Source organism: Enterobacter sp. Ap-867, from assembly GCF_011752855.1.
In the GTDB taxonomy this organism is placed as follows: domain Bacteria; phylum Pseudomonadota; class Gammaproteobacteria; order Enterobacterales; family Enterobacteriaceae; genus Cedecea.
The window spans coordinates 1-230,686 of record NZ_VWWS01000008.1 but is presented as its reverse complement, the minus strand read 5'-3'; the positions used below and the strand labels follow the sequence as shown (position 1 = coordinate 230,686).

Below are 230,686 nucleotides of genomic sequence, written 5' to 3'. Positions count from 1 at the left end.
GGGCTGATGTTTTCTGGAGCCGCAATAATTAATTGCATTTCCAGACGTTCACACAGCTCAAACAGCGTGGCGATGGACTTGGCATCCAGTCGCGCCGCTTCGTCAAGGAACAGCAGGCGGCAAGGGGAAATGTCTTTCCCACGCAGGCGCTGCGACTCATCTTCCCAGCTCTGAACAACCATCACCAGGATAGACATCCCGGTCCCGATAGCTTCCCCGGTGGACAACGCCCCGCTCTCTGCACGCAGCCAGCCGTCTGAACCACGGTTTACCTCAACTTCCATTTCCAGGTAGTTACGGTAATCCAGCAGCTCTTCGCCGATGGTCTGCGGCGTGCGCTGGCCCATGTCGATCTGTGGGTTAAGGCGCTGATAAAGCTTCGCCAGCGCTTCGGAGAAGGTCAGGCGATTGCTGTTGAACAGATCCTGATGCTGCTCATGCTGCTCGGAAAGTACGTTCAGCAGCGTTGCGTGAGCCTCGCGCACGTTGACGTTCAGACGAACGCTCTTCACCTGGCCGAAGGAGACGCTTTGCAGGCCCTGGTTGAGCATGCGAATACGGTTCTGCTCGCGCTGGATCGTCTTGCGAATGATGTTCGCCACGCTGCGGGAGCTGATCGCCAGTTTCTGCTCGCGTGAAGTCAGCTCTTCCGTCAGGCGACTCAGTTCAATTTCCATCTGTTCGATGGCTTCAACCGGATCGTCGGTACGAATGATGTCCTGGCGAATACGCTCGCGCAGATGCTGATAAACCGCGACGAAGAACTGGATCTTACGTTCAGGGCGCTTAGGATCTTCCGACAGACGAAGTACGTCACGCAGATGTTCGTTGTCGGCCACCGCCAGGCGCAGTGCACCCAACGCCTTATCCGACATGGAGCGCAGATCGTCCCCGGAGAGATAAGCCAGCTCACGACGATGCAGGCGGCGCTCAACGCCGTTGTCTTTCACCATACGCATGACGGCGCACCAGCCTGCTTTCGCCGTCACAACCTGCTCGCGCATTTCAAAGTAACTACGCTCCAGCTGCTTCAGCTTGCGGGTCAGGTTGTTCATCTCCGCTTCGCAGTAAGTCAGCTGCTTCTCAAGCTGATTACGGCGCGAGCGGTTGTTGCTGAGCGCAGTATGCAGCTCATCGCGGCGCGCACGTGCTCTTTCCTCCGCCCCGGTATCTGCGCGGACGCCGATATCCTGCAGTTCTTTATGCAGATCCGTCAGCAGTTCTTTTTTGGTATCAAACGAACTTTTCAGCGACGCCAGAAGCTGGTTGTACTGACCCAGCTGCTGGGCATGCTGGCGCAGCGCTTCACGGGAACGCGTCCGCTCCACTTCAGCCTGTTCCAGACGCTGGCGCAGCTTCTCATTCAGGTCGCTGTTGCCGTCCAGCATAGCGGCAGAATCGCTGTAGCTGAAGTGGGCGCGACGCTGCACGACTTCGGTCAGCGCAAACGCGCGCTGACGGGCATCACGCTGTATTTGCTGCGCGTGAGCGTAGTCGTCTTTAAGCTGCTCGAACTGTTCAGGGTCGCTCTGCAGCACGCTGGCAACGCCTTCCAGTTTGATTAACTGGTTGCCGTGCTGGTGAATAAAGCGAGCGGATTCTTCGGCTTCATCCAGGCGCTCCTGGATTTCATCGCAGCGATCGGCCAGCGTTTCGTCATTCAGCAGGCTAATGCGCGGCAACAGGCGGTTAAGCTGGGCCACGCCCTCTTTTGCCTGCTCAAACTGCTGGCGCTGCTGCTGATTGTCATTTTCGTGGTTGTTGATCGCCCGCTCAATCTCGCCGCGACGGCTGTTGAGGTGGCGAATTTCCGCCTCAGGATCTTCTTCAAACGCCACGCCCAGATGCTGGCCGATAAAGCGGCTAAACGACTGGTGCAGGCGCTGGTTTTTCTGCACATCGAAAGAAAGCGTGGCGAAGCGCTCGGCCAGTGACTCACGTTCGTTATGCAACGCTTCAAGGCGGTTTTCACGCGCGGCACGGCCAAACAGCGGCAGCTCCGGCAGACGCGAATAGCGCCACTGGCGTTCAGCGGTTTTGACGAGTACCGCCGTACCCATCTCTTCAACGGTAAACACGCTGTCATCGAACGAAGACGGGTCCCCTTCAATCAGGTACAGGTCTTCCGGGCAATCTTCCAGATTTTCCAGCTGTTCGCGTACTAAAGAAAGATCGGGCACCACGATGGCGTGACGGGATGGACCATACAGCGCGGAGAAGTACGGTGCATCTTCGAGACCGATATCGTCATAAATTTCAGACAGCAGCACGCCGCCAAAACGTTCGGCCAGCGCGTTGAGGCGCGGGTCTTCGGCACCGCCAGGCTGGCTGAGGCGTTCAATTTCGTCATCTACGGCACGTTTACGCGCCCCGACTTCGTCACGCTCAACGGTGGATTCGCGCTCGCGCTCCAGCAGTTGCTGCATGTACTCAGTCACCTGCTGGCTGGCTTCGAACTGCTCGCCGCTTTGCTCGCACAGCTGAGTCAGGCTGGTTTGCGCCGCAATCCATCTTGGCGCGCGCAGGTTCAGCGTTTTGATGCTGGCCTGAATTTGTTCCAGTTCCTGACGCAGCGCCATGCGCTGCTCGCTTGCTTCGGCTACGGTTTGCTGCAGCGCGCCGATGCGCTCTTCCAGCTCCTCATGCAGCGCTTCAAGCTCTTCCGGATCGAACTGTTTGCCCTGGCGTTTACAGAAGTCAGCGAGCAAGCGCTCAGCTTCCTGCTGTTCTCGCAGGCGCTGTTCCAGCTCGTTGAGGCGCATACGCAGCGGCTGGACCTGTTCGGCCAGATGGCGCTGGTTGCTACTGTCGCGCAGTAATTCACGCGCGGTGTCCCAGGCTTCGCTGCGGCTCACCGGGCCACTGATCGCCGTTACCAGTTGGTAAGCATGTTCGAACTGGCTATGCGCCGCCTGAGCTACGCTCATTTTCTGTTCAAGAGACAGCAGCTTGTCGGTTGCCTCGATCTCTTTCGCTTTGAAAGTGTCCAGCCATTCATCTGCGCTGTCGGCGGTTAAATCCGGCAGATGGCAAAGCTCACGAGCACGCTCCAGCGCCTGAAGCGCCTGCTGATACTGAATCGCACGGGTCTGCTGCACATCCAGCGCCTGCTGATAATCGGCAAGCTGACTCTTCAGCTCATCCACTTCCAGCTCGGCGGCTTCGGCCCGGGCCTCGTTTTCTTCCTGCTGCTCGTGCGCTTCGGCAACGATCTCATTTTGCTCTTCAAGACGAATTTGCAGCTCGTCGAGGTCAGCTTCGTAGCGCTCGATCTTTTCCTGCTGGCGAATCGCCGTTTGCACCAGATTCAGGTGATCGCTTGCGGCCTGGTAATCCGTTTCCAGATCGCCTTCCGCACCGCTGTGTTCACCCAGCTCGCGCGCCATATCAACGTGCTTATATTGTTCGGCGGCCAGCTGCTGGCGGCTAATCAACAGTTCGCGACGAAATTCCAGCGCTTTATCCAGGTGGATACGTCGTTCGTTGGCGTGGCGCATGTAGTCTGCCGCCACATAGTCAGTCGCTTCCGAGATTAAGTGCTTAAACAAATCACGGTCGGACTGGGTGACGCGAATCGCTTCCAGCGTCATGCGGTTTTCACGCAGCGCCGCTTCCATGTCCTGGAAGGCTTTACGCACGCCTCCGTTTTCCGGCAGCAGGTAATCACGCAGGGAACGGGTGATCGCGCTGGAAATACCGCCGTATAGCGAGGCTTCAATCAGGCGATAGTATTTGCTACGGTCTGCGGCGCTGCGCAGGCGACGGGCAACAATGCCCAGATCGAACATCAGCGAGTGGTAGTCGGTAATGGAGTTGAACTGTTTGAACTGCACGCCTTCAATGGCTTCAACTTTATCCTTAAGCTCCTGCAGGCTGAGTACGCGAGCCTGACGTTCATTCAGCATTTCAGTCAGTAACTGCGTCGGCTGAATCGAGGTTGGCAAGCCCTGAATTGCAAAGGGTTTAATATCGACTTTACGGTCGCGCCCGGCGACCTGCTGCAGACGAACCCCCACTACAACGCGCTGATGGCGCGAGTTGATGACGTCCAGCGTGGAGTAACACACGCCGGCTTTCAGCTTGCCGTGAAGACCTTTATCGCGAGAGCCTGAGGTGGCCCCCGCCTCCGTGGTGTTGCGGAAGTGCAGCAACGTTAAGTCCGGGATAAGCGCCGTGACGAAAGCCGCCATAGTGGTTGACTTACCCGCCCCGTTGCCCCCGGAAAGCGTGGTGACCAGCTCATCGAGATCGAAGGTACGCGCGAAGAAACCGTTCCAGTTAACCAGCGTCAGCGAGCGAAATTTTCCGCGTTCAATCATTCTTGTTCATCCTCCGCGTTATCCAGTCCTGGTTGTGGCTCATCGCTCTCATCATTGAGCTGCAGGCGACTTTCGACCGCCATGGCTTCGCCGTCGCGAATCATGCGCAGCTGAGCTTCGCGCGGGTCATCGCCGGTGCGCACATCGGCGCCGAAGCGGAAGACCGATTCGGTGATGCGGAATTTACTGCTGTCGTGGCCCATAAACCAGATCATGCCGAGACGGCGCAGGCGAGTCAGTGAAGCACGCACTTTCTCCTGCAGCTTTTGTCGGTCAAGGTCGGACCCGGTGGAGCGGTTGTTCACCAGCTTCAGCAGCTTGTTTTCATCCGCCAGCGTTAGCAGCTCGTCATAAAGCTCCTGCTGGGTGAAGATCCCTTCGTTGGCCAGACGTTCCGGGCTGAGATAGAGGTAGCACAGAATTTTGCCCACCATCATATCCAGCTCGGAGAGCACAGAACGAGGGATTAGCGTGGTGGAACGTGGACGCAGATAGAAAAATCCTTCTGGCGCACGGATGAGTTCCACGTTATAGCGCGCGTAAAACTCTTCCAGATATTCCTGGAAATCCATCAAGAAGGCGTGGTTGTCCAGCTCTTCGAGGCCAATATGACGCCCGGCGCGCAGCTGGCTGTCGAGCGCAGGAAAAAGAGGGTTAGCCAGCGCCTGTGCCAGTTTAACCGGCATCACTTGTTCAATATTTGTTGATGACATGCGCCTGTACCTTGGCTCCGTAATCGTTAATGGTTTGCCACTTAGCCGGCAATCCTGTGAAATCCGCTTCCGCTACGCCCAGACGCACCGCCTGGTCTACAACAATACGCGCCACGTCGAAGTGACGCGCGCGCGGGTATTGCACGAGGTAGTCACGTACCACAACGCCCAAATCAAGAGGTGCTTGTTGGGTTTTGTAGACCTGCAGCGCCGCTTCAATCAGCGCCGCCAGCTGTTCACGAATTTCGTTAAATTCTTCAAACTCGAGTTCACTTGGCAACTCGCCGGTGACCTCTTCATCCCGCAGTGCCATCTCTTCGTCACGCATATCCAGCAGGCGATCGGCGCTGGAGTAGGTCAGCGCCCATGGCGCATCGAAGTAGCTTTGCACCGACTGGCGCAGACGCTGAGCAAAGACGCGGTTTTTATCCATATCGATAGCGGTACGGATAAATTTATGCACGTGGCGGTCGTAGCCAATCCACAGGTCAATGGCCTGCTGGCCCCAGCTGATAATGCGGTCGAGTTTGCTTTGCAGGTCGAACACAAGGCGGTCTACAAAGTGAAGATCGTCGCGCCCCAGGGTTGAGTCCTGAACGCGCAACAGGTTGGCCTGCAGCTTATCCCCCGCGGCTTCGAGCGTATCCTGCAGTTCACGTAGCGTGCCGGATGTCTCTGACAACAGCAGTTCACAGCTTGAAATCGCCGCTCGCCAGTCTTTGTTTAGCAGTTGGGCAATGTCATCTTTTACCTGCTGCTGCTGCTCGTCCATAATGCGCTGGGTAAGATCGATACTGTCGAAAATCTCCGCCACGGAATATTTGAGCGGCGCATAAACATTGCGGTGCCAGTGAAATTCATCGCCATCTTCATCGGCCGCATCAGCGGCGCGCTTAAGCTCGCCCGCAACGATAGAAAGCTGCATAGACAGACGCAGCGTGGAAAACTCACGCTGGCGAATGTAGTAGTCAGTGATGCCAATCCCCAGAGGCGTCAGGCGATAAATGGCATTGCCTTCGGTTAGCTCGCTGACAAAGCGATTGAGCAAACGCTGACGGACCATATCGTTGATGGCGTTGTTCGCGCGCACGCTGATGGTTTCGCTCGTTTGTTCAAAACCATCGCTGACGTGACGAAACGCATCAATCAGCTCTCCCTCGCTCAGCTCGCCATCAAGGCGCTCGCCGTTTAAGGTGGCCACGGCCAGCAAAAACGTCAGGCGCTCCGTCGGTAGCGAGATCGAAAAATCATTTTTCCTGGCCCAGGCAACCAGTTCAGGCACTGTCTGGGAAAAATCACTCATAATTTATCCTTGGCTCTGCGGCTTAAACGCGGTTACGTGAATATAGCGGCCGAGACTGATAAACGGCTCCTGCCGACAATAACGCGTCTCCAGCGTCAGCAAATCGTCAAAACCATCTCGTTGTTTGTGTTTATCTCGCAGGTAATCGTGAAACACCCGCACGCCGGTTTTACCGGTAATTTGCCAGCCAATTTGCTCCAGCCAGTGATAAACCTGTTCTGGCTGCAGCGGATTGTCGGGCGAAAGGGTTTTGCGCTTATTTTTTTTCATCCCCTGCAGTACATATTCGAAGTTTCCGACAAACATGTTTCGCATCAGCAGGCCGTTTGCATTGTAGAACATTAGCGACAAAGTGCCGCCGGGACGCAAACAATCCCAAAGCGCTTTTAGCACGGCCTGAGGATCGGTGACCCACTCAAGCACCGCATGAAACAATATCAGATCAACCGGGCTTTCCAAATGTTGAGCCATATCCTGAGCGGCAGATTGTACAAAATGCATGTTGTCGCTCACACCTTTCTCCTGAGCGAGCATTTTTGCACGCGCAATCATTTCGGCGGACACATCGCAAAGCACGACCTCATGCCCTCGCTCAGCAAAACGGGTGGCCGTTTGCCCCTCCCCACCGCCGGCGTCCAACACCTTTAAGGTTGCGGGCTGTGTCGCCAGAAAAGCATCCAGATCCTGCCAGAGAATCGCCTGCCGCAACTGGCCTTTGGTTGTGCCATAGATATTGTGCGAAAACTTCTCGGCAATATCGTCAAAATTGCGGTCACCCATGGGTACAGCTCCGTGGCAAAAGAGGTCATCTGACAAAACCGCTATTTTGGCACAGGCGGGACGAGAATGAACCCATCTGGTGTAATATCACGGGGGTTTACCTGCTGGATGGTTAAAAAGGATCCGAATTTCATGCTTTTTATACTGAAAAAAATCATTGGCGGGCTGCTGCTTCCCCTGCCATTCCTGCTGTTAACCATGGGCGTGGCTCTGGCACTGCTGTGGTTTACCCGCTGGCAAAAAACGGCCAAAGGGTTACTCACGGCCAGCTGGCTGGTGCTTTTTCTGATTAGCCTGCAGCCCGTCGCAGACTGGATGCTAAAGCCTATCGAAGACACCTACGCCACTCGCCAACACGGAGACAACGCCCGCTACATCGTTGTGCTGGGCGGCGGTTATACCTGGAACCCGGACTGGGCCCCCAGCTCAAATCTGATCGACAACAGTTTACCGCGACTCGCCGAAGCAATTCGTCTGAAACAGCTCAATCCGGGGGCAAAACTTATCTTTACCGGAGCCAGAGCAATGACCAACCCCGTCAGTACCGCAGAAGCTGGTGCCAGGGTTGCGGAAAGCCTCGGCGTTGCCAGAGACGACATCATTACGCTGGACACACCAAAAGACACAGAAGAGGAAGCCCATGCCGTCGCGAAGCTGATAGGCCAGCAGCCGTTTATTCTGGTGACGTCAGCTTCTCACCTGCCACGGGCGATGATCTTCTTCACCCGGGCCGGGCTGCATCCTCTCCCTGCCCCGGCTAACCAGTTGGCGATAACCTCTCCGCTGAATCCGTGGGAGAAGGCTATCCCCGACCCGGTATGGCTGATGCACAGCGAGCGCGTGGGCTATGAAACCCTCGGGCGCCTGTGGCAGTGGCTGAAAGGCCCTTCAGGAGAGCCAGGGCAGCAATGACTTAGAGGCGTTGTCAAACACCGGCCGGTTCAGTCGGCCGGTTTGCAGCAGGTGTGCTACCTCATCCCACAGCACATATAGCCAGCGCCGCCAGAGAAAAGATTCGGCAACCGGGGCGCGCTGCAAATAGTGCCAAAGCAGGCTTTCGGCCTGACCTGGCTCAGCCAGGCGAAACAGCTCATATTCTCGCGGCGCCCAAAGCATAACCCCGGGGTTAACCATCGCCAGCAATTGATCGCTACGAGAATCCTTGAGCATGCTGCGAAGGGAAAAATTGCCGTGAATAAGCACGCAGTTATCGCTGAAGTCTTCGAACATACGCGGCAGACATTCTCGGGTACGAAACAGAATACGTTTATCCTGCATGGTTAACCCGGTGTTCTGGTACTGATTGAGCGTAGTCCAGAGCACTTCGACTCGCTGGCGGTACCAGTGCGGCCAGATGTTTTCCTGAGTGCTGTCGACGTTTCCCACACAGCCGCTGCTGTCCACGCGATGCCAGGCTAAGAGCCCCTCAACAATCTGGTCTTTGAGCTGCTCCCAGCGGTTAGGCGTTCGGGTTGGTGCTTCACCGGGAACCCCTCGCAGGCGCTCCATCAGTAAAACGTCCGGGCCAGGATGTTCTTCGTGAGTCAACACGCCGTAGACCACCGGCATGCGGACGGTGCCTGAACGCGCCAGCATCGACATTTTCCAGGCCAACTGAGTCGCCAGGCCCGGCGAGGTAAAGCTTTTGGCGAGCAGCGGCATTGCGTGGCCGCCGCTGTCATAGAGCGACCAAAGTGCAGTTTCCGCATGTTCGCTAATGCACTCAATACGGCTTAACTTCTCACCCAGCAGGTGACTTAGCTCCTTACGCAGCAATTCCATACCGATTTCCCCTGGTAATACTGTTGATTTAATAATGAGCGCACCAGGCGAAGTTGTCACCACTCCAGATCAATTGGGTTTCAGAAAAAGAAAAACCGGCCTGGTTAGCCGGTTTGATTGTTCACGCTGAAGGTGAATTAGCGCATTGCCAGACGGACGCGTTCAAGATCTTCTGGGGTGTCCACACCAATACTTGGGATGGCTTTCGCCACGGCAACATGTATTTTTTCGCCGTTCCACAAGACGCGCAGCTGTTCAAGCATTTCGATTTGTTCAAGCTGGCTCGGTGCCCAGCTGACGTAGCGACGGATGAAACCAGCGCGGTAGCCATAGATGCCTATATGACGCAGGAAGGTATCGCCAATCTCTTCACGTGAAGCGGCAAAACGCTCGCGATCCCACGGAATCGTGGCGCGTGAGAAATAAAGCGCGTAGCCCTGCGCATCCATGACCACTTTTACCGCATTCGGATTAAACGCTTCTTCCGCAGATTCAATGGGTACTGCGAGGGTCGCCATGCCAGCTTTGCTGTTCGCGACGTTGTTAGCAACCTGCTGAATAATCACCGGGGGGATCATTGGCTCATCGCCCTGCACGTTCACGATCACCGTGTCGTCGCTGAAGCCACATTTCTCAATAACTTCTGCCAGGCGTTCAGTGCCGGACTGATGATCGGGGCTGGTCAGGCAGACTTCTCCTCCCGCAGCTTCGACGACTCGTGCAACTTCCGGGTGATCGGTCGCGACAATGATACGCTCAGCACCTGATTCGCGCGCGCGGTCCAGAACATGCAGCACCATTGCTTTGCCGTTAATCTCTTTTAAAGGCTTACCCGGCAGACGCGTGGACGCATAGCGAGCGGGAATAATGGCGACAAAACTCATGGGTTGGTCTCGTCTGAAGTCAGCGTCCGGGCTTCACTTTCCAGCAGAACTGGAATGCCATCACGCAGCGGGTATGCCAGGCCATCAGGCTTGCAGATAAGCTCTTGCTTTTCCTGGTTATAGTAGAGCTTGCCGTTACAGACCGGGCAGGCAATGATTTCAAGTAAACGACTTTCCATAATTACTCCAGATGAGTGCCATCAACGGCACCAGAATAGCATAAATGACTAGCCAGCCGGGGCCATTTCCCAGCTAGTACCCCAGCTTTCTCTTAATTCTGCGGGCAAAATACCCAGGGTAAGATGCGTCGCGGATTGCCATCGCGCAAATTCCGTCAGTGCACCACGCAGACCTGCCTGCAAGGCGTCGGTGATTTTTATGCCCTCTTCCAGATAGAGGCTTATGACCTCCAGCTCCCCCTGCTTACGGTGCATTTTGGCGTCTATCCTGCCCACCAGCGCCCCTTTGTGCAGCAGCGGTAAAACAAAATAACCATAGCGACGCTTTTCCGCTGGGGTATAGCATTCCAGTCGATAGGAAAAGTTAAACAGCACCTCTGCTCTGCGACGATCCCAAACGACCGGGTCAAACGGCGAAAGCACGGCGCTGTGGGTAGCGTTAAGCTGATTTTGCTGCGCTTTTTCAAGCAGTGGTAGCAGCGTATGATGCAGCAGCATATCGCCCAGTTTATCGGCCTGGACGCGAATGACATTGCCTGATGAAAGCCAGCTTTCTATCAGGGGCTTTAACGCAATATTTTTCAGTCGGTAGTAATCAGCGAGCCATTCCGGACGGAAGATCCCCAGGCTACAGGCGCTGTTTTCCAGCATGAGTAACTCAGCCTCGGGCTGCTCAATCAGATGCAAGGCATCGTTCCAGTGCGGCATAACGCGCTGGGTTAAATCGTAAACTCTTTGAAAATTACGCCGTTCCGTCACCATCACCTGTCCGGCGGTAAATAACCCCTCAAGATGTTTTTTCTGTGGCTTCCATTCCCACCAGCCGCTCGCGCCTTTGCGTGGATGCTCAAAATCAGCTGAACGGACGGGGCCATTGTCTTTGATATAAGCGAGCAGCTGGCTGATATCTTCCGCATGCTCATTCATCCATTCGGGACGGTATTTCCAGCCCATGTTTTCAGGGCTCAGCATCCGGTGGCGAATGAGCGCAAAATCTTTTTTCGGCAAAAAACAGGCTTCATGCGCCCAGTATTCGATTAGCTCTCCGCTCGCCAGGGCGCTATCAAGCCAGCCGGATTCATACTGCCCAAGGCGACTGAACAAGACGAGGTAAGGGCTGCGGGCAACAATATTAATGGTGTCAATTTGCAGCAGCGACATGCGGGAAATCGCGTCGGCAACGTCAGAGGGCCGTGCACGACGACGAGGCTTTTGAAGTAATCCCTGGGCCGCAAGGTGGAGATTTCGGGCTGCTCGTAATGAAAGTTGTGAAACGGTCATGGCACACCTGTAATCAACGAACGAAAAACCGGTGCCGCAGAGATTAACGCACCAGCGCCAGTAATTGCTTGAGGAGAGTTTCCGCGAGAGGTGAATCAAGCTGCGCATCAACCGGCAGATACCACCAGTTTGTATGCCCCCCGGCAAACGCACGGCATTTTACTGCATCTTTTTCCGTCATCAGTACGACTTGCTCCGCCGTCGCGATAGCCAACATATCCTGTTCGGTAATTGCCTGATGATCGGCCAGCGCAACGGTTTTCACCGGCGTAATACCGCATTGCGCAAGCGTGGCAAAGAAACGCGGCGGATGGCCAATACCGGCCATAGCCACAACGTCAGTAAAATCAGTGACCGGCCGGCGTTCACCGGTGAGTACGTTAATGGCGAGCCCGGGCTTCAAGCGCATGGCGATTTCACCAGCCTGCGGTTCCCCACCATTGACGATAATTGCGTCCACGCTGCGCAGACGCCCGGCTCTTTCGCGCATTGGCCCGGCAGGTAACCACCAGCCATTACCGAATCTGCGGGCCCCGTCGATCACAACGATTTCTTTATCACGCCCTAGAGCATAATGCTGCAAGCCATCGTCGGTAATGATGATTTGCGGAGCTTCAGCCGCGATGAGGGCTTTTACAGCCTCGCTACGCTTTGGTGCAACGGCGACGGGCGCTCCGGTGCGTTGAAAAATAAGTACCGGTTCGTCTCCCGCTTCGGAAGGTGTGGTTTTTGCGTCAAGCAGTAAAGGGTACGCTGCCGCTTTTCCGCCGTAGCCCCGGGACACAACGCCAACTCGCACGCCACGCTGCTGTAGTTGTTCCACAAGCCAGATAACAACGGGGGTTTTCCCGTTTCCCCCCGCCGTCAGGTTTCCAACGACCACCACAGGTACAGGAGCACGCCATATGGCACGCAGACCAATACGGTAAGACAGGCGAATAACGCCGCTCACCAGGCCATAAAGCCAGGAAAGCGGCAACAGCAGCAGGTAGAGAGGTGATTTTCCCGACCAGATACGCTCTATCATTCGCCGAATTGCATCTTATGTAGCTGGGCATAGACGCCACGATGGGCCAGCAGCTCCAGGTGAGGCCCGCGTTCGACGATACAACCATCTTCCACCACCACGATTTCATCAGCCTGCTCAATCGTCGACAGACGGTGAGCAATCACCAGTGATGTGCGGTTTTTTTGCAGTTCATCCAGGGCAGATTGAATCGCGCGCTCCGACTCCGTGTCGAGCGCAGAGGTTGCTTCATCCAGGATCAGGATGGGGCTGTCACGCAGCAGCGCGCGAGCGATAGCGATACGCTGACGCTGGCCACCAGACAGCAGTACACCATTTTCACCGATAATGGTATCCAGCCCGTTGTCCATTTTGCTAATGAAGTCCATCGCGTAAGCCATGCGCGCGGCCTTTTCGATATCTTCACGGGAATACTCGCCGGTACGGGCGTAGGCAATATTATTCGCCACGGTATCGTTAAAGAGATGAACATTTTGCGACACCAGCCCCACCTGATTACGCAGAGAAGCAAGGGTGTATTCGCGTATGTCGTGCCCGTCAATCAGGATGGCACCTTCCTGCTGCTCGTAGAAACGCGTGATCAGGCTGGCAATCGTCGATTTACCCGAACCTGAACGCCCTACCAGCGCAACGGTTTTTCCTGCTGGAATGGTCAGGTTGATATTGCGCAGCGCCGGGACATCACGGCCTGGATAGGTGAAGGTCACATTGCGGAATTCAACGTCACCTTTAGAACGATCGATGACCAGTTTGCCACCGTCCTTTTCCTGCTCAGAGTCAAGGATAGAGAACAGCGTTTGGCACGCAGCCATCCCGCGCTGGAATTGAGCGTTGACGTTAGTCAGTGACTTAAGCGGACGCATTAGCGCAATCATGGAGGAGAACACCACGGTAATGGTGCCGGCTGTCAGGGTTTCCATCACGCTAGGGAAGCTGGCGGCATAAAGCACAAAGGCCAACGCAAGGGAAGCAATAAGCTGAATAATCGGATCAGAGATAGAAGAGGCTGAAACCAGCTTCATCCCCTGATTACGCATGCGGTTACTGACTTTGTCAAAGCGGTCGGTTTCTACCTGCTGGCCACCGAAAATAAGCACTTCTTTGTGCCCCTTCAGCATCTGCTCTGCGCTGGTTGTCACCTGCCCCATGGTGTTCTGCATGTTTTTGCTGATATTACGGAAGCGCTTAGAGACAAAGCGAATGGCAAAAGACACAACCGGTGCCAACACGATCAGGATCACTGAAAGCTGCCAGCTGTACCAGAACATCAATATAAACAGGCCAATAATTGATGCTCCCTCACGGACAACGGTGATCAGCGCGCCGGAAGAGGAAGAGGCAACCTGCTCAGAATCATAGGTAATACGGGAGAGTAACGTCCCGGTGGACTGCTGGTCGAAGAATGAAACCGGCATCCCCATCATGTGGCTGAACAGTCGGCGACGCATGTTCATGACCACCATACCTGACACCCATGAAATACAGTAGCTTGAAACATAGCTGGTCACGCCGCGCAGCAGCATCAACGCAATCACGGCCACTGGCATCCATAGCAGTACAGAAGAGTCCGTTTTACCAAAACCATCATCCAGTAATGGTTTAAGCAGCGAAAGCATGTAGGTATCACTCGCCGCATTGAGGATTAACGCTATCCCAGCCACAATCAGACCCGTTCTAAAGGGGGAAATCATCGGCCAGAGCCGGCGGAAAGTCTGCCATGTGGAGAGATCTTTATCGTTCTGCATTAAGTCGAACCAGCCTTTTATGAAATAGCCGCATATTCTACCCATTATCTCTGGTGACGCCAAACCACTGATGATACCAACGGGGCAATATTTGTTCTCTGAAGCCAGAGATTTGCCATTTATCACCTTTTATTTCAATTGTCAGCTGCCCTGATTGTGCCGTGTCATGCCACTGATAACCGTATTGCCGGTAACGATGAATAATTGTTGAAGACGGTAAGCGCCAAGCGTTAAACCTGGAAGCAGAAGCCAGTGCCACGCTGCCTGAAACGGCTCTCAGTAAAGGACCGCTGGACGAAGTTCGGCTCCCGTGATGTGGAACCTGCAGGACGTTTGCTTCTAGCGTTTGCCACCGTTTTCTCAGCATCGCCAATTCTGCATTCGCCTCCAGGTCCCCCGTAAGCAAAAGGCTAAATCCTCCGTGACTAACTTTAACCACACAAGAGCGATTGTTGCTGCTTCCCTCATACTCTTCGGGTGGCCACAGCACATCGAATTGAATCTCCTGCCATGCCCATTGTTGACCACGAAAGCAAGCCTCATGTCCCTTCCAGCGTAAAGGACTACGAATATTTAAAGCAGGCCACTGCTGCTTAAGACTTTTCAAGCCGCCGATATGATCAAGATGTTCATGGCTAATAATGACCTGCTCTGGCTGAAGGTTTCGCCATTTTAACCAGGGAATAATCACGGTTTTAGCCGCGTCTCCTCCTGGCCATGCGTTGCCCGTGTCGTAGAGTAACGCTTTCCCTTCACGCTCAATAACCACGGCAAGCCCATGCCCCACATCAAGCATATGGACGGCCCAGCTATTTGCCTCCGGCTTACGCCAAAAGGGAAACATCATCATAAGCAACACTGCTGCTGCCGTAGCGAAAGAGCTTCGCCAAAAACCGAATCGCCATATCACTATGGCCCACCAGGCAATGAACGCCAGAAATTGATAACGGCGATCGAGTTCTTTCCACCCATCCGGCAACCCAGCCAGTAACCCGAATACTCCTGCAAGTGATTTATCGGCCAGTGACCAAAGCACCTCGCCTATGACAGGGACTTCTCCGAACACCATACCGGCTAAAATGAAAGGCACGCTAACGAAGGTAATCAACGGCACAGCGAAGAGATTAGCGGCCAGCGAAGTCATACTGATGCCGTGAAATAAAATCACCTGAAGTGGAATGAGCAACAGCGTAATGCCTGTTTGCAAATAAAGCAGATCGACAAAAGGCCGAAGCCAGCGATTTATCGTCATGCGAGGCAGCGGCACCCACTGGTACCAAAAGATAAGCCCGCATACCGCAAGCGCGGAAAGCCAAAGACTTTCAGACAAAATAGCCATCGGTTCGCTAAACACAATGCCCGCGACACAGCACAACAACACATCCCAGGATGACCACTTTCTGCCGCTCAGACGTAATATTGCCCAAATGCCCATTCCAACCAGGGTTCTGACCGCCGGCGGATTCATCCCTGACAGCCAGGTGTAAAATAGCGCGACGCTAAAACTCATCCCCAGGGGAAAACGAAACCCTATCATCGAAGCTGGCAGGCAAAATTGCAGAACCCGAGCAAACAGCCAGCCAATCCCACCGGCTAACGCAATATGCAGCCCAGAAATGGCCATCAGATGTGCAGTCCCGGTATCACGCATGATTTTTTTGACGTCTTCGCTGACATCTATTCGCTCCCCAAAGCCCAGAGCGATAATCACACCCTGCCACGGGAGATTAGCGGTAGCATTTTTGGCTTGTTGGAGCCATTTACCTCGAAGATTACAGCCGCCCGATAGAAGGCTTGCTTTCAACACCCGACCACTAAACGGCAGCATCTGCGAAAGCGCATAGCGCTGTCCGTCAAAAATACCTTCATTAAGACGCCCATGTACCGGGCGAAGGCGTAGCGTCATTAACCATGCTTGCCCCTCACAAACAGGCTCAGGCAATACGCTATTTCGCAATACAACGCCTGGCGCAGGAAACAGGTAACGATCATCCCGTTTGACTATCCGCAGTTCATGCCGTTTTTCGCCATCACTTCTCGTAATTTTCACCTGCACGGTCAGCGGTTTCTCCCCAAACTCAGAGAAAATATCCAGCATTTGCCGCGCACCCAACAGGCTCCAGCTCAAGAATAAAAGGCAAAGCACCAGATAGCGCACCCAAACGATACGGCCCCCAAAACAGGCCAGTGTCAATGCAGCCGCCAAGAACAGTAAAATCCCATTTTGTTCTGGAATAACCGACAGCCATAACAGTGGTAAAGCGCTAATCAGAACGGCGCCAGCAACGGCAGGAATAGAAAACACATCCACCTCCTTGTTACAGGAAGTGTGCGGGAATCTTGAGATTAAATCAGGAAGCAATTGGAGAAATACGTGATGGCTTGAACGCCGATGAATCCTGCTTAACAATATTGCGTTAGCCTTCAGGAAGGCGCTCGCAAAATAGCAAAATCAGTAAAAAAAATGGCACCTCATTTGAGGTGCCATTTTTGCTAACTCTAAGGAATTAGCCGTAAATATTGGCGCGGTCACGCAACTCTTTGCCTGGCTTAAAGTGTGGAACGTATTTACCTTCCAGATCCACTTTGTCGCCGGTTTTCGGGTTACGTCCGGTGCGAGGAGCGCGATAGTGTAAGGAGAAACTGCCGAAACCCCGGATTTCAATACGTTCACCCTCGGCGAGCGTAGAGGCCATATGCTCCAGCATTTCCTTCACCGCATCTTCTACTGCTTTTGCAGGGATGTGAGATTGCTGGGTTGCAAGTCTTTCGATCAATTCTGACTTGGTCATGATTCCTCCGGTTTCCTTTCAGGAAAATTAGCTTACAGCTCTCAATCGAACAAGGGCGGCCGAAGCCGCCCTGATTTTATACCCTGGCAGAAGCCAGGATACAACGCTCGGACGATTACTCGCCTTTAGCTGCTTTGAATGCTTCAGCCATTGCGTTAGAGAAGTTGCCTTCTTCCTGTTTGTTGTTAACAGTCGCAATTGCATCTTTCTCGTCAGCTTCGTCTTTAGCACGAACAGACAGGCTAACAACACGGTTTTTACGATCAACGCCGGTGAATTTAGCTTCAACGTCGTCGCCAACGTTCAGAACCAGAGTTGCATCTTCAACGCGGTCACGGGAAGCTTCAGAAGCACGCAGGTAGCCTTCTACGCCATCTGCTAATTCAACTGTAGCACCTTTCGCGTCAACTGCCGTTACTTTACCAGTAACGATAGTACCTTTCTTGTTCAGCGCAACGTAGTTGTTGAACGGATCTTCTGCGAGCTGCTTAACGCCCAGGGAGATACGCTCACGCTCTGCGTCAACCTGCAGAACAACGGCTGCAATTTCGTCGCCTTTTTTGTATTCACGTACTGCTTCTTCGCCCGCAACGTTCCAGGAGATGTCAGACAGGTGAACCAGGCCGTCGATGCCGCCGTCCAGGCCGATGAAGATACCGAAGTCAGTGATAGACTTGATTTTACCTTCAACACGGTCACCCTTGTTGTGGGTTTCCGCGAACTGCTGCCATGGGTTGTTTTTGCACTGCTTCAGACCCAGGGAGATACGACGACGTTCTTCGTCGATATCCAGAACCATAACTTCCACTACATCACCAACGTTAACCACTTTGGATGGGTGGATGTTTTTGTTGGTCCAATCCATTTCGGAAACGTGAACCAGGCCTTCAACGCCTTCTTCGATTTCAACGAAGCAGCCGTAGTCGGTCAGGTTGGTCACGCGGCCAGTCAGTTTGGTACCTTCTGGATAACGCTTAGCGATAGCTACCCATGGATCTTCGCCCAGCTGTTTCAGGCCGAGGGAAACACGAGTACGCTCGCGATCGAACTTCAGCACTTTAACAGTGATTTCGTCGCCAACGTTCACGATTTCGCTTGGATGCTTAACGCGTTTCCATGCCATATCGGTGATGTGCAGCAGGCCATCAACGCCACCCAGGTCAACGAATGCACCGTAGTCAGTGAGGTTCTTAACGATACCTTTAACTTCCATGCCTTCTTGCAGGTTTTCAAGCAGCTGATCGCGCTCTGCGCTGTTCTCAGACTCGATAACCGCACGACGGGAAACAACAACGTTGTTGCGTTTCTGGTCCAGCTTGATCACTTTGAACTCAAGCTCTTTGCCTTCGAGGTGCAGAGTGTCGCGAACTGGACGAACGTCAACCAGGGAACCTGGCAGGAACGCACGAATACCGTTCAGCTCAACAGTGAAGCCACCTTTAACTTTGCCGTTGATAACACCAACCACAGTTTCAGCTTCTTCGTAAGCTTTTTCCAGCGTGATCCAAGCTTCGTGACGTTTAGCTTTTTCACGGGACAGCAGGGTTTCACCGAAGCCGTCTTCTACTGCGTCCAGCGCAACGTCAACTTCGTCACCAACCTGGATTTCCAGTTCGCCGGCTGCGTTTTTGAACTGCTCTGCAGGAATTGCAGATTCAGATTTCAGGCCCGCATCAACCAGAACGACGTCTTTGTCGATAGCAACAACAACACCACGAACGATGGAACCCGGACGGGTTTCGATTGTTTTAAGGGATTCTTCAAATAGTTGAGCAAAAGATTCAGTCATGTTTAATCTTCAAAAGTTAGATTAACGTCCATCTGGCCTCATGCCGGATGGGGTTGTTTTACATACCCGCTCACACTCCATTGCAGCGGGGGTACTACAAAATGGGTCGCTATCTCAAGCGAGCGCCAGCTTTTCGCGGGCGTATTGTAGCGCTTTTTCAATCACTTGCTCAATGCTCATACTGGTTGAATCCAGTACTAAAGCATCTATAGCAGGCACTAACGGCGCTACAGACCGATTACGGTCGCGATCGTCGCGTTCCTTGATCTCGGCCAAAAGGCGCTCAAAGTTAACACTAAAGCCCTTCTCCTGCAACTGTAGCATGCGCCTGTGGGCGCGCTCTTCAGAGGAGGCATCAAGGAAAATTTTCACCGGCGCATCCGGGAACACAACGGTCCCCATATCGCGGCCGTCTGCAATCAGACCCGGCGCTTCACGAAAAGCGCGCTGGCGGCGCAGCAAGGCTTCGCGAACACGCGGGAACGCGGCCACTTGAGAAGCCGCGTTTGCCACTTCCTGAGTGCGAATTTCAGCGCTAACGTCTTCCCCTTCGAGAATCACTTCCAAATTGCCGTCGGTGGAAATAAACCGAACGTCCAGGTGGGCCGCAAGGGGCACCAGCGCGTCTTCGGAAGCCACATCAACATGGTGATGTAACGCCGCGAGCGCCAGAACGCGATAAATCGCACCAGAGTCCAGCAGATGCCACTGCAGCGCTTCGGCCATGGCCTTACAAAGCGTGCCTTTACCGGCGCCACTTGGGCCATCAATCGTTATTACCGGGGCGGATGCCGTCATCGTTTTCTCCTCTATCGCTGGATTCGCGGGTGGTAAACGCCGCGCATTATACGCCGCAACCGCCAGGACTGTTATCTTTCCAGGCAAATATCCACGGGAATCAGGCTGAGTGTAGAAGAATTGCGCAACGGGCGTTGTAAGGAATCGTAGAGAGAAAGAAAAACCGCATCAGACGATGCGGTTTTACAAACGTTATACAGGCGTACTGATGCGAGCTAACTGCTCGAAATAATCAGGGAAGGTTTTTGCCGTGCAGCCTGGGTCAAGAATCGTCACTGGCGTATCGGATAACGCCACCAGCGAGAAACACATCGCCATACGGTGATCGTTGTAAGTGCCGATTTCAGCAAACGTCAGCTTAGCCGGTGGCGTAACGCTAATATAGTCTTCGCCCTCTTCAACTTCTGCACCGACTTTTCGTAATTCCGTCGCCATTGCGCTCAGGCGATCGGTCTCTTTTACGCGCCAGTTATAGATGTTACGCAGCGTGGTCGAGCCTTTAGCAAACAGGGCCGCGGTCGCGATAGTCATTGCCGCATCCGGGATATGGTTCATATCCATGTCGATAGCATTTAGCTCACCACGTTCACAGGTAATGAAGTCATCGCCCCAGGTCACTTTCGCGCCCATTTTCTCAAGTACATCAGCAAAGCGAATATCGCCCTGCACGCTGTTCCGCCCGATGCCGGTAACCTTGACCACGCCACCTTTAATTGCCCCAGCGGCCAGGAAGTAAGAGGCGGAGGAGGCATCACCTTCTACCAGGTAAGCCCCTGGGGATTGATACTGCTGTGCGCCGCGAATAAGGAAACTGCGATAGTCGCGGTTTTCAACTTCCACGCCGAAAGTTTTCATCAGATGCAGCGTGATATCGATATAAGGTTTGGAAACCAGCTCGCCTTTAATGGTGATTTCAGTGTCATGTGCAGCCAGAGGTGCGGTCATCAGTAGCGCGGTCAGGAACTGGCTGGATACGCTGCCGTCCACTTCAACCTTGCCGCCGCCAAAGCCGCCACGCAGACGCAGCGGCGGGTAATTTTCTTGCTCAAGGTACTCAATGTTCGCTCCCCCCTGGCGCAGCGCATCGACAAGATGGCCGATTGGGCGCTCTTTCATGCGCGGCTCGCCGGTCAGCACAATGTTGTTACTGCCGAGGCACAACGCTGCAGCCAGCGGACGCATAGCGGTGCCAGCATTCCCTAAAAAGAGTTCCAGCTCACCTTGTGCCTGCAGAGGGCCGGCCACGCCGGTGACTTCACAACGGGTACGATCCGCCGAAAGCGTATAGCTCACGCCCAACGCCTTCAGTGCGTTAAGCATATGGCGGACATCATCGCTATCCAGCAAATTGGTCAGCACCGTGGTGCCATTGGCCAGCGCGGCCAGGAGCAGCGCGCGGTTAGACACGCTTTTTGAACCTGGCATATTAATGGTGCCGTCGACCAGCGCGATGGGTTGTAACGTCAGGGATTCCAGCATGGGAAAAATACTCTCAACTCAAACAGAATAAAAACCCCGCAGACGGGCCGCGGGGCGAAGTGCTACTGCATTAATTAACCGTGGCGACGCTCGAAGTCCACCATGAAGTCAGTCAACGCTTTGACGCCATCGAGCGGCATCGCGTTGTAAATCGAGGCGCGCATCCCCCCCACAACGCGGTGACCTTTCAGGGAATGCAGGCCCGCAGCGAAGGACTCGTCAAGGAACACTTTGTCCAGCGCGCTATCCGCAAGTTGGAACGGGACGTTCATCCGGGAGCGGTTAGAAGCCGCAACATCGTTACGATAGAAATCGCTGTTATCAATCACGCCGTACAGCAACTCAGCCTTGGCCTGGTTGATACGATCCATCGAGGCAACGCCGCCCTGCTCTTTCAGCCATTTAAAGACCAGGCCTGCAAGATACCAGGCAAAAGTCGGCGGCGTGTTAAACATTGAGTCATTATCGTTCAGCACGGTGTAATCGATAATCGATGGACACGCTTTGTGCGCCTTGCCTAGCAGATCTTCACGAACAACAACCAGCGTCAGGCCGGCAGGGCCGATGTTTTTCTGTGCGCCAGCATAGATAACGCCGAAACGGCTAACGTCGATAGGGCGAGACAAAATAGTAGAAGAGAAATCGGCGGCAACAACGGTATCACCAAAATCTGGGGTTTCATCGATTGAGATACCGTCAATTGTCTCGTTCGGACAATAGTGCAGAAATGCGCTGTTATCAGATACCAGCCATTCACTCATTGGCTTGATAGCACGTTTACCGTCCACGGTGATTTTTACGTCATGGGCAACCGGCTGGCAGTATTTTTTCGCTTCTTTAATTGCGCTATTTGCCCAGTAGCCGCCGTCAATGTAGTCGGCCGTGGTTTTGTCACCGAGAATATTCAGCGGCACGCCTGCAAACTGACCGCGCCCGCCGCCGTGGCAGAATAAAACTTTATAGTTGGAGGGGATTTGCAGCAGATCGCGAAAATCTTTTTCCGCCTCTTCAGCGACCTGAATAAATTCTTTACCACGGTGGCTAATTTCCATTACGGAAGTACCCAGACCGTGCCAGTCGCACAGCTCCTGTTGTGCACGACGAAGTACTTCAGCCGGCAGCATCGCCGGACCAGAACTAAAATTGTATACCTGTGTCATTTCCCCTCACCACGCCTCGAGCAATAAGTTTTTATTACATTATCGGTTTTATCATTCAGCGGCGCAGTGTTGCAATGGTTAATCCCTCGCGGAAGACCAATGTGAGCAAAATCACACAACACAATCTTCCGGCAAGCGAAAAAACTGCCCGATTTCCGACGGCAAGGCAATACGACGGACATGCCCAATGGCGGCCAGTCATTTTACTACCATAACCGCGAGTTACTGTAAGCAGGCATAGCCTGTTATGCTAGCGTCGCCTGCACCGTGCGGAGGATAGCGTCTGCCCGGTAAAACCCGTATCATTGCGCGTTTTGCGTACCATTAAAGTGAACCCCATGACCCAGACATTTATCCCCGGCAAAGATGCCGCCCTGGAAGACTCCATCGCTCGCTTCCAGAAAAAGCTGACCGACCTCGGTTTTAATATCGAAGAAGCCTCCTGGCTTAACCCGGTACCCAACGTTTGGTCGGTGCATATCCGCGACAAAGACAGCGCCCTGTGCTTCACCAACGGTAAAGGTGCGACCAAAAAAGCCGCGCTGGCATCCGCGCTGGGTGAATATTTTGAACGTCTGTCGACTAACTACTTCTTCGCCGACTTCTGGCTGGGCGATACGATTGCGAACGGCCCGTTCGTGCATTACCCGAACGAGAAATGGTTCCCGCTGCCGGAAGATGACCAACTGCCTGAGGGCATCCTCGACGATCGTCTGCGCGCTTTCTACGACCCGGAAAACGAAGTCGGCGCCGGGATGCTGATCGATCTGCAGTCCGGGAACGAAGAGCGCGGTATTTGTGCTCTGCCGTTCACCCGCCAGTCAGACCTGCAAACTGTTTATATCCCGATGAACATCATTGGTAACCTGTACGTCTCCAACGGCATGTCTGCGGGCAACACGGCTAATGAAGCACGGGTCCAGGGTCTGTCTGAAGTCTTCGAGCGTCATATCAAAAACCGCATTATCGCAGAAAGCATCAGCCTGCCAGAGATCCCACAGGATGTGCTGGCCCGCTATCCGGGCGTCGTGGAGTCCATTAAAACGCTTGAAGCTGAAGGCTTCCCTATTTTTGCGTACGACGGTTCTCTGGGCGGTAAGTACCCGGTTATCTGCGTCGTGCTGTTCAATCCGGCCAACGGAACCTGTTTCGCTTCCTTCGGCGCGCACCCTGATTTTGGCGTAGCGCTGGAGCGTACCGTCACCGAGCTGCTGCAGGGGCGCGGTCTGAAAGATCTGGATGTCTTTACGCCGCCAACCTTCGATGATGAAGAAGTCGCTGAACACGCGAACCTGGAAACACACTTCATCGATTCCAGCGGCCTGATTTCATGGGATATGTTCAAGCAGGATGCAGATTACCCGTTTGCTGACTGGAGCTTTGCTGGCACAACGGAAGAAGAGTTCGCTACCCTGATGGCTATCTTCAAGTCGGAAGATAAAGAAGTGTATATCGCCGACTACGAGCATTTAGACGTTTACGCCTGCCGTATTATCGTCCCAGGCATGTCTGATATTTACCCTGCCGACGACCTGCTGCTGGCCAACAACAGCATGGGCAGCCACCTGCGTGAAACAATTCTTGCGCTGCCGGACAGCGAATGGGAGCAGCAAGACTACCTCGATCTGATTGCCCAACTGGACGACGAAGGCCACGATGATTTCACCCGCGTGCGTGAATTACTGGGCCTGGCTACCGGGAAAGATAACGGCTGGTACACGCTGCGCATTGGCGAACTGAAAGCCATGCTGGCGCTAGCGGGCGGCGATCTTGAGCAGGCACTGATCTGGACCGAATGGACCATGGAGTTCAACGCTTCCATCTTTAGTCCTGAGCGTGCCAACTACTACCGCTGCCTGCAAACTCTGCTTCTGTTGTCACAGGAAGAAGAGCGCGAGCCTCTGCAATACCTGAACGCTTTCGTCCGTATGTACGGGGCTGAAGCCGTGGATGCCGCCAGCGCGGCAATGAGCGGTGAAGCGGCCTTCTATGGGCTGCAGCCAGTGGATAAAGATCTGAAAGCTTTCCCGGCGCATCAGGCGCTGCTGGCCGCGTACGAAAAATTACAGCGCGCTAAAGCCAAATATTGGCAGGTAAAGTAATTTCCTGACAACTTCCTGGTGCGCACGGCACCTTGTCTGAGCTATATTACGGGGCGCTTTTTGCGCCCCTTTTTATTATTGAAACAATAATAATTTATTATGTAATTTTTTGGTTAACTTCAGGTAAATAGTTATTTTTTGACAGCGGCAATAATGTTATCAAAATATAAAAATACCCCATTATAATTAACCAATTTCGCCTAAGGGAGATGCTTAATTCAATTTTATCTATAATTATTAAAATTTATTTTTTCATTTACAATCAATAAATTAAGATGAAAAACAGGTAAAGACCTGCTTTTTCAGTGCCTATTAGCTTGGCGAGATATGATCCACATCAATTTTTACTCTATAATGCTTTGTTAGTATCTCCTCGCCGAATTAAATAAGAGAGAGTTAGTGTGAAAGCTGACAACCCTTTTGATCTAGTACTTCCACCAGCGATGGCAAAAATTGCCGAAGATGCTGGCGTCTATAAAGCAACGAAACAACCGCTAACGACCTTTTACTTAGCGATTACCGCCGGCGTCTTCATTTCGATTGCCTTCGTGTTCTACATCACCGCCACCACAGGCACATCCACGATCCCGTTTGGGATTGCCAAGCTGATTGGCGGCACATGCTTCTCACTGGGTTTAATTCTTTGCGTTATCTGCGGTGCTGACCTTTTCACCTCCACCGTGCTTATCGTCGTAGCCAAAGCCAGCGGCCGTATCACTTGGGGCCAGCTACTGCGTAACTGGGCTAACGTCTACATCGGTAACCTGATCGGTGCTCTACTCTTTGTGCTGCTGATCTGGCTGTCCGGCATGTATATGACCGCCAACGGCGCATGGGGACTGAATGTCCTGCAAACCGCAGATCATAAAATGCACCACACATTTGTTGAGGCCGTCTGCCTTGGCATTCTGGCAAACCTGATGGTGTGTCTCGCCGTCTGGATGAGCTACTCCGGCCGCAGCCTGATGGACAAAATGTTTGCTATGATCCTTCCGGTTGCCATGTTTGTTGCCAGCGGCTTTGAGCACAGCATCGCAAATATGTTCATGATCCCGATGGCTATCGTGGTTCGTGACTTTGCCAGCCCGGAATTCTGGACCGCCGTAGGGTCTTCTCCGGCAAGTTTCTCGCATCTGACCGTGCTGAACTTCATCACCGATAACCTGATTCCAGTCACCATCGGAAACATCATCGGCGGAGGTTTACTGGTTGGGTTGACATACTGGGTAATTTATCTGCGCGGTGGCGACAAGCACTAAGCTCCGTCAGTACGCAGGTTTAAGAACTCCACATTAAAGGTAGGTGTTACATGTCCGAGCAAAATGAAAAGTTAGCCACAGCCTGGGAAGGTTTTGCTAAAGGCGACTGGCAGAATGAAGTTAACGTCCGTGACTTTATTCAGAAAAACTACACCCCGTACGAGGGTGACGAGTCCTTCCTGGCAGGTGCTACCGACGCAACTACCAAACTGTGGGACAGCGTGATGGAAGGCATCAAACTGGAAAACAGCACTCACGCGCCAGTTGACTTCGATACCGACCTCGCGTCTACCATCACCGCTCACGATGCGGGCTACATCAACAAGTCCCTCGAAACTATCGTGGGTCTGCAGACCGATGCTCCTCTGAAACGCGCCATCATTCCTTTCGGCGGCATCAAAATGGTCGAAGGATCTTGCAAAGTATACGGTCGCGAACTCGACCCAATGCTGAAAAAGATCTTCACCGAATACCGCAAAACCCACAACCAGGGCGTGTTTGACGTTTACACCAAAGACATCCTGAACTGCCGTAAATCCGGTGTTATTACCGGTCTGCCAGATGCCTATGGCCGTGGCCGTATCATCGGTGACTACCGTCGCGTTGCGCTGTACGGTATCGACTATCTGATGAAAGACAAGTTCGCTCAGTTCAACTCACTGCAAACCAAACTGGAAAACGGTGAAGATCTGGAAGCAACTATCCGTCTGCGTGAAGAAATCTCCGAACAGCACCGCGCGCTGGGTCAGATCAAAGAGATGGCCGCCAAATATGGCTACGACATCTCCGGTCCTGCTACCAACGCTCAGGAAGCTATTCAGTGGACTTACTTCGGCTACCTGGCTGCGGTTAAATCTCAGAACGGCGCTGCAATGTCCTTCGGTCGCGTATCCACCTTCCTGGATGCTTACATCGAGCGCGACATCAAAGCAGGCAAAATCAACGAGCAAGACGCTCAGGAAATGATTGACCACCTGGTCATGAAACTGCGTATGGTTCGCTTCCTGCGTACCCCTGAATATGATGAGCTGTTCTCCGGCGACCCAATCTGGGCAACCGAATCTATCGGCGGTATGGGCGTTGATGGCCGTACTCTGGTGACCAAAAACAGCTTCCGCTTCCTGAACACCCTGTACACCATGGGGCCTTCTCCGGAGCCAAACATCACCATCCTGTGGTCTGAAAAACTGCCACTGAACTTCAAAAAATACGCGGCTAAAGTCTCCATCGATACCTCTTCTCTGCAGTACGAGAATGACGATCTGATGCGCCCTGACTTCAACAACGATGACTACGCTATCGCATGCTGCGTAAGCCCGATGATCGTTGGTAAGCAAATGCAGTTCTTCGGGGCTCGTGCAAACCTGGCGAAAACCATGCTGTACGCTATCAACGGCGGCGTTGATGAAAAACTGAAAATGCAGGTTGGTCCTAAAGAAGCCCCCATCACTGCCGACGTTCTGGACTACGACAATGTGTTGGATCGTCTGGATCACTTCATGGACTGGCTGGCTAAACAGTACGTTACCGCGCTGAACATCATTCACTACATGCATGATAAATACAGCTACGAAGCGTCTCTGATGGCTCTGCACGACCGTGACGTTGTTCGCACCATGGCTTGTGGTATCGCTGGCCTGTCCGTTGCGGCTGACTCCCTGTCTGCAATCAAATACGCGAAAGTGAAACCTATCCGTGACGAAGACGGTCTGGCTATCGACTTCGAAATCGAAGGTGAATATCCACAGTTCGGTAACAACGATCCTCGCGTAGATGACATCGCCGTTGACCTGGTAGAACGTTTCATGAAGAAAATTCAGAAACTGACCACCTACCGTGGCGCTATCGCGACCCAGTCTGTTCTGACCATCACCTCTAACGTGGTTTATGGTAAGAAAACCGGTAACACCCCAGACGGTCGTCGTGCAGGTACTCCGTTCGGTCCAGGCGCTAACCCAATGCACGGTCGTGACCAGAAAGGTGCTGTTGCCTCTCTGACTTCCGTTGCTAAACTGCCGTTTGCCTACGCGAAAGATGGTATCTCTTATACCTTCTCCATCGTGCCAAACGCGCTGGGTAAAGACGATGACGTGCGTAAAACCAACCTTGCAGGTCTGATGGATGGTTACTTCCACCACGAAGCAAACATCGAAGGTGGTCAGCACCTGAACGTCAACGTAATGAACCGTGAAATGCTGCTGGATGCGATGGAAAACCCTGAGAAATATCCTCAGCTGACCATTCGCGTATCCGGTTATGCCGTTCGTTTCAACTCGCTGACTAAAGAGCAGCAGCAGGACGTTATTACCCGTACCTTCACTCAGTCCATCTAATTCCTTGTCAGACTGAAGAAGCGTACTATATAAAGGCTCCACTCCCGTGGGGCCTTTTTACTCACCTCCCTACCCTCAGCCTGCTTTGCCAGCTATCTATACTCTGGGTATCTGTCAAAACAGACTTAACACAGCCGGCTTGAGCTGTGCATGACACAGGCCCTGGACGGGCCACATCTGGAGAGATCACCGCAATGTCAGCAATCGGACGAATTCACTCTTTTGAATCCTGCGGTACCGTGGACGGCCCCGGTATCCGTTTTATCACCTTCTTTCAGGGCTGCCTGATGCGCTGCCTTTACTGCCACAACCGCGACACCTGGGACACCCACGGTGGCAAAGAAGTGACGGTAGAAGAGCTGATGAAAGAAGTTGTTACCTATCGCCACTTCATGAATGCCTCGGGCGGCGGCGTTACCGCATCCGGTGGCGAAGCTATTCTGCAGGCCGAGTTCGTACGTGACTGGTTCCGCGCCTGCCGTAAAGAAGGAATTCATACCTGCCTGGACACCAACGGCTTTGTTCGCCGCTACGATCCGGTGATTGATGAACTGCTGGAGGTCACCGATCTGGTAATGCTCGATCTCAAGCAGATGAACGACGAAATCCACCAAAACCTGGTGGGCGTGTCAAACCACCGCACGCTTGAATTTGCGCAATATCTGTCGAAAAAAGACATTAAAGTGTGGATCCGCTACGTTGTTGTACCGGGCTGGTCTGACGATGACGACTCTGCACATCGACTCGGGGAATTTACCCGCGATATGGGCAACGTTGAAAAAATCGAGCTGCTGCCATACCACGAACTGGGCAAACACAAGTGGGTGGCGATGGGCGAAGAATACAAGCTGGATGGCGTGCACCCGCCGAAGAAGGAAACGATGGAGCGGGTGAAAGGTATTCTGGAGCAGTACGGCCATAAAGTGATGTACTGATTCGAACCGTGCTCCCCTCTGTGGGAGCACGTATATTTTTCTTTCGGCTCGCTCACTTCTCAGCAGGGCCTCACATAACTCAACCAGCCACAAACGCCCATGAGATCGGGTCTATAGACGCGGCAAGCTGATTAAGCGTGAGCCACCGGGGTTGGATGATGGCCCGCCTTACGCAGCAGCATCATCAGGTAAACAAATGACACTGCGGCCATCATGATAAACAGCACGTTATCAGAGTAGTTTTGCATCAGCAGCGCAGTCACTGTCGGCCCAATTAAGCTCCCGATGGTGTAGCTCAGCAACAGCGCCTGATTCATCGCCACCAACTGATGACGCTCAATCCTTTCGCAAGCCCATGCCATCGCCACCGGGTAAAGCGTGAAACCAAAAGCCCCCAGAACGAATAGCGCAGGCCCCATGGCGGCGTTGCTGAGCATCGCCAGACAGCCGAGAATCACCACAAACACCTGCACACGCAGCACCAGCAGACGGCCATATTTGTCCGCCAGACGCCCCATAGGCCACTGACCAACAATACCCGCGCTGATCATCAGCGCCATCCAGAAACCAATACCGGAGTCGCTCACGCCCTGATGGTTCAAATACAACGGCATCAGACCATACAGAGAGCCGAGTACGATACCTGACATAATGCAGCCGTTCACGCCCAGTCGAGCCTGGCGCAGACGCAGCATCGGCCAGACCGGCGTGTTATCCCGATGTTCATCCCCATCGCTCACGATATGGGTAAACAGCAATGGTAGAATAGCGGCCAGCACCAGCGCGGTAGCCCAGGGCAGAACGTTCATCAGCTCAGTAGAAAGCTTGCTGACCATCAGTTGGCCCACCACCATCCCGATGTAGTAAACGGTCATATAAGCCGCCAGCAGACGGCCACGGTTGCGGGAAGTCCCGCTGCACATCAGGGCGCTCTCAACCACAACCCAAATCATGGCGCAGCCCACGCCGGCCACAAAGCGCCAGACCATCCAGCTCCAGAAACCAACCATCAGCCCGAGGCCAATACAGCCCACGGCAAAGATAATGGAGGCAAGATAGTAGCTGCGGTTAAACCCGTGGCGCTTAATCACCCATCCGGTAATCAATGTCCCGACCAGGTTGCCGGTAAAGTAGGCGGAGCCCACCATCCCGACCTGCCAGGTAGGAAGATTATCGTGAGCCAGCCAAAGCGGGACGAGCGTGTTTAAAACCGCCATCGCCAGAGTCAGCAGCAAAAGCCCGCAAAGCAGGAGCAATACGGGACGGGTATAGGTGGTCATGGGTATCAAACCGTGAGGAAATCAGGAAATTTGTGCGCATCATGCCACCGGTAAATTGATTGTCAATCCAGCAATAATGGGGGGTATGGAGGGTTTGAGCGGGTACGATTTGAAAAACTTATCCTGCTAATAAGTGACCGGAGTCACGTAAATTGTATCTCGCTGTTTTTGATGCGATATAGCGGGAAGCAGGTCAAAATGAGCAATCAAAAATTTCATGGATATTCAGGTGAAATTTTCTTATGCGAGAAGATGAAAAAGCGCGCCCTCAGACGCGCTTATAACTCGATGAAATGTTAGCTCGCTATCGCCATACCAACCGTCATATGCAGCCCGTAGAAAACGCCGCGACCGATAAGTTCACCTGCAATCATCAAGACCATCGCCAACGTCAGCAGACCGACGCCAGGCCGAGAGCCTTTCAGCTGCGGTACAATCCAGCCGACCAGAGCAATCACCAGCAGAACCATCCGCCCGGCCATCAGCGAACCGTACTCCGGCACCAGCGCAGATGCCTGTTGAATAGAGTTATGCAGCGTAGCCAGTTCCATCCCCTGCATCAGCACAACAACCATGCTAACCAGCAAAGCAAGCAGTGAGACGACAGGCAATATACGCATCCCCCAACCGCTAACCCCGGCTGCAGAAAGCAGCAAATAGCCCAGCAGTGGACCACCGATAAACATCGTCAGGAAGAAGCTCAGCGGCGTCCAGACGCTAAACCAGGTCGGAACTGTGACAATCAGGTAAACCCGACTCATCATCCAGACAAATACCACGCCCAGAATCATGGTGATTACGACCCAGACTTTGCTGAGTGCCTGAGGCATTTTTCCGAGCACGGTCAAAAGCCACCAGAAACCACCCACCGCAAAGAATACCGATCCGCTGGCAATTTCATTGCTCAGCGCTGAACTGCCGAGGCGATTCAGGGAGTTGAACGCTCGCAGCGGCGAACCAAGATGCAGAATTGAGGCAATAAAGCCGATGCCCATCAGGATCCATAGCACCACCATCAGCAATTCGGCGCGTTTGCGAACCGCCCTGTCCTTCACGCCATACAACAGCGCCAATGCCATAACGATAAACCCGCCCGCAACGCACTGGCCTAACACCGTAAAGACCATCAGCGGCCATTCATGCCATCCGTTTCCCATCTCACACCTCCTTCGGGTTGGCCAGATAACCGCTGGTATCCCCACTTGGGCGGCTGTTGGCGTTAGGTTTAATCACGATATTTGGTTTTGTGAAGTGCGATGCAGGCAGCGGCGCAATGGCGGCCTGAGTCCCGTACTTTTTGCGTAATTCGTCGACAGGTGCTAAATCCAGCGCTCGCAACGGGCAGGATTCCACACAAATCGGCTTTTTCCCCTCGGCAACGCGCTCATAACAGCCGTCGCACTTGGTCATGTGGCCTTTCTCTTCGTTGTACTGCGGCGCACCGTACGGACACGCCATATGGCAGTAGCGGCAGCCGATACAAACCTCTTCGTTCACCACCACAAACCCATCTTCCCGCTTGTGCATGGCGCCGCTCGGGCAGACCTTAGTACAGGCCGGATCTTCACAGTGGTTACAGGAGATAGAAAGGTAGTAGGCGAAAACATCCTGGTGGAAAACACCGTTATCTTCCTGCCAGTTACCGCCCGCATATTCATAAATGCGGCGATAGCTAACTTCCGGACTCAGGTTCTTAAAATCCTTGCACGCCAGTTCGCAGGTTTTGCAGCCGGTGCAGCGACTGGAGTCGATATAAAAGCCATATTGGGTTGTCATTTACTGCTCCTTACGCCTTTTCAACCTGGACCAGGTTACTGTGGGATGGGTTGCCTTTTGCCAGCGGTGACGGGCGCTGGGTGGTCAGCACATTGATGCTGCCCCCGCGGTCGACTTTATTGACATCGGGGCTATACCAGGCGCCTTCCCCTAAGGCGACAACGCCAGGAATGATGCGTGGCGTCACTTTGGCGCTAATGCAGACTTCCCCGCGGTCGTTAAAAATACGGACTTCATCACCATTGGCGATGCCGCGCTGTTTTGCATCAAGCGGGTTGATCCACATCTCCTGGCGACAGGCAGCCTTCAGCACGTCAACGTTGCCATAGGTCGAGTGCGTCCGCGCTTTGTAATGGAAGCCGGTTAGCTGCAGCGGCCATTTTTCCGCCAGCGGATCGCCAACGTTCTCAAAACCAGCGCTATACACCGGCAGCGGGTCGATGACATCCCCTTCCGGCAGTTCCCAGGTGGCGGCAATATCCGCAAGCTGAGCGGAATAGATCTCAATTTTCCCTGACGGCGTCGTTAATGGGTTGGCATGGGGATCTTCACGGAAGGCTTTGTAGGCGACGTGATGCCCTTCCGGGTCACGCTTTTTAAACATCCCCAATTGGCGGAACTCATCAAAGCTCGGCAGCTCAGGGATCGCTGCCTGAGATTGAGCATACAGGTGACGCATCCAGCCTTCCTGCGTCCGTCCTTCCGTGAAACGCTGCTCCACACCCATACGCTTCGCCAGTTCGGTCGTCATTTCATAGATGGTTTTGCATTCAAAACGCGGCTTGATGGCCTGTTCAGCAAAAATCACATAAGACATGTTGCCGCAGGAAGCATCGAGGCAGAAATCCATCTGCTCAGAGGCCGTGCAATCCGGCAGAAGAATATCGGCGTATTTCGCAGAGGACGTCATATGGTTGTCGATTACCACGATCATTTCGCATTTTTTATCATCCTGCAGAATGTCGTGCGTGCGGTTGATCTGAGAATGCTGGTTAATCAGGCAATTCCCGGCATAGTTCCAGACCATTTTAATCGGTACATCCAGTTTCTCTTTACCACGCACGCCGTCGCGGGTGGCTGTCATCTGCGCGCCGCGTTCGATGGCATCGGTCCACATAAACATGGAAATACTGGTTTGAACCGGGTTTTCCAGCGTAGGCATTCGCACGAACGGCAGGCTATAAGAGCCTTCACGCGCCCCGCTGTTGCCCCCGTGAATACCGACGTTACCGGTCAGGATAGAAAGCATGGCGATTGCGCGGGAAACCAGCTCGCCGTTGGAGTGACGCTGCGGCCCCCACCCCTGGCTGATAAAGGCCGGTTTAGCACTGCCAATTTCCCGGGCAAGTTTGATAATACGATCGGTCGGAATACCGGTTATCTGCGAAGCCCATTCAGGCGTCTTGGCAATGCCGTCAGCTCCCTGACCCAGGATATAAGCTTTGTAGTGGCCATTGCACGGCGCGCCTGCCGGGAGCGTTTTTTCATCATAACCAACGCAGTATTTGTCCAGAAAGGCCTGATCTACGAGGTTTTCGTCAATCATGACCCACGCCAGTGCGGAAATCAGCGCCGCATCGGTGCCAGGGCGAATAGGGATCCACTCGTCTTCCCGGCCTGCGCCGGTGTCGGTGTAACGTGGGTCAATAATGATCATTCGGGCATTGGACTTTTGGCGAGCCTGTTCGAGGTAATAAGTTACCCCGCCACCGCTCATCCTCGTTTCGCCCGGATTATTGCCGAACAGCACCACCAGCTTGCTGTTTTCAATATCGGATGGGCTGTTGCCGTCCGCCCAGCCGCCGTAGGTATAATTCAGACCGGCGGCAATCTGTGCGGTGGAATAGTCCCCGTAATGATTGAGGTAGCCCCCGCAGCAGTTCATCAGGCGAGCAATCAGCGTGGAACCCGGCGGCCAGGAACGCGTCATGGTTCCACCCAGCGTACCGGTACCGTAGTTCAGATAAATAGCTTCGTTACCATGCTCTTTAATGATGCTCTGCATGCTGTGGGCAATGGTATCAAACGCTTCATCCCAGCTAATGCGCTCGAACTTCCCTTCGCCACGCGCGCCAACGCGTTTCATCGGGTATTTCAGGCGGTCAGCATTATAGACCCGTCGACGCATAGAGCGGCCACGCAGGCAGGCCCGAACCTGGTGTAAACCTTCATAATCGTCATCGCCGGTGTTATCGGTTTCGACATATTTAATTTCGCCATCCACCACATGCATACGCAACGGGCAGCGGCTGCCACAGTTCACCGTACAGGCGCTCCAGACCACTTTTCCACTGCTACCGGGATTAACGGTTTGAGCGGCAAAAGTGAGCCGGGAGAAGGGGAGTGAGAAGGCGCTAGTTGCAGCAGCTAAACCACCGATTGCCGTGGTTTGGACCAGCTTACGACGGCTGACCTCTGCCGCGAGGATCGCGTTAGGGGTTTTATCAGTCATAGTGACCTACTTGTTTTGCTCACAGTTGAAATAAGCCGACAGCGGTCACGCGGGTTGAGAGCCCACATTCCGTTGTGCAGCTAAAGGGTGAAAGGGGTGTCCGGTATATTTTTATTGAAGGATTGACCTGGCCGCGTCACGCCTTGTGAAGCACGGCCGTCAAATGATGATTAGATGTAAGTTTTAATTGAACAATCATCACCCGCTTCCGGTGAGCAATAATACTTCTTTGGGAGTAGGGGTTATTGTCTGGTATCAAGAAAGGCGGTGTTGACGTAAAACCTCGGAATTAGGGTATAAAAAAAGCGCCCTCAGGCGCTTTTTCAATGCATCACAAACGGCGGATTACCCGATGTATTCCAGGCCATTCATGTAAGGACGCAGCACTTCTGGTACCTGAATGCGGCCATCAGCCTGCTGGTAGTTTTCCAGGACGGCGACCAGAGTACGGCCAACTGCCAGACCAGAACCGTTCAGGGTGTGAACCAGGCGAGTTTTCTTGTCTGCTTTACTGCGACAGCGGGCCTGCAGGCGGCGAGCCTGGAAGTCCCAGCAGTTGGAACAGGAAGAGATCTCACGGTACGTATCCTGTGCCGGCAGCCAGACTTCCAGATCGTAAGTTTTGCGCGCACCGAAACCGATATCACCGCTGCAAAGCAGCACTTTACGGTATGGCAGCCCCAGCAGTTGCAGAACCTTCTCCGCGTGGCCGGTCATCTCTTCCAGCGCATCCATAGAGTCTTCAGGGCGAACTATCTGCACCATCTCAACTTTGTCGAACTGGTGCATACGAATCAGCCCGCGAGTATCACGGCCATAGGATCCCGCTTCAGAGCGGAAGCACGGCGTGTGCGCAGTCAGCTTCAGCGGCAGGGAATCTTCGTCGATGATCTCGTCGCGAACCAGGTTGGTCAGCGGCACTTCTGCGGTAGGGATCAGCGCATAGTTGCTGCTGTCCGCTTCTTCTTCCAGCGGACGAGTATGGAACAGGTCACCGCCAAACTTAGGCAACTGGCCGGTACCGTACAGCGTGTCCTGGTTAACCAGATACGGAACATAGTTTTCCATGTAACCGTGCTGCTCGGTGTGCAGATCCAGCATAAACTGGCTCAGCGCACGGTGCATACGCGCCACCTGCCCCTGCATGACTACAAAGCGGGAACCGGTGAGTTTAACCGCCGCAGCGAAGTCCAGGCCTTTTGCCATTTCGCCCAGGGTGACGTGATCGCGCACTTCGAAATCAAATTTACGCGGCTCGCCCCAGCGGCTGACTTCGACGTTTTCGCTGTCGTCTTTGCCCAATGGCACGCAGTCATCAGGAATGTTTGGCAGGGTCAGCGAGATGTCGCGAATGTCTGCCAGCAGAGAATCAAGCTCGTTTTTCGCTGCATCCAGCTCTTCACCCAGCTGGTTAACCTGCAGGCGCAGCGGCTCAATGTCTTCTCCGCGCGCTTTCGCCTGGCCGATGGATTTCGATCGCGAGTTACGTTCAGCCTGCAGATTTTCCGTTTTGACCTGCAGTACTTTACGACGCTCTTCCAGAGAGCGCAGCGTGTCTACATCCAGCTTAAAGCCCCGGCGTGCCAGTTTTTCAGCGACTGCGTCTGGCTCTGTACGCAGCAGATTGGGATCGAGCATGCTTATCCTGTGCTTATCGAATTGAATTTATAGGAGTGCGGCCACAGCCTGCGACCGCTTTGATAGTCTTGCTAACCTTACCGCAACGCCTGCATTAGCGGTAGCGTTTTGTGGGGCTTTTCTGATCCTGCTCGGTCAGCCAGGCTAGCTTTTCGCCAATCTTCCCTTCCAGACCTCTGTTGGTCGGTCGATAGTAGCGAGTTTGCGCCATTTCAGGTGGGAAATAGTCTTCCCCGGCGGCATAGGCATTGGGCTCGTCATGGGCGTAACGGTATTCCTGGCCATAGCCCATTTCTTTCATTAATTTCGTTGGGGCGTTACGCAGATGGACGGGCACGTCATAATCGGGGCGTTCGCGCGCATCCGCCATTGCAGCTTTGAACGCGGTATAAACGGCGTTGCTTTTCGGGGCGCAGGCCAGATAAACAATCGCCTGAGCAATAGCCCTCTCCCCTTCCGCTGGCCCTACGCGGGTGAAGCAATCCCAGGCGGCAATGGCCACCTGCATACCTCTGGGATCCGCGTTACCAACGTCTTCAGAGGCAATCGCCAGTAAGCGCCGCGCAACGTAGAGCGGATCGCCACCTGCGCTAATAATACGCGCGTACCAGTAAAGAGCGGCATCCGGGGCAGAACCGCGAATTGATTTATGTACCGCTGAAATCAGATCGTAAAAACGATCGCCTTTATTATCGAAACGCGCACTGCGTTCACCAGCAATCTCCGTTAGCAATTGGGTTTGCAAAATCCGGTTGCCGCTGGCGTCAACTTCAGCCATATCCGCCATCATTTCGAGCGTATTTAACGCCCGGCGCGCATCGCCGTTAACCAGCTCGGCAATGGCTTTACGCGTTTCGTCCGGCAGGATGATATTTTGCCCGCCGTAGCCCCTGGCTTTATCGTTCATCGCCTGATCGAGCACCAGTTCAATATCCGCCACGGTCAGTGATTTCAGTAGATACACGCGGGCACGGGAAAGCAGCGCCGAGTTGAGCTCAAAAGAAGGGTTTTCGGTTGTCGCACCAATAAAAGTAATGGTGCCGTCTTCGATATGCGGCAGGAAGGCATCCTGCTGGCTTTTGTTGAAGCGGTGAACTTCGTCGACAAAAAGAATGGTGCGGCGCCCGGCATTGCGGTTCTGCCGCGCACGTTCGATGGCCTCACGAATATCTTTCACGCCTGAGGTTACCGCAGAAATACGTTCAACATCCGCGCTGGCATAGCGAGCAATCACTTCGGCGAGGGTTGTTTTACCGGTGCCCGGCGGCCCCCAAAGAATCATGGAATGCAGATGACCTGCTTCAATGGCTCGGGGCAGCGGTTTTCCATCAGCCAGCAGATGCTGCTGGCCGATGTACTGCGCCAGATTTTCTGGCCGCATACGCGCGGCCAGCGGCTGGAAGGTATTCTCTGAAAAATCGAGCGACAGATTGCTCACTCAAGCCTCTACTTACGTTGGTCGTCCACCGTGACGCCTTTTGGCGGGGTGAACGTAAACTTACCGGCATCCACTGCGCCGTTTTGCTGAGCCTTCAAAGTATAGCTGCTGCGCTGGTCATCCTGCTCTACGGCGCTGAACTGATGGATAGTGCCGTCTCGGCCGACGTTGATGGTGAACTGCTTCAGGTTACCCGAGCTGCTTTTTGGCGTCAGCACAAAGTCATCGCCGTTCTGTTTAATGTTGTATTGCTTCCAGTCGCTGGACTGGTTGCGGGCAATCAGCATAAACGGCGTATTGCTGGTGGCGTCTTTTAGCCAGGTAGCCGTAACCTGCTCAACAAACGGGTTGTAGAACCACAGGGTTTTACCGTCGGAAACGAGGATGCTTTCATCGGGCTGAGTCATGTGCCAGTTGAACAGGTTTGGGCGCTTAACCCACAGATCGCCCTGGCCTTCCTGCACGGCAGCGCCGCTACCATCGGTGACTTTCTGGGTGAAGCTGGCGTGGAAGCTGCCAACTTTATCAAGGCGACCCTGCAAATCCCCGGCTGCGTCAGCCCAGGCTCCGGTTGCGGTCAGGCCGGCTAACAGCGCACAGGCAATTACGATTTTTTTCATTATGTTCCCTCTGGATTCATTGACCACCCGACGATGGCACTTCTGCTGCTCACTCTAGTGAAGTCTTCGGCTACCGCAACAGAAGAATAAGCTGATTTTCCGGTAATTTACCCATCTTTGCAAAAAGAGCCGCAGGCGCGGCTCTTTTTGCTCAATGGACTAGCGCTCGGCCGGATTACTCAAACTGAGGTGGCGCAAGAACCTCTCGGTTACCGTTATGCCCCTGTGGGCTCACGATCCCCTGCGCTTCCATCTGCTCCACGATTCTCGCGGCTCGGTTGTAGCCGATACGGAACTGACGCTGCACGCCGGAGATAGATGCTTTGCGTTTCTCTACCACGAAAGCGACAGCCTGATCGAACAGCGGATCCAGCTCTTCGTCACCGTCCATACCGCCGCCACCGCCGTCACCGCTGCCTTCATCATCGGTAATGCCGGTGATGTACTGCGGACGGCCACGTGCTTTCCAGTCCTGCACCACCGCATGCACTTCTTCATCACGCACAAAGGCACCGTGCACACGAATCGGCGTCGTGGAGTTTGGCGCGGAATAAAGCATATCCCCCATGCCGAGAAGTGATTCAGCGCCGCCCTGATCCAGGATTGTGCGTGAGTCAATTTTGCTCGACACCGTAAACGCGATACGGGTTGGGATGTTAGCTTTAATCAGGCCGGTAATGACGTCAACCGATGGACGCTGGGTTGCAAGAACAAGGTGAATACCTGCGGCGCGCGCTTTCTGTGCGAGGCGGGCGATCAGCTCTTCTACTTTTTTGCCTACCGTCATCATCAGGTCGGCAAATTCATCCACCAGCACCACGATATACGGCAGTTTCTCCAGCATCGGGTGGCTCACTTCCATGCTGTCACCAGGTTTCCAGAACGGGTCAGGGATTGGGCGCCCCATGCGCTCAGCTTCCAGCACGCGTTCGTTGTAGCCCGCAAGGTTTCGCACGCCCAGCGCGGACATCAGCTTATAGCGGCGCTCCATCTCGTTCACGCTCCAGCGCAGCGCATTCGCGGCGTCTTTCATATCCGTAACCACTTCGGTCAACAGATGTGGAATGCCTTCATACACCGACAGCTCAAGCATTTTCGGGTCGATCATAATGAAGCGAACATCTTCCGGCGTTGCTTTATACAACATGCTGATGATCATGGCGTTTACGCCAACCGACTTACCGGACCCCGTTGTACCGGCTACCAGCAAGTGAGGCATTTTCGCCAGGTCTGCAACGACAGGCTCACCGCCGATGTCTTTACCCAGAACCACGGTCAACGGAGAGCCGTTGTCGCGGAATTTAGCGCAGTCGAGCACTTCACGCAGATAAACGGTCTGGCGCTTTTTGTTAGGCAACTCAAGGCCTACGTAAGGTTTACCCGGAATAACCTCAACCACACGCACGGCGACGGTGGAGAGCGAACGCGCCAGGTCGCGGGAAAGGTTAGAGATGCGGGCAGCCTTTACACCCGGAGCCAAATCCAGCTCGAAGCGGGTAATGACTGGGCCAGGGGAATAATCCACTACATCCGCTTTAATGCGGTAATCCGCCAGACGCGCTTCAACCAGGCGCGCCATCTGCTCCATTGCAAAGGTATCTACCGGTTCAACCTCAGTTGGAGGAGAAGTCAGTAGATCCAACGACGGCAGCGGCGTGGTCGGTTTCTGAAGCGGGCGATCGTCACCGTTGCGCATCAAGAACGGGTGGATCAGGCTCTCTTTTGGCTCTGGCGCAGCAGGCTGATGCTGAGCCGCCTGAGCATATTGAGAAGGCTGTGCCGCGGGTTGACTGTGCTGAACTGGCTGCGGGGCCGGTTCAAAGCTCGGGGTAAACAGCGGCTCGCTCGGCGTATCATCCACCAGTTCCTTCAACGATGACTGGAAATCAAAGTCGTCAAGAGAGAACGGCGCATTATTCTGCTGTGGCTGCTCGCTATAGCGCTGTTGCTGCTGTGCAGCAAACTGACGCGCAAGTTCTGCCTCTTCCGCCTCGGCCTGCTGTTCTTCAGACCAGCTTTCGTCTTCGTACTCTTCGCCATAGCGCTGCTGTTGCTGGGCCGCAAACTGGCGGGCCAGTTCGTGCTGCTGCAGCGCATCGCCTTCATCGCCGTAATTGTCTTCAGACTGCTGGTTCTCGGCGAGTCTCGCCTGCTCTTCTGCCATTCGCTGGGAAGGCAGTTTTATGCCATAGGACGCCAGTTCACGACGAGTCGGAACGCGTACCCGGTTTGGACGTGGCAGTTGAGGGCCAATACCTTCTTTTACCTGAGGACGTGGCGCATCGCTGGCGATACTGAACACGGGTGAAAATGCTGCCGCTGCAGCCCCAGTTTTTACTGCCTGCTGAATGCCAGATGCAGTCTGCGTTATATCCGGCACTGGCATTTCTGGTGCCAATAACGGCGTGGAAGCGGGCGCAGATGTCGGTATCAAAGGTTGAACCGGTTCCGGGCTAGCGGGTTTTACTGGCGCATAGCTGTAAGGATCAGGCTTTGGCTCATTGACTGGTTGGTACCACGCCGCAAGCTGTTCACGTTCCCGGGCTCGCTTCTCTTCCACTTCTTCAAAGTGGTACATCGGCGGACGAACGTATTTCACCTCTTCTACCGGCTCAGGCACGGACTGTGGTTCAACGGCTGGCTGAGCCACTGGCACAACGGGTTCAGACCAGCTTTGATGCGTCTCAGGAACAACCTGCTGTTGTATGCTTGCCGGGTGCGGCGACGTGTAATGATCCGGTGCAGGCGCAATAACCGGTTCTGGCGTGACCGTTGTCGGTGCCGGTTCCCAGGCAATCGCTGGGGCAGCATGCTCAGCGTCAACGGCAGGTGCCGGTGTTGATACTGGAGGCATTGAAGCAACCGGCGGTACCGGTGCAGCCCACGACTGGTGAACGGTTGTTGCCGCGGCAGCCGCTGCAATAGGCTCAACGGCAGAGTGTCCACTGAACAGCGGATCGTATTCCTGATCTTCTGGCAAAGTCGCTTTATGCCCGGAGAACAGCACATCGTTCGGATCCGCTTCTACACCACGAGCGCTGAACAACACATCGTCTTCAGCGTCATCCATACGCTTGCCGGAGAACAACGCCGCATCCGTTTTGCGACCATTAGGATTAGCAAACTTCTGAGATAAGCGCTGCTTACGCGCAAGCGCCCCGCGTAAAATACGCGCCCGGCGAGATTCGCGTTTCTCAGCAGAAACCCGCGGCGCTTCGTCTTCGTCATGCTCTTCTTCGTATTCGTCCTCATCCTGCCAGGTGTTATCCCGGCGGGTGCGGTTGCTGGCAAAAGTCAGCACGGTCAGCACCGCGCTGCCAAGTTTCTCAGCAATGCTGACCCAGGACCAGCCGGTGAACAGCGTCAGACCAGCAGCCCAAACGCAAAGCAGCGCAATTGTGCCGCCGCTGCTGTTCAACAGCGGCATCATAGCGGTGCTAAGCAAGCTACCCAGCACGCCGCCCGAAGCGAAGTACCAAATATCGTCCGCATTGATGGCCGCCAGGCCACAAGAGGTCAGCACCATCGCAAGTACGCCGATCAGGCGCAGCGAAACGGCAAAATAATCGATGAATTCTTCACTGTCGCGCTGGCGCCAGGTGAACCAGCAGCCCCCGATGATAATCACCGGAATGGTGTAGGCCATCACGCCAAAAATGAAGAACAGCGTATCAGCAAACCACGCTCCCGGCGCACCACCCAGATTATGGATGGGCTCATGCCACGCGGTTTGCGACCAGCTAGGGTCTGAGGGGTTAAAGCTTAGCAAGGCAGCCATCAAATAGATGGCGAATAAGGCAACAAGGATCAGCAACGCCTCGAGTAAACGGCGCCCGCTGCTCAGTTTCCGCAATGTTACTTCTTTATCTTCGGTATATTCCTGGCTCAAGAAAGGCTCTCCAGGTCCTTAAACTCAATGGAGACAACAGCACCGGCGGCCTGCCGGAGCTGTTGCTGTATGGATTCCCAGGAGTGTAACCAAAATACGCCAATTTTGCACCTGGCCCGTATTAACGGGTCTTAATGACCAAACGGTTACTCTGTTTGACCTCTTCCATGACAACATAAGTACGGGTGTCGTTCACGCCCGGCAGACGCAGCAGGGTCTCACCTAAGAGTTTACGATACGCCGACATATCCGGCACGCGTGTTTTCAACAGGTAGTCGAAATCACCGGATACGAGATGACACTCTTGAATTTCTTCAAGTTTCTGCACTGCGGCGTTAAATTGCTCAAACACATCCGGGGCGCCACGATTCAGAGTAATCTCAACAAATACCAGCAGCGAGGCATCCAGATAATGCGGGTTTAACAGCGCCGTATAGCCCTGAATAAAACCCTGACGTTCCAGACGACGAACGCGCTCAAGGCACGGCGTCGGCGAAAGCCCAACACGCTTTGAAAGCTCAACGTTAGAAATGCGCCCATCCTTTTGCAATTCGTTGAGAATATTGCGATCGATACGGTCGAGATCTTTGCCCGGGCGCTTCTTGCTATCTACCATTATTATTGTCTCTCTCTATTCCTTCCTTCACCTGCCATAACCCTGGTGACGTCAATGTTCAGGGTGTACGTGAGAAGACCGATGCCTTGCGGCTGCTATCGACATCACGCATAGCGTCTGTCCACGTCATGCGTAAATTTCAATAACTCGGTAAATTTGCATCAGGTTTGCGCGAGAGCACGCGGCTTCCACATCACCAAATGTTTTTCTTCCTCGAATGTTTTCGCAAATGCTTAGGGGATTGTCAAAGCAAAACATCTATTTTTAGTGGAACGTGCCAGATATTCCTTTTGGCTGATGATTATTCATCATTTTCGCACCGTGATTACCGTGCTATTACAATGATTATTTATGCACATGACGGCGATATTCATTGGGCTTATAGGCAGCATCAATGACACACATCGTTAACAACATTGCTGCACTCTTTTTTTACTGCAACGAATTCCCTACAATCACCCCCATTGTCTGTAAACGTTCAATGAGGATCTCATGGGCACAGCTAAACACAGTAAGCTGCTTATTCTTGGCTCCGGCCCTGCGGGCTATACCGCAGCGGTCTACGCTGCACGCGCCAACTTAAAACCGGTTTTGATTACCGGGATGGAAAAAGGCGGTCAGCTGACCACCACAACCGAAGTCGAAAACTGGCCTGGCGATCCTAACGACCTGACCGGTCCGTTACTGATGGAACGTATGCACGAGCATGCGGCTAAGTTCGAAACTGAAATTCTGTTCGACCACATCACCAGCGTCGATCTGCAGAACAGTCCTTTCCGCCTGGTGGGCGACAGCGGCGAATACACCTGTGACGCGCTGATCATCGCGACCGGCGCATCTGCACGCTACCTTGGCCTGCCTTCCGAAGAAGCCTTCAAAGGCCGCGGCGTTTCTGCCTGCGCCACCTGTGACGGTTTCTTCTACCGCAACCAGAAAGTCGCGGTTATCGGCGGCGGGAATACCGCAGTTGAAGAAGCGCTTTATCTGGCAAACATCGCTTCAGAAGTGCATTTGATCCACCGTCGCGACAGCTTCCGCGCGGAGAAGATCCTGATTAATCGTCTGATGGATAAAGTGCAGAATGGCAACATTGTGCTGCACACCCATCGCACGCTGGAAGAAGTCACAGGCGATCAAATGGGCGTCAGCGGCCTTCGCCTGCGCGACACGCAAAACACCGATGTTACCGAAGAACTGGAAGTTGCAGGGCTGTTCGTGGCTATCGGTCATAGCCCGAACACCGCCATCTTCAACGGCCAGCTGGAGCTGGAAAACGGCTACATTAAAGTGCAGTCCGGTATTCACGGCAACGCTACCCAGACCAGTATTCCAGGCGTATTTGCCGCAGGCGATGTGATGGATCATATTTATCGTCAGGCCATCACTTCTGCCGGAACCGGCTGCATGGCCGCTCTGGACGCCGAGCGCTATCTCGACGGCCTGGCCGAACAGTGTAAATAATCTAAAGATGTTAAAAAAGGCGGCCTTGCTGGTCGCCTTTCTTGTTTCTGCCATGTAACATTGCCTGTCAAAATTGCCTGAGAATTCCTTCTTCTACCAGAATCTGGCACGCGATGAATAAAACCCGTCAGCAAGAACTTAGCCTCTGGCTAAAACAGCAAAGTCTTATCTCTCGCCGTTGGCTCGGCTTGTCACGTCTGCTCGGTTTGGTCAGTGGTTTACTGATTGTGGCCCAGGCCTGGCTGCTCGCCCGCATTCTCCAGCACATGATCATGGAAAATATTCCGCGTGAAGCACTGCTCATGCCGTTTATTTTGCTGGTTCTGGTATTTGTGCTGCGCGCGTGGATCGTGTGGCTGCGCGAAAAGGTCGGATTCCACGCCGGATTGCACATTCGCCAGGAAATTCGCCGCCAGGTACTCGACAGATTACATCAGGCAGGCCCAGCCTGGATTCAGGGCAAACCAGTGGGGAGCTGGGCTACGCTGGTTCTTGAACAAATAGAAGACATGCACGACTACTACGCGCGCTACCTGCCGCAGATGTCGCTGGCGGTCATGGTGCCTTTGCTGATTATTATTGCCATTTTCCCGATCAACTGGGCAGCCGCACTCATTTTGCTAGGCACCGCGCCGCTTATCCCTATTTTCATGGCGCTGGTAGGCATGGGCGCAGCCGATGCGAACCGCCGTAATTTCCAGGCGCTGGCAAGGCTCAGCGGACACTTCCTAGATCGTCTTCGCGGGATGGAAACACTTCGTGTATTTAACCGTGGCGCGGCGGAAACTGAAAATATTCGCGCGGCAAGCCAGGACTTTCGTCAGCGCACCATGGAAGTGCTGCGTATGGCCTTTCTTTCTTCCGGCGTGCTGGAGTTTTTCGCCTCGTTATCTATCGCCGTGGTGGCCGTCTATTTCGGCTTCTCTTACCTTGGCGAGCTGAATTTCGGCCATTATGGCGCTGGAGTCACTTTATTCGCTGGCTTCCTGGCGCTCATTCTTGCCCCTGAATTCTTCCAGCCGCTGCGTGATATGGGCACCTTCTATCACGCCAGGGCTCAGGCCGTAGGCGCGGCAGAGACCCTGAAGACCTTCCTCGACGCACCGCTGCAACACCCTGAGCAGGGAACCGTGCAGCTTTCGGGCAACGGAACTTTCACTCTTGAAGCCCGAGAGATGACAATTCTGTCCGCAGAGGGGAAAGTGCTGGCCGGGCCGCTGAACTTTATGCTTCCCGCCGGGCAACGCGTGGCGCTGGTAGGCCAAAGCGGTGCGGGCAAAAGCTCCCTGCTGAATGTCCTGTCCGGCTTCCTGCCCTATCAGGGGCAGTTGCTGGTCAATGGCGTCGAGCTGGCACAGCTTTCACCTGAATGGTGGCGCACACAGCTTAGTTGGGTGGGGCAAAATCCGCAGCTACCGGCGGCTACCCTACGTGACAACGTACTTCTTGGGATGCCAGAAGCGGACGGCACTCGTTTGCAGGCAGCTCTGGATAAAGCCTCGGTAACAGAGTTTCTGTCGCAGCTGCCAGAAGGTATCGACACCCCAATCGGCGATCAGTCTACCCGTTTATCCGTGGGTCAGGCACAGCGAGTGGCCGTAGCCAGAGCCTTACTCTCCCCTTGCGGTGTTTTATTGCTGGATGAGCCTGCCGCGAGCCTGGATGCCCACAGCGAACAGCGTGTAATGGAAGCGCTCACGGAAGCGTCCCAGAAGCAAACCACACTGATGGTGACTCACCAACTGGACTACATCAGCAGTTGGGATCAAATTTGGGTGATGCGGAACGGGCTGATTGTTCAGCAGGGAAACTTCGAACAGCTTTCCGTTGAAGAAGGCCTCTTTGCTCTATTACTGGCCAGTCGCCAGGAGGAGATCTAATGCGCGCATTGCTGCCTTATCTGGCGCTTTATCGCCGCCACAAATGGTTACTGTCTTTAGGCGTTGTTCTGGCGATTATCACGCTGCTTGCCAGCATTGGTCTGTTAACGCTCTCCGGCTGGTTCCTTTCTGCCTCGGCCGTAGTGGGCGTTGCCGGGCTCTACAGCTTTAACTACATGCTGCCTGCCGCAGGCGTTCGCGGGGCGGCTATCACCCGCACAGCGGGTCGCTATTTTGAGCGTCTGGTCAGCCACGATGCTACCTTCCGCGTCCTGCAGCATTTACGCGTGTCAACCTTTAGCAAGCTGCTGCCCCTCTCCCCTGCCGGGCTGGCGCGCTTTCGCCAAGGAGAATTGCTCAATCGCGTGGTGGCAGACGTCGATACGCTCGATCACCTTTATTTGCGGGTTATCTCTCCGCTCGTCGGCGCTTTTGTCGTTATCCTGGTGGTGACTTTTGGCCTGAGTTTCCTTGATGTTTCCCTTGCCTTAACGCTTGGCGGAATTTTACTCGTGACCCTGCTCCTTCTGCCGCCGCTGTTCTACCGCGCCGGGCAGCCAACCGGGGAAGCGCTAACCGTTCAACGCGGTAACTATCGCCAGCAGCTCACCTCCTGGCTTCAAAGCCACGCGGAATTAACCATTTTCGGCGCAGCAAACCGCGCGCGCGAACAGTTAGATGCCACGGAAAACAGCTGGCAGGAAGCGCAACGTCGCCAGGCCGGGTTAACTGCCCTGTCGCAGGCTATCATGCTGCTTATCAGTGGTATTGCCGTACTGACGATGCTGTGGATGGCATCCGCAGGCGTAGGCGAAAGCCAATCTCCCGGCGCGCTGATTGCCCTGTTCGTCTTTTGTGCCCTGGCGGCATTTGAAGCGATGGCCCCGGTTACCGGCGCCTTTCAGCATCTTGGCCAGGTCATTGCCTCAGCGCTGCGCGTGACGCAAATCACCAGCCAGACACCTGAAGTTATTTTTCCTGAAGCAACGCAGCCCGAGCAACGGCGGGCAACTCTGGACATTCGCGAGCTGAGTTTTACTTATCCAGGCCAGAGTCAGTCTGCACTGAAAGACATTTCACTGTCCGTCAGCGCCGGGCAGAGAATAGCGATCCTCGGTAAAACCGGCTGCGGTAAATCCACTTTACTGCAATTACTGACCCGCGCATGGGATGCTCAGCAGGGCGAAATTCAACTTAACGGCATCGCCCTTAGCGCTTTTGATGAAGTCACTCTGCGCAAAGCAACGAGCGTTGTCCCTCAGCGCGTACACCTGTTTAGCGCCACGCTTCGCGATAACCTTTTACTGGCATCTCCAGAGGCCAGCGATGCCCAACTCAGCACCGCTCTGACTCAGGTAGGACTTGAAAAACTGCTTGAAGACGGCGGGCTTAATAGCTGGCTTGGCGAAGGTGGTCGTCAGCTTTCCGGCGGGGAGCTTCGTCGCCTTGCGATTGCCAGGGCAATATTGCATAACGCCCCTCTTATGCTGCTGGATGAACCTACCGAAGGCCTGGATGCAGAAACAGAGCGCCAAATCCTTGATTTGTTGGCTGAAGTCACCAGAGATAAAACGGTGCTGATGGTCACTCACCGCCTGCGCGGTTTGAACGCTTTTGACAGCATAATTGTGATGGACAACGGGCAAATAATTGAGCAAGGTAATCACGCTGAATTAATGGCGTCCGGCGGACGTTATTATCAATTTCGCCAGCGCCTGTAGGCGTTCTGAATAGACTATTATCAATTTATTATTGCTCTATTGCTCTGGAGTATTGGTCGTCATGCGCCTGGTACAGCTGTCTCGTGACTCGATTGCCTTTCCTTCGCCGGAAGGCGCGTTGCGTGAACCTAATGGGTTATTGGCGCTTGGCGGCGACCTGACCCCCGCACGCCTGCTGATGGCCTATCAGCGGGGTATCTTTCCGTGGTTTTCTCCCGGCGATCCTATTTTGTGGTGGTCGCCCGATCCCCGCGCCATTCTTTACCCGGCGCAGTTTCACCTTAGCCGCAGCATGAAGCGCTTTCATCGCACTTCGCCTTATACCGTCACGCTCAACCACGCTTTTGAGCGCGTACTCTATGGCTGCGCCAGCGACAGAAATGAAGGCACATGGATCACCGCAGACATTGTAGAAGCTTATTTGCGCCTGCATGAATTAGGCCATGCCCACTCCGTTGAAGTATGGGAAGGAAAAGAGCTGGTAGGCGGCATGTACGGCGTGGCGCAGGGGGCATTATTTTGCGGCGAATCTATGTTTAGCCGCCGGGTGAATGCCTCCAAAACGGCGCTGCTGGTTTTCTGTCAGCACTTTATTCGCCATGGCGGCAAATTGATCGACTGCCAGGTATTAAATGAGCATACGGCTTCGCTGGGCGTGATTGAAATTCCTCGTAGAGAGTATCTCCAGGCATTAGCGGAACTTCGCCTCCAGCACTTGGGCTCTCATTGCTGGGTTCCGCAGATGCTGAGCAATAATGTTTAACAACACATTTTATGTGAGGGTGTTATAATTAGCGCCGCTAAGTGGCTTTTGCCTGCTACCCCGCCGTTGTCTGGGATTTATTGTTTAAGGGAATACCCTCTCATTTATCTCCTTGCGTTCTTCGTCGCAGACGTTGCCATGCGGCAAGCTGCTAAGCGGCGGGTAATAAGCAAAATGCACTTTCACTGGTGATTTCACCAACAATTCTTTACATGATAAGCGAACTTCGGCATTATCTTGCCGGTTCAAACTACGGTAGTGATACCCCAGAGGATTAGATGGCCAAAGAAGACAATATTGAAATGCAGGGTACCGTACTTGATACGTTACCTAACACGATGTTCCGCGTTGAGCTGGAAAACGGGCACGTGGTTACCGCTCATATCTCCGGTAAAATGCGCAAAAACTACATCCGCATTCTGACGGGCGACAAAGTCACCGTTGAGCTGACCCCGTACGACCTGAGCAAAGGCCGCATTGTCTTCCGTAGCCGTTGATAGTTTTTATTCCGCGGCCTGAGATGGGCGGCGTTGAGAGTTCGTTGTAATAGAAAGGCCGGGCAATGCCCGGCCTTTTTTACATCCTCAGCCAGCGCTAGTGCGCGGCCTCAGGCTTGTGCTTCTGCGCACTCGCAAAGTTGAAGATCAACTGCTGCTGGTCTTTATCCAGCGCAACCGTAACCTGCCCACCGTCAACAAGGGTGCCGAACAGCAGTTCGTTGGCTAGCGGTTTTTTCAGGTTGTCCTGGATAACACGCGCCATTGGGCGAGCGCCCATCGCGCGGTCATAGCCCTTCTCTGCCAGCCAGTCACGCGCTTCCTGGTTCACTTCCAGCGAAACGCCTTTCTGATCCAGCTGAACCTGTAGCTCGACAATAAACTTATCCACCACCTGATGAATCACCTCGGTAGAGAGGTGGTTGAACCAGATAATGTTGTCGAGACGGTTACGGAACTCCGGCGTAAAGATCTTTTTGATCTCTTCCATTGCATCGGTGCTGTTGTCCTGGCGGATAAGCCCGATAGATTTACGTTCGGTTTCTCGCACCCCGGCGTTGGTGGTCATCACCAGAATCACGTTGCGGAAGTCCGCCTTGCGTCCGTTGTTATCGGTCAGCGTACCGTTGTCCATTACCTGCAGAAGCAGGTTAAAGACATCCGGGTGCGCTTTTTCGATTTCATCGAGCAGCAGAACCGCATGTGGATGCTTAATCACCGCATCCGTCAGCAGCCCACCCTGATCGAAACCAACATAGCCTGGAGGGGCGCCAATCAGGCGGCTCACGGTATGGCGTTCCATATACTCGGACATATCAAAGCGCAGCAGCTCAATGCCCAGCGACTTCGCCAGCTGCACGGTGACTTCCGTCTTACCAACCCCAGTAGGGCCAGCAAATAAGAACGAACCGACAGGTTTATGATCCTGACCCAAACCGGCACGACTCATCTTGATCGCTTCGGTCAGCGCTTCAATCGCTTTATCCTGGCCAAACACCAGCATTTTCAGGCGATCGCCCAGGCTTTTCAGCGTATCGCGATCGCTCGCGGAAACGCTTTTTTCCGGGATGCGCGCAATGCGAGCGACCACGGTTTCGATGTCCGCCACGTTAACGGTTTTCTTACGCTTGCTGACCGGCATCAGGCGGCTACGTGCGCCCGCCTCATCAATGACGTCGATAGCCTTATCCGGCAGATGCCTGTCATTGATGTATTTCACCGCCAGCTCAACCGCCGCGCGAATCGCCTTCGCGGTATAGCGAACGTCGTGGTGCGCTTCGTATTTCGGTTTCAGTCCGTTGATGATCTGCACCGTTTCTTCAACGCTTGGCTCAGTAATATCAATCTTCTGGAAGCGGCGCGCCAGGGCACGATCTTTTTCGAAGATGTTGCTGAACTCCTGATAAGTCGTCGAGCCAATCACCCGAATTTTACCGCCGGAGAGCAGCGGTTTAATCAGGTTAGCGGCGTCGACCTGGCCACCGGAAGCCGCGCCCGCGCCAATAATGGTGTGGATTTCATCGATAAACAGGATGCTGTTTTGATCCTGCTCGAGCTGTTTCAGCAGCGCTTTAAAACGTTTTTCAAAATCGCCGCGGTATTTGGTACCGGCCAGCAGAGAACCGATATCCAGCGAGTAGATGGTGCAGTCGGCCATCACTTCCGGCACATCACCCTGCACAATTCGCCACGCCAGCCCTTCGGCAATAGCCGTTTTACCCACGCCAGATTCACCGACCAGCAGCGGGTTATTTTTACGGCGACGGCACAGAACCTGGATAGCACGCTCCAGCTCTTTATCGCGGCCAATCAGCGGATCGATCCCGCCCACGCGCGCAAGCTGATTAAGATTGGTGGTGAAGTTTTCCATACGTTCCTCCCCGCCTGCTTGCTCTTCGTTGACCGGATTTTCAGAACCCGATGACTGATTCGGTTCGTCTTTGCGCGTGCCGTGAGAGATAAAGTTCACCACGTCGAGGCGGCTTACTTCATGTTTGCGCAGCAGGTAGGCTGCCTGGGATTCCTGTTCGCTGAAAATGGCAACCAGCACGTTGGCACCGGTCACTTCACTGCGCCCGGAGGACTGCACATGGAACACCGCTCGCTGCAGCACACGCTGGAAACTTAGCGTCGGCTGCGTGTCGCGCTCTTCAACGTTGGGTGGCAGGACCGGTGTAGTTTGTTCGATGAAGGCTTCGAGCTCCTGCCGCAGCGCCACCATATCCACAGAACACGCTTCCAGCGCTTCGCGGGCAGATGGGTTACTGAGCAATGCCAGTAATAGATGCTCGACGGTCATAAATTCATGTCGGTGCTCGCGCGCTCTGGCGAAAGCCATGTTTAAACTGAGTTCCAGTTCTTGATTGAGCATAGGCACCTCCCCAAATTATCGGCCTTGTCAGGCCTTTTCTAGCGTACACAGCAACGGGTACTCGTTCTCCCTTGCATACTGGTTCACTAACGCCACTTTGGTTTCCGCTACTTCTGCAGTAAAGATGCCACAGATAGCTTTACCCTGATAGTGAACCGTGAGCATCAACTGCGTGGCACGTTCAACATCATAAGAAAAGAACTTTTGCAGTACGTCAATAACAAATTCCATTGGCGTGTAGTCATCGTTCATCAGTATAACTTTATACATGGAGGGCGGTTTTAGCGTTTCGCGCAGTTTATCCGCCGCCATTTGGTCAAAGTCCAACCAGTCGTTCGTCTTACCCATTGCGATTTATCATCGTTTGTTGAAGCCCAACATACTGTCAGGCAAGGCCTTATATTGAGTGTAATACGCTTTTCGCAAACGTATGACAACGTATTCGATCCCGTAACGAATCTCCGTAAGCGAGCTACATCACATTAATAGCAATAGCGTTAACTGCTTCAAATTTTTGACTCATTGTTGCCTTACCTGCCCCGCCAGACGCTTGACGCAGTGTATAAAATATCTACATTGTAGCGGGGTGAGTTGGCGAGGTTTTGAACAGCCCGCCCTTACCCACCGGTTGATTCCATCTCACTATTAAGAGTTACGAAGGATGTCGAAGCATGGAGACGGGTACTGTTAAATGGTTCAATAACGCCAAAGGGTTCGGTTTCATCTGCCCGGAAGGCGGCGGCGAAGACATCTTCGCTCACTACTCCACCATTCAAATGGACGGGTACAGAACGTTAAAAGCCGGACAGCTTGTCAGGTTTGATGTGCATCAGGGACCTAAAGGCAACCATGCCAGCCTGATCGTTCCCCACGAGGCGGAAGCGGTCGCGTAGTTCCCCATTAATTGTGTACATCCCGCAAATAAAATGCCAGCCCATAAGGCTGGCATTTTTATGACCAACCGCCGGGATTACTCACGAGCTAGTGCATCGATGGGGTTCAGGCGCGCCGCGTTTCTGGCCGGCAACCAGCCAAAGAGCACCCCCGTGGCCGTGGAGCAGCCAAACGCGGTCAGCAGCGCCACCGGCGAGAAACCTATCTGCCAGCCCGGCAGCACCAGCTGCAGCGTGAACGCGATAACCAGCGACAGCGATATCCCCAGCGCGCCACCGACCAGGCAAACCAGCACCGCCTCAATTAAAAACTGCTGCAGTACATCGCTGGCTCGGGCGCCCACCGCCATACGGATACCGATCTCTTTGGTACGTTCAGTGACCGACACCAGCATAATATTCATGACCCCAATCCCCCCAACCAACAGCGAAATAACCGCTACCAGCGTCAGGAACATCTGAAGAGTACGTGTGGTCTTTTCCGCCGTTTTCAATAGCCCGTCCATGTTATAGGTGAAAAAGTCTTTCTTGCCATGACGCAGCGACAGCAGGCGATTAAGCTGCTGCTCGGCTTCGTGGCTGTCGTACCCTTCTTTAACACGTACGGTTATTGAGTTGAGCCAGCTTTGCCCCATCACGCGCCCGGCCATCGTGTTATAAGGCAGCCAGACGCGCAGCACTTTGCTGCTGCCGAACATCGACTGTTTCTCTTCCGCCACGCCAATCACCGTGGCCGGCATATTCCCCACCAGCACAACTTCCCCGACAACATCACTTTTGTTCGGGAAAAGCTGCCTTTTGCTATTGGCGTCCAGCACCACAACTTGCGCACGGCCCTTCATCTGCTCGTCGTTAAAGCTTGCGCCCTGGCTCATAGTCATACCGTAAACATCAAAATAGTCGCCGCTGACGCCATTGACGCTGGCCGCCGCATCCACGTTGCCGTAGCGAAGGCGTAAATTGCTGGAAATAGAAGGCGTGGCCGAACTTACCCAAGGCTGCTGGCCGATAGCCAGCAAATCATCATATTTTAATGCCTGCTGGAACTGCGGATTGTCATCACCAAAATCTTTACCGGGGTAGACATCGATCGTATTGGTGCCGATGGAGCGAATATCCTCCAGCACCATCTGCTTGGCGGCATCGCCCACCACGACAATGGAGACCACCGAGGCAATGCCAATAATAATGCCAAGCATGGTCAGCAGCGTGCGCATCTTGTTCGCAGCCATCGCCAGCCAGGCCATGCCGAGCGCCTCGCGGAAACTGCTGATGACCTGCTGTATCGACGAACCGCTTCGCAGCGTTTGATTTTCAACCATGCGCGCCGCAGGCTGATGAACCGGCGGAGGATTACTGATAATTTCTCCGTCGCGAATTTCAATAATACGCTGAGCCTGCGCCGCCACGGCCGGATCGTGAGTCACAATAATCACCGTATGCCCGCGCTCGCGCAGTTGCTTCAGCGTGGCCATCACTTCTTCGCCGGAATGACTGTCCAGCGCACCCGTGGGTTCATCCGCCAGAATCACCTGCCCGCCGTTCATTAACGCACGGGCGATACTGACGCGCTGCTGCTGCCCGCCCGAAAGTTGTGACGGCAGATATTCCACCCGCTCCTTTAGCCCCAAACGCCCAAGCAACTCATGCGCCCGCTGCTGACGCTGGGCTCTCGTTGTCCCGGCGTACACCGCTGGGACTTCAACATTTTGCGAAGCATTCAGATGAGAAAGCAGGTGATAACGCTGGAAGATAAAACCGAAATGCTCGCGACGCAGCGTCGCCAGCGCATCGTTATCCAGCCCCGACACATCCACGCCCGCGACCTTATAACTGCCGCTGCTGGGTTTATCCAGGCAACCGAGGATGTTCATTAGCGTCGATTTACCGGAACCGGACGCACCGACAATCGCCACCATTTCCCCGGCTTCAATCGTCAGGCTGATGCCCTTCAGGACCTCAACCTGCTCTTCACCAGAAGGATAGCTGCGGCGAATGTCCTTTAATTCAAGCAGCGCCGTCATTTGCTACTCCCGGCATTGGCGCGACCAGTCACCACCTCTTCGCCTTCTTCCAGCCCATTAACGACCTGAACCTGGGTGTCGTTTCGCATCCCGATAGTTATTTCACGGGTTTTGGTTTCCCCGTTGCGCAACACCGTGATGTTATAGCGATTATCACCGATCGGTTCGCCCAGCGCGGCCAGCGGAATCGTCAGTACATCTTTTACGCTGCCGAGTTGAATATGCACCTGAGCGGTCATATCCAGGCGCAGAATGCCCTTCGGATTCGGCACCTCAAAACGCGCATTATAGAAAATGGCCTCATTGACTTTGTCTGGCGTCGGCAGGATATCTTTCAGCACGCCTTCATAGCGCGTCATCGGGTCGCCAAGTACCGTAAACCAGGCTTTCAGGCCCGGTTTGAGATGGATAACATCGGCTTCAGAGACCTGCGCTTTCACCAGCACCGTGCTTAAATCCGCCAGCGTCAGAATATTTGGCGCCTGCTGCGCCGCAATCACGGTTTGCCCCTGCAGCGTCGTTATCTGCGTCACTTCCCCCGCCATTGGCGCGACGATACGGGTGAACTCGAGGTTAGTTTTCGCGGTGCTCAAAGAAGCCTGATTGCGCTTAATTTGGGCGTCAATGGTGCCAATCTGAGCCTGTTTTACCGCCAAATCGGTTGCCGCTTTATCAAGATCCTGGCGGGACACCGCCTGAGTTTTTGCCAGCGTCTGCTGGCGGGAAAGTGTCACCGCGGCAAGCTTACTTTCAGCTTCGGACTGCATACGCTGGGCACGCAGCTCCATCAGCGTGGCCTCAACCTCTTTGACCTGGTTTTCTGCCTGTTCGGGATCGATAACCCCCAAAAGCTGATCTTTTTTTACTTTATCGCCGATGCTAACTGACAGCGTTTTTAACTGCCCGCTCACCTGCGCCCCGACGTCAACTTTGCGCACGGCATCGAGCTTTCCGGTGGCCAGAACGCTTTGCTGAAGCGAAGCCTTACGCACGATCATCGTTTGATATTGTGGGGCTGGCACATGCAAAAACTGCCAAAGCCAGAGGAAAAATATCACCACCAGCAGCGCGTAAAGCCAATAACGTTTTTTAAATTTTCCCTTAATTTTCATATAAATCCTGAAATAGCTAGCGCATGATTAAACGGTTCTTAAACAAACTGCACAATGTGAAGATATGTAACAGTTATTGAACGTCGGTTGACATCCGGCGTGCTGAAATAGTGCCATCTTTCCCGAATATCAGGTTGTTATTATGTCCCAGATCGCTGCCGCGCATGTTACCGAAGCCCTGCCTCAAACAGGCTGGAAACTCTTCCTTTCCCTCGCGACGGGGGAATGGCAGCCGGGAGCATCCTGGGGCAAGAAGGCTTACCGCCGCAAGTTTATTTTACGCTCACTGGCGATGCCTTTGCACACCGTCAGCCTGATGAACAACCTCGCAAGCCAGCCTCATCTTGCCAGCATGCTGAACGCTCAGCCTGGTCTGCCTTGCCGCCTGCATCGCCCTTACCTTGCGCTGCCGCTAAAACGCAAGCATACGCGGGATACTATCGCTTACCACTACCAGAAAATTGCCGAGAAAATGCCGAAAAAAATGCTTAACGGGCATTTCTCTGCAGAAGGTTACCGCCTGGCCACGCTGGTGGGTAAAAACAACGAGCTGATGTTTATCGATCTCACCTCTCACGATATTGAAGGTAAAGAAGGCGAAGCCTTCCTGAACTTCTGTAATGAAGAGGGCGTTCCCCTGGCGCGTATGACCTTTACTCTCAACCAGTTTGAAGGCAAGAACACCTTCTTTATTGGCTGCCTGCAGGGAGCCAAAACCTGGGTGCCTCATGAAGCCATTCAGGCTGCCACAAAGGCTTGCCACGGGCTGTTCCCGAAACGCATGCTGCTTGAGGTTGCCTGTGAACTGGCGAAGCTTCTCGACGCAGAGCGCATTCTGGCCGTCGGCAACGGGACGCATATTTACCGTTCATGGCGCTACGAGAAGAAGAAAAAAGACAGTCTACATGCGGACTATGACAGTTTCTGGCAGTCTATGAGCGGTGAACCTCGCGCCGACGGCCTGTTTGCCCTGCCATCCAGCGTGGAACGCAAACCGCTGGAAGACATTGCCAGCAAAAAACGTGCAGAATATCGCCGCCGTTATGAATTGCTCGACGGCATGATGAACAGCATCAACGGTCATTTCTAGATCTGCATTTCCAGCCGGGCGCTAATCCGCCCGGCCACGCGCCAGCCAAAGCACCCGCGAAAACATTTTACGAAACAGCGGCGGAACCGCATCCACGCCGCGACGCCCCGCCTCCAGAGCCACTTCGATAGCTAAATCCGGCTTTGACGAACGATGAATAGCTTTCGTAATAATCCTGCGCAAATTCATCGGCACATTTTCGGGCAACTGAGCCACGCGATGAAACACATCCGAAAATCCCTGCCGATACATAAAGTGTTCCATATCCAGCGCAGGCAGCGCTGTAAGATGATCGCGCTCCTGATCCCGGTCATTGTCCAGCAAGCCGCGTACGGTTGCCGCATATTTTTTACCGGCATCATCCCCGTCCACCAGCACATGCCATTCAATGCCCATCCGGCGAGCGAACTTAATCAGCGGGCGCAGGCCAGATTGTGCAAACTCGATGACCTTCACGCCTTCGGCATCAAAATGGTGCCCACACTGGCGCGCCAGTTCGTTCATCACCCACACTTCGGTCTCGCCTTCCACCAGCAGCCAACAGCGGGCAAAGAGTGACGACGCGCGATTAAAACGAATGTGGAAAGCAATTCTCCGGCTCTCTTCCGCGTTCATACCGCCCGGTCCAAGCCGCCACGCGGCCACTCGGGAGGATTCACGCACCAGCCGGCAAACCTGTTCTACCGGCGTCAGAGAGAGCAGCTCTCCGGAATTGGTCGTGGTAATTTTTTGTAGCGGCAGCAGATTCAGCAGGTGCCAGGCGACAGACAGCATAATCGGATGCAGCCGGGTTTCAGGATCTTCCACCAGCAGCAGCGGGCGAGCGTCCCTGTCGAGCGCAATGCTGCCCTTCGCCTGTAGCAACGTGGAAAACATGCCCAGCAGGATCATGCGGTGCGAACGGCTGCCTGGCTTGTCGATCATCCGGTTGATCACATCCAGATAGCGCCAGCTGCGCTGCTCATCATGAGAACGCCGCCGCATCAGGCGTTGGTGGGCTATCGCGCCCTGCTCAGAGAAATAGTGTTCAAGCAGCTGTACCATGGCCGACAGCCCTTGCCGCAGCTGCGCATCGGTGAGGTTTTGCGGCCTTGATACCAGCTCTCGCGCCAGGAAATCCAGCTGGCGCGCGGTCAGCTCCGTTTCCGGCATTTCGGGCATGCTTCCGTTGCGCAGCCGCCGCATGAATCGGGCATCTCTGAGGCGCAGCACCGGGTTCAGCCGCGTGATATTCATCGCCATGTCGTCAATTTCGTCCAGCGCCAGCGGCTGGCCGTGGGCATTGAGAAAGCTTCTCAGCGTTAAAACCGTCCCTTCATCCCCAAGCTCTCCTTCCAGACGGTAATAAATACGATGGAAGCCGTCGTTCCCCGCCACCCAAACCGGGGAAAGGTTACGATACCGCCGCCCTAAATGGTGGCCAGGCGCCGCCTCGCGGAAGGTCAGGATGATTTGCAGGTGACTTTCACGGCCGTGCAGCTCGCCGGGGGGAAAATAGAAATCTTCGCGAACAAAATGGTACAGCTCCCGGTGCGGGGAAAGTAGCAAAGTCAGCGCATCTAACAGGCTGGATTTACCCCAGGCATTTTCGCCAATCAGCACGTTGTTTTGCTCAAGCATTAACGACAAACGGTTAATACCGCGAAAACCAACCATCTCAACTCGCTCGAGAAACATACCGCCTCCTGTGCATCCGCTTTCATCCAACGTCCTTTTCGAGTATAGCGGCAACCCGGAAGGCAATGTAACCACACAATGTCAAAGCGTTACGCGATAAACGCACGCCGCCTTTACCATAATCAATTCGTGCTGAGGCGTATTTTTTTATTATCCGGAATATTCTTACTTCATTCAAAGATAACCTATACTTCTGCTACCTCTCCTCAGAAAAGGAATAACACCTCATTGCCCTAAATCAAAAAACTAGAATTTATTGTACTGGTGGCGAAATGGCGAAATACCTAATATTAACGCGCATTTAATATTACTTTCGTCATTCACTTGATGACGGTGAATTAGCGACAGTCAGGGTCATGTGATTTAGCGCGTGAACCTTGCATTGTTTCTGGCTTTTATCAGAGGTGGTTATGTTTAGAAAATTAGCAGCCGAGTTCTTCGGGACATTCTGGCTGGTATTTGGTGGCTGTGGTAGCGCAGTATTAGCGGCAGCATTCCCGGAATTAGGCATTGGCTTTGTCGGCGTCGCGCTGGCATTTGGTTTAACCGTGCTGACCATGGCTTTTGCCGTCGGCCATATTTCCGGTGGTCACTTTAACCCGGCCGTCACACTTGGCCTCTGGGCCGGTGGCCGTTTCCCGGCTAAAGAAGTGATAGGCTATATTATTGCCCAGGTGATTGGCGGGATTGTCGCTGCCGCTATCCTTTATTTAATCGCCAGCGGTAAAGCAGGCTTTGATGCCGCAGCCAGCGGTTTTGCTTCTAACGGCTACGGCGAACATTCTCCGGGTGGATATTCCATGCTGTCCGCCATTGTGATTGAAATCGTATTAACCTGTGGATTCTTGATTGTTATTCACGGTGCAACGGACAAATTTGCTGCACCGGGTTTTGCGCCAATAGCCATTGGCCTGGCATTAACCTTAATTCACTTAATTAGTATTCCGGTTACCAACACCTCAGTAAACCCTGCGCGCAGTACCGCAGTGGCTATTTTCCAGGGCGGCTGGGCGCTGGATCAACTGTGGCTTTTCTGGGTGATGCCTATTATTGGCGGGATCCTGGGCGGTATTATTTACCGCACCCTGCTGGAAAAACGCAGCTAGGCCCCGAGGCAGGCTTACTCGGGTAAGCCTGCCGTTTTCTTTTCCCCGCATAAACCTTTTTCTTCGCCCCTACTCGACTCAATTCCTTTCTTTCGGTAGTGTGACATCCGTCGTAACATTTTAACTACAAGGACTGTCCCTCCCATGCTGTCAGGATTACTTATTATCCTGGTGCCGTTGCTCGTCGGTTACCTGATTCCGCTGAAACAAATCCACCTGCTCAGGCTGATTCACCGCCTGCTGGGCTGGATTGTTTACGTGATCCTCTTCCTGATGGGCATTAGCCTGGCGTTCCTCGATAATCTCGCCAGCAACCTGCTGACTATCCTGCATTACTCGGTGATAAGCGTCGGGGTGATCCTGCTGTGTAACATCGCCGGCCTCTTGCTGCTGGAACGTGCTCTCCCGTGGCGGCATCAGCACAAACAGGAAAAACTCCCCTCGCGCCTGGCGATGGCCCTGGAGTCCTTACAGCTTTGCGGGGTAGTGGCTTTGGGCTTCCTGCTTGGGCTGACCGGATTTGAGGTGCTTAAATACGCCACAGAGGCCAGCGAATATACGCTTATTTTCCTGCTGCTGCTGGTCGGGATCCAGCTTCGCAACAGCGGCATGACCTTCCGGCAAATCGTTCTCAACCGCCGCGGCATTATTGTCGCCATTGTGGTCGTTTTCAGCTCAATGGTCGCCGGGGCGATCAACGCCCTGCTGCTTGGCCTGCCGATAAAAACAGGTCTGGCTATGGCCTCTGGGTTCGGCTGGTATTCGCTGTCCGGGATCCTGATGACCGAGTCCTACGGGCCGGTGATTGGCAGCGCAACCTTCTTTAACGATCTGGTGCGGGAATTACTGGCTATTATGCTTATCCCGGCTTTGGTGCGCCGCAGCCGCTCAACGGCTCTGGGCCTTTGTGGCGCCACCTCGATGGACTTTACCCTGCCGGTGCTGCAGCGCAGCGGCGGTGTGGAAATCGTGCCTGCCGCCATTGTGCACGGATTTATTCTTAGCCTGCTGACCCCGCTGCTCATCGCCTTCTTCGCCGCCTGATACCTCTCTGGCGGTAGCCTGCTGCCGCCAAAGTTGAGCTATATCAATCTCCCTTTAAGTTGCACCAAAAAGTCCTTTTAACCTGTTGAGCCGGAGCCTAACCTTAAACATGTATTTAAAATATAACTTTAAGGTGACATCATGTTTTGTGTGCAGTGTGAACAGACCATTCGTACCCCGGCCGGCGACGGCTGCGCCTATGCCCAGGGCGTCTGCGGTAAAACGGCCCAGACTTCCGATCTACAGGATCTGCTGATCGCGACGTTGCAGGGGCTGTCCGCCTGGGCCGTTGCCGCACGCGAACGCGGTATTATCGACCACGAGATTGATAACTTTGCTCCCCGCGCCTTCTTCTCAACGCTGACCAACGTGAACTTCGACTCCGGCCGCATCGTTGGCTATGCCCGAGATGCCATTGCCATGCGCGAAGATCTGAAAATCCGTACGCTGGCTGTCGATCCTGCGGCCATCGTCACTCACCCGATGGCAGAGCTTCAACTGGTCAGCAGTGACCTCGGTGAACTTCAGCGCCAGGCCGCTGAATTCACGCCAAATCGTGACAAAGCCGACATTGGCGAAGATATTCTCGGCCTGCGCCTGCTGTGCCTGTACGGCATGAAAGGCGCCGCCGCTTATATGGAACACGCATATGTGCTGGGCCAGTACGACAACGATATTTACGCCCAGTACCACAACATCATGGCGTGGCTCGGCACCTGGCCTGCGGATATGGGCGCGCTGCTGGACTGTTCCATGGAAATCGGCCAGATGAACTTCAAAGTGATGAGCATTCTGGATCAGGGGGAAACCGGCAAATACGGCCATCCAACCCCAACCCAGGTTAACGTACGCCCGGTTGCCGGGAAGTGCATCCTGATTTCCGGCCATGACCTGAAAGATCTCTATAACTTGCTCGAGCAAACCGAAGGCACCGGCGTGAACGTATACACCCACGGTGAAATGCTCCCGGCGCACGGCTATCCAGAACTGCGGCAATTCAAACACCTGGTCGGCAACTACGGCAGCGGCTGGCAGAACCAGCAAACGGAATTCGCCCGCTTCCCAGGCCCTATTGTCATGACTTCCAACTGCATCATCGACCCAACCGTGGGCTCGTACGATGACCGAATTTGGACCCGCAGCATCGTCGGCTGGCCGGGCGTCAGCCACCTCGAAGGCGACAATTTTAGCCCGGTGATTACCCAGGCCCAGCAAATGGCCGGTTTCCCGTACAGCGAAATCGAACACTTGATCACCGTCGGCTTTGGCCGCCAGACGTTACTGGGTGCGGCAGACACGCTCATCGATCTGGTTAGCCGCGAAAAACTTCGCCACATCTTCCTGGTCGGCGGCTGCGACGGCGCACGCGGAGAACGTAACTACTTCACCGACTTCGCCACCAGCGTGCCGCAGGACTGCCTAATCCTGACCCTGGCCTGCGGTAAATACCGCTTCAACAAGCTGGATTTCGGCAACATCGAAGGGCTGCCGCGCTTGGTAGATGCCGGCCAGTGCAACGATGCATATTCAGCGATCATTCTGGCGGTCACCCTCGCCGAGAAACTGGGCTGCGGCGTGAACGACCTGCCGCTGAGTCTCGTGCTCTCCTGGTTTGAGCAAAAGGCGATTGTAATTCTGCTCACGCTGCTGTCGCTCGGCGTCACCAACATTGTCACCGGGCCAACCGCGCCGGGTTTCCTGACGCCAAACCTGCTGGCAGTGCTGAACGAGAAATTTGGCCTGCGCGCCATCACCACCGTTGAGCAAGATATCCAACAGTTAATGAGCGCTTAAGGAGCAGCCATGACCATGCCAACGCCGCTGTGCCCGCACCGTATGCAGGTACACCATATTCACCAGGAAACGCCGGATGTCTGGACGCTGTCGCTGATCAACCACGACTTCTATCCCTACAAAGCCGGGCAATATGCCCTGGTGAGCATTCGCAACGGCAGCGAGACGCTGCGGGCCTATACGATCTCTTCCACTCCGGGTCTGAGTGAGTTCATCACGCTGACGGTACGGCGCATCGACGGCGGCGCTGGCTCAGAGTGGCTGACCGGAGAAGTGAAAGTCGGCGACTACCTGTGGCTGTCTGAAGCCCAGGGCGAGTTCAGCTGTGAAAACGTCGTGTCGGAGCGCTATCTGCTGCTGGCGGCGGGCTGCGGCGTCACGCCGATTATGGCCATGCGCCGCTGGCTGGCAAAACACCGCCCGCAAGCGGACGTGCAGGTCATCTACAACGTGCGCTCCCCGCAGGACGTGATTTTTGCTGACGAATGGCGGCATTACCCGGTCACGCTGGTGGCAGAAAGCAACGCCACCCACGGCTTTATCGCCGGGCGACTGACTCGCGAGATCCTGGCCGCGGTGCCGGATATCGCCAGCCGGACGGTTATGACCTGCGGGCCTGCGCCTTATATGGACATGGTTGAGAAAGAAGTGAAAGCGCTGGGAGTCACGGCGTTTTATCGGGAAGTGTTCTTCACGCCAGCCGCTGCACCCTCAGCGGGCGGCCTGAAGTTCACCACGCTCCAGCCGATGCGTGAGTTCTACTCACCGGTGGGCAGAACGCTGCTTGCCGCGCTGGAGAGCAACAGCGTGCCGGTGAATGCCGCCTGCCGCGCCGGAGTTTGCGGCTGCTGTAAAACAAAAGTGGTTTCTGGCGACTATACCGTCTCCAGCACCATGACACTGACGGAAGAAGAAATTGCCAGCGGCTACGTGCTGGCCTGCTCCTGCCATCCACAGAGCGACCTGGTGCTCGCCTGATCTAAACAGGCACCTTCACGGTGCCTTTTCTTTTTCTACCGCCAGGCCGACCTGCCAAACGCGTAACGCCCTGCGCCGCAAAAGACTATCGCCAGCGCGCCGAGGAAAAAGTACATCAGGCTTTCAACGCCCCAGGCCCCGGTTTTATCCAGCATGAAGGTTTCCCCCACGCCCACCAGCAGCCAGGCCACAATCATCGTGCACGCCAGCCCAAGCGCGGACAGGCGAGTGAGGATCCCTAAAATAATCAGCAGCGGGGCAAGCACCTCACCCAGCAGCACGCCATAGGCGACAAACTCCGGGATGCCATGCGCCGCCAGCATTCCCTTAATCCCGTCCACGCCGCCAAACAGCTTGTGCAGGCCGTGAAACAGCATCAGGCCGCCTACCGCCAGACGCAGTAACAATTTTCCCAGATCGTCTTTGTTTAGCGCGCCATTCACTGCATTTAACAATTTAGTAACCATATGAATTGCCACCCTTTTAAAATGATAACGAGAATAATTTACGCTTAATATTTGCTAACAAATAGCCCCAATTTTAGGGAGGCCATTCCCTGCCGTTACGCAGAATTGAACTAAGCTTGTAAGCGCTATCACACTGGACAAGGAAAACCGATGAAACAATCCGTAGCGGCCTGGCTGGCCAAAACCCTTGAGAGCGCGGGCGTGAAACGTATCTGGGGCGTCACCGGCGATTCCCTGAACGGCCTCAGCGACAGCCTCAACCGGATGGGCACGATTAAATGGATGCCAACTCGCCATGAGGAAGTGGCCGCTTTCGCCGCCGGGGCCGAAGCGCATCTCACCGGCGAGCTTGCTGTCTGCGCCGGTTCATGCGGGCCAGGTAACCTGCACCTGATTAACGGCCTGTACGATTGCCACCGCAATCACGTGCCCGTTCTCGCCATTGCAGCCCATATTCCCTCCAGCGAAATTGGCAGCGGCTACTTCCAGGAAACGCATCCCGAAGAGCTTTTCCGCGAATGCAGCCACTATTGCGAACTGGTTTCTAACCCGGAGCAGATCCCGCAGGTATTGGCGATTGCCATGCGCAAAGCCATTCTGAACCGGGGCGTTTCCGTGGTGGTACTGCCCGGCGACGTGGCGCTCAAACCCGCGCCAGAGCATGCCACGACGCACTGGTATCCTGCATCGCCGCCCATCGTGGTTCCCCCTCACGATGAGCTTAAAAAACTCGCCCAACTTCTGCGCTACAACGACAATATCGCCCTGATGTGCGGCAGCGGCTGCGCTGGGGCACATACTGAGCTGGTGCAGCTGGCGGCAACCCTGAAAGCGCCCATTGTTCACGCCCTGCGTGGCAAAGAACACGTTGAGTACGACAACCCTTACGACGTTGGCATGACCGGATTAATAGGCTTCTCATCCGGCTTCCACACGATGATGAACGCCGACACGCTGATCCTGCTCGGCACCCAGTTCCCCTACCGCGCGTTCTACCCGACGGACGCAAAAATTATCCAGATTGATATCAACCCCGGCAGCATAGGCGCGCACAGCAAGGTCGACATGGCGCTGGTGGGCGATATCAAAGCCACGCTGTCCGCCCTGCTGCCGATGCTGGAGGATAAAACCAATCGCAGCTTCCTCGACAAAGCGCTGGAGGATTATCGCAAAGTGCGTGAAGGGCTGGATGAACTGGCCAACCCCTCGGAAGGCAAGCAAATTCACCCGCAATATCTGGCGCAGCAAATAAGCCATTACGCCGCCGATGATGCCATTTTCACCTGCGACGTGGGCACGCCCACCGTCTGGGCCGCGCGCTACCTGAAAATGAACGGCAAACGCCGCCTGCTGGGCTCGTTTAACCACGGGTCAATGGCTAACGCTATGCCGCAGGCGCTGGGCGCCAAGGCCACCGCGCCCGATCGCCAGGTGGTGGCGATGTGCGGTGACGGCGGCTTCAGCATGCTGATGGGCGACTTCCTGTCCGTAGCACAAATGAAGTTGCCGATTAAAATCGTGGTGTTCAACAACAGCGTGCTCGGTTTCGTGGCGATGGAGATGAAAGCCGGGGGCTACCTCACCGACGGTACCGAACTGCACGACACCAACTTTGCCCGTATCGCCGAGGCCTGCGGCATTACCGGCATCCGCGTTGAAAAATCTGAGGAGCTGAACGCTGCACTGGAACGGGCCTTCAGCACCGATGGCCCGGTGCTGGTCGATGTTGTCGTCGCCAAAGACGAGCTGGCTATCCCGCCGCAGATCAAGCTGGAGCAGGCTAAGGGGTTCAGCCTGTATATGCTGCGCGCCATCATCAGCGGGCGAGGAGATGAAGTGATCGAGCTGGCGAAAACCAACTGGTTCCGGTAAAAAAGAAGGTTGCCTCAGGCGCCCGGATAACCGTCCGGGCGCAGCCTCTCGATAAAGGACCCGTCATGATCGATTTACGCAGCGATACCGTTACCCGCCCTTCCCGCGCCATGCTGGAGCAAATGATGGCCGCCCCGACCGGGGATGATGTTTACGGCGATGATCCCACTGTTAACGAGCTTCAGGCATACGCGGCAAAAATCAGCGGGAAAGAAGCTGCCCTGTTTTTACCTACCGGCACGCAGGCCAACCTCGTAGCTTTGCTCAGCCACTGCGAGCGCGGCGAAGAGTACATCGTTGGCCAGGCCGCACATAACTACCTCTACGAAGCTGGCGGCGCAGCGGTGCTGGGCAGCATTCAGCCTCAGCCCATTGAAGCGGATCGTGACGGCACGCTGCCGCTGGATAAAGTGGCGGCAAAAATTAAACCGGACGACATTCACTTCGCCCGCACTAAATTGCTGAGCCTTGAAAACACCCATAACGGCAAAGTGCTGCCGCGCGAATATCTCCAGCAGGCCTGGGAATTCACCCGCAAGCACAATCTGGCGCTGCACGTAGATGGCGCACGTATTTTTAACGCCGTGGTGTCCTACGGCTGCCAGTTGGAAGAAATTACTCGCTACTGCGACAGCTTCACCATTTGCCTGTCGAAAGGTCTTGGCACGCCGGTGGGATCCCTGCTGGTGGGCAGTAAAGAGTACATCAAGCGCGCTGTACGCTGGCGCAAGATGACCGGTGGCGGTATGCGTCAGGCCGGTATTCTGGCGGCGGCAGGCCTGTATGCGCTGAAAAATAACGTCGGGCGGCTGAAAGAAGACCACGACAACGCCCACTGGCTGGCAGGCGAGCTGCGCGAAATCGGCGTCGATGTGATGCGTCAGGACACCAACATGGTCTTTGTGCGCATGACGGCGGAAGAAGCAGAAGATTTAGGGCCCTACATGCGTGAGCGCGGCATCATCCTCAGCGCAGGTCCGGCAACTCGGCTGGTCACCCATCTGGACGTCACCCGCAGCCAGCTGGCTGAAGTCGTGGCCCACTGGCGCAGCTTCCTGCAAAACTAACGGGACTCAGGGACGATGGCAGAACCTCAAAGGATAGTGGTCCTCGGCGCCAGCGGCTACATTGGCCAGCATCTGGTGCCGTTACTCGTGGCGGCGGGACATCACGTCACCGCCGCAGCCCGCCGCATTGACTGGCTAAAAAAACAGCCCTGGCCAGGCGTAGAATGCCGGCACGTAGATTTGCACTGGCCGCACCGCCTGGGTGCCTTGCTCGAAGGGGCGGATACCGTCTACTATCTGATCCACAGCATGGGCGACGGCGATAATTTTATGGAGTTCGAACGTCAGGCGGCGCTGAACATGCGCGACGCGCTGACCGAACATCCGGTCAAGCAGGTCATTTTCCTCAGCGCTTTGCAGGCCAAAAGCGGGCAAACTCATTCAAAGCACCTGAAAGCCCGGCAAATCACCGCAGATATCCTGCGAGATTCCGGCGTTCCTGTCACCGAACTTCGCGCGGGGATTATTGTTGGCGCGGGCTCGGCGGCCTTCGAAGTCATGCGAGATATGGTGTACAACCTGCCGGTGCTGACGCCGCCGCGCTGGGTTCGCTCCCGTACTTCACCCATTGCTTTGGATAACCTGCTGCACTACCTCGTCGCACTGCTGGACCATCCGGCCACAGAACATCGCCTGTTTGAAGCCGCCGGACCGGAAGTTCTGAGCTATCAGCAGCAGTTCGAGCGCTTTATGGCTATCAGCGGCCGCCGCCGCCCGCTGATCCCCGTGCCACTCCCCACCAGCTGGATTTCCGTGTGGTTTCTGAATGTCATTACCTCGGTGCCGCCCGGTATTGCTAAGGCGCTGATTCAGGGTCTGGAACACGATTTGCTGGCGGATGACCGTAGCCTGCGCGAACGCATCCCGCAGCAGCTCATCAGCTTTGACGACGCCGTGCGCCTGACGCTGGCCAACGAACACCGGCTCGCCAACTCCCAGGACTGGGGCTACGATGCCCAGGCGTTTGCCCGCTGGCGACCTGACTACGGTTTTTTTGCTAAACAGGCGGGCTGCACGCTGGCCACCCAGGCCTCACTCTCTTCGCTCTGGCAGGTGATCAACCAGCTAGGCGGTAAAGAAGGCTACTTTTTTGGCAATGCGCTGTGGAAAACTCGGGCGCTGATGGATTTGCTGGTCGGGCATCGGCTTGCTAAAGGGCGGCCTGATAAAGCCACGCTGGAAGTGGGCGACACCGTCGATAGCTGGAAAGTGATTATCGCTGAACCAGAAAAAGAGCTAACGCTGCTGTTTGGTATGAAGGCCCCAGGCCTGGGGCGGCTGTCGTTGACCTTGCAGGATGATGGCAAGCAGCGTCGGCTGGACGTCAGAGCCTGGTGGCATCCTCACGGCTGCACCGGTTTGATCTACTGGCTGGCGATGATCCCCGCCCATTTATTTATCTTTAGGGGAATGGCGCGGCGAATTGTTCATTTAGCGGAACAAAACTCGATCAAAAAGAGAAGTTAGCTCCTAATCTTTCAGTATTCCCATTGCATGCGCTGCCGTTTCACGGAAAAATGCGCAGCGTTAATCCAAAACATAACGAGTTGGTCACATGAAGGTACTGGTCACGGGCGCCACCAGCGGTTTAGGCCGAAACGCGGTCGAGTATTTACGCGCCAGAGGCATCAGCGTTCGGGCCACCGGGCGCAACGAAGCGATGGGCAAACTGCTGCAGAAAATGGGCGCTGAATTTGTCCATGCCGACCTGACGGAGCTGGTCTCTTCCCAGGCGAAAGTGATGCTTGCGGACGTCGACACGCTCTGGCACTGCTCCAGCTTCACCTCGCCGTGGGGAACCCAGCAAGCCTTCGACCTCGCCAACGTCCGCGCCACACGCCGTCTGGGCGAATGGGCCGTGGCCTGGGGCGTGCGTGACTTTATTCATATCTCGTCGCCGTCGCTCTACTTCGACTACCACCACCACCGCAACATCAGCGAAGATTTTCGCCCGGTGCGCTTCGCCAACGAATTTGCCCGCAGCAAAGCCGCCAGCGAAGAGGTGATTCAGCTGCTGGCGCAGGCCAACCCGAACACCCGTTTTACCATTCTGCGCCCGCAAAGCCTGTTTGGGCCGCACGACAAAGTGTTTTTCCCGCGCCTTGTGCAGATGATGCGCCACTACGGCAGCGTGCTGCTGCCGCGCGGCGGCGATGCGCTGGTGGATATGACCTATCTGGAAAACGCGGTACACGCGATGTGGCTGGCGACACAGAAACAGAATTTACCTTCTGGCCGCGCCTACAACATCACCAACATGGAAGCCCGCCCGCTGCGGACCATCGTGCAGAAGCTGATCGACGAGCTGGGCATTAAATGCCGCATTCGCTCGGTGCCGTACCCGATGCTGGATATCATCGCCCGCAGCCTGGAGCACTTTGGCAATAAGTCTGCCAAAGAGCCGGTGCTCACGCACTACGGCGTCTCCAAGCTGAACTTCGATTTAACGCTGGACACCACGCGTGCGGAAACGGAGCTGGGCTATCAGCCTATCGTCACCCTTGATGAAGGCATTCGCCGTACCGCGCTGTGGTTGAAAGATCACGGCACGCTGCACCGGGGCTAACCCTGGCCGTATTTCTCCAGTAATGCCTCGGCGATCGCCAGGCTTTCCGCATCCGCCTCGCCGCTGTAGTTGGCCGGGCGGAAGTGCATCTGGAAGGCGGTAATCACTCTTTTCTGCTGCGCCTCGGTCATGCCCGGCAGCACTTCGTAGCCATACCGGGAAAGCACATCCAGCAGCTCGGATTTATCCACAGGTTGCAGCGGGCCACGGCCGTTAAGATAAAACGCCACTCTAGCGGCGTCCGGCCATGCGCCAATCCCTTTTTCCGCAAATTGCTTCCAGGGGAACAGCGGGCCTGGATCAACCTTGCGCTGCGGCGCGATATCCCCATGAGCGACCACGTTCTGCGGCACGATGTTATAGCGCGCAATAATCTGCTTCGCTAAATCCTCAAGCACCGCAATCTGCGGCTGGCTGAAGGGGTAAAAGCGCTGAACACCGCCAACCCGGGTATAGCCCTGGTTTTCCAGCTCAATACCTACGGACGTGTCGTTAATCCGCGTAGCCCCTCGCCAGAAACTGACCCCGGCATGCCAGGCCAGCTGCTCTTCCGGCACCAACTGCCAGACAACGGGTTTCCCGCCGGACAGCGGCGGCTCGGCGGGAACAAGATAGTGGGCGCTGACGTTACGATCGGTCAACGTGGAAAGCGAACTTGAAAAATCATCCGCCGTGTAATGGATCACCAGAATTTTCACCCGCGGATAAGCGGCCTGAGCCTGATGCAGGGTGTCCACTTTATAGCTGCCTCGATCGACAATCCCTTTTTGCCCGGCGCAGCCCGCCAGTAACAGCGCCAGGGCAAGCGCTAAGATCCTGGTTTTCATTTGCGCGTTTTCACCGCCGTCCCGCTGACGCAAACCATCAGCATACTGCCGTCCTTGCCGACGGTTTCATAGTCGATATCAATCCCGACCACGGCGTTAGCGCCCAGGCTTTCGGCCTGTGCCTGAATTTCACGAAACGCGATGTCCCGCGCTTTGCGTAACTCTTTTTCATAAGCCCCGGAGCGGCCGCCGACGATATCGCGAACCCCGGCGAAAAAATCGCGGAAAATATTGGCACCCAGGATAGCTTCCCCGGTCACTACGCCGCAGTATTCAGTAATTGTGTGGCCTTCCAGGCCTGGCGTCGTTGTAAACTGCATCACGTTCTCCTCTCTTTGCCATCAACATGTTAGCCCGGCAATCGCCACGCGATTTTGAGCCAATACGCTATGCTAAGGTAGTCCTCCTGAGAAAATAAGGAAATAAAAATGCGCAGCTCAGCTTTGGCTCTTCTCCCCTGTGCGCTGGTGTTGTCGGCCTGTACCACCGTCACTCCGGCCTTCAAAGACATCGGCACCCGCAGCGGCCCCTGCATCAGCGGCGGCCCGGATGATGTCGCTCAGCAGTTCTATGATTACCGTATCGCGCACAAGGGCGAAGGCCTGAGTTCCGTTGCCGCGTTGCGCCCCTATCTGAGCGATTCCCTGTACCAGCTTCTGCAAAAATCCAGCACCTCTCCGGCGGCGCAAAGCGCGTTTACCCGCAGCGATATCTTCTCCAGCCAGTCTGAAGGCCCTGACAAAGCCAGCGTGGCTTCGGCGTCAACTATCCCCAACACCGATGCGCGAAATATTCCTCTGCGCGTCGAGCTGACCCGCGGCAGCCAGACCTGGAAAGATGAAGTGTTGATGGTCCGTGAAGGCCAATGCTGGGCAGTGGACGATGTGCGTTACCTCGGCGCGGCGAGCCATGCACCAACCGGCACGCTGCGTCAGGCAGTTGAAGGCAAATAGCGGCAATTTATTCTGACGCTATGCGGGTGGAAGAAACGTAACCCCTGTAAATAATCTGGTATATTCAGGGATCCCGGTTTTTTATACTTAGCCACCACCCGCCTCACTATTTTGTGCTAACTTTAGGCAGTGTAAGTGGTTGCTTATAAGTTTTAACGCACAAAGATTGCATAACTATTCTGTTAAAGGTACCCTTTGCGGCCTCAATTGCTATTCAACTTCAGCGCATGAGTATTCAACTAGACAGCATTAATTGCTTTTACGGTGCCCATCAGGCGCTGTTCGATATCACACTACATTGCCCGCAGGGCGAGACGCTGGTATTGCTGGGCCCGAGCGGCGCCGGTAAGAGTTCTCTGCTGCGCGTCCTTAACCTGCTTGAGATGCCGCGTTCCGGTAAGCTGAGCATTGCGGGCACAACTTTCGATTTTGCCAAAGCCCCCAGCGACAAAGCGATTCGCGATCTGCGCCAGAACGTCGGCATGGTCTTCCAGCAATACAATCTGTGGCCGCACTTAACCGTGCTGCAAAACCTGATTGAAGCACCGTGCCGCGTGCTTGGATTAAGCAAAGATCGGGCGCGTGAACGCGCCGATAAACTGCTTGAACGCCTGCGCCTGAAGCCGTACATGGACCGCTATCCGCTGCACCTTTCCGGTGGTCAGCAGCAGCGCGTTGCCATTGCCCGCGCCCTGATGATGGAGCCGCAGATTCTGCTGTTTGATGAGCCTACCGCCGCTCTGGATCCGGAAATCACCGCGCAGATCGTCAGCATTATCCGCGAACTGGCGGAAACCAACATTACTCAGGTCATCGTGACCCATGAAGTAGAAGTGGCGCGTAAAACCGCCAGCCGCGTGGTGTATATGGAAAACGGCCACATCATCGAACAAGGTGATGCCAGCTGCTTTGCTAACCCGCAAACCGATGCGTTTAAATTCTATCTCTCTCACTGATGTTGAACGGGAAAACGACAATGAAAAAAGTTTTGCTGGCCACTCTTTTAGCCACTCTGAGCCTTTCTGCTACCGCCGCACAGACTATCCGTTTTGCTACCGAAGCCTCTTACCCTCCGTTTGAGTCTATCGACGCCAACAACAAGATCGTCGGCTTTGACGTTGATCTCGCTAACGCCCTGTGCAAGCAGATCGATGCCACCTGTACCTTCACCAACCAGGCCTTCGACAGCCTGATCCCAAGCCTGAAATTCCGCCGTATTGACGCGGTAATGGCGGGGATGGACATCACCCCTGAGCGTGAAAAACAAGTACTGTTCACTAAACCTTACTATGACAACTCCGCGCTGTTCGTTGGCGTGAAGGGCAAGTACGCTGATATTGCCGCGCTGAAAGGCAAAAAAGTGGGCATCCAGAACGGCACCACCCACCAGAAATACATCACCGACAAACACCCGGAAATCACCACCGTGCCTTACGACAGCTACCAGAACGCTAAGCTGGATCTGCAGAACGGTCGTATCGACGCGGTCTTCGGCGACACCGCCGTGGTGACCGAGTGGCTGAAAGCCAGCCCGGAACTGGTTGCCGTGGGTGACAAAGTGACCGACAAAGATTACTTCGGCACCGGCCTCGGCATCGCCCTGCGCCAGGGCAACACTGACCTGCAGAGCAAATTCAACGCCGCGCTGGATAAAGTGAAACAAGATGGCACCTACAAAGCCATCTACGACAAATGGTTCCAGAAGTAATCGACTCGATGAACGAATTGTTTCCATTAGCAAGCGCCGCCGGGATGACCGTCGGCCTTGCCGTTTGTGCCCTCATCGTCGGCCTCGTGCTGGCGATGATTTTTGCCGTCTGGGAATCCGCCAAATGGCGCCCGGTGGCATGGATAGGCTCCGGGGTAGTCACGCTTTTCCGCGGCCTGCCTGAAATCCTGGTGGTGCTGTTTATCTACTTCGGCTCCTCCCAGCTGCTGCTGATACTCTCTGATGGCTTCACCCTCAACCTCGGTTTTACCGCGATCCCGGTCAAAATGGAGATTGAGAACTTTGACGTCAGCCCGTTTCTCTGTGGCGTGATTGCCCTCTCCCTGCTCTATTCCGCCTACGCGTCACAGACGCTGCGCGGCGCGCTGAAAGCGGTGCCGGTTGGGCAGTGGGAATCGGGCCAGGCGCTGGGTTTATCCAAAACTGCGATTTTCTTCCGGCTGGTCATGCCGCAGATGTGGCGTCACGCGCTGCCGGGCCTCGGTAACCAGTGGCTGGTGCTGCTGAAAGACACCGCGCTGGTGTCGCTTATCAGCGTGAATGACCTGATGCTGCAAACCAAAAGTATCGCCACGCGCACCCAGGAGCCGTTTACCTGGTATGTGATTGCGGCGGCGATTTATCTGGTCATCACCCTGCTGAGTCAGTACATCCTGAAGCGCATTGACCTGCGCGCCACGCGCTTTGAACGGAGACCTGGCTGATGCTCGAGTATTTACCGGAGCTGATGAAGGGTCTGCACACCAGCCTGACGCTCACCGCCGCTTCCATTGCCGTTGCGCTCGTGCTGTCGCTGCTGTTCACCATTGTTCTGACGCTGAAAACGCCGGGGCTGGTGCATATTGTGCGCGCCTACATCACGCTGTTTACCGGCACGCCGCTGCTGGTGCAGATCTTCCTGATTTACTACGGTCCAGGGCAGTTCCCGTCGCTTCAGCATTATCCGGTGCTGTGGCATCTGCTTTCCGAACCGTGGCTGTGCGCGTTGATTGCGCTCTCTCTGAACAGCGCCGCGTACACCACGCAGCTGTTTTACGGGGCAATTCGCGCTATACCGGAGGGTCAGTGGCAGTCCTGCAGCGCCTTAGGGATGAGCAAGAAAGATACGCTGGCCATCCTGTTGCCGTACGCCTTCAAGCGCGCACTCTCTTCTTACTCGAACGAAGTCGTGCTGGTGTTCAAGAGCACCTCGCTGGCCTACACCATTACGCTGATGGAAGTGATGGGCTACGGGCAGCTTCTGTATGGCCGCACCTATGATGTGGCGGTTTTCGGCGCAGCCGGTCTGGTCTACCTCATCGTCAACGGGCTGCTTACCTTGCTGATGCGCCTGATTGAACGCCGGGCACTGGCCTTTGAACATCGCAGCTAGACAAGCTAACAGACAAAGCGGGGCAACCCGCTTTTTTTACGCTCATTTAATTATAAATATACATTTTTATTGCATATAAATTCACTCTTTGGCATGGTGGTTTGACGCCCGGAAACGGCGACTTAAAACAATATTGACAGACAGGAGCAACACGCATGAAAAAGTTACTGTTAGCCGCCATGTTCGCTACAACCGCATTCAGCGCGGCCGCAGCGGAGAAAATCAACTTCGGCTCTTCGGCAACCTATCCTCCTTTTGAATCTCTGGACGCCAGCAATCAGATCGTCGGTTTCGATATCGATCTGGCCAAAGCATTATGCAAACAAATGCAGGCAGAATGTACCTTCACCAACCACGCATTTGACAGCCTGATCCCTTCCCTGAAGTTTCGTAAATACGACGCGGTGATTTCCGGGATGGATATCACACCTGAGCGTGCCAAACAGGTCGCCTTTACCAACCCTTACTACGCCAACTCGGCGGTGGTGATTGCGAAAAAAGGCCAGTTTGCTTCGCTGGACGATCTCAAAGGCAAACGTATCGGGATGGAAAACGGCACCACGCACCAGAAATACCTGCAGGATAAACATCCTGAGATCAAAACCGTCTCCTACGACAGTTACCAGAACGCGATTATTGACCTGAAAAATGGCCGTATTGATGGCGTGTTTGGCGATACCGCCGTGGTGAACGAATGGCTGAAGACCAATCCGCAGCTGGGCACCGTGGGCAAGCATGTGACCGACTCACAGTACTTTGGCACCGGTTTAGGGATTGCGGTTCGCCCGGATAATCAGGCCCTGCTGAAGAAGCTGAACGACGCGCTGGCGGCGATTAAAGCGGACGGGACTTACCAGAAGATCAGTACTCAGTGGTTCCCAGGCTGATAACTCCTGTATTCATTATAAATGATGGCCTTTCGTACCCGGTTATTAGCCTGATCTATATTAGCTATTCTTCTAACCTGAGAGGTTGCAACACACTCTCAGGTTTATCCCTGCTCACATCTGCGAGCCGCCACTCATCTAATCGGCAAGCCACATGCTCGACGCTAGTTATTCTGAATACAAAAAAATAATCTGAATAATAAAATCCCCTTCTGGATAAATAATATTTATTCATCAGGTAATTTAAAATAAATAACATTATGCTGGCACTAATGGGTAGCATTTTATTTTCCTGATGGATTATTTACCTGTCGTTTTGAGTTCAATTTTGAAATCGTAATATTCGTTCAGACACCATGTCTGCGTATATTCCACGGGAATATTATTATGGCTATACCCGATACGGGTGACCAATAATATAGGATCGCGTTCCGAGATATTCAGGTAATAGGCCAAGTGCTTATCTGCGGCAACTGCGCTAAATTTTTGGGTGGCTGATAACACCGGGACGCCTTTTTCCTCAAGATAGCGATAGAGCGATTCATTCAATTCGTTGATTTTATTCAGCAACGGCGCGGGTAATATCGCCCTCTGCACCGAAACGACGGTGCCACTAATTTTACGCAGGCGCGTCAGCTCGACAATATCTTTATGACTTTCTGCGAGCTGTAAAAATTGTTGTTCTTTTTCAGTCGCAGCTCGACGAACATAGCCCACCAATTCGCTTTGTGCCTCCCCCCCGCTGGCAAAGGCTATTTCACTGAAACTCTCCAGCTGGACTAATGACTGGCGAACGTGAGGAGCAACATAGGTCCCGGATCCAGGATTTCGGACAAGGCTTCGATCCTCGATAAGCTGCTCAATAGCTTTTCTGGTGGTCCCCCGAGAAATACCTAACGCCTCCATCAGCGTGCGCTCTGAAGGCAATGCATCTCCAGGGCGAAGCTGACCTTCATCAATCACGCGCTGGATCTCATTCGCCAGTTGCAGATACAGCGGCATGGCATTTGAACCATCGATTTTTAAATCAGCAGGTTGCAACAACTTCATTCTCTTTACGTCCAGTTTGCCAGGTAGCGATTCAACTATACCACTTATTAACAACACAAATATCAACGACGTGATTTTTGATCGTTCTGGCGATCTAAAGAGCCGTACAAGATCACAAAAAAGACAAAATAAGTATGAAAATTCCCCACGTTACCATTATGGTACACAAGTGGTACACAACCGGTACATAGTGAACATTTGAATTTGAAAATGGTTTTTATGCAGGAACGTTTATTACGGTGAAATACCGTTTTTTTCCCACACAAATACCCTGCAGAACGCAGGAGGATTTCGTTAACTACTGCGCCAATGAGGAAATCTATGATGACATCGAAACGTTTACTCGACTGCAGTGCTTCTGAGCTGGCTGCGCTCACCAAACCGCAGCTACTTCACGCTATCCGCGCTAGCGAGGGTCGGGTCATGGTCAGTGAAACCATCGCTATCACTCCACCTCTGCTCGCGAACATCACGAATGCTGAACTTGCAGCCTCTCAGGGTGCCGATATTCTGCTGATCAATATGTTCGACTGCCAACAACCTTTGATACAGGGCATGCCGGGTGATATTGATCCGGCACAGACCTTACATGTGCTCCAACAGCTAACCGGCCGCGTAATTGGCGTCAATCTCGAAGCCGTCGATCCACGGTTTGCCACGGAACATGATGAGTTATGGAAAATGAAGCCAGGCCGTGCGGCGACACCTGAGAATGCCCGCAAATTGGTACAGATGGGGGCAAAAATTTTAGTTCTTACTGGTAACCCAAACAATGGCGTCAGCAATATGGCTCTGGCTCAGTCGGCAGGAAAAATCCGCAGTGCCATTGGCGACGAGGCCGTCATTATCAGTGGAAAAATGCACGGTGCGGGCGTGGTCCAGGAAAGCGGTGCAGCCATTATAAATGAAAGCGATCTCCATGAATTTGCCCGCCAGGGCGTTGATATTGCGCTGATCCCAGCCCCGGGTACTGTACCGGGCATGAGTATTGAGGCAGCCAGCTCACTAATTCGCTGCGCACACTCGGCCGGCATGATGGCAATGACGGCTATTGGTACCTCTCAGGAAGGTGCCGATCGGGATACCGTTCGCCAGATAGCCTTGATGAGCAAAATGGCCGGTGCCGATCTGCATCATATTGGCGATACCGGTTATATGGGGATCGCGCTGCCAGAAAATATTTTCGCCTACGGGATAGCTATCAGAGGAGTCAGGCATACCTACAGCCGAATCGCCCGCTCAGTGAATCGTTAATGATAACTAATTCCGACCGGTTCACCGGCTGGAATGCGCCCACAATGAAATATCGATGAGGTACGATAATTATGCCACTTGCTGCATCCTCACTTTCGCGTCTATTAACTCAATTTAATCTGGAAAAAACAACAAAGCTCCTAATCGTCGGCTATTCGCCTACGGGTGGAGGGCATACCGGTCGACTATTACAAATAATCGATCATGCCCTTCAGCAAGACACGCTACCTAAAGACTCCATAGTAATATTTCATGCACCTCCCGCCTGGGAGAATGTCCAGCGCCGGGGAGAACTGCAGACGCTTGCAAATAAGCTGGCAAGCCGAGGAATTCACGTCTTACTGACAGAGTCAACTAAGCCCGTCTACGGTTATCTGGATGATAAAACTGGAGGGTCAGACGATGCAAAAATACTTGAAAGACTGGCCAGTAACCCTTTACGATATCGCAACAATCGTCCCGCCTTACTACCTGATATATCTCATCGTACGCGAACCCTATCCCCGGAAACGTTTCTTAGTAATATCCTCGACATCAATAAACTTCCCGTTATTGAAAGCGCCGATCTTTTTAGCCATCTGAAAAAATATCTCGACATAAAAGCGTTTCAAAAACGTATCTATGTACTTACTGATATGGATTATTCCCTGCAAAAATCAGCCGCCAAAGCTGGCGTGCCGGCTATACACCGTCTGGATCAGCAAAATCACGCCATTCTGCTGGATCCCAAAAATTCGGCAATGAACTTACTGCCAAAATATGCGTTGTTAGCAAAGGTATTGGGCGGTACTTTCGAAAATATTTCTCATATATCCCTTGGCGAAAAAAATACGCTGAGTTCGGTCAAATCTACCGCCGACATGCTGCGGATCACCTCCGCCAGCGGAATAAGAGAAGCACATACGAAAATTATTCAATTGCTGCAGGCTCACGCTCTCCCCTTGAATGCGGTCGCGAGTGCCTTAGGGAGCGGTGCTCTCTTTGCGGGAGTGATAGCAGGGAGCAGATGCATGGCAAACATGGCTCTACGCAACATTGTTTATGTTTACGCGCATAAGAAAAGCAATCTCATTGCCCAGCATGTTCTGTCTAAAATCAGTCAGAACGATGAGCATTATTCCCGGCGCATATTTTTATTCTGCGGTGCAAAAGCAGTTGGAAACTATAACGCACTGCATCTGGCCTACCTGGCCGATGCTGATGGCATTACCACCGCAGGGGCTGGTACCAACGGAGAATTCAGTTACTTACATCGTAATACTCCATGTAAATCCCGTCTGCTGGTACTGCCTATTGAAGGGCACAACGAACAGTTGGCCAACACCAAATATCTCAGCAGTCATGCCGCTACAAGAGACTTTATCTACCAGTTGGAAGTAAATGAAAAACTTGACGCGGCGCTCGACAAATATGTTTCTACTGAACCTGACGTTATCGATACATCTTTAACGCTGGCCGCATTGATTGAAGCCATATCCTCGCAGGAAACTTATGTTTCAAAGGCACATGACATTTTGTTCAGGCAGCTTCCACTCGCCAATGATTCCCTGCGATTGAAAAATTTAGAGGAAAAAATGAATCAGTCGGTGGCATTAAAAGCTACCCGCCGTTATCTAAAAATTGTGCTTCAGGGCATGCAGGCTCTGGCCTCCTCACCCACAGGCAGTATTAGCATCTGGTATAGCGACAAAGCGACCAATCCCGTTCATTTCGCCAGCCCATGGGAACTGGGACTGATGCTTGAAAATAACAAAATGCTCAGCAACGCTATTGAGATTTCTGAAACGGAAATGCCTGAGCTGCCCTTACGTCAGCAAGTTGCTAAATTGTTTAAAGATGGTTCAAAAAATTGGAACACATTATTTATCAACGAGATGAACGTCATTAAACACAGGCTGGGTGATATCATGATTACTGGCTTCTGACAGTCTTAACGGCTACATATAAAAGCGGAAACACGCATCGTGACGGCACCAACCCGGCGGCTTCCGCTTCCCAAATGTTAGTCCCGGACCAGAAGCGTCAACACTTCGTAATGCGAAGTATGCGGGAACATATCAAACAGCTGGGTACGCACCACGCGATAACCCGGCAGCATCTGAATATCCTTCGCCATGGTCTGCGCGTTGCAGCTTGAGTAGACGATAAACGCCGGAGCCATCTGCGTCAGATAATCGCACAGCGCTTTACCGATCCCACGGCGCGGCGGGTTCACCAAAACCAGCTGCGGGATATCCTGCTGGGCGACGGCAAACTGAGTGGAATCCAGCGCCTGAAAATGAATATTATGCAGGCCCAGTTTTTCAGCCGACTGCTGTGCGCTGGCTATCGCCTCCGGGGCAATTTCAATCCCGGTAAGCTTCATCTCCGGCGTGGCGCAGTGCAGGCCAAAACCTCCCACGCCGCAGAACAGATCCCACATATGGTTGACGGGTAGCGCGCGCACCCAGTCACGGGCGGTGGCATACAACCGGGAAGCAACCTGAGGGTTAGTCTGGAAGAAACTTTGCGGACGAATATAGAGCGGTACGCCGTTGAAAACCTCTTCGAGCGCACGCTGTTCGGTCAGCAGAATTTCCTGCTCGCCTTCCATAATCGCCATGTGTACGGGCTGAATGTTGGCCGAAATCACCTTGAGCTGAGGGAGTTGCTGCTGTAACCACGGCAGCGCCGCTCGCAACTGCCCCAGCTTGCTTTCCGAACGCAGCACAAAGCGCAGCATCATGCCGCCATCCGCCAGGCTTTCGGTCAGCAGGAGATACTTCAGCTCTCCACGCTTACGCGCCACGCTGTAGGGCGTTAATCCCGCACGGGCAATAAAGGGCTTCAATGCCGCAAAAACAGGCTCAAATGAAACAGGATACAGCGGGCAGTCGGTTAAATCCTCGGGCGTGCCGTCGCGGTGTAACATCCCCAGCAGCGGTTTTTCCACGCTGCCGCTAACCACCATTTTAGCTTTGTTGCGAAATGCCTGCTCAGGGCCGCTGACCGGCTGGCACCACTCGCCCACGGCAATGCCTTCCAGCAGCTGCCGGAGATCGGTCATTTTAGCGAGAAGCTGGTCTTCCACCGGTTGTTCAATCCACTGGCAGGAACGACAGCGGCCGGCATCATAGAGCGCGCATTGCATAGAAAAACCCTGAGAAAAAACGAGGGCGCAGATTGTAGCACTCCGCGCTTACTGAAGTCTGAAAAAAAGCCGGCTGCGGGCGGGGACAAACAGCAAAATCAGCACCAGAATATCGGGCAGCTTTTGGGTAAACAGCGAACGGAAGATCTCGCGCTTAGTGCCCCCGGCAACGCTGAATAATTCAGGGTATCCCCAGCCCAGGGAGGACAGAGACAACCAGGTCACGGAAATAATTTGGGTCAGCAGGAACAGCCAGCGTCCCCAGTTACGCCCTTTGACGATGACGAACGCGCAACGCAGTTCGACAAACAGCATCAACAGGCTGCCGAGAAAAACCAGCGTCAGGGGCCAGGTTTGCACGCTGCGATGGACAAAATCCATCACCCCGCTAACTCCGAGCATATTAAACAGCAGCAGCAGGTCGAGGCATCGGGTAGTGACGATGCCGATAGCCGCCACCATCACCAGCGTGGGGACGTTTAATTTTGCATGGGATGACCGCTGTTTCCTGATAATTTCCACAACCTCGCGTTCCTTACGTCACGGTGCCGCGACAAGCGCGGCACCGGAGGCACATCATTGCAGATTTTAGGCGTTTTAACCACGTCTTGCACTCTGGATATCGCGCAGCCGCTGCTTTTCTGCCCGCGCCATAAACCACCATGCAATCAAGCCGATAACGCCCACAACGCCGAGAATAATGGACGCCAGGGCGTTAATTTCCGGGTTAACCCCCATGCGCACGTTCGAGAACACCAGCATCGGCAGCGTGGTCGCACCCGGCCCGGACACGAAGCTGGCGATAACCAGGTCATCAAGCGAAAGCGTGAACGCCAGCAGCCAGCCGGAGATAATGGCGGGCGAGATCATCGGCACGGTGATCACAAAGAACACTTTCAGCGGCGTCGCCCCCAGATCCATCGCCGCTTCTTCAATGGAGCGGTCCAGTTCCCGCAGGCGTGAGCTAATGACAACCGCAACATAGGCGGTGCAGAACGTCACATGCGCCAGCCAGATGGTAAGCATTCCCCTGTCGCTCGGCCAGCCAATCGCGTGCGCCAGCGCCACGAACAGCAGCAGTAGCGAAAGCCCGGTGATCACATCCGGCATCACCAGCGGTGCCGTTAGCATAAAGGCAAAGCCGGTTGAGCCACGAAAGCGACCAAAACGCACCATCACCACGGCAGCAATCGTCCCCAGGATAACGGCCATCGTGGCGGCCGCCGCAGCAATGGTCAGGCTCAGGCCAACGGCGTTCATCATCGCCGAATCCCGGAACAGCTCCCCGTACCAGCGCGTTGACCAGCCGGCCCACACCGTCACCAGCTTAGAGCTGTTAAACGAGTAGATAACCAGCATCAGCATGGGCGCATACAGGAAGGTAAAGCCAATCACCAGAATCAAAATACGCCACGGAGAGCGCACAACCGGTAAGTTGTTCATGCGTGGTCCTCCCCCGCTTTGTTCTGGTATTTGTGGAACCACATGATCGGCACGATCAGCAGCAGAAGCATGATAATCGCCACGGCTGAGGCCACCGGCCAGTCGCGGTTATTAAAGAATTCCTGCCACAGGACGCGGCCAATCATGATGCTGTCCGGCCCGCCGAGCAGTTCCGGGATAACAAACTCCCCTACCGCCGGAATAAACACCAGCATCGAACCGGCAATAATCCCGCCTTTGGTCAACGGCACAATCACGCTGAAGAACGTTTTCAGCGGCCGCGCGCCGAGATCTAACGAAGCCTCCACCAGCGAATAATCTATGCGCGTTAGCGCGGTATAAATCGGCAGCACCATGAAAGGCAGGTAGGCATAAACTACCCCGATGTAGACTGCAAGGTTGGTGTGCAGGATCGTCAGCGGCTGGTCGATAACCCCGAGCCAAAGCAGCACGTTATTCAATATGCCGTTGTTTTTCAGGATGCCCATCCACGCATACACGCGGATCAGGAACGAGGTCCATGAAGGCAGGATCACCAGCAACAGCAGGATGTTTCGCGTTGAGGGTTTACTGTGTGCCACCGCCCACGCGAGCGGATAGCCCAGCGCCAGGCAGCACAGCGTTGACACCGCAGCGACCTGCAAAGATTGCAGATAAGCCTCGAAGTAGAGCGGATCGTCCGTCAGCTGGAAGTAGTTCGCCAGATTCAGGGTGATCGACAGCTGGCCATCGGCCCAGCTTACCAGATCGCTGTAAGGCGGGATCGCCCGGGCTATTTCCGAAAAACTGATCTTAAAGACGATCAGGAACGGCAGCATAAACAGCAGGATCAGCCACAAATAGGGCAGCGCGATCGCCAGCTTGCGCCCGTGCGCCATCTGCAAACGGGCAAGCAAACGCTTCACGCCCGAGGGCTGAGGAACCGCCGTCTCTGCCGGGCCTTCAGAAAGTGTTGTCATCTTGCCCCCTTAAACCGTCAGAACCACGCAGCTGTCGGCATCCCAGCACAGGCGAACTTCATCCCCCCAGGTGGGCGCTCCTTTACGGTAGCGGTGCTCATTTTGCAGCTGGGCGCTGATCATCTGCCCACTTTTCAGCCGAACGTGGTAGATGGAGAGATCGCCGAGGTAGGCGATATGCACTACTTCTCCGACGGCAAAGTTATAGCCATCGGCGGGCGGCTCCTCGCAAAGCATCACCTTTTCCGGGCGCAACGCAACGAAGACCGGTACGCCGTCCACCACGGAAGCATCAGGATCCACCTTCAGCGGATGCACAAGTCCAGGGCTGTCTATCACCAGCCCGTCGTCCTGACGCTCTTTCAGCAGCCCTTCGAAGACGTTTACCGACCCGATAAACTCTGCGCTATAGCGGGTGGTTGGGTGCTCATAAATCTCTTCCGGCTCGCCAATTTGCACGAACTTGCCGCGATTCATGATGGCTATTCGCCCGGCCATGGTCATCGCCTCTTCCTGATCGTGGGTCACCATCACGCAGGTCACGCCGACGCGTTCAAGGATGTCCACTACTTCCAGCTGCATCCGGTCACGGAGCTTTTTATCCAGCGCCCCCATCGGCTCGTCGAGCAGCAATAATTTGGGACGCTTGGCCAGGCTTCGGGCTAACGCCACGCGCTGACGCTGGCCGCCGGACAGCTGGTGAGGCTTGCGCCTGGCGAACTCCTGCATGTGTACCAGGGTCAGCATTTCTGCCACCCGGCTGGTAATTTCCGCCTTCGGCAGTTTGTCCTGCTTCAGGCCAAAGGCGATGTTTTGCTCCACGGTCATGTGCGGGAACAGCGCGTAGGACTGGAACATCATATTGATTGGGCGCTGGTAAGGCGGCACATGCGACAAATCGACGCCATCAAGCATGATTTGCCCGGCACTTGGCTGTTCAAACCCCGCCAGCATGCGCAGCAGCGTGGATTTGCCGCAGCCCGAGGCGCCCAGCAAAGCAAAAATTTCGCCTTTGTAGATGGTCAGACTGACGTCATCCACGGCATGTTGACCATCAAACGATTTAGTGAGGTTACGAATTTCCAGCAGCGGCGTCAGCGCTTTGGGTGTTTTGGACTGCGGGCGAGGGATTGCGTCGTTCAATTCTGTTGCTCTCCGGCAAAAGCAAAAAGAAGATACGGCCCGGTTGCCGTACTTTTCGCCATTCTGGAAACAAGGGCTTCCGTTCAGGCTGGGGCGATTGCACAACTCTGGTGCAACCGCCCGGTGCAGGGTGTCACAGGACTATTTGCCTGTTTTAACCTTAGTCCACGCGCGGGTGATAACCCGGTCAATCTTCGCTGGCATCACCGTTTGTGTGAACAACTTGGCACGAATATCCGCCGGCGGGTAAATTCCCGGATTGCTGCGGACCTCTTCGCTCAGTAACGGCGTAGCTTCTTTGTTGGCGTTCGCGTAGTAAATATGATTACTGATGTTGGCGATAACGTCCGGCTTCATCAGGTAGTTCAGGAACTGGTACGCTTCGTCTTTATTCTTCGCATCTACCGGCAGGGCAAACATATCGAAGTAGACCATCGCGCCTTCCTTAGGAATGGAATAAGCAACATTCACGCCATTTTTAGCTTCTTTGGCGCGGTTTGCCGCCTGCAGAATATCCCCGGACCAGCCAATCGCCACGCAGATGTCACCGTTGGCAAGGTCGTTGATGTACTGCGACGAATGGAAGTAACGAATATTTGGCCGCAGCTTCATCAGCAGATCGTTAGCCGCCCCGGTGTAGTCCGCGGCGTTGGTGCTGTTCGGATCTTTGCCCAGGTAGTGCAACACGGTCGCGTAAATTTCACTTGGCGCGTCCAGGAACGACACGCCACAGCTTTTCAGTTTTTCAAGGTTTTCCGGCTTGAAGATCAGATCCCAGCTGTCCACCGGTGCGTCTTTCCCCAGCACGGCTTTCACTTTATCGACGTTGTAGCCGATGCCGGTCGTCACCATCATGTACGGAATGCCGTATTTGTTGTCGTGGTCGTTTTGCGCCACCAGCTTGAGCATTTCCGGGTCGAGGTTTTTGTAGTTCGGCAGTTTGCTTTTATCCAGCGGCTCGAAGATGCCGGCCTGCGCCTGGCGCTCAAGGAACTGCGAAGACGGCACCACCAGGTCATAGCCCGTGCTGCCCGCCATCAGCTTCCCTTCCAGCACTTCGTTGGAATCAAACACGTCGTAGACCACTTTGATGCCGGTCTCTTTCGTGAAGTTTGCCAGGGTATCCGGGGCTATATAGTCAGACCAGTTATAAACGTGCAGCGTCTTTTGTTCGGCGGCAGAGCTGGCGGCAGAAGCCACCATCAGCGCGCCAGCAACCATCCCCAACAACCCTTTTTTACGTAGGTAGAGCATAATTTCATTCCTTCTGAATAAAGGCCAAACCAGACTCGAATGAGCCGAATTTACGCAATGTGGCTTATCCGCATTCGCCGCACGCTTTTTTAGCATGCAAAATTCATGCATCTCTATTCATTCTGCTGAAAAAGAATTTGGGTAATCTTCACGCAGACGTTGCTCGTTTTTACGGCCAAGCAAGAATAACTGTAGCCAGGGTTGGCGACTATAGCCCGGATGAAAAAACGCCTTTTATCAACTTTTTAGACATCTTTCGTCTATTCAGGCGGCAAAAACGCGCCTTATGGCAGGGATTTGTCTGGCTGTGACGGCTTTATGACAGAATAAAAACATGCAGAACGCAGCGGCGCTGGTGGCCGCTGCGTTAAAAAAAGAAAGGATCAGTGCAGAGAGTGGGTGTGAATAATTGTGCCGTCGCGCTCTTCTTCTTCGGCCACAAAAAGCAGCTGATTAGCGCAAGCCTCGAGGATCACCATCGAAACCTGCTCTTCGCTCTGCTGAACAAAGGCGGCAAACTGCTCGCGGGTAATGCCCACGGAGGCAGACAACGACTGACACACCACCAGCTTGGGCAGGTTATCATCCTGGATGTCGAGAAACGCTTTCACCGTCAGCGAGCTGGCGTTGATCGAGGAGAGATCGGACGCCAACGGCAGCAGCGCCGACGGCTTAACTTCTGCCAATGCGGAAAACAGAATAATGTTGTCCACGAGATCGATTTTCGCGTCGTATACGCCATCGAAGTTCTGCATATGGGGCAAATGCAATGCCTGGCAGGTATCGCACTCGAAAAAGGTTACGCCAGTTTCATCCAGCCAGCGGCGTAAAGTGTCCAGAGTCGGGACCACGAGTGAATCCATAAACGCAAAAACCTCATTACCTGTTCAAAAATTAACGTGCCATCTTACGCAAAAATGACACGTCATACTATGCATTAGCGCCGATTTGGTAATTATCCCCCGGTTTTAAGACAGTACCCAGGGCGGGCCTGCCGCTCTATCCATTTGATCATCAGTCCGGCGATATCGACCCCGCTCGTGTTTTCAATGCCTTCCAGCCCCGGCGAGGCGTTCACTTCCATCACCAGCGGCCCGCGTTCAGCGCGTAAAATGTCCACCCCGGCAATATCCAGCCCCAGCGTGCTGGCCGCTTTTAGCGCCACTTCTCGCTCAAGATCGGTAATTGTGACCTGATGCGCGACGCCGCCACGGTGCAGGTTTGAGCGGAAATCGCCGGGCTTGGCCTGCCGTTCAATGGCGGCCACAACCTCATCCCCCACCACCAAACAGCGAATATCTCTGCCCTTCGCTTCTTTGATGTATTCCTGCACCAGAATATGGGCGTTAAGACCGCGAAACGCATCAATCACGCTTTCCGCCGCCTGCCGCGTTTCAGCCAGCACAACGCCAATTCCTTGCGTACCTTCAACGAGCTTCACCACCAGCGGCGCGCCACCCACCATATCAATAAGATCGCTGGTGTCGTCCGGCGAGTGGGCAAACCCCGTCACCGGCAAATCAATCCCCTGCTTCGCCAGCAATTGCAGCGAGCGCAGCTTGTCCCGCGCGCGGGTGATCGCCACCGACTCATTCAGCGGATAGCTTCCCAGCATTTCGAACTGGCGCAGCACCGCCGTGCCGTAAAAGGTGATAGCCGAGCCAATACGCGGGATAACCGCGTCATAATGCGGCAGTTGACGCCCCTTGTAATGCACGGAAGGCGCGGCCGGATTAATGTTCATATAACAAGAAAGGGGATCAATGATCTCCACCTGATGACCACGACGCGTTGCCGCCTCGCGCAGGCGCTTGCATGAGTAGAGCGTTCCATCCCGGGATAAAATAGCGATTTTCAACCTGCACCTCTGAGCAACCAGACCAAAATTAACCGCCCGCTAATCATACCACTGCCTTCACCTTTCAACGACGGACTAATCGGTGGGAGACATCTTAAGTGCCTCAATTAATTGCTTTGTGGTCGAGGTGAGATGGACGGGATCAAAAACGGCATACAGGTCGGCGGGTATCGGCCTCGCCGGGGGGCGAAACACCACGCCAGGCCAGTTCATCTGTGCGTAGCTGTCGGCGATGATGGTTAGCCCGAAACCAATGCTCACCAGCGCCAGGACGGTTTGCGGCTCCACCGCCTCACGAACAACCCTCGGGGTAAAACCAGCTTCACGGCAAACACGTTGCAGGAAAGTCCAGTCAGAGTGAATGGCGGTCATCGTCACGAACGCTTCATGCCGCAGTTGGGTAATGTCCACCGTTTGCTGCCGGGCTAGCGGGTGCTGCTCCGGCAGCGCGACCATAAATGTCGCCTCATGCAGCTTTTCGCTCTTAAGGCCACCGGGCGGGCTGGTTTCCATCCGCCAGATCCCGGCATCAATCTCGTGACGTTCAAGCAAAGCAAGCTGATCCCCCGGGGACTTTTCGCGGAAGGTCACATCAATGGCGGGATAGTCAGCAATAAACCGCTGTAGCCCAAGCCGCAGCCCACCCCAAATGGCGGTGCCAACAATCCCTAGCTGAATTCGACCGCCTTCACCACGGCCAATCTGCTCAACCCTGGCCAGCGCAAGGCTTGCGTTGTTCAGCAGCTGTTTTGTCTCTTCCAGCAGGACTTCGCCTGCGTGAGTCAGCGCCACGTGCCGGGAATGGCGGATAAACAGTACCGTCCCCAGCTGAGCTTCCAGTTCTTTGATATGAAAGCTCAGGGGAGGCTGCGACATGTTCAGCCGCGCGGCGGCCCGGCCAAAGTGCAGTTCCTCGGCTACGGCCTGAAAATAGCGCAGCAGCTTAAGATCGGTGCGATAGATACGCTGAGATGTATTCATGAGGCTCCCTGAGTGGCAAGCCTCATAAATTACCATCGCTTACGCTCGCTGTAAGGCCAGGAGCCTTAATGTGCGAGCGATGCCGAAGAATCACTCTGCTGGCGGTGGTGATAGTGGAAGCTAAAGTGGAAGACGACGGCAAGCACCAGCGCATAGCCAGCAAAAACCAGCCAGATAGTCGGCCAGTCTTTGGCGCCATCGGTGGTGAAATAATCCACCACATAACCGCTGACAATCGCCCCGAAATACGCCCCAACCCCGTTCACCATCGTCATAAACAGCCCTTGAGCGCTGGCGCGAATACGTGACTCCACCTCTTGCTCAACAAACACGGAGCCAGAGATATTAAAGAAATCAAAGGCGCAGCCGTACACCACCATCGACAGCAACAGCAGCACAAAACCAAAGACAGAAGGATCGCCCCAGGCGAACAGCGCAAAGCGCAGCACCCAGGCGACCATGCTCATCAGCATGACCTGTTTAATGCCAAAACGCCGCAGGAAGAAAGGGATCGTCAAAATAAAGACCACTTCCGACATCTGCGAGACGGACAGCAAAATCGAGGGATACTGCACCACAAAGCTGCTGGCAAACTCAGGCTGACGGGCAAAATCATGCAGGAAAGGGTTACCGAAAGTATTGGTGATTTGCAGCACCGCCCCAAGCAGCATGGCGAACAGGAAAAAAACCGCCATTTGTGGCTTTTTGAACAGCACAAACGCGTCCAGCCCCAGGCGGCTCACCCAGCTGCGCGTGGCCTGGCTTTTTATCACCGGGATAGTCGGCAATGTGAGCGCATACAGCGCCAGCAGACCGGAAGCCCCTGCGGCAATATAGAGCTGCATGCTGCTCAGCTCTATGCGCATCAGGCTAACGGTCCACATCGCCGCAATAAAGCCCACGGTACCGAACACCCTCACAGGCGGGAAATGCGTCACCGTATCCAGTCCGTTTTTTTCCAGGCAGGCGTAAGACACCGTATTGGACAGCGCAATGGTCGGCATAAAGGCCAGGGCATTACCCAGCATTGCCCAAAACATCAACCCCGGCTGGTCGATGCTGGCCGCCCAGACCAGCATCCCCGCCCCCACCAGATGGCAGAGAGAGTACACCCGATTGGCCGGGAGCCATTTATCGGCCACAATGCCGATAAGACCCGGCATCAGCAGCGCCGCAAGCCCTTTGGTACTGTAAACCATGCCAACATCTGCCCCCTTAAAGCCGAGCGTATTGATCATGTAAGATCCCAAAGTGACCAGCCACGCCCCCCAGATGAAGTACTGTAAAAACAGCATGATTTTTAAGCGGAGTTTAATCGCCATCTGTTTTCCCTGCCTTGCTCAGTGAGGATCAGGCCAGTTTGCCGAGGAAGCCGCAAATCAGGTTAATGAAGTTCTGCCGCGACAGCGCAGCCGCTTTCAGCGTCTGTTCATGGGAAAGCTGAATACTCCCCAGCCCTTCGGCAAGGTTGGTAATCGCCGAGACGGCAACCACCTTCAGGCCGCAATGGCGGGCGCTGATCACCTCCGGCACAACCGACATCCCCACTACGTGGCCGCCAATGATTTGCATCATGCGAATTTCCGCTGCGGTTTCGAAGTTTGGCCCTGGATAAGAAACAAATACTCCCTCGTGCAGCGGGAACCCCTGCTCATGTGCAACCTGTTGGAGTACAGCGCGATAGTCGGCATCATAGGCGTTTGCCAGCGAGAAAAAGCGCTCACCAAACCGCTCATCATTTGGCCCAACGGTCGGCGTGCCCGGCATCGTATTAATATGATCGCTGAGTGCCACCAGGCTTCCAGGTTCCACTTCCGGGCGCAGAGAACCGGCGGCGTTGGTAGAAAACAGTATTTCGCATCCCAGTAGCTTAAAAGTGCGAATTGCGCTGGTCATCACCGACATTCCACGCCCTTCATAAAAGTGCCCCCGCCCTTTCATACAGGCTACAGGCACGCCAGCCAGCGTGCCGACGACCAGTTCGCCCGCATGGCCGTGGACGGTGCTGACGGGGAACCCGGGCAGATCTTCGTAGGAAAATGTTACAGGGGAGTCGATTTTTTCCGCCAGCTCCCCCAGCCCGGAGCCCAGAATAAAAGCGATGCGGGGTACCAGACCGTTAATGCGGGCGCGAATAATGTCGGCGGCGTAGAAAGGCGAATTATCAAAAGCAGAGGTTGGCATAGAAGGTTCCTTGTCAGATTGTCGTTATAACTTCAGCAGTTATAACGACTCACCGACGGATGAAACCAATACCGTTTGAGGCCACGATTAATACTGAAAATGTATCGATCGCCGATTTGATGGCCTGGCAGCCGCGTGAATTAGCGTGTCGCCCAGCCCTGCTTGTGCAGGTAATCCAGAATGAAAGGCCGGCTTTCTTTAATGATGGTACGGCTGATGTGGTCGCTCCAGGTGTCGCGCCGTGTATTGCTGTCCCGGCTCAAATAATACTGCGCCAGCTGCTCGTCGTACTCGTCCAGCAGCGGCCTGTTCAGCGGCTGATAGCGGTTTTCATGCACCAGCATCGCAGCGGGCATACGTGGCTTGATATCCGGCGTGGCAGCAGGCCAGCCCAGGCAAAGGCCAAACAGCGGTAACACGTATTTCGGCACGCCCAACAGCTCTCCCACCGCTTCAATGTTGTTGCGGATGCCGCCAATATAGACCCCGCCCAACCCCAGCGATTCTGCGGCGGTAAACGCATTCTGCGCCAGAATCGCGGTATCGACCGCACCAAGCAGCAGCTGTTCCGCCAGCCCAAGCTGGGCGTCCGGGCAGATTTGAAGATTGCGGTTAAAGTCGGCGCAGAACACCCAAAACTCGGCGGCTTCCGCCACATGCTTTTGCCCGCCGGTCAGCGGCACCAGCTGCTCGCGCAGCGCTTTATCCGTGATGCGAATGATTGAACTGCACTGAAGGAAGCTGGAAGTAGAAGCTGCCTGTGCGCTGGCAATAATGGCTTCGCGCTGCTCGTCGGTAATAGGTTCCCCGGTAAAATGACGAATGGAACGGTGGGAACGAAGCAGATCAATGGTCGGCGTCATCGCGATTTTCCTTTGGCTTTTTTATATCAGAGAGTTTTGAAGCAGAATCAGGCGGCATCAGCTGCGGGGCAAGACGTTTAGCAATATGCCACGTCATGATGATTGCCGCCGGCAGCATCAGCCCAAGGCCAATAAATACCATGACTATGGCCGCCGTTGCAGTGGCCACAGGTGCGGGCAGCGTCAGGTATCCCTGCAGCGAGAGAAAAGCGAGTGCCAAAAAACCTATCCCCACCGCCTCCAGCACAATCACCGATTTGGGTAACGATCCGACCGCGCGCATAGCGGCACCTCCTGTGTTCAGGCCAGCTATCATCGAGTCCGCGCCCCTCCCACTGAAAGGAGATAGCCTACGGGCATCGAACTAACAGGCACGACCTTCTTTAAAAATGTGACGGATATCGGCATTATAAGCGCATTCGCCGGTTCGTATCGGCCATAAAAACTGAGGAGAGAGCATGTTTGCAGTAATTTTTGGACGCCCTGGCTGCCCATATTGTGTTCGCGCTAAAGAACTGGCTGAGAAACTGACCGCCGAGCGTGATGACTTCAACTTCCGCTATGTTGACATCCACGCAGAAGGCATCACCAAAGCTGACCTGGAAAAAACCGTGGGTAAACCGGTTGAAACCGTGCCGCAGATCTTCCTGGATCAGAAGCACATTGGTGGCTGCACCGATTTTGAAGCTTACGCGAAAGAACATCTGAACCTGTTCCAGACCGCGCAGTAAACTTTACGAATACAGAAAACCGACTCTCAGTAGTCGGTTTTTTTATGCGCGCGACTCCGGTTCTTACACATAAAAAATAGCAGATAACACAGCGAACCGAGGGACGACCAGAAGACAGCGCTCAGTAGCCAGGCCATTTCTTGCCAGAACGAGCGTGTGACGGGGAAAAACAGGTGGGCAATCAACAGGCAGAACGGCGAAGCAAGCATCGCTCCCACCAGCGGTTTGACCACTCGATCGCCTTGGGAAAAGAAGCTGGCCACGGCACCCGGGAGAAGGAAAAACAGCAGCCCAAGCTCATAGTGCCCGGTGGCAATAAACCGCCCCATCACGTTCAGGCGCAGAGAAAGAAAAACCAGAATAAAGAGCACGAAGCAGCAGGTAATTCCTAACCACTTTTGCGCACGTCTGTGCATTTTACCTCCTGACATCTGCTTTTGCTCGAAAATACCCTGCCGGAAAATTCAGCAGCGTCTTTACCCGATTTGATAATGCCTGGCCATCCGTGCCGATAAAGCATTGCCACATTTAGCACAATATTCTTACTAGCCGCTGATACAGAGAAAGATTAAACTAGCGGCAGAAATTCGGTCGTCGCGTGAGATATTTATATGCGTGATAATTTGCCGGTCGCCGCTGACGGAACCGTCAAAACCTTAGCGCATAACTCTATCTCTTTCAACAGCTTACTGGTAAACAAGAAGTTAGCCTTCGTGAATATAAACGTCGCAGATTTGTTAAACGGGAATTACATCCTTTTGTTATTTGTTGTACTAACGCTCGGACTTTGCCTGGGGAAATTACGCCTCGGTCCGGTGCAACTGGGTAATTCCATTGGTGTTTTAGTGGTCTCTTTATTACTCGGGCAACAGCATTTCTCGATCAATACCGACGCGCTAAATCTGGGTTTTATGCTGTTCATTTTCTGCGTAGGCGTCGAAGCCGGGCCAAACTTTTTTTCTATTTTCTTCCGCGACGGCAAAAATTATCTGATGCTGGCCCTGGTGATGGTTGGCAGCGCCCTGCTGATTGCGCTGGGGCTGGGCAAACTGTTTGGCTGGGACATTGGCCTGACGGCCGGTATGCTCGCCGGCGCCATGACCTCCACGCCCGTACTGGTCGGCGCGGGCGATACCCTGCGCCATTCAAGCATCCCCGCCGCGCAGCTTGCGACCTCGCTGGATAACCTGAGCCTCGGCTATGCCCTGACCTACCTGATTGGCCTGGTCAGCCTGATCGTGGGGGCTCGCTATTTGCCGAAGCTGCAGCATCAGGATCTGCAGACCAGCGCCCAGCAAATTGCCCGCGAGCGCGGTCTGGATACCGACGCGAGCCGCAAAGTTTATCTCCCGGTGATCCGCGCCTATCGCGTCGGGCCTGAGCTGGTTGCCTGGGCCGACGGTAAAAATCTGCGCGAACTGGGTATTTATCGCCAGACCGGCTGCTACATCGAACGTATTCGCCGCAACGGCATTCTGGCTAACCCGGACGGCGATGCCGTGCTGCAAATGGGTGATGAAATCTCGCTGGTGGGCTACCCGGATTCTCACTCGCGCCTCGACCCAAGCTTCAGAAACGGCAAAGAGGTTTTCGATCGCGATCTGCTGGATATGCGCATCGTCACCGAAGAAATTGTGGTGAAAAACCACAATGCCGTGGGCCGTCGCCTGGCGCAGCTCAAGCTCACCGACCACGGCTGCTTCCTGAACCGCGTGATCCGCAGCCAGATTGAAATGCCCATCGACGACAATATCGTGCTGAACAAAGGCGATGTCCTGCAGGTCAGCGGCGATGCCAGACGCGTGAAAACCGTTGCCGAGCGCATCGGCTTTATCTCCATTCACAGCCAGATAACCGACCTGCTGGCCTTCTGCGCCTTCTTTGTTATTGGCCTGATGGTGGGCATGGTCACCTTCCAGTTCAGCTCGTTCAGCTTCGGCATCGGGAACGCCGCTGGCCTGTTGTTTGCGGGCATCATGCTTGGCTTCCTGCGCGCCAACCACCCCACCTTCGGCTACATTCCGCAGGGGGCGCTAAATATGGTGAAAGAGTTCGGCCTGATGGTGTTTATGGCGGGGGTTGGCCTGAGCGCCGGCAGTGGCATCAGCAACGGCCTCGGTGCGGTAGGCGGCCAGATGCTAATTTCCGGGCTTATCGTGAGCCTGGTGCCGGTGATTATCTGCTTCCTGTTCGGCGCCTATGTGCTGCGAATGAACCGCGCCCTGCTGTTTGGCGCGATGATGGGGGCAAGAACCTGTGCGCCAGCGATGGAAATCATCAGCGACACCGCCCGCAGCAACATTCCTGCGCTGGGGTACGCCGGCACCTATGCCATCGCTAACGTGTTGTTAACACTGGCCGGTACATTAATTGTTGTGATATGGCCAGGTTTGTGATCGCAACCACAGACAAAGAAAAATACTTTTTTTTTATGCCTGAGCGAACTTTCTTTCGGGGCGTCAGTCTGAATTAGTGCCACTGCTTTTCTTTGATGTCCCCAATTTGTGGAGCCCATCAACCCCGCCGCTTTCGGTTCAAGGTTGATGGGTTTTTATTTTTTAGGGTTTCAATAACAAACGCTTACTAACCCCTCCACTCGCTTTATTTTGCATCCCCTGTCCCTACAATCCTGCGCACCATCACCCGCATATCATCGCGCCCCATCGGTTCGCGATCGGTGACGTAGTGCAGCGTCATGCCTTCCAGGAAAGCATCCAGCGCCCGGGCGGTTAGCGGATCGAAAAACGGCTCCAGCGCCTGCTGGCTGCGAATCATCCACTCCTGCATGATATCTTTTAGCTGCGGATTACAGCTGGCATAAGCATAAAGCTGGTACATCACCTGCATGTTATACGGCGTGGCCACGCAGCCGCCGCAAATCATATCGACAATCGCTTCGCAGGCCTCATCGCGATTGGTGGCCTGCTGCATGCGCTCCCGGTAGCTGTCCGACATCTGGTGGGCGAACAGGGTAAACGCTTCGCAAAGCAGCGATTCAATCCCGGCAAAATAGTAGGTCATTGACCCCAGCGAAACGCCAGCCTCAGCGGCAATTTTGCGGTGCGTGATATCGCTGATGCCGTGCTTTACCACCATATCCAGCGTCGCCTGCAAAATACGCGAGCGACGTTCGGGGTCATTACGGCGCGGGGCTTTGCTCATCATTACCTACCTGAATTTAGAGTATGACAAAGAGTCTATACCGGGATGTGTACAAATGTACACAAGCTTGCTAGTCTGCTCCCCTGTTTCTCTTTCACTGGTTGTTGTTCATGTCTGTTTCGCAGAGAAAAGCCCTACAGCTCCGTACCTGGGCGTTATTCACCTTCTTCTTCCTTCCGGGCCTGGTGATGGCATCCTGGGCCACACGCACGCCCGCCATCCGCGATACGCTCAGCGTCTCGACGGCCGGGATGGGCATCGTATTATTTGGCCTGTCGATAGGCTCGATGGGCGGTATTCTCTGTTCCGGCTGGCTGGTGAAACGCTTTGGCACCCGTACCATTATTCTCAGCGGCATGACGCTGATGGTCGCCGGAATGTTAATGATGAGCTTCGCGCTGTACCTCGCCTCCCCGGTGCTGTTTGCCTTCGGCCTGGCGCTGCTCGGCAGCGGGATGGGTTCATCAGAAGTGGCTATGAACGTCGAAGGGGCCATTATCGAGAGCCTGATGAAGAAAACTGTGCTGCCGATGATGCACGGCTTCTTTAGCCTCGGCACGCTCGTTGGCGCCGGGATTGGCCTGACGTTAACCGCGTGGAACGTCGTGTCCTGGGGGCACCTGCTGCTGATTGGTCTGTTGACCATTGCGCCGATTGCCATCGCGCTTATCGCCGTGCCGCACGGCGTGGGCAAAGATAACCCGGAGAACACCGAAGCCCACGAGCCGCACCGACCGTTTTACAAAGATATTCAGCTATTGCTGATTGGTTTTGTCGTGCTGGCGATGGCCTTTGCCGAAGGCTCGGCCAACGACTGGCTGCCGCTGCTGATGGTGGACGGGCACGGCTTTAGCCCAACTTCCGGGTCGCTTATCTACGTAGGCTTTACCCTCGGCATGACGGTCGGGCGCTTCACCGGCGGCTGGTTTATTGACCGCTACAGCCGGGTTATTGTGGTCCGCGCCTGTGCGATCATGGGCATTATTGGCATCGGCACCATTGTGTTTGTCGACAACGCCTTCCTTGCCGGCGTGTCGGTGATTCTGTGGGGGTTGGGCACCTCTTTAGGCTTCCCGCTGACCATTTCAGCGGCGGGTGATACCGGCCCCGATCCGGCCAGCCGCGTCAGCGTCGTTGCCGCTTCGGGCTATGTCGCCTTTTTAGTCGGGCCGCCGCTGCTGGGCTTCCTCGGCGAGCATTACGGGCTGCGCCAGGCCATGCTAGTTGTGCTGACGCTAATGGTGATTGCGGCGCTGGTCGCCCGCGCCGTGGCCAAACCGGGGCAATCTTCCGGCCAGACTTTAGAAACTGAATAATGGAGAGTTCAATGAGCATCAAACTGATTGCAGTAGACATGGACGGCACTTTTCTTAATGATGAAAAAACCTACAACCGCGAACGCTTTGCCGCGCAATATCAGCAGATGAAAGAGCAAGGCATCCGCTTTGTGGTGGCCAGCGGGAACCAGTATTTTCAGCTTATCTCCTTCTTCCCGGAGATTGCCCACGAGATCTCTTTTGTCGCCGATAACGGCGGCTGGGTGGTCAGCGAAGGCGAAGATCTGTTCAACGGCGAGCTGACCAGACAAGAGTTCAACACGGTGGTCGATCACCTGCTGACCCTGCCGCACGTGGAGATCATCGCCTGCGGCAAGCATAACGGTTATACCCTCAACGGCTATAGTGACGATTTTAAAGCGCTGGCGGCGAAGTACTATCACCGCCTTGAGCACGTGGAAAACTTCTCCGGCCTCGACGACGTGTTCTTCAAGTTTGCCCTGAACCTGCCGGACAGCCAGCTCGATGAAACTATGGACGCCCTGGGCGCAGAGCTGGAAGGCATTATGGTGCCGGTCACCAGCGGGCACGGCTCTATCGACCTGATTATTCCGGGGATCCATAAGGCTAACGGCCTGCGAATCCTGCAGGAAAAATGGGGCATCCAGGACAGCGAAGTGGTGACCTTTGGCGACGGCGGCAACGACATCGAGATGCTGACTCAGGCGCAATACGGGTTTGCGATGGCCAACGCCCCGGACAAAATCAAACGCATTGCCAGCTACCAGGCAGGGCACTGCAATCAACAAGGCGTGCTGGATGTGATCGACAAGATCCTGAAGAAAGAAGCGCCGTTTAACTAACGACCTTTGGAACAAGAATGTTAACGATAAGACAAGCAAACCCGGCGGATTTTGATGCGCTGGCGGAAATCTGGGAAGCATCCGTTCGCGCCACGCATGACTTTTTACCTGAAGAAAATATCAGGGCGTTAAAGCCCCAGGTGCGCGAACTCTACATGCCACAGATCCCGATGCAGCTGGCAGCTGGCAAAACCGGTGAGCCTCTGGGCTTTATCGGCTGCCACGAAAATCGGATTGAAATGCTGTTTGTTTCGCCTGAAAGCCGTGGCATGGGCGTGGGCAAGCAGCTTCTGCACTATGCCATTGAACATTTGCAGGTCGATGAGGTAGATGTGAATGAGCAGAATCCGCAGGGCGTGGGCTTCTATCTGCATATGGGATTTGCCCGGACCGGGCGGTCTGAACTCGACGGTGAAGGGAATCCTTTCCCTTTGCTGCATTTGAAGCTGAAACGATAGCTTTATCGCATCGCTTGTTTTCCCCCTCTCCCTCCGGGAGAGGGCTAAATTATTCCCGATTTATGACTGATTCTTCAGCTGTTCCCGGCGATACTCACCCTGCCGCTCAAGCATCCAGCCCGGATATTCGCGCGGCAGCTCACTTACCGCATTCAGCCTGTCAAGCTCGTCCGCGCTAAGCTGAACCCCCGTCGCAGCGATATTATCCTCAAGCTGCTCAATGCGCTTCGCGCCCACGATGACCGTGGTCACTGCCTGCTGATGCAGCAGCCAGGCCAGCGCAATCTGCGCCACGGAAACGCCTTTGGCATCGGCGATATCACGCATCACATCCACGCAATCAAACGCGCGATCCCTGTTTACCGGTGGAAAATCAAACTCCAGGCGGCGGCTGCCGGTTTCGGCTTTCCCGTCGCGGTCGTACTTGCCGCTGAGCAGCCCGCCCGCGAGCGGACTCCACACCATCAGGCCGACGCCTTCACTTTGCATCATCGGCACCAGCTCTCGCTCCAGATCGCGCCCGGCAAGGGTGTAATAAGCCTGCAGAGAGGCAAAACGTGCCAGTCCCAGGCGTTCGGAAATCCCGAGTGCCTTCATGATTTGCCAGGCCGCCCAGTTGGAAACGCCTATGTAGCGAACCAGCCCCTGCTGTACCAGCGAATCCAGCGCCCGCAGCGTTTCCTCTATCGGCGTCGCGGGGTCAAAACCGTGCAGTTGGTACAGATCGATATAGTCGAGCTGCAGCCGCTGCAGGCTCTCTTTGACGCTATTTAGCAGATGAAAACGCGATGAACCTCGAGAGTTCGGCCCGGCGGTGCCTGTTTCGCCGAATGCTTTGGTGGCCACCACCACATTCTCACGCGGCACATTAAGGTTTTTCAGCGCCTGGCCGGTGATGATTTCCGAACGCCCGCCGGAGTAAACATTGGCGGTATCAATAAAGTTAATCCCGGCCTCCAGCGCGCGTCCAACCAGCTTGTCGGCATCATTTTGCGCGAGTTGGCCTATTTTTCCCCATATACCGTCTTCACCACCAAAAGTCATGGTGCCCAGGCAAAGCTCTGAAACAAACAGGCCGGTATTTCCTAATTTTTTATAACGCATAGCGGTACCTCATGTTCAGGATTTCAGGAAGGAAGAGTGCGGACTGCCAGTTATACGCGTCGCCCGCGATTCTGGAATGGGGGATTTCTGCTCATTCCTTGCCTGTTTCTGCCTGAGTGGGCGCTAGCGTAAAAGCAGTAATAAGCCGTAGCCGACCAGCGCGGCCCAAAGCAACATAGGGAGAGAATAGAGATGGAACCGCCACCAGATCCGACGGTCGTTGGCCATACGAAGGGCAATCAAGTTCGCCAGCGAACCCGGCAACAGACCAAAACCGCCGATATTGACCGCGAAGGCCAACAGCAGCGAAGCAGGCACATAGTTCAGCAGTAAAATGGTGGCAGGCACATTGCTGATGAATTGTGACAGCAAAATACCCAGGCCAAACAACCCGCCAGGAGAGAGTTGCGCCACGCCCTGAAGCGAGTGCTGCAGCACCGGAAGTTGGGTGATGAGGTGAACATCAATAAACATCACCATAAATACCACCAGCAGGCTCCAGTCGATACTGAGCAGCACTTTGCGCGCCAGCCCCAGGAACCCAAGCGCAATCAGCCCCAGCCCCCAAAGCTCAAGCTTAAGCTCCAGGGCCAGAATAAAGACAATGTAAAACGCCAGGCAGCACCAGACCAGCTTAGGCTGCCAGCGGCTGTCATTCACTTCACCGTGGTAACACAGCGGTTTTGGCTTGAAACAAAGCCACGCCAACACCAGCAGGCTGGCGGTCATGGCCAGCGCCAGCGGCATCATCTGCCAGGTGAAAGCGCCGAAAGAGAGCCCGGAATGCCCCCACAGTAAGATGTTCTGCGGGTTACCGACAGGCGTGAGCAAAGAGCCGGCGTTGACCGCCAGCGCCTCAAAAATAATCAGCTTACTGGCCGGCACCGAGCAGAGTTTTTTCAGCGTGATGGTGAGAGGCACAATGATGAACAGCGCGACATCGTTAGTCAGGAAGGTCGACAGTGCTGCCGCTGCCGTAACCATAAACAGCGCCAGCTGCCGCTCGTTGGCAAACCGCGCCACCATCTTGCGGCCCAGCACCTCGAAATAACCGCTCAGCTCGACGCCCTTGGTCAACATCATCAGCCCGGCCAGGGTAATAATGGTGTGCCAGTCTATGGCGGCGGGCCATAAAGCCGGGCGGAACGGCACCGCCAGGCTCAGGGCGACGCCGATTAACAACAATAAATGCAGGAATCGATCGCGCAGGAACGGCTGCGCAAGACGCAGCAGCATGTTTAACCGATGCCTCGCTCTGCGCTGAATTTGCGGAAAGCCTCCAGCGTCTCTTCGCTGACGTGGTGTTCCACACCTTCGGCATCAATACGCGCGGTCTCCGGGCTGATGCCCAGTGCGAGGAAGAAGTTTTCAACAATCTGGTGCCGTTCCCGGCTCTGCTGCGCCAGTTTTTCACCTTCCGGCGTTAAAAAGACGCCGCGCCATGGGATCTGCTCAATCAGCCCGACGGACGCCAGGCGTTTTAGCATCTTGGCAACCGTCGGCTGGGAAACGCCGAGCCGGGCTGCCATATCTACCTGGCGAACTTCACCCACTTCATGAATCAAATCCGAAATCAGCTCAACATAATCATCAATTAACTCGCGGCGGTGCGCCTCGCGTACCTGCCTGAAGCCCTCAACATGCTCTTCAATATTCGGTAATGGCGTCACTTTTTCGCTGTTCTTTTGCCCTGCCCGACGGCTCATAGTGCTTCCTCTTCCAGTGGCGCGGCGTCGTCATCTGACGACGGAAGGCTTTATTGTAAACCAGCATTGCTCATCCACAAAAAATTAACGAAATAGCCATGGCTATAAAATATAGCCTGTGCTATACCTGTATGTAATGCAGTCAGGCTTGTTTACGGAAAAACGGTCGCACGGCTAACAGGAGGACGCTATGAACGAATTTAAGAGGTGCATCAACGTGTTTACACAATCTCCCTTCCAGGTACGCTTAATGCTGCTGAACATGATTTGTGATTGGGTTGCCGGTAAACCCCAGCAGAAAGAAGAAAAACAACAATAACGCCAGGCCACGCCGCCTGGCGACTTTGTTCAGCGTTCCGCGCGAACGATCATCCTTTTGTCACAATTCCCCTGCAAAATCCCCGTTAATGGCTACTCTGGCCGAGCTTTAACCCCATCATTTGTCGGATTTGCAATCAGCTTCGCAAAACCTCGCTCTGTTATCAGTTGATATTCTTATCTTACGGCTCTATCTTCTTGCAGCCCTGCACATGAAGCGGCTCGCAGATGCGGTGCAATTCCCCTTCGTTTCCGTCTGTCAGGCAGGCTCTGCCCTTATCGCCAGGGTCACCGCATGGCGTTTTGCAAGACCATAATAAAGATGAATGTAACGGTTAAAGATACCCTGACTGCGCGCGGAATCGCGCTGAATCCGTGGGCAGGTTTCTATTTTCTGCAGTCTCTGCTGATAAACTTCGCGCTGGGCTATGCCTTCAGCCTGCTTTACGCCATTGCCTTTAGCTGCGTCCTTATGCTGCTGTGGCGCACCGCTCCCAGCGTCCAGAAAATCCTGCTTGGGCTTTGCAGCCTCGTGGCAGCCATGTACTTCCCGTTCGGCCAGGCCTACGGCTCGCCCAACTTCAATACTCTGCTGGCGCTGCATTCAACCAACTTTGAAGAATCCACGGAAATCATGACCATCTTCCCGTGGTACAGCTACGTGGTGTCTCTCTTTATTCTCGCCCTTGGGGTGATGGCGCTGCGCCGCAAACGTGAAGAAAAACGCGCCTGGGGTCATTTCGATAGCTTATGTCTCGCCGTCAGCGTGGTCTGTTTTTTTGTCACGCCGGTAACCAACCTAGCCTACGGCGGCGTGTTTAAATTTAAAGATACTGGCTACCCGGTGGTGCGCTTCGTGAAAGATGTCGTGGTCAACAACCACGAAGTTATCGAGGAGCAGGCGCGCATGAAAGAACTGTCGCAGCAAAAAGACTCCTGGAACGTAGTGTCGGTGCAGCCTAAATACCATACCTACGTCGTAGTGATTGGCGAGAGCGCCCGCCGCGATGCGCTGGGAGCCTTTGGCGGCCACTGGGACAACACGCCCTTTGCAAGCCAGGTCAAAGGCAATCTGTTTATGGACTACGTCTCCGCCAGCGGCTCAACGCAAAAATCGCTGGGGCTGACGCTGAACCGGGTCGTGGACGGCAAACCCCAGTATCAGGACAATTTTGTTACCCTGGCAAACCGCGCGGGCTTCCAGACCTGGTGGTTCTCAAACCAGGGCCAAATCGGCGAATACGATACCGCCATCGCCAGCATCGCCAAACGCGCTGACGAAGTGCAGTTTTTGAAAAATGGGGATTTTGAGGCGGATAAAAACACTCGCGATGAAGCTTTGTTAAAAATGACGGCCCAGGTGTTTGCTACTCAGCGCAACACGCCGCAGCTGATTGTGCTGCATTTGATGGGTTCGCACCCACAGGCCTGCGATCGCACTCAGGGGAAATACAAAGATTTTGTGCAATCTAAAGAGACATCCTGCTATCTCTACAGCATGACGCAAACCGACGACTTGCTAAAACAGCTTTATCTGCAGTTACAAAACACCGGGAACAGCTTCTCAATGGTCTATTTCTCCGACCACGGCCTGGCGTTCAAAGAGCGCGGCACCGACGTGCAATATCTGGCGCACGACGATAAGTTCCAGCAAAATTTCCAGGTGCCATTTATGGTGTTGTCGAGCGATGACACCGCGCACCGGCTAATCAAAGCACGCCGCAGCGCCAATGATTTCCTCAACTTCTTCTCTGCGTGGACGGGGATTAAGGCGAAAGAGCTTACGCCGAAGTACAAATTTATTTCCGAGCAAAAGGCCGGGCCCGTCTGGATAACCAACTTCAACCTGAAGAAAGTGGACTATACTCATCTGCAGACGGATATGTTTGAGACCAGGACACGTTAACTTTTGCCGGTTAACCGATAAAAAAATCCGCCACTTGGGCGGATTTTTTATTTCTATCCCGAAAGGGATATTAGAAGCGGTAGCCTACGCCAGCGATCCAGGTGCCAACGTCAACGCTACGAATACGGCTCTGCTCGTAGGAGAAGTCCAGAGCAACGTTTTCGATTGGGTTGAACTGCAGGCCAGCACCGTAGGAGAAGCCGTAGTCGCTAACGGAATCGTGAGCGCCTGGGAATTGAGTCGCCTGGAATTTACCGTAGCCAACACCCACTACACCGTAGATGCTTGCCCAGTCGTTGATGCGGTAAGCAGGACCAGCGGTGATGCCGTAGTACTGGCCTTTGGTGTACACGTCGTTAGAAGTGTCACTTTTCTGGGTGTAGGTGAAGGAGCCGATGTAGCCCAGCGGGGTATCATTTTCGTAGCGGTATTTCAGGTTGAAACCGCCAGCTTTGTTAGCAACGCCCTGCATATCGCTCTGAGCATAGCCACCGGTTACGGTGCTGGTTGCTGCAGATGCGGTACCTACGGAGACGGCCAGAACACAGGCCAGAGCTGAAAGACATGCAATTTTTTTCATAATATCCACCTCAAATGTGCTTCAAGTAAGTCCTAAGTTTTAAATATAACAAAACCATGACAGAAACTCTTCGCCAATTGTGTTGTCTAACGATCTTTTTCCTGTAACATAACATTTCCACTACATGCTAAATCACTAAAAAATCAGGAAAATACCGCTTCGCGACGGCAAATTTTAATCCCTTTAATAACATCGTCATTCAGATAATTCTGGAATTATTTTTGACACAAACTGACAAAAGCCCCCGGATCGTACTCCACGCCATGAGAATTTTTCTTAATGAAAGTTCAACCAGCCATAACTTAATCCTTTAGACTGGGCAGACTTTTATTTTCTTGACCAAACATAGACAAATACTGACAAGGTACAGGATGCCGCAAACCTCCCGTAATATGCCGCGCTGGCTACCGATCGTAGTTTTACTTATCGCCATGACCTCGATTCAAAGCGGCGCCTCGCTGGCGAAATCATTATTCCCGCTAATCGGTCCCCAGGGCGTCACTTCGCTGCGCCTGTTTTTAGGCACTCTTATTCTCGCGGTGATTTTTAAACCCTGGCGCCTGCGTTTTAAGCCAGAGCAACGCCTGCCTTTACTGTTTTATGGGCTGGCGCTGGGCAGCATGAATTACCTCTTTTATGTCTCTCTGCGCACGGTACCGCTGGGCATCGCGGTGGCGCTGGAGTTTACCGGGCCGCTTGCCGTGGCGCTTTTTGGCTCACGCCGTGCCGTGGACTTTATCTGGGTGGTGCTGGCGGTGGCCGGACTGTGGTTCCTGCTTCCCCTCGGCCAGGACATCTCCCAGGTAGATTTGACCGGTGCTGCCTGCGCCCTCGGGGCCGGTGCCTGCTGGGCTATCTACATTATTGCCGGGCAAAAAGCGGGCGCTGAGCACGGCCCCGCCACGGTCGCGTTTGGTTCTCTGATTGCTGCCATTATCTTTGTCCCCCTGGGCGCCTGGGAAGCCACCAGCTCGCTGCTGCAGTGGTCGCTGCTGCCCGTCGGCCTGGCCATTGCCGTGCTTTCCACGGCGCTGCCTTATTCGCTGGAGATGATTGCGTTAACCCGACTCCCTACCCGCACCTTTGGCACACTCATGAGCCTTGAGCCTGGCCTTGCGGCCCTGTCAGGTATGCTGTTCCTCGGGGAGCACCTGACCCTGGTACAATGGCTGGCTCTGCTCTCCATCATCGCAGCATCGGTGGGATCAACGCTGACCATGAAACGCGAAGCACAGATTAAAAACGTCGACATAAATTAATCTGTTGCCCTGCATTTAATGCGGTGATAATTGCCGCATTAAATGATGTATCCGTAATCAAGCACTTATATTCCCGTCAACTGTAATACTCAATAAGAATTATTTTCTTTTCGCCGTCATATTTATTCATGATTTTTGACATAAATTAAGAACACTCAATAACCAGCTGTTAAATAACAAATTAATCTTTTCCATTTTTCTCTTACTATCGGTTTGATAGGTATTACCCTCACCAGCAAAGTAAAAAAGTGGTGCTATACTTATCCCCGGTAATTCATTGGGACACCAACATCAAGAGGATGAAAGATTATGAGTACCGCTAAACTGGTAAAAACTAAATCTACAAACCTGCTATATACCCGCAATGATGTAAAAGACAGCGAGAAAAAAGCCACTATCGAGCTGCTGAATCGCCAGGTCGTCCAGTTCATCGACTTGTCGCTGATTACCAAGCAGGCTCACTGGAATATGCGCGGAGCTAACTTTATTGCCGTGCACGAAATGCTGGACGGCTTCCGTACGGCGCTGACCGAGCACCTGGACACCATGGCAGAACGTGCCGTGCAGCTTGGCGGCGTGGCGTTGGGCACCACTCAGGTGATCAACAGCAAAACTCCGCTGAAAAGCTATCCGCTGGACATTCACACCGTTCAGGAGCACCTGAAAGAGCTGGCCGATCGCTATGCCATCGTGGCGAACGATGTGCGTAAAGCCATTGGTGAAGCAAAAGACGAAGATACCGCAGATATTTTCACCGCCGCTTCCCGCGATCTGGACAAATTCCTGTGGTTCATTGAGTCCAATATCGAGTAACCAGAGCATTTTTCTATGGCTCCTCCTCCGCCCGGGGGCGGAGCCTGCACCAAAACAGCGCAGGCCATCGATTAATTGATAGCCCAAAGTTAATCAAATGTAATAATCACCTCACACAATCGTTAACGAATGATTGTTTTGTCCACTGATTTCGCGGTAAAACTAACCCCTACCCTGCCGGCTCATTTTGCGCACCAAAATGGTGCACCATAACGGTGCGTTATGACCTGCTTGCAACGCTCAATGTGCAATGTTAAATAATCACATCCTTGCAAAACAGTAAGTTGCAAATTTGGCACGATTCTTTCATGAGTCGCCGCTGACGCAGGGGATCGCCCCGTGGATTAACAAAGGAAATGCTATGAAGTCGATTTTGAAAGTTTCACTGGCTGCACTTACCCTGGCTTTCGCTGTATCTTCCCATGCCGCTGATAAAAAACTGGTCGTTGCGACCGACACCGCGTTCGTTCCTTTTGAATTTAAACAAGGCGATCAGTATGTCGGCTTTGACGTGGATCTGTGGGCGGCTATCGCCAAAGAATTGAAGCTGGACTATACCCTGAAGCCAATGGACTTCAGCGGCATCATCCCTGCCCTGCAAACCAAAAACGTGGACCTGGCACTGGCCGGGATCACCATCACTCCTGAGCGCGAAAAAGCGATCGACTTCTCCGACGGCTACTACAAAAGCGGCCTGCTGGTGATGGTCAAAGCCAATAACAACGACATCAAAAGCGTGAAAGATCTGGACGGTAAAGTGGTTGCTGTTAAAGGCGGCACCGGCTCCGTTGATTACGCAAAAGCTAACATCAAAACCAAAGACCTGCGTCAGTTCCCGAACATCGATAACGCCTACATGGAACTGGGCACCAACCGCGCTGACGCGGTTCTGCACGACACGCCAAACATCCTGTACTTCATCAAAACCGCCGGCAACGGTCAGTTCAAAGCGGTAGGTGAGTCTCTGGAAGCTCAGCAGTACGGTATCGCCCTGCCTAAAGGCAGCGACGAACTGCGCACCAAAATCAACGGCGCGCTGAAAACCCTGAAAGAGAACGGCACGTACAACGAAATCTACAAAAAATGGTTCGGTACCGAGCCTAAATAATAATTCTAAGTATGAGTAAGACCTGAGGGGCGCCTTTCGCCCCTCTTATTATTAAACGCCTCTCACGCTGCAAGGCCCCGGCCTGAAGCCCGAAGAGGTGAACCACGGTAGACAACAGGAACACATCATGCAGTTTGACTGGAGCGCCATTTGGCCTGCAATTCCCATCTTGTTTGAAGGCGCTAAGATGACCCTATGGATTTCTATCCTGGGTCTTTGCGGCGGTTTAGTAATTGGTTTAGTGGCGGGCTTTGCTCGTACCTACGGCGGCTGGATTGCCAACCACGTAGCGCTTGTTTTCATCGAAGTGATTCGCGGCACGCCAATTGTGGTGCAGGTGATGTTTATCTACTTCGCCCTGCCGATGGCCTTTACCGATCTGCGTATCGATCCGTTCAGCGCGGCGGTCGTCACCATCATGATCAACTCCGGAGCCTACATCGCGGAAATCACCCGTGGTGCTGTGCTCTCAATTCATAAAGGCTTCCAGGAAGCGGGCCTTGCGCTTGGGCTGTCAAAACGTGAAACCATCCGTCACGTGATTATGCCGCTGGCGCTGCGCCGTATGCTGCCGCCGCTGGGTAACCAGTGGATCATCAGCATCAAAGACACCTCGCTGTTCATCGTTATCGGTGTAGCAGAGCTGACTCGTCAGGGTCAGGAAATTATCGCCGGTAACTTCCGCGCGCTGGAGATTTGGAGCGCCGTTGCGGTCTTCTATCTGATTATTACCCTGGTGCTGAGCTTCGTGCTGCGTCGCCTTGAAAGAAGGATGAAAATCCTGTGATTGAATTTAAAAATGTCTCCAAGCACTTTGGCCAAACCCAGGTGCTGCACAACATTGACCTGAACATCAAACAGGGTGAAGTGGTGGTGATTATCGGGCCAAGCGGCTCCGGCAAATCAACCCTGCTGCGCTGCATCAACAAGCTGGAAGAGATCACCAGCGGCGACCTGATTGTTGACGGCCTGAAAGTGAACGATCCGAAGGTAGACGATCGCCTGATCCGTCAGGAAGCTGGCATGGTGTTCCAGCAGTTCTACCTGTTCCCGCACCTGACGGCGCTGGAAAACGTCGCCTTCGGCCCGATTCGCGTCCGCGGCATGAAAAAAGACGCCGCTGAGAAGCTGGCGAAAGAGCTGCTGGCGAAGGTTGGCCTGGCGGAACGCGCGCATCACTATCCGTCAGAGCTTTCTGGCGGCCAGCAGCAGCGTGTGGCTATTGCCCGTGCCCTTGCCGTAAAGCCGAAGATGATGCTGTTTGATGAACCAACGTCGGCCCTCGACCCGGAACTGCGTCATGAAGTGTTGAAAGTGATGCAGGACCTGGCCGAAGAAGGCATGACCATGGTGATCGTGACCCACGAAGTCGGCTTTGCCGCGAAAGTGGCTTCTCGCCTGATCTTTATCGACAAAGGTCGCGTGGCGGAAGACGGCAACCCACAAGAACTTATCGACAACCCGCCGAGCCCGCGTCTGCGCGAGTTTCTGCAGCACGTCGCATAACGCCTGACTCAGGGCGGCAAATTCCAGCCGCCCTGATTTTTCTGGAATCATCCCGCTTTTCTCCTCGCCAAAATCTCAGCCACTATACTTACTCCTTTGTCAGATTTTCTCAGTCCGGAGGAGCGCTGTGCGATGGATCCTGATATTACTGTTTAGCTTGATGAGCCTGCCCGGCCATGCAGTCACCTTACCCGCTGCCGCCGTTGCCGCCTCGACATCCCAGGGCAGCGCCGTACAAACAGAACCCAGCGTAGAAGAAAAGAAAAAAGCGTACTCGGCGCTCGCCGACGTGCTGGACAACCCAAAGTCCCGGAGTGAACTCATCGAGCAGCTTCGCAAAGTCGCCGCTGACGGCACCTCACAGACCATGCCGGTTATTGCCCCACCGGATACGCTCACTGAAGACAAAACCGTGCTCGAAAACGTCACCGACGTCAGCCGCCGCTATGGGGGAGAACTTACGCAGCGTTTTGAGCTGCTCCAGCAAAATATCGCCAGCGCACCGAGGAAAGCCTTTAACCAGCAGACTTTCTTCAATGCGCTGAGCCACTTCGCGATGCTCGCCAGCGCCGTTTTTGTGTTCTATTTCTTGCTTCGCGCCGGCGTCAGGCCGCTGTGGGCCAAAATGGGCGACTGGGGACGAAGAAAAAACCGCGATCATACCAACTGGCTTCACCTGCCGGTGACCATCCTCGGCGCCTTTGCGGTGGACATCCTGCTGCTGGCGTTAACGCTATTCGTCGGGCAGCTCCTGAGTGACAAAATGAACGCAGGCAACGCCACTATCGCGCGCCAGCAGGGGCTATTTCTTAATGCCTTTGGGCTTATCGAGTTCTTCAAGGCTGTTCTGCGCCTCATTTTCAGCCCGCGTTTCCCGGCGCTACGCCCCTTCCCCATCGGCGACCAGGGCGCCCGCTACTGGAGTATTCGCCTTTCCTGGCTAAGTACCATCATCGGCTACGGGTTATTGGTGGTGGTGCCGATTCTCGCCAATCAGGTCAACGCCCAGATTAGCGCCATGGTTAACGTGGTGGTCATGCTACTGATTACCGTCTGGGCGCTATATCTGATTTTTCACAACAAACGCGCCATCCAGCAAAGCCTGATTCACCTGGCAGATCGCTCAATGAGCTTCTTTAGCCTGTTTATTCGTGCTTTTGCGCTCATCTGGCACTGGCTCGCTTGTCTCTATTTTGTGGTGCTGTTTTTCCTTTCGCTTTTCGATCCGGGCAACAGCCTGAAATTTATGATGGGCGCCTCACTGCACAGCCTGACCATCATCGGCGTGGCGGCGTTTATCTCCGGCATGCTTTCGCGCTGGATAGCAAAAACCATCACCCTTTCTCCACAGGTGCAGCGCAATTACCCCGAGCTGCAAAAGCGTCTTAATGGCTGGATCTCCGTCTCGCTGAAGCTGGCACGTATTCTTACCGTTTGCGTCGCAGTCATGCTGCTGCTGGACGCCTGGGGGCTTTTCGATGTCTGGCAATGGCTCACTGAGGGTGCCGGAGAAAAAACCGTCGATATACTGATCCGCATTGTACTGATCCTTTTCTTCTCGGCGGTAGGCTGGACGCTGCTGGCAAGCCTGATCGAAAACCGCCTTGCGTCGGATATCCACGGCCGCCCGATGCCAAGCGCGCGAGCCCGCACGCTGCTAACGCTGTTCCGTAACGCGCTGGCCGTGGTGATCAGCACCATCACCATCATGATCTTGCTTTCTGAAATCGGCGTGAACATCGCACCTCTGCTGGCGGGGGCGGGGGCGCTGGGGCTAGCGATAAGCTTTGGTTCGCAAACCCTGGTGAAGGATATTATTACCGGGATATTCATTCAGTTTGAAAATGGGATGAATACCGGCGACTACGTCACCATCGGCGCGATTACAGGCACAGTCGAGAAAATGTCGATTCGTTCGGTGGGCGTACGCCAGGATACGGGGGCTTACCATATTATTCCGTGGTCATCGATAACGACCTTCGCCAACTTTGTCCGCGGGATTGGCTCTTTCGTCGCGAACTACGACGTCGACAGGCAGGAGGACGTGGACAACGCCAACCGGGTACTGAAAGAAGCCGTGGACGCGCTGATGGGCCAGGAAGATATTCGTCTGCTGGTCATTGGCGAGCCGTTGTTCTCAGGCATTGTGGGGCTGACGAACCAGGCCTTCACAGTACGCGTGACCTTTACCACCCTGCCGCTAAAACAGTGGACGGTGCGCTACGCGCTCGACGGAATGGTCAAAAAACACTTTGATGAAGCGGGCATCAGGCCCCCGGTGCAAACCGTGCAGGTCATGCAGCCGGGTGCCGATGCAGCACAGGCGCTACAGGCCACAGAGGCGGCGGCCGGCGCGCTGCCGCCCACCAGCACAGCCAACTAATTATTTCCCGCGGGTTTTCGCCCAGCGTGCGCGCTGGGCATCATCCATAAAGCTCCAGGCAATAAAACGGCTCTGTTTTTGCCCATGTGCCATCTCTTTTTTCACCACTTTCACCACGCCGTTTTCCTGCATCACGCGGTACAGCGCAGGCAGGTTTTCACCTTTTGAAACCAGCGACGTAAACCACAGCACCTGGCGGCCAAACGCTTTACTTTCTTTGATCATCTGGCTGACGAAGGCCACTTCGCCCCCCTCGCACCACAGCTCCTGCTCACGACCACCAAAGTTCAGCGCGGCGCTTGCGTCCTGGCCAAGATTGCGGCGCTTACGCTCGCTGCCGCTGCGGGCCGCCTCGACTGAACCGTGGAATGGCGGATTACATAGCGTGGCATCATAGGTTTCATTTTTGTGGATGATGCCGTCCAGAATGCAGCCAGCATTTTTCTGGCGACGGAGACGGATCATGCGGCTAAGCCCAGGATTGCCGTCTACAATTTGCTGCGCGCTGCGAAACGCATCGCCGTCCAGCTCAGAGCCGGTAAAGCGCCAGCCGTATTCGTGCTGCCCGATGAGCGGATAAATGCAGTTCGCGCCGACGCCGATATCCAGGACGGAAGCCTGGGCAGGTACAACGCCGCCGTTGCCTTCCGCCAGCAGGTCGGCCAGATGGTGAATATAGTCCGCCCGGCCCGGCACTGGCGGGCAAAGGTACCCTTCGGGGATATCCCACTGCTTAACCTGATAAAAATGCGCCAACAGCGCCTGGTTCAGCGCCTTCACCGCCAGCGGATTTGCGAAGTCAACGGTTGTGTCGCCGTGCGGCCCCGGGCGTAAAAACTCGGCCAGCGCCGGGCTGCTCGCGGTTAATGCGGCAAAGTCATAGCGGCTACGGTGACGGTTACGCGGGTGCAAACCAGGTTTGGTGTCGGCAGGGGTTTTCATTGGGGCTTCTCCTTGTGTGGCCGCGTAAGATACTCTGCTCTCCGCGTCGGGTAAATACATCGCTGACGATTTGACCTTTCCAACATGAATTCAGGTGCGTAATGAGTAAAAAACGTTATTACTACGAGCCCTCGGAAGGCCACGGTTTACCACACGATCCGCTTAACGCCATTGTCGGGCCGCGCCCTATTGGCTGGATTTCCTCCTGCAACCTGCAGGGCCAGCGCAATCTCGCGCCGTACAGCTTCTTTAACTGCTTTAACTATCGTCCACCGATCATTGGTTTTTCCAGCACCGGCTGGAAAGACAGCGTCCAGAACATCCTCGACACCAAAGAATTCGTCTGGAACCTGGCCACGCGCCCGCTGGCAGAACAGATGAATGAAACCTCCGTCACGCTCCCCAGAGGAGAAGATGAGTTCCAGCGAGCGGGCCTGACGCCAATAGCAGGCACCAAGGTCAGCGCCAGCCTGGTGGCTGAAAGCCCGGTCAACTTTGAATGCCGCCTGTCGCAGTGCATTCGCCTGACCTCTGCCGACGGCGACGAGCTGAACAGCTGGCTGGTGCTGGGGGAAGTGGTTGCCGTACACATCGACGAACACCTGCTTATCGACGGCATCTACCAGACCGCGCTGGCGCAACCCGTGCTGCGGGCCGGAGGGCCAACCGCCTATTACACGGTTGATGAATCACAGCGTTTTGACCTGGTTCGCCCCGACGCGCGCTAAACCAGAAAAAAACAAATAAAATCAGCCACCTGGTTGTGGCTTTTTTGTCAGCATTTGGTCAAGTTTTATCGTTCAAAAAACACGCACAAGTACATCAGTTTTTTGCGCCATCGCCTGCCCAAAGGGGAACTAGACTGTAATTGTCAGACAACAAAAAGGTGTTTTGCTCTCAACGCTCAAGAGGATGTAAAGATGAAAAAACTGCTGTATTTCTCTGCGGTTATCTCTCTTGCTGCACTGCCTTTTGCCTCCATGGCAGCCCAGGAAATGAGTAACGCAAACGTCGGACAGATGCAACCTTTTGGTACCGTCACCGCCAAAGCGTCTAACCTTGACGATCTCCAGGCTAAACTGGCTGAAAAAGCGAAGGAACAGGGTGCAACCGGCTATGTAATTAACTCCGCCGGCGGCGATAACCGCCTGTACGGCACCGCCACTATCTACAAATAGCCCGCGTTCCGGCCAACATAATGCCCTGCTTTGCGGGGCATTTTTATGGCACCTTCACCCTCAAATCATTTAAGCAATCATATGATACTTATATGGCTCATCTGTGAATTAACTCACTTTATTAGCCCCGAACAACCACTAAGGTAGAAGCACGCAAGAATTGTCTCTTGTGATTACTTACGGAGCGGTAAAATGAAAAACCTGATGGCCGCATTAGAAGCCCGGCTGATGCCGCTGGCTGCCAAAATGGCGCAGCAGCGCCACCTCGGCGCCATTCGCGACGCCTATATCTCGTTCATGCCGTTTATTATCGTTGGTTCCATTCTGCTGGTGATCTCGTCCTTCCCAAGTACCCATTACCAGCAGTTTATGGCTTCTGTTTTTGGTGAGGGGTGGTCCGCCACCGTTGAGATCCCTTTTAACGCCATCTTCTCTACGATGGCGGTGTTTATCAGTTTTCTGGTGGCCTACCGGCTGGCGGAACGCTACGACATCGACAGAATGTCATCGGGCATTTTGTCCCTCTCCTGCTTTCTGATCCTCACGCCTTTTGCGAAGCACCCGGACGTCGGCAACCTGATCCCGATGGAATGGCTGGGATCGAAGGGGCTGTTTGTGGCGATGCTAGGTGCGCTGGCGAGCACGGAGCTTTTTGCCTGGATGCTGCGCCAGAACTGGGTGATCAAAATGCCGGACGGCGTCCCACCGGCGGTGCAAAAATCCTTTGCCGCCCTCATCCCTTCGCTGCTGATTCTGATTGTCGCCCTGGCGGTTCGCGTGCTGTTTGCCAAAACCGACTACCACACCATTCACCAGTTCGTGTATGAAGTGCTGGCGACGCCGATTCGCCACTTCGGCACCTCTTACATTGGCGCACTGTTCACCTGTTTCAGCATCACCAGCCTGTGGTCGGTGGGGATCAACTCCGGCTCGATGGTCAACGGCATCCTCCGTCCGTTCTGGATGGAAAACCAAATGGATAACCTGGCCGCCACGCAGGCCGGGATGCCTCCCCCGCACGTAGTGACGGAACAGTTCTACGACATGATCTGGATGGGCGGCGCGGGCGCTACATTGTCTCTGGTGATTGCTATGCTGCTGTTTGCCCGCAGCCAGCACATCAAAAACGTTTCGCGCCTGGCCGTCGGCTCCTCCATCTTCAACATTAACGAGCCGGTGCTGTTTGGCCTGCCGGTCATCATGAACCCCGTCATGCTGATCCCGTTCAACCTTGTGCCGCTGGTGCTGGTCACCGTGCAGTACATCGCGATGTCCATTGGCATGGTAGCCACCACCACCGGGGTGTATATCCCCTGGACGCTGCCGCCGGTATTAAGCGGATTTATCGTCACCGGCCACCTGAGCGGCGCGGTTATCCAGATAATCAACCTGTGCATCGGGGCGCTGATTTATCTGCCGTTCCTGAAAGTGGTCGACCGGCAATATCGGGCCAATGAATCACCGGCTCAAGTGACTGAACGTAAACCCGCCACGGAGTAGTTAAACATGACGTTAGCAGCAAACTGGGGAACGATCGCCACCTGGCGTATGGCATGGGAAGGGATAGGTGAAGCGGCTGAACGGCTGCAGCAAGGCAGTTCGGCGAGCGATGCCGTCGTGCACGCGGTGAAATGCGTGGAAGATTACCCCTTCTATAAATCGGTCGGTTATGGCGGCCTGCCGAATGAACAAGGCGAAGTCGAACTCGACGCCGCCTTTATGGACGGTACCAGCCTCGCGCTCGGTGCCGTGGCGGGGGTAAAAAATATTGCCAATCCGATTCTGGTGGCCAAAGCCCTGAGCGAAGAGCGCTTCAACAGTTTTATGGTCGGCCAGGGTGCCGAAGCGTGGGCCAAAGATCGGGGTTTTGAAAGTAAAACCATGCTGACCGAGCGCGCGTACAACCATTACCTGAAGCGCAAGCGCGAAACACTGGATCGCGGCTTAAGCCCGTACACCGGGCACGACACCGTGGGGGTTATCGCCCTTGACGGCCAGCAAAGAATGTCGGTCGCCACCTCCACCAGCGGCCTGTTTATGAAACGCCCTGGCCGGGTGGGCGATTCCCCGGTCTCCGGCTCCGGCTTCTACGCCGACAGCGAAGTGGGTGCCGCGACGGCGACCGGCCTCGGGGAAGACCTGATGAAAGGCTGTATCAGCTATGAAATCGTCAGCCGCATGGCGCGCGGCATGTCTCCCCAGCGCGCGGCTGAGTCCGCCGTGTACGATCTTGAAGCCCGACTGATTGCCCGCTACGGCCGGGCAGGCGACCTGTCCGTCGTCTGCATGAACAACCGGGGCGAATACGGCGCGGCGACAACCATCGACAACTTCTCCTTCTCTGTTGCCACTCCAGCGCAGCCCGCCCAGGTGTTTCTCACTACCAGGGACGGCAACCGCACGGTCATCCGCCCGGCAGACAGCGAATGGCTGGACGCCTATAAGCAGCGCATCACCGCGGAGGTAATCCAATGAAATGTATACTCGTTTCACCCGATGCAGCCTTTAACAACGCTCATCTTATCTTGTGGGACACTTCCCTAAGCCGCTGGCCAAACGCCCTGCAATCCTTGCTGGAAGAGATGTCAACCCACGATGAACCGCAAACCACCACCTTTGGTTTACGGGGTATCTGTGCGCGGCTGTCGCTGCTGCCTTCAGCAGAAATCACTCAGCCAGCCGTACTTCGCCAGCTGCTTTCCGCCGCCGAAGCGCTGCTGCCCTCCCCTGTTTTGCAGCCCGTGGCGCTGGATCTCGCGGGCTTTAATCTGGCGGATGAAACCACCTTTGTTCGCCTGCGCACGCTGCTGATTGCCCTCCTCAACCGCTTCTATCAGCTGCCGCAGCTGGGCTATCGCGAAGACGAACCGCAAAGCAATGGCGAGCTGTGGTTGATTACCGAACCCAATAATGCGCTGGCTCGCCGTCTGGCTTCCCAGGCCGAAGCCATCGCGCAGGGCATGCTGCTCTCTCGCCAGTTGGCGGATTTACCCGCGCTGAATTGTCGGCCACAGGATGTGGCGCTGCGGGCGGAAACCTGGGCCCGCCAACACCCGCAAACCCAGTGCGAGATTCTGGACGAGCAGGCCATTTTTGACCACGGACTCGGCTGCCTGCACGCCACGGGAAAAGGCAGCGTCAACCCTCCCCGGCTGGTGACGCTGCGCTGGCAGGGTGCCAGCGAAGAAGCGCCAGTTTACGCCCTCGTCGGGAAAGGGATCACCTTCGATACCGGCGGAATGTGGCTGAAAGAAGGTGAAGGCATGCGCACCATGAAATATGACATGTGCGGCGCGGCAGTGGTGTTCGGCATGATGGAAACGGTGAAGCGTCTTAAGCTGCCTATTAACGTCGTGGCCCTTATGGCGCTGGCGGAAAACATGCCCGGCAGCACGGCGATGATGCCGGGTGACGTCGTGCGCTCCTACTCGGGGGCCAGCGTAGAAATTATTAATACCGACGCCGAAGGGCGGCTGGTTCTCGCCGACGCGCTCAGCTACGCCGCAGCGCGTTTTAAGCCCGTCGAAATGATCGACGTCGCTACGCTGACCGGCGCGGTGGTCAAAGCGCTGGGCTACGATATTTCGGGCTTAATGAGTAACAATGAAGCCCTAAGCCAGCGCCTGCAGCAGGCAGGTAGCCTGACACAGGATCGCGTCTGGCCGCTGCCGCTGGACGAAAGCTTTGACGGTCAGGTCAAAAGCGTCATTGCCGACTACACCAACACGCCACCCAACAACGCCGCCATTGCGGTGTCCGCCGCCCAGTTCCTGAGTAAGTTCTGCCCCCAGCGTCCATGGGCACATCTGGACGTCAGCGGCACCGCGCTGTCGCGTGGGAAATTCACCCAGGCCAGCGGCCGCCCGGCACATTTGCTGACGCAGTATTTCCTGTCGCTGTGTGAAGGGAAATAGCGTTGCCATGAATTAAACGCCCCAATGGGGCGCTTTAACGATGGGAATGATGAATTTTCAGCCACGCCTCGGGCGTCAGGTTTTTCAGCCTGCTGCGGATAATCCTTTTATTGAGCAGATCTTCAAACTCCAGCAGCACCGCCCCCAGCCCCAGCCGCTTATCAAAGCGCTCGCCGTTCAGCAGCGCTTCCAGCGCCTGGTGGTAATTGCCCTGCCCGGCCTTTTCCAGCCAGGCTTCCTGCTCCACAGCCTGTAAAGGCACGCCCAGTTCCCCTGCAAGCTTGTGCGTAAAAGAGCAAGATTTTGCCGTTAAAGAAAGTACGGCGAGCGGCAACCCTTCCCGCAAAAAGCCCACCAGCGGCTCAGCCACCTCTTCACTGCCGCGCTCGCGCAGCGCAACGGCCATATAGCCGGAGGTTCTTTCACTGAACACCAGCAGTTCACCTTGCTTATGGCTAATCGTCTCCGGCAGCGAGAAGGTATCCAGCGTAAAATGGCCCGGCGTCTGGCTGAGCGTTGGCTTAGCCATGCGCGACAGCTGCCAGTTTTGCAGCATACGGCTGACGCTTGCGCGGGAAATCCCCTGCTGAATCAGTAAGCGAGCAGCTTCGAGAAGTTCATCGAGGGAAAGCGCCAGGCGCACGCGCAGGAAGATCAGCATCGATTCCTGCTCGTGACTTAACGCCCGATGAATGGTATTCGGCCGGTGAGATTTGTCGTAACAGTCGTCGCGTTTACGCCAGCGCCGGACGGTATCGACCGAAATGTTCAGCTCCTCCGCCAGCTCGCCGTCCGTTTTCGCGGACTCCTGAATGTACTTTCGCGTACGCGGCGTTGTTGTGGCGTTGGAGTGCAGCTTTATCTCCATCGAACCTCATCCGTCGGGTTAAAAAGGAAAGAGAACAGTATAAAAGCTTCCCTGTCAGCTTACTGCGCAAATCATCAAAGTCAGGCTGAAAAAGAGGCGCAAGCGATTGCACATCAGGTAAGACCAGCGCTGGCAAAAAGAGTAGCAAAATGTGCGCAAACTAAGTGTTTCCAGGGTTAACGTCACGCAACGAAATTATTTACTCCGTAATTATCATTTATTTCAATACGTTATAACTAATTCAATTTTTTTGATTAAGGTCGTCAATTCTCTTCGATTTATTCTTCCACATAAAAGTGTGACCATAATCACATCGACGGAACAACGTCACCTTAACAGAACAACCTGCGAGAATTTAGCCATGAAAACCATCAAATATGCTGTAGCTGCAATTGCTCTTTCTACTCTGTCTTTCGGTGCTTTCGCTGCCCAATCCGTAAACGAAGCCCAGGCGCAGAACCTGAATAAAATTGGCGTTGTTTCCGCCACTGGCGCAACAACTCTGGATGGCCTGGAAGCAAAACTGGCCGCTAAAGCAGAAGCCGCTGGCGCAAGCTCTTACGCGATTACTTCTGCCAACACCGAAGGCCAAATGAGCGGCACCGCGGTTATCTACAAATAATCCCGCGCTCAAGTAATACCCTCATCAAGGCTGGTACCCTCATCGGCCTTGATAGCACTACCCTTGTTTAACCCTGATGTTACCCTTGTTTGCCCGCGATGCCTGTCGCGGGCTTTTTTTGTTTAGCATTCAGAATACGTCGGCAACCCGCGCCAGGCCGGCCTCAAGCGTTACAGCCTCTCCGGTAGCAACCAGGCAACAGGCCATCTGAATTTTCAGCGACTGCGGGACCGGCTCAACGCCCGCCACGCAGCGCTCAATCCAGCGGGCAGTGACTTCAGGATCTTTGCCTGATGGCAGCACGACGCCTTCGTGTTCGGCTTGCCGTTCGCTCACGATTCGGGTGCCCTGTCCATCAATCAGCGTTATTTGCGGGCAGCGCAGCGGGTTGGCGTACACTTCACCTTCGGTGCCATGCATTAACAGCCCCCGCCCGCCGATATCAGCAAAAAACTTCGCCACTTTCGGCACATATTCCGGGTGAGAAACGCTGGCCAAACGCAGCGCGGCCTCCTCCTCAAACGGCGTGGCCAGCTTCGCCAGCGTGTGCGCGCTGTTACGCACCCCCATGCGCCAGCGCATTGCCAGCTGGTTTTCCATCGGCGGGCAAAGCGCGCCAATCGGCAGATAGACGGGATGATGAGATTCAAGCTTCGCCTGTGCCTGTCCGGCGTGGCGGGTCGGCTCAATGCCCAGCAGCGTAAAGATGGTTTCCGTCAGCACTCGGGTGGGATCTTCACTCACGCCGTGGATCACAACCGGGTAACCCAGTTTGTTGAGCAAAAGCGCCAGCAGCGGCGTGAGGTTAGCCTGCTTGCGGGCGCCGTTATAGGAAGGAATGACAATCGGCATCGGCTTGCCGGGCGGCGGCGTGAGCGTAATGACATGCTGCTTCATCGCCTCATAAAAACCGAGCATCTCCGCTTCGCCTTCGCCCTTAATACGCAGGGCAATCAGCACCCCGCCCAGCTCAAGGTCAGGCACTTCGCCCTTCAGCATGTGGCTATACAGCCCGCGCGCCGTATCAAAATCGAGATCTCTGGCGTGGTTTTTCCCGCGGCCAATTTCTTTAATGATTTTGCGATAGTCCATCCAGACTCTCCTTGCTATTTCTTGCTCACACGTTTGCGCCGTACAGTGTGTTTCGGCGTCGTTATTATCACTTTTGCTTCCGGCGCGTCGGGCTGTTCAATCGGGAACACCGGCAGCGCGGCCAGCAGACGCTCGCCGTAGCGTTTACTCAGCAGGCGGCGGTCGTAAATGACTATCTCACCATAGCAGGCGTGGCTACGAATTAAACGCCCAACTTGTTGAATCAGATTAAAAGAGGCGCTGGGCAAACTCTGCACTTCAAAAGGATAGCGGTTGAGGCTTTTCAGCCACTCTCCTTCGGTGACCACCACCGGGCTGTCTACCGGCGGGAAGGCAATCTTATGGATGTGCACCTGAGTCAGCAGCTCGCCTTTCAGATCCAGCCCTTCGGCAAAAGATTGCAGGCCAATCAACACGCTGGTTTCCCCGGCCTGAACGCGCTGGCGATGCAGCTCCACCAGACGGTAACGGGGCTGATCGCCCTGCACCAGCAGCATCAGCCGCAGATCGGTGACGTGGGTTAAAAACTGCTGCATGGCGCGGCCGCTGGCGAACAGTACCAGCATCGCTTTATGCTCGCCCTGTGCCAGCTGCGCCCGGAAGAAGGCCGCCATCTCGGCAATATGCTGCGCCTCGTGCTCCATCAGCGGCTCAAAGCGCATCTTGGGGATAACGATTTTCCCTTGCTCAATATGATTAAACGGCGAGTCCAGATGGATAAACCGGTCGCCCGCTTTCTCACGCAGGCCGCTCATCTCCTGCAGGCGATCAAAGCGGTTGAGCGAGCGCAGCGTGGCGGAGGTCACAATCACATGCGGCACTTTGCGCCACAGCATTTTTTCCAGCTGATCGCTGACGCGGATCCCCACGCAGTGGAAGAACAGATGCGGCTGCCCCTCGCGGATTTCACGCGTCACCCACTTCGACACCGGCGCGCCGGAGGCCTGCTCCATCGCCGCCAGCTTCCACAGCTTGCTCTGCGCTTCAAAGAAGCCTAGCGCCCGGTTCATTTGCAGCAGCGCCCGGTGCAGGCGCACGATATCGTGGCTGGCGGTTTTTTCGCTCAAATCGTTGAGCAACGCTTCCGACAGGCCGCGCAGCGCCTCCATCAGCTTCGCGAGGCGCTGGCAAATCACCATGATCTCTTCGGGCAGGACGCCCATTTCAAAGCGGTGTTCGCCTTCCCGTTCCCCCGGCAGCCAAAGGCTAACGATCGCGTTAAACGACTGCAGCAGCTCGTACACTTCGTCGCAGTGATTGGTCAGACGTTCAGGCACGGTCAGCGGCGGCGGGCTTTTGGGCCGGAACTGCGCCATGCAGGTTTCCACCAGCTTGCTGAACAGGTCGAGCTGCAGGCGGCTGTAGCCCGGCGTTATCTCCGCGCTCATCTCCAGCGCGTCGCGAGCAACGTCCGCCAGATGATGGCCTTCGTCCAGCACCAGCAGCAGATTTTTCGCCTCCGGCAGCACCGCGTCGCTTTCCAGCGCCGCCATCACCAGCGCGTGGTTGGCCACGACCACTTCCGCCTCGTCGATTTCCCGGCGGGCCACAAAGAACGGGCACTCTTTATACCAGTGGCAGTTTCGCCCCAGGCAGCTGGCTTTATCGGTGCTTAGCCGTCGCCAGAGATCGTCGTCAATCGCCTCATCGGTGTGATCCCGCAGCCCGTCCCATTTATAGCCGTCGAGGCTGGCTTTAAGTTTGGCGCAGCGCTGCTGTTCGGCTTTGCTGGTCGGCGACATGTCATCGTCCAGAAACGCCAGCAGATCGCCCTGCGTAAAGTTATCGGTCGCCAGCGCGGCCAGATTGCGCGGGCACACGTAACGCCCGCGGCCAAAGGCGGCGGTAAACTTCAGGTCAGGAATGATTTTGCGCAGCAGCGGCAGATCTTTGCTGTAAATTTGATCCTGCAGCGCCACGTTGGCGGTGCTGACCACCAGCGTTTTTTGATCCCCTCTGGCGATAGCAATGCCGGGGATCAGGTAAGAGAGGGTTTTGCCGACGCCGGTCGGCGCTTCAATAGCCAGATGCCGCCCTTCTTCACCGGCAAGGGTCTTCGCCACCTCGGCGATCATCTGCCGCTGAGGCGCTCGCGGAATAAAATCCGGGATCTGCTGCTGTAACGCCTTATACCAGGCACCTATTTGCGCTTTTTGCGCCGACGACAAAGCCATAACATCACTTCTTTCTCTGGATAATTTAAGTCACAGAACGGCGTCTGTGGCCCGAATTATGACGAGATACTGTATAAACAGCCACTATTGTTTTACTTTTACTCCCCTGACCCTGCCGTTTTTTGCCTCTTCCTGGAGGTTCATTCAGAAAAACGTTTTAACCGCACGAAGGCGGCTAAAACGTGAGGATCGCGGTTAAACCAACCACGCGGCCAGCTTTTCGGCCTGCTGCGCAAAGCGGTTAAACAGCCGCTTGAGCACTTCCGGCTCCAACTGATGGAACGGCAGACTGCTCCACTGCACAACCTGCTGCTGGTCGGGCAGCAGCCCGGTGAGCACCGGGGGATAATCCATCCCCAGCAGATTAGCCTGCAGCAGCACCGTCAGCGTGTCGGTATCGCTCAGCCGGGTGGGCTGAACGGGCAGCATGCAGCTCAGCAGCAGGTGCCCAACCGGCGATTCGCTGATCTCCAGCGTCACGCCCTCGCCAAGCTCAACGGAATAGCCTTCTGCGTTCTCAAGCTCGACTCTTTGCCCCAGCTCATCGGTCAACAGCGGCTGCAAAACTTGCGCTAATTTTGAAGGTGCGGGCATCGTTAGTTACCTATGATTCGCCGGAAAGCGGCAGTGACTGAGTTAGATCGAGGCCGGGTTCGGGCCGGGGCTGGTGCAGTGCCGTAGACATCCGGCGGAATAACCGGCGGCTCACGGTAAACCGGTCGGCTTGCCATCGCGTGCATAGGCGCATGGGCGTGCACCGGCGGCGGGCCATAGCTGTAAACCGGCGCTGCAGCTGGCGGTGGGCCGTAGCTATAAACCGGTGCAGCCGTTGGCGGCGGGCCGTAGTTGAACGCGGGGGCATGACCCGGCAGCGGAACCGTGCTGTACATCCCTCCAGGCGCGGGAGGCGGTGGGGCATAAATGGGCATCGGGGCCGGAAGAATATCGACGGAGTTTGCCCGGCGACGAGGGGCTGCGGGGGGAACCGCATTGGATGCCGTTCTCGGGCGGCGGCCACGGGAAGAAGATTCCGCGGCGAACGATTCCGTGCGCTGACGAGGCCGATCGTTACTGGTGAACGTTGGCGCAGGTGTCCCACGCTGCTGCGCATCTACCGCAGCCTGAGGCCCGATCATTCGGGAACGCATCTGCCCGACGGACAGCGACTGGTCAAAATGTTGCACAACGCCCCGGCTGTCGGTGCCATCGTACTGAATACCCAGGTTGTTGGAGGCGTGCCGCTGCACGTATCCTGGCCCCGCCACCACCGAGTCCCGCAGCTTTTCAGGGCTTAGCTTCGCGAGTTTTGGCGCGGCCTTACGGAACGCTTTATCCACTTCCGCCTGCGTCGCTTTCTCGCCACGCAGCAGCTTCTCGCGAACATCATCGTCCCGGTGGCCAACAGGATACGTATGCAGTACGTGGTAACTGTCGCCGAATTTCGCGTCTTCTATCCGCATGGCTCGGCCAAATTCCGGCCAGGGGTCGGACACCACAGACCGCCCGTTCTCCCGCGGATCGCCGATGATCACAAAAGCGTGGTCGACATCGCGGTTATGCACCACGGAAACCGGCTGTTTGACGCGGGAGTTAGCCAGCAGTAGCGCATTCACCGCCGCCATTTCGCCGCAGTTTCCCGCTCGAAACTTAGAGGCCTCCCAGGCGCGCACGGTGTAGTCCCCGTTGCCCGTTTCCTTCTGCGACAGAAGCGTTCGCTTATAGGATTCGGCCATCGTGGCGCGAACATGGTTCTTTTGGTTACCCGACCCCATGTCCAGAATGCGCCAGGTATCATCTATTGCCTTATTGGCGTAATAGAGCGCGTCAGCCCGGCGCGACGACACGTTCACGGTGCAATCGAAATGCTGAGGGTTATTAGGCTCCAGCGCGAGGCGCATGGAAACCCGTCGGTTTGAGTTACCGCTTATCAGGCCTGGATCGACCCTCAGGCTGGTATCAACGTTGTTTAACGGCATGATATCTCCCCACTTTAGTTGTTGCGTCAACAGGTTATGTGGGGAGAGCGGCGCGGTGGTTCCTGCTGCGGAAGAATTTACCCTGCGGCGTACTGCCCGCGCAGCGGCAAGCCGTGCTCATGGCGAATACCGTTTTCGGACAGCGCTTCCCCCGCATACTTGCCGATACCCACCGCGCGGGATTCCTCCTGCCCGGCCGGCGAGCCCGTATCGTAGCGGTCGGAAGTCCCTCCGGTGTAGGTCCCTTTCATCATGCGATAGCCGTGAACCAGCTCATGGGCAAGCGACACAAAAGCCAGCGAGGGATCGTCCAGCAGGCTTGGGCGGCCGTGGGCATCGATAGCCACGGACTGCCGCGGGTTCCAGTCGACGCTGACGCTGGTCCCCTCGCCTTTTTTGCCGAGCGGCTGTTTTTGCGCTAATTGCGTCGCTTTTTTATTGTGCGCCTTATCGTACTCGCTGCCGGAGAGGTGAAACCGGCGGACCTGAGAGTCGGTCAGCACCGGGCGGGCAACCGTATTCGCCATCGCCGTGACTTTCACCTTAACGTACCGGCCCTGGGTACTGAGGTTACGCAGTTCGCCCACCAGGCTTCGGCCATTGGGCCGACTGAGCAGCTTATGCAAAGCGCTTTCGGCAGCGAGATAGTCTTCCGGGCGGTGATATTCAATGGCGATATGTGGCGCCACATGGCTGGCAGAAATCGTACTCATCTTTTCCCCTTGGTTGGACGTTAACGTCGCAGCAGCAGCGCTTCAATCTGGCGGCGCTGAAGCCGATCTTTTTCTGTCTCCGGTGCAGCCTGGCGCTCACGCGGCGCGGCAGGCTGGCACCAGCGGCCAATCACCGACAGCGTCCAGCTCAACCGCTACAACAAAGGCAGCAGCGTGTCGAGATGCAGTTCGTCCAGGGGTAACGCCGCCCAGACCACCAGCTGCGCACGCTCTTTATCGGCGGCAACGGTGATGGCTGGCTGCTGGTCAATGTTCAGGTTGGCCTGTAACAGCTCGAGAAGCAGCGCCTCGCCGGGATTATCCGGCAGCGCCAGCAGGCCCATCATCGCCAGCGTCAGGTTTTCCGTCAGCTCCAGGAAAACCTGCTGGCCGCCGTCGAGGGTTAACGAGTAGTAGCCCTGGGCGTTGTACACCATGCCAGGCGCATTCAGCTGTTTAAACAGCGGCTGGAGTTTGTGGTAGAGCTGCTCGGCAATCACCATGATTTCACCTGTCGGTCAGGAACATGGGGCGTGAGTGAGCGGCAGGCGAAGTGGGTTCCAGGGGGAACTTGTAACAAGCTGCAACCTTATCGCCCCCGGCAAAGCTAGATTCGCCGCAGCGAGGCTGCTATGTTCATTTAACACGCGTCTTTGCAATTCGTGCGCGATGATTATTCTTATAAAAAAGAACGATTTAATAACTATAAATTATGGATGACAGACGGTATGGCAATCAGACTCCTCCTCGCGGACGATCACATTTTGATGCGCGAGGGCCTGAAACAGATTTTTTCACTGGATAAGAAAATTAAAGTGGTGGCGGAAGCGGGCTGTGGCAAAACGGTGCTGTCGCTGCTGACGGAAATTGACGTCGATGTCCTGCTGCTGGATCTCTCCATGCCCGGCGACTCCGGGCCGGAGCTGGTGCAGCAAATCACCCGCCTGTGGCCGATGCTGCCGGTGCTGGTGCTGAGCATGCACAACGAGCCGCAAATCGCCCAAATGGTCCTCGCCAGCGGCGCCCACGGCTTCATTACTAAAGACCAGGCCCCGCAAACGCTGCTGCACGCCATTCATCGCGTCGCCTCCCGCCAGCGCTACATTGATCCCTCCCTGGCGGAAGCCATCGTCTTTTCAACCCAGGAAAACGACCAGCTTCGCCGCTACGCCACGCTATCCCAGCGTGAGAAGCAGATCCTTCGCCTGCTGAGCAGCGGCGAAAACATCAATGGCATCGCAGAAACCCTAAGCATCAGCAACAAAACGGTCAGCACCCACAAGACCCGGATGATGGAAAAAATGCAGTTCGACAACAACGCCGACATCATCAAGTTTGCTATTCGCTATCATAAACTTTAGCCGGGGCCGGCAGGGCATAAGGGATCTCGATATGCACGCAGCTCCCTTTGCCCGGCGTGCTGTGGATGTTAAACGTCCAGCCTTTCATCATGCAGCGTTCGCGCATACTCAATAACCCAAAGGCCCCGTCGGAGACCTGGCCGGGATCAAATCCCTGCCCGTCATCATTGATACAAATCAGCACGACTTTGCCCTTTGTGAGCACCTTCACCTCCACTTCCCGCGCTTTGGCATGCCGCTGCACATTGGTGAGCGACTCCTGCACCACGCGAAAAATCGCGGTGACCTCATCGTCACACAGCGACACCGGCAGCGGCTGAATCGTCAGCGTACACACGCCGGAACGGTGCTTGTTGAACTGGTCCCGCAGCCAGATAAGCGCGGGTTTCAGCCCCATGTTCAGCACCGCCGGGCGCAGTTGGGTGGCGATATCGCGCACCACTTTGATGGTGCCATCCACCAGCTGCGTCAAAGGTTCAACTTCATGCTGCAGCGCAGGATGATTCTGGCCCAACAGCGAAATCCCCACCCGCAGCGAGGTCAGGTGCTGGCCCAGCTCATCATGGATTTCCCGCGCCATATGCTTGCGCTCGTTTTCGACGCTGCTTTGCAGCTTTTGGGTCATCTGCCGCAGCTGTTCGTGAGTCTGCCGCACCTGCTGTTCGGCAAAATATTGCCGGGAAGCGGGACGAGCGATCACCAGCACGGATTTCAGCGTCTGCTGCTGGGTAAATTCAGGAATAAAACGCGCCTGGTAGATTCTCGACACCCGCAGGTCGGATCGCATGCCGTGCAGCACGGCCTCCAGCTGAATATGCTTACTCAGCACCAGCTGCAGCGACCAGCCGATCTGCTCCATCAGCGTCGAATCGCCGATAAGCGAGTTGATCTTCAGCCCGATGGCCGCCGCGCTCTTGGGCATGCACTGCAGCGCCGTTTCGTTGGCATAGAGCAGCCGCTGTTCACTGTCCACGCGCAGAATCGCATCCGGCATATTGTCCAGAATGTCTCGAAGTTCGTTTTCACGATCGTAGTAAAAACGATGAATATCATTGCGATAGCGGGTATCGCACACCACCATCATCACCCAGTTCTGCCGCTGAAACTCGAAGCGGCTCGGGCAAACCTCGACCGGAATAGCCTGCGTTGCCGCCTGAAACCGGGCGTTAATTTTATCGCCGTAAGGCGAATGTTCTGGCCGATCCAGCTGCTGCTCAACCACCGCCAGCAGCGGCAGGTCGCCATAGCCCCGCAGCCGGGTAAAAATATTTTCACCCACCAGATGCCCGGCCCTTGCCTGGCCGGCACCTTCCGGCAGGCAAAGACTGAGCGCCTTGTGGTTGGCAAAAACAATATTGAAATCCCTGTCAACAATGAAAACCAGCTCGCGCATGCTATTGAAAGCGGCGCTCAGCAATGCCTGAGTATCATAGGGCCGTGGGTGCGGCCCGCCGTCTTGTTTCATAGAGTGTGATTCTTCTCGTTCAGGGAGTAACGAAGCACCGCTCGCTCAGTTCAGGCTGTCCCACCCCAGATCCTGTTTCAAAGACTGTCGGAGACGGGAAAGACGGGAACGCACGGTGCCGATAGGAATAGTCATCCGGTCAGCCGCTTCCTGGTAACTGATATCGTGATCAACGATCAGCTGTAATAATTGCTGATAATCTTCAGGGAGTTGCGCAATGCGCTGCAACACTTTCGACAGGATGTCCTTACCCTCAGTCACCCCTTCCGGCTGCTCCGAATGCAGCAGCGTACCGAGCACATCATCGTTTAACTCATCGTGCAGGTAGCTCACTTTGACGGATTTATAGTGATTTTTCACCAGGTTTACCGCAATCCCGAACATCCAGGTTTCCGGGCGCGACGTGCCGCAAAACTTGTGCTTGTTACGAATCACTTCATACCAGGTGTTCTGCACCAGGTCTTCTATATCGGCAAAATTTGCCACGCGTTTACGAATAAAATTGTACAGCCGCTGTTCGTTGTCGCGCATCACGCGCTCCCAGTTAACCACCGGAAACTCGCCCTGCACAACGTGGGACTCAAAAGCAGCCTGCGCATCCGGGAAAACCTGTGATTCGAAATCAAACATTGCTGACATAGTGAACACCTTTTTATGGAATAGATTCAGGAGTTCGTCCTATAGCAAGCGCCGTGCCAGCGAAAAATATCAAAACAACACATTGATTAATAACAATTAATTTTTATTAATCAGATAAATATGAGCAAAAACACACACAGCCCGAAAACGGGTTTGTGCAACTTTTTACACATCCCCAGCGGCGGAAATTTTTTATTTGTCGGGGAACCGCCCCAGGCCTTAGCCCACACACTGGCAGGCGAATCGGGTAAGGCACACCGCAATGAACATGAGAATCCCCCAGCACCACCATCACCACAATCTGCGTCTTGAAACCGAACAGGCGGACGCCCTGGTCGATGAGCTAATCAGCGACACTAATAACGATAAGAGCGCGGCGAGCAGTTCCTCGTCCGCCACTCGTGCAGCGCCCGCGCCGCAGCGGCCCGGGGCCGCTCAGGAGTCGATGGCGTCAACTTTTGCGGAAAGCATCGAACAGAAAATCAAACATGAGGAACAGCGCACGCAGGCCACCCAGCTGCGCCGTATCTCCGTGGCGGCAATCAAGGTCACTCACCTTGTAGAGCTGGGGAAACTGCTAGAAAGCCCGTCGGGGAAAGAGCAGGCCGAGCAGGAATCGGCTTTTGAACGAATGCTGTCGGGTGGCGACGGAAAAACCCCGACGCTGGATGATTTGCTCGAACAGGCCAATCACGACCCGGCTTCTGCATTTGTCACCCTCAGCCTGATGGCGATGCGCCTGCGAAACGGCAGCAACCCGGCGCTGGCGGCACGCGTCGAGCAAATGCTTGCCGACCTGCAGCAGCAGCACCCGGAAAAAATTAACGCCGGGGTGAATACCGCCCCGGCAATTGCCGCCTTCAGCAGCGATCCGGCGCAGAAGCGCGAAATGCGCAAGCTCTATTACAGCGGCGTGATCAACCAGCAGTCTGCCGACAACATCATGGACGTGCTGCTGGACAAGTTTGGCGTCGATGGCTTCGTGCCCGCATTGCGTACGCTGCAGCGCGCGCTTTCCGATGACATCGCCGCCCTGGCCCCATCCGCCCCGCCGACGGCCCTGCGCCGCCTGCTTTCCGGGCTGAACGACACCCGCGCCATTACGCACACGCTGTCGGAAGTCGCCCAGTTCCTCGACCGCCTGAAGAGCAAATATTCCCACGTCACGATGGGGGCCGATGTCATGACACGCTCCTTGCTCAGCATGTGCCGCAACGGCTTCTATTCCCGCGACCTGACCCAGCTTGGGCTGCAGGTGGTGGGCGAAAAACCCCTGCAGCAGTCTCTCTTTTTCAACGGGCTGCTGACGCTGCTCCAGGCGCTGCCGGAGAAAATTTGGGGAGGGAACGATGAAACCCGCAGCAACGCCCTGCTTCTGCTCCGCACCCTCAACGGCGAATACGCCGCGTGGGAAAAACGCAGCCAGCTGGCGCAGTAAACGGACTTTACCAGGATTGAATAGCCCATGAACGCTTTGTTTAACCTTCTTAACCGGCTGGCAATAACCGCCATGCAACGCTCCGAAGTCGTCGGGGCTTTCATCGCGCTGGCGGTGGTGTTCATGCTGATCATCCCGCTGCCGCTGGGGCTGATTGACGTCCTGATTGCGGTCAACATCAGCGTGTCATGCCTGCTTATCATGACGGCGATGTACCTGCCCAAACCGCTGGCGTTCACCACCTTCCCGGCGGTACTGCTGCTGACCACCATGTTCCGCCTCGGGCTGTCTATCTCCACCACGCGCCAGATCCTGCTGCAGCAAAACGCCGGGCATATCGTCACCGCCTTCGGCAACTTTGTGGTCGGCGGCAACCTGGCGGTGGGGCTGGTGGTGTTCCTGATCCTGACGGTGGTGAACTTCCTGGTGATCACCAAAGGCTCAGAGCGCATCGCCGAAGTGGCCGCCCGCTTTACCCTCGATGCCATGCCGGGCAAGCAGATGTCTATCGACAGCGACCTGCGCGCCGGGCTGATTAACGTCCAGCAGGCCAAAAGCAAACGTGAAGATCTGGCGAAAGAGAGCCAGCTTTTCGGGGCAATGGACGGCGCCATGAAGTTCGTGAAAGGCGATGCCATTGCCGGGATCGTGATCCTCAGCATCAACATGGTGGGCGGCTTCTGTATTGGTGTGCTGCAGCTGGGCATGGCCGCAGGCGACGCCGCCAATGTCTACTCCATTCTGACCATCGGCGACGGCCTGATTGACCAGATCCCGGCGATGCTTATCTCCCTGACCGCCGGGATGATGATCACCCGCGTGTCGGCCAACGAAGACATTCCCAACAACAACATTGGCCGAGAAATCAGCGACCAGCTAACCAACCAGCCTAAGGCGTGGATTATGTCCGCCATCGGCATGTTCTGCTTCAGCCTGCTGCCGGGCATGCCCACGGCGGTGTTTATCGTGCTCGGGATAATCACCCTGGGCTCGGGGCTGTTTCAGCTGTGGCGCGCCAAACGCGCGGCGGCCACCACCACCGGCGGCGAAATTGTCGCCCCGGAAGCCAACGGCGAAGAAGACATTCGTACCTTCAACCCCAGCCGCCTGTTTGTCCTCAGCTTCTCGTCGGCTCGCGCCGGTGACCCGGCGGCCATGGCGCTTATCGAAGACATTCGCCGCCTGCGTAACCGCATTGTGAACCAGTACGGCTTCACGCTGCCGGTCTTCAACATCGATTTCTCGCCGTACCAGCCTGACGATGAATTTCGTTTTCTGGTGTATGAAGTGCCGAAAGTGATTGGCACCTTTACCTCAAGCAAGCGTGCGCTGGACTACCGCCTGCTGGCCCAGGAAGAAACCGGGACAGAACTCAGCACGGAAACCTATCCGCAGGAAAAAGGCTGGGCATGGCTGGAAGAAAACGATCCTCTGCTGGATAAATTCCAGATGGAGTCCTGGAGTTCGCACCAGCTGCTGCTGGCCCGCATGGAAGAAGCGCTCTTTGCCAGCGGCCCGCGCTTTATCGGCCTGCAGGAGACCCGCGCCATTATCTCGTGGCTGGAGATGGACCTGCCGGAGCTGGCGCAGGAATTCCAGCGCATCTTCCCGATCACCCGTCTGAGTGCCGTGCTGCAGCGCCTGGTGGCCGAACGAATTTCGCTGCGTTCGGTGCGCAGCATCACCGAATCGCTGATTGTGCACGGCCAGCACGAGCGCGATGTGGGCCTGCTGGTCGACCAGGTTCGCATCGACATCAAAGAACACATTTGCCACCAGTACAGCCACGACGGCGGGATACAGGTTTGGCTGCTGACGCCGGAAACCGAAGAGATCCTGCGCGACAGCCTGCGCCAGACGCAGAACGAAACCTTCTTCGCCCTCAGCCAGGACAAACACGCCCTGCTGCTGGACCAGCTCCGGGAAGTGTTCCCCCTGTTCCAGCGGCAAACCAGCGTGCTGCTGTCCGCCCAGGATTTACGTAGCCCGCTGCGCCTGCTTATCCAGGACGAATTCCATCACGTCCCGGTGCTGTCCTTCGCCGAGCTGCAATTTAACCTGCCGGTCAACGTGCTGGGGCGCATTGATATTCACGAAAACGCGCTTGACGCCTTCACTGCATAAAGGGTGCTGCCATGTATGAGCTGAGAGTATTGAACGGATTACATGAAGGCGCGGCGCTGCCGTTAAGCGGCGAACGCTGGCAACTTGGCAACGCCGCCGACAGCGATTTGCAGCTCAACGATGGCGGTATTAAAGCCAGCCACGCGCTGCTAAACCGCAGCGCCGAAGGCTGGATGCTCACGCCGATGGAAGGCACCGTTTGCCACCGCCACGGCGAACGCCTGAGTGCGCAGCAACTCTGGCAGCCCGGTGAAATCTTCGCCGTCGGCGGCGTCTGGCTGACGCTTGCCGCCGCTGACGACGAATGGGATAACCGCCCGCCACCGCCGTTGCCTGCTGTCAGCCCGAGTCAGCCCGAATCTTCTATACGCGAACCCGTCGGCGGGACACAAAGCAAACCAGCGCCGACCGCGCGCCGTTCACTGCTGGCAAGGATCCTGCCCCGCTGGGCGCAAATCTTCACCTTGTCCAGCCTGATGCTGCTGACCTTCACCATCTTCAGCTGGGTGCTGCAGCCCGGCATCGCCCAGCAAAACAGCGACGATGAGCCGCAAATTAAACCGGCGATTACCAATAGCAACGAACTGCGCAGCCTGGTGGAACAGGATCTGCGCGAGCGGGAGCTCTATAACAAAGTGCAGCTGGCCAGCACGCCGCAGGGGATTACGCTCACCGGGGATTTGCAGGAAAACCAGCTGCCGATTGTCAGCCGCATGGTGGACAGCATCCGCAGCGATTATCAGCTCAAGGTGGCGCTCACAAACCAAACCAAAGTGCGCGAGGCCGTGCTGCCCTTCCACATCGTGCAAATTACCGCCGGGCCGCACGCCAACATCGTGACCGAGGACGGGCAGCGCCTGTTTGTCGGGGACGAACGTAACGGCCTGCGCCTGACCGGCATTACCGGCGACAGCGTGCAGTTTGGCGGCAAAGAAAACATCGCGGTGAAATGGTGATGGAGCACTATCAGTCCGACCTCAACGCCTGGTTTGCCCAGCGCCATAGCAGCCTGAGCCAGCTTTCCGCCGTCAGCGCCTACGGGCGCATCACCGGCATCAGCGGCATTCTGCTGGAAAGCAGCTTGCCGCAGGCACGCATCGGCGACCTGTGTCTTATCAGCCGCAGCGGCGACACCGAAGTGATGGCCGAAGTGGTCGGCTTTAACCCCCGCCATACTTTGCTTTCCGCGCTGGGGCCGCTGGACGGCATCGCCCAGGGCGCTCGCGTCACGCCGCTGTTTCAGCCCCATTCTATTAGCGTGTCGGACAGCTTATTTGGCAGCGTGCTGGACGGCTTTGGCCGCGCCATCGACGAAGACAGCCTGTCGGCTTTTGCGCTGGCCAGCGAAACACCGGACGCCCGGGGCGTGCTCGGCGACGCGCCACCGCCCACGGACAGGCCGCGCATTGATACTCCGCTGCCGACGGGCATTCGCTCCATTGACGGCGTGCTGACGATTGGCGTAGGCCAGCGCGTGGGCGTCTTCGCCGGGGCTGGCTGCGGCAAAACGACCCTGCTCGCTGAAATGGCGCGCAACACGCCGTGCGATGCCATTGTGTTTGGCCTGATTGGCGAACGTGGCCGCGAACTCCGCGAATTCCTCGACCACGAGCTGGATGCCGAACTGCGCTCACGCACCGTCCTGGTGTGCTCCACCTCTGACCGCAGCAGCATGGAACGCGCCCGCGCGGCGTTTACCGCCACGGCCATTGCCGAAGCGTTCCGTAACAAAGGCAAAAACGTCCTGCTGATTATCGACTCGCTGACGCGTTTTGCCCGCGCCCAGCGTGAAATTGGCCTGGCGCTCGGCGAACCTCCGGGCCGGGGCGGGCTGCCGCCGTCGGTCTATACCCTGCTGCCAGGGCTGCTCGAGCGCGCCGGGAAAACCTCACGCGGCTCCATCACCGCCCTTTATTCGGTGCTGATCGAACAGGACTCGATGAACGATCCCGTGGCCGATGAAGTCCGCTCGCTGATAGACGGCCACATCGTTTTGACCCGCCGCCTGGCGGAGCGCGGGCACTACCCTGCCGTGGACGTGCTGGCCAGCCTCAGCCGAACCATGAGCAACGTCGTCCCACGAGAACACATTGCCGAAGCCAGCGCGCTGCGCCAGATGATGTCGGCTTACCAGCAGGTCGAAATGCTGATCCGCCTCGGGGAATATCAGCCGGGAAATGACCCGATGACCGACGCCGCAGTGCAATCTCAGTCGGCCATCAACGCGTTTTTACGCCAGGCCAACCACGCCCCGAGCGACTTCGTCGACACCCGCCAGCAGCTACAGGAGGTGATTGCTTATGCGCCGTTATAGCGAGGCGGAAACGCCGCTTTCACCGGACCCGCAGCAGGTTGCTCTGGAACAAGTGCTGACGCTCTTACTGCCCATCCGGCGGCGACGCTTACGCCGCTGTGAAAGCGAGCAGCGCCAGCATGAGCAGCAGCTCCGGCGCTGCCGGCAGGCCGTCGAGCAGGGCGAGCAGCAGCTGGCAGAGCAGAAAATCGGCTATTTGCAGCTGCGCAATAATTTCGTGCCGCAGCACGCGGGCGTCACGCAGCCGCTTAACGACCTGCGGGAGACGCTGGACGTTGAGAAATCCAGCCGCGCGGGCGTGATTCAACAAATTCAGCACACGCACCAGCTACAGGAAGAGGTGCAACAGCAGCAGGAGCGGCTGACCGCCGCGCAGTCAGCCGTACAGCGCTGCCAGCGGGACATCGAAAAAATGGAGTATTTGCTTAACCAAAATCAGGGGAACGCTTTATGATTCACCACGCGCTAAAAAACGCTCACCCGCAGCCCAGGCTTTGGCAGCAGGCCCATCCGGCCCCGCAGCCGCATCACCAGCCCGAGAACGCCCCGCAGGCACCCACGCCTCGTGCACCGCACGCGCCGGGAAATAACACGCCCTTCATGCCGCAGATGCCCGCTCGCAGCACGTCCTCGTCAGGCCGGGCCAGCGATCGCCAGAAGCTGTCGCGGGATGAAAAAGAGTTCAGCGATCTCCTGTCTGACGATGAGCCCGACCCGGTGATGCCCATTCTGGCGCTTAACCTGTTTGATGGCTCGCTCGGCGGCACGGAACAGCCGCAGCAGGCCAGTGAATCCCCGTCTTCCGCCCTGCGGGCGATGCTGGAATCGCACCTGATACAGGGCATTGAACAGCAGGAAAGCCTGCCCGCCCGCTTTAGCCTGCTGCTGCCGGATTTAGGCGAAGTGGTGGCGCAGGTTACCCCGGCCAATGGCGATGGGCTGGATATTGCCCTCGGCTTTTCCGCCGAGGCCTGGGACAAAGTTCGCGGCTTTGAACAGGATGGACAAGGCTCGCTCAGCCGCCGTCTGGGGAAAAAAGTTCGCCTGCGCTTTAAGCGGCGGGAGGCGGTATGAAACGCCTGGCGCTTGCCGCTCAGTCACCGGATGAAGCCCGCCTGCGGCGCTGGACCGGCAGCGGCTGGCGGCTCCCTTTCTTCCGGGAAGCAATAGCCGGAGAACTTCGCCTCCTGCCCTCCCGAGCGCTGATCCAGCCAGATATGCCGGGTGAAGCTTTTCACTGCGCGGCTGGCACGCTGCTTTTTAGCGACCCGCTGCCGGTGCTGGGGCTGCTGGCCGATTGCCCGGCGCTTCCAGGCGTCTCCACCGAGGACAATGCCTGGTACTGGCGCTATTTCAGTCAACAGCTCAGCCCTGAACTGGCCGAACTCTTTGAGTTTCTGCAGCCCGCAGAAGAACGGCAAAAACCTGACGTCACGCTGCGCCTTGAGGTTTTTCTCGGCGAAGCCCAGGCCTGCACGCTGCTGTCGCTCTCCTGGGCCACGCTGCATCGGCTTGCTCAGCATCCGGCCTGGCAGCGGCTGATGGCCCCGCTAAACCCTGAACTCCCACTCCAGTTACCGCTGACCGTTGGCAAGCTCCAGCTTTCCGCCGGTGCCGCCCGCCGCCTGGTTAGCGGAGATTTGCTTTTGCCCTCAGAGACGTTCTTCTCGCCGGAAGGACACGGCGTTATGCCGCTGGCGAGGCGACAATTTCAGGTTCACCTGGAACTGGCGAGCGAAACCACTCACAGAGACTTACTACACATTACGTTTAGCGAGGAGCTAACCATGACTTACCCGAACGCCCCCCTGGAGTACGACGATCAGCAGGACGGCGAAGAAGTGGTACCCGCCGGGGAATGGCAAACAACACGGGGGAGTTTCGACGACTTGTCGCTGGATTTAACCATCCGCTGCGGCAACCTACAGCTGACGCTTGGCGAACTCCAGCAATTGGATGCGGGGTCAACGGTATTGGTTCAGCACGTCACGCCGGGCGAGGCGCTGCTGTGTCACGGCAACAGCCTGCTGGCAAAAGGTGAACTGGTGGACGTTAATGGCACGCTCGGCTTCCAGGTCACCCGCATGCTGCGCCAGACGGGTACGGCCATGGAACCCGTGTGATGGCCGAGAATATCAGCTCATTCAATCCGCTGGCGCTGGCCATCCTGCTGGGAGCCATTTCGCTGCTGCCCCTGCTGCTGATGATCACCACCAGCTTTCTCAAGATTTCGATGGTGCTGATGCTGACGCGAAACGCCATCGGGGTGCAGCAAACGCCGCCCAACATGGCGCTTTACGGCATTGCACTGGCCGCCACGCTGTTCGTGATGGCGCCGGTATTCGACGGGATGCAAACCCGCTTCAAAGAGAAGCCTCTCGATACCACCAGCGCAGAGCGCTTAGAGAACAGCTTACAGTACGGCATTAAGCCGCTGACCGACTTTATGCTGCGCAACAGCGACCCGGACCTTGAAACACACCTGATGGAAAACAGCCAGCGCATGTGGCCGAAAGATCTGTCGGAGAAGGTCGTCCACCAGCGCGACAACCTGCTGATCCTGATCCCGGCATTCGTGCTGTCCGAGCTGCAAAACGGCTTCAAAATTGCCTTTTTAATATTTATCCCTTTCCTGGTGGTGGACCTGATTGTCTCCAACGTGCTGCTGGCGCTGGGGATGCAGATGGTGTCGCCGATGACCATCTCTTTGCCGCTCAAAATTCTGCTTTTTGTCATGGTGAGCGGCTGGACGCGCCTGCTGGACGGCCTGTTCTACAGCTATATGTGAGGACGTTATGGACATGATCTACATGTTTAAGCAGGCGGTGCTGATGGTGGTTGTGCTCTCCGCGCCACCGCTGGTGGTGGCCGTGCTGGTGGGCATTGTGGTGTCCCTGCTACAGGCGGTGTTTCAGCTCCAGGATCAGACCCTGCCCTTCGCCATCAAGCTGGTGGCCGTGGGTACCACGCTGGCGCTGAGCGGCCGCTGGATTGGCCTGCAAATGGTGGAGCTGGCGCAGTCCGCCTTCAACATGATGGCCGCGTCCGGAACCCTGCGATGATCGCCGCCGAACTGACGCCCATTTTCAACGGCATGCTGGGGCTGGGGCTGGCAATCGCCCGCATTTACCCGTGCGTGCTGCTGACGCCGCTGTTTGCGTTCTCTGCCCTGAAAGGCATGATCCGCACGGCGGTTGTCGTGCCGCTGGCGCTTTTTGTCACGCCGACTATTGTCCCGATGTTGACCCACGCCCCGCACACGCCGTGGGGCATTGTCGCCATGATGCTGAAAGAAGTGGTGCTGGGGATTTTTCTTGGCTACCTGCTGGCGCTACCCTTCTGGCTGTTTGAGTCGGTGGGCGTGCTGTTTGATAACCAGCGTGGAGCACTCAGCGGGGGTCAGCTTAACCCGGCCCTGGGCGCAGACGAAACGCCGCTCGGCTACATGCTTTTGCAGTGGTCGATGATGGTGCTGATCGTCAACTTTGGCCTGTCCCTCGCCACCCAGGTTATCTGGGACAGCTACCGGCTGTGGCCGGTGGACAGCTGGCTGCCCGACTTCCGCGAGCAGGGATTCCTGGTGTTTCTCGGCCAGGTAAAGCAGATGTTTATCGACACCATTCTGTACGCTGGCCCGCTGGTGCTGCTCCTGCTGTTCCTCGATTTCGCCGTTGGCGTGCTCAGCATCTACAGTCCGCAGCTGCAGGCCACGGTACTGACCGTGCCGCTAAAATGCATCGCCGGGCTGCTGTTCTTTATCTTTTACCTGCCCACGCTGGAGTATTTCGCCGGCCACCAGTTCAGCAGCCTGCGCGATATGATCCCGCACCTGGCGGATATTCTGCCCGCCCGTCAAACCACCTGGTAATGCCGCTTCGGAGGGTGCCAAGCCGTGAGTGAAAAAACAGAGAAGGCCAGCCCCCATAAACTTCAGGAGGCCCGCAAAAAGGGCCAGGTGAGCCAGAGTCAGGACATCCCCAAACTGCTGATCATGTTCGGCGTCCTGCAGCTGATCTTTTCCATGATGGAGGCCAGCATGGCAAAGCTGCAGGCGCTGATGCTCCTGCCGCTGATGCGCCTCAGCAGCCCTTTCAACCAGGCTTTAGGGGAAGTTGGCGGTGCCGCGCTGCTGACCATCGGGGTGTTTTTTATGATGACGGTGGGCACCGTAATCCTGCTGCGCATTGCCGCAGGCTGGATCCAGTTTGGTCCGCTGTTTGCCATCGCCGCGCTGGCCCCAAAGCTTGAGGCGCTCAACCCGCTGAATAAATTCAAAGAGATGTTTTCGGTAAAGCAGTTTATCCAGATCCTCAACAGCCTGCTGAAGGCCATCACCCTTTCGGTGGTGTTCTGGCTGCTGATCAAACCCCGTCTGTCGCAAATGGCCAACCTTTCAGGCGGCACGCTGGACGGCTTCTGGCATGCGGGCGTGGCGATTCTGGAAACTCTCGCCCACACCATCGTTGGCGTGATGCTGGTGTTTTCGGTAGCCGACTTCGCGCTGCAGAAATACTTCTTCCTCAAGCAGAATCGCATGAGCCACGAGGACGTGAAAAACGAGTACAAGCAGATGGAAGGTGACCCGCACACCAAAGGCCACCGCAAACACGTCGCCCACGAAATCCTCAACGCACCGGCAAAAAAAGTCACCCCGCAGGAGATGGAAAAAGCCGACGTGCTGCTGGTGAACCCGACGCACTACGCCGTGGGGCTGCGCTATCTCCCGGACGAAACGCCGCTGCCGGTGCTGCTGTTTAAAGCACAGGACGAAGACGCCAAAGCGCTGATTAAACTGGCGCACGCCGCCAATATCCCGGTGGTGCGCTACGTCTGGCTTACCCGCAATCTTTACCGCACCACTGAAGAAGGCGCCTATATTCCGCGCGACACGCTAAAAGCGGTGGCCGCTATTTACCGCCTGCTGCGCAAGCTCGAGGGCCGCCTGAAGGGTGAAACGATTGAGTTTGAGGAGTAACGGGGACGATTTTCCCTTACTCTGGGTTCTTTCTTAACCACATTTTATTTGTGAATCCTCCAGGAGATATCTGTCATTCTGCAGTTATTCCGTTCACCTATAGATCTTTTTTCCCCGCATGTTCAGAAACGCTAAGCAGCAAGCCCACCAGCTATCACCTAAATATTAGTGAACAATTCGGCCCCTCACCCCGGTCCTCTCCCCAAAGGGGCGAGGGAGAAAACATGTGAGGGGAGGCATTTTTTTATTCCCTCTCCCTTTTAGGGAGAGGGTTAGGGTGAGGGTAAAACAACCGGCGACTTTGTAGCTAAGGCAAATGTTAGTCGTAAAGCGAGGCATGGTTCCGGCTTAAATCGCCTCCGTTTTCTCTCCGACTGGCCAGGGTCCGGACGTCGGGAACGGCCGGAGGCTGAGAGCGTCGGGAACGCGTCTCAGCCGCCCCAGGACTGGGAGATAAAACGGAGGTCTGCCGCTCACGCGGTCGATTTATTTGGCCGGGAGTCCGGGGTCTCGGGGGAGTGACGGTGACTCCCCCGAGCCGTTCACGAGTTCAGTGGTGACATATAAAACAGAACTGGAAGTGAACGGAATATTCGCCGCTCCTACATAATCGCAGAGATTTTTGATTAAGAGACAGCTCTTAGGGAGAGAGTCGAATAATTATTCTGTACTGGAAATACACGGGCATGATCGAGACAAAAAAAGACCGGTATCCCACGCGATTAGCGCAGAAAAACCGGTCAAATAGAGGGCGAAGAAGAGTTTCGCGAAACACGCGTGGCGAAGTTACCTCGCACCACGCGTCAAAAGAACATCTGTGGATTACAACCCAATCTCTTAGGCCAGCACGGCGCTGGCCAGGCCCATAAGCGCGCCGTGGTGGTGCTTCAGGGCATCTTTGATGATATTGCCGTTAAACAGCTGTGCGTCAGCATTCATCAGCAGGCTGGAAGAGCCGTTGCCCGGTGCCGTGGCGGAACCCGGGATAGAGCCACCCACCATGGAGGTTTTCAGATCGTTTTTCGCGGACTGGAAGGCTTTCAGCGAATCGCCGCTCAGCGGCTTGCTGTTTTTCAGCGCGTCTTCCCAGCTGGATGGGCCTTTACCAACGTGCACCAGGCCCGGCATACCGGCGCCCGCGCTCTGCGGCTTGCCGTAGATTTCCGGGTGCTGATCCATAAATTTACCGATTTCAGCACGAGTCTCTTTTGAGCCGCCGTCAACTTTACCGCCGCCGCCCAGCGCGCCACACAGGCCACTGGTGTCCGACTTCACGTCGTCCAGCGCCTGCAGGCCCATTTTGCTGCCCAGCTGGCTGCCCATGTTGTTACCCAGCTGGTTAAAGCTGTTCGCACTGTTGGCGCTGGTGGTGGACAGCGGCAGCTGGACCAGGCCAATGCCGGTAGAAGGTGACTGCAGGCCGTTGCTCATGCCGCTGTTGAAGGCGTTCATGTTGCCCGCCCCCGCCTGGCTGTTGAACGGCGTGTTCTGGGAATTCACGCCCATCTGCTGGATCACTTGCTGCAGCATCTGCTGCATGTTGCTCATTGCCAGCGTGTTGCCCATGCTCGCGCCGCCCTGACTCTGCGGAGACATAAAGGTGTTGTTATTGTTACCGTTCATGCCGCCGGAGAAAAGCAGGTTGGTCAGCTTGGAGGCAATGTCGTTCACCATCTGATCGCCAACGTTTTTCAACAGATTAGCGGCCATACCTTCTGGGGTTGCGTTCAGCGCCAGCTGCGGTAATGCAGTGGCCAGATTCAGCATATTTCCAATCGTACTCATTCGATTACCTCACCATGACAACGGGGTTGATACAGGCGACCAGTCCTGCTGGGTCGCAGTATTAAGACGCCTGTTAAGTGAAAAGAAACCGGCTTCGGTTCCACAAAACTGCCTAACATCAGGAAAAAAAATGATTTTTTAAAAACAGGCGTGAAAACAGCCACGCCCGCTCTCGCACTCAGCGCACCGGCATCTGCGTGTAATCCTGCACGCCGTTACGCATATCGTTCGGCCACCAGATGGTCAGGTGGTGGCTGTCTGACAGGGGACGACACGTCACGTTGTCACAGCCGTTGTCATTGCGGGTGGCACAGCCGCTAAGCACAAACGCCAGCGCCATCAGTATCAAAATTGAAGGTTTCATCGTGGCTCCTTAATGCAGTACGGGGCGCGGCGGCAGAAGATAGCTGCGCGACCTGGATGAATTCACCGGCAATGACGAGGCAGAGCTCAGCAGCGACTGGCGGCTACGGCGCCCTTCTCCCCGCGTGCGGTAGGCGATATACACTTCTGCCGACTGGCCTGGGGCAAGGTTTCCGCCCGGCCAGGCGGCCACGGCAAGCACGTCATCATCGCGGCAGTTGGATTCGTCAAAACGCTGCGGCTTGCCGCTGATATTGCGGATCAGCCCGACGCTGATTTGCACCGATGAATTGCTGTACCACTGGCTGTGGGAGCTGTCCGATGACAGCCCTGGCCCCACGTTGCACAGCTGGCCAATACTCACGCCTTCACCGCCTGCCTGGAACCCGGTAGGGACTTTGTCTTCCGCCAGATCCCGCATGGCGTTTTCGATGTCGCCTTTCATCGAGCTGTAGCGCTGGCGGAGCTGTACTTCATTCATCGCCGAAGAAAGCTGCTGGCGATCCTGCTCGTCGATGTAGCGCGTCGGGTCCACCTGATCGCCCACCAGATGCGGCGTGATGATGAACAGCCGCTCGCGCTGCGACGTTTCGTGGCTGGTATATGAGAAGAATTTCCCCAGGTAAGGAATGTCGCCCAGCAGCGGAATACGGTGGTCGGTGTCACCGGTTTCACGGGAATGGAAGCCGCCCATCACCAGTGAACCGTTCTGCTGCACCAGCGCCTGAGTGCTGACCGTGGCGCGCTTCGCGCCGGTTGCCACGCCGTCATCGTTGACCTGGACTTTTCCGTCTTCCACATCCACAACTAACTGCACCGTGCTGGTTGGCCCGTTGCCGATGGCGCGCGGGACTACCTGCAGGCTGGTTCCGGCGGTCACCGGTTCAATGGTCGCCACGCGCTCGCCGGTCGCAGTAATGAAAGCGGTGTCGCTCATGTCGATCACTGCGGGCTGGTTTTCCAGCGTCAGAATCGACGGGTTAGCCACGATAGAGGCGTTGCCCTCGCCTTCCATCGCCTGGATCTGGGCAAAGAAGCGGCTGTAGTCGGTTACGAATAACGTGCCTGCCCCCTGCAGCATGGAAGAACCGGCGGTAATGTTGCCGAACGTGCCGCTGAGGTTGCTGGAGAACTTCGAAAACGCGTGGCGATCGACATCAATGATCATGGCGTCAATTTCCACCAGCTTTTGCGGCACGTCGATCTGGGAAATCAGCGCCTGATACTGCTCGCGGCGTTTAGGATCGTCCCGCACCAGCAGGGCGTTGTTGCGCACATCGGCAGACACCAGCGGGTTCATTTCCCCTTCGTCATCACCGCCTGCGCCGCGCAGACGGCTGTCCTGGCCCTGAATCAGCCCGGAGAGAATATTGTCCGATTGTTCCTGGAATGACTTGTTGAGGGCTTCACGCGAGCTGCCTTCTCCGCCGGGTACAATGCCCTGCGAAGAGCGGGTGCTCTTTTTACCCAGCAATTCGTTAAGGATGGTTGCCACGCCGGGCACCAGCAGCGTTTTCTCGCGGTATTTAATCTCGCGGTCAGCCACCGAGGCGTACTTCAGCGGGAACGCCATCATCTCTTTGTTCTGCTTTTTGTCTTTGTCTTTGGCGCTAAAATCCGCCACCAGCGCGACGTACTCCGGCGGCCCGGTGACAATCACCACGCCGTCGTCCGGCAGCTCGCCGTAGCCGAATTTGTCTTCCAGCAGCCCGACATCACGCAGCGCCTGCTTGAGATCCGGCGCGGCATCGGCTGACACGCTGATGCGCTTTGAGGTTTCTGCCGACTGCGGGCTGACGAACAGCGAGCCGTTATAGACAAACCACTGGAAGCGGTACTGCAGCGCCAGGCGATCGAGGAAGGCCACGCCGCTGTCGGAACGCAGGCGTCCATCCACCACGCTGTCGGGCACATCCCCTAAACGCAGATTCACGCCGTGGCTGCTGGCGAAATCCTGCAAGACGGTGCGCAGCGGCGTGCCCTGGGCAGAATAGGCATAGGCGCCATTTTGCCAGTCGGCAGGCGTTTGAGCGCTAACAGTTGCGCTGAAGCAACCAGCGGTAGCGGCCAAAGCAAACATGGCTGAGCGCAGTAAACGAACGTGCTGATTCAACGACTCTTCTCCTGTAATCGACGGCATAAAACGGTAGCCATCCGGGGTGCAAACTGCGTTAAACAACGGCTTATCGATACGAATAAGCCGTTGACGGCATAACTAGTTGATAGAGTCGATAATCTCCTTGCTCAGGCTATGCTTGAGCGACCCCAGCTGGCTGTCGGTGAAGGTCGCCGCCGCCTCTTTCATCAGGGCGTTTTTGAATTCCACCATGTCGCCCATGCTTGGCGCGGGCTGGCCAAGCGTGCTCTGCGCCAGCTCGGCAACCGAGTGGTGCAGACGGGACAGCTGGCTGTCGAGATTGCGCTGAATATCAAAGGAATTGCTCATACGTTTCTCCTCGCGTTGAAATCGCATGATAAGTGGCGGCAGAAAGGCGGCAGTTCCCGACGCGGGAAAATTAACTTCCCGGCGGGACGTTTTTGGCAGTGGGTTAGCTGGCGAGGCGCAGCAAATGCTGCTGGAGCGAAGCCCAGCTAATGCTGAACTCGCCCTGGGCGGTTTGCAGCAGCAGCGTTTCGGCCGCCAGCGCGTCGTCGATGCAGCGCGTCCAGCCTAGCTGAGGGCGCGCGGCCAGCCAGCTTGCCAGCGGCGCTTCATACTGTGAGGGGTGATACAGCGTGACGTCCGTTGCCCGAGCGCTTGAACTCTGAAGCTGAGTCAGCAGCGCCGTGAGCTTTTGCTGGTCGCTCAGGCCGCCAAACAGCTGTTCAAATGCGGCCGCAATAAGCGCCTGCGCCTGGCCGACGATTTCGGCACTTTGCGCGTCCCGCTCGGCCCGCCATTCGCTAAAAAAGGGCTCAACCCGCAGCCAGAATTCCCGCTCTGCCTCTTCACAGCGTGTGATGACCAGCCGTTCAGCATCGACCTGCGCCTCGACGAGCATCTGCTCAGCCTGTTGACGAGCCTCCTCCAGCAGGGCTTCACTCTTGCGCATGGCCTGTTCCACCAGGCTTTGAGCCTGTTGCTGCTCCTGCAAAGCGGAGTGCGGCAACAGTACGCCTTCAATCACCTGGTCGTTCTCTTCTAAAGCAAGTTTACGGCCGACCCACATGGTTTATTGCTCCCGTGAAAAATCATTCAGCGCTGGCATCGCCGAACGTTGAGCCTGCCAGATCGCGCCATCCCACAGCGCCTGCAGGCGATTTAGCGGCGCAGGTTCATCCGCCAGCCACGCTTCGCATCGCACAATCACAGGCTGAGGGAAACTGAGCCGCAGCCGCAGCCAGGCCGCAGGCGTCAGAATCGGGCGCAGCAGGCAGAGCACGGCGAAACTCGGCTCTTCGCTAAAACTAAGACTTGCGGGCAGCCAGACGCCGGGGCGTAGCCCCCGGGTTAGACGTTCGCACCAGATCCGCTGAGATTCGGTGAGCTGCCCCGCCCCGCTCCCGCGCTGACAAACCTCAGCCACCAGCGCAAAAAGCGTTTCGCGCTGGGCTAAGTCAAGCGAAACCAGCGCCAGCAGGCGGGCGTCGGGCGTTTCCGGCAGAGACTCCTCCAGCGCCAGCATAGCCGGCACGGCCTGCGGCGATTTAAGCATCAGGCTCTGGCGCAGCGCCTCGTCCAGGCTGAACCAGGGCAGCCCGAACCAGCTGGCATCCGCCTGCCGCCAGAATCCCTCCTGCCACCAGCGAAGCCAGTTAGCCGCGAGCGCGTAGTCCCAGGCAACCACTGGCGTTACCGCCGCTCTGAGGGCACAACGGCCAGTCCAGTCGAGCCTGAGTTTTTACCGCGCTTCATCGCCTTTAGCTTCGGTAAAAGGGTGAAGATCCCGCCGAGCAGCAGCAACAGGCCCATCAGCGAGAAGAACAGCGTCCTGACCGTGGCATACTGCGAAAGCGTCAGCTGGAAAGGCCCTAAGGTCACCAGTTCCACGCGGTCGTGATAGGCCGCAGCGGGCACAAACACCACGGAAAGCGCCCCGTCATTTTTCCCGGAAAGCCCCGGAATACTCGCGGCGACCAGTCGACGGATCCTGGGCTCAATGCTGTCGGGGTCCATCTCCGGGGTGTATTTAATAAACACCGATGCCGATGCGGGCTGCACCGGCTCGCCGGGCGCCACGCGCTCAGGCAGGACAACGTTCACCCGAGCCACCACCACGCCGTCAATCTGTGAAAGCGTGGACTCCAGCTCCTGGGAAAGCGCATAGATATAGCGGGCGCGCTCTTCGAGCGGGCTGGAAATAATGCCGTTTTTCTGGAACACCTCGCCCAGGTTGGTCCGCGCTTTGTGCGGCAACCCGTTGGCGTTGAGAATGCGGACGGAGCGTTCAATATTGTCCTGAGCCACCAGCACGGTGACGCCGGTTTTATCAATTTGCTTGTCGGCTTCAATCTTGTATTTCGAGAGTTCGGAAATGATGTCATTGGCATCGTTTTCCGTCAGGCCGGTGTTCAGAATGACCTGTGAGTCGCAGCCTGCCAGCAGCAGGACCAGCAGCCAGGGCTGCAGGATTTTTCGCCAGCGTCGTTGCATGATGGATTACTGCAGGTTGGTCAGTTTATCGAGCCCCGAAATGCTCTTCGAGACGATCTTGGCGTTCATCATGCTCTCCAGGTAATAGTTAGAGAGCTGGTCGTCCACCTGGTTAAGCACCAGCGGATCGGTGGAGCGCGCGGCTTTACGCAGCACGTTATTCATCTGTTTCTGGTCGCCTTCCATCTGCTTGAACATGCCGGAGGCTTTTTCAAACATTGCGGCAGGTTTCCCGCCCACGCCGCCCATCGCCGAGGCCGCTTCCGGCTGCTGCAGCGCGGCTGAAAAGAAAGCGGCATCGCTTTGATTCGCGACGCTGTTGCCGAACGGGATGGAAGACTGAGTGGCCGGGCTGGATGCAGCGCCCAGAGACTCGGGTTCTGGCAAAGGCATACCTGTCGCAGGATTAAGAATGTGCATAAGAGAGTTTCCGCCAGCAGAAGAGAAGATCAGGGATTCACGCCGGGGCGAATCCCTGATTAGCATTAGAAGGAAATTTTGTTCTGTGCCAGAGAACTGATCATGGTGGTGGCGGAGTTCTGGTAGCCGGACACGTAGGCGTTCTTACGGTCACGTTCAGCTTTGTCCAGAGAGTCCTGCATGGATTTGTTTTCGATAGAGTCCATCTGGGACTGGAAGCTATCTGCCAGGCTGCTGCTTGCGCCCGCGTTGTTACCGGTGTTTACTGATGCCATGATGTTTACTCCTCGTTAATTAAACAGCAAATGTTGTGTCATTCACGGATTAAGTGGCGCGGCGTAAGCGGCAGTTCCAAAGAAATTTAAAAAATTAATTTTCCTTTTCAGTCAAAGATTTAATTCTCTGGTACAGCGTTCTTCTTGGAATACCCAATTCATGTGCGGCGCTGACAACCCGATTTTCATGCCGCGAAAGGCAATCTTCTATCAGGCTGTATTCTATCCGCCGCAGGCGTTCGCGCAGCCGAACGGAACGCATCTCCGGGTGCGCCACCTGCCCCAGGGCCGGCAGCCCCAGCACAAACCTTTCGGCAGCGCCTTTCAGTTCACGAATATTCCCCGGCCAGCGGTGCATCAATAGTGCTTCGCTGAGGTGCTGCGGCATCGGCGGCATTGGGCGATTCAGTCGAATAGCAGACTCCTGCGCAAAACGGCGGAACAGGGGAATAATGCATTCCACGCGCTCACGCAGCGCCGGAAGCGAGATTTTGACCGTCGTCAGGCGGAAGAAGAGATCCTGGCGGAACAGCTTTTGCTCCATGAGCTGGGCAAGGGGCTTTTGCGAGGCCACAATCACCCGCAGATTAAGCGAAATAGACTGCGTGCTGCCCAGGCGCCCCACGGTGCGGGTTTCTAACACCCGCAGCAGCTTGGCCTGCAGGCTCAGGGACATACTGTCAATTTCATCCAGAAACAGGACACCATTATTGGCGCTTTCAATGTAGCCAGCACGCGAATGTGTCGCGCCGGTGTAGGCCCCCGCCGTCACGCCAAACAGTTCACTTTCTGCCAGCGTTTCGGGGATCGCCGCGCAGTTAATTGGCACAAAAGCGCCACGACAGCCGGAATGGTCGTAGATACGGCGTGCAAAGGTGTCTTTCCCGGTGCCCGTTTCGCCCTCCAGCACCAAATCAACCTTCAGTGGGGCTAGCGTTTGCAGCCAGATATCCAGCCCATCGTGCACATTTTCAGACGCGGGTAATGCGGCTGCGGACCGCGGCATATTCAAGTCGATATCGACCGGAATATGTTTTATCTCCCAATGATTCGAACTGTTTTCTTTCATAAATCCCCCGCTGCCTGGCTTATTCAAGGTCTGGCGTATGAGTCCCACTTATGAACCATAAACGTGAACCACAAAATAATTGCCGCCTGCTGCCGTGAATAAAATACGGTAGCACGCAAAATAAATGAGTTTTGTTTATGAGAAGCAGGAACAACCTATCACCGAGCCGCGGTTTCACAATCAGACAAAATTTTAGCCTCATGTAGGAATATCCCTACATAAGAATTCAGGTTTAACTGTTCCGATGTCTGGATAGCAGGTTGTTTTGAGCGGAATAAAATCGTCAGCCGATAGCGTTTGCTGAGATTCATTTCGTGAAGCCGACTGAAAAAAAATGTGAGATTCGCTGAATATTTCCAAATGTATTAATAAGAATCTAAATTTATCACAATTAAAATAAATAAATGATTTTAATGAATAAATTAAATAAAAACAGACAGGCCGTTAATTTTTTACCCTGTTGCGACCAAAAAATGAATTTTTGCCCGACTCACGTATGAAGCCCGACGGATTCTCCGACAGGATTTCCTCACAATCCGCAAAGTCGATAATATATATTTACGATTATTTACATTGAGAGGTCGCTATTGAAACACCCTTTTCTTTTTGAAATATATTTCACTTTTAGTATTTATGTTTAATTGGGAACATTCCTGGACGCATTTACTGCGATTAATCACGCTATTTTAGCTTGTCAAAGAAATAAACTGCTTTGTAACTAAAAAAAGCAGCCACCCTCTTTGGAGACGTGGCCACTGAATTACCCCATTTTGTAAAGAAACAGGCAAAAATTACCGCTCCACAATCAGGCGAATTTCGCCATGTGGCTGTTCACTTCGTTCACGTAGTTAGGGTCGCCTAAAGAGACGCTGGACAGGTTGTGCAGGTTCACCTGATCGTCGCCGGAGTTATAGGCGCGCAGCGCGGCATCATAGCTGCCGAATTTCTCTTTGCCTTCTTTAAGCATCAACGCCGAACACATGATCTGGTTGGCCGGAGAGTTCATGTCGCTGCCGAGCTTGTCCGGGTATTTGCTTTGCATCTCCCGGTAAGTGTCCGGGTTGATCTGGTTCATGCCGCTGTCGGTCAGGCCGTTACCCGGGTTGGTGGATTTGGCGTTTACGTCCCCACCGGATTCCTGCATCGTCAGCGCGGCTAAAAGCTTGGCCGGAACGCCGGTTTCAGCGGAGGCTTTTTCATATTCTCCCCCGAACTGGGAAACAATTTTTTGCAGCGTTGGATCGTTGGTTTTCAGGCTGGTGTCGCCCGGCGGCAGGCTATCCGCAGACGGCCCGGACGCACCGGATGGACCACCAGAAGGCGCGGCCGCGAGGTTATTTAGCGGGCGGCCTGCATCCCCGGCGCCATCGCTGCTGCCGCTGTCCATGCCAGAACCGGAGCCGGAGCCGGAACCAATGCCGCTCGCCGGTGAAGAGGAATCGTCGTCCCCCTTACTTTGCCCGGTGTTCATGTGGAAGAGCTGCATCAGCTCTTTCAGGAACTGCTGCAGCATCTGCTGGAGTTCCTGCATCATGCTGTCGGCGGAACCGCTGCTGCTGCTTGACGAAGCATTCGCCGGGTTCGTTGCCGGGCTGTTATTACTGGCCAATGAGTCGCCGAAGTTAATCGCCGAAGGCTTGTCCGCTGCACCCGTGTTGGCAAAGTTCAGCGCCAGCGGGATCGCCAGCGTGTTCCCGCCGTTATTCAGCAGCAGTTTGGCGGTAATGCTGTTACTGCCGTTCTGTGAGTCAGGTGATGCCCCGTCCAGGCCTGGAAAATGGTTTTCCGGCAAAAGCGGTGAGAACCCGCCCGGTCCTGATGATATCTGCATACAACATACTCCCTAAGTGATACCCAGTAGCAATAACCGGCCGCCGCTTAACCGCGCAATGACGCTTAGTTTTACCCACGCCCGGAATGTTCAACTGAGTGAGAAGCAGGGGTAAAGAGTTCCTTACATGGCAAAAAATGGGAACCCAAGTGCGCTTTTCGCCACACATTGCCTGTAAGAATTAGAGGAGATAACGCGATGCAGACTAAACAATGGCGCTGGGGACTTTTACTGCTTAGCCTGCCGGCCCTCGCCCAGGCCGAATGCTTTACCCGCGTGGGGCATGCCTTTGGGATTGCTCCCGCATTGCTGGAGGCCATCGCCTGGAAAGAGTCGAAATTTAGTCTCTCGTCGGTGAACGCCGCCAACTCGAACCACACCGAAGACGTGTGCATGATGCAGGTGAACAGCGTGCATTTTGGCCGGTTGAAGCAGCTGGGCGTGACGCGTGACAACCTGCTGCACGATCCCTGTACCTGCATCGCCACCGGCGCGTGGGTGTTACACGGGCTGTTCCGCCAGTATGGCCGCTCCTGGAGTACCGTCGGCATGTACAATACCGGCCCGTCGGAAAAGCGCCGCCAGCTTCGAAGCCGCTATGCTGATGACGTCCAGCGTATTTACAAGATTCTGCAAAAGCAGCAGCCCGCGCGGCGTGAAGAGGATCTGTTTGCCAGCAACGAGGCTGCAGGCCAATAAAAAAACCGGGACATTTCCCGGTTTTTTATTTCTATCAATATCAGCGCGGCGTGGCGGCCTCCAGCAGCGAAGGCAGCTCGGCAATAAATGCTCTGACCTCGCCGCTCTGGCTGATAAAGGCATTTAACCAGCCCGCAAACCGCTCGGCGTCCAGGGCAAACATTTCGCACTGAGTGCAAAGCCGAATGGCATTTTCCCCATCGAGCGCCAGCCAGCAGCCACGCATCGCGTTCATTTCAAAGTTCATCGCCAGCAGGTTCGGCAGCAGCGCCGCATCCTGCCCGGTTAATTCCCCTACCCGGCAGTGCAGCACCGCCGCGCTGCTGTCCGGCGGCAGTTCAATCACCGCCGCCTCTTGCTGCTGCGCATCCGTCAGCAGGCATACACCTTCTTCCAGACGCAGCGAGATCTTGTGCTGTTTTCCCCAGGCATCAAGCCACTGTTGAAGCTGCTGTTGCATCGTCATTTCCTTATCCTCCTTTCACCATAAATCCCGCCTCGGCGGCGTCTTGCAGCGCCGATTTCACTTCTTTTTCTGCCTGAGCCACGCCACCGTCCACGGTGTAGCTGAGCGGCGCGCTGTCGTCATCGCCGTAGCTAAAGTTGATGGTGCCCAGATTTTCGTTCATCGACAGCGACACGCCGTTAGAGCCGCCGAGTAAAAATGACGGCGTCGAGAACCCATCGGATTTGCTCTGCGTTTTGGTAAACGCGATAGATTTCAGTCGCAGTTTGTCTCGATCTTTTAACAGATCGACAATCGAGTCCTGGGTGACCGTATGGTTTGCCCACTGGTCGGCCAGCTTTTCACGCGGCTTGGTTTTCAGCTCAAGGGAGACCACCGCCTGGGAACTGCTGTTATCCTGCAGCCCGCGCAGGAGCGCTTTCAGCCGGTAATCCTCGCCCATCATCTGGGTAATGCGGTCGGCGTTACTCGGCGAAAACTCACCTTCCATAAAGTGGCGCATAAAGTGGAACAAGCCGTTGTTGTCGATGCGCGAAAGGTTCTTATAGGTGGACTGGTATTCCGCCTTGTTCACCAGCTGCTGCTGGTTGAGCACCGCATTTTGCTGGCGCACGGTTTGCTGCAGCGACTGTAGCGCCGCCTGCGGGCCGTTGCCCGTCAGCTCGTGGTGCCGCGACGGCGGAATAAAGCGGGCAAAGTGGGTTTCCAGCTTGCCCAGCCGCTCTCCGGCTGACATCGGCAGGCGTGGAGCCCCTTCCGCCGGCGTGAGTTCATCCAGAAGTTGGCGGCTGGCGAGGTCGGTAAACTCGCCGCGTAGCCCGGTGATAAGCGCATCCACCTCGGCATTGGTCGGTTCCGGCTGCGTATTCTGCACGGAAAGCGAGTCGGCCTGCTGCTGCCGGGCGGTCAGCTGCTGCAGCGTGTCGAGCAGCGGACGGCGCGCCTTCGCGTTATCGGCAGGCGGATACCAGCGTGTAAAATGGGCATCCAGCTGGCTGAGCTTATCGGCCACGGAGATCGGCAGCTCCCCTTCTTTCGGCTGCTCTTTCAGTTTGGCCAGCAGCTGCGTGGAGGCGCTGTCGGTAAACTGCTTGCCCAGCGTGGTCATCAGTTTTTCCAGGTGAACGCCCTCCACCGGCTGGGCATTTTTTAAGTCTACGGTGAGGCTGTGCGTCGTCCGGTTGTTGATTGACAGCTGCACGCTGGCCCCGACGCCGACGCCCACCGAGAAGGGATCTTTGTGCTTCGGCTGAAGGGTGGTGCTGACCGGAATGGCGATGTTAGCCCCGGCGCTCATCTGGTTAAATGCCCTCAGGCGGTGGTCGCTGTGGCTGACGCCCTGCCCTTCGGCGTTGCGTGAGTCCGTTCGTTCGCGGCTGCCCGCCAGCAGGTTAGTGTTGGCATAGACGCCGCCGCCGAGGCGTGCGCTGGTCGGGAAATCTTTCTCGTGGCTGTCGGTAAACGGGAAGCCGACGCTCGCCAGCGCGGCGGCGTTGATGTCCACGCTGAAGCTCTGGGTTGCGCCACTTTTCACGCTGTGGTTGGCACCCCGGTTCAAAAACTCCAGCGGATCCAGCGTGCCGCTGCTCAGCTGTTCGATAAAACCGGGGATTTCGTGCTCCGCCAGTTCAAACGAGACGCCGTGCTGGGACTGAAGCTGCCCGCCCAGCGTGACGCCGCCGCCCAGGCGAACGCCCTGCGACAGCGGGTGCTTATGGTCACCGTCGAGGTAAACTTTGTGGGTTTTGTTGTAGTCGGTCAGCACGTTGTAGCCGACGCCCACGATGCCGGTTGCCGACACGGCACCGGTGCGCCCGAAGCTGACGTTAATTCCCGTATCGCCGCGTGAAAAGCTCATAGTGTAGCCACGATCTGCACCCACTTTGCCGCCAACGCCCGCCACAACCTGAGTGCCCGGTGCCACCGTGGCGGTGGCAGACGCCCCATAGGTGCGGCTGAACGCCAGGTTTTCGCCGCTCTCCAGCGAGAGCACGGTGGAGACCATTTTGTCCTGCATTTCGCGCTGGTTTTCCGCCTGCATCACGGTTTTGGTATTGATGTTAACGCCGTGGTTTTCTTTGCTGAACGCCTTGGTCATTGCCTTGATGGCGTCATAGTTGGCCTCCAGCGACTTGTGGTTGCCGAAGCCCTGAGTGGTGACCGTTTTAATCACGTTCCCGCCCCATTCGCTGTCCCTTAGCCGGGCCACGTTGGCGGCAATTTCCGTCATTTTGGCTGAACGCTGAGGTTCGCCCAGCAGCGAGGCCTGCTGCAGCTCATCCACCGAATCATGCAGGGATTTCAGCGCCAGCACGTCCAGCATTACCCTGGATTTCACCAGCCCGATGTCGTCATGGATATCGCGCTGGCGCCCCATCGGGACCTGTTCTTTCTGGTGGTTAAGGGTTATTTGCCGCGCTTCCAGCTCGGCAATAATCGCCCCGGCGTGGTTGCTTTTATCGGCCGGATAGCGCCGCAGCAATTCGTTCAGTTGCCCGGTCAAATTATCCTGGCGGCTGCTCGACGGGTTCAGCGCCCCGCTTTGGCTATGGTTCAGCCCAAAACGAGAAGGCGTGGCCTCCTGGCGGCGTTCGTCACGCACGCCATAGTGCTGGCCAATTTGCTCGCAGTAATGCGTGCTGCTGTCGGAAAGCTGGCGTGCAAAGCTGCTCATTTCTTCCAGCAGCGCCTTTTCCTGCGGCTGCCACTGGCGCGCCGTTTCCCCGCTCATGATTTCGAGACGATGGCTTAAGCCTGGGCGCGGAGCCGCTCTGCCCGGCTGCTGCGAGAGCGCCTTCAGCCGCTGGGTCAAATCCCCCTGCTGCTGGTAGACGTCTTTCAGCCCTTCACGCCCGGCGTAGCGGTGCTGAATAGAATAGGCGGCGGTTTTTATCGGGCGCGGCCATTCCAGCGACGGACGGAAGACAAACGTGCTGAGACGAGTGCGGAACGAGGTCCGAACCTGCTTGCCGTCCTGCCCGGTCTGGCCGAGGAAGTTTACCTCGCGTTTGAAGGTGATCCCGGTGCCCGGCAGGCGCCAGTCTTTTGACGCTTTCGTCAGGCGCTCGTAGTGCTGGCGAGCCATGTTGGGTTCCGCCACCGGCGCGGTCGCCGGGTCGCCTTTTTCCCAGTCTCCGGCTTTGAAGACAAACGTATTGCCCTGCTTGTCGAGGGCGCTGACTTGCCCCTTAGCCGAGGTTTGCAGCGCGGTGAGTTCAGGCTGGCTGCCGTCCTCGTTTGCCGGCAGAGTGGCTTTCGCTAACCCGTCAGCTTTGCCGCTGCTCCAGCCGTTTTCCGGCAGGCTGAACAGGCTCCCCTCTTTGCTTAACAGCCAAAGCTGCTTGTCTTCATCGAGGGCGAGATCGCTGACTTTTGCCGCATCCTCTTTCCCCGCGCTGCCGGGGACCAGCTTCTCAATTTGCTGCTGCAGAGCCGCCTGACTGAGCGTCTGGGTGGCACGCTGATTGCGGCGAGTGGTGGTGTCTATGTGGTGGAAGCCGATATCGCCTTTTTCGTTCACCGCCAGATAGCGGCGGCTGTCGATCGCCGTGAATGCCTGCGCTTTCTCGGCTTTGTCCAACCCGGCCGTGGCCAGATCGGCGCTTACGCTTTTGGTCACCTGCGGCAGCGCAAAAACGTTGCTGCCGTGGTCAACTTTGTTACTGCTCAGGTTGACCTTGAGGCGCTTCAGCTCGCCGTCTTTCATCAGCCACGGCTGGCCGTCCAGGCCGCACTGCAGCTTGTCCGCTTTTTCGTCGGAAGCGGCCCACAGGCCGGTAGTTTCGTTGAAGTAGTGCACTTTGCCGTCGTGCAAAGCCAGCTTGCCGAGCCGCCCGAGATCCACCACATCATGGGCGGCAGGCGTGACCTGCGGCAGCCCTTTTTGGTAGTCGAGCACCAGGCTGTCGCTGAGGTTCCAGCTGCTCTGCGGCTTGAGATCGCCGCCGTGCCAGTGGAAGGTAATGGCGTGCTTCTGGTCGTACTTATCCTTCACGATAAGGTGCAGGCGATCGGTTTCATCGGCCAGCATATCTTCGATTCGCGCGCCATCTTCAACGGTCGCGGCCACGTATTGCGTGATGTTATCCAGAAGCGGCTTGTGCCGGGCTTCCCCAAAGGTCAGCGCCGTGCTTTGTGCATCAGGTTTGTCGCCGCAGTGCAGCCGGCCATTGTTGTCCAGCGCAAACAGCAGCGGGCCGTGCAGCGCCGTTTTCTTCAGCGTCATGTTCTCGGGCAGCGTCAGCATTTTAGGCTGAGGATCGGTCGCCGCCAGGTTGGCCAGATAGGCCACCTGCGGCTTCTTCTCGTCGTCGCTCAGCAGCACCAGTGCATCGCGCTTCGGGCCTACCGCATAGTGATCGATTTTGTGCTCAAAATTGACCTTGATCGTGTCACCCACGGCGCTGCCAAGCTGTTTGTCGTCGTTCACTCGCCACAGCATGCCGTCGCTCTGGCGCGACAGGGAGGAGAGTTTATCGTCCTCGCCGGAGAGCGATTGCCAGGCGTTGGCGGCGCTGTCAAAGCTAAAGAGTTTTTTGTCGTGCAGGCGGTAGCGCGTGCCGTCGCCGTCGGTAACGCTGTCCGTCAGGCGGTCGCGGATGCCCGTTTCCGGCAGACGCACTTTCTCACCGCCAATCTCGACGGTCTGGCGGTCGTGCCAGGAAAGATGCTGCCCGGCGGGCGCCAGGCTTTGGCGGCGCATAAATCCCCGATGGGGAGGATGTACTTCCCGCCACTCCACTTTTTGCTGACTGTGGCTGAGGGCAATAAACGCGCCGGGCTGGCTGCGCAGCGTCATCAACCGCCCTTCTTTATCCAGCAAAACATGCTGATGGCCGTCGTCGCTGGCCAGGTGATTTTGATAACGCAGGCGGTCATGGCCGATGGTTTTTTCCATCAGGGCATGTAGAGGCGCAGAGGTTGCGGGCGTATCGATCTCCAGCCGCCCTTTTTTATCGAGCGATAGCCGGGTTTCCAGCAGCATGTTTTTTTCAGGCTCAATCTCCAGCGGCAGCTCGGCAAAGTGGCTGCCAGGCGTTCCGACTTCATTACTGGGGATGGCGTTCGGGTCGGACACATCCGGCTGACTATAAACGCTGGCGGAACTGGCACTGGGCTGGCTGTAAAGACTTGGGCTAGTGGCACGAGAAGCGCTGGCCTGGCTATAGAGACTTGGGCTGCTGGCGCGAGAAGCGCTTGCCGTGGCGGGAATCGTAATTTGCGCGGCATCTTGTCCGTTGCGATGCCGTCCTAAAAAACGGCTGAACATTCCTTTTTGCGGCGTCTGCGTATTTGCCGCACTCTGCCTTAGTCCACCGGGGGGCAGCGTAGCTCCGGCCTCGGCGTGCAGTGACCCCGACGCGATTTGCGTGGGTGGCGCTTTGCTTTGTTTTATCGCTGAGGCGCATGACCGCCCCTGCTGTAAATCGGTAATTTCACGGTCGCTAATGGCTCGCCCTGGCTTGATAAAAGCCGATATTCCTAATCCCATGCTGTTACCCCTTAACAGTCAAACACGTTCTCCGCTTAGTCAGTGGTAAGAATTCAGTTCCGGTTCCAGGCTAAATTTTCTTTAACTCTGTGTAAAACCAGAAAAAACCAGCCACAGCAAGGGCTGCAGCCCGGTTGAACGTTAAAATAAAATCAGAAAAAACCGATAGCCCCGGCGTTTTCTGGCCGGAGAAAAAGCGGGAATGTAGCGGCAGATTGACCCATGACAAGGTCGGCGGCGGACGCCGCTCTCTATAATCGGCCTCCTTCCGCACAGGGGTAAATAACCGTGGATTATCAACTTAATTTCAACTGGCCAGCGTTTATGGAAACGTACTGGCAGAAAAAGCCGGTGGTGCTCAAAAACGCACTGCCTAATTTTGTCGACCCTATAACGCCCGACGAACTTGCCGGCCTTGCAATGGAAAATGAAGTCGACAGCAGGCTGGTCAGTTTTAAAGAGGGAAAATGGCACGCCAGCAATGGCCCCTTTGAACACTTTGATAATCTCGGCGAGACCGGCTGGTCGCTGCTGGCCCAGGCCGTTAATCACTGGCACGAACCCGCCGCCGCGCTGGTGCGCCCTTTCCGCGTGTTGCCGGACTGGCGGCTGGATGATTTGATGATTTCGTTTTCCGTACCGGGCGGCGGCGTTGGCCCGCATATCGACAACTATGACGTGTTTATTATCCAGGGGATGGGCAGCCGCCGCTGGCGCGTGGGCGATAAGCTGCCGCTGAAGCAGTTTTGCCCGCACCCAGCGCTGCTGCACGTTGAGCCGTTCACGCCGATCATCGATGAAGATTTAGCCCCCGGCGATATCCTCTACATTCCGCCTGGCTTCCCGCACGACGGCTTTACCCATGAAACGGCGCTGAACTATTCGGTTGGCTTCCGCGGGCCAAACAGCCGCGACTTAATCAGCAGCTTTGCCGATTACGTGCTGGAAAATGACCTCGGCGGCGATCACTACAGCGACCCGGATCTCACCTGCCGCGTAAACCCTGGCAAAGTAGAAAACTACGAGCTGGAACGCCTGCGCGACATGATGACGGCGTTGATTAGCCAGCCGGAAGCGTTCAACCAGTGGTTCGGCAGCTTTGTGACCACGCCGCGGCACGAGCTGGATATTGCATCTGCAGAGCCGCCTTACGAGCCCGAAGAAGTGGCCGCCGCGCTGGCTGGCGGAGAAGAGCTGATTCGCTTGAGCGGGCTGCGGGTATTGCAGGTTGGCGAGGGTTTCTTCGTCAACAGTGAACCGCTGGACGTTAGCCATCAGGCCGCCGCCGTGTCAATGTGCCGCTATACCCGGCTGACCAAAACGGAGCTGGGTGCCGCCGTGGAGGATGACGAATTTATCCGCCAGCTGACGGCGCTGATTAACCAGGGGTACTGGTACTTCGAGGATTAAGCCGGTCCAGAGCTGTCTCTTAGTCATAAATAGGCGTTATGAAAGACTGGCTAATATTCCGTTCACTTTGAGTCCTGTTTTATATGCAGCCCCCGCACCGGTGAACGCCTTAGGGGAGTCACCGTCACTCCCCTAAGAACCCGGACTCCCGGCCAAATAAATCGACCGCGTGAGCGGCAGACCTCCGTTTTATCTCCCAGTCCTGGGTCGGCTGAGATGCGTTCCCGACGCTCTCAGCCTCCGGCCGTTCCCGACGTCCGGACCCTGGCCAGTCGGAGAGAAAACGCAGGCGATTTAAGCCGGAACCGTGCCTCGCTTTAAACCCGCAGCCACACGGAACGTTAACGTTGCTGCAAGTCCTACAAGCCACTCCCTTATTCCCGGCTCTCATCGCCCCCGGCTATGACCCAACTCAGGCGGGGTTGAGCTGTCGGGAACAGCGAAAGAGAGCGATCGTCGGGAACGAATCGCGAACGACCCCGAATGTTTGGGTGATAGCCGGTGGGTTTACCGCTTCAGCGGCGATGAGCTCGCCGGGCGCCGGGGGTTGTCAGGGGGCATGGCGTAATGCCCCCTGACACGTTCACGTGCTCTGAAAGTACAAGGGAAACTGAATTATCGGTGAACGGCATAACTGCGGAGCGAAAGATATCTGTGGAAGATTTGAAAGAGAAATGTGATTAAGCAACAACGCCAATCCCCCAAGAAATCTCGCCCAATGAAGCCAAACTCACCAGAACTTACTACAGTTAGTAAGGGCCTCCCCTTAAGGTATCAGGTGACGTTATGGCGCTTTATTCCATCGGAGAAGTGGCTGCGCTTTGCAATATTAATCCGGTAACCCTCCGGGCCTGGCAGCGGCGTTACGGGTTGCTCAAACCTAAGCGAAGCGACGGCGGGCATCGCCTGTTTGACTCCGCCGACATCGAGCGGATTCGCGAGATCCAAACCTGGATCGAGCAAGGCGTGCAGGTCAGCAAAGTCAAAGGCCTACTCAGCGGTGAACACCGGGAAAAAGAACACGCCTGGGGAGAGCGGCAGGAAACGCTGCTCCGCCATCTGCAAAGCGGCAACCCCAACCTGCTCCGCGCCTGGATAGCCGACATTGGGCGTATCTATCCGGCGCACACGCTGGTGCAACATCTCTATCTTCCGCTGCGTCGCCGCCTTTACGGGCAGCAAATTGCGCTCTGCGCGCTGCTTAGCCTGCTGGACGGCGCTCTGATCAACTATATCGCGATGTGTATTGCCACCGCGCGCAAGCAAAATGGCAGAGATGCTTTAGTCGTGGGCTGGAACGTGCAGGACACAACGCGGCTGTGGATGGCGGCGTGGATTGCCAGCCAGCAAGGCTGGCGGGTCGACGTGCTGGCTAATTCGCTGAGCAGCCTGAAACCGGAGATTTTTGACCGGCAAACGCTGCTGGTCTGGTGCGGTGACTGCCCCGGAGAACGGCAAATAGACCAGATTGAATCGTGGCGCAGCGCAGGGCTGCCCGTTTTTGTGCTGGGTAACGTTGAGCGCAGACAGCCCACGGACTGACGGCAATAAAGAGGGAAAATGGCCTTTTTCCCTCTTCGTCACAATCAAAGGTTCATTAACAACCCCGCTTCCCCTTATAATCGCTTCGTTAACAAACGGAGCAACGGATGAAACTGTCAAAAATGGCCCTTGTGGGCGGAATGCTGGTTATGGCGATCGGCGGCATTGGCGGCGTGATGCTGGTCGGCTACATCGTTATTTTGCATGGCGCGTGACGTAACTTTCCAGGCGCTCAAACAGGCGGTCAGTAACAATTGCCGCCAGCGCCACCAGCACCGCGCCCTGAATCACATAGGCGGTATTAAAGCCGCTTAGCCCGATAATAATCGGTGACCCGAGCGTGTTAGCGCCCACGGTAGACGCGATCGTTGCGGTGCCGATATTAATAATCACCGACGTCCTGATGCCCGCCAGAATAACCGGCGCGGCGAGCGGCAGTTCCACTTTCCGCAGCATTTGCCCGCGGCTCATGCCGATGCCAAGCGCAATCTCGCGCGCGGATTCAGGCACGGCGCCAATTCCCGCCAGCGTCCCCTGTAAAATCGGTAGCAGGCCGTAAATCACCAGCGCGATGATCGCCGGCTCTTGCCCGAACCCCATCACCGGCACCGCCACGGCTAAGACGGCCACCGGCGGAAAAGTTTGCCCGGCGGCGGTAATGGTCTCCACCAGCGAACGAAACTCTTCCCCCGCCGGACGCGTGACCAGAATCCCCAGCCCCACGCCAATCACCACAGCAACCACGCTGGAAATGCCCACCAGCGTTAAGTGCGCCAGCGCCAGAGAGACAAAGCTGTCCTGCTGGTACATCGGCCTGGTCAGCTGCGGGAACAGCCAGCTAAACAGCCCGCTGGTGTAGGGCAGCAGCACCAGCAGCGCAGCAAAAAGCGCGATAAGCCACAGCAAAGGGTCACGCAGCAGGCGCATGTTCTCTCCTCCTGACCAGGTCGCTAAAGTGCAGCACGCCGCAGGGCTGATTCTGGGCATCCACCACCGGCAGTTTTTCGCACTGGCGGTCGATAAACAGCGAGAGCGCTTCGCGCAGCGTCATGTCTGCCCGGATAGGTTCCCCTTCCAGACGTTCATCGGCGCGAATGCTGTCCGCGACGTGGCGCAGTGAAAGCAGCCGGACGCCAAGCTCGCTGCGGCCAAAGAAATCACGCACAAAGTCGTTGGCCGGGTTGGTCAGCAGCTCCAGCGGCGTTCCCTGCTGGATAACTTTGCCGCCGTCCATCAGCACGATGTTGTCGGCAAGCGTTAAGGCCTCGTCAATGTCGTGGGTCACCAGCACGATGGTGCGCCCCAGCAGTTGATGAATGCGGATCATCTCCTGCTGCAGCGTCGCGCGGGTGACCGGGTCCAGCGCACCAAAAGGCTCGTCCATCAGCAGCACCTCCGGGTCGGCCGCCAGCGCACGGGCCACGCCCACGCGCTGCTGCTGCCCGCCGGAAAGCTGGTGCGGATAGCGGTCGCGGAACTGCGCGGCGTCCAGGCCTAACAGCTCCAGCAGCTCGTCAATACGTTCGGCCACTCTCGCCTTCGGCCACTTCAGCAGCTCAGGCACCGTGGCGATGTTCTGCGCCACCGTCCAGTGCGGGAACAGGCCGATGGACTGAATGGCGTAGCCCATGCGGCGGCGAAGCGCCTTCGGGTCAAAGCTGCGGATTTCTTCCCCGGCAAAGCGAATGCGCCCTTCGTCGTGCTCTACCAGGCGGTTGATCATCTTCAGCGTGGTGGACTTGCCTGAGCCGGAGGTGCCGATCAGCACGGTGAATTGCCCTTCAAGGATGTTCAGCGTCAAATCACTGACCGCCGCTTCGCCGTGGAAGTATTTGCTGACGCGATCGAACTCGATCATTATTTTGCCTCCAGCAGAGAAATAAACAGCTTAAACAGCGCGTCGACGATCACCGCCAGGGCGATAACCGGCATCACGCCAAGCAGAACCAGATCCAGCGCGCTGCTCAACAGCCCCTGGAAAATAATCGAGCCAAATCCACCTGCGCCAATCAGCGCGGCGATAACCGCCATGCCGATAGTCTGCACGCAGACCACACGCAGGCTGCGGAGCAGCACCGGCAACGCCAGCGGCACTTCCGCTCGCCAGAAAATTTGTGCCCGCGACATGCCCATGCCCAGCGCGCTTTCCACGATGTTGCGCGGTACCTGCTGCAAACCCGCCACCACGCCACGCACCAGCGGCAAGAGCGCATAAAGCACCAGCGCAATCAGCGCAGGCGCGACGCCAATCCCACTCACGCCCATTTTCCCCAGCCACGGCAGCCAGGCGGCAAGACCCGCCAGCGGCGCAATAAGCAGGCCAAACAGCGCCACGGAAGGCACCGTCTGGATCACGTTGAGCAGAGAAAACACGCCGGATTGCCAGGCCGGGCGGCGATAGCAAAGGAGCCCCAGCGGGACGCCAATCAGCAGCGCCGGAGCCAGCGTACCGGCCAGCAGGGCCAGGTGGCGGCTCAGGGCATCGTCAAACACGTCCTGGCGGTTGACGTACTCCTTCATCAGCGAAAGATCGCTGAAGTAGCCGGTTGCCAGCAGCGCGACGGGGACGACCCAGACCTGGAGATTCAGCAAGAGCCGCCACAAAGGGCTGGCCGTGAGTCTGTTAGCGGCATCGGCGCAAAGCAGCAGGCAAACCGCCAGCATCAGCCACAGCCCGCTGCCGGGGGAAGTACGCGCGAGGGAACTGCCCTCCAGGGCAAGCTGGCTCGCGGTGTGTCCCAGCAGTAACAGCAGGCCGATAAACAGCAGCTCGCCGGTGGCAATAATCACCAGCTGAGTGAGGGCGCGGGCGGGGGCCAGCGTCAGGCCAGCCAGCATCAGAAAAGGAATCGCCAGCCAGTAATACAGCGTGCCGGGCAACTGGGTGACGCCCAGCGGCTCGCCGGAAACCAGGCGGTTAGGCGCGTTGTTGATGATCGGGAGTAACATCAAGGCGGCCGCCAGCAGTAACACCAGCAGCAGCAGTACCCTGTTATGAATTTTTAGCAAACGTCATTCCAGCTAATTGATGACAAACAGCCGACAACCGGCGTTGTCGACTGTTTGAGGCAGACCAAATAACGACGTGCATTTCGGGCTTTGAAGCACAATGCACGCCGCCAGCAGGCTATTTAACAAAGCCTTTTTGCTTTAAATAATCAGCGGCCACTTTTTTGGCATCCTGACCTTCCACGGCAATCTTAGCATTCAGCTGCTGCAGCGTTTTCTGGTCGAGGGAAATAAAGACCGGTTTCAGCCAGTCGCCAATTTGCGGGTACTCTTTCAGCACGGCCTCACGCACTACGGCGGTTGGCGCAGAAACGGCCTGCACGCCTTTCGGGTCGGTGAGCGTTTCCAGGCCCAGGGCCGCAACCGGGCCATCGGTGCCGTAGGCCATCGCGGCATTAACGCCGGAGGTTTGCTGTGCCGCTGCTTTAATGGTTACTGCGGTGTCGCCCCCGGCCAGGGAAAGCAGCTGGCTTTGTTCCAGCTTAAAGCCGTAGGCTTTTTCGAAGGCCGGCAGCGCGTCGGAGCGCTCGATAAACTCGGCGGAAGCCGCCAGCTTAAAGGTGCCGCCCTTTTTCAGGTATTCGCTAAGATCCGCCAGGGAAACCAGGTGGTTTTTCTCCGCCAGGTCCTTACGTACCGCGATGGTGTAAGTGTTGTTGGCCGGGGCCGGCGTCAGCCAGACCAGGTGATTTTTGTCGTAATCCAGTTGCTTAACTTTTTCATAGCCCTTCTGGGCATCTTTCCAGGCCGGATCGTTTTCAGTTTTAAAGAAGAACGCGCCGTTGCCTGTGTATTCCGGGTAAATATCCAGCTCGCCGGAGGTAATCGCCCCGCGCACAACCGGGGTGGTGCCGAGCTGGACTTTATTCACGGTTTTTACATCGTGGCTTTCCAGAACCTGCAAAATAATATTGCCGAGCAAAGAGCCTTCGGTGTCAATTTTAGAGCCGACTTTCACCGGTTCCGCCGCCTGCGCGCCTGTTGCCAACATCACTAACCCTGCCAAACCCCAACGTGTTGATATGTTCATAGTTATTCCTCGTTGTTCTTTACTTAAAAATCATGCAGTAAACAAAGAATAGCCGAGTTTGAATCGGCTGGGGAAAGCACTAAGCGGTATATGATATGCGAACTCGTTTGGACAGGCGGACAGCCGCAGGTGCCGGGCTACATCCCCACACTTATTGCCATTTATACTTTTTTTACCCACCGCCTGGGCTTTTTTACCTTCTTTTTATACGCCAGTGAATATGCTCTTTTCGTCGCCGAGAGGCTTAGAAAAAGACCGCCATGAACTCACTCATTCACCACTCACTCGTTAAAAACATTTTTACGCTTTTCGCTTTGCCGCAGGCTTCATCCAATGAAGAATCCGTCGGCCAGTCAGTGCGGCAAAAGCCAGCGGCGGAGCGAGCTAAAGAGTTTGCCAAAGAGGTACAGCGCTACCTGCAGCGTCACCCCGACACAAAGCACGTTGATATTTACCTCAATGACGTCAACGGGGCTTTTCGCGGCAAGCGCATCGCGGTAGACAGCCTGCTGTCGCTCTCTGCCGGCTGCTATTTCCCGCAGTCCGTTTACGCGATGGATCACGAGGGTAAACCTTTTAGCCAGGCATCAGCCAGCGTGGAATACGACGAGCCCGACGGGCTTTGCCTGCCAGTGGCGGGGACGCTGCGGCCCTGCGCCCACGACCCGAAGCACAACGCGCAGCTGCTGTTAACCATGAAGCAGAGCGACGGCAGCGGCTACGCGCTAGAACCCAGAGTGGTGCTGGAAAATGTCCTGCAGAAGTTTCATTACCACGGCCTCTACCCGGTCGCCGCGCCGGAAATAGAGTTTTACCTGGTCAGCAAAGCCCAACAGGACGTGCCGGCCCAGGGCTGCTTTTATATGCCCGTCCCTTCCGATTACACCGCTTTTATTGAAGCGCTGGAGCAGGCCGCCGCCGATCAAAAGCTGCCGCTGAGCGGTATCGTCTGCGAAGCGGAAGCCGGGCAGTTTGAGCTGAACCTGAAGCATGGCAAAGACATCGTCGGCGTGTGCGAAAGCGTGCTGGCGCTACGCCGCCTGACCAGCATCGTGGCCGATAAGTTTGGCTATCAGGCCAACTTTATGGCGAAGCCGTTTTCGCACCTGGCCGGAAACGGCCTGCATTTTCATATCAGCCTGAACGACCGCAAAGGCGACAACGTTTTTGCCTCCCCGGCGGAAAACCTGAACGAAATGACCCAGCTCTGCCTGGCGGGGATGCTGCAAACAATGCCCGCCGCCGTGGCCATTATTGCCCCACACGTCAACTCTTTCAGGCGGCTGCGCAAAAACCTTACCGAGCCGCTGTTCAGTTCCTGGGGCTACAACAAACGCAGCGCCGCCCTGCGCATTCCCTGCTCTGACGACGGCAACCGCCGCATTGAGTACCGCCTCGCCGGGGCCGACGTGAACCCGTATCTGGCGATGGCCGCCATTCTGACCGGCATGCTTTACGGCCTGGAAAATATCGACAGCGATACCCTGAAAAATTCAGCCCTGTTTGCCCCTGAGCTGCCGCTGTTCCAGCACGTCGCAATCGATGAGTTTCAGCAAAGTCATTACATGGCCGAAAGCCTGGGGGAAGCGTTCTCCCGCCAGTGGGTGACCCACAAGCTGGCGGAACTGGCGTGGTTTGAAACTATCGTGACCCAGGAAGAAGCGGTGCTGTCCCGCTAACGCCCGTGTGCTCTTAACCTGAATGCTAACCTGAGGTGATGTATGTCTCGTCTTATCATGCTGTCTAATCGCTGCGAACCAGAACGCGGGCAGCGCGGCGATCCTCTGCTTCCGGTACTTCATGCCGTTCTGAAGAAACATTCGGGCCTGTGGTTTGGCTGGAACGGTGAAATAGCCGCAGGGAACAAGCAGAGAAAAGAGCGTTTTTTCAGTCAGTCGGGCTACCAGCAATACAGCTGGGCGCTGACCCCCAACGAGTATGACAACTTTTACCAGGGCTATATTCATCAGGTGCTGTGGCCGGTTTTCCACAATCGCCCGGATTTGATCCACTATAAAAAAGAGTATTTCACCACCTGGAAAAACTATAACCATGACGTGAAAGCGCGGGTGGCCGCCAAAATCGAGCCTGACGATCTCGTCTGGGTGCAGGACTACCATCTGTTGTTCACCGGCAAGATGCTCAAAGAGGATGGCTACACCAACCGCTACGGCTTTTTCCTGCATCAGCCCTTCCCGCCAGGCGATGTGCTGCGTTCGGTACCTGAACACGACAGCCTGATGCAGGCGCTGTTCAGCTACGATCTGCTCGGCTTTCAGTCGAGCGGAGATGTGAATAATTTCCTCGCCTATGCGCTGCGGTTTTACCGCGTGGAGCGGCTGGCGGATAATCTTATTCAGCTCAACGGGCACATTATCCGGCTGGGGATTTTCCCCTGCGGCGTGGATAAAATCCTGCCGCCGCTTTCGCACACCAACGCCGAAGCGGTGCGGAACTACCCTCGCCAGATTGTGATCAGCAACGACACGATCAGCGATATCAGCGGCGTGCACTGCCACCTGAATACGATGGAAACGTTTCTAAGTTCACACCCGGAGTACCTGCGTGACGTCAGCCTGTTGCAAATCTCTGACGCTTCAAGGGGCTATTCGTGGTCGGCGCGGGATCTCTGCGACCAGCTTGAACACCAGTGCGCAGAAATTAACGCTCGCTTTGGGGATGCGACCTGGTACCCCATCAACTATATTCGCAACCATCTTTGCCACTCCGATTTGATTCACGCGTTTTACCGTAACGCCCACGTGGCGATGTTCACCCCACTTTCTGAGGGGATGAGCCTGGAGGCGAAAGCTTTCGTTCTCGCGCAGGATGCCGAAGACCCCGGCGTACTGATGCTGTCGGCCCTGACCGGCACGGCGGAACAGCTGACGGATGCGGTGTTGATCAACCCCTACGATGCCAACGAAGCAAGCCATGCGCTTTATTCCGCGCTGACGATGCCGCTGCACGAGCGGAAACGCCGCCACCAGCAGCTGCTGGCCAAAGTGGAAAGGTACGACAGCCAGTGGTGGGCCAGAGCTTTCATTGATTCGCTCAGCGCTGCGCCTGCCCCAGCGCCTGCCACAGTGATTCCTTTACGCACTTCCCACCACGGGATTTTTACACCGCAGAATTTGTATTGATGGTTTCCGGTCAGGCTTATGGCAGCAAATACCCGTGATTATGCAGGGTCGGCTAAGGTCCCGTTCACTTCCAGTTCGGTTTGATATGCCATCACAGAGACGGTGAACGGCTCGGGGGAGCCACCGTCACTCCCCCGAGACCCCGGACTCCCGGCCAAATAAATCGACCGCTGAAGCGGCAGACCTCCGTTTTATCTCCCAGTCCTGGGTCGGCTGAGACGCGTTCCCGACGCTCTCAGCCTCCGGCCGTTCCCGACGTCCGGACCCTGGCCAGTCGGAGAGAAAACGGAGGCGATTTAAGCCGGAACCGTGCCTCGCTTTATACCCGCAGCCACACGGAACGTTAACGTTGCTTCAGGTCTCAAAGCCACGCCCTTGTTCCCGGCTCTCAGCGCCCCCGGTTATGACCCAACTCAGGCGGGGTTGAGCTGTCGGGAACAGCGAAAGAGAGCGATCGTCGGGAACGAATCGCGAACGACCCCGAATGTTTGGGTGATAGCCGGTGGGTTTACCGCTTCAGCGGCGATGAGCTCGCCGGGCGCCGGGGGTTGTCAGGGGGCATGGCGTAGTGCCCCCTGACACGTTCACCGTGATCTGAGCGTATATGGGAAATCGATCTACGGGTGAACGGAAAATTGAAAGGTTAAAATAGGGACACCAACCACCTCAAAGAATAAGCAATTAAATACACATACAACAAATACTTACATTAAAAAACCTAGCTAATCCTCGCGCGGATTTTAATCTCAATCGCAATACTGTCATCCACCACGGCCTCAAATTTATCCATATTAAAGGCGGCGCGGGAGATAACCGTTGTGGCACGTAATGAGAGGGCATTTTGGCCTGAAGTTAATGCGGGGGCGTTATCCAGACTCGCCTCCAAAACCACCGGATGCTGAACATTTTTTACCTGCAGCAGGCCGAAAATCCGGTAACGCCCGGCCCCCTGGGCCACAACCCTGGTGCTGCTAAACGAGAGCGTTGGGTAATGTGCGGTATCAAAGAATAGCCCGCTCTGCAGTTGATAAGTCAGCAGGCTGTTTGAAGCCTGCAGCGTTGCGGCCGGGATGCGTACGCTGATGCTGTCGTGCATGTCGTTCCCTGCATCCAGCAAAAGTGAGCCAGTGACGCCGTCGAGGTGCGCCTGAGAAGTCCCGCCAAACGCGCGCCATGAAAGTTCTATCGCCGTTTGCGGCGTAAGGACGCTGTAGCTTTCCGGCGCGGCATAAAGCCAGGGGCTAATCGACAGCCCGAGGATTATTTTGAGAAGAATACGAAGCATGGAGTATTTCCGGTAGCGGACATACTCAGCTAACGTTCCACTGCCGCATTTTATTCATCTTTATTTTATGAGTTTTTTGTTGGTGTGAAATGCTAAACAAGATGCTGTGCCGGTACAAACCCGCTTAAATTGTCGGTGGATTAAATATTCAAGATAGCTTCAAAAACTCATTATTTATTGCTTACAACTGCCGGATCCTATTTTTTCTTTATCTGGATAATATGGCCCTGCCTCAGTTTTCGTCCCAGAAAGTGATGATGCTTAACCAAGGAATATTTGATGAGCAACCGCGCCAACATACCCGATCTCACCGCAGACTTACCCCGCTGGCTGGCTTACATCGACAGCCTTCATTCGCAGGTCATTGATATGGGCCTGGACAGAATCAGGGACGTGGCAGCCAAACTGAATGTCTTACGGCCCGCCCCTTTTGTCTTTTTGGTCGGCGGGACCAACGGCAAAGGCACCACCTGCCATACCCTTGAAAAAGTGCTGATGCTGTCAGGGCACAAAGTGGGCGTCTTCAGCTCCCCCCACATGATGCATTATAAAGAGACCGTGCGCATTCAGGGCCAGGAGCTGTCGGACGCCGCCCACATTGCTGCTTTTGTTGAAATTGAAAAAGCGCGCGAGGCCACGACGCTCACGCCTTTCGAGTTCAATACGCTAGGCGCATTTTGCCTGATGAAATGGGCTCAGGTTGATGTCGCCATCATTGAGGTCGGCATGGGCGGCCGGGACGATGCGACCAACATTCTCACGCCGGATGTCTCTGTGATTACCAACGTGGCACTGGATCATGAAGACTGGCTGGGGAAAGGCACCGAAGCCATCGGCGAAATCAAAGCGGGCATCTTCCGTAGTGGACGTCCGGCGGTGATTGGGCAAGTTCAGGCACCGGCATCATTGCTCCGCTATGCGGAACAGATTGGCGCGATTCCCCATCAGCGTGGCGTCAACTGGCAAGTAACAGACCGTGGAGATGCATGGGCGTTTAGCGATAACCTCGGCGAAATTGCGCCGCTGAGCCAGCCTAAAATGCCACGCGATAACGTGGCTACCGCACTAGCGGCTCTGCGCGTCAGCGGGCTTAAATTTGATCTTACCGCGCTGAGTGACGTCATTGATAAAGCCAATTTGCCGGGCCGTTTTCAAGTCATTAGCCATCAACAGACGGTGATTTTAGATGTGGCGCATAATCCGCATGCTGCGGCATATTTAGCGGAAAGATTGCGTAACTTCCCCATAAAGGGAAAGTACCTTTTTGTAATCGGTATGCTTATTAATAAAGATATCAACGGCACTATTGAACAGTTAAAAGATCTCAACGGAGAGTGGTATTGCTGTGGTATTCAGGCGGGCCCCAGAAGCTCTAAAGCTGAAGATATTGCTCAGTATTTACCGAAGGCAAAAAGCTTCCCGGATATTTTATCCGGCTGGGAAGCGGCTAAAGCTGACGCCAGTATCGACGATGTGATTGTCGTTTGCGGCTCATTCTATTCTGTTGCGCCAGTATTAAACGAGCTAAATCTTGCCAGCGAAAATAATCAGGGAATACGCTAATTTTCAGCGAAGCATTGATTACACCTAAAAAAACAGCCACCTTTAAAGGTGGCTGCATTCTAATAATGCTCTGCTTTATTTCAGCTCAAATTCACCCTGCTGCACGCGGGCAGAATCGAGGCCGATAAACACGTTGAACTTGCCCGGCTCCGCATCGTACTTCATCTTCGCGTTCCAGAACTTCAGGGCGCTGATGTCGATTGGGAAGCTGACCGTCTGGCTTTCACCCGCTTTCAGCGCCACTTTCTTAAAGCCTTTCAGCTCTTTTACCGGGCGGCTCATGGAAGCGGTCACGTCCTGCAGGTACATCTGCACCACGGTTTCCCCTGCGCGGTCGCCGGTGTTGGTAACGGTAACCGACGCTTCAACTTTGCCGTCGCGCTTCATGCTTGGGGCGGAAAGCTTCACATCACCGACTTTAAAGGTGGTGTAGCTCAGCCCGTAGCCAAACGGATACAGCGGCCCGTTGGCTTCATCGAAGTAGCGGGAGGTATATTTGTTCGGTTTTTCCGGATCGTACGGGCGGCCGGTATTCAGGTGGCTGTAGTACGTTGGAATTTGCCCCACGGAGCGTGGGAAGGACATAGGCAGTTTGCCGGACGGGTTGTAGTCGCCGAACAGAATATCAGCGACGGCGTTACCGCCTTCTGTGCCGCCGTACCAGGCTTCCAGCATTGCGTCCGCCTGCTGATCTTCTTTCACCAGCGCCAGAGGACGACCGTTCATCAGCACCAGCACCAGCGGTTTACCGGTAGCCTTCAGGGCGGCAATCAGGTCACGCTGGCTCTGCGGCAGCGTCAGGTTGGTGCGGCTGGAGGCTTCATGCGCCATGCCCTGGGCTTCACCGACCACGGCCACGACTACGTCGGCGTTTTTCGCCGTCTTCACCGCTTCGTCGATCATCGCCTGCGGCGTGCGCGGGTCAACGGTGACCGCCGGTTCGTACTGGTTCAGGAACTCGACGATATCTTTTTCATCAGTAACGTTCGCGCCTTTCGCAAACACCACTTTGCCCTGCTGGCCGACGGCATTTTTGATGCCCTCCAGCGGGGTGACAGACTGCGCGGCCACGCCTGCGGCAGACCAGCTGCCCATCGCGTCACGCTTGCTGTCCGCCAGGGGACCAATCACCGCAATGGTGGAGGTCTTTTTCAGCGGCAGAGTCTGCAGGCGGTTTTTCAGCAGCACCATGCTCTCACGCGCCACTTCACGCGCTTCTTTGCGGTGCAGGCGGCTTTCCGCGTTGGTATCGACCGGGTCAGAATCCTTCGGCCCCAGGTGACTGTACGGATCGTTGAACAGCCCCATGTCGTATTTGACGTTCAGCACGTGGCGAGCGGCGTCATCCAGCTCTTTCATCGGCACCGCACCGCTTTTCACCAGCTCCGGCAGGTACTTGCTGTAATACTCGTCGCTCATGCTCATGTTGATGCCGGAATTGAGCGCAATGCGCACCGCGTCTTTCGGGTCGCTGGCTACGCCGTGCTTGATAAGCTCTTTAATCGCGCCGTGATCGGAGATGGTGATGCCTTTGAATTTCCATTCGTCGCGCAGCAAATCCTTCAGCAACCAGCTGTCGGCGGAAGCCGGCGTACCGTTCAGAGAGTTCAGCGCCACCATCACGCCGCCGCTGCCCGCGTCCAGCGCGGCTTTGTACGGCGGCATGTAGTCGTTGAACAGGCGCTGAGGGCTCATGTCGACGGTGTTGTACTCTTTCCCGCCCTCGACCGCGCCATAGGCGGCGAAGTGTTTCACGCTGGTCATCACCGAGTAGCGATCCGCCGGGCTTTTGCCCTGCATCGCTTCCACCATGGTGCGCCCCATCATCGAGGTCAGGTAGGTGTCTTCACCAAAGCCTTCGGACACGCGGCCCCAGCGCGGATCGCGCGAGACGTCCACCATTGGCGCCCAGGTCATGTTCAGGCCGTCGTCGGCGGCTTCATAGGCGGAAATCCGGCCCACGGTTTTGACCGCATCAAGGTTGAACGAGGACGCCAGGCCGAGGCTTATCGGGAAAACGGTACGCTGGCCGTGCACCACATCGTAGGCGAAGAAGAGAGGAATTTTCAGGCGGCTGAGCTGCATCACCTGGTCCTGCATGGTGCGAATGTCTTCGCGGGTGACGGTGTTGAAAATGGCTCCCACCTGCCCGGCTTTGATCATTTCGCGGATGGCTTCTTTCGGGTTATCCGGGCCGACGCTTATCAAACGCAGCTGACCGATTTTTTCATCGGTGGTCATTTTTTTCAGCAGGTCGGTGACGTAGGCATCACGCGCTTCCGGCGTTAAAGGGTGCGGGCCAAACATTTCGTCGGCCAGCGCAGGCTGCAGCGCCAGGCTTACGGCAATCCCTACAGAACAGAGCCATTTCATCGGATTCACTCTCACAAGCTTTTGTTAAGGCGTGCAGTTTGCCACATCGACATCACGGTAAGAAGAGCGTAGCCAAACCTGGCTGCTGATTTCGTGGAGATTTCCTCGTTACGCTCACGTTTTTCGGCGCTATGCTTAACGACAGGCTTTTTGATGCCATCACAAGGAGTGGATCCATGTCTGTTTTGATGACTTCCGATAATAAAACGCTGATAAACGAACTCTCTCGCCACGTTGGCTCGCACCATGTTTTAACCGACCCGGCCAAAACGGCCCGCTACCGCAAAGGCTTCCGTTCCGGCCAGGGGGAAGCGCTGGCCGTGGTCTTCCCCGGCTCTCTGCTGGAGCTGTGGCGCGTATTAAGCGCCTGCGTCGCGGCGGATAAAATCATTATTATGCAGGCCGCTAATACCGGCCTGACCGAAGGCTCAACGCCCAGCGGCAGCGATTACGATCGCGATATTGTGATTATCAGCACGCTGCGCCTCGACAAGCTGCATCTGCTGGATAAGGGCGAGCAGGTGCTAGCCTACCCAGGCACCACGCTTTACTCGCTGGAAAAAGCGCTGAAACCGCTCGGGCGCGAGCCGCACTCGGTGATTGGATCATCCTGTATTGGCGCTTCGGTCATCGGCGGGATTTGCAACAACTCCGGCGGGTCGCTGGTACAGCGCGGCCCGGCATACACCGAGATGTCGCTTTTCGCGCGCATTGATGAAAGCGGCAAGCTGCAGTTGGTAAACCACCTGGGGATTAACCTTGGCACCACGCCGGAACAAATTCTTGGCGCGCTCGACGATGAGCGCGTGAAAGACAGCGACGTACAGCACGATGGCCGCCACGCTCACGACCACGATTATGTCACCCGCGTGCGCGACGTGGAGGCCGACACGCCCGCGCGTTATAACGCAGATCCGGACCGCCTGTTTGAATCCTCCGGCTGCGCGGGCAAACTGGCGGTCTTCGCCGTCCGCCTCGATACCTTCCAGGCGGAAAAGCGCCAGCAGGTGTTTTACATCGGCACCAACCAGCCCCGCGTGCTGGGCGAAATCCGCCGCCATATTCTGGCCAACTTCGAAAATCTGCCGGTTGCCGGGGAGTATATGCACCGCGATATTTACGACATCGCGGAGAAGTACGGCAAAGACACGTTCCTGATGATCGACAAGCTCGGCACCGACAAAATGCCGTTCTTCTTCACCATGAAAGGACGCACCGATGCGATGCTCGATAAGGTGTCGCTGTTTAAGCCGCACTTTACCGACCGCTTTATGCAGAAGCTCGGCGGCGTTTTCCCGGCGCACCTGCCGGAACGGATGAAAACCTGGCGGGATAAATATCCTCACCACCTGCTGCTGAAAATGGCCGGGGACGGGATCGATGAAGCCAAAGCATGGCTGAGCGAATATTTTAAAACCGCCGAAGGCGACTTCTTCGTTTGTACTGCGGAAGAAGGCAGCAAAGCCTTCCTGCACCGCTTTGCCGCCGCCGGGGCCGCCATCCGCTATCACGCCGTGCATGCGGATGAAGTGGAAGATATTCTGGCGCTGGATATCGCGCTGCGCCGCAACGACGAAGACTGGTTCGAAGAGCTGCCGCCGGAGATCGGCGATAAGCTGATCCACCGTCTCTATTACGGCCACTTTATGTGCCATGTCTTCCATCAGGATTACATCGTCAAAAAAGGCGTGGACGTGCACGAGCTGAAAGAGCAGATGCTGGCGCTGTTGCACGAACGCGGGGCGCAGTACCCCGCCGAGCATAACGTAGGCCATCTCTACAAAGCGCCGGAAACGCTGAAGCAGTTCTACAAGGCCAACGACCCGACCAACAGCATGAATCCTGGAATTGGCAAAACAACCCGGCGTAAAAGCTGGGCCGAAGACGACAGCGTGCAGGAGCACGGCTGACAGAGATAAGTTTCTCCTATGACGGGCAAACTATGTTTCACGCTTTTTTGGGCATAGATTAATGAAGCAGGGTGAAGGCTATCTTCACCCTTTTTCTGCCCAAGGAGCGAAAGATGTCCGCAGTAGAAACTCTGCCTTTCCCTGCCGTACTCATCAGGGAAGCCACCCCCGACGATATCCCCGCGATGACAACGATTTATGCCTGGCACGTGCTGCACGGCAAAGGATCGTTTGAAGAAACCCCGCCTGATGGAAAACAGATGACCGAGCGGCTGGCGGCGGTTCGCGCTCATGGCCTGCCCTGGCTGGTTGCAGTGATTGACAATCAAGTGGTGGGCTACTGCTACGCTACGGTGTACCGCCCTCGCCCCGGCTACCGCTACACGGTAGAAGATTCGGTGTATATCGACGCCGCAATGACCGGACGCGGCATTGGCAAAGCTCTGTTGAGCCAGCTCATCGCGCTGTGTGAAAAAGGGCCCTGGCGGCAGATGATTGCGGTGATTGGCGACGGGGAAAATAATACCGGATCGTGCAAATTACACAGCCAGCACGGGTTTGAAACCGTCGGATGTTTGCGAAGCGTTGGCTTTAAGCTGGGAGACTGGCGGGACACGGTGATGATGCAGCGCCCCCTCAACGGTGGAGACGGGACGCTGCCGGACTGATTACTCTTCTTCTGAACCTGCGGCGGTGTTGCTGGCCATTTGCGCCGCTTTAGAGCGCTTGTAGCTTAACGCCGCCGCCGGAACAGGGGTTACTTTGCCGGTTTCCAGGAAGGAACGCAGGCGGTTGGCGTCGGCGAAGTGGGTGTATTTCCCGAACGCGTCCAGCACCACCAGCGCCACTGGGCGGCCGTTGATGACCGTGCGCATGACCAGGCAGTGGCCTGCGTTATTGGTAAAGCCAGTCTTCGTCAGCTGAATATTCCAGTTTTCACGGTACACCAGATGGTTGGTGTTGCGGAACGGCAGCGTATAAGCCGGGTTGCGGAAGGTGGCCATATCTTCATGCGTGGTGCTGAGCTGGCCCAGCAGAGGGTATTTCTGCGTCGCCACCAGCAGTTTGGTCAGATCGCTCGCGGTTGAGACGTTTTCAATCGACAGGCCGGTCGGCTCCACATAGCGGGTGTGGGTCATGCCGAGGGACTTCGCCTTCGCATTCATCGCGCGAATAAACGCGTCGTAGCCGCCAGGGTAGTGATGTGCCAGGCTCGCCGCCGCACGGTTTTCTGACGACATCAGCGCCAGCAGCATCATGTTTTTGCGGCTGATTTCGCTGTTCAGGCGAACGCGAGAGTAAACGCCCTTCATTTCAGGCGTGTGGCTGATGTCCACTTTCAGCATTTCATCCATCGGCAGATGGGCGTCCAGCACCACCATCGCGGTCATCAGCTTGGTGATGGAGGCAATAGGACGAACCAGATCCGGATGGCTGGAATAGAGAATCTTGTTAGTTTGCAGATCGACAATCATGGCGCTGCCGGAGGCAATCTCCTGACCGGCGCTGGCCGCGTGGGTGGCGACCTTACTGGCCTCTGCCTGCGGGGCAAAAGGCACAGTCATCATCAGCGCAAGGCTGAACAACGATAAACGGATTTTTGTCGGCATGGTGACACTTCTGTAATGATTCCGGAAAAGTAGAGGCTCACCGCTAAGCGTCATCGGGATGACATAAACGTGCGGGGCGCCGGAATCATACTCCGCCGCCCCGCTTGACTGCCAGTTAAGAATCGTAACGTTATATCAAAACTTTCTGTTAATTCGCCCCGTCAGAACAAACGGTAGCCATAACCCCACAGAATCACCGCGACGGCCAGCAGTACTTCCAGCACCAGCACGCCAATGGCCAAGGTTGAGCTGGAAAAACTCATCCCCTCTTCTTTGTCGATGCCGAGGAAGTCCGGCACGCCAACGTAGAGCAGATAGCCGGTGTAGACCAGCGCCAGGGCGCCTACCGCCACGCACAGCCAGACCAGCGGATAAAGTGCCACAATCCCGCTTAAGAACAGCGGCGTGGCCACGTACCCTGCGAAAACCATACAGCGGGCAAGCGACGGACGCTGCGGATAGTTACGCGCCATCCACCAGATAACCCGCCCCATCACCGCGACGCCGCCCAGCATCAGGGCGTAGAAAAGAATGCCCAGATACAGGCCGGTAAACATAGAGAGCTGGACGTAGGTGCCGTCCCCGAAGTTCCAGCCAATTTGCGTGGTGCCGATAAACGCGCAGATGACGGGAATGGCCGCCATCAACAGCACATGGTGAGTGTAGTGATGCGAGACGGATTCGTTCTCGCGCTTAATTTCCTGCATTTCCCGATTAGGATGGGAAAACAATCCCCAGACATGGCTCATACAACCTCCGGACCTGCGGCGCAAATGCTTGCGATACTCCAAGTATAATTCACCTTCAGGTTATTATTTAACCAGACGAAAAATATCTCCGATTCTGTACAAGCCTGGCGGCGATGAGTTGTATGCTTTAGGGAAAATTTCATACCCTAAATAATTCGAGTTGCAGGACAAAAAGACTTTCAGGTCTTTTTGAACAGCGTCTACGCTGACTCCGGAGGGGCCAGGCTTGCCGAGTAACACGGCAAGGCCGGGAATCCTCAGGAGCATAGCTAACTATGTGACTGAGGTGAGCGGATGCAGCCAACGCACCTGCCACTTGAAGTATGACGGGTATACATGGAGGAGAGTCCAGCTTAATGGATATCAATGGCTTAATAGAACAGTATGGCTACGCCGCGCTGATTATCGGCAGTATGGCAGAGGGGGAAACCATCACCCTGCTAGGCGGCGTGGCCGCGCATCAGGGGCTTTTAACCTTTCCATTAGTCGTCCTGTCTGTCGCACTGGGCGGCATGATTGGCGATCAGGTGCTGTTCCTGGTCGGCAGGCATTTCGGCAGCGCCCTGCTGGCTCGCTTTAAGAAGCATCAAAAGAAAGTGGCCAAGGCGCAGGCGCTGATCAACCGCCATCCCTATTTGTTCGTGATTGGCAGCCGCTTTATGTACGGGTTTCGCATCGTCGGGCCGATTATCATCGGCGCCAGCAAGCTGCCGCCAAAGCTGTTTATCCCGCTGAATATCTGCGGGGCTATCCTGTGGGCCACGCTGTTTACGACGCTTGGCTATCTCGGCGGTGAAGTCGTCGGCCCGTGGCTGCACAGCCTGGATACGCACCTGCGCCACTGGATTTGGCTTATTGTTGCCGTGGTGCTGGTCGTGGCCGTCCGCCTGTGGTTCAAGTACCGGCAAAAAGAGGATTAACCCTCTGCTGCGGGCAGCAGCGCCAGCCACGCCCGCAGCAGCAGAAGCGCCTCTTCGCCGCGGCCATCGCGCTGGGCTTTGACTATCGCCCCGTCAATCACCAGCGCCAGCATTGCTGCCTGCTCCCTGCCCTCGGCATTATCGGGCAAATAACCCGCCAGACATTCCACCATTGCCTGCTTGTGGGCCCGGGCAATCGGCAGCGTGTCCGGCAGCGCCTCGGCCATTTCCACCGCCGAGTTGATAAACGCACAGCCGCGAAATGCCTCGTCGTCAAACCAGTTTTGCAAGGTGGCCGCTAACGCTTCCATCAACCCTTTCCCTTCTCCGGTTTGCGCTTCCAGCGTGCGGCTAAACCACGTCATCCAGCGCTGGTGGCGATAGTCCAGAAAGGCACGGATCAGGTCGCCTTTGGCCGGAAAATGCCGGTAGAAGGTCACTTTGGTGACGCTGGCTTCTTTGATGATTCGGTCTATGCCGGTGGCACGAATACCGTCGCGGTAAAACAAGTCGTGTGCGGTGTGCAAAATACGGTCGCGGGCGCCGGGGGTCGCAGCAGTAGGCATGATTTCTCCTGTTAAAAATCTATCATGACGTATGTAGACAAATCTGTCTACCCAGGATAACCTGGAAGAGTAGACAGACCTGTCTACATTTCACAGGAGCAGACCATGACAGTAAAACCCCCGGTTCCCCCGTTTACGCTCGAGACGGCAAAACAAAAAGTTCGCCTGGCAGAGGACGCCTGGAACAGCCGCGATCCTGAACGCGTCTCGCAGGTTTACGCCCTGAATACCCACTGGCGCAACCGCGCCGAGTTTGTTGCTGGCCGTGAAGCCGTCGTCGGTTTTTTAACCCGCAAATGGCAGCGGGAGCTGGACTACCGGCTGATCAAAGAGATCTGGGCACACGACGGGAACCGCATTGCGGTGCGCTTCGCCTACGAATGGCACGATGATTCCGGCAACTGGTTCCGCAGCTTTGGCAACGAAAACTGGGAATTTGATGAACAGGGCCTGATGATTAACCGCCACGCCTGTATCAACGACACGCCAATCAAAGAGAGCGAGCGTGCCTTTTTCTGGCCGCTGGGCCGCCGCCCGGACGATCATCCTGAGCTCAGTCATTTCGGTTTTTAACGGTTTTGCCGCCGGAGCCGGTTTTCTTTCCGGCGGCGTCGCGTCTAAAATTCCTGCTGGCCAATGATGGCCTCAGTGATTAAGAGGATTTATGACGCAAAATATCTATGACGACCCGGCCTTTTTTGCCGGCTATGCCACGCTGGACCGCTCTGTTAAAGGTCTGGATGGCGCGCCTGAATGGGCAAAAGTTCAGGCGATGCTGCCGCCACTGGCGGGCAAGCAGGTGCTGGATTTAGGCTGCGGCTACGGCTGGTTTTGCCGCTATGCAAGAGATGCCGGCGCGGCAAAAACGGTCGGGCTGGATGTATCGACGCTCATGCTCGCCAAAGCCCGTGAAATGACCGAAGGCCCCGGGATCGAATATCGCCTGGAGGATCTTTCCGCCCTGCAACTGCCGGCAAACAGTCTCGATCTGGCCTACAGTTCGCTGGCGCTTCACTACCTGGAAGACATTCGCCCGCTGTTTGCCACGCTTGAACAGGCGCTGATGCCGGGCGGCAAGCTGGTCTTTACCGCCGAGCACCCGATCTATACCGCCCCCGCGACGCAGACCTGGCTGCAGGATCGGGCCGGGCAACGCAGCTGGCCGGTGAATCATTATCAGCAGGAAGGCGAGCGTCTCAGCAACTGGTTTGCCGAAGGCGTGAAGAAGCAGCACCGCAAGCTGGCCACCTGGATTAACGCCCTGATTGAAAGCGGCTTTGTGATTGAAAAGCTCGACGAATGGGGCCCGGAGGCCGAACAAATCGCCCTCAACCCCGGGCTGGCAGAAGAGGCCGAACGACCAATGATCTTCCTGCTCGCGGCAGGTAAACCCCAACGCTAAAGCTCAGTCGTACCCTTTTTTTCGATTATTCCGTCTACGGGGAGGCAACTCCCCCGTCTTCGTATCCTTGCCTATACTCAAAAAGAACCAACTAAAAGGTAAGGAGCGCTAATGAAAATTATTTTATGGGCCATTCTGATTATCTTCCTCATCGGGCTGCTGGTGGTGACCGGCGTATTCAAAATGATCTTTTAAAAACGCGTGGCGCCACGTTGTTGTGGCGCCTTTAGCTATCAATCCGATCTACTGCTGTAGTTTACCGGCACCCAGCGCCAGGCTTTGCCTTCTTGTTTCACATGACCAATTCCCGGGAAAGCAATGTGCGCCGCCGCGACCCAGTCGCCTTCCTGAGCCGCCAGTTTTAACACCTTCTCGCGCGTGGCAACTGCCTGCTGCTGGTTAACATCGAAATGAATCGCCACTTCCGGATCGGGCATCTGCACCGCTTTAGCATGAATAATATCGCCCCACATCAGCATGTTTTGGCCGCCGCGGCTAACACGGTAAATCACGCTACCCGGCGTGTGCCCTGCGGCAGGAATGGCTTCGATGCCCGGAAGGATTTCTGTGGGTGCATGAAAAGTGGTGAGCTTACCGGCGTCAATGACCGGGCGAAGCGAACGTTCAGATTCAGCAAAGGTATGCCGCTGGCCCGGCTCTACGTCGCTGAGGTGTGCGGGGTTGAGCCAGAAATCGACATCTTTCTGCTCCACGCGAACCGTCGCGTTGGGGAAAGCAGGCTTGCCGCGGTATTCCACCCCGCCGGAATGATCGGCATGAATATGGGTCAGCAGCACCAGAGAAATATCTTCAGGGGCAATACCTGCCGCCCGTAAATTCTCCAGCAGGTGCCCACCCGCAGAGCCAAATAATTCCCCGGCTCCCGTATCAACCAGAATCAGTTCGCGCCCTGTATTGATAACAAAGGCATTGATCGACGTTTCTGCGGCGGGCGTCATTGCGTCCTCCGCCATACGCTGGCGTAACTTTTGCGGCGTGATATGCGTCAGCAATTTATCCAGCGGTACGACTACTGTGCCGTCCGACACCGCCGTAATTTGCCAGTCCCCCAGCATCATGCGGTAATATCCAGGCGATTGCTGCTGCGTTATAGCCTGCGGCGTGGCAAGGACAGAAACGGATATTGTGCCGCCTAAAAGCGTTAGCAACATGAGGAAAGTTTTCATTTTATTCTCCAGGCAGGTGTTCAACTTGCCGCCAGTATCCCGTCGGGCGTATCATCACGCCAATTGATTGGAGAAATGATGACTATCAAAGAAAATGATTTCCGCAAAATCGATCTCAACCTGCTGATCGCTTTTGCCGTGCTGTTCCGCGAGCAAAGCGTCTCGCTGGCGGCCGACAAGCTGCACCTCGGGCAGCCTGCGGTCAGCGGCGCGCTGGCAAGATTGCGGGATATGTTCGACGACCCGCTGTTTATTCGCAGCGGCCACCGCATGCAGCCCACCGCGCGCGCAAGCGAACTGCACACCGAGCTGATGCCTCTGCTGGAGCAGCTGCAAAGCGCTCTTTTCCAGCAGGCTGAGTTTTGCCCGGCCAGCGCCAAAGCGACCGTGACCATCGGCATGACCGACTGGGTGGAAATGTGGCTGATGCCAAAACTCATTCCCGCGCTGAAGCAGGACGCGCCGGGGATGCGCATTAACGTTGTCGCCAGCGACCCGTTTACCGACGCCCAAAGGCTGGAAGGTGGCGAGCTGGATATGGCGATCAGCGTGGCGAACCAAAGCGCCCGCTGGCTGGAGCGTGAAGTGTTGACCAGCATGAATTTTGTGACGCTCTGGCACCCACAGCACATCGAGGCCAGTGCACCGCTGCCGCTGGAAGAATATGTCGCCCATCAGCACGTGCTGGTCAGCTATCGTGAAGCCAACAGCAGCCAGATAGACACCCTGCTGGCAAAGCTCGGGCAGACGCGCCATATCAGCTACACCACCCCGCATTTTGCTGCGCTGCCGGGATTGCTGATGCAAATGCCCGCGCTGGCTACCGTGCCGGCAGGATTATCAGCCAGTTGGCAGAAAACCTGGGGTTTGGCTGCAAGCCCGGTTCCGGTAGACGTTCCGCCGTTTGAGGTTGCTTTATTGTGGCATCAGCGCCATAACAGCGATGCCGCGCTGATGTGGCTGCGCGGGTTTATTCAGCGGCTGGTGAATGTGGCGTAATAGAGCAGAAAGGGAAGAGGGAAAACGTATTTTCCCTCTTTTAGTCTGACGACAAACTGGCTTTATTTCCGCGGCTTAGCGCTTCAGGCTGCCGCCATTCGTGGCAATCACCTCTTTATACCAGTGGAAGCTTTTCTTTCTCGATCGCGCAAGCGTGCCGTGCCCCTGGTCATCGCGATCAACGTAGATAAACCCGTAGCGTTTCGACAGTTCGGCTTTCGACGCACTAACCAGATCGATTGGCCCCCAGCTGGTGTAGCCCATCACGTCTACGCCGTCCTCAATCGCCTCACCCACCTGCACCAGATGATCGTTCAAATAGCTGATGCGGTAATCGTCGTTGACCGTGCCGTCAGCTTCGGGCTTATCTTTCGCCCCCAGGCCGTTTTCGACAATAAACAGCGGTTTCTGGTAGCGATCCCACAGCATATTGAGCAGGATGCGCATGCCAGTCGGGTCAATTTGCCAGCCCCATTCAGACGCTGGCAAATGCGGGTTTGGCACCATGCTGAGAATATTGCTGCGGGATTTCGCGTTAAGTTCTGCATCTGCCGTCACGCAGCCGGTCATGTAATAGCTGAATGAGATAAAATCGACGGTGTTTTTCAGAAGCTCGCGGTCGTTCTCGCTGATTTCAAGCTGAATACCGTTATCGCGGAAATAGCGCTGCATATAGCCAGGATAACGGCCCCGACACTGGACGTCGCCGAAGAACAGCCAGCTGCGGTTTTCCTGCAGCGTTTCCAGCACGTCTTCCGGTTTACAGGTGAGCGGGTACATCAGGCCGCCCAGCAGCATATTGCCGATTTTCGCCTCCGGGATAATTTCGTGGCAGGCTTTCACCGCCAGGCTGCTGGCAACCAGCTGATGATGGATAGCCTGATAAATTTCGCCTTTGTTCGGCTCGCCTTCCAGCCCGACGCCGGTCAGCGGCGCATGAAGCGACATGTTGATTTCATTGAAGGTCAGCCACAGCTTCACTTTATGCTTATAGCGGGTGAAAACACAGCGGGCGTAACGCTCAAAGTAGTCAATGACTTTGCGATTGCCCCAGCCACCGTATTGCTTCACCAGCCACCACGGCATTTCGTAGTGAGACAAGGTCACCATCGGCTGAATCCCGTGCTGCGCCAGCTCATCAAACAGTTTGTCGTAATACGCCAGCCCGGCTTCATTTGGCTCAGACTCGTCGCCCTGCGGAAAAATGCGCGTCCAGGCGATGGAAATACGCAGGCAGCTAAATCCCATTTCGGCAAACAGCGCAATGTCCTGCGGGTAGCGGTGGTAAAAATCGATGGCGATATCTTTAATGCCGCTGTCTCCCGGCACGCGCTCCTTCAATGGGCCAAATACCCCCTGCTGCATGACATCCGAGGTAGAAATGCCCTTTCCGCCCTCCTGCCACGCGCCTTCAACCTGGTTTGCGGCGATAGCCCCGCCCCACAGAAATGTCTTCGGAAATGCTGTCATGTCACTCTCCTTTGCTTAACGTTCTACCGTCAGGAACGGCATACCTGAATTGATGCTGGACTGCTGCGTCACACGGGTGACTGCCCGGTAATCCTCGCTATTGCTGACAATTATCGGCGTAGCGAGGTCGTACCCGGCGGCGAGGATGGCCTCGCGGTCAAAGGTAATGAGCAGATCGCCGGGTTTAATTTTGTCTCCCGGCTGGACGTGGGCAGTGAAGTGCTGCCCCTCCAGCTTCACCGTGTCGATGCCAATATGGATTAAGACTTCAATGCCGCTGTCGCTCAGCAAGCCAATGGCATGCCGGGTCTGAAATAGCGAGGCGACTTCGCCGTAAAACGGCGCGCGGACTTCGTTTGTCAGTGGAATAATGGCCGCGCCCTTACCCAACAGCCCCTCGGCAAACGTAGCATCAGGGACCTGGTCCATCGCCAGTACCGTGCCGCTCATCGGTGACAGAATGTCTTCATCTCCGGCAATGGCCGTGGGTGATGATGAAGCTGGCGCGCTGCGCGGCAGACCAAAAGCCCAGGTCAGCGCGCAGGCCAGCAGCAGTGATAACAGAGTACCGATGATGGCCCCCCACACGGTGCTGTCCATGCCGCCCGGTGGAAGCATCTGCGCCAGGCTGAAAATACTCGCCAGCCCGAAGGAATAAAGATGGCTTTGGCTAAAGCCGACAATGGCCCCACCAATGCCCCCGGCGATGCAGCCAAAAATGAAGGGACGGCGGTTAGGCAGCGTCACGCCATACACCGCTGGTTCAGTGATACCGAAGATCCCCGCGGTCACCGCTGAGCCCGACAGAACTTTGAGCTTTGCATCACGCGTAGAGAGAAAGACCCCCAGCGCGGCACCGACCTGCCCCATTACCGCCGGCAGCAGGAGCGGCATCAGCGTGTCCTGCCCCAGTACGCTGAGGTTGTTGATCATGATAGGAACCAGGCCCCAGTGCAGGCCAAAGATCACGCAGACCTGCCAGATAGCCCCCATGACGGTGCCCGCCAGCCACGGCGCAAAGGCATAAATGGCCTGATAGCCGTGGGCCAGCATTTGGCTCAGCCAGGTTGCTGCCGGCCCAATAATCAGGAAAGTCAGCGGCACTACGGCACCCAGGCAAACCAGAGGCGTGAAAAAGTTCTTCATGGCTGCCGGGAATACCTTATTGCAACGTTTTTCCAGCCAGCAACTCACCCAGGCGGCAAAGATAATTGGGATCACCGAGGAGCTGTAGTTGATAAAGGTGACGGGCAGACCAAGAAAACGTTCAGACTGAGAGGCAGATTCGAAAGCCTGCATAATCAGCGGATGCGTAAGTGCGCCCCCGATGGCCATGGTCAAAAAGGGACTGCCACCAAATTTTTTCCCGGCCGTGTAACCGAGTACCAACGGGAAGAAGTAAAACAGCGAATCGCTGGCAGCGAACCAGATTTTATAGGTCGCAGACTCGGCATTTAGCCAGCCGCAAACGACGCTGAGCGCCAGCATCCCTTTCAGGATACCTGAGGCAGCCATCACGCCCAGGAAAGGAGTAAAAATTGCCGAAACGATATCGATAAGCCGGTTCAATAAGTTGCTTTTTTCGCCCTGGATTTCTTTTGTTACGGCCTCTTCTCTGATGCCTGCCGCAACGCAGACCGCCGTATAAACATCGTGAACGTGGTTGCCAATCACAACCTGGAATTGCCCCCCGCTCTCCACCACCGTGATAACACCCGGGTTGCTTTTCAGCGCCTGAGGCTCTGCGAGCGAGGAGTCATTCAGTTTGAAACGCAGCCTGGTCGCACAGTGCACCAGACTGACGATGTTTTCCTTGCCACCGACATGTTTCAGGATAGCCTGCGCCAGCCCTTGATAGTCCATAACCCTGTTCCTTTTACGTCCCGCCCGCGGGCGATGTCTGCTGAGTAAAGTTAAAAAAAAACCTGAGCCAGCCGCCCCGCAGGGAAGCTAACGCTCAGGTTTTGCCTGCCGAAGCAGTCACAATCCGTTTTGTTATTTAAGCCTTGCGGCTCTCTTTGCGCACTCGCTCAATATGGATAGCGAGGAACATAATTTCTTCGTTGGTCAGCTCGCGCTGGTAGCTTTTGGCCAGATGCCGCTGAAGTTTCTCTGCACAGCGCCACGCCAACGGGTAGTTATCTTTCACCGCCGCATGCAGAGCTTCATCATCATCCGCCACGGTGGTGCGGTTCAGCATTCTTTGAGCAAAAAACTTCAAATGCGTGACAAAGCGCTGGTAGCTCAGACTCTCGGTCTGGTATTCAATTTGCAGCTGGTACTTCACGATATGCAGGATCTCCTGCATTACGCGGGTGATATCCATCACCTCCGGCATTTCGCCTTCAAGCTGGGCGGTCACCAGATGCAGCGCGATAAACCCCGCTTCATCTTCAGCAAGCAGTACGCCGAGACGCCGGTGAATAATGCCAATGGCTTCCAGCCCGAGAGCAAACTCTTTGGGATATAACCGCTTGATTTCCCACAACAGCACGTTGCGTATCGCCATGCCTTTTTTCTGCCGCTCAATCGCGAAGTGGCAGTGATCCGTCAGCGAAATATAGAGACTTTCCTGTAGCTTACCGAGGCGTTCGCGTGCCAGTTGAATAATACGATCGCAGGCGGTCATCACCTCCAGCGGGATCTGGTTTAGCAGCTCGCTTAATCTCGCCACCAGCTCATCGCTTTGCAGGGCAAACACTTTTTCTATTTGGCTGCGATCGAGGTTATCTCCGGGCTTTTTTTGGAAGCCCAGCCCCTTCCCCATCACCACCTGTTCGCGCTGGTGCTCGTCGAGAATAACCACTACGTTATTGTTCAGTATCTTGGCGATTTCCATGGTTACCCCAGAAACAAAAAAACCTGACCTCTGGCAGAGCCAGATGATCAGGTTTTGCCTGCTAAGCGCAGTAACAATCCAACATATGCACTCTATCACGGAGGATATATCGCTCAAGCTCGTAGGGCGAAAACCGTGATAGCGATCGCGACACTGCCTGACTAGTTAGCCGCGGTTTCTGCTGCAAACAGTTTGCGATACTGTTCGTCAAACTGCGGCGCATTCCACTCTCCGTCAAAGACGGTCCAGGTAATATATCCGCGGTTTAGCCAGCCGGTATCGGTATCAGCGTCCACCGGCGTCAACACTTTCTCACTCATGATTTGCTGTGCTTTACCGTCAGGCAACAGTTTGTAGTAGTGCTGAGGCACCGGATTTTGCTCATTTTCAACAAATTTCATGCCCTTAATGGCCTGCTTTTCTAACGGCGGATAGTTAATGCTTAACCCCGAACCGGCGGGTAGCAGCGGCTGACCCGGTTGCCAGGTTTTCGCGAGCGTATCCACAAGGCCAACCACGTAGTCGACTGAGTCCGGCCAGAATTTATGCGTACTTGGCCACCCGGCCTTCATCTCCTGCTCGTTGAGAATATAGCCAATACTGGCGGCAATCGACGGATAACCATACCGAACCGCGCGGGCTGCGGCACCGATGGTGCCAGAGTTCAGCTGTGCAACGCCGGTATTGGGACCGTCGTTCACGCCGGAGATAACCAGGTCCGGCGGCGTATCTTTCATCACGCCCAGCACGCCGAAGTCAAGGGCGTCGGCGGGGGTGCCAGGGAAGCAGTAGCGCTTGTCGGCCACCTTTTTAACGTCGAATATTTTATTCGGCTTAAAGGTAATGGCCGAACCAATACCACTTTGATTGGTGGACGGCGCCACCATCCAGACGTCATATCCTTTGGCCGCCAGCTTCTCCTGCAGTGAGGTTGTCCCAACCGACTCACAGCCATCATCATTGACGACCAGAATACGCATGGGGCGCTCAGCGGCAAAAGCGGAACCTGCAACTAACGTGAGCACCAGACCGGCGATGATGTTCTTTTTCATATTCACTCCTTATTCATGACGTAATCAAAATAAATTAAACCGATATTCAACGCGTACGCTTCCCCCTACGCCTTTCGCACGGCGGAAACTATGATTGTTTTCGTCCAGGGATGGCATTCTGCCAGGCGTTAATTTCCAGCTATAGCTCGGCCCAAACCCGGCGAATACGTTCAGACCTTTAACCTGCGGACTATGCCAGAGAAAATAACCCCCATACTCCCACTCTTTTAAATCAACACCTTTGTATTGCATGCCAAAACCATAATTGCCGTAGATGCCCACTAATAATTCAGGCAAGATCTGATACTGGCTGTATAAATACAGCATTTGTTCACCGTCATTAATGTAGTCATTGCCCTCGCCATCGGCTTTGCTATTAAAGGCACCCCGGGTGTTTTTACCAAAGTGCCAATAAAAATGGCCTAAACCGTTATCCAGCGGCGCTCGGGTGTATGACCAACCGAGGCCAGATTCCGCTCGCCCGTATTGATAGCCGACAAGGGCAAAAAGATGTTGTGCGCTGCGGCTGAACCCTCGAGCCCCCTCCCAATCGCTGAGGCCCCGAGCATAGTAGTAAGTGCTTCGTGCCAGGAGATTGAAATCTTTACTAAGCGGCACCGCGGCATTCGCTTCAAGCCCGTGGCGGAGAAGATAGCTGTCGCTCTCGGCGGCAATATAGCTGATTTTACTACCTTTTTCCGGAGACCAGCTCAGTTCACTGGTCGCAATGTAGTCAATTTGCTTGTTAGTTTTGAGGGTACGAAAGCGGCGTTTTTCTGGCTCATCGCGCTCAGAAAAGCGGTTCACAACGGCGGCCTTTGCGCTAAAATCGTCCCACGCAAACTCGGCGCTAACGCCTTCCCAGGTACTGGGGGCGGCACGGCTGCGGGTGACGTTTAACGCGCCGAATTTATAGAGTTGACGCCAGCCAGCCCAAAGAGAGAGATGCCGCTCAGCGTCGCCCCATCGCGCTTTGGCGTACAGTTGCCCAAGCTTATTGAAGCCTTCTGCTTTGCCGTTTTTGTCCCGCAACAAGTCTCTACCGTAGAAGGCATCGTTGGCGTACAGCTTCGCTACGCCATACCACGAGGCATCGACCCCTACGTGATCCCACAGCCAGCCGCTTTGCCAGTCCAGATGCACCGCCTGAGCCCAGGCGTTCTGATCGCCAATCCCCTGGTCCGCCATTGCATCGGTGGTATTCAACATCCAGACATTTTTTAAGGTGGCATCGAGATGGCTGTTCGTCAGCAGGCCACCGTCATAGTGAGCATAGCTCGCCAACGCATCGGGCATACCTCCCAAGGCAAACAGCAGCATCATGCCACCGGTTATTTTTGTGCGTGAGTACATGATAAACGTCCCTTGTTTTAATAAAAAAAAAGCAAAAAAAAACCTAAATTCATTTCCCGACACGCGGAGAATGAATTTAGGTTTTGCCTGTTAAACAGTAGCAATCCTTGGTGTAATTTTCGGGGCTATAGTGGCATCATGCTGAAACCAGCTCCAGCACTAAATAAAATAAAAATGAAATTTTGTGAACTCTATTCAGGAAATAATGAAAGAAGATAAATTAATTTAGAGAAAATGCCCGCCAATTAAAAGTTCAATTAACGGGTTATCTAAAAGAAATTATTTTAACGCGCCAATAACATTGGCGATTTCACCGGACGTTTTTAACGTGCGAATGAGGGTAAACAGCTCCGTTGCTTCGGCGTATTCTTTACGCAAATAACCAAGCCACTGTTTAATCCTTGCCACGTGATACAGCCCGGTATCGCCCTGCTTTTCGAGACGGCTGTATTTTTGCAACAGCGTAACAACCTCGGCCCACGGCATTCGCGCTTCGTTGTATTTGATAACCCGGCTCAGGTTTGGCACATTCAGCGCCCCGCGCCCAATCATCACCGAATCACATCCCGTAGCCGCAAGGCAATCCTGTGCGCTTTGCCAGTCCCAGATTTCGCCGTTAGCGATGACCGGGATCGACAGCCGCTGACGAATCTCACCGATGGCCCCCCAGTTGATCAGCTCAGCTTTGTAGCCGTCTTCTTTAGTACGTCCGTGAACCACCAGCTCTGTCGCCCCCGCCTGCTGCACGGCATCAGCAATTTCAAACTGACGCGCACCGCTGTCCCAGCCGAGGCGAATTTTTACCGTAACCGGCAAATGCGCTGGCACAGCCTCACGCATGGCTTTCGCGCCGCGGTAAATGAGCTCGGGATCTTTGAGCAAAGTCGCCCCGCCGCCGCTGCCGTTAACCAGCTTTGACGGACAGCCGCAGTTTAAGTCCACGCCCCAGGAGCCGAGTTCGACCGCACGAGCTGCGTTCTCAGCCAGCCACTGCGGGTATTGCCCAAGAAGCTGGACGCGAACCAGCGTACCGGATGGCGTGCGGCTGGCGTGATCGAGTTCGGGGCAAAGTTTGAGGAAAGATTTAACCGGCAACAGCTGATCGACCACGCGAAGAAATTCGGTGATACAGAGATCGTAGTCGTTAACCTCGGTAAGAAGTTCGCGAACTAACGAGTCGAGAACGCCTTCCATCGGGGCAAGAAGAACACGCATGACGCATCCGATAATATGTGTGGAGTTTTCCCCTCGCCCCGACTCTCTCCCGAGAGGGGAGAGGCGGAAAACCTGGGATTCCGCTAGTTCCCACCTTCAAAGAAGCAGAAGAAATGCGGGGGGCTTTAATCCCCTCTCCCTTTAAGGGAGAGGGTTAGGGTGAGGGTATGAAACTTACTGCGCTGCCGCTGGTTTACGCGGTGGGCGACGGCGACGGGTATTATCCCCTGCCGGCTTCGCAGCACCTTCGCCCTGCGGTTTACCGCTGCGACGCGGGCCGTTGTTACGCTCACCGGAAGCATTCGCGTTTCCGCCGTTGCCACTGCGACGCTGGCCCTGACCCTGGCTTTGACCACCGCGACCTCCCTGGCCGCCACGACCACCGCCGCCACGCTGCTGACGACCGTTGACGATTGGCTCGGCCGGAATGGATGGATCAACATCAAAACCTGGCAATGCGATACGTGGGATCTCGCGCTTCAGCAGACGCTCGATGTCGCGCAGCAGCTTATGCTCGTCCACGCACACCAGAGAAAGTGCTTCACCGGTGGCTGCCGCACGACCGGTACGGCCAATACGGTGCACGTAGTCTTCCGGCACGTTCGGCAACTCATAGTTAACAACGTGCGGTAGTTCTTCAATGTCCAGGCCGCGAGCCGCGATATCAGTCGCCACCAGCACGCGAATACCACCGCTTTTGAAGTCCGCCAGCGCGCGTGTACGAGCGCCCTGGCTCTTGTTGCCGTGGATTGCCGCCGCGGTGATACCGTCTTTTTGCAGCTGCTCTGCCAGATGGTTAGCGCCATGTTTGGTGCGGGTGAACACCAGCACTTGCTGCCAGTTGCCTTCGCCAATCATCTGCGACAGCAGTTCCCGCTTGCGCTTTTTGTCCACAAAGTGAACGTGCTGCGTGACCTGCTCAGACGCCGTGTTGCGGCGAGCCACTTCCACTTCTTCCGGGTTGTGCAGCAGCTTCTCAGCCAGCGCTTTAATGTCGTCGGAGAAGGTTGCGGAGAACAGCAGGTTCTGGCGGCGTGCAGGCAGTTTAGCCAGCACGCGACGAATGTCATGAATGAAGCCCATATCCAGCATGCGGTCGGCTTCGTCCAGCACCAGAATCTCGATCTGATCGAGTTTCACCGCATTCTGATGCTCAAGATCCAGCAGACGGCCTGGGGTTGCTACCAGCACATCCACGCCGCCGCGCAGCTTCATCATCTGCGGGTTAATGCTCACGCCGCCAAAGACAACCAGCGAGCGGATATTTAAATATTTGCTGTAGTCGCGGACGTTCTCACCAATCTGCGCCGCCAGTTCGCGGGTTGGGGTGAGGATCAGCGCACGCACCGGGCGACGGCCCTTCAGGTGAGGCGCGCTGTCGGTCAGACGCTGTAACAGCGGCAGGGTAAAGCCTGCGGTTTTGCCGGTGCCGGTTTGGGCACTGGCCATCAGGTCACGGCCTGATAAGACTACCGGGATTGCCTGGCGCTGAATTGGGGTAGGCTCACGATAGCCCTGCTCTTCCACCGCACGCAAAATATCGGCATTCAGGCCGAGAGAATCAAAAGACATAGGAACTCCAGAACCGCCCTGACCGCATTGTGCGGTGTAGTTTCCAGGGGGAACATCACGCGCCAGCGCTAAGCTGGCGAAGAGAGGAGGCGCAAACCACGGCGCCGTTCGCGTGCAGTGTAGCAGTTTTTGTGATCTTCCGCATAAATTCTCATTTTCCTCTCCGCAAGCAGAATAAAGCCTTGTACTGGACAGGGTTGATAACTTTGCTTACTCTTAATCAATCGATTGATTAACATTCTAAGAGGTCGGTATGACACCTTCGCCGACGCCGGTCACCAGCCGCGGAGAGCAGGCTAAAAATACGCTCATCACCGCCGCCATCGCGCAATTCGCTGAATATGGCATGCATGCCACCACGCGAGATATCGCCGCCCAGGCTGGGCAAAATATTGCCGCGATCACCTACTACTTTGGCTCCAAAGAAGCGCTGTATATGGCTTCCGCTCAGTGGATTGCCGATTTCATCAGCGGTAACTTTCACGAGCATGTTGCCCACGCAGAAGCCCTTCTTTGCCAGCCCGAACCGGACAAAGAGAAAATACGGCATCTTATTCATACCGCGCTCGGGCAAATGATCGCCCTGCTGACCGCCGACGACACGCTCAACCTGAGCAAATTTATCTCCCGCGAGCAGCTTTCCCCGACCGCCGCTTATCAGCTTATTCACCAGCAGGTTATCGACCCGATGCACACTCTGCTGACCACGCTGGTGGCGCATTACACCGGGCGAGATCCTTTTGATACCGACACTATTTTGCATACCCACACGCTGCTCGGCCAGGTGCTGGCCTTCCGGCTTGGGCGAGAAACGATTCTGTTGCGCACCGGCTGGCCTCAGTTTGACCAGGCCAAAGTGCAGCAAATAAGCCGCGTGGTGCTGAGCCACGTTGATTTCATCCTGCAGGGATTATCCGTAAACAGAGGAAAAGCTTGTGATGAACAATAAGAAGCCGGTGATTGCCGTCATTGTGATTCTAGTGCTCGTGGCCGCGGCGTTTGGCGGCTGGAAATGGTATCAGAGCCAGCAAAACAGCGAGCTAACGCTTTACGGCAACGTGGATATCCGCACCGTTAACCTTAGCTTCCGCGTGGGAGGGCGACTCGCGGCGCTTGAGGTAGATGAAGGCGATGCAATCAAAACCGGTGAACCGCTGGGGCTGATAGATAAAGCACCGTATGAAAACGCTTTGCGCCAGGCCGAAGCCAACGTTGCGGCCGCCCAGGCTAAGTACGATTTGATTATTGCGGGCTACCGTGACGAAGAAATAGCCCAGGCTGCAGCGCAGGTTAACCAGGCGCAGGCGGCCTATGATTACGCGCAAAACTTCTACCAGCGCCAGCAGGGGTTGTGGGCGACCAAAACCATCTCGGCGAATGATTTAGCCAACGCCCGCTCGTCCAGCGACCAGGCAAAAGCCACGCTGAAAGCGGCCAAGGATAAGCTCAGTCAGTACCGCAGCGGCAACCGCCCGCAGGAAATCGCTCAGGCGCAGGCCAGCCTTCAGCAAGCCAAAGCACAGCTGGCTCAGTCGCAGCTAGATCTGCAGGACACCACTCTGATTGCGCCTTCTGACGGCACGTTGCTGACCCGTGCCGTTGAACCCGGCAGCATGCTTAACGCAGGCAGCACGGTACTCACCCTGTCGCTCACTCGCCCGGTGTGGGTTCGCGCCTATATCGACGAAACCAACCTCGGGCAGGCCAAACCCGGCAGCGAACTGCTGATTTACACCGATGGCCGCCCGGACAAGCCATACCATGGCAAAGTGGGATTTGTGTCTCCAACGGCGGAATTCACGCCAAAAACGGTTGAAACTCCCGATTTGCGCACGGATTTAGTCTACCGCTTACGCATTATCGTGACCGATGCAGATGACGCGCTGCGTCAGGGCATGCCCGTTACGGTGAAATTCAACGGTGGAACTCAGCATGAGCAGCAATGACGCGGTCATTCATCTGCAGGGGCTGGTGAAGCGTTTCCCTGGCCTTGAAAAACCGGCCGTCGCCAGCCTGGATTGCGAAATTCATGCCGGGGCAGTCACCGGCCTGGTCGGCCCGGACGGCGCGGGGAAAACCACGCTCATGAGGATGCTGGCTGGATTGCTGCAGCCAAGCGAAGGCGCAGCCTCGGTGATCGGCCTCGACCCGATTGAAGACGATCGCGCTTTGCACGCTGAACTGGGCTACATGCCGCAGAAATTTGGCCTGTACGAAGATTTGACGGTAATGGAAAACCTGAAGCTTTATGCCGACCTGCGCGGCGTGACCGGGGAGCAGCGTAAAAGCACCTTTGCCCGACTGCTGGAATTCACCTCTCTCGGGCCGTTTACCGAGCGGCTGGCGGGCAAACTCTCAGGCGGGATGAAGCAAAAGCTTGGTCTCGCCTGTACGCTCGTCGGCCAGCCGAAAGTCCTTTTGCTGGATGAACCTGGCGTAGGCGTAGACCCCATATCCCGGCGTGAACTGTGGCAAATGGTGCACGAGCTGGCGGGCGAAGGCATGCTGATCCTCTGGAGCACATCGTATCTCGATGAGGCCGAGCAGTGCCGAGAAATCCTGCTGATGAACGAAGGCGAGCTGCTTTATCACGGTGCGCCGAAAGCGCTGACGCAGAAGATGGCCGGGCGTTCACTACTGGTCAGCCACGATCAGGAGAATAATCGCCAGCTACTTCAGCGCGCGCTGAAGCTGCCGCAGGTCAGCGACGGCGTGATTCAGGGGCGCTCTGTGCGGCTGATCCTTGCCAAAGAGGCAAAAGTGAACGATCTGGCAAATGCCCTGCACGTGCCCGAATCCAGCCTGAAAGAAACTGACCCGCGTTTTGAAGACGCGTTTATTGATTTACTGGGTGGCGCCGCCGCGAACGAATCGCCGCTGGGCGATATTCTTCATACCGTTGACGGCAAGTCAGGTGAGACGGTGATTCAGGCCGAAGAGCTAACCAAAAAATTCGGCGACTTTGCCGCCACCGACCACGTTAACTTTGCCGTTAAGCGCGGTGAAATCTTCGGGCTGCTTGGCCCTAACGGCGCCGGCAAGTCCACCACCTTCAAGATGATGTGTGGTTTGTTAGTCCCCACTTCGGGCAAAGCACTGGTGCTGGACATGGATTTGAAAACCAGCTCCGGCAAAGCACGCCAGCACCTGGGCTACATGGCGCAAAAATTCTCCCTCTATGGCAACCTGACCGTGGCACAAAATCTCCGTTTCTTCTCCGGTGTTTATGGCCTTCGCGGGCGCGTTCAGCAGGACAAAATTGCCCGCATGAGCGAGGCATTTGCGCTGCAGCCTATCGCCAATAGCACGACAGATTCTCTGCCTCTGGGTTTTAAGCAGCGGCTGGCGCTTGCCTGCTCGCTGATGCACGAACCGGATATTCTGTTTCTCGACGAACCGACATCCGGCGTGGATCCCATTACCCGCCGCGAGTTCTGGCTGCATATCAACAGCATGGTAGAGAAAGGCGTGACGGTGATGGTGACCACTCACTTTATGGATGAGGCCGAATACTGCGACCGCATCGGGCTGGTCTACCGAGGCAAGCTGATTGCCAGCGGCACGCCGGACGACCTAAAACAGCAGATAGCGGATGACGACACGCCCGACCCCACCATGGAGCAGGCGTTTATCGGGCTGATTCACGAGTGGGATAAGGAGCACAGCGATGAGCGAACATAGCCAAAGGATATCGTGGCGCCGCGTCCGCGCCCTGTGCGTGAAAGAAACCCGGCAAATCGTGCGCGACCCCAGCAGTTGGTTAATCGCCGTAGTTATCCCGCTTCTGCTGCTGTTTATCTTCGGCTACGGCATTAATCTCGATTCCAGCCGCCTCCACGTCGGCGTGCTGATCGAGCAGCAGAGCGAAGACGCGCTGGATTTCACCCACGCCATTAGCGCCTCGCCGTTTATTGAGCCCACCATCAGCGATAACCGCGAGCAGCTGATTCAGCTCATGCAGGCCGGGAAAATTCGCGGCATGGTGACGATTCCGCCCGATTTTGCGCAGAACATGGCCCGCCCCGGCGCAACGGCCCCGATTCAGGTGATCACCGACGGCAGCGAGCCCAATACGGCTAACTTTGTTCAGGGCTATATGCAGGGGATCTGGCAGCTTTGGCAGCAACAGCGGGCGGAAGATCGCGGGGAGCACTTTGAGCCCTTAATCGAAGTGCAGCTGCGCTATTGGTTTAACCCCGCTGCCATCAGCCAGCACTTTATAATTCCCGGCGCGGTGACCATCATCATGACGGTCATTGGCGCTATCCTGACCTCTCTGGTCGTGGCCCGGGAATGGGAGCGCGGCACCATGGAGGCTCTGCTTTCCACGCAGGTGACGAAGACCGAACTGCTGCTCTGCAAGCTGGTGCCCTATTATGTTTTGGGGATGCTAGCCATGCTGCTTTGTATGCTGGTGACGGTGTTTATTCTAGGCGTACCGTGGCGCGGCTCGCTGTTACTGCTGTTTCTGATCAGCAGCCTGTTTTTACTTAGCACGCTGGGCATGGGGCTGCTGATCTCCACCATTACACGCAACCAGTTTAACGCCGCGCAGGTCGCGCTGAACGCCGCATTTTTACCGTCCATCATGCTGTCCGGCTTTATTTTCCAGATAGACAGTATGCCGGCGATTATCCGGGCGGTGACCTACGTCATCCCGGCGCGCTACTTCGTCAGCACCCTGCAAAGCCTGTTCCTGGCGGGGAATATCACCTCGGTGTTGATCGTCAACATGCTGTTTTTGATTGCCTCGGCGGTGATGTTTATCGGCCTGACGGCGCTGAAAACCAAACGTCGGCTCGATTAAGGGAGGAAGCATGTTTTATCGTTTATGGACGTTGATTCGCAAAGAGCTGCAGTCGCTGCTACGCGAGCCGCAGACCCGCGCCATCCTGATTTTGCCGGTGCTGCTGCAGGTGCTTTTGTTCCCGTTTGCCGCCACGCTTGAGGTCACCAATGCCACCATCGCTATTTATAACGAAGACAACGGTAACCATTCGATTGAGCTGACCCAGCGCTTTGCCCGTGCCAGCGCCTTCAGCCACGTGCTGCTGCTGAAAAGCCCGCAGGAAATACAGCCGACGATAGACAACCAAAAAGCCCTGCTGCTGATTCGTTTCCCGGCAAATTTCTCGCGCGATATTGCCAGTCAGAATCCGGCGAGGCTGCAGATTCTGCTCGACGGGCGTAACTCAAACAGCGCGCAGATTGCCGCGAATTACCTCCAGCAAATCGTCAATAACTATCAGCAAGAGCTGATGACCGGCCTGCCTAAACCCAACAACAGCGAGCTGACTATTCGCAACTGGTATAACCCTAACCTCGATTACAAATGGTTTGTGGTGCCGTCGCTGATTGCGATGATTACCACCATCGGCGTGATGATTGTAACGTCCCTCTCCGTGGCCCGGGAACGCGAGCAAGGCACGCTCGATCAGCTGTTGGTTTCTCCCCTGGCCACCTGGCAAATCTTTATTGGCAAAGCGGTTCCCGCGCAGATTGTCGCGTTGGTGCAGGCCACCATTGTGCTGGCGGTAGGAATTTGGGGCTACCACATCCCCTTCTCCGGCTCGCTGCTGCTGTTTTACTTCACGATGATTATCTACGGGCTGTCGCTGGTGGGGTTCGGGCTGCTGATTTCCGCCCTCTGCTCAACCCAGCAGCAGGCGTTTATTGGCGTGTTTGTCTTTATGATGCCGGCGATCCTGCTCTCCGGCTATGTCTCACCGGTGGAAAACATGCCGGTGTGGCTGCAGGATTTGACGTGGATAAACCCGATTCGTCATTTTACCGATATCACCAAGCAGATTTACCTGAAGGATGCGAGCTTTGGGATTGTCTGGCAGAGTTTGTGGCCGCTGCTGGTGATTGCGGCCACGACGGGTTCAGCGGCGTACTGGATGTTTAGGCGTAAGATTGCGTGATTTGTCTTTCGCGAGCAGAGAGAAGATAGCTGGCCCGGCGAGCATTGCCAGGCCGGCGAGCGCCAGAAGAAGGTGACTCTGTACCACTCGAGACAGTAGCCACAGCGCAATCATTGCGTTGCCGAAATACCATGTAGTAGTCAGCTCTTCAAGAAAATCACCGATATCGCGCAGCAAACCGGTGTGAAAACGCTGGAAGATAAACATCAGCACCACGGTGGCGACATAAAGCAGGCACAGCCCTACGCCCACGGGGATCAGGGTCGCGGTTTTCCAGCCAACGAGCAGCGCAGCGACCACCGCAAGATGCAGCATAATCTGCCAGCAACCCAGTCCGGTTCTCACTCTTACACGTTGTTGCCACTTCATGCTTTATCTCCTGGAGTATTTCTTCCTGTTAATCAGAGTACGCAAGTGTACGGAAATTTCCTCAATACGCCCCCTTTTTGTGACAGATATTGCAATTTATTTCCGTTCAGGCAGGTAAAAGTCGCGCGAGGAAAAGCAAAACTGCGGGGAAAACTCCCTCCCCGCGAAGGGGAGGGAATGCGTAGATTAGCGGCGGTTACCGAAGATACGCAGCAGCATCAGGAACAGGTTGATGAAGTCCAGATACAGCGTCAGGGCACCCAGAATTGAGTATTTACGCAGCATTTGTGCATCGCGGGTATCAATTTGCTCGCCGATGTTTTTCAGTTTCTGCGTGTCGTATGCGGTCAGGCCCACAAAAACCACCACGCCGATGTAGGTGATGGCCCACATGAGCGCATCGCTTTTCAGCCAGAAATTAACCAGCGAAGCCAGTACAATCCCGATCAGCGCCATAAAAAGCATGTTGCCGAAGCCGCTCAGGTCACGTTTGGTGGTATAGCCATAGAGGCTCATGGCACCAAACATCCCGCCTGCCACCACAAATGTGCTGGCGATGGACGAATAGGTATAAACCAGGAAAATGCTCGCCATGGTCAACCCGGTCAGCGCCGAGTAAAGCATAAACAGCGACGTCGCCACGCCAGCACTCAGTTTGTGCACCATGCCGGAGAGCACAAAGACCAGCCCCAGTTGAACGATGATCAGACCAAAGAAAGTGATTTTACTGGAGAAGACAAACTCCATCACCGCCGGGGTATTCGCCGCGTACCACGCGATAAAGGCGGTTAAAAGTAGACCGCAGGTCATCCAGCCGTAAACTTGCGCCATAAAGGTCTGAAGGCCCGTATTGGCACGCTGCACGATAGTCTCATTGGGACGCGGGAATCGGTCCATGATGCTTCCTCTGTGTTGTGAATTAAACTTCTGACGCGAGCTGTTTGGCTCACCCGCTTTAAGATTAACACATCCCGCAGACCGCGTAGCCTACCAGCGTTTAGCCGCCTGCTTATCGCTGTCCCGGGCTTCGACCCAGCGGTCGCCTTCGGCGGTCGCTTCACGTTTCCAGAACGGGGCGCGAGTTTTCAGGTAATCCATGATGAACTGGGCGGCTTCAAACGCTGAGCTGCGGTGCGCGCCCGTCACGCCGACAAAGACAATTTCATCGCCTGGCCACAGTTCGCCGATGCGGTGAATCACCGTCACGCGCTGCAGCGGCCAGCGGCTTCTGGCCTCGGCGACAATTTCAGCCAGCGCTTTTTCGGTCATGCCCGGATAATGTTCAAGCGTCAGGGCGCTAACGCTGTCGCCAAGGTTGTGATTGCGAACTTTACCGGTGAAGGTCACGACCGCACCGTCTTCATCGCACTGAGAAAGCCACTGATACTCTTCGCCGACGTTGAAATTCTCGCGGCCAACAATAATACGGGTGCTGTCCACTTAACCTCCGGTCACCGGTGGGAAAAAGGCCACTTCGTCGCCCTTCGCCAGCGGATGATCAAAGCTCACCAGCGTTTGATTGACCGCGGCCAGCAGCTTGCCGGACTCCAGCGCCAGCGCCCACCGGCTGCCTCTGTCGGCCAATGCCGCACGCAGTTGCTCCACATCGCCGTAGGCTTCATCCAGCGCCAGGCTGTCGCAGCCGACCAGTTCGCGTACCTGGGCAAAAAACAGAACATTAAGCATCGTTTGCCACCTTAAAATCGCCGGATTTTCCGCCGCTCTTTTCCAGCAGACGGACAGGGCCGATGACCATGTCTTTTTGTACGGCTTTGCACATGTCATAAATGGTCAACGCAGCGACGGAGGCCGCAGTCAATGCCTCCATTTCTACGCCGGTTTTTCCCGTCAGGCGGCACACGGACTCGATACGAACTCGGTTTTGCTCAGTCTGAGCCTCAAGCTGCACTTCTACTTTGCTCAGTAAAAGCGGATGGCACAGCGGAATCAGTTCCCAGGTGCGTTTAGCGGCCTGGATCCCCGCGATACGTGCGGTGGCAAAAACGTCACCTTTGTGGTGGCTGCCGTCAACAATCATCGCCAGCGTTGCCGGCTGCATGGTCACAAACGCTTCGGCGCGGGCCTCACGAACCGTCTCAGCCTTGGCGGACACGTCCACCATATGTGCTTCCCCGGCGGCGTTAATATGGGTCAAATGCGACATAACTTACTTCTTAATATGTGGGTGGAAATTGCACGGGCGCTGACGCGCATCCAGTTGAGGCTGAATGATATTTTCCCAGGCGGTTCGGCAGGCCTTCGTTGAGCCCGGCATGGCGAAAATCAGCGTTTTGTTCGCCATGCCCGCAACGGCGCGTGACTGCAGCGTAGAGGTGCCAATCTCTTCAAAGGAGAGCATACGAAACAGCTCGCCGAAACCTTCAACTTCCCGGTCAAACAGCGGGAGAAGCGCCTCCGGCGTCTGGTCTCCGTCGGTAAACCCGGTGCCGCCGTTGATCAACACCACCTGAACCTGCTCATCGGCAATCCACTGCGAAACTGCGGCCCGGATGGCATAACGGTTTTCTTTGACGATAGCTTTGTCTACCACCTGATGCCCCGCTTCCGTGGCGACTTCACTCAGATAATGACCCGAAGTGTCGTCATCTTCACAACGACGGCTGGACACCGTCAAAATAGCAATACGTGCCGGGATAAACTCTGCGCTTACCTGACTCATCGATATTCTCCTTGTGGGCAGGCTCTAGCCGCCGATATACGACAGATTTTGGGTGATGCCGGTGTTACCGTCATGCAGGAAATGGGTTTGCTTTTTCTGCGCCAGCGCAGAAGAGATACGTCCCTCCAGTTCGCTTTGCTGGGCGTCATCCGCCAACAGATCCCGCAGCGCAATTCCCTGCTCGCCAAACAGGCAGAGGTGCAGGTTACCGACGGACGAAACTCGCAGCCGGTTGCAGCTGGCACAGAAATCTTTCTCATACGGCATGATGAGCCCGATTTCGCCTTTGTAGTCGGGATGGCAGAACACCTGGGCAGGGCCATCGCTGCGCTGACGCAATTGGTGAACCCAGCCTCGCTCAAGCAGCTGGTCGCGAATGGTTTTACCGGAAATATGGTGTTTGCGGAAAAGCGAGCCGCCGTCTCCGGTTTCCATTAGCTCAATAAAGCGGAGCTGGATGGGGCGCGGTTTGATCCAGGCAAGGAAGGTCTCGAGCTGATTGTGGTTTACGTCGCGCATCAGCACGGTGTTCACTTTTACTCGCTCAAACCCCGCGTTGAAAGCCGCGTCAATGCCATCCATCACCTGCCGAAATTTATCCTGGCCGGTAATGGCATGAAACTGACGAGCGTCCAGGCTGTCGACGCTAACGTTCAGGGCAGTCAGCCCCGCATCACGCCAGGCGTTAACATCCCGGGCCAGGCGATAGCCGTTGGTCGTCACCGCAAGCTGGCGAATAGACGTGTTTTCACGCACCGCGGCGATGATTTCGGTAAAGTCGCGGCGCAAAGAAGGTTCCCCGCCCGTCAGGCGCACCTTTTCGGTACCGAGAGCAGCAAAAGCCCGGGTAACGCGACGGATTTCATCGACGTTGAGGAAGCTTTTATTGGCCACGCCGTGCGGCTTATAGCCGTCGGGCAGGCAATAGCTGCAGCGAAAGTTGCAGACGTCGGTAATTGATAAGCGCAAGTAATAGAACTTACGCGCAAAAGCATCGGTAAGCTGGGACACTGAATACACCTTTCCAAATACGGGAGATGCAGTCATTTCTTCCTGCACCCTGGCAACCTCAGGGGCTGCGGCCAGGGCACCTTATCTTGTGACTTAGGTACCATGGCTTGAGTGTGTGTTACTGCGATAGTAGCGCGACATCTGGCTTCGCGCTATATCAGTTTTCGCTATATAAATCTATACATAACGAGATAATTGCTTAATTTCGCTACAGAGTACTTAAAAAGCTAACTTTTACTTTGATATGTATCATTATCCACAGAGCAAGAATCGTCTTTTTGGCGCTTTTACGCTACCTTAAGCGCCTGTATGCCTCTTAAGGATTATCTTTTCTATGCGTAATCGCACGCTTGCAGATCTTGATCGGGTTGTCGCGCTGGGCGGTGGGCACGGCCTGGGTCGCGTCATGTCATCCCTTTCATCCCTCGGCTCACGTTTAACCGGCATCGTCACCACCACCGACAACGGCGGCTCAACCGGACGTATTCGACGCTCTGAGGGCGGGATTGCCTGGGGAGATATGCGCAACTGCCTGAATCAGCTGATCACTGAACCAAGCGTGGCATCAACAATGTTTGAGTATCGTTTTGGCGGTAACGGCGAACTTTCAGGCCATAACCTCGGAAATCTAATGTTAAAGGCGCTGGATCACCTCAGCGTGCGCCCGCTGGAGGCAATCAATTTAATTCGCAACCTGCTAAAGGTCGATGCGCAGCTGATTCCGATGTCGGAGCATCCGGTCGATTTAATGGCTACCGACGACCAGGGCAACGCCGTGTATGGCGAAGTGAGTATCGACCAGTTGCTCAATCCACCGCAGGATCTGGCGGTCTACCCGAAAGTCCCGGCCACGCGTGAAGCCTTAGAAGCCATCGCTGAAGCCGATTTAATTTTGATTGGCCCCGGCAGCTTTTACACCAGCCTGATGCCGATTTTGCTGCTTGAAGAGATGGATCAGGCGCTGCGCCGCACGCCAGCGCCGATGGTGTATATCGGCAACCTGGGCAAAGAGCTAAGCCCTGCCGCAGCCAGCCTTTCCCTGCGCCAAAAGCTTGAATTGATGGAACAGCATATCGGAAAACGCGTTATCGATGCCGTGCTGGTTGGCCCACACGTTGAGGCCAGCGAAGTGGGCGACAGGTTGGTTATTCAACAGCCGCTGGAAGCCAGTGACATTCGGTATCGCCACGACCGCCAGCTGCTGCGGGCGGCCCTCGAACAGGCCGTGCAGCAGCTCGGGTAAACCTCGCCGCTTATGAGGCGGCGATAAAGAGTTCGCGCAGCTTGTGAAGCTGGTCGCGAATCTGCGCCGCTTCTTCAAACTCCAGATTTTGCGCGTGTTCCAGCATATTCGCTTCAAGCTGATGAATTTTCTGCTGCAGCGCTTTCGGCGTCAGCACAACTTCATCATCTTCAATCACGCTGCGTGCTTTGGTTTTAACCCGCCCTTTGGTCTTCGCCATGCCTTCGCCAAGCTGCAGAACGTCCACGACTCGTTTGTTCAGGCCCTGCGGCGTAATGCCATTTTCTTCGTTGTAGCGCTGCTGCTTCTCACGGCGGCGTTCGGTTTCACCAATCGCTTTGGCCATTGACGGCGTGATTTTATCGCCGTAGAGAATCGCCTTACCGTTAACGTTACGCGCCGCACGGCCGATGGTCTGAATAAGCGAGCGCTCGGAACGCAGAAAACCTTCTTTGTCCGCATCCAGAATGGCAACCAGCGACACTTCCGGCATATCAAGACCTTCTCGCAGCAGGTTGATCCCCACCAGAACGTCAAATTCACCGAGGCGCAAATCACGGATAATCTCCATGCGTTCCACGGTGTCGATATCCGAGTGCAGGTAGCGTACGCGTTCACCATGCTCCTCTAAATATTCGGTCAGGTCTTCCGCCATCCGCTTGGTTAATGTCGTCACCAGCACGCGTTCATTGATGGCCACACGTTTACGAATTTCAGAAAGCAAATCGTCTACCTGCGTTGCCACCGGACGCACTTCAATCACCGGATCGAGCAGCCCCGTAGGACGAACAACCTGGTCAACGATGTCCTCGCCAGATTTTTCCAGCTCATAGTTGCCCGGCGTCGCTGAAACGTAGATGGTCTGCGGGGCCAGCGCTTCAAACTCTTCAAATTTTAACGGTCGGTTGTCCAGCGCCGACGGCAGGCGGAAGCCATATTCCACCAGCGTTTCTTTACGGGCGCGGTCGCCGCGATACATGCCGCCAATTTGCGGAATGGTGACGTGGGATTCATCCACCACCAGCAGGCCATCTGCCGGAAGATAGTCAAAAAGCGTTGGGGGCGGTTCGCCAGGCCCTCGCCCGGAGAGGAAGCGCGAGTAGTTTTCAATGCCCGAACAATAACCCAGCTCGTTCATCATCTCGAGATCAAACTGGGTACGCTGGGCAATACGCTGCTCTTCCAGCAGTTTATTATTTTCCAGCAGGAACTTGCGGCGCTCGGCCAGCTCAACTTTGATATCTTCCATCGCCTGCACAATACGCTCGCGCGGCGTAACGTAGTGCGATTTAGGGTAAATAGTAAAACGCTGAATAGTTTGATCGATTTGCCCGGTCAGTGGATCGAACAGCGACAGCCTCTCAACCTCTTCGTCGAACAACTCTACACGCAGCGCAAGATCGTCTGATTCAGCCGGGAAGATATCGACCACCTCCCCTCTTACGCGGAACGTACCGCGCTGGAATGCCTGATCGTTGCGGGTGTATTGTAACTCCGTAAGACGGCGCAGGATCGCCCGCTGATCGATGATCATACCCTTCGTCAGGTGAAGCATCATCTTCAGGTACAGGTCCGGGTCACCCAGACCGTAGATCGCCGACACGGATGCCACCACGATGACGTCCCGCCGCTCAAGCAACGCTTTGGTCGCCGACAGACGCATCTGCTCAATGTGTTCGTTCACCGACGCATCTTTTTCAATGAAGGTGTCCGAGCTTGGCACATAAGCTTCAGGCTGATAGTAATCGTAGTAAGAGACAAAAAACTCAACGGCGTTGTCCGGGAAGAACTCTTTCATTTCACCGTAAAGCTGCGCCGCCAGCGTTTTATTTGGCGCCAGTACCATCGTGGGGCGCTGAAGGTCGGCTATCACGTTTGCTACCGTGAAGGTTTTACCCGATCCCGTTACGCCCAGCAGCGTCTGGTGCGCCAGCCCGTTTTCAAGCCCGTCTTTCAGGCGAAGGATTGCTTCAGGCTGGTCGCCAGAAGGTTTAAATGCGGAATTCAGTTTGAACGCTTTACTCATGAACGGGCTACCTGATGAAGAAACGAGCGGGCCGGAGAGTAATTTTACCCGGCAGCAGGATTTTTGCCAGTATAAAAACTGTATAAAACACCAGTTCTCATTTTTACTACGCCTGCTAACGACTGCTTTTTGCCACTTTGTTTGCCCAGAATTTGCCCCTTCACCAGATAAATCTCCAGCCACGACCGGTTATCCCCAAATTTTTTCGCCTTTTAACATTTGTCAAGGGAGGTAAGGATACCTCGGGCCGAATGTTTGACAGTTTTATTGCAACTGTTGCTTTTATTTAACAACTTGAATTCAAATGAATATTTCACAAAGACCGGTTTCGCGCCAATTTGGCCGCAGGCCGCGCCCGCTCTCGCTTTCGTCAAGTTTTCTAACTCTAATGCACAAGGTTATCCACAGGAATGGTGGATAACTGCAGCAAGCCCTTTTGCTTAGCCACTCGGAAAAATCCCTGATCTTCCTGTGCCAGGGGCGAAAAAAAAATTTCGCTAATTTTTTTGCTTTTATTCATTCGATTTCGCTATACCCGGCCATATTGAGCAAGATCCCGAAATCGAGATATATCCTGAGGTTAAAAGGCATTTTATTGCACCAAATTCGTACTTTTTAGCACCCGTCGAGTGCAGCGAGATCTCATCTTGCGCATCAGCTTTATCCTTTCAGGAAACCGATACTCAGTTTTATCCTGAATAGCGTGATGCTTTCAGGCATTATCACCAAGCTGGCAAGCTAATTGCAGCATATCCAGGAGGGAAACGACTCCCCAACCCAGGAGATGAGCCATGCTTAGCTTACGTGCTGTTAATCAGTTTTACGGTGACCACCACATACTGTGGAACCTCGACCTCGAGCTGACCCCGGGAGAATGCACCTGCGTGCTTGGCGCGCCAGGGCAGGGCAAAACCACGCTCGTAAACTGCATTACCGGCTATTTGCCAGTACAAAGCGGCAGTATGCTGTGGCAACAGGCGGGACAGCCGCCTGAAGACCTGGTGAATAAACCCGTGGAGCGCAGAACTGCGCTTGGAATCGGCTACGTTCCCCAGGACAGGCGCATCTTCTCCCAGCTTAGCGTTGAGGAAAATCTTCAGATAGCGATGATGGCGGGACATCATCGACCCCGGGTCATTCCTGCGCTGATTGATGACCTTTTTCCCGAGCTCTATAGCCTTCGGCAGGTAAAAAGCGGCGAACTTAGCGGGGATATGCAGCAACAGTTAGCGCTTGCCCGGGCACTGGTTTTAGAGCCCAGACTGCTGATACTGGATGAACCCACTCTCGGCGGAGGGCACCGCTTTATCACAGAAATGGGCAACCTCATCCGGCGCTTAAACCGCGACTTCGGCCTGACCATTTTACTGGTCGAACAGCGGCTGACTTTTATACGCCGGGTTGCAGACAAGTTTTGCCTGTTGCATAAAGGCCGAAATGTCGCGCAAGGGAATGTCTCCCAGCTGGACGACAAGCTCGTGGCGGGCTGGTTAGATCCCTGAACGCAGTCTCTACTACAAATTTTTCAATTTTTCCTGAAAAACCGGGTTGAGCTCCGTCATCGCCCGATGCAGGTTGCACTGCCGCGTCACTTTCGCGATATCCAGCAAAGGCGAAGGTATGGACTTCACGCCAGAGCTGTTCATCCAGCGTAAAACCGCGTCGAGATTCCATAGTGCAGTTTTCCCGTCATGTACCGGCGCTGGAAACGCCTCCCGGGAAACCATAACTTTGCGAATATACTGCCGGGACACGCCTAGCAGTTCCGCTACGTCACTCAACCCCACTAAATCAGGGGCAGCTTCAACCAATAACGCGCCTTGAATAATGCCTGAAACGTCCTTCAGCGCGCTCAGTAAGGCTTCTTCTGCTGTGTCGGCCTCGCGGATGAAATTCAGAGCAATACGCCCCGTCACACCGATGCCAACGAGGGCATCATCACACCCTCCTGCGCCCAGCGCAGCAATCCACTTCTCCGGATCTTTTTTCCCTTCTGGTAGAGTAAAAACAAGCGTGAACGTGTATTCCGCCATGGAGCCTTCTCCTTGTTAATGCAGGACGCTACGTGATGCCCTATTGGCGCATCCATCCACAAGCCTGCGAATTTGTCTGGCATGGTTCTCTGCGTCGCGAGGCGTGCTCCAGACACAGCTGATACAAAACTCGCCGCACCGGCATGTTTTATCGTTCCAGGGGCAATACATTTTTCCCCAGCAATGCGAACCGCCCTCTTTGACCCGCCAACCCTGGCATTCTGCGTAGCTTAATGCCGCCTCTATCTCTTTTTGCGGGTGCCGTTTTCTGGCCATATCTCCTCCGGCTAAAAAAGCATCTCATAAAAGGTTGTCATATGACAACTCAAAGTATGAAATACTCTATAGACGTTGCAGCCTGGAATGAATCTTTGTCTGTGGGGAAAAGGTTAAAGCGGGAGCCAGCCCGAGGCTTTGCTGCGGGCCTGGCTTTTGTTGCAGTCGCCTTGCGGCTTAGATCGTAATAACGGAGAGATCGAGGTAGTGACCAAGCTCGGTTTGATCGCTGATCCCCTTAAGCCAGGGAATTTCCCCCAACAGCGGGGCCGGCAGCCGCTGTTTGAGCGTGGCAAGATATTCCGCATGCCTTTTTCCTGCGGGTTGAACACCGTTTGCTACCCAGCCCGCCAGCGGTAAACCAGCGGCCAGCACCGCCTGTACCGTGAGCATTGCATGATTAATGCAGCCAAGTTTCACGCCCACCACTAAAATAACCGGCAGTTGCTCGCTGATGGCCCATTCGGCAAATGTCGTGGTGTCAGACAGCGGGGTAAACCAGCCTCCAGCCCCTTCAACCTGAACCCAGTCGGCTTTTCCGGTAAGATTCTTTAGACCTTGAGACATAGCAGAAAAAGTAATGGGGCGCTGCTCTTCAGCACTAATGATGTGCGGGGAGGTCGGCTCAAGAAAAGCCAACGGATTGATCTCCTCATACGGCAATTTAACCGAACTATTGCGCTGCAGCGCTAACGCATCACTGTTGCGAATGCCTTCAGGGGTCATTTCACTGCCAGAGGCCACAGGCTTATAGCCCACAGAGCGATACCCCGCAGTATTCGCCGCCTGAAGCAGCGCGCAGCTGGCGATGGTCTTCCCAACTTCAGTGTCGGTGCCGGTCACAAACCATTTTTTAATCACGTTCAATTACTCCAAAAATTATCTGCCAGCTAAGAGAGAACTGCCCGTCTTGCCGGGGCCACGCTTCGCTGAGCCGCTGCAGTTGCCCACGCGTCAGCAGGGTGTTTTTGCGGCCATCGTGCAGGTGTGTTGCCCCAACGCCTTTTAGCGAACGCATGGCGCTCATGACGTCAGGAAAACGCTGGCTGACGGTGCGGCTGGTTAATACGTAACGCCATGGGCGACACGCCTGGTCAATTTCGGCCAGGGATAAAAACTGGTTGGCATGCGCCCGTTCGTCTACCCCGCGCCAGGCCTCGTGCAGTTCAGGCAGTGAACCTGCCGCAAGCGTGCTGAACGCAATGCATCCACCCGGTTTCGTCACGCGATAAAGCTCGGATAAGCCTTGCTGCAGATCGCTGCACCACTGAACGGCAAGATTACTCCAGGCCAGATCCACCTGGTCATCCGCCAGCGGAATAGACTCGATATCCCCCTCAAGAAAGCGATGCGCCGACTGGGTTTGCTGGCACCGCTCAAGCATCGCTTTCGAGATGTCCAGCGCCAGCACTTCGCTTCCTTTGTCCCGCCAAATTCGGCTGTACCAGCCGGTACCGCAGCCTGCATCCAGCACGCTTACGGCACGGCGGTTTTCCAGCTCGGCCAGCAGGTTATCACCGCAGATACGCTGCAGCTCGGCGAAACGCTCGTAGCTGCCTGCCGCCCGGCTAAACGCTGCGGCGACGGCGGCTTTATCAACAAGCTGCGTCATAAAGCGCCTCCAGCAATGCGTCTATGTCGCCAGAAGTATGCGCTGCCGTAAGGGTGATGCGCAGGCGGGCGCTGCCGGGGGGAACGGTAGGCGGGCGAATGGCTGTTAACCAGAAGCCCCGCTCTTTCAGGCGGGAGGCGAGATCCAGCGTGCGCTGATTCTCCCCCACAATCAGAGGTTGTATCGCGCTACCTGAATCCGCCAGATTCAGCGAGAGTCGGGCAGCACCCTGCCGAAAACGCAGAATATTTTCAGCAAGCCTTGCTCTGTACTCATCGCCATGCTGAACCACCTTTAACGCGGCCTGAAGCGACACGGCCTGCGCCGGCGGCATCGCGGTGCTGTATATCAAGTGGCGGGCAAACTGCAGCAGGTAAGTTGCAACGTCTTCGTCGCACAATACCGCCGCACCGCTGCCGCCAAACGCTTTGCCAAAGGTGACGACAAGAATATCCGGTTTGATTTTTTGCCGATCGCAACTGCCACGCCCCTCTTTGCCGAGGACACCAATACCGTGCGCGTCGTCGACCATTAACCAACCGTCTGCTTGTCTTGTTGCCTGTGCTATTTCAGCCAGCGGCGCGCTGTCCCCGTCCATGCTGAAGATGCCTTCGGTCAGGACAAGCCGTTCACCTTCATGCGGTTTACCGAGCTGCGTGGCAAGGGCCTGAACGTCGTTGTGATGAAATCTGCGTAGCTGAGCCGGACTTTGCATCGCCGCTTCCATCATTGAGGCATGGCAAAGTTTATCGGCGATAAGCGTGTCCGTTTTTTGCGCCAGCGCGGAGATCACCGCCTGGTTTGCGCTGTAGCCGGAGATAAACAACAGCGCTCGCTCAAAGCCGAGCCAATCCGCCAGCTGTTCCTCAAACGCCTGATGTGCACGGCTATACCCCGTGACGTGACCAGACCCGCCGCTACCAACGCCGAACTGCGTCGCGCCTTTTTGCCAGGCCTCCGTAATGTGCGGGTGATGACTCAGTCCCAGATAATCGTTGCTGGAAAAATTCAAATATTCCCGACCGTTGGCCGAAAAAATACGCCCGTTACCGAGCGTATTGGCCTGTCGGGTGCGAAGGCTGGCGCTGGTCCGCCGTTCGCTTAAAGCCCCGGAGATTCGCTGTGGCCAGCTCATACCGCCGCCGCGTTGTAGTAATTGTCGGTATCGGCGTTCAGGATCTGCCCGGCGAGCTGCTCCTGCTGTTCGTTGTCACCCATTTCGGTGGTGGTTTGCTGCGGATTAAGCCCCAGCTTGCGGAACAGCTGCAGATCTTTGTCCTCTTCTGGGTTCGGCGTCGTCAGCAGTTTGCAGCCGTAGAAAATAGAGTTTGCACCGGCCATAAAACACATTGCCTGCGTCTGCTCGCTCATCTGCTCGCGGCCTGCGGAAAGGCGCACGTAGGAGGTTGGCATCATGATGCGGGCCACCGCGATGGTACGAATAAAATCAAAGGCATCCACGTCTTCGTTATCCGCCAGAGGCGTGCCTTTCACTTTCACCAGCATGTTGATAGGGACGCTTTCTGGTGGCATTGGCAAATTCGCTAATTGCAGCAGCAGTCCGGCGCGGTCGGTGACGGTTTCACCCAGGCCGACAATCCCACCGGAGCAAACTTTGATCCCTGCATCACGAACTTTATCCAGCGTGTCCAGACGTTCCTGATAGGTTCGGGTCGTGATGATGTTGCCGTAAAATTCCGGGGAGGTGTCCAGATTGTGGTTGTAATAGTCCAGCCCAGCGGAGGCCAGGCGCTGCGCCTGTTCATTGGTTAGCGTACCGAGCGTCATACAGGTTTCCAGCCCCATAGCGCGAACGCCCTGCACCATCTGCTCAAGGTAAGGCATATCGCGCTCATGCGGGTTCTTCCAGGCGGCCCCCATACAAAAACGTGTCGAACCTGCGTTTTTAGCCTTGCGGGCGGAGTCCAGCACCTGCTCAACTTCCATCAGGCGTTCAGACTCCAGGCCTGTTTTATATCTGGCGCTTTGTGGGCAATATTTACAGTCTTCCGGGCAAGCACCGGTTTTTATAGACAGCAAGGTGCTGACCTGTACCTGTCGGGGATCGAAATGCTGGCGATGCGTCTGCTGCGCTTCAAACAACAGATCCAACAAAGGTTTTTGAAATAAAGCAGTGACCTGCGACATTGTCCAGCGTGCGTGGTGAGCCATGGGGCCTCTCCAAAAGGGGTGTTATGGGAATTCGATTGACGTTATACTCGTAAACCTAAATGTTTTTCAAATGGTTTACAAGTCACCCTATGACCCCTGATGATTTAGCGTTCGACCAGCGACATATCTGGCACCCGTACACCTCGATGAGCCAGCCGCTCCCGGTTTATCCCGTTGTGGCCGCGGCGGGCTGTGAGCTGCAGCTGGCTGACGGACGCATGCTCGTCGACGGCATGTCCTCCTGGTGGGCGGCTATTCATGGCTACAACCACCCGCGACTGAATCAGGCCATGAAGCGCCAGATTGATAGCATGTCACACGTGATGTTCGGCGGTATTACGCACCCACCTGCCGTTGAGCTGTGCCGCAAGCTGGTCGCGATGACACCTGCCCCGCTGGAATGTGTGTTTCTGGCGGACTCCGGTTCCGTCGCCGTTGAGGTCGCCATGAAAATGGCGCTGCAGTACTGGCACGCCAGGGGACAGCCTCGCCAGCGTTTTCTGACCTTCCGCAATGGCTATCACGGCGATACGTTTGGTGCGATGTCAGTCTGCGATCCTGATAACTCGATGCACAGCCTGTGGCAGGGCTATTTGCCTGAGCATCTTTTTGCCCCTGCTCCGCAGTGCGGCTTTGGTGATGAATGGAACGAGATGGATATCGTGCCGTTTGCCCGCCTGATGGCTGCACATCGCGAAGAGATTGCCGCCGTTATTCTGGAGCCTGTCGTCCAGGGCGCGGGGGGCATGCGTTTTTACCACCCTGAATGGCTGCGCCGCCTCCGCCGCATGTGCGACCGGGAGGGGATTCTGCTGATCGCCGACGAGATCGCGACAGGTTTTGGCCGCACCGGGAAACTGTTTGCCTGCGACCACGCGGATATTTCACCGGATATTATGTGTCTCGGCAAAGCGCTAACCGGCGGCACAATGACGCTCTCAGCAACACTTGCCACCCGCCATGTCGCAGAAACCATCAGCGACGGTGAAGCCGGCTGCTTTATGCACGGCCCTACTTTTATGGGGAACCCGCTCGCCTGCGCGGTTGCCAGTGAAAGCCTGGCGCTCCTGGCGGAAGGAGACTGGCAGCAGCAGGTTCTGGCGATTGAGCAGCAGCTTCGGGAAGGTTTGCTGCCGCTGACGGCGAACGAAAACGTAGCCGACGTGCGCGTACTGGGTGCTATTGGCGTGGTGGAAACACGCCGGCCTGTAGATATGGCCGCTTTGCAGCGTTTCTTTGTCGAACAGGGCGTGTGGATCCGGCCGTTTGGCCGCCTGATCTACCTGATGCCGCCTTATATCATCGGCCCTGAACAGCTGGATAAATTAATTGTGGCCGTCGCGCAGGCGGTAAAAAATCCTGAGTTTTTCAACTAGTTTCTGTTTCAACCGGGTCGGTATCGCTTGCCGGCCTGGCCTGTCCTTCCGCTAATCGATTTCTGAAATTAATTTACTCAAATAAATCCAGTTAAGTTATTAATCCCTTCCCGTCTCGCTGCCGATTAACCTTTCACCAGATTCACATCACAGAGAGACAGAAATGAAGAGAACCGTTGTACTCAGCTTCTGCCTGATGGCAGGCAGCGCCCTGGCCGATACCGGCTCGCCCCAGCTAAAGGCGGAGACACAGTCAGTGATTCGCCAGGCGGGTTATCAGTGCGATACCGTGAACAGCGTGTACCCCGCCGCATTCGGAGGTTCACTTACCGTCTCCTGCGATGATGACCACAAATATATTATTCGCAAAAAAAACGGTCAGTACGAAGTAGAAAAAGAATAACAAATCGCTTTTTCATCGACGAAAAATACCCTCTCCCCCCTTTCTGAAGCCGATTTGCACAAATCGGCTTCCCGTTTCGCTCAACTTAGTATAAAAAGCAGGTTTTGAAATAACCCTCTATTCCACCGTACAGCAAGGAGCAACCTTGAACACATTATCGGTTTCTCGTCGCGCCGCAGCCCTGGCTTTCGCCGTGGCGCTGAGTGCATGTAGCTCAACCCCACCCCAGGACAAACCGTCTACTCAGGTGGCGCCGGGAACCCAGTCCCGCCCGATCCTGGCGGCTGACGAAGCACAGAATTTTGTGGCAGCGCGCTACTTCACCGCGATGAACCCAAATGAAGCCCCGTGGACGCCGTCCTCGATTCGCACGCCTCAGCAGCCTGATTTCGTGGTTGGCCCTGCCGGTACGCCTGGCGTCACCCACACGTCAGTCCAGGCCGCGGTGGACGCTGCTATTATCAAGCACAGCAGCTCTCGCCTGTATATCGCCATCATGCCGGGTCAATATGAAGGTACGGTGTATATTCCTGCAGCTTCCGGTAGCGTGACGCTGTACGGCACTTCCGGCAACGCAGATGATGTCAAAATCGGCCTGACGCTGGACTCTGAAATCGATCCGACAACCTGGCGTCGCACCGTTAACCCGGGCGGGAAATACATGCCAGGGAAACCCGCCTGGTACATGTTCGATAACTGCCAGAGCCGCCGCGGCGCGACCGTGGGCGTGATGTGTTCCGCTGCCGTTTGGTCACAGAATAATGGCCTGCAGCTCCAGAACCTGACCATCCAGAACACCCTGGGTGACAGCGTGGACGCCGGCAATCACCAGGCCGTGGCGCTGCGCAGCGATGGCGATAAAGTACAGCTGAATAACGTTCACCTGCTGGGCCGCCAGAACACCTTCTTCGTCACCAACAGCGATGTTCAGAACCGCATGTTGACCAATCGTCAGCCGCGTACGCTGGTAACCAACAGCTACATTGAAGGTGATGTGGATGTGGTCGCAGGCCGCGGTGCCGTGGTGTTTGATAACACCGATTTCCGCCTGGTGAACAGCCGCACCAAAGAAGGTTCCGTGTTCGCACCAGCCACGCTGCCAAACATCTACTACGGCTTCCTGGCAATCAACAGCCGCTTTACCGCAGCCGGTGACGCTCAGTTGGGTCGCTCATGGGATTTAGGCCAGGCCGCAAATGGCCAGGTTGTGATCCGCGACAGCGTGATCAACGAAGGTTTCAACACGGTTAAACCGTGGGGCGATGCGCTGGAGTCCAAGCGTCCGTTCGCGGGCAACATTGGCACTAAAGACGAGAAAGGCGCGATCAAACGCGATCTGAATGACCCGAGCTTCAACCGCATGTGGGAGTTCAATAACCGTGGTGTAGGCAGCCCGGTCGTCGAAGAGAAGTAATTTTTAGTTCAGTAAGAAAAAACCTCGCCGCAGCGAGGTTTTTTTATGGCTGACAATCAGTGCGCGTTAATCACAACCCACATTGGGCCCTGCCCGACGGCGTAGCGGCCTTTTTCTTCCAGCAGCCCCTGCTCGCCGTTAATTTTGTACACGGCGGCATGATGGGATTTCTGCCCAACGGCAACCAGGTACTTACCGCTGTGGTCAACGTTGAAGCCGCGAGGCTGCTCTTCCGTAGGCTGGTAGCCTTCGATATTCAGCACGCTGCCATCTTCGGAAACGCTGAAGACGGTAATGATGCTGGCGGTGCGGTCACAGGCATAAAGATGGCGACCGTCCGGGGTGATATGGATATCGGCAGCCCAGCGGGTACCGGTGAAACCTGGCGGCATAAAGTCCAGCGTCTGCACACATTCAATTTTACCGTGCGGGTCGCGCAGTTCCCAGACATCAACGGTGCTGTTCAGCTCGTTCACGCAATACACATACTGCTGGTTCGGGTGAAATGCCATGTGGCGCGGGCCTGCGCCCTCAACCGTCGTGACCTCAGCAGGCGTTTGCGCCACCAGCTTGCCGTCATCGGACAGCGTGAACAGGCAGATACGATCCTGCTTCAACGCAGGCGTCCAGAGCGTGCGGTTATCCGGGGAAATATTCGCCGAGTGGCAGCCGTCCAGCCCTTCAACCACATCGACGGTTTCGCCCGGCAGGCCATCGTTTTCAAGGCTAATGACCGCCACGTTTGCCGCGTTGTATGACGCGCTGAACAGGAAGCGGCCTTTGCGATCGGTAGAAATGTGGGTTGGGCTGCCCGGCAGAGGTGCCACGCCAGCTTCTGTCAGAGAACCATCATCCGGCGTAATGCGGTAAGCCACTACGCGAAACTCGGGGCGCACGCCAACGTAAAGGAAGCGTTTATCCGGGCTGATAACCATCGGCTGAACTTGCCCTGGGGCATCAACCACCTGCACAAGGGTCATTTCACCGCTGGCATGCAGCGTCCAGACGTGGATCTGCTGGCTTTCCGGGCTGGCGGTATAAACTGTCTGTTTCATGACTTTACTTTCCTCCTGACGTCGTAAGTAAGCATCATAAGGCCGGCTCACGGCGCGAGCTATTTTGCGCTATAGCGTGAGCGGTGTACCATCGGAACGAACCTTATGAATAATGACTGGAACCCTAAATGAGTTATCGCGTAATTGCTCTCGATCTCGATGGCACCCTACTGACCCCGCAAAAAACCATTCTCCCGGAGTCCATTACGGCCCTTCAGCAAGCTCGCGAAGCGGGCGTGAAAGTGGTTATCGTAACGGGTCGCCATCATGTCGCCATACATCCTTTTTATCAGGCACTGGCTTTGGATACACCTGCAATTTGCTGCAATGGCACTTATTTGTATGATTATCATGCAAAAAAGGTTCTGGCGTCCGATCCTCTTCGCCCGGAGCAGGCCGCACAAATGGTGGATTTACTGGCCGCTCACCGGGTACATGGCCTGATGTACGTCGACGATGCGATGCTTTATCTCGAAAGCTCAGAACACGTCAAAGCCCACGTCGCCCGCACCCAGACCTGGGCGCAATCATTACCTGAACAGCAGCGGCCGGTTTTCCGTAGCGTGCCTTCACTCAAAGAGGCGGCTCAGGATGTGGAGGCTATCTGGAAATTCGCCCTGACGGATTCAGATATTCCTAAGCTCAAGCAGTTTACCGTTGAGGTAGAGCGCGAACTGGATCTCTCCTGCGAGTGGTCGTGGCACGATCAGGTTGACGTCGCCCAGCGAGGCAACAGTAAAGGCGCCCGTCTGGCTCAGTGGGTAGCGTCTCAGGGTCTGGCCATGGATCAGGTGATTGCGTTCGGTGACAACTACAACGATCTGAGCATGCTGGAAAGCGCCGGGATGGGTGTGGCCATGGGCAATGCTGACGACGCAATTAAATCCCGCGCCGATATGACTATCGGCACGAATCTGGAAACCGGAATCGCCGAAACGCTTTATAAGTACGTGCTGTAATCAGGTTGCGATCGACACGCTTTTCACTTGCGCATACAGCCACTGGCCGGGTTTTACCGCCAGTTCGTCCCGGGCCCAGGGGCTGATGCGCGCCCACAGCGTGCGGGAGCCCACTTCGAGCTGAACCTCCACCTGCCCTTCGTCGTCAAAGCACTGGGCAACCCTTGCCCGCAGCACGTTACGAATACTACTGTTAACCGGCGGCTGAAGCACCAGCGAGACGTCAGAAGCCTGGATGCGAATGCGCAGTGGGGCCTGCACCGGTTTGTCGATTTTGTTCACCCACAGGTGCTGATCGCCAAGCGCCAGCGCCGTCATAGCGTAATGAGGATGATGCTCAAGCACGGTCACTTTCAGCACGCTGCTTTGCTGCTCTTTAGGCAGCCACGGATGCATCACGCTGCTGCCCCAAACCTCTTCAAGGTTACCAAACGCTTTAACATTTCCCGCATCCAGCACCAGCACTTTATCCGCCAGATGTAAGATTTCCTCCAGCGAGTGGCTCACGTACAGCATGGGAATATTGATCTCGCGGGCGAGCCGCTGGAGATAAGGTAACAATTCACGTTTACGGGGAATATCCAGAGAGGCTAGCGGCTCGTCCAGCAGCAGCAGTTCCGGCGCGGTCAGAAGTGCCCGTCCAATGGCAACACGCTGCTTTTCACCGCCGGAAAGGCTCCAGGGAAAACGCTCCAGCAACTCTTCGATGCCGAGCAATGCCACCAGCTTATCAAACTGGCCGGCCATGCTTTTTGCCATGCCGTATTTTAAATTGCCGCGAACTCGGTAGTGCGGGAACAGGCGCGCATCCTGGAAGACATAGCCCACCCGGCGTTTTTCCGGCGGCAGATAAAGCTGTTTTTCGGCATCGCTCAGAATGCGATCGTTCAGCACGATACGCCCCTTCTCCGGCTTAGTCAGGCCGCTAATCGCATTGATTAATGAGGTTTTCCCTGCCCCAGAAACGCCAAAAACAGCCGTGATGCCCTGGCCCGGCAGGGTTTCGTTGATTTCCAGCCGGTGCGTACCCAGCGTCTGAACGAAGTTAAGTTCCAGCATCAGTTTGCCCCCATACGCTTGCGGCTGACTCTCGCCAGCCATTCGGCCACCAGCAGCGAGGCCATCGCCAGCGCGATAGCGATCAGGCACAAACGTGCGGCGGCGCTTTCTCCGCCGGGGGTTTGAATCAGGGTATACATGGCCGAAGGCAGCGTTCGGGTTTCACCGGGAATGTTGGACACAAAAGTAATTGTCGCGCCAAACTCGCCCAGCGAGCGGGCAAAAGCCAGCACGGTACCCGCAATAATACCCGGCAACGTTAACGGCAAAGTAATGGTGCAAAAGACACGCCAGCGCCCTGCGCCCAGCGTTCTGGCGGCCTGCTCAAGACGGAGATCAACCCCTTCCAGCGCAAGGCGGATTGCCCTGACCATCAGCGGGAAAGACATAACCGCCGCCGCCAGCACCGCCCCTCGCCAGCTAAAGGCGAAGGTAATGCCAAACCAATCATACAACCAGGCTCCAATAAAACCGCGGCGGCCAAAAGCCACCAGGAGCAAATAGCCCACCACCACCGGCGGCAGGACTAAGGGAAGATGAATCAGGCTATCGAGCAAGGCTTTGCCCGGGAAGCGGCAACGAACCAGCACCCAGGCAAAGAAGATCCCGACAGGAAGGCTGAAGAGTACCGCAATAGATGAGACTTTTAGGCTTAGCAGTACCGCCTGCCACTCGGGATCGCTCAATATCATTGTTTCGTCGTAAATCCGTATTTTTGGAAGACTTTCGCCGCTTCCGGTCCTTTCAGATAACTATAGAACGCGGTCACTGACGGGTTATCGTGGCCTTTCACAATCGCAATCGGGTATTCCACTTTCTTGTGGGAATCTTCCGGGAAGGTGCCCACGACTTTTACGCCTTTTCCAGCGACGGCATCAGAACCGTAAACGATGCCCAGCGGCGCTTCGTCGCGCTCAACCAGCGCCAGCGCACCACGGACATCTTCCGCCGGAGCAAGTTTACTGGATAAACTGTCCCATGCGCCCAGCTTTTGCAGCGCCTCTTTGGCGTAAATCCCCGCAGGAACATGATCGGGATCGCCCACGGCCAGACGGCCACCTTTCAGCAGCGATGCCCAGTCGGTTTTCGCATCAATGGTGATGTCGCCCTGCTTGCTGGCGGTTGGCGCGACGACAACCAGGCTGTTACCCAGTAGCGTTTCGCGAGTGTCCGTTTTGATGGTGTCTTTCTCAACAGCATAATCCATCCATTTCTGATCGGCAGAAATAAACAGATCGGCCGGCGCCCCCGCTTCAATCTGGCGAGCCAGCGTGGAAGAAGAGGCAAAAGAAGAAGCAATCTCAACTTTCTTCTCTTTCTGATATTGCGTGGCAATATCCTGCATCGCATTGGTTAACGACGCCGCCGCAAAGACGGTAATTTTGCTACTTTCAGCCAGTGCCTGGCCTGCCAGAGAAACAGATAATGCCGCGCCCAGGGCAAGGCGAACCCAACGTTGATTCATGTTTTCACTCCGTTTGTTTCGTTATGTAACGTGAAATATAACGATTGCAATGCGGAAGATACAGAATTTATCGGCAGAAAGAAGAAGGGCTTTAAAGTTCTTGACGGAGATCAACGGAAAGAGCGTATGTAGAGGGCGCTATAGGCGGCAGAAAGAGAAAACCCGGCAAATGCCGGGCCTTCAGGGAATCAGTGATGCTGTTTCGGCTGTTGGTCGCGATGACCGACTTTTGAAAAGACGTTAAACACTTCACCCAATCCGTAGATGAGACCGAGGATCACTGCCATCACAACCGGCACCATGATCACGGCAAACACCAGGCTTTTCAATAACTCGAACATAGTTGCCTCCGGCAAAAGCGAGAGTGATTATTCTAGCGTCAGTTGAGAAAAACGCACTCTCCTTTTGTGCCATTTGCCCGCCCGCCTCGGCTTATCCGGCTGACCAGGTATAAGGTGCCGCAATACCAAGCGGCATTTCAAGCCCCCACCATACCAGCAGGAAGAGGCTCCAGCTCACCAGGAAGGCGATAGAATAAGGCATCATCATCGACACCAGCGTGCCCACGCCAGCGCCTTTCACATAGCGCTGGCAGTAAATCACGATCAGCGGGAAGAACACCATCATCGGCGTGATAATGTTTGTGGAAGAATCACCGATGCGGAATGCCGCCTGCGTAAGCTCTGGCGATATCCCAACGGCCATAAGCATCGGTACCATAATAGGCGACAGCAGCGCCCATTTTGCCGAAGCCGAACCAATCAGCAGATTAACCAGCGCCGTCAGCAGCACCATACCGATGATTGTCGCCTCTCCCGGCAGCGCCATGGCTTTCAGGCCGTCCGCCCCCGCCAGCGCCACCAGCGTACCAATATTCGAATCGCTGAAGGCTTTGATAAACAGCGCACAGAAAAACGCCATCACCATATAAGAACCCATTTTGCTCATTGAGTCGTTCATTGCCCCAATGACGTCTTTCCCCGATTTAAAGGTACCTGCCGCAAAACCATAGACAATGCCCGGCAGGATAAAAATAAGGAAGATAAGCGGCACGATTGACTTCATGATAGGCGCGCCGAAGTCGGTTAACGCGCCTTCAGGGCTGCGCAGCGTTGAGCTTTCAGGCCAGGCAACAGCAGCAAGCCCCAGCAAACTAAGGAGCATCACCAGCCCCGCACGACGGAATGCCCGGCTCTCTTCTGGCGTGACGCTGGACATATCTTCATCATGCTTAAAGTCGCCATCAACCGCCATTTTACTGACCCGGGGCTCGACGATTTTCTCCGTCACCCACCAGCCAACGAGAGTAATCAATATTGTTGAGCCGATCCCGAAGAACAGATTACACAGCGTGTTCACGGTATACGTTGAGTCGAGCAGTTGAGCCGCGGCCTGGGTGAAACCTTGCAGCAGCGCGTCGTTCCCGGTTGGCACCATATTGGCCGCAAAGCCACCGGATACGCCGGAAAATGCCGCCGCGATCCCCACCAAAGGATGGCGCCCGGCAGACATAAAAATAATGGCACCGAGAGGGATCACCAGCACATATCCCGCATCCGCCGCGACGTGGCTAAACATAGCGACAAAAATCAGCATCGGCGTCAGCAGTTTTTTCGGCGTAACGCGCAGCATTTTTTTCAGCGCAACGTTAATAAAGCCGGAGCTTTCGGCAACGCCGACGCCCAGCATCGCCACCAGAACAATGCCTAAAGGAGCAAAGCTGGTAAAAGTGGTCACCATCGTAGAAAGCGTAAGCGTTAACGCCTCGGCGGAAAGCAGGTTATTGACCTGCACGGCCTGCTGCGTTACCGGATTAACGATGTCAAACTCCAGCTGTGACAGCACGGCGGATAGCCCCATCACAACCAGTAAAAAATAGAAGAAAATCAGCGCGGGTTCCGGCAGTCGGTTACCAGCTTTTTCGATGGCATTAAGAAAACCGTTCAGTAAGCGGTTATCTTTTGCCTCATTTCCTTTTGTTGTCGACGTACTCATAGTTGCCCCCAATCCCGACAAATGTCTGTGCTGTCATCCAATGTACGGCAGGGATAATAAAGGTAATGACACGATGAAACTATTCTTTTAATGAAATTAATCTCTGAATAAGACCGGGTTAATAAAAATTAAAATCTAATAAACAGACAAAAACTGGTTATTAATTCGATATAATCGAACAGTAACCATGAAATTGCTGTGCTCAATCAGGAACGATTTGTCCCCTGGCGGCGAGCTGATATAATTTTCCCCATGATTACAAAGGGAAACGCTGAGCCGGTTTGCGGCGCGGAGAAACTATGCAGGCTGAAATTTTATTAACGCTGAAACTCCAGCAACGGCTGTTCGCCGACCCGCGACGCATTGCGCTGCTTAAACAAATTCGCCACACGGGCTCCATTAGCCAGGGTGCAAAACTGGCGGGTATCAGTTACAAAAGCGCCTGGGATGCCATTAACGAAATGAACCAGTTGGCAGAATCAAACCTGGTTGATCGCGCCACCGGCGGCAAAGGCGGCGGCGGTGCCGTTCTGACACGGTACGGCGAGCGCCTTATTCAGCTTTACGATCTGCTCGCGCAAATTCAACAAAAGGCCTTTGATGTTCTGCAGGATGATGCCCTGCCTTTAGACAGTCTGCTCGCCGCCATTTCCCGCTTTTCGCTGCAAACAAGCGCCCGCAATCAGCTGTTTGGTACGGTACTTAAACGCGATGACGAACAGGTTCAGCAGCACGTCGATATTCTGCTGGCTGACGGTGAAACTCGTCTGAAAGCGGCGATTACCCGCCAAAGCGCAGAGCGGCTTGGGCTGGACGAAGGCAAAGAAGTATTGGTGCTTATCAAAGCGCCGTGGATAGACGTCACCACTGATGCTAATGCGGCGGGCAATGCCGATAACCAGTTGCCGGGCAAAATCAGCAGCATTGAGCAGGGCAAAGAACAAAGTGAAGTGCTGGTTCAGTTGGCGGATGGCCAGACGCTGTGCGCCACCCTGCCGAATATCCACGTAGAACAACAGGCGCTGGCAGAAGGTGCTAAGGTCACAGCATATTTCAATGCAGACAGGGTGATTGTCGCGACACTCTGCTAAAAGTCCGCTTCTCATTGACATCAGCGCAGACACGCCGTATTTCTGTAGCCTCATCGCTGCAAAAAATGGGATAAAATATGTCTGCGTTGCAAATTTCGCAAGGTACGTTTCACCTTAGCGACATAAAAACCCTTACCCTGAACGACCTTACCCTTCGCGCCGGAGAAAGCTGGGCCTTTGTTGGGGCGAACGGCAGCGGCAAATCCGCTCTTGCCCGTGCGCTGGCCGGTAGCCTGCCCATCATGAAGGGCGAACGCCACTGCGGCTTCACCCGCATTGCTCATCTCTCTTTTGAACAGTTGCAAAAGCTGGTCAGCGACGAATGGCAGCGTAATAACACCGATATGCTCAGCGCCGACGAAGACGACACCGGTCGCACCACCGCAGAAATTATACAGGAAGAGGTGGTCGATGAGGCTCGTTGCGGCGAACTGGCCGCGCTGTTTGGCATTGAACATTTGCTCACTCGCCGCTTTAAATACCTGTCGACGGGGGAAACGCGCAAAACGCTGCTTTGCCAGGCGTTGATGTCAGAGCCAGAACTGCTGATCCTGGATGAGCCGTTCGACGGGCTGGACGTGAAATCCCGCCAGCAGTTGGCAAGCCTTCTCGAGCAGCTTAGCGCCCAGGGCTACACCCTGGTTCTGGTCCTGAACCGATTCGATGAAATCCCGGATTTTGTGCAATTTGCCGGCGTGCTGGCGGACTGCACGCTGACAGAAAGTGGTAAAAAGCAGGCGCTACTTGAGCAGGCGCTCATCGCTCAGTTGGCCCACAGCGAGAAGCTGGCGGGCGTGGCGCTCCCGGAAGCTGACGATCCGTCCGCTCGCTATACGCTGCCGGAAAACCAGCCTCGTATTGTGCTTAACGATGGCGTGGTGGAATACAACGATCGCCCTATCCTGCACAAACTTAGCTGGTCAGTGAACCCCGGCGAGCACTGGCAAATTGTCGGCCCTAACGGCGCAGGAAAATCAACGCTACTCAGCCTGATCACTGGCGATCATCCGCAGGGCTACAGCAACGACCTGACGCTGTTTGGCCGCCGCCGGGGCAGCGGCGAGACAATCTGGGATATTAAAAAGCACATTGGGTACGTCAGCAGCAGCCTGCATCTGGATTACCGCGTGAGCACCACCGTACGAAACGTTATTCTGTCGGGCTATTTTGACTCCATTGGGATCTACCAGGCCGTTTCGGATCGTCAACAGAAGCTGACCCGCGAATGGCTGCATATGTTAGGGATGGATAACGCCACCGCCGATGCGCCATTCCATAGTTTGTCCTGGGGGCAGCAGCGCCTGGCGTTAATCGCCCGCGCGCTGGTTAAGCACCCCACATTGCTGATCCTCGATGAGCCTCTGCAAGGGCTGGATCCGCTCAACCGGCAGCTGATACGCCGCTTTGTCGATATTTTGATTGGCGAGGGAGAAACGCAGCTGCTGTTTGTGTCCCACCACGCCGAAGATGCGCCGCAGTGCATTACCCATCGGCTGACCTTCATACCCGACGGCGACAAATACGGCTACCAGCTGGAAAAAATTCTTCCCGCATAATCTCGCAACACGCGGCGGCTATTCCTGACCTGACTTTCGGAATAGCCGTACGCTTTTATTCTATCTCTCTGTTTTACAATGCCTTATATACTGCTTTAGCCATATTATTGACTTAGTGTAAACGATACCACTAATCTGGTGCATATCACATTTTTCAGCCATCTGTTATGCTATGGTTATCTTAACCCATAGGCTATATGGAGCGAAAAATGAGAGTTTTGGTCACAGGTGGTAGCGGTTACATTGGAAGTCATACCTGCGTACAATTGCTGCAAAACGGTCATGACGTGGTGATCCTCGATAACCTCTGCAACAGCAAACGCAGCGTACTGCCAGAAATTGAACGTCTGGGCGGCAAGCATCCGCTGTTTATCAACGGTGATATCCGCGACGAAGCCCTGCTGGCAGAAATTTTCCACGATCATCGTATTGACGCCGTAATCCATTTTGCCGGTCTGAAAGCCGTCGGCGAATCGGTGAATAAGCCGCTGGAGTATTACGACAACAACGTGACCGGCACCCTGAAGCTTATCGCCGCCATGCGCGCGGCAAATGTCACTAACTTTATCTTCAGCTCTTCCGCTACCGTTTACGGCGACCAGCCTCAAATCCCTTATGTAGAAAGTTTCCCTACCGGTAAACCCGCCAGCCCTTACGGCCAAAGCAAGCTGATGGTTGAGCAAATTCTTACCGACCTGCAAAAAGCACAGCCAAACTGGAGCGTTGCGCTGCTGCGCTACTTCAACCCGGTTGGCGCCCATCCGTCGGGCGATATGGGTGAAGATCCTCAGGGCATCCCAAATAACCTGATGCCGTACATCGCGCAGGTTGCCGTAGGCCGCCGTGACTCGCTGGCTATCTTTGGTAACGATTACCCAACCGAAGATGGCACCGGCGTGCGTGATTACATCCACGTGATGGATCTCGCCGACGGCCACGTCGCCGCTATGCAGGCACTGAACGGTAAACCAGGCGTCCATATTTACAACCTGGGCGCAGGCGTCGGCAGCAGCGTGCTCGACGTGGTGAACGCCTTCAGCAAAGCCTGCGGTAAACCGGTGAACTACCACTTTGCCCCTCGTCGTGATGGCGATCTGCCGGCCTACTGGGCCGACGCCACCAAAGCCGACAAAGAACTCAACTGGCGTGTCAGCCGTTCGCTGCAGGAAATGGCAGACGATACCTGGCGCTGGCAGTCACGCCATCCCCAAGGTTATGAAGATTAAGGATATGTGATGGAGCAGTTTAACCCGGTCGATCACCCGCATCGCCGCTATAACCCGCTAACGGGTCAATGGATTTTAGTTTCGCCACATCGGGCGAAACGCCCCTGGCAGGGCGCGCAGGAAACCCCTGCGCAAGAAAAACTTCCGGCACACGATCCGGACTGTTTTCTTTGCCCAGGGAATACGCGCGTTACCGGGGATAAAAATCCCGAGTACACCGGCACTTTCGTTTTTACCAACGATTTTGCGGCGCTGATGACGAACACGCCCGATGCCCCAGTGAACCACGATCCCTTGATGCGTTGCGAAAGCGCGCGCGGTACCAGCCGGGTTATCTGCTTCTCTCCCGACCACAGTAAAACATTGCCAGAGCTTACGCTTCCCGCTCTGGAAGAAGTCGTACAAACCTGGCAACAGCAGACCGCTGAACTGGGGCAGACATACCCGTGGGTTCAGGTATTTGAAAACAAAGGCGCGGCCATGGGCTGCTCCAACCCACATCCTCACGGACAGGTTTGGGCAAACAGCTTTTTGCCTAATGAGGTCGCCCGTGAAGATGCCCTACAACGTGAATATTTCGCCCACCAGGGCACCCCAATGCTGCTGGACTACGTGCAGCGTGAACGGTCGGACGGTAGCCGCACCGTGGTTGAAACCGAACACTGGCTGGCCGTCGTCCCTTACTGGGCAGCCTGGCCGTTCGAAACGCTGCTGCTGCCCAAAACCCACGTCCTGCGTATCACCGACCTCAGTGCAGAACAAGGTGCTGACCTGGCGTTAGCGCTGAAAAAACTCACCAGCCGCTATGACAATCTCTTCCAGTGCTCCTTCCCCTACTCAATGGGCTGGCACGGCGCACCGTTCAACGGTGAAAGCAATCAGCACTGGCAGCTTCACGCGCATTTCTACCCGCCGCTGCTGCGCAGCGCCACGGTACGTAAATTTATGGTCGGCTATGAAATGTTGGCCGAAACCCAACGCGATTTAACCGCAGAGCAAGCCGCAGAACGCTTGCGTGCCGTCAGTGATATCCATTTCCGCCAGTCAGGAGCGTCATTATGAGTCTGAAAGAGAAAACCCAGCGTCTGTTCGCTGAACAATTTGGCTACCCGGCCACCCACGCTATTCAGGCCCCTGGCCGTGTAAACCTGATTGGTGAACACACCGATTACAACGATGGTTTCGTGCTGCCCTGCGCGATTGATTACCAGACGGTTATCAGCTGTGCCAAACGAGACGACCGTATCGTGCGAGTTGTTGCCGCCGATTATGACAATCAACAGGACAGCTTCTCCCTTGATGCCCCTATCGTCTCGCATAACACGCAACAGTGGGCTAACTATGTTCGCGGCGTAGTGAAGCATCTGCAGAAGCGAGATAAAAACTTTTCCGGCGTGGATATGGTGATCGGCGGGAATGTGCCGCAGGGCGCAGGGTTAAGCTCGTCAGCCTCGCTGGAAGTCGCGGTCGGCAAAGTCTTCCAGCATCTGTACCACCTGCCTCTGGATGGCGCTCAGCTGGCCCTCAATGGCCAGGAAGCAGAGAACCAGTTTGTCGGCTGCAACTGCGGCATTATGGATCAGCTGATTTCCGCCCTTGGCAAGAAAGACCACGCCCTGCTGATTGATTGCCGCTCCCTCGGAACGAAAGCGGTCTCCATGCCAAAAGGCGCTGCAGTAGTCATCATCAACAGTAACTTCAAGCGCACGCTGGTGGGTAGCGAATACAACACCCGCCGCGAACAGTGTGAAACTGGTGCCCGTTTCTTTAGCCAGAAAGCCCTGCGCGACGTTGAGCTGGCAAAATTCAATGCCGTAGCGCACGAGCTGGATCCAATTGTTGCCAAACGTGTTCGTCATGTGCTGACCGAAAATATCCGTACCGTGGAAGCCGCAGATGCACTTGCCAAAGGTGACCTGGTTCGCATGGGCCAGCTGATGGCCGAATCTCACGCCTCCATGCGCGATGATTTCGAAATCACCGTGCCACAAATCGATACTCTGGTAGAGATCGTCAAAGCGACGATTGGCGAGAAAGGTGGCGTACGTATGACCGGCGGTGGTTTTGGGGGCTGTATTGTCGCCCTGGTGCCCGATGATCTCGTTCCGGCCGTGAAACAGGCTGTGGAAGAACAGTACGAGAGCAAAACCGGGATTAAAGAAACCTTCTACGTTTGCAAAGCCTCCGAAGGAGCAGGTCAATGCTAAAAGAGACGCCGCAGCTGGCGCCGGACGGCCAGCCGTTTCGGCTTACCACCCTGCGCAATAGCGCGGGGATGGTTGTCACCCTGATGGACTGGGGCGCGACCTTGCTTTCCTGTCGGGTGCCGCTCAAAGACGGTAGCGTGCGGGAAACGCTGCTGGGCTGCGCTTCGCCTGAGCAGTATTTACAGCAAAGTGCCTTTATGGGTGCGACCGTCGGGCGCTACGCTAACCGTATTGCCGGAGGGAAGCTTACCGTCGGCGGTGAAATGCTCCAGCTTGAGATTAACCAGGGCGAAAATCAGCTTCACGGCGGGCCGGAAGGCTTCGACAAACGCCGCTGGCGCATTGCCGTGCAAAATGAGCAGGCTGTGACGTACGCGCTGGATTCCTGCGACGGCGATCAGGGTTTCCCCGGTAAATTACACACCACGGCGCGCTATGCCTTAACGGAAGATAACCGCATCAGCATCGAGCTTCGTGCCACCGTCGATAAGCCGTGCCCGGTCGGTCTCACCAACCACGCCTACTTCAATCTTGACCGCGTTCAAAGCGATGTGCGGCAACATAAACTTCAATTGCTGGCCGACAGCTATTTGCCCGTCGACGCCAGCGGCTTGCCGTCGGGCAGCCTGAAAAAAGTGGCCGGCACCAGCTTTGATTTTCGTGAGCCAAAAACGCTTACACAAGATTTCCTGGCCGACGCCGATCAGCAAATCACCAAAGGCTACGACCATGCTTTCCTGCTGCAGGCCAAAGGCGATCTCAGCCAACCCGTGGCACGACTCTGGTCCACCGACGGTGCGCTGGAAATGAACGTGTTTACGACGGCGCCAGCGCTACAGGTCTATAGCGGAAACTATCTGGCCGGCACCCCTGCACGCGATCAAGAAAGCTACAGCGACTGGAACGGTCTGGCGCTGGAGAGCGGCTTCCTGCCGGACAGCCCAAATAACCCGGAATGGCCGCAGCCGGACTGCTGGTTAAATCCGGATGAGACGTATCTCAGCATTACGGAATACCAGTTTCAGCCCCATTAAAACCTCTTGCCCTTTTCATTAAGGGCAATTTCTCACCAAATCGCTGACTTTCCCGCCAGATCGAGCCAAAAATATAACAACCTTTTACAACCACCTTACACTCCACGCGCTTTTTCGCTATGTTAAACGTTTATCATTGCCGTGGCTTATGGCGCGGCAATATAATGATAATTGTTATCATTAATCCCAGGCTCATTAAGGAGTAAATCATGGCTGTTACTAAGCTGGTACTGGTTCGTCACGGCGAAAGCCAGTGGAACAACGAAAACCGCTTCACTGGTTGGTATGATGTTGATCTGTCTGATAAAGGTCGTACCGAAGCTAAGGCTGCCGGTAAGCTTCTGAAGGATGAAGGCTTCACTTTCGACTTCGCTTACACCTCTGTGCTGAAACGTGCCATCCACACTCTGTGGAACATCCTCGATGAACTGGACCAGGCCTGGCTGCCGGTCGAGAAATCCTGGAAACTGAACGAGCGTCACTACGGCGCCCTGCAGGGTCTGAACAAAGCGGAAACCGCTGAAAAATACGGTGACGAGCAGGTTAAACAGTGGCGTCGCGGCTTCGCGATCACCCCACCAGAGCTGTCTAAAGACGACGAGCGCTTCCCTGGCCACGATCCACGTTACGCTAAACTGACCGACAGCGAACTGCCAACTACCGAAAGCCTGGCGCTGACCATCGACCGCGTAACGCCGTTCTGGAATGAGTCCATTCTGCCACGCATGAAATCCGGCGAGCGCGTTATCGTTGCGGCTCACGGTAACTCCCTGCGCGCACTGGTTAAATACCTGGATAACCTGAGCGAAGATGAGATCCTCGAGCTGAACATCCCTACCGGCGTACCGCTGGTTTATGAGTTCGATGAGAACTTCAAACCGCTGAAACGTTACTACCTGGGCAACGCTGACGAAATCGCAGCGAAAGCCGCCGCAGTAGCCAACCAGGGCAAAGCGAAGTAATTCTCCGCCCATGAAAAAAGGCGTGGTAAGCACCACGCCCCAAGACTGCTGACAAACCTATGGTTATAGAAGAAATACCAGAAGGCTTGTTGAAAAACAGGAAAATAAATTCATTGATTTTCGGCTGATAACCACAAAGAGGGAAAAACCAAGATTTTTCCCTCTTTGTCAGCAAACAAAAGGCGTGGTAAGCACCACGCCTTTTTTATTGCTCAAATCAGGCTATTAGCCGCGACGAGCTTTTACCGCAGCAGCAAGCTGACGCAGCGCCACTTCTGTATCATCCCAGCCAATGCAGGCGTCGGTAACGCTTTTGCCGTAGACCAGCGGCTCGCCGCTCTCCAGGCTTTGGTTGCCTTCTACCAGATGGCTTTCAATCATCACGCCGATGATAGCCTTTTCGCCGCCGGCAATCTGGCCGCAAACGTCGGCAGAAACATCCATCTGCTTTTTAAACTGTTTGCTGCTGTTGGCGTGGCTGAAATCGATCATCACCTGTGGCTCAAGCCCCGCTTTAACCAGGCCAGCTTTGACCTCTTCCACATGCTTCGCGCTGTAGTTAGGCTCTTTGCCGCCACGCAGAATAATGTGGCAGTCACCGTTCCCGCTAGTGTTAACGATAGCGGAATGGCCCCACTTGGTTACGGACAGGAAGCAGTGCGGCGCTCCAGCAGCGTTGATGGCATCAATCGCAACTTTGATCGTGCCGTCGGTGCCGTTTTTAAAGCCAACCGGGCAAGAGAGGCCGGAAGCCAGTTCGCGGTGTACCTGTGATTCAGTGGTACGCGCGCCAATAGCGCCCCAGCTCATCAGATCCGCCAGATACTGAGGCGTGATCATATCGAGGAATTCCCCCGCAGCTGGCAGGCCGGAATCGTTGATATCTAGCAGCAGTTTACGCGCAATACGCAGACCGTCGTTAATCTGGTAGCTGCTGTCCATGTGCGGATCGTTAATCAGACCTTTCCAGCCCACGGTAGTGCGTGGTTTTTCGAAATAGACGCGCATCACCACTTCCAGTTCGCCCTGAAGCTCTTCACGCAATGCCAGCAGGCGCGCGCCGTACTCTTTGGCGGCTTTGGTGTCGTGGATGGAGCAAGGCCCGATCACCACCAGCAGGCGATCGTCGCTGCCTTTAAGGATTTTATGGATCGCTTTACGCGCCTGAGAGACAGTGTGGGCGGCTTTTTCAGTGGCGGGGAATTTTTCCAACAGCGCTACAGGGGGGAGAAGCTCGTTAATCTCTTTAATTCTTAAGTCGTCGTTCTGATAATTCATGATATTTCCGGGGTCGTCCTGATATTTTTCTTCGTTGCAATCCTTTCAATCTAACTCGCATAACCACAAGTGTAAACGGGCTTTTACACTTCTAATAAATTAATCCTGAAAACTCGAAAAAAACAGTGAAAACAGAATGAGAATCGATGGATTAACGCCATGTTTCAATGCTTACCACTGAAGGATGTTAAATTTTCAATATTGAATGCTATTTTGAAAATTAAGGTCCCATTCCCATTTTTGACTCGCAGGATTTTTCAGCCTCTTTCAACCAGTTGAAACCATGGAGCAGTTATAATTAGCCCACCGGGATTAATTTTTTGCGAGAGATCATGGCGCATTCACACCAACATACCTCTGCTGATAGCAACGTAAAACGCCTGCTGTTTGCCTTTCTCATCACGGCAATTTTTATGGTTGCCGAAGTTATCGGCGGCCTGCTTTCCGGCTCGCTGGCTCTGCTGGCCGATGCCGGCCATATGCTCACCGACGCAGCGGCGCTGCTGTTTGCTTTGTTGGCCGTGCATTTTGCTCGTCGGCCGCCCAACGCCCGGCATACCTTTGGCTGGCTGCGCCTGACGACGCTTGCCGCTTTTGTAAACGCTATCGCTTTGGTGGTTATCACCATACTTATCGTCTGGGAAGCGATTCAGCGCTTCTCAAATCCTCAGCCTATTGCAGGCTGGGCAATGCTGACCATTGCGATCGCCGGGCTGCTGGCGAACCTGGTCTCTTTCTGGATCCTGCACAGCGGCAGCGGAGAGAAAAACCTCAACGTCCGTGCGGCAGCGCTGCATGTTCTGGGTGATTTGCTGGGTTCAGTGGGGGCAATTGTGGCCGCGGTGGTGATCCTCTGGACCGGCTGGACGCCGATTGACCCAATCCTGTCGGTGCTGGTGTCCTGCCTGGTGCTACGCAGCGCCTGGAGTTTGTTGAAAGAGAGCGTCAATGAGCTTTTAGAAGGTGCGCCGGGCGCCATCGACATTGCAGCCCTGAAGCGCAATCTTTCCCGCTCGATACCAGAAGTGCGTAACGTGCATCATGTCCATATCTGGCTGGTAGGTGAAAAACCGCTGATGACGCTGCATGTTCAGGTTGTACCGCCCCACGATCATGATGCTTTGCTGGCGCGCATACATCACTTCCTCGAGCACGAGTATCAGATAGAGCATGCCACGGTACAGATGGAGTATCAGGTTTGTCACGGCCCTGACTGCGACCTGAATGAGCATGACCACAGCGCTGGTCATGCCCATCATCACCATTGATCAGGAGAAGGCGCGCGAGCCGGACTGCCGCGCGCTGTTAATCCACATCCGGCTGCCATTCAGCGCAATGAACGTCAGAATGAGGTATTCCAGCGACATCGCGTAAACGCCCTGCAGGGCAAAGATAACCACGCTGATGACGTTAATGACCGTCCACAGCAGCCAGTTTTCCACGTATTTCCGGGTCATAAGAATCATCGCCACAATCGACAGCACCATCATGCACGAGTCCCAGAACGGATAGGCGTCTGGCTGTAGTTCCGGCAAGATGACGTTCAGCCCCAGACTCTGCATCACAGACACCGCAACCCGGGTCAGGAAGGCAAAGACCGGATCGATAAACAGCGTCATCAACCCAATCGCTGCGACGATAATCACCAGCCATGCAATTGCCTTAGGCAAAGGTAGCCATCGAATTTGCAGCAGGGATTGATGGTTACTGCTTTGCCGCGACCAGGCGTACCAGCCGTAAATGTTCGCCACAAAAAAGAACAGCTGCAAAAGAAGGCTGGCGTAGAGCTGAATCTGAAAGAAAATGATGGCAAACAGCGTGACGTTAATTAACCCGAAGGCATAGTTGCCTATCTTCTCCAGGCTGGCAAGCCAGATACATAGCAATCCCGCCAGCGTTCCCACGGCTTCAATCCATGATAAGTCATACCCGCCCGCCCCAATGGGGATGTGGACGAGAATGTTCTGCGTGCTAAAAAAATCCATGAACTCCCCAGAGCGTAATACTGTTACGCGTTGCCTTTAATCGTTCGACGCAATTCTGCCGCAAAGTCGAGCATGCGATTAAGTGGAACCAGCGCGCCTTCACGCAGCGCCGCATCCACTTCAATCGTGTGTGCGGCCCCGCCCTGCTCCAGCCCCTCAGCAATCGCTTTAAGCCCGTTCATTGCCATCCACGGGCAATGTGCGCAGCTGCGGCAGGTTGCCCCTTCTCCTGCGGTTGGCGCCTCCAGTAGCTCTTTGTCCGGACACGCCTGCTGCATTTTATAAAATATCCCACGATCTGTAGCCACAATAAGCTGCTGGTGAGGCAGAGTTTTAGCCGCATTGATCAGTTGGCTGGTCGAGCCTACAGCATCGGCCATATCCACCACGGCCTGCGGTGATTCAGGATGAACCAGCACCGCTGCATTCGGGTACAGCGCCTTCATCCGCGCCAGCGCCTGAGTTTTAAATTCATCGTGCACGATGCAGGCCCCCTGCCAGCACAGCACATCGGCACCGGTCTGCTTTTGCACGTAGCTGCCAAGGTGGCGATCCGGTGCCCAAATGATTTTCTCACCCAGGCTGTCGAGATGCTCAATCAGTTCTACCGCAATACTGGACGTCACGACCCAGTCCGCTCGGGCTTTTACCGCGGCAGAGGTATTAGCATAGACGACCACCGTGCGATCCGGGTGCTGGTCGCAGAAAGCGTTGAACGCCTCAATCGGGCAGCCGAGATCCAGTGAGCATTCGGCATTGAGGGTAGGCATTAAAATGGTTTTTTCGGGGCTAAGGATTTTCGCCGTTTCGCCCATAAAACGAACCCCTGCGACCAGTAACGTGGACGCCGGGTGGTTAGCGCCGAAGCGAGCCATCTCGAGCGAGTCAGAAATACACCCGCCGGTCTCTTCCGCAAGAGACTGGATTTCCGGGTCGGTGTAGTAGTGTGCCACCATCACCGCATCCCGCTCTTTAAGCAGGCGCTTGATTTTTTCACGATAAAATTCTTTTTCATCCCTGCTCAAAGGCGTGGGTTTCGGTGGGAAGGGATAAATCGTAGTTTCCGGGTCAAACATTACGCTCATCATGCAATCTCGTTTTACTGACTTAACATTACAGGCCAAATAAAGCGTAATTTACGCCATCTTTGGCACTCATTGTTTTATATGCTAAACAAGATAGCGAAATTTAGTCGAAATGTCGTGGGTTATTGCTCGATGCGCAGAGAGAAACAGAGCAGTGGGGAATGAGTGCCGGGAATGACAGGGTTTTCAAATCGCAGATAGCAAAAAGGCGCCTTTAGGGCGCCTTTCTACACTGGTGGGTCGTGCCGGATGATTTCACCCTACGGGTCGTCGCAAGCGACGGGCAAAATCAAAAAGCGATTTTGTCGAACCTGCTGCAGGCTCGAACCCTGCCCGAATTCAGAATAGCAAAAAGGCGCCTTTAGGGCGCCTTTCTACACTGGTGGGTCG

The 230,686-nt window shown here is 55.5% G+C and carries 209 protein-coding genes and 1 riboswitch (1 of these 210 cut by a window edge); of the genes, 92 read left to right on the top strand and 117 right to left on the bottom strand.

What is annotated here, in order from left to right; genetic code table 11:
* The 4 genes in view from mukB to cmoM are tightly spaced (at most 3 nt apart) and all read right to left on the bottom strand, a layout consistent with a single transcriptional unit that may run on beyond the window.
* On the bottom strand, nt 1-4,319 hold the 5' portion of the coding sequence (gene mukB, locus F3J26_RS19510) for a chromosome partition protein MukB (RefSeq protein ID WP_166995506.1). Its footprint begins 139 nt before the window's first position; the window shows 4,319 of its 4,458 coding nt (coding positions 1-4,319); it begins with the start codon at nt 4,317-4,319; the stop codon falls past the left edge of the window.
* On the bottom strand, nt 4,316-5,032 hold the full coding sequence (mukE, locus tag F3J26_RS19505; RefSeq protein WP_008461197.1) for a chromosome partition protein MukE: 717 nt from the start codon (nt 5,030-5,032) through the stop codon (nt 4,316-4,318). The genes mukB and mukE overlap by 4 nt, the downstream gene beginning before the upstream one ends.
* Nucleotides 5,013-6,335 carry a chromosome partition protein MukF gene (gene mukF, locus F3J26_RS19500; protein WP_008461196.1) on the bottom strand — a complete coding sequence of 441 codons (1,323 nt, stop codon included), beginning with the start codon at nt 6,333-6,335 and terminating at the stop codon, nt 5,013-5,015. Before mukF ends, mukE begins: the two co-directional genes overlap by 20 nt.
* A gap of 3 nt (nt 6,336-6,338) precedes the next feature.
* Nucleotides 6,339-7,115: a tRNA uridine 5-oxyacetic acid(34) methyltransferase CmoM gene (gene cmoM / locus F3J26_RS19495; protein ID WP_039301582.1), complete on the bottom strand. Its 777-nt coding sequence runs from the start codon at nt 7,113-7,115 to the stop codon at nt 6,339-6,341.
* A 132-nt stretch (nt 7,116-7,247) separates the two neighbouring features.
* On the opposite strand from cmoM, the gene elyC reads away from it, so the two are divergent.
* Nucleotides 7,248-8,027 carry an envelope biogenesis factor ElyC gene (elyC, locus tag F3J26_RS19490; RefSeq protein ID WP_166995504.1) on the top strand — a complete coding sequence of 260 codons (780 nt, stop codon included), beginning with the start codon at nt 7,248-7,250 and terminating at the stop codon, nt 8,025-8,027.
* Here elyC and F3J26_RS19485 read toward each other — a convergent pair.
* The 12 genes from F3J26_RS19485 to serC form a co-directional block, all read right to left on the bottom strand.
* Nucleotides 8,004-8,897: a YcbJ family phosphotransferase gene (locus F3J26_RS19485; RefSeq protein WP_166995503.1), complete on the bottom strand. Its 894-nt coding sequence runs from the start codon at nt 8,895-8,897 to the stop codon at nt 8,004-8,006. The two genes, elyC and F3J26_RS19485, sit on opposite strands and share 24 nt — an antisense overlap.
* Before the next feature lie 137 nt (nt 8,898-9,034).
* The gene (kdsB, locus tag F3J26_RS19480; RefSeq protein WP_008461192.1) at nt 9,035-9,781 is read right to left on the bottom strand and encodes a 3-deoxy-manno-octulosonate cytidylyltransferase; all 747 of its coding nucleotides are present in this window, start codon (nt 9,779-9,781) and stop codon (nt 9,035-9,037) included.
* A complete protein-coding gene (gene ycaR, locus F3J26_RS19475; protein WP_008461191.1) occupies nt 9,778-9,960 on the bottom strand; it encodes a protein YcaR in 183 nt (60 codons plus the stop codon). The genes kdsB and ycaR overlap by 4 nt, the downstream gene beginning before the upstream one ends.
* A 48-nt stretch (nt 9,961-10,008) precedes the next feature.
* Entirely contained in the window at nt 10,009-11,241 is a 1,233-nt protein-coding gene (locus tag F3J26_RS19470) for a winged helix-turn-helix domain-containing protein (protein WP_166995500.1), read from the bottom strand.
* 43 nt (nt 11,242-11,284) lie between these two features.
* Nucleotides 11,285-12,268: a tetraacyldisaccharide 4'-kinase gene (lpxK, locus tag F3J26_RS19465; RefSeq protein WP_166995498.1), complete on the bottom strand. Its 984-nt coding sequence runs from the start codon at nt 12,266-12,268 to the stop codon at nt 11,285-11,287.
* Nucleotides 12,265-14,013, bottom strand: coding sequence for a lipid A ABC transporter ATP-binding protein/permease MsbA (gene msbA, locus F3J26_RS19460; RefSeq protein WP_166995496.1), 1,749 nt, complete (start codon nt 14,011-14,013; stop codon nt 12,265-12,267). Before msbA ends, lpxK begins: the two co-directional genes overlap by 4 nt.
* A 37-nt stretch (nt 14,014-14,050) precedes the next feature.
* Nucleotides 14,051-16,318: a ComEC family protein gene (locus F3J26_RS19455; RefSeq protein ID WP_166995494.1), complete on the bottom strand. Its 2,268-nt coding sequence runs from the start codon at nt 16,316-16,318 to the stop codon at nt 14,051-14,053.
* A 202-nt stretch (nt 16,319-16,520) separates the two neighbouring features.
* Nucleotides 16,521-16,805 (bottom strand): integration host factor subunit beta, encoded by a 285-nt coding sequence (gene ihfB, locus F3J26_RS19450; RefSeq protein WP_008461182.1) that lies wholly within the window; start codon nt 16,803-16,805, stop codon nt 16,521-16,523.
* A gap of 115 nt (nt 16,806-16,920) precedes the next feature.
* Nucleotides 16,921-18,594 (bottom strand): 30S ribosomal protein S1, encoded by a 1,674-nt coding sequence (rpsA, locus tag F3J26_RS19445; RefSeq protein WP_008461180.1) that lies wholly within the window; start codon nt 18,592-18,594, stop codon nt 16,921-16,923.
* Nucleotides 18,595-18,708: 114 nt separating this feature from the next.
* The gene (cmk, locus tag F3J26_RS19440) at nt 18,709-19,392 is read right to left on the bottom strand and encodes a (d)CMP kinase (protein WP_008461178.1); all 684 of its coding nucleotides are present in this window, start codon (nt 19,390-19,392) and stop codon (nt 18,709-18,711) included.
* Nucleotides 19,393-19,584: 192 nt separating this feature from the next.
* The gene (gene aroA, locus F3J26_RS19435) at nt 19,585-20,868 is read right to left on the bottom strand and encodes a 3-phosphoshikimate 1-carboxyvinyltransferase (protein WP_166995566.1); all 1,284 of its coding nucleotides are present in this window, start codon (nt 20,866-20,868) and stop codon (nt 19,585-19,587) included.
* Nucleotides 20,869-20,945: 77 nt separating this feature from the next.
* Complete coding sequence (gene serC / locus F3J26_RS19430) at nt 20,946-22,031, bottom strand: 3-phosphoserine/phosphohydroxythreonine transaminase (protein ID WP_166995492.1); 1,086 nt, start codon at nt 22,029-22,031, stop codon at nt 20,946-20,948.
* Nucleotides 22,032-22,369: 338 nt separating this feature from the next.
* Between serC and ycaO the strand changes: the two genes are divergently transcribed.
* The 4 genes from ycaO to pflA all read left to right on the top strand — a co-directional run bounded on the left by ycaO (nt 22,370) and on the right by pflA (nt 28,660).
* A complete protein-coding gene (ycaO, locus tag F3J26_RS19425) occupies nt 22,370-24,133 on the top strand; it encodes a 30S ribosomal protein S12 methylthiotransferase accessory factor YcaO (protein ID WP_008461170.1) in 1,764 nt (587 codons plus the stop codon).
* A gap of 401 nt (nt 24,134-24,534) precedes the next feature.
* Complete coding sequence (gene focA, locus F3J26_RS19420; protein ID WP_008461168.1) at nt 24,535-25,392, top strand: formate transporter FocA; 858 nt, start codon at nt 24,535-24,537, stop codon at nt 25,390-25,392.
* Nucleotides 25,393-25,442: 50 nt separating this feature from the next.
* Nucleotides 25,443-27,725 carry a formate C-acetyltransferase gene (pflB, locus tag F3J26_RS19415; protein ID WP_008461167.1) on the top strand — a complete coding sequence of 761 codons (2,283 nt, stop codon included), beginning with the start codon at nt 25,443-25,445 and terminating at the stop codon, nt 27,723-27,725.
* Between the two features lie 194 nt (nt 27,726-27,919).
* Entirely contained in the window at nt 27,920-28,660 is a 741-nt protein-coding gene (gene pflA / locus F3J26_RS19410) for a pyruvate formate lyase 1-activating protein (protein WP_008461164.1), read from the top strand.
* Nucleotides 28,661-28,791: 131 nt separating this feature from the next.
* On the opposite strand, the gene F3J26_RS19405 is transcribed toward pflA, so the two are convergent.
* The 9 genes from F3J26_RS19405 to lrp all read right to left on the bottom strand — a co-directional run bounded on the left by F3J26_RS19405 (nt 28,792) and on the right by lrp (nt 42,369).
* A complete protein-coding gene (locus tag F3J26_RS19405; RefSeq protein ID WP_008461162.1) occupies nt 28,792-29,940 on the bottom strand; it encodes an MFS transporter in 1,149 nt (382 codons plus the stop codon).
* Between the two features lie 296 nt (nt 29,941-30,236).
* Nucleotides 30,237-31,097 (bottom strand): dimethyl sulfoxide reductase anchor subunit family protein, encoded by an 861-nt coding sequence (locus F3J26_RS19400; protein WP_166995490.1) that lies wholly within the window; start codon nt 31,095-31,097, stop codon nt 30,237-30,239.
* A gap of 1 nt (nt 31,098) precedes the next feature.
* Nucleotides 31,099-31,716: a DMSO/selenate family reductase complex B subunit gene (locus tag F3J26_RS19395; protein ID WP_008461158.1), complete on the bottom strand. Its 618-nt coding sequence runs from the start codon at nt 31,714-31,716 to the stop codon at nt 31,099-31,101.
* Between the two features lie 10 nt (nt 31,717-31,726).
* Nucleotides 31,727-34,168 carry a dimethylsulfoxide reductase subunit A gene (dmsA, locus tag F3J26_RS19390; RefSeq protein WP_166995488.1) on the bottom strand — a complete coding sequence of 814 codons (2,442 nt, stop codon included), beginning with the start codon at nt 34,166-34,168 and terminating at the stop codon, nt 31,727-31,729.
* A gap of 345 nt (nt 34,169-34,513) precedes the next feature.
* Entirely contained in the window at nt 34,514-35,806 is a 1,293-nt protein-coding gene (gene serS / locus F3J26_RS19385) for a serine--tRNA ligase (RefSeq protein ID WP_166995486.1), read from the bottom strand.
* Between the two features lie 94 nt (nt 35,807-35,900).
* Nucleotides 35,901-37,244 carry an AAA family ATPase gene (locus tag F3J26_RS19380; protein WP_166995484.1) on the bottom strand — a complete coding sequence of 448 codons (1,344 nt, stop codon included), beginning with the start codon at nt 37,242-37,244 and terminating at the stop codon, nt 35,901-35,903.
* Nucleotides 37,245-37,252: 8 nt separating this feature from the next.
* Nucleotides 37,253-37,864 (bottom strand): outer membrane lipoprotein periplasmic chaperone LolA, encoded by a 612-nt coding sequence (gene lolA / locus F3J26_RS19375; protein WP_166995483.1) that lies wholly within the window; start codon nt 37,862-37,864, stop codon nt 37,253-37,255.
* Between the two features lie 175 nt (nt 37,865-38,039).
* Nucleotides 38,040-41,753, bottom strand: a complete 3,714-nt coding sequence (locus F3J26_RS19370) for a DNA translocase FtsK 4TM domain-containing protein (protein WP_166995481.1) — start codon at nt 41,751-41,753, stop codon at nt 38,040-38,042.
* A gap of 121 nt (nt 41,754-41,874) precedes the next feature.
* Nucleotides 41,875-42,369: a leucine-responsive transcriptional regulator Lrp gene (lrp, locus tag F3J26_RS19365; protein ID WP_000228469.1), complete on the bottom strand. Its 495-nt coding sequence runs from the start codon at nt 42,367-42,369 to the stop codon at nt 41,875-41,877.
* 492 nt (nt 42,370-42,861) lie between these two features.
* Here lrp and trxB point away from each other — a divergent pair, with 492 nt between their 5' ends.
* The 5 genes from trxB to infA all read left to right on the top strand — a co-directional run bounded on the left by trxB (nt 42,862) and on the right by infA (nt 48,691).
* Nucleotides 42,862-43,830, top strand: a complete 969-nt coding sequence (trxB, locus tag F3J26_RS19360) for a thioredoxin-disulfide reductase (protein ID WP_166995479.1) — start codon at nt 42,862-42,864, stop codon at nt 43,828-43,830.
* Nucleotides 43,831-43,943: 113 nt separating this feature from the next.
* Nucleotides 43,944-45,710: a heme ABC transporter permease/ATP-binding protein CydD gene (gene cydD, locus F3J26_RS19355; RefSeq protein ID WP_166995477.1), complete on the top strand. Its 1,767-nt coding sequence runs from the start codon at nt 43,944-43,946 to the stop codon at nt 45,708-45,710.
* Nucleotides 45,710-47,431 (top strand): heme ABC transporter ATP-binding protein/permease CydC, encoded by a 1,722-nt coding sequence (gene cydC / locus F3J26_RS19350; protein WP_166995476.1) that lies wholly within the window; start codon nt 45,710-45,712, stop codon nt 47,429-47,431. The genes cydD and cydC overlap by 1 nt, the downstream gene beginning before the upstream one ends.
* Before the next feature lie 61 nt (nt 47,432-47,492).
* Nucleotides 47,493-48,194 carry a leucyl/phenylalanyl-tRNA--protein transferase gene (gene aat, locus F3J26_RS19345; RefSeq protein WP_008461108.1) on the top strand — a complete coding sequence of 234 codons (702 nt, stop codon included), beginning with the start codon at nt 47,493-47,495 and terminating at the stop codon, nt 48,192-48,194.
* A 278-nt stretch (nt 48,195-48,472) separates the two neighbouring features.
* On the top strand, nt 48,473-48,691 hold the full coding sequence (gene infA / locus F3J26_RS19340) for a translation initiation factor IF-1 (protein ID WP_002211347.1): 219 nt from the start codon (nt 48,473-48,475) through the stop codon (nt 48,689-48,691).
* A gap of 97 nt (nt 48,692-48,788) precedes the next feature.
* Here the strand turns inward: infA and clpA are convergent, their stop codons facing one another.
* On the bottom strand, nt 48,789-51,062 hold the full coding sequence (gene clpA / locus F3J26_RS19335) for an ATP-dependent Clp protease ATP-binding subunit ClpA (protein WP_166995475.1): 2,274 nt from the start codon (nt 51,060-51,062) through the stop codon (nt 48,789-48,791).
* A 27-nt stretch (nt 51,063-51,089) separates the two neighbouring features.
* Entirely contained in the window at nt 51,090-51,410 is a 321-nt protein-coding gene (clpS, locus tag F3J26_RS19330; protein ID WP_008461103.1) for an ATP-dependent Clp protease adapter ClpS, read from the bottom strand.
* Between the two features lie 323 nt (nt 51,411-51,733).
* On the opposite strand from clpS, the gene cspD reads away from it, so the two are divergent.
* A complete protein-coding gene (gene cspD, locus F3J26_RS19325; protein ID WP_008461102.1) occupies nt 51,734-51,955 on the top strand; it encodes a cold shock-like protein CspD in 222 nt (73 codons plus the stop codon).
* Nucleotides 51,956-52,032: 77 nt separating this feature from the next.
* Here cspD and macB read toward each other — a convergent pair whose 3' ends face one another.
* Both macB and macA read right to left on the bottom strand, forming a co-directional pair.
* Nucleotides 52,033-53,979: a macrolide ABC transporter ATP-binding protein/permease MacB gene (macB, locus tag F3J26_RS19320; RefSeq protein ID WP_166875463.1), complete on the bottom strand. Its 1,947-nt coding sequence runs from the start codon at nt 53,977-53,979 to the stop codon at nt 52,033-52,035.
* Nucleotides 53,976-55,091 (bottom strand): macrolide transporter subunit MacA, encoded by a 1,116-nt coding sequence (gene macA / locus F3J26_RS19315; RefSeq protein ID WP_008461100.1) that lies wholly within the window; start codon nt 55,089-55,091, stop codon nt 53,976-53,978. The genes macB and macA overlap by 4 nt, the downstream gene beginning before the upstream one ends.
* Nucleotides 55,092-55,233: 142 nt before the next feature.
* Between macA and F3J26_RS19310 the strand changes: the two genes are divergently transcribed.
* Nucleotides 55,234-56,181: a DUF535 family protein gene (locus F3J26_RS19310; RefSeq protein ID WP_166995474.1), complete on the top strand. Its 948-nt coding sequence runs from the start codon at nt 55,234-55,236 to the stop codon at nt 56,179-56,181.
* A 21-nt stretch (nt 56,182-56,202) separates the two neighbouring features.
* Here the strand turns inward: F3J26_RS19310 and F3J26_RS19305 are convergent, their stop codons facing one another.
* A complete protein-coding gene (locus F3J26_RS19305; RefSeq protein ID WP_008461098.1) occupies nt 56,203-57,858 on the bottom strand; it encodes an ATP-dependent endonuclease in 1,656 nt (551 codons plus the stop codon).
* Nucleotides 57,859-58,268: 410 nt separating this feature from the next.
* On the opposite strand from F3J26_RS19305, the gene aqpZ reads away from it, so the two are divergent.
* From aqpZ to hcr, 4 genes are all read left to right on the top strand, one after another.
* On the top strand, nt 58,269-58,964 hold the full coding sequence (aqpZ, locus tag F3J26_RS19300; RefSeq protein WP_039291469.1) for an aquaporin Z: 696 nt from the start codon (nt 58,269-58,271) through the stop codon (nt 58,962-58,964).
* Nucleotides 58,965-59,108: 144 nt separating this feature from the next.
* Nucleotides 59,109-60,008 carry a LysO family transporter gene (locus F3J26_RS19295; protein ID WP_166995472.1) on the top strand — a complete coding sequence of 300 codons (900 nt, stop codon included), beginning with the start codon at nt 59,109-59,111 and terminating at the stop codon, nt 60,006-60,008.
* 141 nt (nt 60,009-60,149) lie between these two features.
* Complete coding sequence (hcp, locus tag F3J26_RS19290; RefSeq protein ID WP_166995470.1) at nt 60,150-61,802, top strand: hydroxylamine reductase; 1,653 nt, start codon at nt 60,150-60,152, stop codon at nt 61,800-61,802.
* A gap of 9 nt (nt 61,803-61,811) precedes the next feature.
* Complete coding sequence (hcr, locus tag F3J26_RS19285; RefSeq protein WP_166995469.1) at nt 61,812-62,780, top strand: NADH oxidoreductase; 969 nt, start codon at nt 61,812-61,814, stop codon at nt 62,778-62,780.
* A gap of 35 nt (nt 62,781-62,815) precedes the next feature.
* On the opposite strand, the gene F3J26_RS19280 is transcribed toward hcr, so the two are convergent.
* Nucleotides 62,816-63,247, bottom strand: a complete 432-nt coding sequence (locus F3J26_RS19280; protein ID WP_166995468.1) for a DoxX family membrane protein — start codon at nt 63,245-63,247, stop codon at nt 62,816-62,818.
* Between the two features lie 150 nt (nt 63,248-63,397).
* Here F3J26_RS19280 and poxB point away from each other — a divergent pair, with 150 nt between their 5' ends.
* The 4 genes from poxB to F3J26_RS19260 all read left to right on the top strand — a co-directional run bounded on the left by poxB (nt 63,398) and on the right by F3J26_RS19260 (nt 68,752).
* Nucleotides 63,398-65,119, top strand: a complete 1,722-nt coding sequence (poxB, locus tag F3J26_RS19275; protein WP_166995466.1) for a ubiquinone-dependent pyruvate dehydrogenase — start codon at nt 63,398-63,400, stop codon at nt 65,117-65,119.
* 65 nt (nt 65,120-65,184) lie between these two features.
* The gene (gene ltaE, locus F3J26_RS19270) at nt 65,185-66,186 is read left to right on the top strand and encodes a low-specificity L-threonine aldolase (protein ID WP_008461087.1); all 1,002 of its coding nucleotides are present in this window, start codon (nt 65,185-65,187) and stop codon (nt 66,184-66,186) included.
* Nucleotides 66,187-66,201: 15 nt separating this feature from the next.
* The gene (locus F3J26_RS19265; RefSeq protein ID WP_166995465.1) at nt 66,202-67,653 is read left to right on the top strand and encodes an SDR family oxidoreductase; all 1,452 of its coding nucleotides are present in this window, start codon (nt 66,202-66,204) and stop codon (nt 67,651-67,653) included.
* Between the two features lie 88 nt (nt 67,654-67,741).
* Nucleotides 67,742-68,752, top strand: a complete 1,011-nt coding sequence (locus tag F3J26_RS19260) for a 3-beta-hydroxysteroid dehydrogenase (RefSeq protein ID WP_008461085.1) — start codon at nt 67,742-67,744, stop codon at nt 68,750-68,752.
* Here the strand turns inward: F3J26_RS19260 and F3J26_RS19255 are convergent.
* Together F3J26_RS19255 and F3J26_RS19250 are read right to left on the bottom strand one after the other, a co-directional pair.
* Nucleotides 68,749-69,579 (bottom strand): N-acetylmuramoyl-L-alanine amidase, encoded by an 831-nt coding sequence (locus F3J26_RS19255; protein WP_166995464.1) that lies wholly within the window; start codon nt 69,577-69,579, stop codon nt 68,749-68,751. The two genes, F3J26_RS19260 and F3J26_RS19255, sit on opposite strands and share 4 nt — an antisense overlap.
* Complete coding sequence (locus F3J26_RS19250) at nt 69,576-69,899, bottom strand: heavy metal-binding domain-containing protein (RefSeq protein ID WP_166995462.1); 324 nt, start codon at nt 69,897-69,899, stop codon at nt 69,576-69,578. The genes F3J26_RS19255 and F3J26_RS19250 overlap by 4 nt, the downstream gene beginning before the upstream one ends.
* A gap of 108 nt (nt 69,900-70,007) precedes the next feature.
* Here F3J26_RS19250 and F3J26_RS19245 point away from each other — a divergent pair, with 108 nt between their 5' ends.
* The 6 genes from F3J26_RS19245 to artJ (F3J26_RS19220) all read left to right on the top strand — a co-directional run bounded on the left by F3J26_RS19245 (nt 70,008) and on the right by artJ (F3J26_RS19220) (nt 74,520).
* Nucleotides 70,008-70,532 carry a lipoprotein gene (locus F3J26_RS19245; RefSeq protein WP_166995460.1) on the top strand — a complete coding sequence of 175 codons (525 nt, stop codon included), beginning with the start codon at nt 70,008-70,010 and terminating at the stop codon, nt 70,530-70,532.
* 227 nt (nt 70,533-70,759) lie between these two features.
* Nucleotides 70,760-71,488 (top strand): arginine ABC transporter ATP-binding protein ArtP, encoded by a 729-nt coding sequence (gene artP, locus F3J26_RS19240; RefSeq protein WP_008461079.1) that lies wholly within the window; start codon nt 70,760-70,762, stop codon nt 71,486-71,488.
* A gap of 20 nt (nt 71,489-71,508) precedes the next feature.
* Nucleotides 71,509-72,240, top strand: a complete 732-nt coding sequence (gene artJ / locus F3J26_RS19235) for an arginine ABC transporter substrate-binding protein (RefSeq protein ID WP_008461077.1) — start codon at nt 71,509-71,511, stop codon at nt 72,238-72,240.
* An 8-nt stretch (nt 72,241-72,248) separates the two neighbouring features.
* Complete coding sequence (gene artQ, locus F3J26_RS19230) at nt 72,249-72,965, top strand: arginine ABC transporter permease ArtQ (RefSeq protein WP_008461075.1); 717 nt, start codon at nt 72,249-72,251, stop codon at nt 72,963-72,965.
* Nucleotides 72,965-73,633 carry an arginine ABC transporter permease ArtM gene (artM, locus tag F3J26_RS19225; RefSeq protein WP_008461074.1) on the top strand — a complete coding sequence of 223 codons (669 nt, stop codon included), beginning with the start codon at nt 72,965-72,967 and terminating at the stop codon, nt 73,631-73,633. The genes artQ and artM overlap by 1 nt, the downstream gene beginning before the upstream one ends.
* Nucleotides 73,634-73,788: 155 nt before the next feature.
* Nucleotides 73,789-74,520 (top strand): arginine ABC transporter substrate-binding protein ArtJ, encoded by a 732-nt coding sequence (gene artJ, locus F3J26_RS19220; RefSeq protein ID WP_008461072.1) that lies wholly within the window; start codon nt 73,789-73,791, stop codon nt 74,518-74,520.
* Between the two features lie 300 nt (nt 74,521-74,820).
* On the opposite strand, the gene F3J26_RS19215 is transcribed toward artJ (F3J26_RS19220), so the two are convergent.
* Complete coding sequence (locus F3J26_RS19215; protein ID WP_008461071.1) at nt 74,821-75,570, bottom strand: GntR family transcriptional regulator; 750 nt, start codon at nt 75,568-75,570, stop codon at nt 74,821-74,823.
* 324 nt (nt 75,571-75,894) lie between these two features.
* Between F3J26_RS19215 and F3J26_RS19210 the strand changes: the two genes are divergently transcribed.
* Together F3J26_RS19210 and F3J26_RS19205 are read left to right on the top strand one after the other, a co-directional pair.
* Nucleotides 75,895-76,824 carry a DUF7916 family protein gene (locus F3J26_RS19210; RefSeq protein ID WP_166995564.1) on the top strand — a complete coding sequence of 310 codons (930 nt, stop codon included), beginning with the start codon at nt 75,895-75,897 and terminating at the stop codon, nt 76,822-76,824.
* A gap of 71 nt (nt 76,825-76,895) precedes the next feature.
* Entirely contained in the window at nt 76,896-78,749 is a 1,854-nt protein-coding gene (locus F3J26_RS19205; protein ID WP_166995459.1) for a glycosyltransferase family protein, read from the top strand.
* Nucleotides 78,750-78,826: 77 nt separating this feature from the next.
* On the opposite strand, the gene rlmC is transcribed toward F3J26_RS19205, so the two are convergent.
* From rlmC to F3J26_RS19140, 13 genes are all read right to left on the bottom strand, one after another.
* Entirely contained in the window at nt 78,827-79,954 is a 1,128-nt protein-coding gene (rlmC, locus tag F3J26_RS19200) for a 23S rRNA (uracil(747)-C(5))-methyltransferase RlmC (protein WP_166995457.1), read from the bottom strand.
* Between the two features lie 48 nt (nt 79,955-80,002).
* Entirely contained in the window at nt 80,003-80,476 is a 474-nt protein-coding gene (locus F3J26_RS19195; protein WP_166995456.1) for a YbjO family protein, read from the bottom strand.
* A 75-nt stretch (nt 80,477-80,551) separates the two neighbouring features.
* A complete protein-coding gene (gene potI / locus F3J26_RS19190) occupies nt 80,552-81,397 on the bottom strand; it encodes a putrescine ABC transporter permease PotI (RefSeq protein ID WP_008461065.1) in 846 nt (281 codons plus the stop codon).
* On the bottom strand, nt 81,394-82,356 hold the full coding sequence (gene potH / locus F3J26_RS19185; protein ID WP_008461062.1) for a putrescine ABC transporter permease PotH: 963 nt from the start codon (nt 82,354-82,356) through the stop codon (nt 81,394-81,396). The genes potI and potH overlap by 4 nt, the downstream gene beginning before the upstream one ends.
* Before the next feature lie 9 nt (nt 82,357-82,365).
* A complete protein-coding gene (gene potG / locus F3J26_RS19180; RefSeq protein WP_166995454.1) occupies nt 82,366-83,499 on the bottom strand; it encodes a putrescine ABC transporter ATP-binding subunit PotG in 1,134 nt (377 codons plus the stop codon).
* Between the two features lie 141 nt (nt 83,500-83,640).
* Nucleotides 83,641-84,753, bottom strand: coding sequence for a spermidine/putrescine ABC transporter substrate-binding protein PotF (gene potF / locus F3J26_RS19175; RefSeq protein WP_008461059.1), 1,113 nt, complete (start codon nt 84,751-84,753; stop codon nt 83,641-83,643).
* A gap of 383 nt (nt 84,754-85,136) precedes the next feature.
* Nucleotides 85,137-85,616, bottom strand: coding sequence for a YbjN domain-containing protein (locus F3J26_RS19170; protein ID WP_008461058.1), 480 nt, complete (start codon nt 85,614-85,616; stop codon nt 85,137-85,139).
* Between the two features lie 92 nt (nt 85,617-85,708).
* Nucleotides 85,709-86,611 carry a 30S ribosomal protein S6--L-glutamate ligase gene (rimK, locus tag F3J26_RS19165; RefSeq protein ID WP_008461057.1) on the bottom strand — a complete coding sequence of 301 codons (903 nt, stop codon included), beginning with the start codon at nt 86,609-86,611 and terminating at the stop codon, nt 85,709-85,711.
* A 75-nt stretch (nt 86,612-86,686) separates the two neighbouring features.
* Complete coding sequence (locus F3J26_RS19160) at nt 86,687-87,592, bottom strand: LysR family transcriptional regulator (RefSeq protein ID WP_008461056.1); 906 nt, start codon at nt 87,590-87,592, stop codon at nt 86,687-86,689.
* A gap of 65 nt (nt 87,593-87,657) precedes the next feature.
* Nucleotides 87,658-88,914, bottom strand: coding sequence for a nucleoside permease (locus F3J26_RS19155; protein WP_008461055.1), 1,257 nt, complete (start codon nt 88,912-88,914; stop codon nt 87,658-87,660).
* A gap of 28 nt (nt 88,915-88,942) precedes the next feature.
* Nucleotides 88,943-89,776: a xanthosine phosphorylase gene (gene xapA, locus F3J26_RS19150; RefSeq protein WP_166995453.1), complete on the bottom strand. Its 834-nt coding sequence runs from the start codon at nt 89,774-89,776 to the stop codon at nt 88,943-88,945.
* A gap of 140 nt (nt 89,777-89,916) precedes the next feature.
* Nucleotides 89,917-90,639 (bottom strand): oxygen-insensitive NADPH nitroreductase, encoded by a 723-nt coding sequence (nfsA, locus tag F3J26_RS19145; RefSeq protein WP_008461053.1) that lies wholly within the window; start codon nt 90,637-90,639, stop codon nt 89,917-89,919.
* Nucleotides 90,623-90,922 carry a DUF1418 family protein gene (locus F3J26_RS19140; RefSeq protein ID WP_166995451.1) on the bottom strand — a complete coding sequence of 100 codons (300 nt, stop codon included), beginning with the start codon at nt 90,920-90,922 and terminating at the stop codon, nt 90,623-90,625. Before F3J26_RS19140 ends, nfsA begins: the two co-directional genes overlap by 17 nt.
* A 175-nt stretch (nt 90,923-91,097) precedes the next feature.
* Between F3J26_RS19140 and F3J26_RS19135 the strand changes: the two genes are divergently transcribed.
* Nucleotides 91,098-91,370, top strand: coding sequence for a GrxA family glutaredoxin (locus tag F3J26_RS19135; protein ID WP_008461049.1), 273 nt, complete (start codon nt 91,098-91,100; stop codon nt 91,368-91,370).
* A 26-nt stretch (nt 91,371-91,396) separates the two neighbouring features.
* Here the strand turns inward: F3J26_RS19135 and ybjM are convergent, their stop codons facing one another.
* Entirely contained in the window at nt 91,397-91,786 is a 390-nt protein-coding gene (ybjM, locus tag F3J26_RS19130) for an inner membrane protein YbjM (RefSeq protein WP_166995450.1), read from the bottom strand.
* Nucleotides 91,787-92,083: 297 nt separating this feature from the next.
* On the opposite strand from ybjM, the gene F3J26_RS19125 reads away from it, so the two are divergent.
* Entirely contained in the window at nt 92,084-93,766 is a 1,683-nt protein-coding gene (locus tag F3J26_RS19125) for an aspartate:alanine antiporter (protein ID WP_008461047.1), read from the top strand.
* Nucleotides 93,767-93,971: 205 nt separating this feature from the next.
* Here F3J26_RS19125 and F3J26_RS19120 read toward each other — a convergent pair whose 3' ends face one another.
* Nucleotides 93,972-94,532, bottom strand: coding sequence for a TetR/AcrR family transcriptional regulator (locus F3J26_RS19120; protein WP_008461046.1), 561 nt, complete (start codon nt 94,530-94,532; stop codon nt 93,972-93,974).
* A 110-nt stretch (nt 94,533-94,642) separates the two neighbouring features.
* On the opposite strand from F3J26_RS19120, the gene F3J26_RS19115 reads away from it, so the two are divergent.
* From F3J26_RS19115 to F3J26_RS19105, 3 genes are read left to right on the top strand one after another with little or no spacing between them, the layout of a single operon-like run.
* The gene (locus F3J26_RS19115; RefSeq protein WP_166995448.1) at nt 94,643-95,848 is read left to right on the top strand and encodes an MFS transporter; all 1,206 of its coding nucleotides are present in this window, start codon (nt 94,643-94,645) and stop codon (nt 95,846-95,848) included.
* Nucleotides 95,849-95,859: 11 nt separating this feature from the next.
* Nucleotides 95,860-96,672 carry a Cof-type HAD-IIB family hydrolase gene (locus F3J26_RS19110; protein WP_166995447.1) on the top strand — a complete coding sequence of 271 codons (813 nt, stop codon included), beginning with the start codon at nt 95,860-95,862 and terminating at the stop codon, nt 96,670-96,672.
* Nucleotides 96,673-96,689: 17 nt separating this feature from the next.
* Nucleotides 96,690-97,130 (top strand): acetyltransferase, encoded by a 441-nt coding sequence (locus F3J26_RS19105; protein ID WP_166995445.1) that lies wholly within the window; start codon nt 96,690-96,692, stop codon nt 97,128-97,130.
* A gap of 60 nt (nt 97,131-97,190) precedes the next feature.
* On the opposite strand, the gene F3J26_RS19100 is transcribed toward F3J26_RS19105, so the two are convergent.
* The 3 genes from F3J26_RS19100 to mntR form a co-directional block, all read right to left on the bottom strand.
* Nucleotides 97,191-98,234 carry an aldo/keto reductase gene (locus tag F3J26_RS19100; protein ID WP_166995444.1) on the bottom strand — a complete coding sequence of 348 codons (1,044 nt, stop codon included), beginning with the start codon at nt 98,232-98,234 and terminating at the stop codon, nt 97,191-97,193.
* A 123-nt stretch (nt 98,235-98,357) separates the two neighbouring features.
* On the bottom strand, nt 98,358-99,470 hold the full coding sequence (locus tag F3J26_RS19095) for an SLC13 family permease (protein WP_166995442.1): 1,113 nt from the start codon (nt 99,468-99,470) through the stop codon (nt 98,358-98,360).
* Between the two features lie 2 nt (nt 99,471-99,472).
* Nucleotides 99,473-99,940, bottom strand: coding sequence for a manganese-binding transcriptional regulator MntR (mntR, locus tag F3J26_RS19090; protein WP_008461034.1), 468 nt, complete (start codon nt 99,938-99,940; stop codon nt 99,473-99,475).
* 190 nt (nt 99,941-100,130) lie between these two features.
* Here mntR and mntS point away from each other — a divergent pair, with 190 nt between their 5' ends.
* A complete protein-coding gene (gene mntS, locus F3J26_RS19085) occupies nt 100,131-100,259 on the top strand; it encodes a manganase accumulation protein MntS (RefSeq protein WP_008461033.1) in 129 nt (42 codons plus the stop codon).
* 321 nt (nt 100,260-100,580) lie between these two features.
* A complete protein-coding gene (locus F3J26_RS19080; protein WP_166995441.1) occupies nt 100,581-102,164 on the top strand; it encodes a sulfatase-like hydrolase/transferase in 1,584 nt (527 codons plus the stop codon).
* A gap of 70 nt (nt 102,165-102,234) precedes the next feature.
* Here the strand turns inward: F3J26_RS19080 and ompX are convergent, their stop codons facing one another.
* Entirely contained in the window at nt 102,235-102,744 is a 510-nt protein-coding gene (ompX, locus tag F3J26_RS19075; protein WP_008461031.1) for an outer membrane protein OmpX, read from the bottom strand.
* A gap of 371 nt (nt 102,745-103,115) precedes the next feature.
* Between ompX and rhtA the strand changes: the two genes are divergently transcribed.
* From rhtA to ybiO, 6 genes are all read left to right on the top strand, one after another.
* On the top strand, nt 103,116-104,003 hold the full coding sequence (rhtA, locus tag F3J26_RS19070) for a threonine/homoserine exporter RhtA (RefSeq protein WP_008461030.1): 888 nt from the start codon (nt 103,116-103,118) through the stop codon (nt 104,001-104,003).
* Between the two features lie 309 nt (nt 104,004-104,312).
* Nucleotides 104,313-104,816 carry a DNA starvation/stationary phase protection protein Dps gene (gene dps, locus F3J26_RS19065; protein ID WP_039301421.1) on the top strand — a complete coding sequence of 168 codons (504 nt, stop codon included), beginning with the start codon at nt 104,313-104,315 and terminating at the stop codon, nt 104,814-104,816.
* 361 nt (nt 104,817-105,177) lie between these two features.
* On the top strand, nt 105,178-105,924 hold the full coding sequence (gene glnH, locus F3J26_RS19060; protein WP_008461028.1) for a glutamine ABC transporter substrate-binding protein GlnH: 747 nt from the start codon (nt 105,178-105,180) through the stop codon (nt 105,922-105,924).
* Between the two features lie 127 nt (nt 105,925-106,051).
* Entirely contained in the window at nt 106,052-106,711 is a 660-nt protein-coding gene (glnP, locus tag F3J26_RS19055; RefSeq protein ID WP_008461026.1) for a glutamine ABC transporter permease GlnP, read from the top strand.
* Nucleotides 106,708-107,430 carry a glutamine ABC transporter ATP-binding protein GlnQ gene (gene glnQ, locus F3J26_RS19050; protein ID WP_008461025.1) on the top strand — a complete coding sequence of 241 codons (723 nt, stop codon included), beginning with the start codon at nt 106,708-106,710 and terminating at the stop codon, nt 107,428-107,430. The genes glnP and glnQ overlap by 4 nt, the downstream gene beginning before the upstream one ends.
* Nucleotides 107,431-107,557: 127 nt before the next feature.
* Entirely contained in the window at nt 107,558-109,813 is a 2,256-nt protein-coding gene (gene ybiO, locus F3J26_RS19045; RefSeq protein WP_166995440.1) for a mechanosensitive channel protein, read from the top strand.
* Here ybiO and rlmF read toward each other — a convergent pair whose 3' ends face one another.
* Entirely contained in the window at nt 109,814-110,755 is a 942-nt protein-coding gene (rlmF, locus tag F3J26_RS19040) for a 23S rRNA (adenine(1618)-N(6))-methyltransferase RlmF (RefSeq protein WP_166995438.1), read from the bottom strand.
* A 101-nt stretch (nt 110,756-110,856) separates the two neighbouring features.
* On the opposite strand from rlmF, the gene F3J26_RS19035 reads away from it, so the two are divergent.
* From F3J26_RS19035 to F3J26_RS19015, 5 genes are all read left to right on the top strand, one after another.
* Entirely contained in the window at nt 110,857-111,483 is a 627-nt protein-coding gene (locus F3J26_RS19035; RefSeq protein ID WP_166995436.1) for a flavin reductase family protein, read from the top strand.
* Between the two features lie 192 nt (nt 111,484-111,675).
* The gene (gene mcbA, locus F3J26_RS19030) at nt 111,676-111,933 is read left to right on the top strand and encodes a DUF1471 family periplasmic protein McbA (RefSeq protein WP_008461021.1); all 258 of its coding nucleotides are present in this window, start codon (nt 111,676-111,678) and stop codon (nt 111,931-111,933) included.
* 192 nt (nt 111,934-112,125) lie between these two features.
* Entirely contained in the window at nt 112,126-113,433 is a 1,308-nt protein-coding gene (gene celB, locus F3J26_RS19025; protein WP_008461020.1) for a PTS cellobiose transporter subunit IIC, read from the top strand.
* Between the two features lie 6 nt (nt 113,434-113,439).
* The gene (locus F3J26_RS19020) at nt 113,440-114,408 is read left to right on the top strand and encodes a glycosylasparaginase (RefSeq protein WP_166995434.1); all 969 of its coding nucleotides are present in this window, start codon (nt 113,440-113,442) and stop codon (nt 114,406-114,408) included.
* On the top strand, nt 114,405-115,847 hold the full coding sequence (locus F3J26_RS19015) for a leucyl aminopeptidase (RefSeq protein WP_166995432.1): 1,443 nt from the start codon (nt 114,405-114,407) through the stop codon (nt 115,845-115,847). The genes F3J26_RS19020 and F3J26_RS19015 overlap by 4 nt, the downstream gene beginning before the upstream one ends.
* A gap of 34 nt (nt 115,848-115,881) precedes the next feature.
* On the opposite strand, the gene F3J26_RS19010 is transcribed toward F3J26_RS19015, so the two are convergent.
* Nucleotides 115,882-116,715 (bottom strand): helix-turn-helix domain-containing protein, encoded by an 834-nt coding sequence (locus F3J26_RS19010; RefSeq protein ID WP_166995430.1) that lies wholly within the window; start codon nt 116,713-116,715, stop codon nt 115,882-115,884.
* A 361-nt stretch (nt 116,716-117,076) separates the two neighbouring features.
* On the opposite strand from F3J26_RS19010, the gene ybiJ reads away from it, so the two are divergent.
* Entirely contained in the window at nt 117,077-117,337 is a 261-nt protein-coding gene (ybiJ, locus tag F3J26_RS19005) for a DUF1471 family protein YbiJ (protein ID WP_008461011.1), read from the top strand.
* 129 nt (nt 117,338-117,466) lie between these two features.
* Here ybiJ and ybiB read toward each other — a convergent pair whose 3' ends face one another.
* The 7 genes from ybiB to F3J26_RS18975 all read right to left on the bottom strand — a co-directional run bounded on the left by ybiB (nt 117,467) and on the right by F3J26_RS18975 (nt 123,795).
* Nucleotides 117,467-118,429 (bottom strand): DNA-binding protein YbiB, encoded by a 963-nt coding sequence (ybiB, locus tag F3J26_RS19000; protein WP_166995427.1) that lies wholly within the window; start codon nt 118,427-118,429, stop codon nt 117,467-117,469.
* A gap of 14 nt (nt 118,430-118,443) precedes the next feature.
* On the bottom strand, nt 118,444-120,603 hold the full coding sequence (dinG, locus tag F3J26_RS18995) for an ATP-dependent DNA helicase DinG (RefSeq protein ID WP_166995425.1): 2,160 nt from the start codon (nt 120,601-120,603) through the stop codon (nt 118,444-118,446).
* Between the two features lie 195 nt (nt 120,604-120,798).
* Nucleotides 120,799-121,197: a CesT family type III secretion system chaperone gene (locus F3J26_RS18990; RefSeq protein WP_008461007.1), complete on the bottom strand. Its 399-nt coding sequence runs from the start codon at nt 121,195-121,197 to the stop codon at nt 120,799-120,801.
* A gap of 2 nt (nt 121,198-121,199) precedes the next feature.
* A complete protein-coding gene (locus F3J26_RS18985) occupies nt 121,200-122,579 on the bottom strand; it encodes a hypothetical protein (protein WP_166995423.1) in 1,380 nt (459 codons plus the stop codon).
* 77 nt (nt 122,580-122,656) lie between these two features.
* Nucleotides 122,657-123,292: a XopG/HopH/AvrPtoH family type III secretion system effector gene (gene xopG / locus F3J26_RS18980; RefSeq protein ID WP_008461005.1), complete on the bottom strand. Its 636-nt coding sequence runs from the start codon at nt 123,290-123,292 to the stop codon at nt 122,657-122,659.
* A gap of 20 nt (nt 123,293-123,312) precedes the next feature.
* Nucleotides 123,313-123,444, bottom strand: a complete 132-nt coding sequence (locus F3J26_RS22725; RefSeq protein WP_286180336.1) for a hypothetical protein — start codon at nt 123,442-123,444, stop codon at nt 123,313-123,315.
* Between the two features lie 3 nt (nt 123,445-123,447).
* Nucleotides 123,448-123,795, bottom strand: coding sequence for a CesT family type III secretion system chaperone (locus F3J26_RS18975; RefSeq protein ID WP_166995421.1), 348 nt, complete (start codon nt 123,793-123,795; stop codon nt 123,448-123,450).
* Nucleotides 123,796-124,020: 225 nt separating this feature from the next.
* On the opposite strand from F3J26_RS18975, the gene F3J26_RS18970 reads away from it, so the two are divergent.
* On the top strand, nt 124,021-124,653 hold the full coding sequence (locus F3J26_RS18970) for a response regulator (protein ID WP_008461003.1): 633 nt from the start codon (nt 124,021-124,023) through the stop codon (nt 124,651-124,653).
* Here the strand turns inward: F3J26_RS18970 and F3J26_RS18965 are convergent.
* Both F3J26_RS18965 and F3J26_RS18960 read right to left on the bottom strand, forming a co-directional pair.
* Entirely contained in the window at nt 124,631-126,118 is a 1,488-nt protein-coding gene (locus F3J26_RS18965; protein ID WP_166995419.1) for a histidine kinase, read from the bottom strand. The two genes, F3J26_RS18970 and F3J26_RS18965, sit on opposite strands and share 23 nt — an antisense overlap.
* Before the next feature lie 45 nt (nt 126,119-126,163).
* Nucleotides 126,164-126,757 carry an RNA polymerase sigma factor gene (locus tag F3J26_RS18960; RefSeq protein WP_008461001.1) on the bottom strand — a complete coding sequence of 198 codons (594 nt, stop codon included), beginning with the start codon at nt 126,755-126,757 and terminating at the stop codon, nt 126,164-126,166.
* Between the two features lie 262 nt (nt 126,758-127,019).
* On the opposite strand from F3J26_RS18960, the gene sctW reads away from it, so the two are divergent.
* From sctW to sctU, 11 genes are read left to right on the top strand one after another with little or no spacing between them, the layout of a single operon-like run.
* A complete protein-coding gene (sctW, locus tag F3J26_RS18955) occupies nt 127,020-128,195 on the top strand; it encodes a type III secretion system gatekeeper subunit SctW (protein WP_166875588.1) in 1,176 nt (391 codons plus the stop codon).
* Between the two features lie 27 nt (nt 128,196-128,222).
* The gene (gene sctV / locus F3J26_RS18950; protein ID WP_008460998.1) at nt 128,223-130,319 is read left to right on the top strand and encodes a type III secretion system export apparatus subunit SctV; all 2,097 of its coding nucleotides are present in this window, start codon (nt 128,223-128,225) and stop codon (nt 130,317-130,319) included.
* Nucleotides 130,320-130,330: 11 nt separating this feature from the next.
* Nucleotides 130,331-131,275 carry an FHA domain-containing protein gene (locus F3J26_RS18945; protein ID WP_166995417.1) on the top strand — a complete coding sequence of 315 codons (945 nt, stop codon included), beginning with the start codon at nt 130,331-130,333 and terminating at the stop codon, nt 131,273-131,275.
* Complete coding sequence (gene sctN / locus F3J26_RS18940; RefSeq protein WP_205246567.1) at nt 131,269-132,633, top strand: type III secretion system ATPase SctN; 1,365 nt, start codon at nt 131,269-131,271, stop codon at nt 132,631-132,633. Before F3J26_RS18945 ends, sctN begins: the two co-directional genes overlap by 7 nt.
* Entirely contained in the window at nt 132,620-133,087 is a 468-nt protein-coding gene (locus tag F3J26_RS18935; RefSeq protein ID WP_008460992.1) for a hypothetical protein, read from the top strand. The genes sctN and F3J26_RS18935 overlap by 14 nt, the downstream gene beginning before the upstream one ends.
* On the top strand, nt 133,084-133,707 hold the full coding sequence (locus tag F3J26_RS18930) for a type III secretion system HrpP C-terminal domain-containing protein (protein ID WP_166995413.1): 624 nt from the start codon (nt 133,084-133,086) through the stop codon (nt 133,705-133,707). The genes F3J26_RS18935 and F3J26_RS18930 overlap by 4 nt, the downstream gene beginning before the upstream one ends.
* A complete protein-coding gene (locus F3J26_RS18925) occupies nt 133,704-134,756 on the top strand; it encodes a FliM/FliN family flagellar motor switch protein (RefSeq protein WP_166995411.1) in 1,053 nt (350 codons plus the stop codon). The genes F3J26_RS18930 and F3J26_RS18925 overlap by 4 nt, the downstream gene beginning before the upstream one ends.
* Nucleotides 134,756-135,421, top strand: coding sequence for a type III secretion system export apparatus subunit SctR (gene sctR / locus F3J26_RS18920; RefSeq protein WP_008460987.1), 666 nt, complete (start codon nt 134,756-134,758; stop codon nt 135,419-135,421). The genes F3J26_RS18925 and sctR overlap by 1 nt, the downstream gene beginning before the upstream one ends.
* Nucleotides 135,422-135,428: 7 nt before the next feature.
* Complete coding sequence (gene sctS / locus F3J26_RS18915) at nt 135,429-135,695, top strand: type III secretion system export apparatus subunit SctS (protein WP_039291380.1); 267 nt, start codon at nt 135,429-135,431, stop codon at nt 135,693-135,695.
* On the top strand, nt 135,692-136,501 hold the full coding sequence (gene sctT / locus F3J26_RS18910) for a type III secretion system export apparatus subunit SctT (RefSeq protein WP_008460984.1): 810 nt from the start codon (nt 135,692-135,694) through the stop codon (nt 136,499-136,501). Before sctS ends, sctT begins: the two co-directional genes overlap by 4 nt.
* A gap of 24 nt (nt 136,502-136,525) precedes the next feature.
* Nucleotides 136,526-137,608, top strand: coding sequence for a type III secretion system export apparatus subunit SctU (gene sctU, locus F3J26_RS18905; protein WP_166995409.1), 1,083 nt, complete (start codon nt 136,526-136,528; stop codon nt 137,606-137,608).
* 837 nt (nt 137,609-138,445) lie between these two features.
* On the opposite strand, the gene F3J26_RS18900 is transcribed toward sctU, so the two are convergent.
* From F3J26_RS18900 to F3J26_RS18850, 11 genes are all read right to left on the bottom strand, one after another.
* Nucleotides 138,446-139,393 carry a type III secretion protein gene (locus F3J26_RS18900; protein WP_166995407.1) on the bottom strand — a complete coding sequence of 316 codons (948 nt, stop codon included), beginning with the start codon at nt 139,391-139,393 and terminating at the stop codon, nt 138,446-138,448.
* A gap of 178 nt (nt 139,394-139,571) precedes the next feature.
* On the bottom strand, nt 139,572-139,757 hold the full coding sequence (gene hrpT / locus F3J26_RS18895; RefSeq protein ID WP_008460981.1) for an HrpT family type III secretion system protein: 186 nt from the start codon (nt 139,755-139,757) through the stop codon (nt 139,572-139,574).
* A 9-nt stretch (nt 139,758-139,766) separates the two neighbouring features.
* Nucleotides 139,767-141,836, bottom strand: coding sequence for a type III secretion system outer membrane ring subunit SctC (gene sctC, locus F3J26_RS18890; RefSeq protein ID WP_166995562.1), 2,070 nt, complete (start codon nt 141,834-141,836; stop codon nt 139,767-139,769).
* Nucleotides 141,837-141,971: 135 nt separating this feature from the next.
* Nucleotides 141,972-142,202: a hypothetical protein gene (locus F3J26_RS18885; RefSeq protein ID WP_008460979.1), complete on the bottom strand. Its 231-nt coding sequence runs from the start codon at nt 142,200-142,202 to the stop codon at nt 141,972-141,974.
* Between the two features lie 103 nt (nt 142,203-142,305).
* The gene (locus F3J26_RS18880) at nt 142,306-142,926 is read right to left on the bottom strand and encodes an HrpE/YscL family type III secretion apparatus protein (protein WP_166995405.1); all 621 of its coding nucleotides are present in this window, start codon (nt 142,924-142,926) and stop codon (nt 142,306-142,308) included.
* 3 nt (nt 142,927-142,929) lie between these two features.
* Nucleotides 142,930-143,544 (bottom strand): type III secretion protein HrpD, encoded by a 615-nt coding sequence (locus F3J26_RS18875; RefSeq protein ID WP_166995403.1) that lies wholly within the window; start codon nt 143,542-143,544, stop codon nt 142,930-142,932.
* A gap of 5 nt (nt 143,545-143,549) precedes the next feature.
* Nucleotides 143,550-144,350 carry a type III secretion system inner membrane ring lipoprotein SctJ gene (gene sctJ / locus F3J26_RS18870; RefSeq protein ID WP_008460974.1) on the bottom strand — a complete coding sequence of 267 codons (801 nt, stop codon included), beginning with the start codon at nt 144,348-144,350 and terminating at the stop codon, nt 143,550-143,552.
* 6 nt (nt 144,351-144,356) lie between these two features.
* A complete protein-coding gene (locus F3J26_RS18865) occupies nt 144,357-144,770 on the bottom strand; it encodes an EscF/YscF/HrpA family type III secretion system needle major subunit (protein WP_008460972.1) in 414 nt (137 codons plus the stop codon).
* Nucleotides 144,771-144,835: 65 nt separating this feature from the next.
* On the bottom strand, nt 144,836-145,045 hold the full coding sequence (locus F3J26_RS18860) for a hypothetical protein (RefSeq protein ID WP_008460970.1): 210 nt from the start codon (nt 145,043-145,045) through the stop codon (nt 144,836-144,838).
* 94 nt (nt 145,046-145,139) lie between these two features.
* Nucleotides 145,140-146,114: a sigma 54-interacting transcriptional regulator gene (locus F3J26_RS18855; protein ID WP_008460967.1), complete on the bottom strand. Its 975-nt coding sequence runs from the start codon at nt 146,112-146,114 to the stop codon at nt 145,140-145,142.
* Nucleotides 146,115-146,919: 805 nt separating this feature from the next.
* Nucleotides 146,920-147,945: a transglycosylase SLT domain-containing protein gene (locus F3J26_RS18850; protein ID WP_166995399.1), complete on the bottom strand. Its 1,026-nt coding sequence runs from the start codon at nt 147,943-147,945 to the stop codon at nt 146,920-146,922.
* A gap of 198 nt (nt 147,946-148,143) precedes the next feature.
* On the opposite strand from F3J26_RS18850, the gene F3J26_RS18845 reads away from it, so the two are divergent.
* Complete coding sequence (locus F3J26_RS18845; RefSeq protein WP_166995397.1) at nt 148,144-148,644, top strand: lytic transglycosylase domain-containing protein; 501 nt, start codon at nt 148,144-148,146, stop codon at nt 148,642-148,644.
* A gap of 40 nt (nt 148,645-148,684) precedes the next feature.
* Here the strand turns inward: F3J26_RS18845 and F3J26_RS18840 are convergent, their stop codons facing one another.
* Both F3J26_RS18840 and F3J26_RS18835 read right to left on the bottom strand, forming a co-directional pair.
* Nucleotides 148,685-149,110 carry a CesT family type III secretion system chaperone gene (locus F3J26_RS18840; RefSeq protein WP_166995395.1) on the bottom strand — a complete coding sequence of 142 codons (426 nt, stop codon included), beginning with the start codon at nt 149,108-149,110 and terminating at the stop codon, nt 148,685-148,687.
* A gap of 4 nt (nt 149,111-149,114) precedes the next feature.
* Nucleotides 149,115-154,601 (bottom strand): AvrE-family type 3 secretion system effector, encoded by a 5,487-nt coding sequence (locus F3J26_RS18835; protein ID WP_286180334.1) that lies wholly within the window; start codon nt 154,599-154,601, stop codon nt 149,115-149,117.
* 288 nt (nt 154,602-154,889) lie between these two features.
* Here F3J26_RS18835 and F3J26_RS18830 point away from each other — a divergent pair, with 288 nt between their 5' ends.
* The 3 genes from F3J26_RS18830 to F3J26_RS22720 all read left to right on the top strand — a co-directional run bounded on the left by F3J26_RS18830 (nt 154,890) and on the right by F3J26_RS22720 (nt 157,768).
* Complete coding sequence (locus F3J26_RS18830; protein WP_008460962.1) at nt 154,890-156,011, top strand: ribosomal protein uL16 3-hydroxylase; 1,122 nt, start codon at nt 154,890-154,892, stop codon at nt 156,009-156,011.
* Nucleotides 156,012-156,797: 786 nt separating this feature from the next.
* Nucleotides 156,798-157,553, top strand: coding sequence for a MerR family transcriptional regulator (locus F3J26_RS18825; protein WP_166995393.1), 756 nt, complete (start codon nt 156,798-156,800; stop codon nt 157,551-157,553).
* Nucleotides 157,554-157,675: 122 nt separating this feature from the next.
* A complete protein-coding gene (locus F3J26_RS22720) occupies nt 157,676-157,768 on the top strand; it encodes a YohO family small membrane protein (protein ID WP_409335219.1) in 93 nt (30 codons plus the stop codon).
* Here F3J26_RS22720 and F3J26_RS18820 read toward each other — a convergent pair.
* The 4 genes from F3J26_RS18820 to osmF form a co-directional block, all read right to left on the bottom strand.
* Nucleotides 157,749-158,480: an ABC transporter permease gene (locus F3J26_RS18820; protein WP_039291356.1), complete on the bottom strand. Its 732-nt coding sequence runs from the start codon at nt 158,478-158,480 to the stop codon at nt 157,749-157,751. The genes F3J26_RS22720 and F3J26_RS18820 overlap by 20 nt on opposite strands.
* Nucleotides 158,464-159,411 (bottom strand): ABC transporter ATP-binding protein, encoded by a 948-nt coding sequence (locus tag F3J26_RS18815; protein ID WP_008455617.1) that lies wholly within the window; start codon nt 159,409-159,411, stop codon nt 158,464-158,466. The genes F3J26_RS18820 and F3J26_RS18815 overlap by 17 nt, the downstream gene beginning before the upstream one ends.
* The gene (locus F3J26_RS18810; RefSeq protein ID WP_286180333.1) at nt 159,411-160,562 is read right to left on the bottom strand and encodes an ABC transporter permease; all 1,152 of its coding nucleotides are present in this window, start codon (nt 160,560-160,562) and stop codon (nt 159,411-159,413) included. Before F3J26_RS18810 ends, F3J26_RS18815 begins: the two co-directional genes overlap by 1 nt.
* Nucleotides 160,563-160,680: 118 nt before the next feature.
* Nucleotides 160,681-161,592 carry a glycine betaine ABC transporter substrate-binding protein OsmF gene (gene osmF, locus F3J26_RS18805; protein ID WP_166995391.1) on the bottom strand — a complete coding sequence of 304 codons (912 nt, stop codon included), beginning with the start codon at nt 161,590-161,592 and terminating at the stop codon, nt 160,681-160,683.
* 260 nt (nt 161,593-161,852) lie between these two features.
* On the opposite strand from osmF, the gene F3J26_RS18800 reads away from it, so the two are divergent.
* A complete protein-coding gene (locus F3J26_RS18800; protein WP_166995389.1) occupies nt 161,853-163,271 on the top strand; it encodes a glutamine synthetase family protein in 1,419 nt (472 codons plus the stop codon).
* Between the two features lie 42 nt (nt 163,272-163,313).
* Complete coding sequence (locus F3J26_RS18795) at nt 163,314-164,735, top strand: alpha,alpha-trehalose-phosphate synthase (UDP-forming) (RefSeq protein ID WP_166995387.1); 1,422 nt, start codon at nt 163,314-163,316, stop codon at nt 164,733-164,735.
* A 718-nt stretch (nt 164,736-165,453) separates the two neighbouring features.
* Here the strand turns inward: F3J26_RS18795 and F3J26_RS18790 are convergent.
* On the bottom strand, nt 165,454-166,020 hold the full coding sequence (locus F3J26_RS18790) for a YceI family protein (protein WP_166995385.1): 567 nt from the start codon (nt 166,018-166,020) through the stop codon (nt 165,454-165,456).
* 279 nt (nt 166,021-166,299) lie between these two features.
* On the opposite strand from F3J26_RS18790, the gene folC reads away from it, so the two are divergent.
* Nucleotides 166,300-167,583 (top strand): bifunctional tetrahydrofolate synthase/dihydrofolate synthase, encoded by a 1,284-nt coding sequence (folC, locus tag F3J26_RS18785; protein WP_166995383.1) that lies wholly within the window; start codon nt 166,300-166,302, stop codon nt 167,581-167,583.
* 75 nt (nt 167,584-167,658) lie between these two features.
* Here folC and bglX read toward each other — a convergent pair whose 3' ends face one another.
* Nucleotides 167,659-169,956, bottom strand: a complete 2,298-nt coding sequence (bglX, locus tag F3J26_RS18780; RefSeq protein ID WP_166995381.1) for a beta-glucosidase BglX — start codon at nt 169,954-169,956, stop codon at nt 167,659-167,661.
* A gap of 176 nt (nt 169,957-170,132) precedes the next feature.
* Here bglX and dld point away from each other — a divergent pair, with 176 nt between their 5' ends.
* Both dld and F3J26_RS18770 read left to right on the top strand, forming a co-directional pair.
* Nucleotides 170,133-171,866: a D-lactate dehydrogenase gene (gene dld, locus F3J26_RS18775; protein ID WP_008456324.1), complete on the top strand. Its 1,734-nt coding sequence runs from the start codon at nt 170,133-170,135 to the stop codon at nt 171,864-171,866.
* Between the two features lie 113 nt (nt 171,867-171,979).
* Nucleotides 171,980-172,534, top strand: coding sequence for a GNAT family N-acetyltransferase (locus F3J26_RS18770; RefSeq protein WP_166995379.1), 555 nt, complete (start codon nt 171,980-171,982; stop codon nt 172,532-172,534).
* Here F3J26_RS18770 and pbpG read toward each other — a convergent pair whose 3' ends face one another.
* Together pbpG and F3J26_RS18760 are read right to left on the bottom strand one after the other, a co-directional pair.
* Nucleotides 172,535-173,476, bottom strand: coding sequence for a D-alanyl-D-alanine endopeptidase (pbpG, locus tag F3J26_RS18765; RefSeq protein WP_166866045.1), 942 nt, complete (start codon nt 173,474-173,476; stop codon nt 172,535-172,537).
* Between the two features lie 161 nt (nt 173,477-173,637).
* Nucleotides 173,638-174,225, bottom strand: coding sequence for a Yip1 family protein (locus F3J26_RS18760; RefSeq protein WP_008456316.1), 588 nt, complete (start codon nt 174,223-174,225; stop codon nt 173,638-173,640).
* A gap of 356 nt (nt 174,226-174,581) precedes the next feature.
* On the opposite strand from F3J26_RS18760, the gene F3J26_RS18755 reads away from it, so the two are divergent.
* Nucleotides 174,582-175,145: a DedA family protein gene (locus F3J26_RS18755; protein ID WP_008456314.1), complete on the top strand. Its 564-nt coding sequence runs from the start codon at nt 174,582-174,584 to the stop codon at nt 175,143-175,145.
* On the opposite strand, the gene F3J26_RS18750 is transcribed toward F3J26_RS18755, so the two are convergent.
* Nucleotides 175,142-175,711 (bottom strand): TetR/AcrR family transcriptional regulator, encoded by a 570-nt coding sequence (locus tag F3J26_RS18750; protein ID WP_166995377.1) that lies wholly within the window; start codon nt 175,709-175,711, stop codon nt 175,142-175,144. The two genes, F3J26_RS18755 and F3J26_RS18750, sit on opposite strands and share 4 nt — an antisense overlap.
* Nucleotides 175,712-175,816: 105 nt before the next feature.
* Between F3J26_RS18750 and F3J26_RS18745 the strand changes: the two genes are divergently transcribed.
* The 3 genes from F3J26_RS18745 (at nt 175,817) to yohP (ending at nt 177,308) form a co-directional block, all read left to right on the top strand.
* Nucleotides 175,817-176,284 carry a nuclear transport factor 2 family protein gene (locus tag F3J26_RS18745; RefSeq protein WP_166995375.1) on the top strand — a complete coding sequence of 156 codons (468 nt, stop codon included), beginning with the start codon at nt 175,817-175,819 and terminating at the stop codon, nt 176,282-176,284.
* A gap of 91 nt (nt 176,285-176,375) precedes the next feature.
* Entirely contained in the window at nt 176,376-177,113 is a 738-nt protein-coding gene (locus F3J26_RS18740) for a methyltransferase domain-containing protein (RefSeq protein ID WP_166995373.1), read from the top strand.
* Nucleotides 177,114-177,224: 111 nt separating this feature from the next.
* Nucleotides 177,225-177,308 (top strand): small membrane protein YohP, encoded by an 84-nt coding sequence (gene yohP, locus F3J26_RS18735; protein WP_008456306.1) that lies wholly within the window; start codon nt 177,225-177,227, stop codon nt 177,306-177,308.
* A gap of 38 nt (nt 177,309-177,346) precedes the next feature.
* Here yohP and F3J26_RS18730 read toward each other — a convergent pair whose 3' ends face one another.
* Nucleotides 177,347-178,300, bottom strand: a complete 954-nt coding sequence (locus tag F3J26_RS18730) for an MBL fold metallo-hydrolase (protein ID WP_166995371.1) — start codon at nt 178,298-178,300, stop codon at nt 177,347-177,349.
* A 78-nt stretch (nt 178,301-178,378) separates the two neighbouring features.
* Here F3J26_RS18730 and F3J26_RS18725 point away from each other — a divergent pair, with 78 nt between their 5' ends.
* Nucleotides 178,379-179,299: a LysR substrate-binding domain-containing protein gene (locus F3J26_RS18725; protein WP_166995556.1), complete on the top strand. Its 921-nt coding sequence runs from the start codon at nt 178,379-178,381 to the stop codon at nt 179,297-179,299.
* 75 nt (nt 179,300-179,374) lie between these two features.
* Here F3J26_RS18725 and F3J26_RS18720 read toward each other — a convergent pair whose 3' ends face one another.
* The 7 genes from F3J26_RS18720 to rhlE all read right to left on the bottom strand — a co-directional run bounded on the left by F3J26_RS18720 (nt 179,375) and on the right by rhlE (nt 188,800).
* A complete protein-coding gene (locus F3J26_RS18720; protein ID WP_166995369.1) occupies nt 179,375-180,769 on the bottom strand; it encodes a 6-phospho-beta-glucosidase in 1,395 nt (464 codons plus the stop codon).
* 15 nt (nt 180,770-180,784) lie between these two features.
* On the bottom strand, nt 180,785-182,632 hold the full coding sequence (gene bglF, locus F3J26_RS18715; RefSeq protein ID WP_166995367.1) for a PTS beta-glucoside transporter subunit IIABC: 1,848 nt from the start codon (nt 182,630-182,632) through the stop codon (nt 180,785-180,787).
* Between the two features lie 136 nt (nt 182,633-182,768).
* Nucleotides 182,769-183,608: a BglG family transcription antiterminator LicT gene (licT, locus tag F3J26_RS18710; RefSeq protein WP_008456295.1), complete on the bottom strand. Its 840-nt coding sequence runs from the start codon at nt 183,606-183,608 to the stop codon at nt 182,769-182,771.
* A gap of 161 nt (nt 183,609-183,769) precedes the next feature.
* Complete coding sequence (gene surE, locus F3J26_RS18705; protein WP_166995365.1) at nt 183,770-184,660, bottom strand: 5'/3'-nucleotidase SurE; 891 nt, start codon at nt 184,658-184,660, stop codon at nt 183,770-183,772.
* 24 nt (nt 184,661-184,684) lie between these two features.
* Entirely contained in the window at nt 184,685-186,013 is a 1,329-nt protein-coding gene (locus F3J26_RS18700; protein WP_166995363.1) for an OprD family outer membrane porin, read from the bottom strand.
* 279 nt (nt 186,014-186,292) lie between these two features.
* The gene (gene dusC, locus F3J26_RS18695) at nt 186,293-187,228 is read right to left on the bottom strand and encodes a tRNA dihydrouridine(16) synthase DusC (protein ID WP_166995361.1); all 936 of its coding nucleotides are present in this window, start codon (nt 187,226-187,228) and stop codon (nt 186,293-186,295) included.
* A gap of 174 nt (nt 187,229-187,402) precedes the next feature.
* Nucleotides 187,403-188,800, bottom strand: coding sequence for an ATP-dependent RNA helicase RhlE (gene rhlE, locus F3J26_RS18690; RefSeq protein WP_166995359.1), 1,398 nt, complete (start codon nt 188,798-188,800; stop codon nt 187,403-187,405).
* 253 nt (nt 188,801-189,053) lie between these two features.
* Here rhlE and cecR point away from each other — a divergent pair, with 253 nt between their 5' ends.
* Genes cecR through F3J26_RS18665 form a run of 5 tightly spaced genes read left to right on the top strand, consistent with a single transcriptional unit; the run spans nt 189,054 to nt 194,724 of the window.
* On the top strand, nt 189,054-189,749 hold the full coding sequence (gene cecR / locus F3J26_RS18685; RefSeq protein ID WP_166995357.1) for a transcriptional regulator CecR: 696 nt from the start codon (nt 189,054-189,056) through the stop codon (nt 189,747-189,749).
* Nucleotides 189,739-190,746, top strand: coding sequence for a secretion protein HlyD (hlyD, locus tag F3J26_RS18680; RefSeq protein ID WP_166995356.1), 1,008 nt, complete (start codon nt 189,739-189,741; stop codon nt 190,744-190,746). Before cecR ends, hlyD begins: the two co-directional genes overlap by 11 nt.
* Complete coding sequence (locus F3J26_RS18675; RefSeq protein ID WP_166995355.1) at nt 190,733-192,481, top strand: ATP-binding cassette domain-containing protein; 1,749 nt, start codon at nt 190,733-190,735, stop codon at nt 192,479-192,481. The genes hlyD and F3J26_RS18675 overlap by 14 nt, the downstream gene beginning before the upstream one ends.
* Nucleotides 192,468-193,607 carry an ABC transporter permease gene (locus tag F3J26_RS18670; protein WP_166995354.1) on the top strand — a complete coding sequence of 380 codons (1,140 nt, stop codon included), beginning with the start codon at nt 192,468-192,470 and terminating at the stop codon, nt 193,605-193,607. The genes F3J26_RS18675 and F3J26_RS18670 overlap by 14 nt, the downstream gene beginning before the upstream one ends.
* Before the next feature lie 10 nt (nt 193,608-193,617).
* Nucleotides 193,618-194,724 carry an ABC transporter permease gene (locus tag F3J26_RS18665; protein ID WP_166995351.1) on the top strand — a complete coding sequence of 369 codons (1,107 nt, stop codon included), beginning with the start codon at nt 193,618-193,620 and terminating at the stop codon, nt 194,722-194,724.
* On the opposite strand, the gene F3J26_RS18660 is transcribed toward F3J26_RS18665, so the two are convergent.
* From F3J26_RS18660 to moaA, 7 genes are all read right to left on the bottom strand, one after another.
* Nucleotides 194,686-195,093, bottom strand: a complete 408-nt coding sequence (locus F3J26_RS18660) for a YbhQ family protein (protein WP_008456275.1) — start codon at nt 195,091-195,093, stop codon at nt 194,686-194,688. The genes F3J26_RS18665 and F3J26_RS18660 overlap by 39 nt on opposite strands.
* A 186-nt stretch (nt 195,094-195,279) precedes the next feature.
* Nucleotides 195,280-195,990 carry a Bax inhibitor-1/YccA family protein gene (locus F3J26_RS18655; protein ID WP_008456273.1) on the bottom strand — a complete coding sequence of 237 codons (711 nt, stop codon included), beginning with the start codon at nt 195,988-195,990 and terminating at the stop codon, nt 195,280-195,282.
* A gap of 90 nt (nt 195,991-196,080) precedes the next feature.
* Nucleotides 196,081-196,533, bottom strand: a complete 453-nt coding sequence (gene moaE / locus F3J26_RS18650; RefSeq protein ID WP_008456271.1) for a molybdopterin synthase catalytic subunit MoaE — start codon at nt 196,531-196,533, stop codon at nt 196,081-196,083.
* Nucleotides 196,534-196,779, bottom strand: coding sequence for a molybdopterin synthase sulfur carrier subunit (gene moaD / locus F3J26_RS18645; protein ID WP_008456269.1), 246 nt, complete (start codon nt 196,777-196,779; stop codon nt 196,534-196,536).
* Nucleotides 196,772-197,257, bottom strand: a complete 486-nt coding sequence (moaC, locus tag F3J26_RS18640; protein ID WP_008456267.1) for a cyclic pyranopterin monophosphate synthase MoaC — start codon at nt 197,255-197,257, stop codon at nt 196,772-196,774. The genes moaD and moaC overlap by 8 nt, the downstream gene beginning before the upstream one ends.
* 3 nt (nt 197,258-197,260) lie before the next feature.
* A complete protein-coding gene (gene moaB, locus F3J26_RS18635; protein ID WP_166995350.1) occupies nt 197,261-197,773 on the bottom strand; it encodes a molybdenum cofactor biosynthesis protein B in 513 nt (170 codons plus the stop codon).
* Nucleotides 197,774-197,797: 24 nt separating this feature from the next.
* The gene (gene moaA, locus F3J26_RS18630) at nt 197,798-198,820 is read right to left on the bottom strand and encodes a GTP 3',8-cyclase MoaA (protein WP_166995348.1); all 1,023 of its coding nucleotides are present in this window, start codon (nt 198,818-198,820) and stop codon (nt 197,798-197,800) included.
* Nucleotides 198,776-198,910: riboswitch (molybdenum cofactor riboswitch) on the bottom strand. Its footprint overlaps the gene before it by 45 nt.
* A 208-nt stretch (nt 198,911-199,118) precedes the next feature.
* Here moaA and yvcK point away from each other — a divergent pair.
* Nucleotides 199,119-200,027, top strand: a complete 909-nt coding sequence (gene yvcK, locus F3J26_RS18625; RefSeq protein ID WP_008456260.1) for a uridine diphosphate-N-acetylglucosamine-binding protein YvcK — start codon at nt 199,119-199,121, stop codon at nt 200,025-200,027.
* Nucleotides 200,028-200,037: 10 nt separating this feature from the next.
* Here the strand turns inward: yvcK and uvrB are convergent, their stop codons facing one another.
* The gene (uvrB, locus tag F3J26_RS18620) at nt 200,038-202,053 is read right to left on the bottom strand and encodes an excinuclease ABC subunit UvrB (RefSeq protein ID WP_166995346.1); all 2,016 of its coding nucleotides are present in this window, start codon (nt 202,051-202,053) and stop codon (nt 200,038-200,040) included.
* A gap of 791 nt (nt 202,054-202,844) precedes the next feature.
* On the opposite strand from uvrB, the gene F3J26_RS18615 reads away from it, so the two are divergent.
* Nucleotides 202,845-203,555, top strand: coding sequence for an ABC transporter ATP-binding protein (locus tag F3J26_RS18615; protein WP_166995344.1), 711 nt, complete (start codon nt 202,845-202,847; stop codon nt 203,553-203,555).
* A 12-nt stretch (nt 203,556-203,567) separates the two neighbouring features.
* Here the strand turns inward: F3J26_RS18615 and F3J26_RS18610 are convergent, their stop codons facing one another.
* The 6 genes from F3J26_RS18610 to bioB form a co-directional block, all read right to left on the bottom strand.
* Entirely contained in the window at nt 203,568-204,086 is a 519-nt protein-coding gene (locus F3J26_RS18610; RefSeq protein WP_166995342.1) for a helix-turn-helix domain-containing protein, read from the bottom strand.
* A 15-nt stretch (nt 204,087-204,101) separates the two neighbouring features.
* Entirely contained in the window at nt 204,102-204,362 is a 261-nt protein-coding gene (locus F3J26_RS22715) for a hypothetical protein (RefSeq protein WP_166995340.1), read from the bottom strand.
* 177 nt (nt 204,363-204,539) lie between these two features.
* Entirely contained in the window at nt 204,540-205,223 is a 684-nt protein-coding gene (gene bioD, locus F3J26_RS18600; RefSeq protein ID WP_166995338.1) for a dethiobiotin synthase, read from the bottom strand.
* Nucleotides 205,216-205,974 carry a malonyl-ACP O-methyltransferase BioC gene (bioC, locus tag F3J26_RS18595; protein ID WP_166875736.1) on the bottom strand — a complete coding sequence of 253 codons (759 nt, stop codon included), beginning with the start codon at nt 205,972-205,974 and terminating at the stop codon, nt 205,216-205,218. The genes bioD and bioC overlap by 8 nt, the downstream gene beginning before the upstream one ends.
* Nucleotides 205,958-207,109 carry an 8-amino-7-oxononanoate synthase gene (gene bioF / locus F3J26_RS18590; protein WP_166995336.1) on the bottom strand — a complete coding sequence of 384 codons (1,152 nt, stop codon included), beginning with the start codon at nt 207,107-207,109 and terminating at the stop codon, nt 205,958-205,960. The genes bioC and bioF overlap by 17 nt, the downstream gene beginning before the upstream one ends.
* Nucleotides 207,106-208,146 carry a biotin synthase BioB gene (gene bioB, locus F3J26_RS18585; RefSeq protein WP_166995334.1) on the bottom strand — a complete coding sequence of 347 codons (1,041 nt, stop codon included), beginning with the start codon at nt 208,144-208,146 and terminating at the stop codon, nt 207,106-207,108. Before bioB ends, bioF begins: the two co-directional genes overlap by 4 nt.
* 89 nt (nt 208,147-208,235) lie before the next feature.
* Between bioB and bioA the strand changes: the two genes are divergently transcribed.
* The 3 genes from bioA to F3J26_RS18570 all read left to right on the top strand — a co-directional run bounded on the left by bioA (nt 208,236) and on the right by F3J26_RS18570 (nt 211,339).
* Nucleotides 208,236-209,522 carry an adenosylmethionine--8-amino-7-oxononanoate transaminase gene (gene bioA / locus F3J26_RS18580; RefSeq protein WP_166995332.1) on the top strand — a complete coding sequence of 429 codons (1,287 nt, stop codon included), beginning with the start codon at nt 208,236-208,238 and terminating at the stop codon, nt 209,520-209,522.
* Nucleotides 209,523-209,685: 163 nt separating this feature from the next.
* The gene (locus tag F3J26_RS18575) at nt 209,686-209,925 is read left to right on the top strand and encodes a hypothetical protein (RefSeq protein WP_008456230.1); all 240 of its coding nucleotides are present in this window, start codon (nt 209,686-209,688) and stop codon (nt 209,923-209,925) included.
* A 145-nt stretch (nt 209,926-210,070) separates the two neighbouring features.
* Complete coding sequence (locus F3J26_RS18570) at nt 210,071-211,339, top strand: putative acyl-CoA thioester hydrolase (protein WP_166995330.1); 1,269 nt, start codon at nt 210,071-210,073, stop codon at nt 211,337-211,339.
* 56 nt (nt 211,340-211,395) lie between these two features.
* Here F3J26_RS18570 and pgl read toward each other — a convergent pair whose 3' ends face one another.
* Nucleotides 211,396-212,394, bottom strand: a complete 999-nt coding sequence (gene pgl / locus F3J26_RS18565; protein ID WP_008456226.1) for a 6-phosphogluconolactonase — start codon at nt 212,392-212,394, stop codon at nt 211,396-211,398.
* Between the two features lie 128 nt (nt 212,395-212,522).
* Here pgl and F3J26_RS18560 point away from each other — a divergent pair, with 128 nt between their 5' ends.
* Nucleotides 212,523-213,353, top strand: coding sequence for a pyridoxal phosphatase (locus F3J26_RS18560; protein ID WP_166995328.1), 831 nt, complete (start codon nt 212,523-212,525; stop codon nt 213,351-213,353).
* On the opposite strand, the gene modC is transcribed toward F3J26_RS18560, so the two are convergent.
* From modC to F3J26_RS18535, 5 genes are all read right to left on the bottom strand, one after another.
* The gene (gene modC, locus F3J26_RS18555; protein ID WP_166995554.1) at nt 213,354-214,412 is read right to left on the bottom strand and encodes a molybdenum ABC transporter ATP-binding protein ModC; all 1,059 of its coding nucleotides are present in this window, start codon (nt 214,410-214,412) and stop codon (nt 213,354-213,356) included.
* Complete coding sequence (gene modB, locus F3J26_RS18550; RefSeq protein ID WP_008456216.1) at nt 214,412-215,104, bottom strand: molybdate ABC transporter permease subunit; 693 nt, start codon at nt 215,102-215,104, stop codon at nt 214,412-214,414. The genes modC and modB overlap by 1 nt, the downstream gene beginning before the upstream one ends.
* On the bottom strand, nt 215,101-215,877 hold the full coding sequence (gene modA, locus F3J26_RS18545) for a molybdate ABC transporter substrate-binding protein (RefSeq protein ID WP_166995326.1): 777 nt from the start codon (nt 215,875-215,877) through the stop codon (nt 215,101-215,103). The genes modB and modA overlap by 4 nt, the downstream gene beginning before the upstream one ends.
* 188 nt (nt 215,878-216,065) lie before the next feature.
* Nucleotides 216,066-216,218 (bottom strand): AcrZ family multidrug efflux pump-associated protein, encoded by a 153-nt coding sequence (locus F3J26_RS18540; RefSeq protein WP_166995324.1) that lies wholly within the window; start codon nt 216,216-216,218, stop codon nt 216,066-216,068.
* Nucleotides 216,219-216,309: 91 nt separating this feature from the next.
* Nucleotides 216,310-217,872 carry an AbgT family transporter gene (locus F3J26_RS18535; RefSeq protein ID WP_166995322.1) on the bottom strand — a complete coding sequence of 521 codons (1,563 nt, stop codon included), beginning with the start codon at nt 217,870-217,872 and terminating at the stop codon, nt 216,310-216,312.
* Between the two features lie 299 nt (nt 217,873-218,171).
* Between F3J26_RS18535 and modE the strand changes: the two genes are divergently transcribed.
* The 7 genes from modE (at nt 218,172) to gpmA (ending at nt 225,948) form a co-directional block, all read left to right on the top strand.
* Complete coding sequence (modE, locus tag F3J26_RS18530) at nt 218,172-218,963, top strand: molybdenum-dependent transcriptional regulator (RefSeq protein WP_166995320.1); 792 nt, start codon at nt 218,172-218,174, stop codon at nt 218,961-218,963.
* A 77-nt stretch (nt 218,964-219,040) separates the two neighbouring features.
* A complete protein-coding gene (gene modF, locus F3J26_RS18525) occupies nt 219,041-220,519 on the top strand; it encodes a molybdate ABC transporter ATP-binding protein ModF (RefSeq protein WP_008456204.1) in 1,479 nt (492 codons plus the stop codon).
* Nucleotides 220,520-220,728: 209 nt separating this feature from the next.
* Nucleotides 220,729-221,745, top strand: a complete 1,017-nt coding sequence (gene galE / locus F3J26_RS18520; RefSeq protein ID WP_008456192.1) for a UDP-glucose 4-epimerase GalE — start codon at nt 220,729-220,731, stop codon at nt 221,743-221,745.
* 9 nt (nt 221,746-221,754) lie between these two features.
* Complete coding sequence (galT, locus tag F3J26_RS18515; RefSeq protein WP_166995318.1) at nt 221,755-222,807, top strand: galactose-1-phosphate uridylyltransferase; 1,053 nt, start codon at nt 221,755-221,757, stop codon at nt 222,805-222,807.
* Nucleotides 222,804-223,952 (top strand): galactokinase, encoded by a 1,149-nt coding sequence (gene galK, locus F3J26_RS18510; protein WP_166995316.1) that lies wholly within the window; start codon nt 222,804-222,806, stop codon nt 223,950-223,952. Before galT ends, galK begins: the two co-directional genes overlap by 4 nt.
* A complete protein-coding gene (gene galM / locus F3J26_RS18505) occupies nt 223,946-224,986 on the top strand; it encodes a galactose-1-epimerase (RefSeq protein WP_166995314.1) in 1,041 nt (346 codons plus the stop codon). Before galK ends, galM begins: the two co-directional genes overlap by 7 nt.
* Nucleotides 224,987-225,195: 209 nt before the next feature.
* Nucleotides 225,196-225,948: a 2,3-diphosphoglycerate-dependent phosphoglycerate mutase gene (gene gpmA, locus F3J26_RS18500; protein ID WP_008456186.1), complete on the top strand. Its 753-nt coding sequence runs from the start codon at nt 225,196-225,198 to the stop codon at nt 225,946-225,948.
* Between the two features lie 225 nt (nt 225,949-226,173).
* Here gpmA and aroG read toward each other — a convergent pair whose 3' ends face one another.
* Nucleotides 226,174-227,226: a 3-deoxy-7-phosphoheptulonate synthase AroG gene (aroG, locus tag F3J26_RS18495; protein ID WP_008456184.1), complete on the bottom strand. Its 1,053-nt coding sequence runs from the start codon at nt 227,224-227,226 to the stop codon at nt 226,174-226,176.
* Between the two features lie 332 nt (nt 227,227-227,558).
* Between aroG and zitB the strand changes: the two genes are divergently transcribed.
* The gene (gene zitB / locus F3J26_RS18490; protein WP_166995312.1) at nt 227,559-228,494 is read left to right on the top strand and encodes a CDF family zinc transporter ZitB; all 936 of its coding nucleotides are present in this window, start codon (nt 227,559-227,561) and stop codon (nt 228,492-228,494) included.
* On the opposite strand, the gene pnuC is transcribed toward zitB, so the two are convergent.
* Nucleotides 228,495-229,211: a nicotinamide riboside transporter PnuC gene (gene pnuC / locus F3J26_RS18485; protein ID WP_166995310.1), complete on the bottom strand. Its 717-nt coding sequence runs from the start codon at nt 229,209-229,211 to the stop codon at nt 228,495-228,497.
* A gap of 23 nt (nt 229,212-229,234) precedes the next feature.
* The gene (nadA, locus tag F3J26_RS18480; protein WP_166995552.1) at nt 229,235-230,296 is read right to left on the bottom strand and encodes a quinolinate synthase NadA; all 1,062 of its coding nucleotides are present in this window, start codon (nt 230,294-230,296) and stop codon (nt 229,235-229,237) included.
* Nucleotides 230,297-230,686: the final 390 nt, after the last annotated feature.

Excerpts from the sequence above, each read along its gene's own strand:
- ycaR (WP_008461191.1), bottom strand. The coding sequence starts at position 9,960 with ATGGAAAGTCGTTTACTTGAAATCATTGCCTGCCCGGTCTGTAACGGC.
- artQ (WP_008461075.1), top strand. The coding sequence starts at position 72,249 with ATGAACGAATTGTTTCCATTAGCAAGCGCCGCCGGGATGACCGTCGGC.
- cmoM (WP_039301582.1), bottom strand. The coding sequence starts at position 7,115 with ATGGGTGACCGCAATTTTGACGATATTGCCGAGAAGTTTTCGCACAAT.
- moaB (WP_166995350.1), bottom strand. The coding sequence starts at position 197,773 with ATGAGTCAGGTAAGCGCAGAGTTTATCCCGGCACGTATTGCTATTTTG.
- moaD (WP_008456269.1), bottom strand. The coding sequence starts at position 196,779 with ATGCTTAATGTTCTGTTTTTTGCCCAGGTACGCGAACTGGTCGGCTGC.
- modE (WP_166995320.1), top strand. The coding sequence starts at position 218,172 with ATGCAGGCTGAAATTTTATTAACGCTGAAACTCCAGCAACGGCTGTTC.
- F3J26_RS18835 (WP_286180334.1), bottom strand. The coding sequence starts at position 154,601 with ATGGGATTAGGAATATCGGCTTTTATCAAGCCAGGGCGAGCCATTAGC.
- bglF (WP_166995367.1), bottom strand. The coding sequence starts at position 182,632 with ATGGACTATCAAGGGCTGGCGCAGGCTATCCTGAAACATGTCGGTGGC.
- F3J26_RS19215 (WP_008461071.1), bottom strand. The coding sequence starts at position 75,570 with ATGAAGTTGTTGCAACCTGCTGATTTAAAAATCGATGGTTCAAATGCC.
- yvcK (WP_008456260.1), top strand. The coding sequence starts at position 199,119 with ATGCGTAATCGCACGCTTGCAGATCTTGATCGGGTTGTCGCGCTGGGC.
- F3J26_RS18720 (WP_166995369.1), bottom strand. The coding sequence starts at position 180,769 with ATGACAGCATTTCCGAAGACATTTCTGTGGGGCGGGGCTATCGCCGCA.
- nfsA (WP_008461053.1), bottom strand. The coding sequence starts at position 90,639 with ATGACGCCGACCATTGATCTGCTTCGTTCCCACCGTTCCATTCGTCAT.
- lolA (WP_166995483.1), bottom strand. The coding sequence starts at position 37,864 with ATGAAAAAAATCGTAATTGCCTGTGCGCTGTTAGCCGGCCTGACCGCA.
- F3J26_RS18610 (WP_166995342.1), bottom strand. The coding sequence starts at position 204,086 with ATGGCGGAATACACGTTCACGCTTGTTTTTACTCTACCAGAAGGGAAA.
- ompX (WP_008461031.1), bottom strand. The coding sequence starts at position 102,744 with ATGAAAAAAATTGCATGTCTTTCAGCTCTGGCCTGTGTTCTGGCCGTC.
- uvrB (WP_166995346.1), bottom strand. The coding sequence starts at position 202,053 with ATGAGTAAAGCGTTCAAACTGAATTCCGCATTTAAACCTTCTGGCGAC.
- F3J26_RS19485 (WP_166995503.1), bottom strand. The coding sequence starts at position 8,897 with ATGGAATTGCTGCGTAAGGAGCTAAGTCACCTGCTGGGTGAGAAGTTA.
- moaA (WP_166995348.1), bottom strand. The coding sequence starts at position 198,820 with ATGACTGCATCTCCCGTATTTGGAAAGGTGTATTCAGTGTCCCAGCTT.
- F3J26_RS18670 (WP_166995354.1), top strand. The coding sequence starts at position 192,468 with ATGAGCGAACATAGCCAAAGGATATCGTGGCGCCGCGTCCGCGCCCTG.
- galE (WP_008456192.1), top strand. The coding sequence starts at position 220,729 with ATGAGAGTTTTGGTCACAGGTGGTAGCGGTTACATTGGAAGTCATACC.
- dinG (WP_166995425.1), bottom strand. The coding sequence starts at position 120,603 with ATGGCTTTGTCGTCGGCGCAAAAAGCGCAAATAGGTGCCTGGTATAAG.
- F3J26_RS18925 (WP_166995411.1), top strand. The coding sequence starts at position 133,704 with ATGAAACGCCTGGCGCTTGCCGCTCAGTCACCGGATGAAGCCCGCCTG.
- hrpT (WP_008460981.1), bottom strand. The coding sequence starts at position 139,757 with ATGAAACCTTCAATTTTGATACTGATGGCGCTGGCGTTTGTGCTTAGC.
- F3J26_RS18795 (WP_166995387.1), top strand. The coding sequence starts at position 163,314 with ATGTCTCGTCTTATCATGCTGTCTAATCGCTGCGAACCAGAACGCGGG.
- xapA (WP_166995453.1), bottom strand. The coding sequence starts at position 89,776 with ATGCCAACCTCTGCTTTTGATAATTCGCCTTTCTACGCCGCCGACATT.
- sctW (WP_166875588.1), top strand. The coding sequence starts at position 127,020 with ATGAACATGAGAATCCCCCAGCACCACCATCACCACAATCTGCGTCTT.
- pflB (WP_008461167.1), top strand. The coding sequence starts at position 25,443 with ATGTCCGAGCAAAATGAAAAGTTAGCCACAGCCTGGGAAGGTTTTGCT.
- F3J26_RS18825 (WP_166995393.1), top strand. The coding sequence starts at position 156,798 with ATGGCGCTTTATTCCATCGGAGAAGTGGCTGCGCTTTGCAATATTAAT.
- trxB (WP_166995479.1), top strand. The coding sequence starts at position 42,862 with ATGGGCACAGCTAAACACAGTAAGCTGCTTATTCTTGGCTCCGGCCCT.
- rpsA (WP_008461180.1), bottom strand. The coding sequence starts at position 18,594 with ATGACTGAATCTTTTGCTCAACTATTTGAAGAATCCCTTAAAACAATC.
- rhtA (WP_008461030.1), top strand. The coding sequence starts at position 103,116 with ATGCCGCAAACCTCCCGTAATATGCCGCGCTGGCTACCGATCGTAGTT.
- F3J26_RS18855 (WP_008460967.1), bottom strand. The coding sequence starts at position 146,114 with ATGAAAGAAAACAGTTCGAATCATTGGGAGATAAAACATATTCCGGTC.
- F3J26_RS22720 (WP_409335219.1), top strand. The coding sequence starts at position 157,676 with ATGGCCCTTGTGGGCGGAATGCTGGTTATGGCGATCGGCGGCATTGGC.
- glnH (WP_008461028.1), top strand. The coding sequence starts at position 105,178 with ATGAAGTCGATTTTGAAAGTTTCACTGGCTGCACTTACCCTGGCTTTC.
- artJ (WP_008461072.1), top strand. The coding sequence starts at position 73,789 with ATGAAAAAGTTACTGTTAGCCGCCATGTTCGCTACAACCGCATTCAGC.
- F3J26_RS19095 (WP_166995442.1), bottom strand. The coding sequence starts at position 99,470 with ATGCTGCTGCGTCTTGCGCAGCCGTTCCTGCGCGATCGATTCCTGCAT.
- F3J26_RS19210 (WP_166995564.1), top strand. The coding sequence starts at position 75,895 with ATGACATCGAAACGTTTACTCGACTGCAGTGCTTCTGAGCTGGCTGCG.
- F3J26_RS19260 (WP_008461085.1), top strand. The coding sequence starts at position 67,742 with ATGAAGGTACTGGTCACGGGCGCCACCAGCGGTTTAGGCCGAAACGCG.
- galT (WP_166995318.1), top strand. The coding sequence starts at position 221,755 with ATGGAGCAGTTTAACCCGGTCGATCACCCGCATCGCCGCTATAACCCG.
- F3J26_RS18770 (WP_166995379.1), top strand. The coding sequence starts at position 171,980 with ATGTCCGCAGTAGAAACTCTGCCTTTCCCTGCCGTACTCATCAGGGAA.
- surE (WP_166995365.1), bottom strand. The coding sequence starts at position 184,660 with ATGAAAAAGAACATCATCGCCGGTCTGGTGCTCACGTTAGTTGCAGGT.
- bioA (WP_166995332.1), top strand. The coding sequence starts at position 208,236 with ATGACCCCTGATGATTTAGCGTTCGACCAGCGACATATCTGGCACCCG.
- yohP (WP_008456306.1), top strand. The coding sequence starts at position 177,225 with ATGAAAATTATTTTATGGGCCATTCTGATTATCTTCCTCATCGGGCTG.
- zitB (WP_166995312.1), top strand. The coding sequence starts at position 227,559 with ATGGCGCATTCACACCAACATACCTCTGCTGATAGCAACGTAAAACGC.
- F3J26_RS18560 (WP_166995328.1), top strand. The coding sequence starts at position 212,523 with ATGAGTTATCGCGTAATTGCTCTCGATCTCGATGGCACCCTACTGACC.
- F3J26_RS18615 (WP_166995344.1), top strand. The coding sequence starts at position 202,845 with ATGCTTAGCTTACGTGCTGTTAATCAGTTTTACGGTGACCACCACATA.
- nadA (WP_166995552.1), bottom strand. The coding sequence starts at position 230,296 with ATGAGCGTAATGTTTGACCCGGAAACTACGATTTATCCCTTCCCACCG.
- dps (WP_039301421.1), top strand. The coding sequence starts at position 104,313 with ATGAGTACCGCTAAACTGGTAAAAACTAAATCTACAAACCTGCTATAT.
- F3J26_RS18655 (WP_008456273.1), bottom strand. The coding sequence starts at position 195,990 with ATGGACCGATTCCCGCGTCCCAATGAGACTATCGTGCAGCGTGCCAAT.
- pnuC (WP_166995310.1), bottom strand. The coding sequence starts at position 229,211 with ATGGATTTTTTTAGCACGCAGAACATTCTCGTCCACATCCCCATTGGG.
- F3J26_RS18975 (WP_166995421.1), bottom strand. The coding sequence starts at position 123,795 with ATGGTGATTGCCGAGCAGCTCTACCACAAACTCCAGCCGCTGTTTAAA.
- bglX (WP_166995381.1), bottom strand. The coding sequence starts at position 169,956 with ATGAAATGGCTCTGTTCTGTAGGGATTGCCGTAAGCCTGGCGCTGCAG.
- mcbA (WP_008461021.1), top strand. The coding sequence starts at position 111,676 with ATGAAAAAACTGCTGTATTTCTCTGCGGTTATCTCTCTTGCTGCACTG.
- sctC (WP_166995562.1), bottom strand. The coding sequence starts at position 141,836 with ATGTTTGCTTTGGCCGCTACCGCTGGTTGCTTCAGCGCAACTGTTAGC.
- artM (WP_008461074.1), top strand. The coding sequence starts at position 72,965 with ATGCTCGAGTATTTACCGGAGCTGATGAAGGGTCTGCACACCAGCCTG.
- aqpZ (WP_039291469.1), top strand. The coding sequence starts at position 58,269 with ATGTTTAGAAAATTAGCAGCCGAGTTCTTCGGGACATTCTGGCTGGTA.
- F3J26_RS18965 (WP_166995419.1), bottom strand. The coding sequence starts at position 126,118 with ATGAAACAAGACGGCGGGCCGCACCCACGGCCCTATGATACTCAGGCA.
- F3J26_RS18960 (WP_008461001.1), bottom strand. The coding sequence starts at position 126,757 with ATGTCAGCAATGTTTGATTTCGAATCACAGGTTTTCCCGGATGCGCAG.
- infA (WP_002211347.1), top strand. The coding sequence starts at position 48,473 with ATGGCCAAAGAAGACAATATTGAAATGCAGGGTACCGTACTTGATACG.
- galK (WP_166995316.1), top strand. The coding sequence starts at position 222,804 with ATGAGTCTGAAAGAGAAAACCCAGCGTCTGTTCGCTGAACAATTTGGC.
- F3J26_RS19400 (WP_166995490.1), bottom strand. The coding sequence starts at position 31,097 with ATGGGAAACGGATGGCATGAATGGCCGCTGATGGTCTTTACGGTGTTA.
- bioC (WP_166875736.1), bottom strand. The coding sequence starts at position 205,974 with ATGACGCAGCTTGTTGATAAAGCCGCCGTCGCCGCAGCGTTTAGCCGG.
- modA (WP_166995326.1), bottom strand. The coding sequence starts at position 215,877 with ATGAATCAACGTTGGGTTCGCCTTGCCCTGGGCGCGGCATTATCTGTT.
- F3J26_RS18815 (WP_008455617.1), bottom strand. The coding sequence starts at position 159,411 with ATGATCGAGTTCGATCGCGTCAGCAAATACTTCCACGGCGAAGCGGCG.
- F3J26_RS19020 (WP_166995434.1), top strand. The coding sequence starts at position 113,440 with ATGACGTTAGCAGCAAACTGGGGAACGATCGCCACCTGGCGTATGGCA.
- macB (WP_166875463.1), bottom strand. The coding sequence starts at position 53,979 with ATGACGGCGCTGCTTGAATTAAAGGACATTCGCCGCAGCTATCCTTCT.
- ltaE (WP_008461087.1), top strand. The coding sequence starts at position 65,185 with ATGATCGATTTACGCAGCGATACCGTTACCCGCCCTTCCCGCGCCATG.
- F3J26_RS18665 (WP_166995351.1), top strand. The coding sequence starts at position 193,618 with ATGTTTTATCGTTTATGGACGTTGATTCGCAAAGAGCTGCAGTCGCTG.
- F3J26_RS18750 (WP_166995377.1), bottom strand. The coding sequence starts at position 175,711 with ATGCCTACTGCTGCGACCCCCGGCGCCCGCGACCGTATTTTGCACACC.
- cydD (WP_166995477.1), top strand. The coding sequence starts at position 43,944 with ATGAATAAAACCCGTCAGCAAGAACTTAGCCTCTGGCTAAAACAGCAA.
- rhlE (WP_166995359.1), bottom strand. The coding sequence starts at position 188,800 with ATGTCTTTTGATTCTCTCGGCCTGAATGCCGATATTTTGCGTGCGGTG.
- F3J26_RS19120 (WP_008461046.1), bottom strand. The coding sequence starts at position 94,532 with ATGAGCAAAGCCCCGCGCCGTAATGACCCCGAACGTCGCTCGCGTATT.
- artP (WP_008461079.1), top strand. The coding sequence starts at position 70,760 with ATGAGTATTCAACTAGACAGCATTAATTGCTTTTACGGTGCCCATCAG.
- F3J26_RS18945 (WP_166995417.1), top strand. The coding sequence starts at position 130,331 with ATGTATGAGCTGAGAGTATTGAACGGATTACATGAAGGCGCGGCGCTG.
- bioF (WP_166995336.1), bottom strand. The coding sequence starts at position 207,109 with ATGAGCTGGCCACAGCGAATCTCCGGGGCTTTAAGCGAACGGCGGACC.
- rlmC (WP_166995457.1), bottom strand. The coding sequence starts at position 79,954 with ATGCAATGCGCGCTCTATGATGCCGGCCGCTGTCGTTCCTGCCAGTGG.
- macA (WP_008461100.1), bottom strand. The coding sequence starts at position 55,091 with ATGAAAATTAAGGGAAAATTTAAAAAACGTTATTGGCTTTACGCGCTG.
- F3J26_RS19035 (WP_166995436.1), top strand. The coding sequence starts at position 110,857 with ATGAGTAAAAAACGTTATTACTACGAGCCCTCGGAAGGCCACGGTTTA.
- celB (WP_008461020.1), top strand. The coding sequence starts at position 112,126 with ATGAAAAACCTGATGGCCGCATTAGAAGCCCGGCTGATGCCGCTGGCT.
- clpA (WP_166995475.1), bottom strand. The coding sequence starts at position 51,062 with ATGCTCAATCAAGAACTGGAACTCAGTTTAAACATGGCTTTCGCCAGA.
- sctT (WP_008460984.1), top strand. The coding sequence starts at position 135,692 with ATGATCGCCGCCGAACTGACGCCCATTTTCAACGGCATGCTGGGGCTG.
- pflA (WP_008461164.1), top strand. The coding sequence starts at position 27,920 with ATGTCAGCAATCGGACGAATTCACTCTTTTGAATCCTGCGGTACCGTG.
- dusC (WP_166995361.1), bottom strand. The coding sequence starts at position 187,228 with ATGCGTGTTCTTCTTGCCCCGATGGAAGGCGTTCTCGACTCGTTAGTT.
- F3J26_RS18865 (WP_008460972.1), bottom strand. The coding sequence starts at position 144,770 with ATGCACATTCTTAATCCTGCGACAGGTATGCCTTTGCCAGAACCCGAG.
- F3J26_RS19405 (WP_008461162.1), bottom strand. The coding sequence starts at position 29,940 with ATGACCACCTATACCCGTCCCGTATTGCTCCTGCTTTGCGGGCTTTTG.
- osmF (WP_166995391.1), bottom strand. The coding sequence starts at position 161,592 with ATGAACATATCAACACGTTGGGGTTTGGCAGGGTTAGTGATGTTGGCA.
- aroG (WP_008456184.1), bottom strand. The coding sequence starts at position 227,226 with ATGAATTATCAGAACGACGACTTAAGAATTAAAGAGATTAACGAGCTT.
- F3J26_RS19105 (WP_166995445.1), top strand. The coding sequence starts at position 96,690 with ATGTTAACGATAAGACAAGCAAACCCGGCGGATTTTGATGCGCTGGCG.
- F3J26_RS19310 (WP_166995474.1), top strand. The coding sequence starts at position 55,234 with ATGTCCCAGATCGCTGCCGCGCATGTTACCGAAGCCCTGCCTCAAACA.
- ycaO (WP_008461170.1), top strand. The coding sequence starts at position 22,370 with ATGACCCAGACATTTATCCCCGGCAAAGATGCCGCCCTGGAAGACTCC.
- serS (WP_166995486.1), bottom strand. The coding sequence starts at position 35,806 with ATGCTCGATCCCAATCTGCTGCGTACAGAGCCAGACGCAGTCGCTGAA.
- F3J26_RS19395 (WP_008461158.1), bottom strand. The coding sequence starts at position 31,716 with ATGACAACCCAATATGGCTTTTATATCGACTCCAGTCGCTGCACCGGC.
- F3J26_RS18935 (WP_008460992.1), top strand. The coding sequence starts at position 132,620 with ATGCGCCGTTATAGCGAGGCGGAAACGCCGCTTTCACCGGACCCGCAG.
- modF (WP_008456204.1), top strand. The coding sequence starts at position 219,041 with ATGTCTGCGTTGCAAATTTCGCAAGGTACGTTTCACCTTAGCGACATA.
- F3J26_RS18970 (WP_008461003.1), top strand. The coding sequence starts at position 124,021 with ATGGCAATCAGACTCCTCCTCGCGGACGATCACATTTTGATGCGCGAG.
- F3J26_RS18860 (WP_008460970.1), bottom strand. The coding sequence starts at position 145,045 with ATGGCATCAGTAAACACCGGTAACAACGCGGGCGCAAGCAGCAGCCTG.
- ybiJ (WP_008461011.1), top strand. The coding sequence starts at position 117,077 with ATGAAAACCATCAAATATGCTGTAGCTGCAATTGCTCTTTCTACTCTG.
- F3J26_RS19170 (WP_008461058.1), bottom strand. The coding sequence starts at position 85,616 with ATGGATTCACTCGTGGTCCCGACTCTGGACACTTTACGCCGCTGGCTG.
- F3J26_RS19245 (WP_166995460.1), top strand. The coding sequence starts at position 70,008 with ATGCGCAGCTCAGCTTTGGCTCTTCTCCCCTGTGCGCTGGTGTTGTCG.
- F3J26_RS19135 (WP_008461049.1), top strand. The coding sequence starts at position 91,098 with ATGTTTGCAGTAATTTTTGGACGCCCTGGCTGCCCATATTGTGTTCGC.
- F3J26_RS19160 (WP_008461056.1), bottom strand. The coding sequence starts at position 87,592 with ATGAATACATCTCAGCGTATCTATCGCACCGATCTTAAGCTGCTGCGC.
- F3J26_RS18820 (WP_039291356.1), bottom strand. The coding sequence starts at position 158,480 with ATGCGCCTGCTGCGTGACCCTTTGCTGTGGCTTATCGCGCTTTTTGCT.
- lrp (WP_000228469.1), bottom strand. The coding sequence starts at position 42,369 with ATGGTAGATAGCAAGAAGCGCCCGGGCAAAGATCTCGACCGTATCGAT.
- F3J26_RS19015 (WP_166995432.1), top strand. The coding sequence starts at position 114,405 with ATGAAATGTATACTCGTTTCACCCGATGCAGCCTTTAACAACGCTCAT.
- hlyD (WP_166995356.1), top strand. The coding sequence starts at position 189,739 with ATGAACAATAAGAAGCCGGTGATTGCCGTCATTGTGATTCTAGTGCTC.
- mntR (WP_008461034.1), bottom strand. The coding sequence starts at position 99,940 with ATGAGCCGTCGGGCAGGGCAAAAGAACAGCGAAAAAGTGACGCCATTA.
- xopG (WP_008461005.1), bottom strand. The coding sequence starts at position 123,292 with ATGAGTACGATTTCTGCCAGCCATGTGGCGCCACATATCGCCATTGAA.
- ihfB (WP_008461182.1), bottom strand. The coding sequence starts at position 16,805 with ATGACCAAGTCAGAATTGATCGAAAGACTTGCAACCCAGCAATCTCAC.
- rlmF (WP_166995438.1), bottom strand. The coding sequence starts at position 110,755 with ATGAAAACCCCTGCCGACACCAAACCTGGTTTGCACCCGCGTAACCGT.
- msbA (WP_166995496.1), bottom strand. The coding sequence starts at position 14,013 with ATGCAGAACGATAAAGATCTCTCCACATGGCAGACTTTCCGCCGGCTC.
- sctR (WP_008460987.1), top strand. The coding sequence starts at position 134,756 with ATGGCCGAGAATATCAGCTCATTCAATCCGCTGGCGCTGGCCATCCTG.
- poxB (WP_166995466.1), top strand. The coding sequence starts at position 63,398 with ATGAAACAATCCGTAGCGGCCTGGCTGGCCAAAACCCTTGAGAGCGCG.
- mukF (WP_008461196.1), bottom strand. The coding sequence starts at position 6,335 with ATGAGTGATTTTTCCCAGACAGTGCCTGAACTGGTTGCCTGGGCCAGG.
- F3J26_RS19100 (WP_166995444.1), bottom strand. The coding sequence starts at position 98,234 with ATGCGTTATAAAAAATTAGGAAATACCGGCCTGTTTGTTTCAGAGCTT.
- F3J26_RS19255 (WP_166995464.1), bottom strand. The coding sequence starts at position 69,579 with ATGAAAACCAGGATCTTAGCGCTTGCCCTGGCGCTGTTACTGGCGGGC.
- cecR (WP_166995357.1), top strand. The coding sequence starts at position 189,054 with ATGACACCTTCGCCGACGCCGGTCACCAGCCGCGGAGAGCAGGCTAAA.
- F3J26_RS18740 (WP_166995373.1), top strand. The coding sequence starts at position 176,376 with ATGACGCAAAATATCTATGACGACCCGGCCTTTTTTGCCGGCTATGCC.
- F3J26_RS19295 (WP_166995472.1), top strand. The coding sequence starts at position 59,109 with ATGCTGTCAGGATTACTTATTATCCTGGTGCCGTTGCTCGTCGGTTAC.
- hcp (WP_166995470.1), top strand. The coding sequence starts at position 60,150 with ATGTTTTGTGTGCAGTGTGAACAGACCATTCGTACCCCGGCCGGCGAC.
- F3J26_RS18755 (WP_008456314.1), top strand. The coding sequence starts at position 174,582 with ATGGATATCAATGGCTTAATAGAACAGTATGGCTACGCCGCGCTGATT.
- F3J26_RS18760 (WP_008456316.1), bottom strand. The coding sequence starts at position 174,225 with ATGAGCCATGTCTGGGGATTGTTTTCCCATCCTAATCGGGAAATGCAG.
- sctV (WP_008460998.1), top strand. The coding sequence starts at position 128,223 with ATGAACGCTTTGTTTAACCTTCTTAACCGGCTGGCAATAACCGCCATG.
- pgl (WP_008456226.1), bottom strand. The coding sequence starts at position 212,394 with ATGAAACAGACAGTTTATACCGCCAGCCCGGAAAGCCAGCAGATCCAC.
- artJ (WP_008461077.1), top strand. The coding sequence starts at position 71,509 with ATGAAAAAAGTTTTGCTGGCCACTCTTTTAGCCACTCTGAGCCTTTCT.
- F3J26_RS18745 (WP_166995375.1), top strand. The coding sequence starts at position 175,817 with ATGACAGTAAAACCCCCGGTTCCCCCGTTTACGCTCGAGACGGCAAAA.
- sctN (WP_205246567.1), top strand. The coding sequence starts at position 131,269 with ATGGTGATGGAGCACTATCAGTCCGACCTCAACGCCTGGTTTGCCCAG.
- potF (WP_008461059.1), bottom strand. The coding sequence starts at position 84,753 with ATGCTCTACCTACGTAAAAAAGGGTTGTTGGGGATGGTTGCTGGCGCG.
- F3J26_RS18930 (WP_166995413.1), top strand. The coding sequence starts at position 133,084 with ATGATTCACCACGCGCTAAAAAACGCTCACCCGCAGCCCAGGCTTTGG.
- clpS (WP_008461103.1), bottom strand. The coding sequence starts at position 51,410 with ATGGGTAAGACGAACGACTGGTTGGACTTTGACCAAATGGCGGCGGAT.
- F3J26_RS19470 (WP_166995500.1), bottom strand. The coding sequence starts at position 11,241 with ATGACCGTTTCACAACTTTCATTACGAGCAGCCCGAAATCTCCACCTT.
- F3J26_RS19140 (WP_166995451.1), bottom strand. The coding sequence starts at position 90,922 with ATGCGCGCGGTCGGATCGTTACCCAAATCGGTGATTGTGCTGGAGGCG.
- F3J26_RS18540 (WP_166995324.1), bottom strand. The coding sequence starts at position 216,218 with ATGTTCGAGTTATTGAAAAGCCTGGTGTTTGCCGTGATCATGGTGCCG.
- F3J26_RS18675 (WP_166995355.1), top strand. The coding sequence starts at position 190,733 with ATGAGCAGCAATGACGCGGTCATTCATCTGCAGGGGCTGGTGAAGCGT.
- F3J26_RS18880 (WP_166995405.1), bottom strand. The coding sequence starts at position 142,926 with ATGTGGGTCGGCCGTAAACTTGCTTTAGAAGAGAACGACCAGGTGATT.
- F3J26_RS18900 (WP_166995407.1), bottom strand. The coding sequence starts at position 139,393 with ATGAGTACGATTGGAAATATGCTGAATCTGGCCACTGCATTACCGCAG.
- pbpG (WP_166866045.1), bottom strand. The coding sequence starts at position 173,476 with ATGCCGACAAAAATCCGTTTATCGTTGTTCAGCCTTGCGCTGATGATG.
- F3J26_RS19265 (WP_166995465.1), top strand. The coding sequence starts at position 66,202 with ATGGCAGAACCTCAAAGGATAGTGGTCCTCGGCGCCAGCGGCTACATT.
- folC (WP_166995383.1), top strand. The coding sequence starts at position 166,300 with ATGAGCAACCGCGCCAACATACCCGATCTCACCGCAGACTTACCCCGC.
- F3J26_RS19115 (WP_166995448.1), top strand. The coding sequence starts at position 94,643 with ATGTCTGTTTCGCAGAGAAAAGCCCTACAGCTCCGTACCTGGGCGTTA.
- potH (WP_008461062.1), bottom strand. The coding sequence starts at position 82,356 with ATGACAACACTTTCTGAAGGCCCGGCAGAGACGGCGGTTCCTCAGCCC.
- F3J26_RS19080 (WP_166995441.1), top strand. The coding sequence starts at position 100,581 with ATGAATGTAACGGTTAAAGATACCCTGACTGCGCGCGGAATCGCGCTG.
- F3J26_RS19305 (WP_008461098.1), bottom strand. The coding sequence starts at position 57,858 with ATGTTTCTCGAGCGAGTTGAGATGGTTGGTTTTCGCGGTATTAACCGT.
- moaC (WP_008456267.1), bottom strand. The coding sequence starts at position 197,257 with ATGTCGCATTTGACCCATATTAACGCCGCCGGGGAAGCACATATGGTG.
- F3J26_RS18800 (WP_166995389.1), top strand. The coding sequence starts at position 161,853 with ATGAACTCACTCATTCACCACTCACTCGTTAAAAACATTTTTACGCTT.
- galM (WP_166995314.1), top strand. The coding sequence starts at position 223,946 with ATGCTAAAAGAGACGCCGCAGCTGGCGCCGGACGGCCAGCCGTTTCGG.
- cspD (WP_008461102.1), top strand. The coding sequence starts at position 51,734 with ATGGAGACGGGTACTGTTAAATGGTTCAATAACGCCAAAGGGTTCGGT.
- sctJ (WP_008460974.1), bottom strand. The coding sequence starts at position 144,350 with ATGCAACGACGCTGGCGAAAAATCCTGCAGCCCTGGCTGCTGGTCCTG.
- aat (WP_008461108.1), top strand. The coding sequence starts at position 47,493 with ATGCGCCTGGTACAGCTGTCTCGTGACTCGATTGCCTTTCCTTCGCCG.
- ybjM (WP_166995450.1), bottom strand. The coding sequence starts at position 91,786 with ATGCACAGACGTGCGCAAAAGTGGTTAGGAATTACCTGCTGCTTCGTG.
- F3J26_RS18990 (WP_008461007.1), bottom strand. The coding sequence starts at position 121,197 with ATGCCCGCACCTTCAAAATTAGCGCAAGTTTTGCAGCCGCTGTTGACC.
- dld (WP_008456324.1), top strand. The coding sequence starts at position 170,133 with ATGTCTGTTTTGATGACTTCCGATAATAAAACGCTGATAAACGAACTC.
- F3J26_RS18790 (WP_166995385.1), bottom strand. The coding sequence starts at position 166,020 with ATGCTTCGTATTCTTCTCAAAATAATCCTCGGGCTGTCGATTAGCCCC.
- F3J26_RS18660 (WP_008456275.1), bottom strand. The coding sequence starts at position 195,093 with ATGAAGTGGCAACAACGTGTAAGAGTGAGAACCGGACTGGGTTGCTGG.
- elyC (WP_166995504.1), top strand. The coding sequence starts at position 7,248 with ATGCTTTTTATACTGAAAAAAATCATTGGCGGGCTGCTGCTTCCCCTG.
- F3J26_RS18850 (WP_166995399.1), bottom strand. The coding sequence starts at position 147,945 with ATGCAGATATCATCAGGACCGGGCGGGTTCTCACCGCTTTTGCCGGAA.
- potI (WP_008461065.1), bottom strand. The coding sequence starts at position 81,397 with ATGAACAACTTACCGGTTGTGCGCTCTCCGTGGCGTATTTTGATTCTG.
- licT (WP_008456295.1), bottom strand. The coding sequence starts at position 183,608 with ATGGAAATCGCCAAGATACTGAACAATAACGTAGTGGTTATTCTCGAC.
- F3J26_RS19205 (WP_166995459.1), top strand. The coding sequence starts at position 76,896 with ATGCCACTTGCTGCATCCTCACTTTCGCGTCTATTAACTCAATTTAAT.
- glnP (WP_008461026.1), top strand. The coding sequence starts at position 106,052 with ATGCAGTTTGACTGGAGCGCCATTTGGCCTGCAATTCCCATCTTGTTT.
- ybiB (WP_166995427.1), bottom strand. The coding sequence starts at position 118,429 with ATGGACTATCGCAAAATCATTAAAGAAATTGGCCGCGGGAAAAACCAC.
- gpmA (WP_008456186.1), top strand. The coding sequence starts at position 225,196 with ATGGCTGTTACTAAGCTGGTACTGGTTCGTCACGGCGAAAGCCAGTGG.
- F3J26_RS19250 (WP_166995462.1), bottom strand. The coding sequence starts at position 69,899 with ATGCAGTTTACAACGACGCCAGGCCTGGAAGGCCACACAATTACTGAA.
- F3J26_RS18725 (WP_166995556.1), top strand. The coding sequence starts at position 178,379 with ATGACTATCAAAGAAAATGATTTCCGCAAAATCGATCTCAACCTGCTG.
- F3J26_RS18840 (WP_166995395.1), bottom strand. The coding sequence starts at position 149,110 with ATGACGATGCAACAGCAGCTTCAACAGTGGCTTGATGCCTGGGGAAAA.
- modB (WP_008456216.1), bottom strand. The coding sequence starts at position 215,104 with ATGATATTGAGCGATCCCGAGTGGCAGGCGGTACTGCTAAGCCTAAAA.
- lpxK (WP_166995498.1), bottom strand. The coding sequence starts at position 12,268 with ATGATAGAGCGTATCTGGTCGGGAAAATCACCTCTCTACCTGCTGCTG.
- mukE (WP_008461197.1), bottom strand. The coding sequence starts at position 5,032 with ATGTCATCAACAAATATTGAACAAGTGATGCCGGTTAAACTGGCACAG.
- F3J26_RS18845 (WP_166995397.1), top strand. The coding sequence starts at position 148,144 with ATGCAGACTAAACAATGGCGCTGGGGACTTTTACTGCTTAGCCTGCCG.
- sctS (WP_039291380.1), top strand. The coding sequence starts at position 135,429 with ATGGACATGATCTACATGTTTAAGCAGGCGGTGCTGATGGTGGTTGTG.
- bioB (WP_166995334.1), bottom strand. The coding sequence starts at position 208,146 with ATGGCTCACCACGCACGCTGGACAATGTCGCAGGTCACTGCTTTATTT.
- F3J26_RS19280 (WP_166995468.1), bottom strand. The coding sequence starts at position 63,247 with ATGGTTACTAAATTGTTAAATGCAGTGAATGGCGCGCTAAACAAAGAC.
- mntS (WP_008461033.1), top strand. The coding sequence starts at position 100,131 with ATGAACGAATTTAAGAGGTGCATCAACGTGTTTACACAATCTCCCTTC.
- F3J26_RS18575 (WP_008456230.1), top strand. The coding sequence starts at position 209,686 with ATGAAGAGAACCGTTGTACTCAGCTTCTGCCTGATGGCAGGCAGCGCC.
- cmk (WP_008461178.1), bottom strand. The coding sequence starts at position 19,392 with ATGACGGCATCCGCCCCGGTAATAACGATTGATGGCCCAAGTGGCGCC.
- F3J26_RS18700 (WP_166995363.1), bottom strand. The coding sequence starts at position 186,013 with ATGTACTCACGCACAAAAATAACCGGTGGCATGATGCTGCTGTTTGCC.
- F3J26_RS18985 (WP_166995423.1), bottom strand. The coding sequence starts at position 122,579 with ATGCCGTTAAACAACGTTGATACCAGCCTGAGGGTCGATCCAGGCCTG.
- F3J26_RS19155 (WP_008461055.1), bottom strand. The coding sequence starts at position 88,914 with ATGGCGATTAAACTCCGCTTAAAAATCATGCTGTTTTTACAGTACTTC.
- F3J26_RS19110 (WP_166995447.1), top strand. The coding sequence starts at position 95,860 with ATGAGCATCAAACTGATTGCAGTAGACATGGACGGCACTTTTCTTAAT.
- modC (WP_166995554.1), bottom strand. The coding sequence starts at position 214,412 with ATGCTGGAACTTAACTTCGTTCAGACGCTGGGTACGCACCGGCTGGAA.
- F3J26_RS19010 (WP_166995430.1), bottom strand. The coding sequence starts at position 116,715 with ATGGAGATAAAGCTGCACTCCAACGCCACAACAACGCCGCGTACGCGA.
- F3J26_RS22715 (WP_166995340.1), bottom strand. The coding sequence starts at position 204,362 with ATGGCCAGAAAACGGCACCCGCAAAAAGAGATAGAGGCGGCATTAAGC.
- hcr (WP_166995469.1), top strand. The coding sequence starts at position 61,812 with ATGACCATGCCAACGCCGCTGTGCCCGCACCGTATGCAGGTACACCAT.
- cydC (WP_166995476.1), top strand. The coding sequence starts at position 45,710 with ATGCGCGCATTGCTGCCTTATCTGGCGCTTTATCGCCGCCACAAATGG.
- F3J26_RS18885 (WP_008460979.1), bottom strand. The coding sequence starts at position 142,202 with ATGAGCAATTCCTTTGATATTCAGCGCAATCTCGACAGCCAGCTGTCC.
- serC (WP_166995492.1), bottom strand. The coding sequence starts at position 22,031 with ATGACACAGGTATACAATTTTAGTTCTGGTCCGGCGATGCTGCCGGCT.
- dmsA (WP_166995488.1), bottom strand. The coding sequence starts at position 34,168 with ATGACTGATAAAACCCCTAACGCGATCCTCGCGGCAGAGGTCAGCCGT.
- F3J26_RS18730 (WP_166995371.1), bottom strand. The coding sequence starts at position 178,300 with ATGAAAACTTTCCTCATGTTGCTAACGCTTTTAGGCGGCACAATATCC.
- F3J26_RS18535 (WP_166995322.1), bottom strand. The coding sequence starts at position 217,872 with ATGAGTACGTCGACAACAAAAGGAAATGAGGCAAAAGATAACCGCTTA.
- kdsB (WP_008461192.1), bottom strand. The coding sequence starts at position 9,781 with ATGAGTTTTGTCGCCATTATTCCCGCTCGCTATGCGTCCACGCGTCTG.